Source organism: Pseudomonas sp. Y3 TE3536, from assembly GCF_053629175.1.
The window spans coordinates 3,500,811-3,728,315 of record NZ_JBRJHU010000001.1 but is presented as its reverse complement, the minus strand read 5'-3'; the positions used below and the strand labels follow the sequence as shown (position 1 = coordinate 3,728,315).

Below are 227,505 nucleotides of genomic sequence, written 5' to 3'. Positions count from 1 at the left end.
GGTGCTGGCAGTGCTGCTGCGCAAACCACTGGCCCAGGCCCTGGCCGCCCCCGCCGCGAGCATGCGTCAACGCGTGCTGGGCATTGCCCTGCTGGCCGCGCTGGCTGGCCTGAATGGCGTGGTAATCGATCAGCAGTTTCCGCGCGGCCAAGGCGGCAACGCCTACCAGCGCGAGCTGGCCAGCAACGGCCCGTATCAGTTCTTCGCCGCCTTCCGTAACAATGAACTGGACTACACGCAGTTCTATGCCAGCCTCGACGCAGCTGACGTCGGCGCGCACATGCATCAGGAGCTGGCCGAACCCGACGTCCGCTTCCAGGGCCAGGAGCCACAGGACATTCGCCGCCACATCAGCGCCCATGGCCCACAGCGCACCCCGAACATCATCCTGGTGACCCTCGAAAGCTTCAGCGCCAAATACATGGGCAGCAACGGCGACGCGCGCAACCTCACGCCCAACCTCGACGCCTTGCGCCGCGAGAGCCTGTACTTCAACAATTTCTACGCCACCGGCACCCGCACCGACCGCGGCCTGGAAGCCATCACCCTGTCGATTCCGCCAACCCCGGGGCGCTCGATCGTCAAGCGCATCGGTCGCGAAAGCGGCTATGCCAGCCTCGGCCAGCAGTTGACGGCCAGGGGCTACGATGCCGTGTTCGTCTACGGTGGGCGCGGCTACTTCGACAACATGAACGCGTTCTTCAGTGGCAATGGCTATCGAATCGTCGACCAGAGCAGCATCGATGAAAGCGAAATCAGCTTCAAGAACGCCTGGGGCATGGCTGATGAAGACCTGTATCGGCAAACCCTGAAGCTGGCCGACGCTGACCATGCCAAGCAGCAGCCGTTCTTCCTGCAACTGATGACCACGTCCAACCATCGCCCCTACACCTACCCGGAAGGCCGCATCGACATTCCATCCGGTGATGGCCGTGAAGGTGCGGTGAAGTACACCGACCATGCCATCGCGCAGTTCCTGCAGGCGGCCAAGCACAAGCCGTGGTTCGACAACACGCTGTTCATCTTCGTCGCCGACCACACCGCTGGCAGCGCTGGCGTGGAAGACCTGCCGGTGAGCAATTACCAGATCCCGTTGTGGATCTATGCACCCAAGCTCATCGCGCCCCAAGAGGACGCCAAGCTGGCCAGCCAGATCGACCTGGCGCCGACCGTGCTCGGCCTGCTCAACCTTGACTACACCTCGACCTTTTTCGGCCGCGACCTGCTAAAGGCAGATGCACTGCCACCTCGCGTACTGATCGGCAACTACCAGCACCTGGGCCTGTTCGACGGCAAAAACCTGGCCATCCTCAGCCCACGCGGTGGCATGCGCGTGCATGAAAACGCCTTGGGCAACAGCCATGAAAGCACGGTGGGCAACGACAACCCGCTGGTACGCCGGGCCATTGCCTACTACCAGAGCGCCGCCTACGGCTTCAGCAAGGGCCTGCTGGCCTGGAAGCCGGAGGAAAACGGCGTGGTCGTCAGCCCCTGACGGCGCGCCACACCTTCGTTACGCCGCTGACCACCGCCAGCACCACGGCCCCGGCCACGACACCGGACACGCCGTTGAGCAAGGCCACGGTCAGCCCACCACCGCGCCCCACGCTGAAGGCCTCGATGGCATGATGCAGGGGCGCGATGCCATGCACCAGAATCCCGCCGCCGACCAAAAACATCGCCGCCGTCCCGATCACCGACAGGCTCTTCATCATGTAGGGCGCGGCGCGCAGGATGCCGTTGCCGACCGCCTGGGATAATTTGGATGCTTTCTGGGTCATCCACAGGCCCAGGTCATCGAGCTTGACGATGCCGCCCACCAGCCCGTAAACGCCAACCGTCATGACGACGGCGATGCCCGACAGCACGATGATCTGCTGGGGCAGCGGCGAATCCGCCACGATCCCCAAGGTGATGGCAATGATCTCGGCCGACAGGATGAAGTCGGTGCGCACCGCACCCTTGATCTTGGCCTTCTCGTAGGCGACCAGGTCGACACTGGCGTCGGCCACGGCCTCCTTGCGGGCCTCATGCTGGGCGCTGTCCTCTTCCTTGCTGTGCAAGAACTTGTGCGCCAGCTTCTCGAACCCCTCGTAGCACAGGTACGCGCCACCGACCATCAGCAACGGCGTCACCGCCCACGGGATGAAGGCGCTGATCAGCAACGCCGCCGGCACAAGGATCGCCTTGTTGACGAACGAGCCTTTGGCCACCGCCCAGACCACCGGGATTTCGCGTTCGGCGCGCACGCCGGTTACCTGCTGGGCATTGAGCGCCAAATCGTCCCCCAGCACGCCGGCCGTCTTTTTCGCCGCGACCTTGGTCATCAACGACACGTCGTCGAGTACCGTGGCGATATCGTCGATCAGTACCAGTAGACTGCTTCCTGCCATGTGCCTGTTTCCCGTGAAATGAATGTGCCGGAGTCTAGCCGAAAGTCGCTGCCTTGAGCGCCCTTCAGCCGCGGTGCTAACATGCCCGATCCCTCTTAGAGGTGGCCAGACACGAGGAAGATCCCTGACAATGAGCACCATTCGCGAGCGCAACAAGGAACTGATCCTGCGCGCGGCCAGCGAGGAATTCGCCGACAAGGGCTTCGCCGCCACCAAGACCAGCGATATCGCGGCCAAGGCCGGCCTGCCCAAGCCGAACGTGTATTACTACTTCAAATCCAAGGACAACCTCTACCGCGAGGTCCTGGAGAGCATCATCGCGCCGATCATGCAGGCCTCGACGCCGTTCAATGCTGACGGTGACCCTAAAGAAGTGCTGAGTGCCTACATTCGCTCGAAAATTCGCATTTCCCGCGATTTGCCGCATGCCTCCAAGGTGTTTGCCAGCGAGATCATGCACGGTGCGCCGCATTTGTCGCCCAACCAGGTCGAGCAGCTCAACGAGCAGGCACGGCACAATATCGAGTGCATCCAGGGCTGGATCGAGCGCGGGCAGATCGCCAATGTGGATGCGCATCACCTGATGTTCAGCATCTGGGCGGCGACCCAGACCTATGCCGATTTCGATTGGCAGATTTCGGCGGTGACGGGCAAGGCCAAGCTGGCCGAGAGTGATTATGACGCGGCGGCCGAGACCATCATTCGGCTGGTGCTCAAGGGCTGTGAGCCTGAAGCGGCCTGATAGGGCCAGTGGGGCTGCCTTGCAGCCCATCGCGACACAAGGCCGCTCCTACAGGGGTTACGCGGTCCCTTGTAGGAGCGGCCTTGCGTCGCGATGGGGCCGCAAAGCGGCCCCAGCAATCTAAAGCCTTACGCGGCCACCCCCGCATCCGCCTTCAACCCAACTTCCTCGATCGCACTGATTGCGCATTGCTCGTCGATATCCGACGTATCCCCGCTGATCCCCACCGCACCCAGCACCTTGCCGTCCTGATCACGAATCAGCACACCACCCGGTGCCGGCACCACCGGCCGCTCCCCCAGCCCATTCAATGCGGCAAAAAACGCCGGACGTTGCTGCGCATCCAGCGCCAACAAGCGTGAGCCCTTGCCCAGGGCAATCGCCCCCCAGGCCTTACCGGTGGCCACTTCCGGCCGAATCAGGCTAGCGCCATCCTCGCGCTGCAGCGCCAGCAAGTGCCCGCCCGCATCCAGCACCGCCACAGTCAACGGCGCAGCGTTGATCTGGCGGCCTGCCGCCAGCGCAGCATTGACCAGGCTTACCGCGACTTTCAGGTTCAGAACGTTCATGAAAAGGTCCTCTTCTTGTTGTGAGAAGCCCTAAGGGCAGTTGAAAACCAATAGCGCAAATAGAACACAACAGAAGATATTTTTGTATACAATATTTTAAAACGATCGTACTCGATCCGACAGAACGCCGTTTTCACGGGCGCTCCGACGAAAGCCATTCTCCCCGATGAAAATCCATTGACCTAAGCAGGCAGGCGTGAATACACTCTGCCGCACAGCAAGTTGTATACAATTACAAAATCGATGAGGCACAACCCATGAGCAAAATGAGAGCAATCGATGCAGCCGTTCTGGTCATGCGCCGTGAAGGTGTAGATACCGCGTTCGGCATCCCAGGGGCTGCCATCAACCCGCTGTACTCGGCCCTGAAAAAAGTCGGTGGCATCGATCACGTCCTCGCTCGCCACGTTGAAGGTGCCTCGCACATGGCCGAGGGCTACACCCGTGCCAACCCAGGCAACATCGGCGTGTGCATCGGCACTTCCGGCCCTGCCGGCACCGACATGGTCACCGGCCTGTACAGTGCGTCGGCCGACTCCATCCCAATTCTCTGCATCACTGGCCAGGCCCCGCGTGCACGCCTGCACAAAGAAGACTTCCAGGCCGTCGACATCACCAGCATCGTCAAGCCGGTGACCAAGTGGGCGACCACCGTGCTGGAGCCAGGCCAAGTGCCTTACGCGTTCCAGAAGGCCTTCTATGAAATGCGCACCGGCCGCCCAGGCCCTGTGCTGATCGACCTGCCGTTCGACGTGCAGATGGCTGAAATCGAATTCGACATCGACGCCTACGAGCCGCTGGCCGTCAACAAGCCATCCGCCACCCGTGTCCAGGCCGAAAAAGCCCTGGCAATGCTCAATGACGCCGAGCGCCCACTGCTGGTTGCAGGCGGCGGCATCATCAACGCCGACGCCAGCGACAAGCTGGTCGAGTTCGCTGAATTGACCGGTGTACCGGTCATCCCGACCCTGATGGGCTGGGGCACCATCCCGGACGACCACGCCCTGATGGTCGGCATGGTCGGCCTGCAGACGTCGCACCGCTACGGCAACGCCACCCTGCTCAAATCCGACCTGGTGTTCGGCATCGGTAACCGTTGGGCCAACCGCCACACCGGCTCCGTAGACGTCTACACCGAAGGCCGCAAGTTCGTGCATGTGGACATCGAACCGACCCAGATCGGCCGCGTATTCACCCCAGACCTGGGTATCGTGTCGGACGCTGGCAAGGCGCTGGATGTGTTCCTCGAAGTGGCCCGCGAGTGGAAAGCCGCTGGCAAGCTCAAGTGCCGCAAGGCCTGGCTGGAAGACTGCCAGGAGCGCAAGGCCACCCTGCAGCGCAAGACCCACTTCGACAACGTGCCGGTCAAGCCGCAGCGCGTGTACGAAGAGATGAACCAGGTGTTCGGCAAGGACACCACCTACGTCAGCACCATCGGCCTGTCGCAGATCGCCGGCGCGCAGTTCCTGCACGTGTACAAGCCACGTCACTGGATCAACTGCGGCCAGGCTGGCCCGCTGGGCTGGACCATCCCTGCCGCACTGGGCGTGGTCAAGGCCGACCCATCGCGCAAAGTGGTCGCCCTGTCGGGTGACTATGACTTCCAGTTCATGATCGAAGAGCTGGCAGTCGGCGCGCAGTTCAACCTGCCGTACGTCCACGTGCTGGTGAACAACGCCTACCTCGGCCTGATCCGCCAGGCGCAGCGTGGCTTCGACATGGATTACTGTGTACAACTGGCGTTCGAGAACATCAACTCCAGCGACGCCGCCAGCTACGGTGTCGATCACGTCGCCGTGGTCGAAGGCCTGGGCTGCAAGGCCATCCGCGTATTCGAGCCAGGCGAAATCGCCCCTGCCCTGCTCAAGGCGCAGAAGATGGCCGAAGAGTTCCGCGTGCCGGTGGTGGTTGAAGTGATTCTCGAGCGTGTGACCAACATTTCCATGGGCACCGAGATCAACGCGGTCAACGAGTTCGAAGACCTGGCCCTGGTCGGTAACGACGCGCCAACCGCCATCTCGATGCTGGACTGATCGCCTGACGCCCCCAGGCATGCCCTGGGGGCCTTCATCGCAAGGAGACAACTCATGCCTCGCTTCGCTGCCAACCTGTCCATGCTGTTCACCGAACAGGACTTCCTGGCCCGCTTCAAGGCCGCCGCCGATGCTGGTTTCAGCGGCGTCGAATACCTCTTCCCGTACGATTTCAGCGCCGCCGAAATCAAGCAGCAGCTCGATGCGCACGGCCTGACCCAGGTGCTGTTCAACCTGCCGGCCGGCGACTGGGCCAAAGGCGAGCGTGGCATCACCTGCCACCCCGACCGCGTTGAAGAGTTCCGCGCCGGTGTCGACAAGGCCATCGAATACGCCAAGGTCCTGGGCAATACCCAGGTCAACGCCCTGGCCGGCATCCGCCCGCAAGGCCTGCAATGCGCCGAGGTGCGCAAGACCTTCGTCGACAACCTGAAGTTTGCCGCCGAAAAACTGAAAGCCGCCGGGATCCGCCTGGTCATGGAAATGATCAACACCCGCGACATCCCAGGCTTCTACCTGAATACCACGAAGCAAGCCCTGGAAATCCAGGCCGAAGTCGGCAGCGACAACCTGTTCCTGCAGTACGACATCTACCACATGCAGATCATGGAAGGTGACTTGGCTCGCACCATGGAAGCCAACCTGAAACTGATCAACCACATCCAGCTGGCCGACAACCCAGGCCGCAACGAGCCAGGCACCGGCGAGATCAACTACCGCTTCCTGTTCGAGCACCTGGACCGCATCGGCTACCAGGGTTGGGTGGGCGCAGAGTACAAGCCGCTGACCACCACTGAAGCGGGCCTGGGCTGGCTGAAGACCCACAACGCAATTTAAGGGCGCATACGCACTGTGTAGGAGCAGCCTTGTGCTGCGAAGAGGCCATCGCTGCGCTAGAAGATCTGCCTGTCATACCGGCCTCTTCGCAGCACAAGGCTGCTCCTACAAGGGCCTGCATTGCCTGCTCCATCGAGATTCAACAAATACAACGAGGTAATCTCTCATGGCTAAAATCGGCTTTATCGGCACCGGCATCATGGGCAAGCCCATGGCTCAGAACCTGCAAAAAGCAGGTCACAGCCTGTTCGTTTCCACCCACCACGATGCCGCCCCGGCCGACCTGATCGCCGCTGGCGCGGTGGCCCTGGCCAACCCGAAAGAAGTGGCCCAGGAAGCTGAATTCATCATCGTCATGGTCCCCGACACCCCACAGGTAGAAGCCGTCCTGTTCGGTGAGAACGGCGTGGCCGAAGGTGTCGGCCCGAACAAGGTCGTGATCGACATGAGCTCGATCTCGCCGACCGCTACCAAAGCCTTCGCCGAGAAGATCAAGGCCACCGGCGCCGCCTACCTGGACGCCCCGGTGTCCGGCGGTGAAGTCGGCGCCAAGGCCGCGACCCTGAGCATCATGGTCGGTGGCTGCCCGAAAGCCTTCGAGCGCGCCCTGCCGCTGTTCGAAGCCATGGGCAAGAACATCACCCGCGTGGGTGGCAACGGCGACGGCCAGACCGCCAAGGTGGCCAACCAGATCATCGTTGCGCTGAACATCCAGGCGGTTGCCGAAGCCCTGCTGTTCGCCGCCAAGAACGGCGCCGACCCAGCCAAGGTGCGTGAAGCACTGATGGGCGGCTTCGCTTCGTCGAAAATCCTCGAAGTGCACGCCGAGCGCATGATCAAAGGCACTTTCGACCCAGGCTTCCGCATCAACCTGCACCAGAAGGACCTGAACCTGGCCCTGCAAGGCGCCAAGGAACTGGGCATCAACCTGCCCAACACCTCCAACGCCCAGCAAGTGTTCAACACCTGCCAGGCCCTGGGTGGCGGCAACTGGGACCACTCGGCGCTGATCAAAGGCCTGGAGCACATGGCCAACTTCTCGATCCGCGACGAAGGCAAGTAAGCTGAATTTGGGGGCTGCTTTGCAGCCCTTTCGCGACGCAAGGCCGCTCCTACAGGGATCGCGGTCTCCTGTAGGAGCGGCCTTGTGTCGCGAAAGGGGCGCAAAGCGCCCCCAGGGTCTCTGACCCAACACCGAGCAACACCCGCCCCTGGTTCGGCCTGCACGGAGGCAGTTCCAGGGGCGTTTTCGATTCTGCAGAACAACAATAATTTGGGAGCCTGCCATGTCGGTCGATCCGCAAAAAATTCTTCGCGAGCTGTTCGACACAGCCATCGCCGCCGCCCACCCGCGCCAAGTCCTCGAACCCTACCTGCCCGCCGACCGTAGCGGCCGGGTCATCGTCATCGGCGCCGGCAAGGCCGCAGCCGCCATGGCCGAAGTGGTCGAGAAAAGCTGGCAGGGCGAAGTGTCCGGCCTCGTCGTCACCCGTTACGGCCACGGCGCCAACTGCCAGAAAATCGAGGTGGTCGAGGCCGCTCACCCGGTCCCCGATGCCGCCGGCCTGGCCGTGGCCAAGCGCGTGCTGGAGCTGGTCAGCAACCTGAACGAAGACGACCGTGTCATCTTCCTGCTCTCTGGCGGTGGTTCGGCATTGCTGGCACTGCCCGCCGAGGGCCTGACCCTGGCCGACAAGCAACACATCAACAAGGCGCTGCTCAAGTCCGGCGCCACCATCGGCGAGATGAACTGCGTGCGCAAGCACCTCTCGGCGATCAAGGGTGGCCGCCTGGCCAAGGCCTGCTGGCCGGCCACGGTCTACACCTATGCCATTTCCGATGTACCGGGCGACCTGGCCACGGTCATCGCCTCCGGCCCCACCGTCGCCGACCCAAGCACCAGCGCCGACGCCTTGGCCATCCTCAAGCGGTACAACATCGAAGCGCCCAAGGCCGTCATCGACTGGCTCAACAACCCGGCCTCGGAAACCGTCAAGGCCGATGACCCGGCTCTGGCCCGCAGCCATTTCCAACTGATCGCCAAGCCCCAGCAGTCGCTGGAAGCCGCCGCCGTCAAAGCGCGCCAGGCTGGCTTCAGCCCGCTGATTCTGGGCGACCTGGAGGGCGAGTCGCGTGAAGTGGCGAAGGTGCATGCTGGCATTGCCCGGCAGATCGTTTTGCACGGCCAGCCGCTCAAGGCACCCTGCGTGATCCTGTCGGGTGGCGAAACCACCGTCACCGTACGCGGCAACGGCCGCGGCGGGCGCAACGCCGAGTTCCTGCTCAGCCTCACCGAAAACCTCAAGGGCCTGCCGGGCGTGTACGCGCTGGCCGGTGACACCGACGGCATTGATGGCTCCGAAGAAAACGCCGGCGCCTTCATGACCCCTTGCAGTTATGCCCGCGCCGAAGCCTTGGGCCTGTCGGCCAGTGACGAGCTGGACAACAACAACGGCTACGGCTACTTCGCCGCGCTCGATGCGTTGATCGTCACCGAACCGACACGCACCAACGTCAACGACTTCCGCGCCATTCTGATCCTCGAGACTCCGCAATCATGACGCCTGATAAAAAAGTCAAAATCCTCGCCACCCTTGGCCCTGCGATCAACGGCATCGACGACATCCGTCAACTGGTCGAAGCCGGGGTGAACATCTTCCGCCTCAACTTCAGCCACGGCGAGCACGCCGACCATGCCCTGCGCTATCAGTGGATCCGCGAAGTCGAGCAGCAACTGAACTACCCGCTGGGCATCCTCATGGACTTGCAGGGGCCAAAGCTGCGCGTGGGCCGTTTTGCTGAAGGCAAGGTGCAACTGCAACGTGGCCAGGCACTGCGCCTGGACTTGGACAAGGCACCGGGCGATAGCCGCCGGGTCAACCTGCCGCACCCAGAGATCATCGCTGCGCTGGAACCCGGCATGGACCTGCTGCTCGATGACGGCAAGTTGCGCCTGCGCGTGACCGCCAAGCACAGTGACGCCATCGACACCGAAGTGCTGAACGGTGGCGAACTGTCCGACCGCAAGGGCGTCAACGTGCCGCAAGCGGTGCTCGACCTCTCCCCGCTCACCGAGAAGGACCGGCGCGACCTGGCCTTCGGCCTGGAGCTGGGTGTTGACTGGGTGGCCCTGTCGTTTGTGCAGCGCCCTGAAGACATTGTCGAAGCACGCCAGCTGATCGGTGACCGCGCCTACCTGATGGCCAAGATCGAGAAACCCTCGGCGGTCGACCAGTTGCAAGCGATTGCCGAACTGTCCGACGCGATCATGGTGGCCCGCGGTGACCTGGGCGTGGAAGTACCCGCCGAAAGCGTGCCGCAGATCCAGAAGCGCATCATCGGCACCTGCCGCCAGCTGGGTAAACCGGTGGTGGTGGCCACGCAGATGCTCGAATCCATGCGCTTCTCGCCTGCGCCCACCCGCGCCGAAGTCACCGACGTGGCCAACGCCGTGGCCGAGGGTGCTGATGCGGTGATGCTGTCAGCCGAGACCGCGTCAGGCGACTACCCGTTGGAAGCCGTGCAGATGATGAGCAAGATCATCCGCCAAGTGGAAAACGGCCCCGACTACCAGGCCCAGCTCGACGTTGGCCGGCCGAAAGCCGAAGCCACCGTGTCGGACGCCATCAGCTGCGCGATCCGCCGTATCAGCGGCATTCTGCCGGTGGCGGTGCTGGTCAACTACAGCGAGTCGGGCGCCTCGACGCTACGTGCCGCGCGCGAGCGGCCACGGGCGCCGATCCTCAACCTGACGCCGAACCTGAACACGGCGCGCCGCCTGAGCGTGGCCTGGGGTGTGCATTCGGTGGTCAACGACCGCCTGCGTCAGGTTGACGAAATCTGCTCGACCGCGTTGGAAATTGCCCAGGCGCAAGGCATGGCCAGCCGTGGGGACACGCTGTTGATCACCGCCGGTGTGCCTTTCGGCAAGCCGGGTTCGACTAATACGCTGCGGATCGAGACCTTGGTCTGAAATCCGGGGGGCGCTCTGCGCCCCTTTCGCCGGCAAGCCGGCTCCCACAGGCCGTACGCGGTCCCTGTAGGAGCTGGCTTGCCTGCGATGGAGGGCAAAGCCCTCCCCTTGCTCAGCGTCAAAAACCCTGCGGAAAACCGAGGCCCAAAGAGGCCCACCGCTTTTCAATCAACCTTACCGACTGCCCATGTACACCAAAAATTTCGTCAACCCGTGCCCCGACTGGGCCACGGCGCTGCTCAACGGCTTCAGCCAGGTGCTGCTGCTGCGCAACCCCCTGTGCGGCCTGTGCTGCCTGCTGGCCATCCTGCTGACCGCCCCCAACCTGGTCGGCGGCGCCCTGCTCGGCGCCCTTGCAGGCCTGCTCACCGCCCAGCGCCGCGGCTACGACCGCGCCGACCGCCAGGCCGGGTTGTACTGTTACAACGGCGTGCTGATCGGCATCCTGATCAGTGCGGTACTGCCGTGGTCAGCGATCATGCCGCCGCTGATCCTCGCAGCCGGTGGGCTATCGAGCATCATCACCCACCAATGGCGCAAGCGCGGTGGCAAGTTGCTGATCGCTTATACGGCGCCGTTCGTGCTGTTGGGCTGGGGCGCTTTGCTGATCGCTGAACCCTCGACGGCTGTCTTTGCCGAGCCAGACCCGCTGTACGCCCTGGCGCGCGGTGTCGGCCAGATCTTCCTGCTTGATAACCCATTCGCCGGGCTGCTGATCATCGTCGGCATGTTCATCGCCAGCCCCTACGCGGCTATGTGGGCCGTGATCGGCTCTGCCATCGGGGGCGGCGTCGCGCTGCTCATCGACCAGGCGCAGGTGGCCTGGATGGGACTATACGGCTTCAACGCAGCGCTGGCGGCACTGGCCTTCAGCCGCCAGAGTGAAAAACCCTGGGTGACGTTGTTGGCAATTGCCCTGGCCCTGTTGCTGCAAGCGCTGTTGAACTTGATGCCGATTTCAGGACTGACAGCCCCCTTTGTACTGGCCTGCTGGCTAATGCATTCAGGTAACCAGTTCTGGCAACTTTTACTGCGGCGATACTCCTGGCGTCTACCCAATTGATGACTGAAGCACATCGGACGTGCCGGTCTCTCACAGACAAGCAGTCATATTTAAGAAACGTCGCCGAAAACGAACACCCGATTCACAACTTCCTCCCGCTCCTGCTGCTCCCTGACTAAAACCATCCTACGCTCAATATTGCCAATTTCACTGCTCTGGGCACGCTGGTGATTGGGTACCATCTGGTCCACGCTCATCGGCTCAGTAGCTGGTCTGTGCTCCCAATACCGTACCTCCTTCCAAAAGGATTCACGCTCATAAAAAGAAGGCCCGCCTATGATCAAGTCCGGCACCCCGTACGAGCGTCTCTGCGCGCCCTGCAAGAGCTCACTAGACCCGGAACCGACCACTTCAACAAATTCCATCGAAGTAATTCGCGCTTGCACATACCTTCCCGGACCTGTTTTTAACTCCGGGGGCGCTGGATTGGCTTTAAGTGGCCTTGCTCGCCCCAGGAAGAGACTGAAAAACCCGTATCCCCCAGTGGGGTCTAAGCGATTGACTGGATCGCATTGGCAATAGGCATAAGAGTTGACTCCGCCCTTACCAAACGGGCTCAAAGCATCCGGGCTTAAAAAGCGCATCAACGCGGGGCGATAGAACCGATGTCCATTGCCCAATCCATAGCCATGCAGAACCCCGCTTCTCCGCTCGCCGTTGAAACCCAGCGAAGTACCCGACCCTTCCACCGAATGGCCATAAGCGCTATACGATAGCGTCTGTAATACCAAGCCAGGCTGGTCAGCTGCCCTATTCATGACCGACTCACACGCTCGCCCATACCTGATGCCATTCTGCGGCCAACATTCGCGTCTCACAACTGGCATTATTGCCAGCTCGCCCTGTTGCAGGCCCAAGCGCTGACCTTCTAGGCTTAATGCTTACGCACCCGGAACAAAAACCATGCAAACCCCGCAATCAATACGTGAGCGGCTCTACGTCATCGTCTTCCAGACCGACACCGTCGCCGGGCGCCGCTTCGACAAGACCCTTCTGCTGATCATCCTTGCCAGCCTGGTCACGGTGATCCTCGACAGCATCGACGAAATACACCAAGGCTACGCCGGCCTGCTCGCTGCCATCGAATGGGGCTTCACCGCGATCTTCCTGGCCGAATACCTCACGCGCCTGTACTGCTCGCCCAAGCCCCTGCGGTACGCCTTCAGCTTCTACGGCCTGGTCGACCTGCTGGCGATCGTCCCCGGGGTCATCGCCCTCTATTACAGCGACGCGCAATACCTGCTGATCATCCGGGTCATCCGCATGCTGCGGATCTTCCGCGTGCTCAAGCTTGGCCAGTACCTCAAGCAGGCCAACTACCTGATGGCCGCGCTGCGGGGCAGCAAGCAGAAGATCATCGTGTTCCTGGTCACTGTCTCGACCCTAGTGACGGTGTTCGGCACCTTGATGTACGTGATCGAAGGGCCGGAGCACGGCTTTACCAGCATTCCCAAAGGCATCTATTGGGCCATTGTCACCCTGACCACGGTGGGCTTTGGCGATATCGTGCCGAAGACGCCGCTGGGGCAGGTGCTGTCGTCACTGGTGATGATCACCGGTTATTCGATCATCGCCGTGCCTACCGGCATCTTTACCGCAGAATTGGCCAATGCCATGCGTGGGGAGCAGTTGCAGCATGACTGCCCAACCTGCCGCAAGAGCAGCCACGAACACGATGCGTCATTCTGTTCGCGCTGCGGCAATGGGCTATTTCCCAAGCAGTGATGCTGCCTGTGCCGGCCCTTTCGCGGGTAAACCCGCTGCCACAGGGAACGCGCACTGCTCAGGCCTGTGGTGATCCTGTGGGAGCGGGTTTACCCGCGAAAAGGCCGGCACAGGCAGAAGCATAACCAAAGTCGTTTTTGTTCTTTAACCCGCACAAACCCAGCCGCTATAGTCGCTGGCAATCTGCCCCAATCACCTTCAAGAACAAGGAAGCAACGTGAAAAAACTCTTCACCGCCTCGCTGCTCGCCGCAGGCCTGGCCCTCGGCAACCTCGCCCAGGCCGCCCCGACCCTGCTCAACGTGTCCTACGACGTGATGCGCGACTTCTACAAGGACTACAACCCGGCCTTCCAGAAACACTGGGAAGCCGAGCACAACGAGAAGGTCAATGTGCAGATGTCCTTCGGCGGCTCGAGCAAGCAAGCGCGCGCGGTGATCGACGGCCTGCCGGCCGATGTCATCACCATGAACATGGCCACCGACATCAACGCCCTGGTCGACAACGGCAAGTTGGTGCCAGACAACTGGGTCACCCGCCTGCCGAACAACAGCGCGCCGTTCACCTCGGCCACCGTGTTCATCGTGCGCAAAGGCAACCCCAAGGCACTCAAAGACTGGCCAGACCTGCTCAAGGACGGCGTACAAGTGATCGTGCCCAACCCGAAAACCTCGGGTAACGGCCGTTACACCTACCTCTCGGCGTGGGGCTATGTGCTCAAGCAAGGCGGTGACGAGACCAAGGCCCGCGATTTCGTCGGCAAACTGTTCAAACAGGCGCCAGTGCTGGATACCGGTGGCCGCGCCGCGACCACCACCTTCATGACCAACCAGATCGGCGACGTACTGGTGACCTTCGAAAACGAAGCCGAAATGATCGCCCGCGAGTTCGGCCGCGACCAGTTCGAAGTGGTCTACCCAAGTGTTTCGGCCGAAGCCGAGCCACCGGTGAGCGTGGTCGACAAGGTGGTGGCGAAAAAAGGTACCCAGGCCGTGGCCGAGGAATACCTGAAGTACCTGTGGTCGCCAGCGGCACAAGAAATCGCTGCAAACAACTACCTGCGCCCACGTGATCCGGCGGTGCTGGCCAAGTACACCGACCGCTTCCCGAAAGTGGACTTCCTGTCGGTAGAAAAAACCTTTGGTGACTGGCGTACCGTGCAGAAGACCCACTTCAACGACGGTGGTGTGTTCGACCAGATTTACAGCGGGCAGTAACTTACAAACACAGTCCTCGCCGTACGGCTACTGATAGTTCTAGCAGTAGCCGTACTTCAGAAACTTGGCAGCATGGGCCTCATGACTCAATGAGGCACTAACCATGCGTATATTCCTTTTAATCTCCGCCCTCACCCTTGCAGGCCTCAGTACGGCCATTTCTGCAGACTCCCAAAGCCTTTCGCCGACTGTCGGTCTGCCACTGAACCACCCTGGCATCCTGGTTGACACTGCACTTTTGAATTTCGTCAAAGCCCGATTAGACACGCAGCCTTGGAAGGATGCCTTTGCGCAAGCCAAAGACAGTAAATGGGCCGCTGAGGACTACAAGGCCACCCCCTTCGCCACGGTTGAATGCGGCTCAGGCTCCACTAATCCGCGCGTTGGCTGCTTTGAAGAAATGGATGACGCAGCGACGACGTACACACAGGCGTTGCTGTGGTCGTATACCGGTAATCCTCAATATGCCGCGAATGTTAGAAGCGTTCTGCTGGCGTGGGCAACGACGCTCACGGGCGGACATCAGGCAAGTAATGGTCCATTGCAAGCTGCCTGGACCGCCGCACTCTTTAGCCGGGGCCTTGAAATCGTCGATGAAGGCTACACCGGTTGGTTGTCGGATGAACGGGCGAAGGTTAAGAAAATGCTCACAGAGCAGCACCTCCCTAATATCAAGCAGATGTTCATCTCTGGCTCGCTGTGCCATAACAAGAACTGGCATGCCACCGCGATTGAGGCAATGACCAATATCGGTATCGTCACGGATGACCGCGCATTATTCGACGAAGCCATCGGGCGTTGGCATCAACTCGTACCTGCTTATATATATGACGAGCAAGACGATAACAGGCCGCCCAATGCGCCGTGGTGCAGGCTCGATGACGACCGGATCAAGGCGCACTGGCACTTTCCCACTCACTACGTGAAGGGCCTTAGCCAAGAAACCTGCCGTGACCTCGCCCACACTTCGATGGGCTTGGCAGCCATCATCAACGTCGCAGAAACCGCCAGGCTGCAGGGCGTCGATTTGTATAGCAAAGAGCAGCAACGCATCGTCGCAGCGCTGGAACTGCATAGCGCGCAGATGAATGGCAACAACCCGCAGCCGCTCTGCGAAGGGCCTATCCGCGAGAACATCAGCGGCACCTTCGAAATTGCCTACAACCATTACGCACTGCGCAAAGGGGTGAACCTGCCCGAGACGCAAACATTTCTGGCAAAAAAACGCCCACTAGTGGGCGCGTTCCACCTGCGCTGGGAAACGCTCACCCATGGGCTGACGGGCTCACTGCAAGGCAATCGCTGACCCCAGCACACGCACATCGAACTTTCGCGCCGCTGAACGGCTCAGTTTCTGGAGTAACCCTGCCCCGCTCATCCCGGCCCAAGGAGTACTCCAGTGCTGCGCTACCTCACCACCCTGCTGCTCGGCTGCCTGCTGAGCACCCACCTGCTGGCGGCCGACCCCGCCCCCAACGACGCACAACCTGCCGAACCGAAGCCGGTACTTCAGGGCGGCCTGCTCGGTGCCTTGGCCGACGGCCTGGACAGTGCCGCCCAGGAGCTTGACCTAGATGCCCACTTGGTCGACGCCTGGCGCCTACGCACCGACCGTGCAGCCAAGGAAGTGGAACGCCTGGTCGATCGCCATTCGGCCAGTGACTCGCTCACCTTGGCAGGTAACTTCATCCTGCTGACATTCACTTGGGCTGCGGCCTTCGCAGTGCTCACCACCCTTGGCCGCTGGGGCGCCACGCGCAGCGCCCGCACGACATGGCTGCGCGACCGCCCGCGCGCCAGCAGCCTGCTCGGCTACCTGCTGCCCTATACGCTTCCCGCCCTGGCCAGCTTGCCGCTGACCTTGTATGTCAGCCGCTTCCTTGACCCATCGATCGCCCGCGCCCTGGGCCTGAGCCTGGCGTACGCCACCAGCAGCGGCCTATTCTCTACCTCGATCATCCTGTGCCTGGTCACCTTGTTCGATGCCGGCCACAAACGCTCGGCCGTGGCAGTGATCAAACGCCTGGCACCGCGCCCGCTGTTCCTGATCGGCTTCCTGGCTGCCTGGAGCGATGCGCTGACCAGCCCGCAGATCGCCCGCCAGTTAGGCGGCAACATCACCGCCAGCATCGCGGTATTCACCGGCCTCACCGCCACAGTCATCTTTGCCAGCCTGGTGATTCGCCTGCGCCGCCCGGTTGCCCACCTGATCCGCAATCGCGCCTTCAAGGACCGCCTGCAACACCGGGCGGTGCAGGAAACCCTGCGCATCTTCTCGGTGGTGTGGTATTTGCCGATCCTGCTGATGATCCTGGTCTCGGCCATTCACCTGATCGGCGCTGGCGAAGAAAGCCAGAAGGCGCTGCAAAAAGCCTTGCTGACCACGGTGCTGCTGGTGTCCACGGTGTTTCTCAGTACTTTGCTGCAACACCTGTTGGCGCCCCGCGAAGCCGATGCTGGGCAACGGGTACGGCCTTACAAGGAACTGCTGCGCAGCCTGGCCCACGCGCTGCTGCGCATTGCCATGGCGGTGGCCTTCATCGAACTGCTGGGGCGTATCTGGGGCGTCTCGGTGATCGGCTTCGCCCTGAGCAACCGCCTGGGCCAGGCCATCAGCAATTCGCTGTCGAGCATCGGCCTGATCCTGCTGGTCACCTGGCTGCTCTGGGTGGTGCTCGACACCGCTATCCAGGAAGCGCTCAAACCAGCGCCCGGGCGCCGTACCGCGCGCCAGCCGAGCACGCGGGTGCGGACCATCCTGCCCATGCTGCGCAATGCCATCAAAGTGGTGCTGATCGTCATCTGCACCATCACCACCATGGCCAACCTGGGCATCAACGTCGCGCCGCTGCTGGCCGGTGCCGGGGTGATCGGCCTGGCCATCGGCTTTGGCTCGCAGCAACTGGTGCAGGACGTGATCACCGGGCTGTTCATCTTGATCGAAGACACCATTTCGATCGGCGACTGGGTGGTGCTCGACTCCGGCCACGCCGGCACTGTCGAAAGCCTGACCATCCGTACCCTGCGCCTGCGCGACGGCAAGGGGTTTGTGCACTCGGTGCCGTTTGGCCAGATCAAGGCGGTTACCAACCAGTCGCGGCAGTTCGCCTATGCGTTTTTCTCGGTGCAATTCACCTACGACAGCGATGTGGACCAGTCGCTGGCGCTGATCCATGAGGTGGGGCAGTCGATCAGCGACGATCCACTGCTGCGCATCAACCTGCAGGGGCCATTGCAGGTATTCGGGGTGGACCGCATGGACTTGAACGGGTTTGTGCTGACGGCGCAGTTCCGCACCATTTCCGGTGGGCAGTATGCGGTGAGCCGCGCGTTCAACGAGCGGCTGAAGAAGCGGGTGGACCAGACGGAGCAGGTGAACTTTGCCCAGGTGTATCCGCTGCCTATGCGTGGAGTTTCAGCGTGATGCAGGCTTCACCGGCCCTTTCGCGGGCAAGCCCGCTCCCACAGCGCTCTACTGCGCTCGAATGTTGAGCTGATCCTGTGGGAGCGGGCTTGCCCGCGAAGGGGCCGGCAAAGCAAGCCTCAACCCTGCCGGAATACCAAGGCTTTAAGGCCCCCAGCCGGATCCGCATCAGGAAACTCCGGCGGGTTCTCCAGCCGCTCGACAAAAGCCAACGCCGGCGCCTGCTCGGCCATGCCTTCGATCAAAAACGCTGGCCCGATCGCCGGGTCGTTCACACAGGCCAGCACGGTCCCGCCCTCACTCAGCAGCTCCGGCAACCGCCGCAGAATCTTCGCGTAATCCTGGGTCAGCACAAAGCTGCCCTTCTGGAAGGTGGGCGGGTCGATGATGATCAGGTCATAGGGCCCGTACTTACGCACCTTGCCCCAGGACTTGAACAGCTCATGCCCCAGGTACGCCACCCGTGACGCATCGTGGCCATTGAGCCGGTGGTTGTCTCGCCCGCGGGACAACGCCGACTTGGCCATGTCCAGGTTCACTACCTGCTCCGCCCCACCCGCAATGGCCGCTACCGAGAAACCGCAGGTATAGGCAAACAGGTTGAGCACCCGCTTGCCTGCTGCCTGTTCGCGTACCCAGCGTCGGCCATAGCGCATGTCCAGGAACAGCCCATTGTTCTGACGTACGCCCAGGTCCAGCAGGTAAGTCAGGCCGTCCTCGACGACCTCCCGCTGCTGGCACGGCTCGCCCCACAGCCATTGGCCGGGGCTGTCCGGCAGGTAGCGGTGCTGGATGAGGATGGCCTGGCCATTCCACTGCGGGCGCTGGGCGAGGGTACGCAGCATGGCCTCCAGCTCTTCCAGTTGGCCTTCAGGCGGCTCACGGAACAGCGCCACCGACAGCACACCTTGCAGCCAGTCCACCGTCACCTGCTCAAGGCCCGGCCAGCAGCGGCCACGGCCGTGGAACAGGCGACGGGTTTCCTGTGGGGCGGGGTCGAGGGCGGCGAGCAGGTGTTGCTCAAGGGTCTGGATCGGCGAGGTCATGGCGGGTCGCAAGCTGGAAAAAGCGGCATTCTACCCTTGCGGGCCTCTTCGCGGGTAAACCCGCTCCCACCCGTACTCCACCGCTTCTAAAGACGGCACGATACCTGTGGGAGCGGGTTTACCCGCGAAGAGGCCCGCAAGGTCACCTCAATGTTTGGCTGCAACCCGCGCAGAACTAAACCACCATCCCTGCTGCATCCCCGCCGCTGCCAGCAGAATCAGTGCCACACCCAGCCATTGCAACGGTGCCAGCCGGTGCCCAAAGGCCACCCAGTCGACAAGAATTGCCGCAATCGGGTAAACGAACGACAGCGCGCCAGTCAGTGCGGTAGGCAAGCGCTGGATAGCGCTGTACAGCAACACATACATCACCCCGGTATGAACGATGCCGAGGGTCACCAGGCTGGCCAGCGCCGAAGTCTCACCCGGCAACCCACTCAGCTTGACCCACGGCGCCAGCAGCAGCACGCCGGTGGCAACCTGGATCAATGCAATCAGGTGCGGTGGCGTACCTTTAAGGCGCTTGATGATCAACGCAGCGATTGCATACAAAAACGCCGCGCCCAGCGCCAGGCCAATGCCCAGCAGGTAATCCTCGCCACTGCCCTGCCCCACGCCGTGGGCGCTGACGATAGCCAGCATGCCCAGGAAGGCAACGCTCAACCAGGTGACCTTGGGCAAGGTGATCTTCTCGCCCAGAAACACAGCCGCCAGGCCCACCAGCATGAACGGTTGGACGTTGTAAACGGCGGTGCCGATGGCGATCGAAGCGCGTGAATAAGAGGCGAACAGCAACACCCAATTGCCGACGATGGCCACACCGCTGGCAATCGCCAGCACAAACGCCGTGCGGCCGATCACACCCGGCTTGAGAAAGCCCAAGGCCGCGCAGATCACCAGCAACGTGCCGGTACCGAACACGCACCGCCAGAACACCACGTCGAGTACTGGCTGGCCCGACACCAGCACGAACCAGCCGATGGTCCCGGAAATCAGCATGGCAGCGACCATTTCCAGCGAGCCACGGCGCAATGAACTGTCCATCTCACACCTCCGTTGATAATGGCAACAGTATGCAAAGGGTGACGTGGGACCTTCCAGCGGATATCAAAGGCGCATCCGCCGGCTTGCCTTTACTATCAAGGCAAATCACCCGAATAGCCTGATGAGGTTACGCATGACCGATGCTATCGACCAACTGCTGATCAACGCGTTGATGGAAGACTCGCGGCGCTCACTCAAGGCCCTGGCGCAGATCAGTGGCTTGTCTGCCCCCAGCGTCAGCGAGCGCTTGCGCCGCCTGGAAGAGCGCGGTGTCTTGCGCGGTTACACCGTGGATGTCGACCCACGCAGTTTTGGTTACCAGTTGCAGGCGATCGTGCGTATCCGCCCGCTGCCGGGGCAGTTGCAGGAAGTGGAGCGGCAGATCATCGCGATCCCTGAGTTCACCGAATGCGACAAGGTGACCGGCGAGGACTGCTTCATTGCGCGTTTGCATGTGCGCTCGATGGAACAGCTCGACACCCTGCTCGACCGGATCAATGTGCTGGCCGAAACCAACACCGCGATCATCAAGAAGAGCCCGGTGAAGCGACGCCTGCCGCCGATGGGCTGAACCTGCCTCGAGGTGGTCGGCACAGGCAAAAGCTGACTATTTTTTGTACACACAAATGTCACCATAGGTGCCATTTTTGTGTGCACTTTTCTCAACCGCGCCCCAATACGTTACACCCTTCACGCCACTAATTTTGACCAACTGATCAACTAACAAAACGATAAAAAAATAAAAGCTGTTTAGTTGGTCAATTTTTATTTCCTTAATTTCATTTAGTTAGCGTTAAACAAGACGAAATCAAAACAATGGCAACTTGAACGTCGCTTTTCGGCTGGCATGGAACTCGCTTTTGTGTGTTCGTGTTTTGTATACAAGTTAGGCAAAACATAAATACACAAGAACCCGCGACGCCGCCCTACCCGTCGGCCGCCGCGCCCAGAACCCAGTGATGCCAACGCTGCACCGACGAGATGGCGAGCCCGTGCGCATTGCCCGCTCATCGCAGTCCACGTGCATCAGGAGCCTGCCGGAATGCGTACAAGCCTCGACCTTGCCCCTGAACTTTCCGTCGCCAGCAGCAACCCCATCTCCACACTTGCCGGCCCTGCGCCAGCACTTGAACTGAGCCCACGCCTGCACAACCGCGACCTCGCCCCAACACGCGCCGAAGGTCGGCGCTGGGGCGGTTACAGCATCTTTGCGTTATGGACCAACGATGTGCACAACATCGCCAACTACTCGTTCGCCATGGGGCTGTTCGCCCTCGGGCTGGGCGGCTGGCAGATACTGGTGTCGCTGGCCATTGGTGCGGCGCTGGTGTACTTCTTCATGAACCTGTCGGGTTACATGGGGCAAAAGACCGGTGTACCGTTTCCGGTCATCAGCCGCATTGCCTTCGGTATCCATGGTGCGCAAATACCGGCGTTGATCCGCGCGGTCATTGCCATTGCCTGGTTCGGCATCCAAACCTACCTGGCCTCGGTGGTGCTGCGCGTGCTGCTGACTGCCGTGTGGCCGCAACTGGCCGTCCACGACCAGGACAGCATCCTTGGCCTGTCGAGCCTGGGCTGGGTCTGCTTCGTGGCGATCTGGTTGGTGCAGTTGGTGATCCTCGCCTACGGCATGGAGATGGTGCGCCGCTACGAGGCCTTCGCCGGCCCGGTGATCCTGCTCACCGTCGCCAGCCTGGCGGTGTTCATGTACTTCAAGGCCGACGCGCGTATCGCCTGGTCGGTGGCGGCGCCGCTGACCGGTTACGAGATGTGGCGCAACATCTTCGCGGGCGGTGCCCTGTGGTTGGCGATCTACGGCACCCTGGTGCTCAACTTCTGCGACTTCGCCCGCTCTTCGCCCTGCCGCAAGACCATCCGCGTCGGTAACTTCTGGGGCTTGCCGGTGAATATCCTGGTGTTCGCGATGATCACCGTGGTGCTGTGCGGCGCGCAGTTCCAGATCAACGGCCAGATCATCGACAGCCCGACGCAGATCGTCGCCAGCATCCCCAACACCCTCTTCCTGGTCCTGGGTTGCCTGGCCTTCCTGATCGTCACGGTGGCCGTGAATATCATGGCCAACTTCGTCGCCCCAGCCTTCGTGCTCAGCAACCTGGCGCCACGCCACCTGAACTTCCGTCGCGCGGGGCTGATCAGCGCCACCCTCGCGGTGTTGATCCTGCCCTGGAACCTGTACAACAGCCCGCTGGTGATCGTGTACTTCCTGTCGGGCCTGGGCGCCCTGCTCGGCCCGCTGTACGGGGTGATCATGGCCGACTACTGGTTGCTGCGCAAAGGCTGCATCAACGTGCCGCAGCTGTACAGTGAAGACCCGGCCGGCGCCTATCACTACACCAAGGGCATCAACCTGCGCGCCGTGGCCGCGTTTGTGCCGGCCGCGCTGCTGGCCATCGTGCTCGCCCTGGTACCCAACTTCCATAGCGTGGCGCCGTTCTCCTGGCTGATCGGTGCCGGCATCGCCGCGGCCCTTTACCTGCTGATCGCGCCACGCAACCGCCACTACCTGGATGTCAGCGGTGAGTGCATCGCCGTTGACCACAGCAGCCACTGATCAGGGAGAACTGTCCATGCGTATTCTGATTGCCAACGTCAACACCACCGAAGCCATCACCGAGGCCATCGCCGAGCAGGCGCGCGCCGTTGCCGCACCAGGTACCGAAATCATCGGCCTGACCCCGTGGTTTGGCGCCGAGTCGGTGGAAGGCAACTTTGAAAGCTACCTGGCGGCCATTGCGGTGATGGACCGGGTGCTGGCCTACGATGGGCCCTACGATGCAGTGATTCAGGCCGGCTACGGCGAGCACGGCCGCGAAGGCCTGCAAGAGCTGTTGAACGTCCCCGTGGTGGACATCACTGATGCCGCCGCCAGCACGGCCATGTACCTGGGCCATGCCTACTCGGTGGTGACCACCCTGGACCGCACCGTGCCCTTGATCGAAGACCGCTTGCGGCTTTCCGGCCTGTACGACCGCTGCGCGTCGGTGCGCGCCAGTGGCCTGGCCGTGCTCGAGCTGGAAGCCGACCCGCAGCGTGCCGTGGAAGCTATCGTCGAGCAGGCCGAGCGCGCAGTGCGCGACGACAAGGCCGAGGTGATCTGCCTGGGTTGTGGTGGCATGGCGGGGCTGGATGAGCAGATCCGTCAACGTACCGGCGTGCCGGTGGTGGACGGTGTAAGTGCGGCGGTGACCATTGCCGAGTCGCTGGTGCGGATGGGGTTGAGTACGTCCAAAGTGCGGACCTATGCCACGCCGAGGGTGAAGAAAGTGGTGGGCTGGCCGATGCGCTTCGGGCGTTAACGCTACTTCGTTCTTACCGACCTCTTCGCGGCTAAAGCCGCACAGGCTCAGCGCTGCTTTCGGGCACTGCGCGGTCCCTGTGGGAGCGGGTTCACCCGCGAAGAGGCCGGCACATTCAGCGCAATATCCTGGCCAACCGCTCCCCACTGCCACAAGCCAACGTAAAACCCAGTGCCCCATGCCCCACGTTCAGCCACAGGTTCCGATACGCCGTCGCCCCAATGATCGGCACCCCGGTGGGCGTCGCTGGCCGCATCCCAGCCCATTCCACCGCCTGCCCGTAGTCGGCGGCGTTGGGCAGCGTATCCAGCGCCAGCCAGCGCATGCTGTCGAGTCGGCGCGCATCCACCGATTCATCGTAACCGACGATATCCACCATCGCCGCAACCCGCAGTTGGCGGTCCAGCCGCGCATAGACGATCTTGCGCTCGTAGTCGGTAACACTGACCTCCGGCGCCCGATGCTCAGGGGCAATCGGCGCAGTCAGGCTGTAGCCCTTCAGCGGATAGACCGGCAACTTCAACCCCGGTAGCGCCAACCCCGCACTGCGATGACCCGCACACAACACCAGGCGCTGCACATCGACCCGCTCGCTGCCCAACTGCAACGCAACCACCCGATCGTGATGTGTGACCAGCTGAGTCACAGGCTTACCGAGCAAAAACTGGCACTGCCCGGATGCGCGCAAGCGCTCGGCCAGGCGTACACAGAAGCGGTGACAGTCGGCGACTTCCTCATCAGGTGTGAGCACGCCCCCCACGAACGGCGCCCCGGCCAAGGCCGGCTCCAGGGCCTTGAGCTCGGTGGCATCGAGCACGCGTTGGCTGATTGGATCGAGCAGGCGCCTGCGCCCTTGGGCGAACGGCTGCTCACTGCGAAAGGCGACCAGCTTGCCGTTACGCCGCCAGGCAAAATCCGTCAGCCCATCCTCCTCGCGCCAACGCGCCAGGGCGGCTTGGCTTTCCAGCGCCAACGCCAGCAGTTGTGCGCCATTGCGAGCATTGACACGGCTGCGACAGGCCATCATGAACGCCAGTAACCAACGCCACTGCGCCGGGTCGAATCGCAACCGCAAACGCAGCGGCGAATCCCCCTGCAGCATCCAGCCCAGTGCCTGCCACGGCACACCGGCATCGGCCAATGGCGCCACATAGCGGTACGACAACTGCCCGCCATTGGCGAAACTGGTGGCAGACGCCAGGCTGTCCCGCGCCTCGATCAGTGCTACCGACAACCCTTCGCGCACCAGCGCATAGGCCGTCGCCAGGCCAATGACCCCCCCTCCAATGACCGTCACCTCGTGCTTCATGCATGGCCCCTGTTTCGGCTTCCTTGCCCAAACAGTAGCAGCGCATCAGCTCGGACAGCTATGGGCACCGTCATTGAGGCCCTGCCGAACATTGCGGCTGAGCAGGCTGGCCTTGCCGTCGTGCCAGGTCAGCGTGAGCACATACAGGGTGTCGAAATCGTCACCGCTCCAGTCCTCGGTGATCACCCGCTCTTCACCCAGGGCCTTGCCGGCCACGGTATTGATGAGTTCTGGCAGGTAACCATGGGACCAGGCGGTGTAGACCGTCGCGTTGCGGTATTTGTCGCTCAGCAACTCTTCGGCCAGCGCGTCGGTGTCGTTGGCACCGTAGTCGATGTTCACCGGCAGGCCCAAGCGGATGGCGCTGGGGGTGATGGTCATCAGCGGGCGGATATAGCTGTAGCTCTCGTCCTTGCTGCCTTCCTCGACATGCCGCGACGGGTTGGCAGCAAACACGTAGTCGGCATTGCCAAAACGCTCTGGCAGCAACGTGGCCAGGTCCAATGCCCGGTTGAGGCCTTGGCAGTTCAGTTGCCCGAGCCCCTCGCCCGGTTTCTCGGCGTGGCGCAGGAAGACCAGGGTCTGGGTGCCATCGACCGGCTGCGCACGGCTTTCGACAGCATCCAACGCCAGCGGTATGGCCACGGCCGTGAGCGCGAGGCTCAACAGCAAGTGGCGACGACGGCGGAGAAAGGTTGGCAACTTCATCAAGGCAGGCTCTTGTGGCAGAGAAAATCGGGTTGACCCGCCACGTTGCCCTGCGTCGCAGCCGCAGGGCGTCCTTGTAGTGAGTGCCATCCCTGGCAACGAGTGAGGGTCAGAGTGCCGTCAACCCGTTTGGTTCCTCCCTGAGCGTGATTGCCGTTCCCTAGGCAAGGCCAACGTTAGAGGATGTGTGTTGCTGAATTATGTCCTGATCAGGCCAATACGCGCGCAAGCAGCGGCTAAGGTAGATTGCCTGCGTTGATCGCAGAGGTTGGAACGATAATGGTTACACCAAACACCTGCTCGATTACCTGCCTAGGGCCTTGATTCAGGCTCCAGGTAAAGAAAACAAGAAAACCGAGCAAAAAAACGAAGAGGACCGACCCCACGAGACTCTGCGCCACCCCCAGCCAAAACCCTGGTTTGGTATTTCTGATTTCGCTGCTGGCTTTGTCGGAATAATACTGCTCGAGCTCTACAGCCTGCGCGGCTATCGAAGCATCAAGAAACCCCTGAGCAAGCTGGCTGGCCTGGTTGCGATAGCTTTCAAGCTGGGTGGGGCTATTGCTGACATCGTGGAAAGGCGCCAGGTCTTCGTCTTTTGGTTCCCTGTCATGCTTGACCTTGAAGGCCTGGATGAATTCGATCTTCTGCCTCTTGTACAACGAATAGGCAATGATACCCAGTGTATCTTGCTCATTCTCTACAAGGACCGAGTAGATGTGGTTGTAACAGCCATCGGCCATCTGGCTGTTACTCCTTGCGCAACCGTGAATACGCCGCTTTGAATGCTGCTTTCAATTCCGAGTGTGATTTTTGGGTACAGGTCAGGACGCCTGCCAATTCGCGCGGTAGCGAAATCTCCATTCGGGCGCCGGACGCCACCAACAAGGCATTTGCCTCTCGCACCACTCGCGAGGAAAAATGCGATTTCATAGCCATGCCCTCTTCACTCAAGTCATGTTGAAGAGTAACCATCCTTGAATGACCGCTCAATCAGACGGGGGCCGACAAGGCGTGTAATCCTTTTCCTATCTGGCGTAGGACTGGATTATTCAATCATCCCGCGTCAGCACTTCCAGCAGCTCGATCTCAAACGTCAAATCCGAATTCGGCGGTATCGCCCCCACACTGCGCTCGCCATACCCCAGGTGCGCCGGCACCTGCAGTTTGCGTTTGCCGCCGACGCGCATGCCCATCAAGCCTTGGTCCCACCCTTTAATCACGCGCCCCGTGCCGATCACGCACTGGAAGGGTTTGCCGCGCGACCTGGATGAATCGAACGTGCTGCCGTCGGCCAGCCAGCCGGTGTACTGGGTGGTGATCAGGGCGCCTTTGACGGCGGCTTTACCGTCGCCTTCGACGAGGTCGATGATCTGCAGTTCGCTGCTCATGGGCATGCTCCAACGCTGGAAAAATCAAAGCCGCCCTTTTCTCAGGTATGCACCGGTTTGGCAAGTTCTCGCGGCGTTCCGTGCTGGCGCATGGACCACAGCACGCCGCCAATCACCAGAATGATCGCTGCCGCCTCTAGCACGCTCGGCCCGGTCTGCCGCCAAAGGAAAGCGTAAAGCAGGGCGAACAAGGTTTCGAAGACGATCAGTTGGCCGCTCAGGGTGAGTGGCAGACGCTTGGAGGCAGCGTTCCACAGCGCCATGGCCAACCACGAACCCAGCACCGCGCAGCCCAGGCTGGCCGCCCAGAACAACCACCAGCGCGCCATCGGCGCGTCCACCTGCAACTGTTGCGGCTGCCACAGGGCCAGGGCTGCAACCATCACCAGGCTGGCCAGCCCGGTCATCACCCCGCACAGCACCGACCACTGATGGCTGTCGAAATGCCCGCATTGTTTGAGGTAACGGCTGTTCTGTACCGCGTACCAGGTCCAGCAGGCCAGAGCGGCCAAAGCGTAGAACAGGCCCAGGAGCTTGTCGCCGATGTCGCCGGGGGCGAAGGCGAACGTCTGCAGGTTGATGCACAGCATGCCCCCCCAGAATCAGCGCCAATGGGCCGATCAGCCGCGCCAGCGGTACCGCGCCACTGTCGTTGCGACCGTACAGGGTGATGGTCAGCGGCAGAACGCCGACAATCAGCGAAGCCGGCGCCACGCCCAGACGCTGGATGGCGGCCACCAGGAAAACGAAATAGACCAGGTTGCCGATGACGGCCAGGCGTAACAGCATCCACGCGTCGTGCAGGGTCAGCTGACGCAGCTGACGGGCCATGGGCAGTGCCAGCAGCAGCGAGATGACCCCGACCATGACATAGCGCACGCTGCTCAGCAGCATCGGGTTGAACTCAGGCAGCAGCTCAGGGACCATCAACACCATGCCCCACAACGCACCGGCCATGCCGGCGTACATCACACCGCGTCTCACGTCTGCGATCCTCGTTTGAATTGGGCGCAGGCTACTGGTTGTGCGGGGGGGAGGCAATGATTTGGGGGATGCGGGTGGGGTTGCGGGGGCATGTCTTGGGGTTTGCAGCGCCTGGGAGATCGAGCGCCGCCCGCGCGGCGCTTCGCAGCACAAGGCTGCTCCCACATCTGTTTCGGGCCAATTAGTCCTGGGGCATTGGCGCGCGGCCCCTTGGCGCACACCATGATATCGCGTCGGACCAACAAGGCGGTCGCGCGCCGCCCCCACAGGCGTGACTGGCCCGAAACAGATGTGGGAGCAGCCTTGTGCTGCGAAGCGCCGCGCGGGCGGCGCTCGATCTCCCAGGCGCTGAAAACCCCAAGGCATGCACCTCAGGCACCAAAAACATCCCTCAGATAAACACCTGCCCCCGCAGATACAACGCCGCCCGCCCGCTAATGATCACCCGCCCATTGCCCGGCACCTCGCACAGCAGCTGCCCCTTGCGCACCCCACCCTGCTCGCAACTCAGCACATTCTTGCCCAGCCGCTCGGCCCACAACGGCGCCAGCGAGGTGTGCGCCGAGCCCGTTACCGGGTCCTCGTTCACGCCCACCCGCGGGCCGAACCAGCGGGTGACAACATCAAACCCACGCCCCGCCGCAGTCACGGCGACCCCGCGCACATCAAAGGCCGACAGGGCGACAAAATCGGGTTTCAACGGGTCCAGCAACGACGCGTCATCGATCACCACCACCAAGTCATCGCTGCGGTACACCGCACGCGCACTGCTCAGGCCCAGCGCCTCCAACAGGCCCGCTGGGGCCTGCACCGCTTCCGGCTGCTTGGCCGGGAAATCCATCGCCAACAGCCCGTCGGCGCCACGGCTGACGCGCAACTCGCCGCTGCGGGTATTGAACCGCAACACGGGCGCCTGCACACCCAACTGCTCGAACAACACATAGGCCGAGGCCAAGGTGGCATGGCCGCACAGGTCGACCTCGACCGTCGGGGTGAACCAACGCAGGTCGTATGCCTCACCGTTACGCACGAAATAGGCGGTTTCGGACAGGTTGTTCTCTTCGGCGATGCGTTGCAGCACATCGTCCGGCAGCCAACTGTCCAGCGGGATGACTGCCGCCGGGTTGCCACCGAAAGGCTCAGCGGAAAACGCATCGACCTGGAAGATCTCGAGTTGCATGCACACACTCCTTGTTGGCCGGGACGCTGCCGGGCTCATGGGTGAAAAGAGTCAGTTTCGTACCGGGGTCAGCACCGGCTCACCGGCAAAGAACGCCTGCAGATTGCGCACCACCAACGTCACCGTGTCGAGCGCGGCCTCCGGCGACTGGCCCGCCACATGGGGCGTCAGCACCGTGTTGCCGAGCGCCTTGAGGGCATCGGGCACTGCCGGCTCGTCGTCGAATACGTCCAGGCCGGCACCGGCAAGCTGGCCGCCCGCCAGCGCTGCCACCAGGGCCTGGGTGTCCACCACGCTGGCACGGGCGATGTTGACCAAGTAGCCCTCGGCGCCGAGGGCTTTGAGCACCGGTGCATCGACCAAGTGATGGGTAGCGGCGCCGCCTGGCGTGGCCACGACCAGAATGTCGACGGCATCGGCCAGGTGCAGCGGGCTGTCGTACCAGGTGTACGGCACATCCGGGCGCGGCGTGCGGCTGTGGTAGCTGATGCTCATGTCGAAGCCGAGGTTGGCACGCTTGGCGATCGCCAGCCCCACCGCGCCCAGGCCGAGAATGCCCAGGCGCTTGCCGCTCACCGACGGGCTGATCACACGGTTCCACTCGCCACGGCGGGTACTGGCATCGGCACGGGGAATGTCGCGCAGCAGCGCCAGTACCATTGCCAGGGTATGGTCGGCGACCGCGGCGGCATTGGCCCCGGCACCGTTGGTCACCGTGATACCGCGCGCGGCGGCGGCGGCCAGGTCGACCTGCTCGTAGCCGGCACCGATCACGCAGATGATCTGCAAGTGGGGCAGCGCCTCGATTTCCGCGGCAGTCAGGCCCAATGGGCCCCGGGTGAGCACGGCATCGATTTCGCGGGCGTGGCGCTGGATGGCTTCGGTGCGCAGTTGCGGCGACGGAGCGCGAATCAGCCGATAACCCGCCTGTTCCAGCAGAGGCAGGTAATCGTCGACGGTTTCCACCAACACCAGGACTGTCTTGCTCATGCCACCTCCGCGTCTGATCGAAGGGGCATTATGCGTAATCAGCGGGCGGTACAGTCAATCGATAAATCAGCAGAAAACTGTACTGTACCGGGCAACTTACTGGGCGAACGCCCGCCCAAGGCCACCGGGTACACCGCTGCTGTCGGTGTCCTGCCATGGGCCATCGGGGCTCAGCGACCAGCTCCAGCCCCCGTCGTAGCGGTAGTAGGTGCGCTGGCGGTAGAAGGTGTTGGGTTTTTTCTCCAGCACGTACACGCCCAGCTTAGGGTCCCAATGGCTAGAACCGCCCGGTGGCGGTGCAAAGCTGGCGGACGTGCGGGGCATCGGCTTGGGCGTCGCTGCGGGTTTGCTCGGCTGGGTCGAAGGCTGCCCGCCCGGCAACGGCTTGACCACCGGCCCCTGGTGCGGCGGTAGCCGCTCGATCGGTGGCGCGGGCTGCTCGTAAGGTTCATGCACCGTACACGCGGACAAACCCAGGGCCAGGGTGATCAGGGTCAGGCGGACGGTGCTGTGCATGGCAATGCTCTCTTACGGGTCTGGGCTGTCGATGGTCAGGTGTTGCGTGGCCTGGGTGGCAGTGGCCAGTGGCGAACCCTGGCCGATCCACTCGCCATGAGTGGGCTGGCCGGCACGCGACACACGAGCAACCAGTTGGACTTCAGTAAAGTCCGACAGTTTCATCTGCGGCATCATCGCGTCGGCATCAGACAACTCCACCTCGATCGGCAACTGCGCCACGGTCACCCGCTTCGCGGCCACGGGCATGGGCGGGCCATTACTGGCACGGGCAAAAATGAACACCGTGTCGTCGGGCTTGACCTTGTCTTTGAGCGCTGCGGCCAGCTCCACACGCACCTTCAGCCGGGCAGCCACGGGTGTGACGGTTTGGCCAGGCTCACCGCCCAGGCGCTCGGCAGCCCGGTCGATGCCGCCTTGCAAGGCGGCGCGCGAGGCATCGCCTTCAGGCAGTTGCGCCAGCAGGCGCTTCCAGTAGTCGATGGCTTCCTGGTAACGCTCACCCTCGAACGCAGCAATGCCGCGCAGGCCCAGGCTGGTCACTTCGTTCGGGTCAGCCTTGAGGGCTTCATCGGTCAACGCCTGCAGTTGCGGGTTCCACTGTTTGTCGGCGGCAAAGTACTGCGCTTGGGCCCATTGCCCGAGCAACTCGGGCTGGCGGCCCGCCAGGGCCACGGCACGTTCGAAGGTGCGTGCCGCATCGCCCGGGCGCTGTTCGGCCATGTAGGCACGCCCAAGGAAATACAGGGCTTCGGCGGAATCCGGCTGGGCCTTCACCACACGCTCAAGGCGGGTAGTCATCTCTTCCATGGTCTTGGGCGCTTGGGCAAATTCCTGGGTCAGCTCGACTTTGTCCGCCGCACCAAAGTGCAGGTACAGCCCCAACGCCATCAGCGGCACCAGCACCGCCGCCAACAGCGGCAGCGCTTTGCCCAGATGGCCTTGGCGCGCGGCCTCGCCACCTTCGGTGTCAGCCAGCAGTTCACGGGCCGCTTCGTCACGGCCTTTGGCCAATTGCACGTCATCGAGCACACCGGCGGCTTGCTGCGCAGCCAATTCGGCCACGCGCTCCTGGTACAGGGCGACGTTCAGGGCGGTGCGGTCTTCCTCTTGCTGACGGCGACGGCCACGCAGGATCGGGATCAGCAGAAAGCTGAGGGCAGCGAGCAGCAGCAGGCCCGCGCTAAGCCAGAATTCAATCATGGGTCTGTTCTTTTTCCAGCAGTTTGGCGAGACGCTCGCGTTCGTCGACGGACAACTCATGCGCACCTTGGGCCGCTGCACCGCGGCGGCGGCGAACGATCACCAGCAGCACCACGAAGCCACCGGCCAGCAGGATCCCCGGGCCGAACCACAGCAGCCAGGTGCGCCCGCTGAGCGCGGGCTTGTAACGCACGAAGTCGCCATAGCGGTCGACCATGAAGTCGACGATCTGCTCGTTGTTCTTGCCTTCGCCCAGCATGCGGAAGATTTCGCGGCGCAGGTCGGCGGCAATCGGTGCGTTGGAGTCGGCGATGTCCTGGTTCTGGCACTTCGGGCAGCGCAGCTCTTTCGTCAGTTGCTGATACCGCTCACGCTCGGCGTCATCGCGGAACTGGTAGGTATCGATGGCCGCCCTGGCCACGCCCAGGCCCAGGGCCAACCCCAGTACGGCTGCTGCCAGCCCGCGCTTCATGGCTTGGCCTCATCGACCAGGCCCTGGTACAGCGGCGCCAGCTGTTCACGCCAGACGCTGGCATCGACAATGCCCACGTGCTTGTAGCGGATGATGCCCTTGGCGTCGATCAGGAAGGTTTCCGGTGCACCGTACACGCCCAGGTCCAGGCCCAGCGTGCCCTGCTCGTCGCGGATATCCAGTTGGTAAGGGTTATGGAACTCGGCCAGCCACTTCAGCGCCGCGCCATTGTCGTCCTTGTAGTTGACCCCGTGGATCACCACGCCCTGCTCGGCCAGCTGGTTCAGGTACGGGTGCTCGACCTTGCACGACGGGCACCAGGTCCCCCACACGTTGACCAGCGCCGGGCGGCCCAACAGGTCGGCCTGGGTCAAATTGCGATCACCTTGCACCGAGGCCAGGGAAAACGCCGGGAAGGGCTTGCCGATCATCGCCGAAGGCAGTTCGTCGGGCTTGAGGAACAAGCCTTTGTAGAGGAAAACCGCCACCAGCAGAAACACCGCCAGTGGCACCACCATGATCCAACGCTTCATGCAGCTGCTCCAGACACGCCCAGGACATCACGCACCCGGGTCTTGACCTTGACGCGGTAACGCCGGTCGAGGGCCGCCAGCAACCCGCCCAGGCCGGTCAGCAGACCGCCCAGCCAGATCCAGCGGACATAAGGCTTGATATGCACACGCACCGCCCAGGCGCCGTTTTCCAACGGCTCGCCCAGGGCCACGTACAGGTCGCGGGTGAAGCCGGCGTCGATGCCGGCTTCGGTCATCATCGACTGCTGCACGGTGTACAGCCGCTTCTCGGGGTGCAGCGTGGTCACTTCGCGACCGTCGCGAGACACCACCACGGTGCCCTTGTCGGAAATGAAGTTCGGCCCCTCGAAGTGCTTGGCACCCTGGAACAGGAAGTGATAGCCGCCAAGCTCGACGCTTTCGCCCGGCGCCATGCGCAGGTCGCGCTCGGCACTGTTGTTGCTCGACAACACCACGCCCAGTGCGCACACCGCCAGGCCCAGGTGCGCCAGCTGCATGCCCCAGTAGCTGCGGGTAAGGCCACCCATGCCTTTGGCCAGGCCCTTGTGGCGGGTCTTGTCGAGCACATCACGCAACCCGCTGAGTACGACCCAGGCCGCCAGGGCAAAGGCCGTCAGCGTTGGCCAGTCGAAGTCGTCGACGATGAAGCCCGCGACCGGGGCGAGCACTGCGCTGCCGATCAGCACCGGGGTCATCATGCTTGCCAGCCATTTGCCGGGCGTGTCCTTCCAGCGCACCACCACGCCCACCCCAAGCACCACCATCAGCAGTGCCATCAGCGGCAGGAACAACGCATCGAAGTATGGCGGGCCGACCGACAGCTTGGCCCCGGTCAGGGCATCGAGCACCAAGGGGTACAGGGTGCCCAAAAGGATCATCGAAGCCGCCACCACCAGCACCAGGTTATTGGCCAACAGCAGCGTCTCGCGCGACCACAGGGCAAAGCCGACCTGGCTCTTGACCACCGGCGCACGCAGGGCGAACAGGGTGAGCGAGCCACCCACCACGAACAGCAGGAAGATCAGGATGAACACGCCGCGTGACGGGTCAGCGGCAAAGGCATGCACCGAGGTCAGCACCCCGGAACGGACCAGGAAGGTGCCCAACAGGCTCAACGAGAAGGCTGCGATCGCCAACAGCACGGTCCAGCTCTTGAACACGCCACGCTTCTCGGTCACCGCCAGCGAGTGGATCAAGGCTGTGCCCACCAGCCAAGGCATGAACGAGGCGTTTTCCACCGGGTCCCAGAACCACCAGCCGCCCCAACCCAGCTCGTAGTAAGCCCACCACGAGCCCAGGGTGATGCCCACGCCAAGGAAGGCCCAGGCGACGATGGTCCACGGCCGCGACCAGCGTGCCCAGGCGGCATCAAGCCGCCCGCCAAGCAAGGCGGCGATGGCGAACGCAAAGGCCACCGAGAAGCCCACGTAGCCCATGTACAGCATCGGCGGGTGGACGATCAGGCCGATGTCCTGCAGCAACGGGTTGAGGTCACGGCCATCGGTCGGCACTTGCGGCAGCAGGCGCTGGAACGGGTTGGAGGTGATGATCAAAAAGCTCAGGAAGCCCACGCTGATCATGCCCATTACCGCCAGCACACGGGCCAGCATCACTTGCGGCAGCTGGCGCGAGAACACCGACACGGCGAAGGTCCAGCCGCCCAGGATCAACGCCCACAGCAGCAACGAACCCTCGTGCGCGCCCCACACGGCACTGAACTTGAAGTACCAAGGCAAAGCGCTGTTGGAGTTGCTGGCGACGTAGGCGACCGAGAAGTTGTCGGTCATGAAGGCATGGGTGAGGCAGGCAAAAGCAAAGGTCAGGAAGGCGAATTGCCCCCAGGCCGCCGGGCGTGCCAGGCTCATCCACAGGCTGTCGCCGCGCCAGGCGCCGAGCAGCGGCACACTGGCCTGCACGGCGGCGAAGCAGATGGCCAGGATCATCGCCAACTGGCCGAGTTCGGGTATCACCAGTGCCGCGTTCATGGTTTGGCCTCCGCGCCGGCGGCGGCTTGGCCGCTTTCTTTCAGGGCCTTGGTGACCTCGGGCGGCATGTATTTTTCGTCGTGCTTGGCCAGCACTTCATCGGCCACTACTACACCCTCGGCATTGAGTTTGCCCAGGGCAACGATGCCCTGCCCTTCGCGGAACAGGTCGGGGAGGATGCCGCGGTAGGTGATCGGCACCGACTTGTTGAAGTCCGTGACAACGAAACGCACGTCGAGCGAGTCGGCCGAACGCTGCACCGAGCCTTTTTCGACCATGCCACCGGCACGGATACGGGTATCCTGCGGCGCCTCGCCGTTGGCGATCTGGGTCGGCGTGTAGAACAGGTTGATGTTCTGCTGCAAGGCGCTCAGGGCAAAGCCGACGGCAATCCCGACACCGACCAACAGGCCGACGATGAGCAACAGGCGTTTCTTGCGCTGCGGATTCACTGGTTGTTCTCCCGGCGCAAACGGCGCGCCTCTTCTTGCAGGTAGCGACGGCGGGCCAGCAGCGGCGCGGCGACATTCAGCGCCAGCACCGCCAGGCAGATGCCATAAGCCGTCCACACGTACAGGCCATGGTGGCCCATGGCGAGAAAATCACCGAACGAGGCAAAACTCATCGTGTGGCCCTCCGCCCCAGGCTGTTCAATACTTCCTCCTTGACCCAACTGGCGCGTGCCTCGCGCTTGAGCACTTCAAGGCGCATGCGCATCAACAGCACCACGCCGAAGAAGCAGTAGAAACCCAGCGCCGTGCACAGCAGCGGCAACCACATTTCGGCAGGCATCGCCGGCTTTTCGGTCAGGGTGAACGTGGCGCCCTGGTGCAGGGTGTTCCACCACTCCACTGAGTACTTGATGATCGGGATGTTGATCACACCGACAATCGCCAACACCGCACAGGCCTTGGCCGCGCTGTCACGATTACTGATTGCCTGGCCCAGCGCAATGATGCCGAAGTACAGGAACAGCAGAATCAACATCGACGTAAGGCGGGCATCCCACACCCACCAGCTGCCCCAGGTCGGCTTGCCCCAGATGGCACCGGTGACCAGCGCCACGGCGGTCATCCAGGCGCCGATCGGTGCTGCGCACTGCAGGGCGACGTCGGCCAGTTTCATCTTCCACACCAGCCCCACCACCCCGGCCACCGCCAGCAGCACGTAGCAGGACTGCGCCAGCATCGCCGCCGGCACATGGATGTAGATGATGCGGAAACTGTTGCCCTGCTGGTAGTCCTGGGGCGCGAATGCCAGGCCCCAGGTGATGCCCACCAGCAGCAGCGCAAGGGAGGCAATGGCCAGCCACGGCAACATACGGCCGCTGATGGCATAGAACCATTTGGGGGAACCGAGCTTGTGGAACCACGTCCAACTCATTTTCATCAGGGTACATCCAGGGTATTAGCCAGGCTTGAGAGCCCAGGACTCGTTATTCGCCGACGCTGATCTTCAGGCCAGCCGCTATCGCAAAGGGTGCCAGTGTCACCGCCAGGGCCGTGAGGCTGGCAAGCCAGAGCAGATGGCCGGTGGCTGGCATATTCTGCAACGCCGCCTGCAACGCACCACTGCCCAGGATCAATACAGGGATATACAACGGCAGAATCAGCAATGCCAGCAGCAGACCACCGCGTTTAAGACCGACTGTCAGCGCCGCCCCCACCGCGCCCAACAGGCTCAGCACGGGCGTCCCCAGCAGCAACGAGGCGAGCAGCACCGGCAGGCAATGGCTCGGCAGCCCTAGCATCAGAGCCAGCAGTGGCGCCAACAATACCAGCGCCAGGCCGGAAAAGATCCAGTGCGCCAGCACCTTGGCCAATACCAGGAGCGCCAGCGGATGCGGCGACAGCACCCACTGCTCCAGCGAGCCATCCTCGAAATCGCTGCGGAACAGGCCGTCCAGCGACAGCAGCACGGCCAGCAAGGCCGCCACCCACACCAGGCCCGGCGACAAGGTTTGCAACAATTGGCTCTCAGGGCCGACCGCCAGCGGGAAAAGGGCCACGACGATGGCGAAGAACACCAGCGGGTTGGCCAGCTCGGCCGGGCGGCGGAACAACAGGCGCGCTTCGCGGCGCAACAACAGGATGAATACGCTCATGCCGCCCATTGCCCCAGGTTCAGTTCACGGTAGCCCGACGGTTTGCGTTCGAGGCTGTGGTGGGTGGTCAGCACCACCGTGCCGCCCTGCTCGCAATGCGCCGCCAGGTGCGCTTCGAGCTGCGCCACGCCTTGTTTGTCGAGGGCGGTGAACGGCTCGTCGAGAATCCACAAGGGGGGGCTTTCGAGGTACAAGCGGGCCAGGGCCACACGGCGCTGCTGGCCGGCGGACAAGGTATGGCAAGGCACGTCTTCGAAACCGCGCAGGCCGACCGCCGCCAGCGCCGCCCAGATTGCCTCGGCGCTGGCCGGCTGGTGCAAAGCACAGAGCCAGGTGAGGTTCTCCTCGGCGGTGAGCAGGTCCTTGATCCCCGCAGCATGGCCAATCCACAGCAGGATGCTGGCCAGGGCATGGCGCTGATCGGCCAACGGCTGGCCACCGAGCAGAATCTGCCCGGCAGTCGGCTGCATCAACCCGGCCAGCAGGCGCAACAAGCTAGTCTTGCCGCTGCCGTTGGGGCCACTGATCTGCAGCATGTCGCCGGGCCGCAGCTCGAAATCCAGGTGCTCGAACAGCAGGCGCCAGTCGCGCTCGCAGGCCAGGCCCGCGGCTTGGAGGTGAAGGGTCACGGTTTCGCCTTATCTGTGTAGGGTTCAAGACCAGTCGCCGATCTTGAACCCAGTGTCTCAAGTCGCCCCCCTCCCTGCCGTTACAGTGGCAGTGGCGGACGGGCGGCATTATTACATGCACGGCCTCGCTGCCAAGAGGGCGGGTTCGACAGGTTGTATACAATCATGACTGAAATCAATAGTCTCGGCGCACAAACCGCAATCAGCGCCCAGGCCATCAAGGCGGGCATGACCGGCGAACTGCTGCGCCTCACGCAAGCGCAACCCGGCTTGCTGGCCCCGGGCGAAACGGCGCAGGCCGAGGTGTTGTCGATGCGCCAGCTGGGCCGGGAATTCCAGCTCGTGCTGCGGCTGATGCAGGCCAACGGCGCCCAGACCCAGCTGCAAGCCAGCGCCAGCCAGCCCCTGCCCCCGGGCAGCCAGGTCACGGTCAGTCAAACCGAAGGCAATCGCCTGGCCATCCTGTTGCAACAGGCCAGCACCAGCAACATCGCCACCCTCACCCGCCTGGACACGGCCAAGGTACCGGTCGGCACCCTGCTGCAAGGCAAGGTCCTGACCAACCAGCCCATCCTTCAAGCGCAGGGCCAGGCCGCCGGTTACCGTTCGCTGGTCAGCCTGCTCAACAGTGCCCAGGCCGGCGCCACCCTGACCATCGACAGCCCACGCCCGCTGCCAGTGGGCAGCCTGCTCAGCGCGCGGGTGCAAGGCGACCAGTCGCTGCAATTCGTGCCACTCAGTGGCCGGCAAGACCAGCTGAGCATCGCCCAGCAACTGCTCACCCAGCAAAACCGTCAGGCCTCGTTACCGGGCCTGCTCAGCGCATTGCAACGGCTCGCCCGCGACCCCGGCGCCGACGGCGATTTGCGCGCGACCGCCGACCGCGTGCTCGCCGGCCTGCCGGACGCGCGCCAGCTCGGCGATGCCAAGGCCGTCGCCCAGGCCCTGAACAACAGCGGCGCCTTCCTCGAGGCAAAGCTGCTGGGCGGCCTGCCAGCAAGCGTCGCGACCGACCTCAAGGCGCACCTGCTCAGGTTGGTAACCCAGGCCTCGGTCACCACACCCGGCGCACCAGCCCTAGCCCCCAGCACCTTGGCCCTGACAATGCCGGCCTTGGCGCGCGGGGCGCTGGGCATGCTGGACCGAGTCAGCCCGAAACCCCAGCCTGGGGCGTTTCCGCTGCCCTCACGGCTGCTCAAGGCCATGGAAGACGAAGGTGACCTGCAACAACTGCTGCGCCTGGCCGCGGCGGCTGTCTCGCGCCTGCAAAGCCACGCCATGAGCAGCCTGCAACAAACTGGCACGCTTGAAAACGGCAACCTGCAAACCACCTGGCAGACCGAAGTCCCCATTCGCCATGGCCAGGAGTTCATCCCGCTGCAGGTCAAGCTGCAACGCGAGGAAACGCCGCAGCAGCAAGCCGACCGCCAGCAGGAATCGCAAGACCCGCTGCAGGCCCTGTGGCGCATCGAGCTGGCCTTTGACCTCGCGCCGCTTGGCCCGCTGCAAGTCCAGGCCCAGTTGAGCCAGGGCCGCTTGAATGGCCAGCTGTGGGCAGAACGTGAACCCACCGCACGGCTGATCGACAGCCAGCTCGGCACCCTGCGCGAGCGCCTGCTGGCCCGCGGCCTGGACGTCGGCGACCTGGAATGCCACCCCGGCATCCCCCCTCAAGGCCCCCGCACGCGGGTCGAACAACGCTGGGTGGACGAAAACGCATGAGCCTCAACCCACCCCGCCAGGCCATTGCCTTGAGCTACGACGGCCAACAGGCACCCACCCTCAGCGCCAAGGGCGACGATGCCTTGGCCGAAGCCATCCTCGCCCTGGCCCGCCAACACGAGGTGCCGATCTACGAAAACGCCGAGCTGGTGCGCCTGCTGGCCCGGCTGGAGCTGGGCGATCAGATACCCGAGGCGCTGTACCTGACCATCGCCGAGATCATTGCCTTTGCCTGGCAACTGCGCGGCAAGGTGCCGCCAGGCTTTGACGATTCCGCCAAACCCGAGCGTGACGTCACCGAGCTGTTGCCGCGCCTGCCCGGCAAGTCGGGCTGAACCGCCCGGCAAGCATTATCTACCGTCGCACCCTGGCCCTGTCGGTCGATCCTGTGGTTTTTCCCGAGCCACGGAGACCGACATGCCGACCACCCACATCAACGCGGCTGGCGTGCAGTACGTACGCAACCACCTAGCCACCCTGCCCCGACCCGACCGCGACGCCAAGCAGGCCATCCAGGACTGGCTGGCGACACAAGGCGTGCACCTGGACCCCGACCAGGTCGAGGTGGTGACGCTGCACATACACCCGGCCGGAGCCACCCAGTACCAGGCACAGGTAGTGCAGCGTGTGAGCCTGACGCAAGCCGTGCTGATGAACTGGCAAGGTGAATCCAACAACGACTTTTTCGGCGGCCTGTTCAAAGCCCCCTGGGCCGGCAGGCTGCCCGAAGACGGCCCAATCACCTGTGTCGAGCACCTCCCAGCACAACCGCACGTCGACAACGGGGCCTGGTATGAGGTGTTCAACGGCCTGTTCAAGCGTACCGAACCTGCCCGCTACGACCACTCGACGCTGCTGAACGTGCGCGCCGAAGCCCTGCAGCGTCACATCGAGGCACTGGACTTCCACACCCGCTACAAGGCGTCACTTGACGCCTATTGGCACGACCAACTGCCCAGCTACCGCCTGTGCTGCAAACTCAACTTCCTTGCTGCCTGCAACAAGCAGATCGGCGACGGCAGCCTCAGCGACGCCGCGCGCCAGCTGGCCTGGCGCGCGGCCGATGTCATCCCACGCGGCAAGGGCCTGCGCCTGAGCACCCTGAGCATTTACGGCTACGCATCCACGGACCTGCTGTACATCAACGACAGCCACAGCGACCTGACTTTGCTCTATGTACCCGGCAACAGCTCGCCCCTGCTGGAATTCGCCAGCGAAGCCCTGTTGAAGGATTGGGTCGGCCAACAGTGCAAGGACGCCACCCGGCGCCAGGCGCTCAAGCAACACTTTCGCTTGGCCGATGGCCCCCAAGGTATCGACTTCAGCGGCCTGGACACCGCCCTTGAAGGCTTGGGCGAATATCCACGCAGCCATCGCCTGCCACCGGAACATGGCTTTTTCAACGACGACGGCACCTGGCCCCCGCGCACCTATGTCAACTACCGCCCCGGCAAGTACAACCCGCGGATCACCGGCGATTTGTTCCATGCCATGGCCTTGCGTCAGCGGCAGCGCTGCTACGACGATGCCGATTTCATCATCACCAGCAACAGCGAGATCAGCAAACGCAAATGGCGCAGCTACCTCAACAGCACGCTCAACCTGCTGGCGCCGCTGACCTTCGTGGTGCCTGGCCTGGCGCCCTTGCTGGCGCTGGGCGGTATCGTGCAACTGGGCCTGGGCCTGGACCAAGCCATCAATGGCAAGACCCTGCACGACAAGCTCGACGGCATCGGCAACATCACCTATGGCCTGCTCAATGCAACGCCGCTGGCACTGGAAGCAGTGGCCAAAGGCAAGGGCCTGCTGCGTTTCGAGCAGGACGGCTTCGTCGCCCCGCGCCGGGTGAACGAGCAGTGGGGTTACCCGCTGAGCCCTTCCGACCCACCGCATTTGCCCCCGGTGGATGTCGCGCCCTACTTCCACCGCCCTGCTCCCATCGCGCCACTACCGGACGGCGATGCCGCAGTGGCCAACTCTATACGGCGCTACCCGCGGTACACCGGCGACACCGATCGTATGATCAGCTATTGGGAGGAGACGCCGGATTACCCGCAAGAGCTTGAATTGGTTTATGACATGAAGGCCGACCTGTTCATCACCGAGGAAGGCACCAATGAGGTAGACCCGACCTACTTCGAAGCCGAACCGCTCACCGGCAACATGCGCCCCGCCAACCCCGAAGGCCGGGCCGTCACCGACCCGATGCGCATGGCATCACTGCGTGGCCTGGGTATCGACCTGCAACTGCCCGTGCAGCTTCCCAGCCCGTTCCCAGCGGGGGCCCGCCCCATCCCGCAACGGATTACATCGCTGTGGGTAGGCGACAAGACGCTTGGCCCCAAGTTGCTTGAGACGTTGGCTGGCAATGCTCGGCGCCTGCAAGAAGGCCCGTACCAGTACCGGCTGTACTTGTCCAAGGCAAACCCGCAGGCCTATGCGCACAACGTCGGCAAACTGGCCAGCAAGGTGCCGGGGCTGCAGGTACTGCCATTGGAGGACCAGGCGTTTTTCAAAGCCTTCGAGCGAAGTCAGTATTTCAGCCATTACCAGGCAGCGATCGAGGGCAATAATGGCGTGGCCACCAACTTCTCTTCCGCGTCGGACGTGTTGCGCTACCCGATGCTGCACGCCGAAGGTGGGCTGTACATGGACGTCGATGACGAACTACTGGGTCAAGGCGCACACGCGGTGATCGATGATGTGGTGCTGGCGACCACCGATGACGGGTTGCTCCTGCATCCGCCCATGTCCAATCAGAAACTGGGCATGAACACTCTGTATAACACCAGCATGATTGGCAGCCATGCCGGCAACCCGACCTTGCTGGCGATATCGGAAGAGATGCAGGCGCGTTTTCTCGCCGACCCGGACTTCTACCGGGCGCGGCCGACCTTGGCCAGCGACCCGCGAGGGTTCTATGCGTACGCCAAACGCCTCAGCCACATCACCGGCCCGGCGATGCTCAGCGCCGTGACCGACCGCTTGCTGCCCGACCTGTACCTGATTCGTCAGCTGTACAACCTGTACGCGATGCCACGCATCAACAGTTTTCTGTATGTCGACATGGAGGCCTTGCGCCTGGTCTGGCATGACCGCTTGCCGCTCAATCGCCTGGCCAAGGTGGGTGGCATGCATTCCTGGGCTACCACCTAAGGTGTGAGCCATTGGGGCTGCTGTGCAGCCCTTCGCAGCACAAGGCTGCTCCTACAAAATGGCGCTGTACCTGTAGGAGCAGCCTTGCGCTGCGAAGGGCCGCAAAGCGGCCCCAAGGACCACCGCACATTCTGTAGGAGCAGCCTTGTGCTGCGAAGGGCCGCACAGCGGCCCCAAGGATTCAGCTCACTCGGTACGGTGCAGCTTGCTCATCAACTCCGCCTCGGCCTGGGTCAGGCCGCAGGTCTCGGTCAGCTCGGACACGCTCGCCCCCATGCCGACCAGCTTGGCCGCCTGGCTGAAGGTGACGCTGCTGGGGTCACGCTGCTCCAGCCGCTCCAGCCGATCCGGCAAGGTGGCCAACGTCTCGCGCACGTCTTGGATAGCCTCACCCATGCGCACGGTACCGTTCTGGTAGTCGTCCAGGCGCTTGGCCAGGTCCTTGATACGCTGATCACGCAGCGCATCGCCCGCAGCCTGTTGCGCCGCCAGCTCGCGCTGGCGCTTGGTGTGGTTGAGGAACATCCACACACCCAGCGCCCAAAGCAGCGCCAGGAAGATGACAGCAACCTCAAGGATCAACTCAGATGTTCTCAAGCTCGGACCACTCTTCCTCGGTCATCATCTTGTCCAGTTCCACCAGGATCAGCAGTTCGCCGTTCTTGTTGCACACGCCCTGGATGAACTTGGCCGATTCTTCGTTACCCACATTTGGCGCCGTCTCGATCTCGGACTGACGCAGGTAGACCACCTCGGCAACACTGTCGACCAGGATACCGACCACTTGCTTGTCCGCCTCGATGATGACGATACGGGTGTTGTCGGTCACCTCGGTCGGCATCAGGCCAAAACGCTGGCGCGTGTCGATCACCGTCACCACGTTGCCACGCAGGTTGATGATGCCCAGCACGTAGCTCGGCGCGCCCGGTACCGGGGCGATCTCGGTGTAGCGCAGCACTTCCTGCACCTGCATGACATTGATCCCGTAGGACTCGTTGTCCAGACGGAAGGTTACCCATTGCAGGATCGGATCTTCGGAACCTTGTGCGGACGACTTTTTCATTCCCCTACCCCTCAAAATCCGCGCTAGGCGGTGTGTTCGGTGTCATTTGTGTTTGGCGTGCATCTGCTTGACTGCGCCGCTGGCGATCAGCTCGGCCAGTTCGGCGACGTCAAGCAAGGCACACATGTGTTCGATCACCGTGCCGGCCAACCAGGGGCGCTGGCCACGCTGGCTGCGCCACTTGATCTCGGACGGGTCCAGGCGCAGGGAACGGCTGACCTGGTGCACGGCCAGCCCCCATTCATAGCCCTGGACCGAAATCACATACTGCAGGCCCTGGCGAAAATCGTCGCGGTAGCGGTCGGGCATTACCCAACGCGCGGTGTCGAGGACCTTCAGGTTGCCGGCCTGGCAGGTCAGGATGCCAAGAAACCAGTCCGGTTGGCCGAACAGCGGCGTCAGCTCCTGGCCGGCCAGGTTGTAGATCGAGCCCAGGCACACCAAGGGCACCGCCAGGGTCAGCCCGGCGACGTCGAACAGCAGGCACTCGAACGGCTCCGCTGCCCAGGCCGGGCGGCCATCGATGCTTGCCGGCGGCACCGGCAAGTTCGGCGCAGGCAGGTGCACATCCACCACCGGCACCGCCGGTTCTACCGCGGGCGCTTCGATCAGCACCGGGATGCTGGCCTCGGCCACTACCTGCTGCTCGACCACCGCCACCACCGGTTCTTCCACCGGCAGCACGCTGGGCAGTACTTGTAACCGCGGCTCGGCAAAGGGCCGGGGCGCCGCGAGGGTGGCCTGGGCAGGCTGGCGTGCATCACGCGCCTGCTCCTCGCGCACCGCGTCGGCGAAGTCCTCCGGTGCTGTCGGCAGCTCGATCAGGTCGTCGGCCTCGGTGGCCTCTTGCAACAAGCCATCGAGGTAGGATTGCAGGGCCATCTGCGGCCGCGTGCTGGTTTGCCGTGTCTGCGTCATCAGGCCACCTGCACTGCGGTTTGGTAGGTCAGTAAATGCTTGAGCAGCGCCCGGTAGGCAATCAGCCCACGGCTCTTACCATCGAACTGCGAAGGCGTCACGCCCTTGCGGCTGGCATCGCGCAAGCGCGTGTCGACCGGGATGTAACCCTGCCAGACATGCTGCCCATAGGTGTCGCGCAGCAGTTTGAGCGTGCCCAGGGAGGCCTGGGTACGGCGGTCGAACAGGGTCGGTACGATCTGGTAAGGCAAGGCCTGTTTACGCGAACGGTTGACCATGGCCAGGGTCCCGACCATGCGTTCCAGGCCCTTGACCGCGAGAAACTCGGTCTGCACCGGGATCACCAGTTGCTGGCTCGCGGCCAGGGCGTTGACCATCAGCACGCCGAGCAAGGGCGGGCTGTCGATCAAGGCAAAGTCGAAGTCTTGCCACAGCTGCGCCAGACTCTTGGCGATCACCAGCCCCAGGCCATTCTTGCCCGGCGACTGGCGCTCCAGCACCGCCAGCGCAGTGCTCGATGGCAACAGCGAAATACGCTCGTCGCTCGTCGGCAGCAGCAATTGCCCCGGCAAGCCCTCGGGCACGCTGCCTTGGTGCAGGAACAGGTCATAGCAGCTGTGTTCCAGCGCATCGGGGTTGTGCCCGAAATAACTGGTCATCGACCCGTGCGGGTCGAGGTCGACGACGACCACGCGCTTGCCCGCCTCAGCCAGCAGGCCAGCCAGGGCGATGGTCGTGGTGGTCTTGCCGACGCCACCTTTTTGATTGGCTACTGCCCAGACTCTCATAGGACAACTCTTGACTCATAAATTTAGCGCCCACCCTTGTGGGAGCGGGCTTGTCCCGCGAACACGGGCATAGCCCGTGCCATCCACCACGTCGCCTGCTTCGCGGGGCAAGCCCGCTCCCACAGGTACCGCGCTCAGCAAGCAAGACAACACGCAGTGACGGAGAATTGACGAGTTACTGACTCGCTGTTGGCGGTGCACTTTGTGTGCCAGCACGGCGCAACGCCGCATCCGGCGTGGCATTGGCGCTACCTGTGCCAGTCAGGCTGCGGCGCACTTCGAGGTTGCGCGAAATCACCAGCACCACGCGGCGGTTGCGCGCACGGCCTTCGGCACTGTCGTTGCTGGCGACCGGCTGATACTCGCCATAGCCCACCGAGGCCATGCGCGCCGGGTTGACCCCTTCCATGGCCAGCAGGCGGACGATGCTGGCCGCCCGCGCCGACGACAGTTCCCAGTTGGTCGGGTACTGCGCAGTGCGAATCGGCAGGTTGTCGGTAAAGCCTTCGACATGCACCGGGTTGGCGAACGGCTTGAGGATGTTCGCCACCTTTTCGATGATATCGAAGGCCTTGTCGCTGGGCATGGCATCACCGCTGCCGAACAGCAGCGAGGAACTGAGCTCGATCTCTATCCACAGCTCATTGCCGCGCACGGTCATCTGGTCGGTCTTGATCAGGTCGCCAAAGGCGTCGCGCACGTCGTCGCTGATGGTCTTCAGCGGGTCGACGTTGGTCTGCGCCAGGCCCGCTTCGGTCTGCTCGCTGTCCCTGACCAAAGGCTCAGCCGGGCGCACGCTCAGCGGCTGCTCATCACCGATGGGGATCGGCTTCATGCTCCGCTCGGGGTCGTTGAACACCCCGAGCAAGGCCTGCGAAATGACCTTGTACTTGCCCTCGTTGATCGAGGAAATCGAGTACATGACCACGAAAAACGCGAACAGCAAGGTGATGAAGTCGGCGTACGACACCAGCCAGCGCTCGTGATTCTCGTGTTCCTCGGTATGACGACGGCGGCGCATGGTTACTCCATGAAGCCTTGCAGCTTCAGCTCAATCGAGCGCGGGTTTTCACCCTCGGCAATCGACAGCAGGCCCTCAAGCAGCATCTCGCGGTAGCGCGACTGGCGCATGACGATAGCCTTGAGCTTGTTGGCGATCGGCAACAGGATCAGGTTGGCGCTGGCCACGCCGTAGATGGTGGCGACGAACGCCACGGCGATGCCGTTACCCAGCTGCGACGGGTCGGCCAGGTTGCCCATCACATGGATCAGGCCCATGACCGCGCCGATGATGCCTATGGTCGGGGCGTAGCCACCCATGCTCTCGAACACCTTGGCGGCCTGGATGTCACGGCCCTCCTGGGTCAGGAAGTCGACTTCAAGAATGCTGCGGATGGCTTCAGGCTCGGCACCGTCGACCAGCAACTGCAGGCCCTTGCGCGCATAAGGGTCGGGCTCGGCATCGGCCACCCCTTCCAGGCCCAGCAGGCCCTCTTTGCGCGCCGTCAGGCTCCAGTTCACCACCCGGTCGATACCGCCCGCCAGGTCGACCCGGGGCGGGAACAGGATCCAGCGCAAAATCTGCAAGGCACGCTTGAAGGCCGACAGCGGCGACTGCAACAGCGCCGCCGCCAAGGTGCCGCCTAGCACGATCAAGCCCGCCGGGCCATTGATCAGCGCGCCGACATGCCCGCCTTCGAGGAAGTTGCCGCCGACAATCGCGACAAACGCCAGGATCAGGCCGATCAGGCTTAGCACGTCCATCAGACGCAGGCCTCGACCAGGTGCTTGCCGATCTCGTCCAGGCTGTACACCGCGTCGGCCAGGTTGGCCTTGACGATGGCCATGGGCATGCCATAGATCACGCAGCTGGCCTCATCCTGGGCCCACACGGTACTGCCGCCCTGCTTGAGCAGGCGCGCGCCTTCACGGCCGTCGGCGCCCATGCCGGTGAGCACCACCGACAGCACCTTGTCGCCGTACGACTTGGCCGCCGAGCCGAAGGTGATGTCCACGCATGGCTTGTAGTTCAGGCGCTCGTCACCCGGCAGGATCTTCACCGTGCCACGGCCGTCGATCATCATCTGCTTGCCACCCGGGGCCAGCAGCGCCAAGCCTGGGCGCAACAGGTCACCGTCCTCGGCTTCCTTCACGCTGATCTTGCACAGCTTGTCCAGGCGTTCGGCAAACGCCTTGGTGAAGGCCGCTGGCATGTGCTGGATCAGCACGATCGGCGCCGGGAAGTTGGCGGGCAGTTGCGTCAGCACCCGCTGCAGCGCCACCGGGCCGCCCGTGGACGTACCGATGGCCACCAGCTTGTAAGGTTTGCGCTTGGGTGCCGGGGCATGTGCCGCGGGCGCTGCGGCCGGGGTGCGTACCGGCGGTGCCGTGCGCGCCGGGGCCGAGGCCGGGCTTGCGAAGCTGCTGGTCGGCGCATGGCTGCTGATGGTAGTGACCGGCGCAGCGGCAGGCGCTGGGTTGTAGCTGCCGAAACGACGGTTGCTGCGCGACAGGGTATGCACCTTTTCGCACAGCATCTGCTTGACCTTCTCGGGGTTGCGCGAGATGTCTTCGAAGTTCTTCGGCAGGTAATCCACTGCACCGGCATCCAGCGCGTCGAGGGTCACCCGGGCGCCTTCATGGGTCAGCGAAGAGAACATCAACACCGGCGTCGGGCAGCGCTGCATGATGTGCCGCACTGCGGTGATGCCGTCCATCATGGGCATTTCGTAGTCCATGGTGATGACATCGGGCTTGAGCGCCAGCGCCTGGTCGATTGCTTCCTTGCCATTGGTCGCGGTACCCACTACCTGGATCGTCGGGTCCGCCGAGAGGATTTCCGAGACACGGCGGCGGAAGAAACCGGAATCATCCACCACCAGGACCTTGACTGCCATAAACACTCCATTAGGCGGCGCAACCCGCCAGGGCGCGCCACCGAAATCAAATACGCCGCGCGGCGTAACGCTTGAGCATGCTCGGAACGTCGAGGATCAACGCGATACGACCGTCGCCGGTGATCGTGGCCCCGGACATGCCCGGCGTGCCCTGCAGCATCTTGCCCAGCGGCTTGATTACCACTTCTTCCTGGCCCACCAGTTGATCGACGACAAAGCCGATGCGTTGGGTGCCGACCGACAGGATCACCACATGGCCCTCGTGCTGCTCTTCGTGCACCTGGCCCTGGACCAGCCAGCGCTTGAGGTAGAACAGCGGCAATGCCTTGTCGCGCACGATCACCACTTCCTGGCCATCGACCACGTTGGTACGCGAGAGGTCAAGGTGGAAGATCTCGTTGACGTTGACCAGCGGGAAGGCGAAGGCCTGGTTGCCCAGCATCACCATCAAGGTCGGCATGATCGCCAGGGTCAGCGGCACCTTGATGACGATCTTCGAACCCTGGCCCTTGGCCGAGTAGATGTTGATCGAGCCATTGAGCTGGGAAATCTTGGTCTTCACCACGTCCATGCCGACACCACGGCCAGACACGTCAGAGATCTCGGTCTTGGTCGAGAAGCCCGGGGCGAAGATCAGGTTGTAGCAGTCCGACTCGCTCAGACGCTCGGCGGCGTCCTTGTCCATCAGGCCCTTTTCCACGGCCTTGGCGCGCAGGATGTTGGGGTCCATGCCCTTGCCGTCATCAGAGATCGACAACAGGATATGGTCGCCTTCCTGTTCAGCCGACAGCACCACCCGGCCCGTACGCGCCTTGCCGGTGGCTTCACGCTCGTCGGGCATCTCGACGCCATGGTCGACGGCGTTGCGCACCAAGTGCACCAACGGGTCGGCCAGGGCCTCGACCAGGTTCTTGTCGAGGTCGGTTTCTTCACCGACCAGCTCCAGGTTGATCTCTTTCTTGAGCTGGCGGGCCAGGTCGCGAACCAGGCGCGGGAAGCGGCCGAAGACTTTCTTGATCGGCTGCATGCGGGTCTTCATGACCGCGGTCTGCAGGTCGGCGGTGACCACGTCGAGGTTCGACACGGCCTTGGACATGGCCTCGTCACCGCTGTTCAAGCCCAGGCGCACCAGGCGGTTACGCACCAGCACCAGTTCGCCGACCATGTTCATGATCTCGTCCAGGCGCGCAGTGTCGACGCGCACGGTGGTTTCCGCCTCGCTGACCGCATGTTTTTCTGCCGCTGGGGCCGGCGCGCGAGGCGCAGGTGCGGGCTTGCTGGCAGCTGCTGGGGCGGCGGCTGGAGCAGGTGCCGGTTTGGCCACCGGCTTGCTCTCGACCTTGGCGGCGACAGGCGCTTCGACCGCGACCGCGTCACCCGAGAACTTGCCCTTGCCGTGCAACTCATCAAGCAAGGCTTCGAACTCGTGCTCGCTGATCTCGTCACTCGTTGGGCTGGCCGCTGCAACGCTTTGCGGCGCTGCCGCTGCTGGCGCATTGGCGGCCGGCAAGGCATCGGCCTGGAAGGTGCCCTTGCCGTGCAACTGATCGAGCAGCGACTCGAACTCTTCATCGGTGATTTCATCGCTGACCGGGGCCGCAGCGCTGGCCACAGGCTCAGCGGCGACTTCCGCGCTGAACTGGCCTTTGCCATGCAACTGGTCGAGCAACGATTCGAATTCGGCGTCGGTGATTTCGTCACCGGCGCTGCTGACGGTTTCGCCTTGCATCTGCTCATCGGCAGCGGCCTGGGCCTTGACCGCGTCGAGCGAGTCGAGCAGCTGCTCGAATTCGCTGTCGGTGATGTCTGGCTCTTCGGCAGGCGCCGCGGCGACCGGCTCGGCTGCAGCCGCAGGCGCTGCGACTGCGTCGGCAGCAGCAGGCTCGGCCAGGCGCGACAACGCCGCCAGCAGTTCTGGGGTAGCGGGGATGACCTCGCTGCGCTCGCGGACCTGGCCAAACATGCTGTTGACCGTGTCCAGCGCCTCCAGCACCACGTCCATCAATTCGGCGTCGACCCGGCGCTCACCTTTGCGCAGGATGTCGAACACGTTCTCGGCGATATGGCAGCACTCCACCAGCTCGTTGAGCTGGAGGAAGCCGGCGCCCCCTTTTACAGTGTGGAAACCGCGAAAAATGGCATTGAGCAGGTCGGCATCATCCGGTCGGCTTTCCAGCTCGACCAGTTGCTCGGACAGTTGCTCAAGAATTTCGCCGGCTTCTACCAGGAAATCCTGAAGGATTTCTTCATCGGCGCCGAAGCTCATTAAACGTGCTCCTTAAAAACCCAGACTGGACAGCAGATCATCGACATCGTCCTGACCGGACACGACGTCTTCACGCTTATCGGCATGAATCTGCGGACCTTCACCCCGAGTCGGATGTTTTTCTTGATCTTTTTCAGCACGCAGCTGCTGGTGGTCATGTTCGATACCGGCAAAACGGTCGACTTGACTGGCCATCAGCACGAGCTTGAGCAGGTTGCTTTCCACCTCGGTGACCAGCGCGGTGACCCGCTTGATCACCTGCCCGGTCAGGTCTTGATAGTCCTGAGCCAGCAGAATGTCGTTGAGGTGGCCTGAGACCTTGCGGTTACCTTCAGCGCTGTGCGTCAGGAAACTGTCGACGCGTTTGACCAGGTCACGGAATTCCGGCGCGGCCACTTCGCGGCGCATGAAGCGCTGCCAGTCCACGCTCAGGGCCTTGGCCTCACCCGCCAGGTCGTTGAGCACCGGCGTGCTTTCCTCGACCAGGTCCATGGTGCGGTTAGCGGCACCCTCGGTCAGCTTGACCACATAGGACAGGCGCTCGGTGGCGTCGGTGATCTGCGAGACCTCCTCGGCCTGCGGCATGTGCGGGTCGATCTGGAAACTGACGATCGCACTGTGCAGCTCACGGGTCAGCTTGCCGACTTCCTGATACAGGCCGCGGTCGCGGGTCTGGTTCAGCTGATGAATCAGCTGCACCGCCTCGCCGAAGCGCCCGCGCTCCAGGCTCTCGACCAGCTCCTGGGCATGCTTCTTCAGGGTCGATTCGAACTCCCCCAAAGACGTTTGTGATGAATCCATGGCGCGCCCCCTGACGTGACTCAGCCGTTGACGCGTTCGAAGATCTTCTCGATCTTTTCTTTGAGCACCTGAGCGGTGAACGGCTTGACCACGTAACCATTGACGCCGGCCTGGGCCGCTTCGATGATCTGGTCGCGCTTGGCTTCGGCCGTCACCATCAGTACCGGCATGGTTTTAAGCTTTTCGCTGGCGCGGACTTTGCGCAGCAGGTCGATACCGGACATGCCCGGCATGTTCCAGTCGGTCACCAGGAAGTCGTAGTGGCCGTTTTCCAGCATCGGCAACGCAGTGGTGCCGTCGTCAGCTTCGTCGGTGTTGGTGAAGCCCAGATCACGCAGCAGGTTCTTGATGATCCGCCGCATCGTCGAAAAGTCGTCAACGATGAGGATTTTCATGTTCTTGTCCAATTAGACCTCCAAGCAGTCTCAAACGCGCTCGGCCCCCGAGCACGCATTCATTCAATTCGGCACAACGTGAAACGGCTGCAGCGTCTTCAGTGCAACGGCTGGCGCTCAGCGCGCCCGCCACTCACCCAGACGGCTGCGCAAACGTGCGGCGCACTGGCTGTGCAACTGGCTTACCCGCGACTCGCTGACGCCCAGCACCTCACCGATTTCCTTGAGGTTCAGCTCTTCGTCGTAGTACAGCGCCAGCACCAGCCGCTCGCGCTCTGGCAGGTTGGCGATCGCATCGGTCAGGGCAGCCTGGAAGCGCTCGTCTTCAAGGCCCCGCGCCGGTTCGACCTGGCCACTGGCGCCGTCTTCGTGCAGGCCTTCATGCTCGCCGTCCTGCAACAGGTCGTCGAAGCTGAACAGCCGGCTGCCCAGGGTATCGTTCAAAATCCCGTAGTAATCATCGAGACTCAATTGGAGTTCGGCAGCAACCTCGTGATCTTTAGCGTCGCGACCGGTTCTTGCTTCAACGGCGCGCATTGCATCACTGACCATGCGGGTATTGCGGTGCACCGAACGCGGTGCCCAATCGCCCTTGCGCACCTCGTCGAGCATGGCGCCGCGGATGCGGATGCCAGCGTAGGTCTCGAAGCTGGCGCCCTTGCTGGCGTCATACTTGTTGGCCACTTCCAGCAGGCCGATCATGCCGGCCTGGATCAGGTCTTCGACCTGGACGTTGGCCGGCAGCCGCGCCAACAGGTGATAGGCGATGCGCTTGACCAGCGGGGCGTAGCGTTCGATCAGCTCGTACTGGGCGTCTTTCGACGCCCTGCTGTACATCTTGAAGCCGCTCGCATTCATAGTACCGGTCCTGCGCTGGTGGGCTGCACCAGACGCTCGACGAAGAATTCCAGATGCCCGCGCGGGTTGGCCGGCAACGGCCAGCTGTCGACCTTCTGCGCAATGGCCTTGAAGGCCAACGCACACTTGGAACGCGGGAACGCTTCGTACACGGCGCGCTGCTTCTGCACCGCCTTGCGCACGCACTCGTCGTACGGCACCGCGCCCACATACTGCAGGGCAACGTCTAGGAAGCGATCGGTGACCTTGGTCAACTTGGCGAACAGGTTGCGCCCTTCTTGCGGGCTCTGCGCCATGTTGGCCAGCACCCGGAAGCGGTTCATGCCGTAGTCACGGTTGAGCAGTTTGATCAGTGCGTAGGCGTCGGTGATCGAGGTGGGTTCGTCGCACACCACCAGCAGCACTTCCTGGGCCGCGCGAACGAAGCTGACCACCGAGTCACCGATACCCGCAGCGGTGTCGATCACCAGCACGTCGAGGTTGTCGCCGACGTCGCTGAACGCCTGGATCAGGCCAGCGTGCTGGGCCGGCGCCAGGTGCACCATGCTCTGGGTGCCGGAGGCCGCCGGTACGATGCGCACACCGCCGGGGCCTTGCAGCATCACATCGCGCAGCTCACAGCGCCCTTCAATAACGTCGGCCAGGGTGCGTTTGGGGGTCAGGCCTAGCAATACGTCGACATTGGCCAGGCCCAGGTCGGCGTCCAGCAACATGACCCTGCGGCCAAGCTCGGCCAGCGCCAGAGACAGGTTCACTGAAACGTTAGTCTTGCCGACGCCACCTTTGCCACCGGTCACGGCGATCACCTGTACGGGATGCATGCTACCCATGTCTGTTCTTTACCTTGTCTCGCTGGGACTCAGGCCACACGTGAGGCAATTCTGCGTGCCCCTTGGCATAGCTACGTTGCACACACTTCATCATCAACCCGCTCGCCGTGGGTTGTGATAGAGATCAGCGAACATATCGGCCATGGCCTCTTCGCTGGGCTCGTCCTGCTGCTGCACATTGACCGCACGGGTGACCAGCTGGTGCGCCCGGGGCAAGTGCAAATCATCGGGAATGCGCGGCCCATCGGTCAGGTAGGCCACCGGCAATTCATGACTGATGGCAAGGCTCAGCACGTCGCCGAGGCTTGCCGTTTCGTCGAGTTTGGTCAGGATACAGCCGGCCAGGCCACAGCGCTTGTAGCTGTGGTAGGCGGCGGTCAGCACCTGCTTCTGGCTGGTGGTTGCCAGCACCAGGTAATTCTTCGCGGCGATGCCACGGCTGGCCAGGGTTTCCAGCTGCATGCGCAGGGCCGGGTCGCTGGCCTGCAGGCCAGCGGTATCGATCAGCACCACGCGTTTACGCAGCAGCGGTTCCAGCGCCTGGGCCAGGGACTGGCCCGGGTCGACGTAGGTCACCGGCACATTGAGGATGCGCCCCAGGGTCTTGAGCTGCTCCTGGGCACCGATGCGGAAGCTGTCCATGCTCACCAGCGCCAACTGCGGGGCGCCGTACTTGAGCACGTAGCGCGCAGCCAGCTTGGCCAGGGTGGTGGTCTTGCCCATGCCGGCCGGGCCGACCATGGCGATCACACCGCCCTCTTCAATCGGCTCTACCTCGGGGATTTCGATCATCCGCGCCAGGTGCGCCAGCAGCATGCGCCAGGCCTGGCGTGGCTCTTCGATCTCAGTCGTGAGGTCGAGCAGTTCACGGGCAATCGGGCCGGACAGGCCGATGCGTTGCAGGCGGCGCCAGAGGTTGGCCTGCTGCGGCTTGCTGCCTTGCAGCTGGCTCCAGGCCAGCGAGCCGAGCTGCACTTCCAGCAGCTCGCGCAGCCCCGACAGCTCCGAGCGCATGGCATCGAACAGGCGCGGGTCAACCGGCGCCGGGGTCGGCGCGGCGGCAGGTGCCGGGGCGTCCACGTGGGGCTCGACCAGCGGCTCGGAGGCCGTCAGCGACTGGCCGGCGAACAATTGGCGGTTGTTGTCGCTGGTGTCGCTGCGCTGGTCCAGCTCGGCCTGGGCCGTGGCAATGCGCGTGTGGGTCTTGCGCAGCTCTTCTTCAAGCTCGGCGTTGGGTACGCGCGGGGCCAGGGCGGACAATTTGTAGTCCAGCGCGGCCGTCAATTCGACACCACCGGCGATGCGGCGGTTACCGATGATGGCGGCATCGGAGCCAAGCTCATCCCGGACCAGCTTCATGGCCTGACGCATATCGGCGGCGAAAAATCGCTTAACTTGCATTATCCACTACCTCAGCCGTTAGGGCCCACGGTGGCAACGATGGTGACTTGCTTGTTGTCAGGTATTTCCTGATACGCCAGAACATGCAAATTCGGTACAGCCAGGCGACCGAAGCGCGACAGCATGGCGCGGATCGGGCCGGCGACCAGGAGAATGGCCGGCTGGCCTTGCATCTCTTGGCGCTGGGCCGCGTCAATCAGCGAACGCTGCAGCTTTTCGGCCATGCTCGGTTCCAGAAGAACACCGTCTTCCTGACCCTGCCCGGCCCTTTGCAGACTATTGAGCAAAATCTGTTCCAACCTCGGTTCAAGGGTGATCACCGGCAGCTCAGACTCAACGCCGACAATGCTTTGCACGATGGCGCGACACAATCCGACGCGCACCACGGCCACCAGCGCGGCGGTATCTTGACTCTTGCCCGCGTTGTTGGCGATGGCCTCGGCGATGCTGCGGATATCGCGCACCGGCACTTGCTCGGACAGCAATGCCTGCAGGACCTTCAGCAGCCCCGACAAGGAAATGACACCCGGCACCAATTCTTCTGCCAGTTTAGGCGAAGCCTTGGACAACACTTGCAGCAATTGCTGCACTTCCTCATGGCCGATCAGCTCGTGACAGTGCTTTTGCAGGATCTGGTTGAGGTGCGTGGCCACCACCGTACTGGCATCGACCACGGTATAGCCCAGCGACTGCGCCTGGGAGCGCTGGCCAACGTCAATCCACACCGCCTCCAGGCCAAAGGCCGGGTCGCGTGCGGCAATGCCGTTGAGGGTGCCAAATACCTGGCCTGGGTTGATCGCCAGTTCGCGGTCCGGGTAAATCTCCGCTTCAGCCAGGATCACCCCCATCAACGTGAGGCGGTAGGCGCTGGGCTGCAGGTCGAGGTTGTCGCGAATGTGCACGGTGGGCATAAGGAAACCCAGGTCTTGGGACAGCTTCTTGCGCACGCCCTTGATCCGCGCCAGCAACTGGCCGCCCTGGTTGCGGTCGACCAGCGGGATCAAGCGGTAACCGACCTCAAGGCCGATCATGTCGATCGGGGTGACATCGTCCCAGCCCAGCTCCTTGGTTTCCAGCGCACGCTGTGGCGAGGGCAGCAGGTCCTGCTGGCGCTGCGCCTCTTCCTGGGCCTTGACCTTCACCTGCTGCTGTTTCTTCCACACCAGATAAGCGCCGCCACCGGCCATCAGGCCAAGGCTGAGGAAGGCCACATGCGGCATGCCCGGCACCAGGCCCATGATGATCATCAGCGCACCAGAGACCGCCAAGGCCTTGGGAGAGTCGAACATCTGCCGGTTGATCAACTTGCCCATGTCTTCCGAGCCCGAAGCCCGGGTGACCATGATGGCCGCAGCAGTGGACAGCAGCAGTGATGGCAATTGCGCCACCAAACCGTCACCGATGGTCAACAAGGCGTACACCTTGCCGGCTTCGCTGAACGGCATGCCGTGCTGGAGCATGCCGATGAGCATGCCGCCGATGAGGTTGATGAACAGGATCAGCAGGCCGGCGATGGCGTCGCCGCGCACGAACTTGCTGGCACCGTCCATCGAGCCATAGAACTCGGCCTCCTGCGCGACCTCGGAGCGGCGGGCCTTGGCCTGGGCCTGGTCGATCAGGCCGGCGTTGAGGTCGGCGTCGATGGCCATCTGTTTGCCGGGCATGGCATCGAGGGTGAAGCGCGCGCTTACCTCGGAAATACGCCCGGCACCCTTGGTCACCACGACGAAGTTGATGATCATGAGGATGGCGAACACCACCGCACCGACCACGTAGTTGCCGCCGATGACCACTTCACCGAAGGCCTGGATCACCTTGCCCGCAGCGCCATGGCCCTCCTGGCCGTGGAGCATGACCACGCGGGTGGAGGCGACGTTCAGGGCCAGGCGCAGCAGCGTCGCCACCAGCAGGATGGTGGGGAACGCGGCGAAGTCGAGTGGGCGCAGGGCGTAGACGCAGACCAGCAGCACCACGATCGACAGCGCGATGTTGAAGGTGAAGAACACGTCGAGCAGGAACGGCGGTATCGGCAACATCATCATTGCCAACATCACCAGCAGCAACAGCGGCACACCCAGGTTGCCCCGGCCGAGACCGGCCAGGTTGTGGCGTGCGTTGTTGATTAACTGAGTGCGATCCACCGCGAGTCCTCTTGATGCAAAACTTTGACGCCCAGGGGGCGCCTGGGCGTGGCTCTGCAAGAAGCCTTCCAACTTTGCTATTTGGGTGTTCGCCTTGGGGTTTTTGGTGGGTTTGACATCGAGCGCCGCCCGCGCGGCGCTTCGCAGCACAAGGCTGCTCCTACATTTTTCTCGGGCCAATTATTCCTGAGGCGATCGCGCGCAAATATCACAGGCTTCACTGGCCCGAAACAGATGTAGGAGCAGCCTTGTGCTGCGAAGCGCCGCGCGGGCGGCGCTCGATCTCACAGGCGCTGAACGACCATCGCCAAGCACCTATCAGCCATCACGCCGCAAATCCGGCGGAATCGGCAAATCATCCTTCAACGGCTCCGGCCGCTTGCCCTTGCCCGACCGATACTGACGAATCTGGAACACATACGCCAACACCTGCGCCACCGCCAGGTACAACCCCGCCGGGATCTCGTGCTCAAGCTCAGTGGAGTAATAGATCGCCCGCGCCAGGGCCGGCGATTCAAGGATCTGGATCTTGTGCTCGACACCAATCTCGCGAATCTTCAACGCCATGAAATCAGTACCCTTGGCCAGCAGCAAGGGCGCTGCCCCGCCCTTCTCCGGGTCGTACTGCAGGGCCACGGCATAGTGCGTGGGGTTGGTGATGATCACGTCCGCCTGCGGCACCGCCGCCATCATGCGCCGCTGCGACACCTCGCGCTGCAACTGGCGAATACGCTGCTTGACCTCAGGCTTGCCCTCCGAGTCCTTGTACTCGTCACGCACTTCCTGCTTGGTCATCTTCATTTTCTTGTGCGTCTGCCACAGCTGGAACGGCACGTCCGCCGCCGCGATCAGCAGCAGCCCCGCCGACATCCACAGCGCACTCCACCCCACCACCTGGACACTGTGAATAATCGCCTGTTCCAACGGCTCATTGGCAATCGACAGCAACGCCTGGCGGTCGCTGACCAGCACCACCACCGCCACGATCAGGATCGCGAAAAACTTGGCCAGGGCCTTCAGCAACTCGGTCAGGGCATGCATCGAGAACATGCGCTTGATCCCTGACAGCGGGTTCATGCGGCTGAATTTGGGCTGCAGCAGGCTGCCGGAAAACAGGAAACCGCCCAACGCGATCGGGGCAACGAACGAGATCACGAACAGCAGAATCAGTACGGGCTGCACCGCCCAGATCGCCATCTTGCCCGAGGCCAGCAAAAACGCGCCCATGGCGCGCTCGTCGACGATCATGTCGCGGGTCAGGCTGAAGTTCATGCGCATCACGCTCAGCAGCGTCTCGGCCAAGTGGCCGCCGAACATTAGCAGGCCGCCGGCGCCTGCCAGGGTCACCGCCACCGTGTTCAGCTCCTTGGAGCGGGCAATCTCACCTTTCTCACGCGAATCGCGCTTGCGCTTGTCGGTGGGGTCTTCTGTCTTGTCCTGACCACTCTCGCTTTCAGCCATACTCAGCGCGCCCTTGCCAGATCACGCAGCCATTGCAGCGCGTCGCTGGCCAATGCCTGGTAGTGGGAAAGCATATCGGCCAGGCCGACCCAGAAAATCCCCATGCCCATGACCAGCGTCAGCGGGAAGCCAATGGAGAAGATGTTCAGCTGTGGCGCCGCCCGCGTCATCACGCCAAAGGCGATGTTCACCACCAGCAACGCGGCAATCACCGGCAAGATCAGCAACAGCCCGGCACCGAACACCCAACCCAGGCGTCCGGCCATTTCCCAGAACTGGCTGACCATCAGCGCATTGCCCACCGGCAAGGTGGTGAAGCTTTCGGTCAGCACTTCGAAGACCACCAGGTGCCCGTTCATCAGCAGGAACAGCACACTGACCAGCATGGTCATGAACTGGCTGATCACCGTGACGTTGACGCCGTTAGCCGGGTCGACCATCGAGGCGAAGGCCATGCCCATCTGCACCGCGACAATCTGGCCAGCGATGACGAAAGCCTGGAACAGCAGCTGCAGCGAGAACCCGAACAACGCCCCGACGATGATCTGCTCGCCACACAGCAGCAGGCCCTGCAAGCTCAACGGCTCGAACTCGGGCAACGGCGGCAGCGCCGGGACGATCACCACGGTGATGGCCACCGCCACGTACAGGCGCACCCGCGCCGGCAGCATGCGCGTACCGAAGATCGGCATCGTCATCAGCACTGCCGTCACCCGGAACAACGGCAGGATGAAGGTGGCGACCCAGGTGCCGATCTGTGCGTTGGTCAGCTCCAGCATGGCCGTGTCAACCGATCAGCTGCGGGATGCTGGTGTAGAGCGTGGTGATGTATTCCATGAACTTCTGCACCAGCCAAGGCCCCGCGACGATCAGCGTGACCAGCATTACCAGCAGACGCGGCAGGAAGCTCAGGGTCTGTTCGTTGATCTGCGTGGCGGCCTGGAACATCGCCACCATCAGGCCCACCAGCAGGCTCGGCACCACCAGGATGCCGACCATCAGCGTGGTCAGCCAAAGTGCATCGCGGAACAGGTCGACAGCAACTTCAGGGGTCATGCGTGGCTCTCCTTGACGGCGTCAGACGCCGCCGAAACTACTGGCCAATGTGCCCATGATCAGCGCCCAGCCATCGACCAGGACGAACAGCATGATCTTGAACGGCAGCGAAATGATCAGCGGCGACAGCATCATCATACCCATGGCCATCAGCACGCTGGCGACCACCATGTCGATGATCAGGAACGGGATGAAGATCATGAAGCCGATCTGGAACGCGGTCTTCAACTCGGACGTGACGAAGGCCGGCACCAGGATGGTCAGTGGCACCTGGTCAGGGCCTTCGATGTCGGTGCGCTTGGACAGGCGCATGAACAAGTCCAGGTCGCTCTGCCGGGTCTGCGCCAGCATGAAGTCCTTGAGCGGCCCCTGGGCCTTGTCGATGGCCTGTTGGGCAGTCATCTGCTCTTTCAGGTAGGGCTGCAGCGCATCCTGGTTCACCCGGTCGAACACCGGCGCCATGATGAACATGGTCAAAAACAGCGCCATGCCGGTCAGAATCTGGTTCGAAGGCGTCTGCTGCAGGCCCAGGGCCTGACGCAAAATCGAGAAGACAATGATGATGCGGGTGAAGCTGGTCATCAGGATGACGAACGCCGGGATAAAGCTCAGCGCCGTCATGATCAGCAGGATCTGCAGGCTGACCGAATACTCCTGCTGCCCATCTGCCCCATTGGACAGGGTGATGGCCGGGATCGACAGCGGGTCGGCGGCCAGGGCCAATGGCGCGGCCAGCAGCAGCGCCAGGGTCAACATCATGCGCAGCACGCCGGTCATCACTTCTTGTCCTTCTGGTCCTTGCCCATCAGCTCCATCAGCCGCTGGGCAAACTCCGGCGCTGCCTGACGGGCAGCTGCGGGCACTTCGACGGGTTCGGCCAGCACATGCAGGGCCTCGATACTGCCTGGGGTGTGGCCGATCAGGATCTGCTCCTTGCCGACCTGCACCAGCAACAGGCGGTCACGCGGGCCAATGGCCCGGCTGCCGACGATCTCGATCACCTGGCCACCTTTGACCGCCGCGCCTTGCATGCGGCGCAACATCCAGGCCAGGAAGAAGATCAGGCCCACCACCAACAGCAGGCCAAAGACCATCTGCGCCAGCTGCCCACCCAGGCTGCCAGGCGCGGCAGCGGTGGTTGCCGCAGGGCTGGCCGCCGCGCAGGCCCACTGGCTGGCGAGCAGCCCGGCAAAAGCAGCGCCCGCGCGCATCGTGCCCTTCACTCAGCGCAGCTTCTTGATACGTTCGCTGGGGCTGATCACGTCGGTCAGGCGGATGCCGAACTTCTCGTTGACCACCACCACTTCGCCATGGGCGATCAGCGTGCCATTGACCAGCACGTCGAGCGGCTCGCCGGCCAGGCGGTCGAGTTCGATCACCGACCCCTGGTTGAGCTGCAGCAGGTTGCGGATGTTGATCTCGGTGCTGCCCACTTCCATGGAAATGTTCACCGGAATGTCCAGGATCACGTCCAGGTTAGGGCCTTCGAGGCTGACGTTCTCGTTCGGCCGCGGCGAGCTGGCGAACTCTTCCATCGGCAGGCGGCCCGCGCCGCTGTTGCCGGTGTCGCCGCCCAGCAGCGCGTCGATATCGGCCTGGCCGGCATCACCGGTTTCTTCCAGCGCCGCCGCCCATTCGTCGGCCAGGGCCTGGTCTTCCGGGGACGTGATCTCGTTTTCGTTAGCCATGATTTCCTCGACAGGCATTCAATTCGTAGTGAGCGACCGGCACGCCGTCAGCGGCGTTCGATCGGGTCGATGATCTGCAGGGCCAGGTTGCCCTTGTGCGAACCCAGCCGCGCTTTGAACGACGGCACGCCGTTGGCGCGCAGCACCAGGTGCTCGGGCAGCTCCACCGGAATCACATCGCCAGGCTGCATGTGCAGGATGTCGCGCAGCTTCAGCTGGCGGCGGGCAACCGTGGCGGTCAGTGGCACGGTCACGTCCAGCACGTCTTCGCGCAGGGCCTTGACCCAGCGCTCGTCCTGGTCGTCCAGGTCGGACTGGAAGCCCGCATCGAGCATCTCGCGCACCGGCTCGATCATCGAGTACGGCATGGTCACGTGCAGGTCGCCGCCACCGCCGTCCAGCTCGATGTGGAAGGTCGACACCACCACCGCCTCGCTGGGGCCGACGATGTTGGCCATGGCCGGGTTGACCTCGGAGTTCATGTACTCGAAGTTGACCGGCATGATGGCTTGCCAGGCTTCCTTGAGGTCGACGAAGCACTGGTCGAGGACCATGCGCACCACGCGCAACTCGGTCGGGGTGAACTCGCGGCCTTCGATCTTGGCGTGACGGCCGTCACCGCCAAAGAAGTTGTCCACCAGCTTGAACACCAGCTTGGCGTCGAGGATGAACAGCGAGGTGCCGCGCAGTGGCTTGATCTTGACCAGGTTGAGGCTGGTCGGCACATACAGCGAATGCACGTACTCGCCGAACTTCATCACCTGCACGCCGCCCACCGCCACGTCCGCCGAGCGGCGCAGCAGGTTGAACATGCTGATACGGGTGTAGCGGGCAAAGCGTTCGTTGATCATTTCCAGGGTCGGCATGCGACCGCGGACGATACGATCCTGGCTGGTCAGGTCGTAGCTTTTGATACTGCCTGGCTCGGAAGCGCTCTCGGTCTGCACCAGACCATCGTCGACACCGTGCAACAGCGCATCGATTTCATCCTGGGACAGCAGGTCCTGTACGGCCATTGCGGACTCCTACTGCAATACGAAATTGGTGAACAGCAACTGGTCGATGACCGGCTTGCCGACTTCCTTCTGGGCGACTTCCTGCACCACGGCGGTGGCTTTCTGGCGCAGCATCTCTTGCCCTACCGGGCTGCCGGCCAGGGTGTCGAAGCCCTGCCCAGAGAACATCATCACCAGGTTGTTGCGAATCACCGGCATGTGCACCTTGAGGGCATCCAGGTCAGCCTGGTTACGCGCTTGCAGGGTGATGCTCAGTTGCATGTAGCGCTGGCGGCCGTTCTGGTTGAAGTTGACCACGAAGGCCGGGGTGAGGGCTTCGTAGATGGCCACAGGCTTGACGTTGGCGGCGGCCGGGTCGGTGGCCGGCGCGGACTCGCTCTTGTGCATGATGAACCAGGTAGCGCCCACCGAAAGGCCGATCGCCAGCACCAGGCCCAGCACCAACAGCAGGATCAGCTTGAGTTTGCCTTTTGTGGCGGGGTCTTTTACTGCTTCGGTTTTCGCCATGCCAATAATCCGTCGTCCATCGGGGGTTCAAAGGAGGATGACGTGGCTTGAGCAAGTGTTATGCCAGGTTTTGGGTGGGGGATGGAATGAGGTTTGGGTGGGTTTGGCGTTAGGGGGCAGCGCCTGGGAGATCGAGCGCCGCCCGCGCGGCGCTTCGCAGCACAAGGCTGCTCCTACATTTATTTCGGGCCAGTAAAGCCTGTGATAGAGGTGCGCGCCCCCACCACAGGAATAATTGGCCCGAAACAGATGTAGGAGCAGCCTTGTGCTGCGAAGCGCCGCGCGGGCGGCGCTCGATCTCAAAAGCGCCAACAACCTAAAGACAGGCACCCCGCCCTCACGCGTAATAATCAACCGCACTGTCGCCAATCACCACCTGCTGCTCAACCGGCCTGCTGCTATCGACCTGTTCGGAGCCGCCCTGCCCAGCCTGTTGCCGCGCCGCGACGCCCGACAGATTGCTGCCCTGTTCCTGCGCCTGCTGATGCTGTTGACCGCGTGACTGGTCAGCAACGTTGACGTCTGGCTGCGCCAGGCCCTGCTGGGTAAACAGCTCGCGCAAGCGGTGCACCTGGCTGTCGAGGGCATCACGCACACCGGCGTGGCCGCTGATGAAGGTCACCTGGGTCGACTGATCCGCCGCTACATTGACGCGAATGTCCAGCCGCCCCAACTCGGCGGGCTCCAGCTGGATGTCTGCCGACTTGAGGTTCTGACTGGACAGGTACATGACCCGATTCACCAGGCCTTCGGTCCAGGCGTTCTGGTTCATCGGCAAGGGTTGGTGCAAAGGGCTGGCGTTCGCCGGCACGGCATTGGCGGTTTTCGCTGTGGCCGCCTGGGTCAGGCTGGCCAAGCGATCGGCGAAATCGTCGACGCGCGTGTCGCTGCTGGCGCTCTTGGTGTCCTTCAGGCCCTCTTCAAGCAGTGCACCGAAGGCCTTGTCGCCTGGCTCGCCCGCCTCACCCTCAGCGGTATCGACCAGATTCGCCAAGGTATTGACGGCTCCTCGGCCTTCATCACCCTGAGCCTGCGAGGGGTCCACGGCGTGTGCCGAGGTGGTGCCTTTGGCCTGGGCGCTCTGTTCCAGCGCCAGGCGCAAGGTTGGCAGGTTGGCCAAGGGGTCGGCGTCGGGGTCGAACGCCTCTTCGGCGGCAGGCTCCTCCGTCAGCGCTGCGCTGGCCTGCGACTGTGCAGTGGCAGCCTGAAGCACGGGCGCCACGGCCTCAGCCTGGGCTTGAATCAGTTGCGCGCCGGGCTGCGCATCGGTGACCTGGCCGGCCACCAGGCTGGCGTCGCGCAACCCTGTGTCAGCGGGGTCTGAGGCCTGATCGTCGGCTGGCAATTTGTTGCCGTCATCGGCAACCGATGGCTTGTCGGCAGCCTCTTTCTTGCCGCCGTGTGCCACTTCTGGCTTGTCCTTGGGTTTCGCTTGGGCGACCTTGTCGTCCTGCCCAAACGCTTTCTGCTTGGCCATGACCTGGTCGAAGCCACCGCCCGCGTCACCCAGCGCCTGCGAGGGCTTGTCCACCATCGAGCTGGTCGCTCGCGACGACTTGCCAACAGCGTTTGCTTGCAACAAAGGATTGGGTGCGACAGGCATTGAGCGGTCTCCGCGCCAGAAACTGAAAAGTCATCCGGGCAAAGAAAAGCAAGACTCGCGCCAAGTCGCGCATCAGCCCGCCGAGATACGGTGCTCCTCACCGCGGTAGAAGCGCCGAACCTCTACATATTCCAGGTCGATACGGTTGATCAGGTCCTCGATGCCATACAGCGGTGGCTGGCGCACGCGGTCTTCCAGTTGCTGGCACAGGCCAGCCAGCGCGACAGCCCCCATGTTGCTGCTGCTGCCCTTGAAGCTATGGGCCGCCGAGCCCAGCTCATCGGCGTTCTTGGCAGCGTGCAACTCGCTCAAGCGCCGCTCGGAGTCATCCAGGAATGTCTGCACCAGATGCAGGTAGCCATCCTCCATGACCTCACGCAGGTCGTTGAGCACCTTGTGGTCGATATGAATCTCAGTCACTTGTTCACTCCTTGATCAAGCCAGATTATGCCCGAGCCAGCCCCAGGGTCACAGGCGGGCTCACCATACAAACTCTACCCGGGCGCAGCGGCCGCCTTCGCACCATTGCGCGTTACTGCCCAGCCGCGTTACCAGCTGCAGGCCACGGCCACTCAACCCCTGCTCCGAGGGCGGCTGCGACAGCACCCGCTGCACATCAAACCCTGCGCCGCTGTCACGCACCTCGATCATCAGACGCCCGCCATCGGCGAGGGGTTCAACCTTCAAGTCGATGCGCACAAAACCGTCAGCCAATGCCGCCAAGCGCCGGGCACGCTCCCGGTAGTAATCGGCAAAGCCCTGCACATCGCGCTTGAGCCGCGAATCCAGGCCCAACACCCCATGCTCCAAGGCATTGGAGAACAGCTCGCTGAGCACACTGTGCAGGTTGCCGGTGCGCGCGCGCAGCGGGTGAATTTCCTGCAACAGCTGCACCAGGTACGGCACCGGGTTGGACTGCTTCAGGCTTTCGCCGCGCAGTTCGAACCCAAGCGACCAATCCAGCGGGCTGGGGCGACCGCGTTCAGCGTAGATCATCGGCGCCGGCACCCGCTCATCGGCCGCGAACATGCGGATATCGCACAGGCTGATGTCGTCCCGAGGCTGCCCGCCGAAATGTTCCAAGGCCTGCATCACCTCATCAAACAAGTGGGCCGGGTCTCGGTTGCCAGCCAGCACCCCTTGCAGGCGCTCGACGCCAAACAAGCGTTCCTGGTCATCGGCCGTGTCCAGCACGCCGTCTGACAACAGCAGCAAGCGCTCCCCCGCCGCCAGCGGCAGCACTTGCGTGCTGTCGTCGAAGCGCTCAGGGGCAAGAATACCCAGCGGCAAATGGCGCGAAGCCAGCGTCGACAGCACCTCGCCGCCTGCAGACAAGCGATAGCCGTCCGGCATGCCGCCGTTCCACACCTCCACCGAGCCACGCTGCACGCTCAGGTTGAGCATCACAGCACAGCAAAACATGTCCACCGGCAGGATGCGTTTGAGCTTGGCGTTCATTTCGCGCAGGGTTTGCGCCAGACCATACCCCTTGGCTGTCATGCCGTAGAACACTTCTGCCAGGGGCATGGCGCCGACCGCGGCGGGCAGGCCGTGGCCGGTGAAATCCCCCAGCAGCACCTGCATGTCCCCCGAGGGCGTGAACGCGGCCAGCAGCAGGTCACCGTTGAACAGCGCATAGGGCGATTGCAGGTAGCGAATGTTGGGGGCAGCCAGGCAGCCCGCATGGGCCACCTTGTCGAATACCGCCTTGGCCACCCGCTGCTCGTTGAGCAGGTGGTGATGGTGGCGGGTGATCTCGTCGCGCTGGGCCAGCACGGTGGCCTGCAGCCTGCGCAGGCGGCCCATGGCGCGTATCTTGGCGGCAAGGATCACCGCGCTGTAGGGCTTGGCCATGAAGTCGTCGCCGCCGGCCTCCAGGCAGCGCACCAGGGCATCCTCCTCATTCAGCGAGGTGAGGAAGATGATCGGCACCAGCGTTTCGCCGGCCAGGGCCTTGATCTGCCGGGCCGCTTCGAAACCGTCCATCACCGGCATCAGCGCATCGAGCAGCACCAGGTGCGGGCGCTGCTCGACGAACAGCGCCACCGCCTGCTCGCCGTTTTCTGCCGTGAACACCTGATGGCCCTGGCGCCGGACGATCTGCGCCAGCAACAAGCGGTCGGCGGCCCCGTCTTCGGCCACCAGCACGGTCAACGCCTGTTCGGCAGCCATCACGCGGTTCAACTGATGTCGAACAGTTTTTCGAAATTGGAAATGGCGAGGATCTTGCGCACATCGGAGCTGGCATGCACCACGCGCACGTCCGAATCGTCGCCGCCCGCGTGATCGCGCAGCAGCAACAACATGCCGAGCGCAGAGCTATCGAGGTAGGTGGTGTCTTTCAGGTCCACGACCACCGAGTCCGGCCGATCAGGCTGGCGCTCGTAGGCTTCGCGAAACTCCTGATGCTTGCCGAAATCGAAACGACCCTTGACCGTGATCGTCAGCTTTTTCCCGTCCTGCGAAAAATCAGTCTCGACTGCCATGCTAGCGATTCCTTCGATGATGGCGGATGCAACCCTTTAAGGTTTAGCAGCCTGGGGTGGGAGTGCAAGCGAGACGGCCAACAGATCCCCCTCAGCGACGCCCCCCCTGTAGGAGCAGCCTTGTGCTGCGAAGAGGCCGTGAGGGCAAGCTGGGGCTACTGGCCTCTTCGCAGCGCAAGGCTGCTCCTACAAGGAATTGCGGGCCGCTGCTCAGAAGCAAGCGAGACGGCCTGGGAGATCGCTCTGCCTGTAGGAGCAGCCTTGTGCTGCGAAGGGGCCGTGAGGGCAAGCTGGGGCTACTGGCCTCTTCGCAGCGCAAGGCTGCTCCTACAAGGAATTGTGCGCCGACGATTAGAAACAAGGAATTGTGCGCCGGCGATAAGAAATCAGGGGTGATTCTGCCTGGGCAAGCGCTGCGACAGCTCATCCAACAGGCGCTGCTCGCGCTTGTCTTCGGCGCGCCGCGCTTCATCCAGGTAACGCTGTACCAACTTGCGCAACCCCTCGACCCGGGCATAGGCCTGCTGCCAGGTGCCGCGGGCGTTGTTCAGGTTGTTCTGGTGCCAGGTCAGGCTCTGGCGCTGCTGGGTCATGGCTGTTTCCAGCTGCCCGAGAAAGCGCTGGTAATTGACCAGCCAGCTGCCATTGACGCCCTGCCCGCCGCGGTTGATCCACTGCAGCTGGTAGTCCTCGCGAAAACGCTCCAGCTCAGCCAACTTGACCTGCGCCTGGGTCACCAGTTGCTGAAAATGCCCAAGGCGCTGGGCGGCCTTGCGCTCGGCCTCTTCGGCCATGTCCACCACCGGCGCCAGGCGCGCGGCTCGTCCGGGCAGTGCCATGGCCTATCAACCGCCCGCCGGAGGCGTGAAAATCGCCCCCAACTGATCGCGGCTCTGCGCCATGCCGACGTTCTCGTCCAGGCCTTGACGCAGAAAGTCCACCAAACGGGACTGCAAGGCGATCGCCAGGTCGGTCTCCGGGTCACCACCGGCCACATAGGCACCGACGCTGATCAGGTCGCGGCTCTGCGACAGGCGCGACCACAACTGCTTGAATTTTTGCGCCTGGCGCAGATGATCAGCATCGACCACTTGGGGCATTACCCGGCTGATCGACGCTTCGATGTCGATCGCGGGGTAGTGGCCTTCTTCGGCCAAGCGCCGGGACAACACGAAGTGGCCGTCGAGCACCCCCCGCGCCGAGTCGGCGATCGGGTCCTGCTGGTCGTCGCCCTCCGACAATACCGTGTAGAACGCAGTGATCGAGCCGCCACCAGGCTCGCCATTGCCCGCCCGCTCCACCAGCTTCGGCAGCTTGGCGAACACCGACGGCGGGTAACCCCGGGTGGCCGGCGGCTCGCCGATCGCCAACGCGATCTCACGCTGGGCCTGGGCAAAACGGGTCAGCGAATCCATCAGCAACAGGACATTCTTGCCCTTGTCGCGGAAGTATTCGGCAATGCGCGTGCAATACATGGCCGCGCGCAGGCGCATCAACGGCGCGTCATCGGCGGGCGAGGCGACCACCACCGAGCGCTTGAGGCCTTCTTCACCAAGGATGTGCTCGATGAATTCCTTCACCTCGCGGCCCCGCTCGCCGATCAGCCCAACGACGATGATCTCGGCTTCGGTGAAGCGCGTCATCATGCCCAGCAACACCGACTTACCCACACCGGTACCGGCGAACAGGCCCAGGCGCTGGCCACGGCCGACGGTGAGCAGGCCATTGATGCTGCGGATGCCCACGTCCAGCGGCACGCTGATGGGGTCGCGGTTGAGCGGGTTGATCACCGGCCCATCCATCGGCACCCAGTCTTCAGCCTTCATGCCGCCTTTGCCATCGAGGGCGCGCCCGGCGCCATCCAGCACTCGCCCGAGCATGCTCATGCCCATGGGCAGGCGGCCGCCGTCGTCCAGCGGTACCACCCGCGCACCGGGGGCGATGCCGACGATGCTGCCAACCGGCATGAGAAACACCTTGGACCCGGCAAAGCCCATGACTTCGGCCTCGACCTGCACCGGGTGGTAGCTGTCGTCATTGATCACCAGGCAGCGGCTACCCACTGCCGCGCGCAGGCCTTCGGCTTCGAGGGTGAGGCCAACCATGCGCAGCAGGCGGCCTTCGACGATTGGCTGCACCGGCAGCTCGATCGCCTCGGCGTAACTGCCCAGGCGCTTGCCGAAACTGGTGCGGTCAAGGCGCATCGGGGCGGTCCAGGTCGATCGACACATCGGCCGGTGCGGGGTGCAGGGAATGGTCGTGAAGCTGGTCGAACAGCTGCGCCACGGCCTTCTCGATGCGTGTTTCCATGCTGGCGTCGATACGGCTGTGGGCGGTCTCGATGCGGCAGCCACCCGGCAGCAAAGCTTCGTCTTCGAGCAGCCGCCAGTTTTCTTCGTGGCGATCGCGCAAGGCCTTGGCCAGTTCGAAGTCCTGGGGGTTGAGGTGAATGCGGATGTTGTCGGCGCCCATTGGCAGCAGCTTGAGAGCTTCGCGCAGCACGTGGGTAATCTGGCTGGAATCGCTGCGCAGCTCGCGGCCGATCACCTGGCGGGTCATGTGCGCGACCAGGTGCACCAGGGTTTTCTCGATCTGCGTGTCTTGCTCGGCGATGGGCGCCATCAGGTTGACCATCAGCCGCTCGAGGCTGCCGACCTTGGCCGCCAGGGCCTGCTCAGCCTCTTGGCGCACCTTCAGCTGGGTGCTGTGAAAGCCCTCGCGCTCGCCGGTGGCAAAGCCTTCGTTGTAGGCGTCCTGGCGAATGGCTTCGAGTTCTTCGAGGGTCAGCGGCTGGACTTCTTCCAGCGGCACTTCCTCGACTTCTTCCTCGATGACTTCGGGTTCCGGCTCGGGCTCGGGTTGCGGCTCGGGTTCCGGGTCGAAGCTAGGCAGCGCCCAAACATCGACGCCCTCAAGGTCGCGGGCGCGGATCAGGTCGCTGGGGTGATGTTCTTTGCTGGACATGCTGTGATGTTCTCAAACCACGTTCAGCCAACGCGATCCCTGTGGGAGCGGGCTTGCCCGCGAATGCGTCGGCAGGGACAACCTCATCACCCGATCTGGCGCCTTCGCGGGCAAGCCCGCTCCCACAGTGGGCTGCGCCAGTCGGCAGAATCCGGCAACGTTAGATCATTTCCTCGGCACCCTTGCCGCCGAGCACGATCTCGCCGGCCTCGGCCATGCGTCGGGCGATGGTGAGGATTTCTTTCTGCGCCGTTTCCACGTCGCTGACCCGTACCGGCCCTTTGGCCTCCAGGTCGTCGCGCAGCAGTTCCGACGCACGTTTGGACATGTTCTTGAAGATCTTGTCCTTGACCCGCTCGTCGGCGCCTTTGAGCGACACCACCAGCACGTCCGAAGACACCTCGCGCAGCAGCGCCTGGATGCCACGGTCGTCGACATCGGCCAGGTTGTTGAAGACGAACATGAGGTCTTCGATCTGCTCCGAGAGGTCGTTGTCGACTTCGCGGATCGAGTCCATCAGCGCACCTTCCACCGAACTGTCGAGGAAGTTCATGATGTCGGCAGCCCGCTTGATACCGCCCAAGGTGGTCCGCGCAGCATTGGAGTTGCCCGAGAACTGCTTCTCGAGGATCTGGTTCAGCTCTTTCAGCGCCGCCGGTTGCACAGTGTTCAGCGACGACACGCGCAGGATGATGTCCAGGCGCACCTTGTGGTCGAAGTTGCTCAGCACTTCACCGGCCTGGTCAGGGTCCAGGTAGGCGACCACAATGGCTTGGATCTGCGGGTGCTCGTAGCGGATCACATCGGCCACGGCACGCGGCTCCATCCACTTGAGGCTGTCCAGGCCGCTGGTGTTGCCCCCCAGCAGGATGCGGTCGATCAGGCCGTTGGCCTTGTCCTCGCCCAGGGCCTGGTTGAGCATCTTGCGGATGTAACCGTCAGAGCCCACGCCCAGGCTGGTCTGGTCGCCGACGATGTCGACGAACTCACTCATCACCTGCTCGACCTGGTCGCGGTGCACGTTGCCCATCTGCGCCATGGCCACGCCCACACGTTGCACTTCCTTGGGGCCCATGTGCCGCAGTACCTGGGCAGCATCGGTTTCACCCAGCGAGAGCAAGAGGATCGCCGCTTTGTCGACGCGGCTCAGCTTGGCGGTAACGGCTCGGTTATCACTCATCGGCGTTGATCCAGTCTTTCACGACCTGGGCCACGCGGCCCGGGTCTTCGGCCACCAGGCCTTTGATTGCGTTGAGCTGTGCCTCGTAGCCCTCGCTCGGGCTTGGCAACAGAATGCTTGTCGGGCCACCCAGACTGACGCGGTCGTTGGCCAGTTCGCCATCCAGACCGATCATGCCGCCCAGCTCCATGTCGCTGTCCGAGGCAGCCTGCTTGCCGCCCCCTGTGATGTTGTTGAGCACCGGGCGCAGCACGCCGAACACCAGCACCAGGATGAACACCACGCCCAGCACTTGCTTGACGATGTCCCAGAACCACGGCTGCTGATAGAAGGCGATGTCGGCGATTTCTTCGCCGCGGTCGGCGGCAAACGGCACGTTGATCACCGTCACGCTGTCGCCACGGCTGGCATCGAAGCCGACCGCGTCCTGCACCAGGCGGGTAAAGCGCGCCAGGTCCTCGGTACCCCAAGGGGCACGCGTGGTCTCACCACTGGTGGGGTCGATCTTGAGCTGGTCGTCGACCACCACCGCCACCGACAGGCGGGTCATGCGGCCCTGCTGCTGACGGGTGTGGCTGATGGAGCGGTCCAGCTCGAAGTTCTTGGTGCTTTGCTGGCGTTTGTCTGCCGGGTACGGCGCAAGCATCGGCTGGCCGGTGGCCGGGTCCATGATCTGCTGGCCGTTGGCATCCACCAGCGGCTGGCCGGGCTGGATCGCGGCGGCCGGGGTGGCGGCTGCACCCGTGGTTTGCGGCGCAGACGCCGCACCCGGTGGCTGGTTGCTCAGCGCGCCGGGCACGCCTTGCGGGCCCTGGCTGCTGGCGCGCTGTTCGTCCACCGACTGTTCGCTGCGCAGCGCCGGCTGGTCGGGGTTGAACTGCTCGGAGGTCGACTCGACCGCACTGAAATCCAGGTCGGCGGAGACTTCGGCCTTGTAGCGATCGTTACCCAACACCGGCTGCAAGATATTGTGCACGCGCTGGGTGAGCATGCTTTCCATGCGGCGGCTGTAGTCGAACTGCTTGCCCGCCATGGTCAGGGCGGTGTCCTGCAGCTGTTCGGAGAGCAAGTTGCCCTTCTGGTCGACGACAGTGACTTGCGACTTGTCCAGCTCTGGCACGCTGGTGGCGACCAGGTTGACGATCGCCATCACCTGCCCGGCTTCCAGGCCACGGCCTGGGTACAGTTCGACCAGTACCGAGGCGCTGGGCTTGCGTTCGTCACGCACGAACACCGAACTTTTCGGGATGGCCAGGTGCACGCGTGCAGCCTTGACGTTGTTCAGGCTGGAAACGGTACGGGCCAGTTCGCCTTCCAGGCTGCGGCGATAACGGGTGGCCTCCATGAACTGGCTGGTGCCCAGGCCCTGCTCCTTGTCGAGCAGCTCGAAACCGACGTTGCCATCGCTCGGCGCCACGCCTGCGGCCGCCAGCTTCAGGCGCGCACGGGAGAGGTCGTCGGCCTTGACCAGCAGGGCGCCGGAATTGGGCTCGACGTTGTAGGGAATGTCTGCGGCGGCCAGGGTTTCCATGACCTGCTTGGTGTCCATGCCCGACAGGCTGCCATACAGCGGCCGATAGTCAGGCTGTTGCGACCACAGCACCACGGCGAAGCCGATCGCCACGCTCGCCGCCAACCCGACCATGAGGCCGACCTGACGCAGCATGGGCATCTGCGAAATGTTTTCCAGAAACGCCATGCCGAACAGCGGCGGCTTGGCCGCTGGCTGGCCGCTCTTGGCGGGGGCGTTATCGATGACTGCTTCAGCCATGGGTTACGTCCGTCCTCAAACCGGCATCTGCATGATGTCTTGATACGCCTGGACCAGCTTGTTGCGTACCTGGGTGAGTGCCTGCATGGAGACGCTGGCTTTTTGCGAGGCGACCATGACATCGGTCAGGTCGACGCCGGTCTTGCCAATTTCGAAGGCGTTGGCCAGCTGGGTGGAAGCCTGCTGCGTCTCATGCACCTTGCCGATGGCCTGGCCGAGCATGTCGGCAAAGCTGCTCTGGCCCGGGGCCAGTTCGGGGGCAGCGGACACCTTGGGCAGCGACATGGCATCAGCCTGCATCGCGCGCATGTCCAGCATCAGACGATTGAATTCAACACCTTGGCTCATGACCTTCTCTCTCCGGCGGCCGCATTTTTTTGACACTCATGCGGCGGATAGCTCGTGTAAAGCAACAAAGGTGCCAGCCTTGCTACCCCTTCTGATTTGACGCGCCGTTGTAGGAGCGGCCTTGTGTCGCGAAAGGGCCGCAGCGCGGCCCCCGCGATCTTTGATGCGAAGCTGAAAACCTGGGGCCGCGCTGCGGCCCTTTCGCGACACAAGGCCGCTCCTACAAGGGCCGCAGCCGACATAACCCGCACCAGCGGCTTATCAGCCGAAGAGGCTGGCCTCGACGTCGAACCCGGCATCGCGCATCTGCGCCAGCTTGTAACGCAGGGTGCGTGGGCTGATGCCCAGGCGCTCGGCGGCTTCCTTGCGGCGGCCGCGCTCGGCGCGCAAGGTGTCGATGATGGTCTGGTACTCATGGCGGCGCAGGTCATCGCCCAGGCCACTGGCTTCGGCAACCACGGCTGCCACTGACGGCGCCGCGCCGGCCGACAATGGAATGGCGCCCGCCAGACAGAAATCCGCCGCTTCGATCACCCCACCCTGCTGCAGGATCAAGGCGCGCTGCAAGGCGTTGTCCAGTTCGCGCACGTTGCCGGGCCAGGCATGCGCCTGCAGGCAGGCCCGCGCATCGGCAGACAGGCGCACGGGTGCGTGCTTCATCTTGCTGACATGGCGTGCCAGCAAACGCTCGGCCAGCGGCAGGATATCGCCCTTGCGCTCGCGCAGCGCACACCAGGCCAGGGGGAACACCGACAGCCGGTAATACAGGTCTTCACGGAAGCGGCCAGCCGCCACTTCGCCTGCCAGGTCGCGGTTGGTGGTGGCCAGCACGCGGATGTCCAGGCTGATCGGCTTACGCCCACCTACCCGCTCCACCTCGCGCTCCTGCAGCACCCGCAACAGCTTGGCCTGCAAGGCCAGCGGCATCTCGGAAATCTCGTCGAGCAGCAAGCTGCCGCCCTCCGCCTGCTCGAACTTGCCGGCCTGGGCCGCGATGGCGCCGGTGAAGGCGCCTTTCTCGTGGCCGAACAGCGTGGCCTCGAGCATGTTGTCAGGGATGGCCGCGCAGTTGATCGCCACAAAGGGCTCGGCCGCCCGCGGGGACTGCTGGTGAATGTAGCGCGCCAGCACTTCCTTGCCGGTACCCGACTCGCCAGAGATCAACACGGTCGAGTCACTGCGCGCTACCCGCGCAGCCAGTTCGAGCAACTGCCGGCTGGCAGGCTCGCAGGCCACTGGCCCTTCTTCTTCCGCTGCACTGACACGGCCTGCGGCGTGGCGCTCCACCAGGCTCAACAGCGCCTTGGGTTCGAAGGGCTTGACCAGGTAATCGGCAGCGCCTTGGCGCATCGCCTCCACGGCACGCTCGACTGCGGCATGCGCCGTCATCAGCAGCACCGGCAGTTGTGGCTGCTGGCGACGCAATTGCGCCAGCAGCTGATGCCCATCCATGCCGGGCATGTTCACGTCGCTGACCACCAGGCTGAACGCCTCGGCCAGCACCGCCTCCAGCGCCTCTTCGGCACTGCCCACGGCCCGGTAATCGAAGCCGCCGATTTCCAGGGTATCGCCAAGCGCCTGGCGCAATACGCGGTCATCCTCGACCAGCAGCACCTTGATCGCCATCAGCCCGCCTCCGCCAGTTGCCCATCGATCAGCGGCAGCTCGACCCGCACGCAGGTGCCGCGCCCAACCTTCGAACGCAGGCTAAGGGTGCCCTGATGCGCCCGCACCACGGCCTTGACCACGGCCAGGCCCAGCCCGGTGCCGGTGGCCTTGGTGGTCAAGAACGGCTCGCCCAGGCGGCCCAGCAAATCGGCGTCGATACCGCTGCCGGCATCACTCACGCACAGGCACAACACCTGCTCACGACGGAACACGTGCACCTTGAGCCGGGCCGGTTCTTCGCTGGCTTGCAGGGCGTTCTCGATCAGGTTGAGCAAGGCGCCAACCAGGGTATCGCGGTTGCACAGCAGCTCGCCCAGGTGGCTGTCGCACTGCCAACGCACGGCATGCCCTTGCACGTGCGACTGCGCCGCCTGCTGCAGGGCCTGGAACAGTGCTTTCGGGGTCACACGATCACCCAGCGGCAGCTCGCCGCGGGCGAACACCAGCATGTCGCGCACCTGGTGCTCCAGCTCGTGCAGGCGTTCCTTCAAGGTACCGGCGAAGCGCTGGCGGGTTTCGGCGCTCAGGTCTTGCTCGCTGTCGGCCAGGTGGCTGGCGTAGAGCATGGCCGCCGACAGTGGCGTGCGAATCTGATGGGCCAACGAGGCGACCATGCGCCCCAGCGACGACAAGCGCTCATGGCGCGCCAGCTGGTCTTGCAGGCGACGGGTTTCAGTCAGGTCGTTGAGCAGCACCAGTTGGCCGGGTTCGGCATCCAGCGAGCGGGTGGCGATGGACAGGCGGCGGCCGTCGCGCAGCGACACTTCATGGCCGTCATCCTTGCGCGGGGCAAAGCTGCGGGCAATGACCTGGCGCCACAGCTCACCGATCAGCGGCTCGCCGAGCAGTTCGCAGGCGGCGGGGTTGGCTTCACGCACCCTGCCCTGGCCGTCGATCACGATCACCCCACCCGGCAACAAGTCCAGTAGGTTCTGCAGGCGGTTGGCCAGGCGTTCCTTTTCATTCAGTTCGTCCATGCGCTGGGCGCTGACCACGGCCAGTTCGCCCTTGAGCTCACTGACGCGGGCTTCGAGCAGGCTGTAGGATTGGCTTAGCTGGCTGGAGACCTGATTGAACAAGGCGAAAGCCTGCTCGACACCCTGTCGGCTTTCCTGCTCGACCGGGGTATGCCCCTGCAGATCGGGGGCTCGGGAAACGTGGGCTGCCTGGGGCATCGTGCTCTCTCGCGTGGCTGACCGTCATAAAAACGGTGTGGTGCCAGCGGTGTAGCAATAGCCGTGCCGAAGATGGGGTTTTACCAAACTGCGATGCGTATTGTGCAACCTGTGTAGGAGCAGCCTTGTGCTGCGAAGAGGCCGGCGCATGCACAGAGCCTTTCTGTGCTGCCACCGGCCTCTTCGCAGCACAAGGCTGCTCCTACACGGGTTTACCGACTGCCTGAAACAGGCGCAACGGGGGTCAATCCTCCGCCTGCTCCTCGCCACCCTGACGGCTCATACCGTACTTGCGCATCTTCTCGACCAGCGTGGTACGGCGGATACGCAAACGTTCAGCCGCGCGCGCAACGATACCGTTGGCATCGTCCAGCGCCTGCTGGATCAGGCCCTGCTCCAGGCTGCCCAGGTAGTCCTTGAGGTCAAGGCCTTCGGGCGGCAGCATCGCGGGGTTGGCGAAGTTCGGTGCATGGCCGTTGATGGCCACGCGCTCTTCGAGATCACTGCGCAGGTGGTCGACCATCTGCTCGTCTTCATCATCGACGTAGCGGAATTTTTTCGGCAGTTCGGACACGCCGATCACCCCGTACGGGTGCATGATCGCCATGCGCTCGACCAGGTTGGCCAGCTCGCGCACGTTGCCCGGCCAGCCATGCCGGCACAGCGACATGATCGAGGCAGAGTTGAACCGAATCGAGCCGCGCTTCTCGTGCTCCATGCGCGAGATCAGCTCGTTCATCAGCAACGGGATGTCTTCCACCCGCTCACGCAGGGGTGCCATCTCGATGGGGAAGACGTTCAGGCGGTAGTACAGGTCTTCGCGGAACGTCCCATCCTCGATCATGCTTTCGAGGTTTTTGTGGGTCGCGGCGATGATGCGCACGTCGATGCTCTGGGTCTTGTTGCTGCCCACGCGCTCGAAGGTGCGCTCCTGCAACACGCGCAGCAGCTTGACCTGCATCGGCAGCGGCATGTCGCCGATCTCGTCGAGGAACAGGGTGCCGCCATTGGCCAGCTCGAAACGCCCGGCACGGCTGGTGATGGCACCGGTAAAGGCGCCCTTCTCGTGGCCGAACAGTTCGCTTTCCAGCAGCTCGGCCGGGATCGCGCCGCAGTTGACCGGCACGAACGGCGCATCGCGGCGCTTGGAGTGGTAGTGCAGGTTGCGCGCCACCACCTCTTTGCCGGTGCCCGACTCGCCGAGGATCAACACGCTGGCATCGGTGTCCGCCACTTGCTGCATCATCTGCCGCACATGCTGGATGGCGCGGCTGGTGCCGACCAGGCTGCGGAACAGGTTCGGCTCGCGCTGGCGCCCGCGCTCGCGTGCCTGGTCGTACATCTCGCGATAGACCTGGGCACGGTGCAGCGAATCGAGCAACTGGCTGTAGCTCGGCGGCATTTCGAGGTTGGAGAGGACCCGACGGCGAAGCTCTTCCGGCAACTCTGCAGAAGAAATTTCACCTAAAAGCAGCACCGGAAGGAACTCATCCCACCCGGCCACTGTCTTAACGAGCCCAAGGAGATTGCCCGGAGCATTCACGGCACCGACAAGCACGCACAGCACTTCCCGACTCGAAGACAACGATTCCACCGCCTGCTGCCAGTCCTGGCTCGAGCATGCGAGGTTTTCTTCGCCTAGAAAATTCAGGACCACCGCCAGATCGCGGCGGCGGGCGCTGTCGTCATCGATCAGAAGAATCTTGGTTTCACGCCACATGCAATAGCAACTTCCCTAGTCATATCGGCGCCCTGTGGGGCGTGCTCGACATCATTCCGACTGAATGGTCAGTGTTCGGACGTCTGAAATTCGAAAACAGCCACTAGTAAAGTCAAAAACTTAGAAGCAGTCAAATTTATGGCGCCGAGCTTTGCGTTCTGCTCAGCGTCAGCTGAACAGATGGTATACCTTTGTGGCCTGTTTCGCTTGATTGATATTGGTCATTTGCTGGACTAAAGATTGACGTTCGTCACTTGCAACGTCGATTAGTTGGCGATAAACGTCCATCAGCGCTTCGAGGTTCACCCGAACCGCCGCCTCATCCTCCACCGCCCCTTGCAGCAATTCGTCCATCTGCGCCCTGCAGGCCAGGTCTAGCTCGCCGATGGCGGCCCAGTCGCGCGCTTGCAGTGCCTCGTTCAGGGCCTGACGGGTGTCTTCGATTCGCTGCAACGCGTTCATGTGGCCTCCTGGCGTGTCACTGCTCGGCTGTGGCGATGGCATCCCAACCGCTTTTGACGGTGATCATCAGCTGGGCGACTTCGTCGATGATGGCGGGGTCGCTGTCCAGGTTGGCCTGGATCAGACGGGTGGCCATGTAGGCATACAGGCTGTCGAGACGGTCCAGCTCATCTGGGTTGTCGGTCTTGTCCTTGTCCAGCCCTTCACGCAGGCCACCGATGATGTCGATCGCCTTGCCCAGCATCACACCCTTCTGCGCCACGTCGCCGCGGCTGATCGCGCCCTTGGCCTGGGCCATACGGTCGAGCGAACCTTCCATCAGCATCTGCACCAGGCGGTGCGGGGTTGCTTCGGAGATCTGGGCGTGGGAATTGACCTTCTGGTACTGGCGAAGGGCTCTCATCGGGTGCATGGGGGATCCTCAGTGAACGGGGCAGAACAGTGGCCGTATACCTAGGTAATCGGCCCTGAGCTGGATTTCTTTAGGCGATCAATCGTCGCTGTTGGACTTGTTCAGCGCGTTTAGCGTGGTCATTACGCTGTCGCTGGTCGCCTTGAGCTTGGCCACCAGGGTGTCCATGGCGTTGTACTTCTTGGTCAGGGTGTCGGTCAGCGACTCGATACGGCGATCAAGCGCGGTCTGCGACTCTTCCAACTGCTTGAGCTGGGTGGTCAGGCTCGCCTGGCGCGACGCGAGGATACCCCCTGTCTTGGCGTATTCTTCAGTGGCCGCGGTCATGCGACTGAGCAGGCCTTCCTTACCGATGAACAGGCCACTGATGTCTGCGCCCATCGTTTTGACTGCGGCATCCCACTTGTCGTTGTTGAGCTCAAGCAACCCCGTCTTCTGTACGGTATTGATGCCTAGCTGCGACAGCGTACGCAGACCACCGGTACCCACACTGCGGGTGAGCTCGCTACGGATCGAGCTGACCAGCGAACGCATGGTCGCATCGCCTGTCAGCGATGCACCCGAGGCGCTGCTGTCGTCGGCGCCCGTGGTGACCTTGGTCTGCGCATTGATGGTCGTCATCAAGGCGTTATAAGCGGTCACGAAGGACTGCACCGAGGTTTTCAGGGTGTCGTTGTTGCTCGCCACCACAAGGCTCGACTTGCCTTCCTTGACCAGGGTGATGTCCACACCACTGACCGCACCGGTCACGGTGTTGGAAGCCGATTCCAGCTCGAGGCCGTCGAGCTTGTACTTGGCATTCTGCGGCTCTGCAATGGTCGTCACACCGGTGGCCATGTCGGCGGTGCCACCCAAGGTCAGCTCGGTGCCATCACCCATTTTGGTCGACGAGAAGATCAGCCGCGAACCACTGGCGTCAGTGACGATGTTGGCTGTGATGCCCTTGGATTGCAGTTGATCGTTGATCGAGTCGCGCGCCTGCTGCAGCGTTGCACCCGAGGCGATGGACACGTTGTGCGTGGCATTGCCCTGGCTAATGGTCAGGGTTTGCGACTCGCCCGAATCGTTGATGATGGTCGAGGTGTTCTTGTAAACCTGAGTCGAAATCTTGGATGCCGTTGCCAGCTGGGTCACTTCAAGCGAGTACGTGCCCGACGACGCGCCATCACCCAACTTGATCTTGGCGATAGCTTCGTCAGACGACGACCCAGACAAACCATTGAAGCTCGCTGCGGTATTAAGCTTGACCAGCGCCGCGCGGTACGTTTCCAGCGCACTTTTGATCGTACCGATGGCCGACAAGGTAGTGGTGGCGGTGGCGGTCTGATTATTGATCTGGGTTTGCTTGGGTGCTTTCTCTGCACCCGCCAACGCCGCAACAAGCTCGTCGATCTTTAGACCTGAACCCAGTCCGGTAATAGTAGAACTCGCCATCTTCACACTCCTTATCGGTGACCGTCGGAAATCCGACGAAAACGCGTCCGTGCGGCTTTACAACAAAAGCCGTGCCAACTCAGGCCTGGGTATCGAACAACAGGCTGTTGGCATCCTTCAGGTTTTCCGCCAGTTTCAGTGCCACTTCGGAGGGCAACTGACGGATGACTTCGCCGCTCTGGCGGGCGATGACCTTGACGACCACCTGGCCGGTGGAGTCATCGATCGAAAAATCGAGTTGTCGCTCTGAAGCCTTGACGAAGTCCTGGATGGCATTGACTGCGGTCTCCAGGGTTTCTCGGGCTACAGGCTGGGATTCTTGCTTGGCAGGCTCGTTAGCCGCCAGCTCGTTCTCTTGCCGCTTGCTCGCTGTTGCTTCGGGAGCAGCGGAGGCGGGATAGGACAGGCCCAGTTTCACGCTCATATCCATTTCTGGCACCTCTTGTTCTCGGAAAGACGAAAGGGTACGTCACCGTACCCTTCGTCAAACTACTTAGCGATCAGGATCAGCCCAGCAGTTTCAGTACCGACGACGGCAGCTGGTTAGCCTGGGACAGGATCGCGGTGGAAGCCTGTTGCAGGGTTTGCTGCTTGGTCAGCTCGGCGGTTTCCGAAGCGAAGTCGGCGTCCTGCACACGGCTGCGGGCAGCGGTGGAGTTTTCCGAGATGCTGTTCAGGTTGGCAACGGTGCTGTCGAAGCGGTTTTGCACAGCACCCAGCTGAGCGCGCTGGCTGTCGATCTGGGCGATAGCGGCATCCAGAGCCTGGATGGCTTTCTGCGAATCGGCAGCAGTGGTGATGCTCAGGTTGGAAACGGTGGTTTCCTGGGTGATGGCTTTGGTGCTGTTGGTGGTAGCCAGGCCCAGAGCGGCCAGACCGGTACCTTGGCTGCCGTCGGCAACGGTGATGTTTTCTTTCGAGAACAGCTTCAGGGTGTTGTCGGCGTTCTTGCTGGCGGTGACGCCGGTGCTCGCGGTGTTGATCGCCGAGATGATGCCGTCCAGGGTATCGCCCTTGGTGAACTTGACTTCAGTGCCGTTCAGGGAGATCGAGGTATCAGCGGTCAGCTTGGCCTCGGTGGTGCCAGCAGCCAGGCCGATTTTAGCCAGGGCGCCTTGGCCAGCGGCACCAGTGCCGTTGGTCAGGTTGATGGCTTTGCCATCAATGGAGCTAAGCTGCAGACGGCCTTCGGAGCTCAGGGTTGCGCTGACGCCGGTAGTAGCGGTTTCGTCATTGATGGCCTGGAGCACATCGCTCATAGCGTCACCAGCGGCGGCGCCAATGGCAGTGCCGTTGATGTTGAAGGAAATCGCTGCTGGGAAGCCAGTGGATGGAGTAACTGTCGCTGCCGCCGCAAAGCCACCAGTATCAGCCGGATCACTACCTACCGCAGTGGCGGTGAAGGTAGAGGCAGAGCTCATTACGATCTTGCCGGTACCATCATCAGCAGCGCTTACGCCAGTGGTCGCAGTTTGACCATTGATTTTGCTGATTACACTTGCAGTGTCATCGTTCTCGTCCAGGGTGATCGGGGTAGCAGCGCCGTTAAGGGTCAGGGCTACAGTTTCACCAGCTGCTGGCGCGGTGAAGGTTACAGCTGCTGCAGAGTACGTGGTAGCACCAGCTGGCGCTACAGCGCCAGTAACGACTGCAGACAAGTCAGTAGCCTGGCCATCAGTCTTAGCTTCGCTGAACGAACCTTTCAGGCCAGTCGAGCTGATGTCGGTCATGCCGAACGAGATGGTTTCGTTAGCGCTGGAACCGATCTGGAAGCTGACGTTCTGGAAGGAACCGTCGAGGATTTTACGACCACCGAAGGTGGTGGTGTTGGCGATACGGGTCAGTTCGCCCGACAGCGCGGTGAATTCTTGTTGCAGGGAAGTACGGTCGTCATCGCTGTTCGAGCCGTTCGCCGACTGCAGGGACAGTTCGCGCATACGCTGCAGGATGCTGGTCGATTCTTGCATCGCGCCTTCAGCGGTCTGGGCGATGGAGATGCCGTCGTTGGCGTTTTTCACGGCAACGCTCAGGCCTTTGATTTGGCTGGTCAGACGGTTGCCGATCTGCAGGCCGGCGGCGTCGTCTTTGGCGCTGTTGATTTTCAGGCCGGAAGACAGGCGGGACATCGAAGTACCCAGCGCGTCGGAAGCACGGTTCAGGTTCTTCTGAACGCCCAAGGAGGTGATGTTAGTGTTAACGGTCAAAGCCATGACGAATTCCTCGTTGAATGGATACAGCGGCTTCCGGCCCTGGCAACCGCCGGGTGTGGCCTAGAGAACCTTCGTAATGGTTATCGTCGGGTGCGCGGGTTGCTTGAGGGGTTTTTCAAAAAAAAAATGGTGGCACGCTGCCAGCCCAGTGAAATCAGGGGGTTAAGGGCGAATTTTTGACGTCAAAATCTGTGCAGAAAAACCTAATGGCACTGCCAACCTGTGGGAGCGGGCTTGCCCCGCGAAACAGGCAACGCGGTGGATGGCACCGGCTTTGCCGGTGTTCGCGGGGCAAGCCCGCTCCCACAAAGATGGCACAGGCTTCAAAAATTGGTTCCTACAGCTGGATCTACAAGGATCTTGAATCATCCATGGACCCACACCCGGCAGGCACAAAAAAAGCGCCGGGCGGTGGCCGCCGGGCGCTTTTTTTAGGCTGCTGAAGGTCAGTCGCGATAGAGAATCGCCGAGCCCCACGACAGGCCCACACCGAACCCGCTGATCGCCACACGCTTCCAGTTACCGTCGAGCATGTGCTTCTGCAGCAGCAGCGGCACGCTGGACGACACGGTATTGCCGGTCTCCAGCATGTCCTTGACGAACTTCTCCGGGTTTTCTTCCTCGAAGCGGCGCGCCACAGCATCGACAATCGCCGCACTGCCCTGGTGGATGCAGAAGGCGTCGATATCCTTCGAGGTCAGCCCGCTGGCGTCGAGCAGCTCATGCAGGTGCGCCGGCACTTTGATCAGGGCAAAGTTGAACACCTGGCGGCCGTTCATGAAGAACTTGCCGTCGTTGACCTTCAGGTGCTCCGCGCCGGAACCGTCGGTGCCAAAACGCGCCTGGCCCAGGTTCCACACCGCATTTTCGCCCATCCAGGTGGCCGTGGCGGCATCACCGAACAGCATGGTGGTGTTGCGGTCTTCCGGGTCGACGATTTTCGAATACGGGTCGGCAGTGATCAGCAGGCCATTCTTCAGCCCTGCCGCTTCCATGAAGCCCTTGATCGCATACAGGCCATACACATAACCCGAGCAGCCCAACGACACGTCGAACGCCGCCACGCGGGTCGACAGGCCGAGCTTGCTCTGGACGATGGCGGCCGTGTGCGGCAGGCCTTCTTCGTCACCGTTCTGGGTGACCACGATCAACGCATCGATCGATTGCGGATCAAGGTCAGGGTTGGCGGCGAACAGGGCCTTGGCCGCTTCGACGCACAGGTCCGAGGTTTCTTGGTCTTCGGCCTTGCGCGGCAGGAAGGACGCGCCGATCTTGCCGAACATGAACTCTTCGTCCTTGCCGAACTTCGCACCCTGGACGTAGTTGTCCAGGCCAGCGGTGGGCACGTAACTCGCGATGCTTTTGATGCCAATCATTCTGGCTTCCCAATGAAAACAGCCAAAGACCACCACTCGATGAATTGAGGGCGCCAAATACCGGAGCGTCACCCCACAGGGGGCAAGCAAGGCCTGGCAGCCTCGCTCGAATGCAAACCGGTAACAAAATGCTGCAACAGCTGCTGCATAGAATACAGGGAAGATGACCGTTTTGACTCATTGGTCACATTGAAATGCTACGAAAGCCTGGCGGGGGGTGTGGAGACTGGAGGGTTTTGCGGGGGGATTGAGGGATTTGGGGGCGCTTTGCGCCCCCAAAATCTCACAGCAAGATCAAAGCTTGTTGAACAGGCTCAACTGCGAAATCCGCGCAAACGCCAGCTGCGAGGCCTCGAGCATCGCCTGTTGCAGGGTCAGCTGGATGGTCGCCGACGCCATGTCGGTGTCGCCAATGGCGCTCTGGGTGGTCTTGTTGGCCAGGCCCAGGCTGATGTTCTCCTGCTCCTGGATCTCCAGCGAGTTACCGCGCGCACCAATCGAACCGCGGGTAATGTCGATACGCTCGCGGGCACTGGCCAGGTTGGAGATCGCCGAGTCGGTCGCCGTCTTGAGCGCTGCCTGCGCCTCTGGGCTGTCGACTGGCTTGCCCAGCGCCGTGCGCAATTGGCCGAGGCTGTCGAGCACGTTCTGCGTGCGGTGCGTGTTGGCCGTCACCGCGAACTGGTCACCTTCGCCAGGCGCACTGTCGAGCTGGAAGGTCACGCCCGCCACCGTAACCGCATTACCCGCCCCGACCGTGCCCGAGGCCACCGGCTTGCTGTCGGCACTGTACGGCTGCGCATACAGCGAATACTCGGTCGCACTGGTGAACTTGATCACCGCGCCATTGCTGGGGAACGTGCTGCGATAAGCATCGGCATCGGTGATGCTGCTGCCGGTAACCTGCGCGGTCGATGGGTTACCCGCACTGCGCGTGGCATTCAGGGTGTCGGGCTTGGCTTCGAGGGTGAACACATGGCCCGCCACCGCCGCGTCGGCATCGTCACCTTCCTGCAGGTTCAGGTTGATCTCGAAGTCGACACCGCGCAGCGAAATCATCTTGCCGCCTTCGGTGTTGACGTCGAACTTGCCGTTGCTCGCGGTTTCGCTGGTGATGTCCTTGCCGGTGGCATCCTTGACGCTGTACTCGGTGGCACTGGTGAAGGTGATAGTGTACGGCTGGCCGCCGGCGAACTGGTTGTTGTAGGTGTTCGCCGAGGTCATCAGACCACCGGACAACAGCACCTTGCCATCATCCGGGGTCGGCGCCTGCAGGCTCGACTGCGTACGGCTGTTGTTGGTCGCCTGGTCGAAGATGCTAAAACCGCTGTCATTGGTCGCCAGGCTCAAGGTATCGGAGACCTGCAGGCTAAGCTGGGTCTGGTCACCCTGGTAGCTGTAGGTACCGTCGCTATTGCGCACGTAGGGCGGCGTTGACGACTTGGAGCCACCGAACATGTAGTCGCCATTGGCGTCGCGGGAATTGAGCAGGCCGAAGACGTTCGCCTCGATCTCTTTGATCTCGCTGGCGATCGATGCGCGGTCGGCATCGCTCTTGCCACCGTTACCCGCCTCCAGCGCCAGCTCGCTGGCACGCTGCAGAGCATCGTTGATGGTCGAGAGCACGCTCTCTTCCTGCAGCAGGGCATTCTTGACCGTGGTCATGTTGCCGTTGTACTGGTCCAGCAGCGCGCTCTGCTGCTGCAGCAACAGCAGGCGTGCGGCACCGACCGGGTCATCGCCCGCCGTCTGGATACGCGACTTGGAAGTGATCTGCTCGGTGGTCTTGGCCGTGTCCGAGAAGTTCTTCGAGTAGGTGTTGGCGCTGGTCTCATAAAACTGAGCAGTAGAAATACGCACGGCCAGCACTCCTTAAAGGGCGTTGATCAAGGTCGAAAAGGTTTCTTGCGCCGCCTTGATGATCTGCGACGACGCGGTGTAGTAATGCTGGAACTTCACCAGGCTGGCCGCCTCGTCATCGAGGTTGACCCCCGACACCGCACTGCGGCTTTCGGCGGCGGACTTGAACACGGCCTGGGTCGCGGTGGTGTCGATGGCGGCCTGGCTGGCCTTGGCCCCCACGCGCTCGACCAGCGAGGCATAGGCCGAAGTGAAACTGGTGCCACCGCCAGAGCCGGTGGCCACGGTCGATTTGGTCTGCAGCTCCAGCAGCGAGGTAGCGTTGCGGTTATCGGCCTTGCCGTCGGCATTGAACGACAGGGTAAAGCTGTCGTTGGCAGACGGGCTGCCGCCGATGGTGGTCTCGACATTGAAACTGCGCGGCTTGCCGTCGCCATCAAGGATCGGCTGGCCAGCGGCATCGAGCATTGGCACGGCGACGGACAATTTGTTGTCCTGCCCAGGCACCACGCTGCCGGTGCCGATCTGCGTGCCCTTGGCATCGAACAGCTTGTAGCCCTGGGAACCGCCGTTGGCGGCGTCGAACACCACGCGCACCGGCATCGAGTCGCGAATCGCCTGCTGCACCAGCGCTGTATCGGCACCGCCGTAGATGTCCAACGAGTCGCCCAGCACCGGCTGGCTGATGGTGCCGGTGCCCCCGTTGCCGCTGCCCGCCGTGGCGCTGATCGGCCCGGCAAAGGCCAGTTTGTTGGCATCGGTCATGATGGTCGAGATGTTGCCCGCCGCGGAACGGGTCGGGATCACCTTGAAGCTGTCCCCCGCGGCCAGGCCACCGCCCTTGAGCGCCAGGCTGAAGCCGTCGATCACCGGGGCCGGGTCGGCGTTCAGGTCGAAGCTGCCCATGTCGGTGCCATCGGAGCGGCGCACGCTGTACTGGTTGGCGCTGGTGAACTTCACTTCGTAGTCGTACGTGGTCAGCGCGCCGCTGTCGGCAATGGTCACATCGAGGTTGCCGGACCCGGCACTGTTGCTCGACGAAGCCAGGCTGCGCTGGGCCAATGCACTGGCGCTGTTGATGCTGGAGAACAGCGCGCTGCCGAATTGGGCGTTAGCATCCAGGCCTTGGCCCAGCTGGCTGTTGATGCTGTCAGCAACCACCAGGGCCACGCGGCCGAGCTCGTTCATCGACGGCATCAGCACGTCCTGGCGGTAGCGCAGCAGGCCGCCGATCGTGCCACCGGTCACCACCGAGGTCACGTCAGAGCTGAACGACTCGTAGTTGATGCGCAGGCTGGCTTGGCTTTTGTCAGCCACGCCCGGCTGCACCGACAAGGTGTTGGCCTTGACCCCGGTGACCAATGACTGGCCACTGCCCAGGTAGACGTCATAGTTGCCGTCGCGCTCCTGCACCGTGACCCCGACCAGCTCGTTGAGCTGGCGCACGGCTTCGCTGCGCGCATCCAGCAGGCTGTTAGGGGTATTGCCGGTGGCGGTGGCCGCGACGATCTGCTTGTTGTACTCGGCGATGTTGCTGGTGAGCTTGTTCACCTGGCCTGCAAGCGTGCCGAGCTGAGAGTTGATCGTTTCGTTCTGCTGGGTCAGCTGAGTGCCCACCGCATTGAAGCGGTTGCTCAGGGTTTGCGCCTGGGTCAGCAGCAACTGCCGCGAAGCGACATCACCCGGCGTGGCCGAAGCGGTCTGCAACGCCGAGAAGAACGCGGTCAGCACCGAGCTGATGCCGGTATCACGGTCGGCCAGCAATTTGTCGACGCTGGTGATCTGGTCCTGGAACGCCAGCGAGTCAGCCTGCAGCGAGGTCGCGGTCTGCAACTGATTGTCCAGGTAGGCGCTGTAGATCCGGCGCACATCCGAAAGCGTGGTGCCCGTACCCAAAAAGCCCGCGCCCATATTGTGCGAAGGGCCCGCAACCTGAACCGCTTGCTGGCGCGAATAGCCACTGGTGGCGGCGTTGGCAATGTTGTTACTGGTAACCGACAGTGCCGCCTGGCTGGCACCAAGGCCACTCAGACCGATCGAAATCAGACTCGACATGTTTTAGTCCTTATAGATTCGTAGTTCTGCCAGCCATGGCGTATTGCGGGGTTGCTTGCATTTGCTGGGCGATGCTGATGATCTTCTTCGCATAGCCCGGGTCGGTCGCATAACCTGCTTTTTGCAGCTCTCTTGCAAACTGCTCAGGGTTATCGGCCGCGTCCAGCGCACCTTGATAGCGGGAATTGCCCTGTAACAGGTTCACCAGGTCATGGAAGCTGTCCTGGTAGGAATCGTACGAACGGAACGCTGCGGTTTCCTTGACGAACTGGCCATCGCGGAACTCGCTGGTGATCGCCCTCGCCTGCTCGCCCTGCCAGTTGCCACTGGCCTTGATGCCGAACAAGTTGTGGCTGCTGCTGCCGTCGGTGTTGCGCATGACCGACTTGCCCCAGCCCGTTTCCAGGGCCGCCTGGGCGACCAGGTAACGCGGGTCGATACCGATGCGCTTGGCGGCCTGCTCAGCCATCGGCAGCATGGTGGCGACAAAGGCGTCGCTGTCGGCGAAGGCCTTGTTCGGCGCCAGCGGCGGCTGGGCGACGGCACGCCCGACAATGCGCAGGCCGTTTTCTGGCACGGCGAAGGCCTTGGCCACTTGCTGGCCGTCACGGGCCGGCACGCTGGCGGTGTTGGTGGTCGCAGCCGACGGCACGATGCCTGCCAGCAGGCGGTCGGTGAGCTTGCTCGGCAAGGCCAGGCGCCGCGCATTGAGCGCCGCGACGTCATTGCGCGCTGCGCCGGTCTCTGCGGCATGCGCAGGCTCAGCCACCTTGTTGCCCCACAGCGCCGGGCCACTGCCCTCGCTGCGCGGAAACGGGCTGGTGGCGCCAGCCGTGCTCTTGCTCTTGGTCAACTGGCGCACCAGTACGTCCTGCAGGCCGATACCACCCCCCTCGCGGGACATGCTCACGGCCAACTGCTGGTCATACATGTCGCGGTATTGCTTGACCGTCTCGGTGTTCATCGGGTTGTCGTCGGCCAGCACATCGCTGGCCTTGCGCGAGGCCTTGAGCATTTCGCTGATGAACAGCGACTCGAATTCCTGGGCCACCTTGCGCACGTTGGCTTCGCTGTCGCGGTCGCCGTGCTTGAGCGAACTCAGGCGGTTGAGGTCGGTGTAGGCGCCGCTGTCGGCACTGCCAGACACCAAGCTTTTGCTGTTCATGCGCGGCGTCCTCAGATCACGATCAGGTCGGCCTGCAAGGCGCCGGCCTGTTTCAGGGCTTCAAGGATCGCCATCAGGTCGCCGGGTGCCGCGCCGACCTGGTTCACCGCGCGGACGATTTCATCCAGCGTGGTGCCCGGGCCGAACTTGAACATCGGCTTGGCTTCCTGCTCGGCGTTGACTCGCGAACGCGGCACCACGGCGGTCTGGCCGTTGGAGAACGCGCCCGGCTGGCTGACGATCGGGTCTTCGGTAATGGTCACGGTCAGGCTGCCGTGGGTGACCGCCGCCGGCGACACCTTGACGTTCTGGCCGATGACGATGGTGCCGGTACGCGAGTTGATGATGACTTTCGCCACGGCCTGGCCTGGGTCGATATCGAGGTTTTCCAGAATCGACAGGTAGTCCACGCGCTGGCTCGGGTCCATCGGCGCACTGACGCGCACCGACCCGCCATCCACAGCCTGGGCAACGCCGGGGCCGAGCAGTTCGTTGACCTTGTCGACGATACGCTTGGCCGTGGTGAAGTCCGGGCGGTTAAGGTTCAGGGTCAGGCTGTTGCCCTGGTTGAACCCGCTCGGTACCGACCGCTCGACGCTGGCGCCGCCAGGAATTCGCCCGGCCGACGGAACGTTGACGGTGATCTTCGAGCCGTCACGGCCTTCGGCATCGAAGCCGCCCACCACCAGGTTGCCCTGGGCGATGGCGTAGACGTTGCCATCGATACCTTTGAGCGGGGTCATCAGCAAGCTACCGCCGCGCAGGCTCTTGGAATTACCGATCGAGGAGACGGTGATGTCCACCACCTGGCCCGGCTTGGCGAACGCCGGCAGGTCGGCATGCACCGACACCGCCGCGACGTTCTTCAGCTGCACGTTGCCGGAACCGGCCGGCACCTTGATGCCGAACTGCGACAGCATGTTGTTGAAGGTCTGCAGGGTGAACGGCGTCTGGGTGGTCTGGTCACCCGTGCCGTTGAGCCCCACCACCAGGCCATAGCCGATCAGCTGGTTGGAACGCACGCCAGAGATGCTGGCGATGTCCTTCAAGCGCTCGGCCTGGGCCGCGAAGGCGCAGGACATTAGCAGGGTTGCGGCAATCAGCTGCCTCACGTTGAACATGGTCATCTGTACTCAGAAAGGCCAAAGCGGGCTGATGAAGAAGCGGTCCAGCCACCCGGGCTGGCTGGCATCGGCAAACGAGCCGGTGCCCGAATAGGTGATGCGCGCATCGGCCACGCGGGTGGACGGCACGGTGTTGTCGGTGGCGATGTCATCGGCGCGGATCATGCCGGCAATGCGCACCAGCTCTTCGCCAGTGTTCAGGGTCAGCCACTTCTCGCCGCGCACGGCGATGATGCCGTTGGGCAGCACTTCGGCCACGGTCACGGTGATCGAGCCGGTCAGGGTGTTGCCCTGGGTGGCCTTGCTGTCGCCCTTGGTGGCGCGCTCGCCGTTGTAACCGGCCTCCAGCGACAGGTCACCGCCGCCGAACGGGTTGTTGGTGTTGGGCGTGCTGCCGAACAGCGAGGTCAGGCCGATGTCGGCCTTGCTGTTCTTCTGGATCTGCGAACCTGCGTTCTTGCTGGCCGAGGTCTTCTCGTTAAGGGTGATGGTGATGATGTCACCGACCCGGAAGGCCTTGCGGTCGCTGTACAGGTTCTGTTCGAAACCGGCCTGGTAGATCGAACCGTTGTTGGCCGCCGCCGGCAACGGGGTGCGCGGCAACACCGGCGCATAGTACGGGTCGTTGGGCTTGGGCGTCGGCCCGACGCAACCTGCCAACAACACCGCTCCCCCCAGGGCGAAGACGGACAACAGACGATTCATGACGCTTACCTCACGGTGTATCTGGGTTACGGGGCCGGGATCAGGGGCTTACAGCTGCTGGGTGACGAACGACAGCATCTGGTCGGCGGTGGAGATGACTTTCGAGTTCATCTCGTAGGCACGCTGGGTGGTGATCATGTTCACCAGCTCTTCCACGGTGCTGACGTTGGAGTTTTCCAAGGTCTGCTGCAGGGTGGTGCCAAAGCCGTTCAGGCCTGGGGTGCCGACTTGCGGCGCGCCGCTGGCGGCGGTTTCCAGGAACAGGTTGTTGCCGATTGCCTGAAGGCCGGCAGGGTTGATGAAGTCGGCAGTCTGGAGATTGCCAATGACCTGAGCAGCCGGGTTACCGGCAGTGGTGATCGACACGGTACCGTCCTGGCCAACGGTGAACGTCTGTGCGTCATTCGGCACGACGATCGCAGGCTCCAACGCCAACCCATCGGCATTGACGATCTGGCCATCGGAATTCAGGTGGAAGGTGCCGTCACGGGTGTAGGAAACGGTGCCATCCGGCTGCAGAATCTGGAAGAAGCCACGCCCATTGACCGCCATGTCCAGCGGGTTTTCGGTGGTCTGCAGGCTGCCGGCGGTGAAGTTTTTCTGGGTGCCGACAATGCGCACACCGGTACCCACCTGCAGGCCCGAAGGCAGCTCGCTGTCTTGGGTCGACTGGGCGCCGGGTTGACGCTTGATCTGGTAGAGCAGGTCCTGGAATTCGGCGCGATCACGTTTGAAGCCGGTGGTCGAGACGTTGGCCAGGTTGTTGGAAATGACCGTCAGGTTGGTATCCTGGGCGGACAGGCCGGTTTTAGCGACCCAAAGAGCCGGAAGCATGCTGTTCTCCTCGTGCGCCTGTTTTACGGCACCCGTTCAAATGTGATTAGCCGATTTGCAAAACCCGAGCCATGGCTTCGTCGCCTTCCTTGGCCGTGTTCATCATCTTGACGTGCAGTTCGAACTGACGGGACAACGCCAGCACCGAGGTCATTTCCTCGACGGCGTTGACGTTGCTGCCTTCCAGGAAGCCCGATACCACGCGCACGTTGACGTCGGCATCCGCCGGTTGGCCATTGGTGGTGTGGATCATGCCGTCCAGGCCCTTGGTCAGGCTTTTGATGTCGGGATTGACCAGCTTGATGCGGTCGACCTCGGCCATCATGCGCGGGTCTTCGCCCATGGCGCGGATGCTGATGGTGCCGTCTTCACCCACTTCCACTTTTTGCTCGGGTGGAATGGCAATCGGGCCGCCGTTGCCGATCACCGGCATGCCGTTGCCAGCACGCAGCACGCCCAGGGCGTCGATGTTCAGGCTGCCGGTGCGCACGTAGGCTTCGCTGCCATCCGGTGCCTGTACAGCGATGAAACCTTTGCCGGTCACAGTCACGTCCAGCTCGCGGCCGGTCTCGACCATCGGGCCTTCGCTGAAGTCGGTGGCCGGGCGCTCGGTCATGGCAAAGGCGCGCGCCGGAAAGCTGTCGCCAAACACCGGCATCGAGCGCGCCTGCTCCAGGTCGCGCTGGAAGCCGTTGGTGGAAATGTTCGCCAGGTTGTTGGCATGGGCCTTCTGCGCCAGCGCGTTCTGGCTAGCGCCGGTCATGGCCACGTAAAGCATCTTGTCCACAGCATCTCCTATGCGCGTACCTGCCGCGCTGTCACTGAGCAGGGATAAGCAATAATCGAACCAGGTCCGCAAACCAATGAATTCAGGGGTTGCAGCGCGCCGAGAGGCAAAAACCGTCAGTTTGTCGGCGGATGTTTGCCGCGAGCGGCAAGGCAGTGCTCAGTACACCCGGCAACCGGCGTTGTTGTAGGGGCCGGAAAAGCGCATCCAGCCTTCGCCTGGGTTGGTGGCCGAGCACATGAAACGGCCGGTGGCCAGGCTTTGCCATTGGTAGAAGGGGGCGGGGGCGGCGGCGAGCAAGGGGGCCATGGCGAGGATGGGGAGAATCGCTAGTAGCAGCAGCCTTTTCATCGGGTAAACCTTTGGGATTTTGGGCCGCTTTGCGGCCCTTTCGCGACGCAAGGCCGCTCCCACAAGGATCGCGTCGACCTGTAGGAGCGGCCTTGCGTCGCGAAAGGGGCGCGAAGCGCCCCCTATTGCAGACAACACTCCACCAAACCAACCACCATCAGCTCATCTGGATGATGGTCTGCATGATGGTGCTTTCAGTGGAAATGGTCTTGGCGTTTGCCTGGTAGTTGCTCTGCGCCTTGATCAGGTTGACCAGCTCGCCGGTCAGGTCGACGTTCGAGTCTTCCAGCGCGCCGCCGGTGATCTGCCCCAGCGTCCCGGTATCCGGTTGGCCGACAACAGGCACGCCCGATGTGTAGGACTCTTTCCAGGCAGTGCCGCCCACCGGCGTCAGGCCTTGGAGGTTGGCGAAGTTGACCAGTGCGACCTGGCCGATGACCTTGTTCTCACCGTTGGTGAAGTTGGCGAACATGTTGCCGCTGGCATCGATGCTCAGGCCAGACAACTCACCCGTCGCAAAGCCATCACCGCTCTTGGCGGTCGTGGCGGACGCGGCGTTGTATTGCGTGGTGGCGATCATGTCCAGCTTGACCCCAGAGGCATGCGCGTTGGCGCCGTTGGCGGCCCACACACCTGCAACCGTCTTCTGCGCCGGCACCCAGCCGTCCAGGTTGAAGGTCTTGTCGGCGTTGATGGTGAGCCCACCTGCCACTGCACCCTCGTTCATGAGCGCCGTGTCCAAGGTGCCGTCACTCTTGAATGGCAGTGTGTTTGCCAGCGGGGTAGTCGACGTCGGGTCGGCTGGGTTGCGGCCGTCGATGGTGGTGTACATGGTCCAGGAGTTAGTACCCGCATCCTTCATGAAGTACTGGTTCATCTGGTGCAGGTTGCCCTGGCTGTCATACACATCGGTGTTGAAGGTGTAGTTGTAGGTCTTGACGTTACCCGGGTCGAACGGCGACTCGGCCGGGGCGGTATCGCTGGACTTGAGGTTGAGCGTCTCAGTGATGCGCCCGGTAGGGTTGGGCGTCAGGTTGGACGTGTCGATCTTCAAGTCGGTCAGCGCGCCCGGGACGACATTGCCATTGCCATCAACCCCATAACCTTGCAGCTTGGCGCCCGACGAGTTGATGACATTGCCTTCCTTGTCGCTGTAGAACATGCCGGCACGGGTGTAGATCTTCGAGCCATTGTCATTCAAGGCGAAGAAGCCGTTGCCGTCGATCGCCATGTCCAGGGCTTGGCCGGTACCGTTGATGTTACCCGGCGTGAACATCTGCGACACCGAAGCGGTTCTCACGCCAGTGCCGACGACCGTCTTGCCGCCGCTGGTGCCGCGAATGGAGTTGGAGTACTGATCCGCGAACTCGGCGCGCGAGGCTTTGAAGCCGGTAGTGGCGACGTTGGCAATGTTGTTGCCAGTGACGTTCAGGGCCTTGTTTGCTGCATTGAGGCCGCTAAGGCCGGTATTGAAAGACATGTGCTACTCCTGTCGTTAACTTAGGCCCTAGATGCCAATGGTTTGAACTTTGGACAGCGCGACGCTGCCCAGCCCGGCGAGGTTGAGCGTCATTTCAGCGCCGTTGGTACCCATGGTCACGCTGGTGACCGTGGCCGGCAGGTTGGTGGTCATGGCCGTAGAAGTGCCATCGATGCTGGCGGTGGCCTTGAAGGTGTAGGTACCCGCCTCCAACGCCTCGCCGTCGTCGTCCAGGCCATCCCAGGTGAAGTCGGCCTTGCCGGCGGCCTTGGAGCCCAGGTCCAGGGTGCGCACCAGCTTGTCGTCTTTGTCATAAATGCCGACAGACGTGGCGGTACTCGACGAGGTCAGGTTGACCGACCCTTTCATCTCTTTGCTGGTGTCGACCAAGGCCTTGTCGGTCTGGACGATCACATTGCGCCCAACCAGCGACGAGGCCTGCAACGCCTGCGAAGACTGGAACGAACCGGCGATGTAGTTCACCGTGTCGTTCAGCGTCTGCATGCTTTCAAGGCTGCTGAACTGCGCCAGCTGCGCAACGAACTCGCCGTTTTCCTGCGGGTCGAGCGGGTTCTGGTTTTTCATCTGCGTTACCAGCAACTGCAGGAACGCATCCTTGCCCAGCGCACTGCCGGCAGCGCCGGTGCTGCTGTCGGTCTTGCTGGTCTGCTTTTGCAGCGAGGTCAGGTACGCGCTGCCGACGTCACTGGTGGAATTGGTCGTGGTCATGTCGGCTTCCTATCACTGACCCAAGGTCAAGACTTTCTGCATCATGCTTTTGGCGGTGTTCATCAGTTCGGCGTTGGTCTGGAACGCACGGCTGGCAGAGATCATGTCAGCCATCTCTTCAACCACGTTGACGTTCGGGTAGTAGACGTAGCCGTCCTTGTTCGCCGCTGGGTGGTTAGGCTCGTAGCGCGCCTCCAGATTGCTCTGGTCTTCGACGATGCCTTTGACCTGCACGCCCTGCCCCGCTTCGCCTTGGTCCTCGAACAGCGACTGGCTGGCGCCGCCCTGTGCGTTCTGGAAGGTGGTGGCGAACACCGGGTGGCGGGCACGGTAGGTCTGGTCGATGCTCGACGACACGGTCTCGGCGTTGGCGATGTTCGAGGCCACGGTGTTGAGGCGGGTGTTCTGCGCGCTCATGCCGCTGCCGGCAATGTTGAAAACACTGGAAAGGGACATGGTTACTCTCCGCGCAGGGCCGAAACCAGCCCTTTGAATTTACTGTTGAGCAAGGTGAAGCTGGCCTGGAAACCGATGGCGTTTTCCGCGTAGTTCGATTGCTCGATCTGGGCATCCACGGTGTTCTGGTCGATCGACGGCTGCAACGGCGTGCGGTACTTGAGCGCCTCGTCGCTGAGGGCCAGGCCGTCGGCCTCGATGTGCCGGCTGTTGGTCCGGTCCAGGGCGAAGCGGCCGCTTTGCTGTTTTTCACTCTCGGCGGCGAGCACCGAAGAGAAGTCCATGTCACGCGCCTTGTAGTTGGGCGTGTCGGCGTTGGCGATGTTGTTGGCCAGCACTTCAGCGCGCTGGGCGCGGAAGCCCAGGGCCTTTTCGTGAATGCCAAGCGCCTTGTCGAAACTGATGCTCATGTCGGGGAAACCTTCGGAGGTTGACCGGAGTGTCGTTGGTCAAGGTATAGCAAGGGCTGTGCCAACCGGCTTAAAGGCCGGAAACACGGGGTTGCAAGGGGGATGCTGGCAGGCGGAATGCCAGAAAAGCGGCAAAGTGCTTCCGCTTGGGGAGGGAAAAGCGGCAATCGCCGGGCGGCAAAAGCGGCAAAACAAAATATTGACGTCAGACCATCACGGCCGAATCCAGGCCCGTGTAGGAGCAGCCTTGTGCTGCGAAGAGGCCGGTGAAGCCACAGTAGATTTACTGCACTTGCACCGGCCTCTTCGCAGCACAAGGCTGCTCCTACACCGACCTCTTCGCAGCACAAGGCTGCTCCTACACCGGCCTCTTCGCAGCACAAGGCTGCTCCTACACCGGCCTCTTCGCAGCGCAAGGCTGCTCCTACAGGAATCGCGTCTGGCTTTACTTGGCCTGGTAGATGATCCCGGGGCTGCACTGCACCATCTGGTAATGGTCCGGCAACCCGTTCAGCGCCTCCGAGGCGCCCAGGAACAGGTACCCGCCAGGCTTGAGCGTGCTGTGGATGCGCAGCAAGATGTCCTTCTTCACCTGGGCCGAAAAGTAGATCAGCACGTTGCGGCAGAACACGATGTCGAACTTGCCCAGGCTCGCGTAGCTGTCGAGCAGGTTGAACGAGCGGAACTCGACGCGGCTGCGAATGGCCGGCTTGACCGCCCAGCGCCCCGGCCCTTTGGGGTCGAAGTAGCGCTGCAGGCGCTCTTGCGACAGGCCGCGGGCGATGGCCAGGCTGTCGTATTCACCGGTCTTGCAGTTGTTCAGCATGGTCCCGGACAGGTCGGTGGCGACAATCTGCGCGCCCATCTTCAATTGGCCCAGGTTGCTGCGCTCGAACTCGTCGATGGCCATCGAGATCGAGTAAGGCTCCTGCCCCGACGAGCACGCCGCCGACCACATGCGCAGGCGCTGGCCTGGGTTGTTCTTGATGAACTCGGGGATAACCTTGTTCTTCAACACCTCGAAGGGATAGCTATCGCGGAACCACAGGGTTTCGTTGGTCGTCATCGCGTCGACCACCTGTTCGCGCAAACCGCTGCGCGGTTGGGCCTGGATGCGCTGCACCAGCTCGCCCAGGCTCTTGATGCCCTGTTGCTCCATCAGCTTGTTGAGACGGCTGGAGACCAGGTACTGCTTATTCTCGCCCAGCAGGATGCCACAGGCTTTCTCCAGGAAGACCCGGAACTGTTCGAAATCCAAATTACCCGTAGACACTCTTGCCGCCTCTTTTCAATCGCTGGTGCCGGGAGCGGGCTCCCGGCTGCTTCAATGCGTTGCCTTGATCCGGTCGACCACGCGCTGGGCCAGGTCGTCCGGCTTGAACTTGGCCAGGAAATCATCGGCGCCGACTTTTTTGACCATCGCCTGGTTGAATACCCCGGAGAGCGAAGTATGCAGGACGATGTGCAATTTTTGCATGCGCGGATCGCTGCGGATCTCTGCGGTGAGCGTATAGCCGTCCATTTCTGGCATTTCAATGTCCGAGATCATCATCAGGAACTCTTCTTCCGGCCGCTTGCCCTCCTCCACCAGCTGGCGCAGGTAATTGAGCGCCTGGCGGCCGTCGTTGAGCGCCACCACCTCGACACCGACGGTTTGCAGGCAGCGGCTGACCTGCTTGCGCGCCACCGACGAATCGTCGACGGTCAGCACCCGCAGCAGTACGGCCTTGTCCTGCACCTCGGCATCGACCACCCCCGCAGACACCTGTTCGGACGACGGCGCCACTTCGGCCAACACCTTCTCCACGTCGATGATCTCGACCATGCGGTTGTCCACACGGGTGACAGCTGTCAGGTAATGGTCGCGGCCGGTGCCCTTGGGTGGCGGGTGGATTTCTTCCCAGTTCATGTTGACGATGCGCTCGACCGAGTGCACCAGGAAGCCCTGGGTCTTGGTGTTGTATTCGGTGATGATCACAAAACTGTTGCGCGTGTCTTCCTGCAGCGGCGCCAACCCGGTGGCCATCGACAGGTCGAGGATCGGGATGGTCGCCCCACGAATGTTGGCCACGCCGCGCACCACCGGGTGTGACTTGGGCAGCAAGGTCAGCGCCGGGCACTGCAGCACCTCTCTGACCTTGAACACGTTGATGCCATAGAGCTGACCGCCATTGAGGCGGAACAGCAACAATTCCAGGCGATTCTGCCCCACCAGCTGAGTGCGCTGGTTGACCGAATCCATAACACCCGCCATGCCAGACTCCTTAACGTTTCAGCCTTTCGTTGCAATTCAGGTACCGAGTCGGCACGGGCTTTGCTTTTTTGAGCGCCATGTACACGAAAACGACATTTTTCCGACGATTGACGCACCTGCTGACTGGCTCGCTGGCCACGCTGTGCCTGCTGGCGCCCGGCGTTCGCACGCTGGCGGACGCTTTTACCTTGCCTGAACAGCTTATCGGTGTCACCCAAGGGTTTCTTGAATTCACCGTAGAAGATTATCTGGCCAGCACCCAGACCGCCGGCCGTTACGAGATCCAGGTCAGCACCCTTGACCCGCGCTTGCGCATGCCGTTGTGCAGCCAGCCGCTGGACGCGTCGCTGGAAAGCCCCGCGCAGCCACTGGGCCGGGTCACGGTGCGGGTCCGCTGCGACAGCGCCGCACCGTGGACCGTGTTCGTGCCGGCAACGGTGCGGCTGTTCCGCGACGTGGTGGTGGTCACCCGCCCGCTCAAGCGGGACAACGTGGTAGGCGAAGGCGACGTGGCGCTGCGCGAGCGCGATGTCGGCACCCTCGGCCAAGGTTTTCTCAGCGAGCTGGACCAGGCGGTGGGCATGAAGATGCTACGCCCCACGGTCATCGACCAGGTCCTTACCCCACAGCACCTTGAGCAAGCGGAGGTGGTGCGCAAGGGCGACCAGGTGGTGATCATTGCCCGCAGCGGCAGCCTGAGCGTGCGCATGCCCGGCGAAGCGTTGAGCAAGGGCGGCCTGAGCGAACAGATCCGGGTGCGCAACCTGAATTCCAAACGGGTGATCAAGGCCAGGGTGACCGGCCCCGGCCAGGTCGAGGTGACAATGTAGCGGCATTGTACTGGCGGTGTGGAACCGCTTTTCCTAAACTGTGTCAGAAAACGGGTTCGCGGGCTTGCTGACAGGCGGCTACGCAATTGGGCCTAAAGTTTCTTTCGGGTTGGCCGAAAACAAGGCAAGCGTCCAAATACCCAGGGGTTTCTGATCATGGTCATCGACTTCAGTCGTTTGAATAACTCTCCGTCCGTCACGGGCGGCGTTCGCGGCAATGCTGCGGCTGGCAGCGCCGAAAAGGCCGCTGCCAGCCCGGAAGCGCCAAAAGGCACCAGCGCCAGCGGAGAGGCAGTACACCTCAGCCAAGAGGCACAGCAGTTGCAGAAGGTCAGCGATACGCTGCGCGACCAGCCCGTCGTCAACAGCGCCCGCGTGGCCCAGTTGAAACAGGCCATCGCCGATGGCAGCTACCAGGTCGATGCCGGCCGGGTTGCCAGCAAACTGCTCGATTTCGAAGCCCAGCGCTGACCGTTCGGCGCGCTGACTTCACGGACGCTTACTAAAGCCAAGAGTTAGCCATGCACGACACCACCTTGCTGCAACTGATCGAAGATGACATCGCCCCGATGCAGGAACTGCTCGACCTTCTTCAAAAAGAAGCGATTGCCCTGCATGGCCGCGACATGGCGCTGCTGGAACAGATCCTGGCCCGCAAGCAGTCATTGATCATCTTGCTCGAGCAGCATGGGCAGCGGCGCAGCCACTTGCTCACCAGCCTCGGCCTCAGCGCCGACCGCGCCGGTGTGCAGGCAGTGGCCGCGCAGTCACAGCATGGCGACGCGATGCTGCAACGGCTGGACATGCTCTCGCAACTGATGGACACCTGCCAGCAGGTCAACGAGACCAACGGCCGGATCATCCAGGTGCAGCAACACATCACCAACAATCAGGTCAGAATCCTCATGGGTGGCGATTCTCCGTCGCTCTACGACAGCCGCGGCAGCACCTCGCTGCTGGCCAAGCCGCGCGCCCTCAGCCAAGTGTGATACTTCTATCAAGCCACGTCACATACTGGCAAAATGCCGTTACTTGCGTGTGTCGTTTTTGCCTGGAGAGTGATTAGCCGTGTTCAATGAAGCCGATGCCCCGCAGCCGCCAAAGGTGCTCAGTACGCCTTTGGAGATCGCGGCCAACCTGCGACAGCTGCAGGAAAGCCATGACCCCCTGATCATCACCTTCCCTGATCGCAGCCAGCGCTTCCAGAGCTACGTGGTGCATGTCGATCGCGACAGCAATACCCTGGCACTGGACGAGATGATCCCCCGCGACGGGGAAAAATTCATCGAGAACGGCGAACCGTTCCGCGTCGAGGGCTTCCACGATGGCGTGCGCATCGCCTGGGAATGCAATGCCCCGCTCACCATCAGTGAAGTCGATGGCCACCGCTGCTACCGCGGCGCGATGCCTGAAGAAATGACCTACCACCAGCGCCGCAGTGCATTCCGGGCTGCGCTGAAGCTGTCGCAACTGGTCGACATCATCCTCGACGGCACCCACCTCAAAGGCAACGGCGCCCTGCGCGGCAAGCTGCTGGACATCTCCGCCACCGGCTGCAAATTGCGTTTCGACGGCAACGTCGAGGATCGCCTGCAACTGGGTCAGGTGTACGAGCGCTTCAAGGCTGGCAACCCGCTGGGCCTGGTCGACACCATGGTCGAACTGCGCCACCTGCACTTCGAGGAACGTATCAACACCACCTTCGCGGGCGTGCGCTTCCATAACCTCAACGGCCAGGCGCAGCGCAAGATCGAGAGTTTCGTCTACCAGCTACAGCGCGAAGCGCGACGGTTCGATAAAGACGATTACTGATCCGCCTGCCTGGCTTTCAGCGAAAGCCGAAGGGGCTGCTGCGCGGCCCCATCGCTGTAGCCAGAAGGGATTCCCTGTTACCGTTATTTGACCGACTGCATAGTGTGGCTTGCGCCGCGCCGACTTCAGGCGCCTCCAGGAGCCGGACACTATGATTCGTTCAACATTCACAGCCGCGTTGCATTGCCAATACGGCCAGGTCGGGGTGGTCGATACGCCTTTATGGGCCCATCCGTTTTTTTCCGCCGACCAGGACGGCTGGCTGTGCACCGATGACAAGCGAGGCGACTCCGTCAGCTTCAAGCCGATCGAATTCACCTTCACGTTCATCGAGGCAACGAAGGACCGTCTCTATTACAGGATCAACTGCGCGACTGGCCCGAAGTTTCTCAGCGGCCGGCTTGAGCAGAACTCAAACGGCTGGCTGGGCTTGTATGGGTATGCGTGGGGGGATGATCTTTCCAACTGCATCTTCCCACCCAGCCTACTGGCCCGGCTGCCGGCCCTGCAGGACATGTGGAAAATGGAGCTGCTCGGCGCATGGGATGGCGACCTGGAGAGCGCCGAGAACGTCGAGTTCTACCTGCGCAACAACGATGGCTACAGAGTCGCGCAAATTGAATCCAGGTATTCGAGAAATAGGCCACCCCTACGCCACTGGTTCCTGCACGCTGGCAACAAAGCGGGCGACATACTGAGATTCCACCTGCACGACATCAAAGTTGAATAACCACCGCGTGGCCCACCGATGAAGCGAGCAGCGCCCCTTCATCGGTGCCCACACCGCATCACACCGACCTGTCGACCTCGACCTCAGGCTTGACCCCTCGCTCACTCGCCGCCTGCTCTTCTTCGGTATCCTCGGCCGCCACCGGCGTCTGCATCACATCCTGCACAGTCTGCTCATCGACCCGCGGGTCGAGCGCCGCCGACAACGGCGAACCAGCCGCCGGCATCGCCACGTGGCCCAAGGGAGCGTCCTGCACCTGGTGCAGCCCGGTGACCGCTTTCGGCCGAATGCGCCACACCAGCACCAGCGCGAAGAACACGAAGAAGGCATAGAGCATCTGCGCGCCCAATACCTTCATCAGTACCCCAGCAGCCAGCGGCCCAATACAGGCGCCGACACCATAGGTGACCAATAGCATGGCCGTCAGCGAGACGCGGCGCTCGCTCTCCACATGGTCATTGGAAAACGCCACCGCCAACGGATACAGGCAAAACTGCAGCAACGAGATGACAAAGCCGATGCCGAACAGCAGCTCCAACGGCACGCTGGGCAAGATCGCCAAGGGCGCAGAGGCCAGCGCCAGCCCCACCGCGGCACTGCGGATCAGCACCGCGCGGTCGTAGCGGTCAGACAGCCAGCCCAATGGCCACTGCACTACCAGCCCGGCAAAGATGCAGCTACCCATGAACAGACCGATCTGCTCCGTGCTCAACCCCTGGCTGGAGGCGTACAGCGGCGCCAGGCCGTAGAACGAGCCGACGATCAAGCCCGAGCCCAGCACCGTACTGAGTGACTGCGGCACGCGCTTGATGAAAAATTTCGGCTCCATCGGCGCCGGCCGCAAAGGCGCCGGGTGGATGCGCCGGGTCATTGCCACCGGCACCAGGCACAGGGCAAAGCACATGGCAACCAGCATCAGCAGCTCAGGGCCGAGTTCAGGGTGCACCACCAGGATCAGTTGGCCGAGTACCAACCCGAGGTACGAGGCGATCATGTAGCCACTGAACACTGCACCCCGGTGCTTGGCGTCGGCTTGTTCGTTGAGCCAGCTCTCGATGACCATGTACTGGCACATCATCCCCAAGCCGACCACCATCCGCAGCCCGACCCAGGCCGGTAGCCAGTTGGTCATGCCATGGCCCAGCACCGCCGCACAGACGATGCCGGCGCAGGTCGCATACGCGCGGATGTGCCCTACCCGGCCGATCAGCCGGTGGCCGACCTTGCCGCCCACGGCCAGGCCAAAGTAGTTGGCGGCCATCAACGCACCGACCCATAAGCTGTCGACATGATCGGCTGCCAGGCGCAGTGCCAGGTAGGTACTGAGCAAGCCCGAGCCGATAAGCATCATCAAGGCAGCGAAATACAGCGACTGAAACGGCTTCCAGATGTTTCGCATACGTCCCGTCGGGCTCCCTGGTCAGGTGGCGTTGGCTTGCTGGCTAGCATAAAAGCAATTTTGCCGCGGCGCAGTCCCCTGCCGGCGAAATAGCCAACGGGGGACGCGTCCAGTAGTGGTTGTGTCGCGATCAGGCCTGTGCTGCCAGCACACGCCGCTCCCAGGGTGTGATCTCGTCGAAGAAATCGCTCAGCTCCAGGGTCTTGGTGGCGACGTAGCCTTCGATGAACTCAGCCCCGAACAGTTCCCGCGCCAGTGCACTGCGCTTGAGCCGTTCGAGTGCCGCGTGCAGCGTGCATGGCAGGCTCAGGTGCTCTGGCACAGCGAACTCACCCTGAATCGCCGGGGTCGGCTGCAGGCGTTGCTCGATGCCATGCAGCCCGGCCGCCAGGCTGGCGGCGATGGCCAGGTAGGGGTTGGCGTCGGCGCCCGGTAGGCGGTTCTCGACACGCCGGGCCACCGGCGCACTGGCCGGGATGCGCAGCCCTGCGGCACGGTTGTCCTCGGACCAACAGGCATTGTTGGGCGAGGCGTAGGGGTGACAAAGCCGCTGATACGAATTGACGTTGGGCGCGAACAGCGCGGTGAAGTCGGCCATGCACGCCTGCTGGCCGCCGATGAAGTGGTAGAAGGTCTCGGTCGGCTGCCCCTGGTCATCGCTGAACACATTTCGGCCGCTGTCGATGTCCACCAGGCTCTGGTGGATGTGCATGGAACTGCCCGGCGTATGCGCCAATGGCTTGGCCATGCACACCACAGTCAGCCCATGCTTGAGCGCCACTTCCTTGAGCAGGTGTTTGAACAGGAACGTCTGGTCGGCCAGCAGCAGCGGGTCACCGTGCAAGAGGTTGATCTCGAACTGGCTGATGCCCATCTCGTGCATGAAGGTGTCACGCGGCAGGCCAAGCGCCGCCATGCAGCGGTAGACCTCATTGAAGAACGGCCGCAGGCCGTTGTTGGAGCTGACACTGAACGCCGAATGGCCCAGCTCACGGCGGCCATCCTTGCCCAGTGGCGGCAAGAACGGCTGCAGGGGGTCGGTGTTAGGGGCGAAAACAAAAAACTCGAGCTCTGTCGCCACCACCGGCGCCAGGCCCAACGCCGCATAGCGGGCGATGACCGCCTTGAGCTGACCGCGGGTGGACAATGCCGAAGACCTGCCATCCAGTTCGTTGGCATCGCAGATCGCCAACGCCCGGCCGTCTTCGCTCCAGGGCAGGCGGTGAATGTGAGCAGGCTCGGCCACCAGCGCCAGGTCGCCATCATCACTGCCATAGAACCGTGCCGGCGGGTACCCCCCCATGATGCATTGCAACAGTACACCGCGGGCCATCTGCAGGCGCCGGCCTTCGAGGAAGCCCTCGGCGGTCATCACCTTGCCGCGCGGCACTCCGTTGAGGTCGGGGGTGACGCATTCGATTTCATCGATGCCCTGGAGGTGCTCGGCGAGGGTGCTCGGGCCTGGGGTGGTCATGACGCTTGTCCTTGTTGTTATAGGCTGGCAACAACATAGGCTGGGGGTGTTTAAAATATCAAGCACCTGATTCTGGATGGCCCCCATTCTGTAGGAGCAGCCTTGTGCTGCGAAGAGGCCGGTGATCGCGCTGCACATCTTTGCAGCCATTACCGGCCTCTTCGCAGCACAAGGCTGCTCCTACAGGTGTGTGTAATTCCGCTTCCCTTATTCGCGCAGGGTCATCCCATTCGCGGGCAATGGCAGCGCCGTTTTATAGCGCACCTGCTTCAAGGCAAAACTCGACCGGATATTCGCCACGCCCGGCAACCGCGTCAGGTAATCGAGAAACCGCTCCAGCGCTTGAATACTGGGCAGCAATACCCGCAGCAGGTAATCCGGGTCGCCCGTCATCAGGTAGCACTCCATCACCTCGGGGCGCTCGGCGATCTCTTCCTCAAAGCGGTGCAGCGACTGCTCGACCTGTTTTTCCAGGCTCACATGGATGAACACATTCACGTCCAGCCCCAACGCCTCCGGCGACAACAAGGTCACCTGCTGGCGGATCACCCCCAGCTCTTCCATCGCCTTGACCCGATTAAAACAGGGGGTGGGCGACAGGTTCACCGAGCGCGCCAGCTCCGCGTTGGTGATGCGGGCGTTTTCCTGAAGGCTGTTGAGAATACCGATATCGGTACGATCGAGTTTGCGCATGAGACAAATTCACCGGTTTTTTGTGTTTATGCGGAATGTTTATCTGCGCCCGTCAGCAAAGGCAACCAACTTGAGAGAAAAATTCTCCCGCCGTGCCACTAAGATGTAGGTGACGCTGACTTACCAGTCACAAGCCGGTACTCAGCGGCGGCCGCTTCAGAGCTCACAAAAACAACATTCGAGCGAGCGTAAAAAGCATGAACGAGTACGCCCCCCTGCGTTTGCATGTGCCCGAGCCCACCGGCCGGCCAGGCTGCCAGACCGATTTTTCCTACCTGCGTCTGAACGATGCAGGTGTTGTCCGCAAACCGTCCATCGACGTCGACGCTGCCGACACCGCAGAGCTGTCCAACAGCCTGATCCGCGTGTTGGACGCGCACGGTGACGCCCTCGGCCCATGGGCCGAAGACATCGACCCGCAGGTGCTGCGCCAAGGCATGCGCGCCATGCTCAAGACGCGCATCTTCGACAGCCGCATGGTGGTTGCCCAGCGCCAGAAAAAGATGTCCTTCTACATGCAGAGCCTGGGCGAGGAAGCCATCGGCAGCGCCCAGGCCCTGGCCCTGAACCGCACCGACATGTGCTTCCCCACCTACCGCCAGCAGAGCATCCTGATGGCCCGCGACGTGTCGCTGGTGGAGATGATCTGCCAGTTGCTGTCCAACGAGCGCGACCCGCTCAAAGGGCGCCAGCTGCCGATCATGTATTCGGTACGCGAGGCCGGCTTCTTCACCATCAGCGGCAACCTGGCGACCCAATTCGTGCAGGCGGTCGGCTGGGCCATGGCCTCGGCGATCAAGGGCGATACCAAGATCGCCTCGGCCTGGATCGGCGACGGCGCTACCGCCGAGTCGGACTTCCACACCGCCCTGACCTTTGCCCACGTGTACCGCGCGCCGGTGATCCTCAACGTGGTCAACAACCAGTGGGCGATCTCCACCTTCCAAGCCATTGCTGGCGGTGAATCGACCACCTTCGCCGGCCGTGGCGTGGGCTGCGGTATCGCCTCCCTGCGCGTCGACGGCAACGACTTCGTCGCTGTGTACGCCGCCTCGCGCTGGGCCGCCGAACGCGCCCGCCGTGGCCTGGGCCCGTGCCTGATCGAATGGGTCACCTACCGTGCCGGCCCGCACTCCACCTCCGACGACCCGTCCAAGTACCGCCCTGCCGATGACTGGAGCCACTTCCCGCTGGGCGACCCGATCGCCCGCCTGAAGCAGCACCTGATCAAGATCGGTCATTGGTCCGAAGAAGAACACCAGGCGGTCACCGCCGAGTTCGAGGCTGCGGTCATCGCCGCGCAGAAGGAAGCTGAACAGTACGGCACCCTGGCCAACGGCCATATCCCGAGCGCGGCCTCGATGTTCGAGGACGTGTACAAGGAAATGCCCGAACACCTGCGCCGTCAACGCCAGGAACTGGGGGTTTGAGATGAACGACCATAACAACAGCATCAACCCGGAAACCGCCATGGCCACCACTACCATGACCATGATCCAGGCCCTGCGCTCGGCCATGGATATCATGCTCGAGCGTGACGACAATGTCGTGATCTACGGCCAGGACGTCGGCTACTTCGGTGGCGTGTTCCGCTGCACCGAAGGCTTGCAGACCAAGTACGGCAAGTCGCGCGTGTTCGACGCCCCGATCTCGGAAAGCGGCATCGTCGGCACTGCCGTGGGCATGGGCGCCTACGGCCTGCGCCCGGTGGTGGAAATCCAGTTTGCCGACTACTTCTACCCGGCCTCCGACCAGATCGTGTCGGAAATGGCCCGCCTGCGCTATCGCTCGGCCGGCGAGTTCATCTCCCCGCTGACCCTGCGCATGCCCTGCGGTGGCGGCATCTATGGCGGCCAAACGCACAGCCAGAGCCCCGAAGCGATGTTCACCCAGGTGTGCGGGCTACGTACCGTCATGCCGTCCAACCCCTATGACGCCAAGGGCCTGCTGATCGCCTCGATCGAATGCGACGACCCGGTCATCTTCCTTGAGCCAAAACGCCTCTACAACGGCCCGTTCGACGGCCACCACGACCGCCCTGTGACGCCGTGGTCCAAGCACCCGCACAGCGCCGTACCGGATGGCTATTACACCGTGCCGTTGGACAAGGCGGCAATCACCCGCCCCGGCAGCGACGTTACCGTGCTGACGTATGGCACCACGGTCTACGTGGCCCAAGTGGCTGCCGAAGAAACCGGCGTCGATGCCGAAGTCATCGACCTGCGCAGCCTGTGGCCGCTAGACCTGGAGACCATCGTCGAGTCGGTGAAAAAGACCGGCCGTTGCGTGGTGGTGCACGAGGCTACCCGTACCTGCGGTTTCGGTGCCGAGCTGGTGGCGCTGGTTCAGGAGCACTGCTTCCATCACCTCGAAGCGCCGATCGAGCGCGTCACCGGTTGGGACACCCCCTACCCTCATGCACAGGAATGGGCTTACTTCCCAGGGCCTTCGCGGGTAGGTGCGGCATTGAAACGGGTCATGGAGGTCTGAATGGGCACGCACGTCATCAAGATGCCGGACATTGGCGAAGGCATCGCGCAAGTCGAGTTGGTCGAGTGGTTCGTCAAGGTCGGTGATGTGATCGCCGAAGACCAGGTGGTGGCCGATGTCATGACCGACAAGGCGACCGTGGAAATCCCTTCGCCGGTCAGCGGCAAGGTATTGGCCCTGGGAGGCCAGCCGGGTGAAGTGATGGCGGTCGGCAGCGAGCTGATCCGCATCGAAGTGGAAGGTAGCGGCAACCATGTCGACGCGCCGCAGGGCAAGCCCGCTGAAGCCAAGCCCGTCGAGCCAGTGGCCGCACCAGTAGCCAACACACCGCCAGCGCGTGCCGCAGTCGCAGCGCCGGCCTGCCAGGCTGCAGCCACCGCCACAGCCGCGCCCATCGTGCCGCGCCAGGCGGGCGACAAGCCGCTGGCCTCCCCGGCTGTGCGTAAGCGTGCACTGGATACCGGCATCGAGCTGCGCTACGTGCATGGCAGCGGCCCAGCCGGGCGCATCCTGCACGAAGACCTCGATGCGTTCATGAGCAAGCCACAGACCGCCGCCGGGCAAGCGCCCAGTGGCTACGCCAAGCGTACCGACAGCGAGCAGGTGCAAGTCATCGGCCTGCGCCGCAAAATCGCCCAGCGCATGCAGGACGCCAAGCGCCGGGTCGCGCATTTCAGCTACGTCGAAGAGATCGACGTCACGGCCCTGGAAGCCCTGCGCCAGCAGCTCAACCAGAAGCACGGCGACAGCCGCGGCAAGCTGACCCTGCTGCCGTTTTTGGTCCGCGCGTTGGTCGTGGCCCTGCGCGACTTCCCGCAGATCAACGCCACCTATGACGACGAAGCGCAAGTTATCACCCGCCATGGCGCGGTGCATGTGGGCATCGCCACCCAAGGCGACAATGGCCTGATGGTACCGGTACTGCGCCATGCCGAAGCCGGCAGCCTGTGGGGCAATGCCAGCGAGATCGGCCGTTTGGCGACCGCTGCGCGCAACAACAAGGCCAGCCGCGAGGAACTGTCCGGCTCGACCATCACCCTGACCAGCCTCGGCGCGTTGGGCGGCATCGTCAGTACCCCGGTGGTCAACACCCCGGAAGTGGCGATCGTCGGCGTCAACCGCATGGTCGAGCGGCCGATGGTGATCGACGGCCAGATCGTCATACGCAAGATGATGAACCTGTCCAGCTCGTTCGACCACCGGGTGGTCGACGGCATGGATGCTGCGCTGTTCATCCAGGCCGTGCGTGGCCTGCTTGAGCAACCCGCCTGCCTGTTCGTGGAGTGAGCATGCAACAGACTATCGAAACCACCCTGCTGATCATCGGCGGCGGCCCTGGCGGCTATGTAGCCGCCATCCGCGCCGGGCAACTGGGTATTCCCACCGTGCTGGTGGAAGGCCAGGCGTTGGGCGGCACTTGCCTCAACGTTGGCTGTATTCCGTCCAAGGCGCTGATTCATGTCGCCGAGCAGTTCCACCAGACCTCGCGCTACACCGAGCCATCGGCACTGGGCATCAGTGTCAGCTCACCGCGCCTGGACATCACCCGCAGCGTGGCCTGGAAAGACGGCATCGTCGACCGCCTGACCACCGGGGTGGCTGCCTTGCTGAAGAAGCACGGGGTCAAGGTGATCCATGGCTGGGCGAAGGTCCTCGACGGCAAGCATGTCGACGTCGACGGCCAACGCATCCAGTGCGAGCACCTGTTGCTGGCCACAGGTTCCAACAGCGTCGAACTGCCGATGCTGCCGCTGGGCGGGCCGATCATTTCTTCGACCGAAGCGCTGGCACCCGAGGCCTTGCCGCAGCATCTGGTTGTGGTGGGCGGTGGTTATATCGGCCTGGAGCTGGGTATCGCCTACCGTAAGCTGGGCGCGCAGGTGAGCGTGGTGGAAGCGCGCGAGCGCATCCTGCCGACCTACGACAGCGAACTAACCGCCCCAGTGGCCGAGGCGCTGAAGAAGCTGGGTATCGCCGTGCACCTGGGCCATAGCGTCGAGGGTTACGAAAACGGTTGCCTGCTGGCCCGTGACGGCCAGGGCCAGCCACTGCGCCTGGAGGCCGACCGGGTGCTGGTGGCTGTGGGCCGGCGACCGCGTACTCAAGGCTTCAACCTTGAATCACTGGAACTGAAGATGAACGGCGCCGCCATCGCCATCGACGAACGCTGCCAGACCAGCATGCGCAATGTCTGGGCCATCGGCGACGTGGCGGGTGAACCGATGCTCGCACACCGGGCCATGGCCCAGGGCGAGATGGTCGCCGAGATCATTGCCGGCAAGGCACGGCGCTTCGAGCCGAATGCGATCGCCGCGGTGTGCTTCACCGACCCGGAAATCGTGGTGGTCGGCAAGACGCCGGAGCAAGCCAGCCAACAAGGCCTGGACTGCATCGTTGCGCAGTTCCCGTTCGCGGCCAATGGGCGGGCCATGAGCCTTGAGTCGAAAGCCGGCTTCGTTCGCGTGGTGGCGCGGCGCGACAATCACCTGATCTTGGGTTGGCAGGCGGTTGGCGTGGCGGTCTCGGAACTGTCCACGGCGTTTGCCCAATCGCTGGAAATGGGCGCTTGCCTTGAGGACATCGCCGGTACCATCCACGCCCACCCGACGCTGGGTGAAGCGGTACAGGAAGCTGCGTTGCGAGCACTGGGCCACGCCTTGCATATCTGACACTGAAGCGGCTGAGGCCGATTTGGCCCGCTGCGCCGCAAGGCGCTGCGGGTCTTTTTTCTTTCGCTCAGCGGGGACCTGTGGCGGCCAAAGGGGCCGCTGTGCGACCCATTCACCCATCGTTAGCTCATTCAGCTATCGCGTTCTTACCCACGCCTTTGGCGCGATACAGGGCCTTGTCAGCGCGGGCCAACAAATCATCCGGGTCTTCACCCTCCTGCCACTGCACCACCCCATAGCTCATGGTCAGGCGACACTCGCCAACCGGCTCCACCTGCTCCATTACCTGACGCAACCGTGCGGCCACTTCAAGCGCATCGTCCAGCGCCGTCTGCGGCAGCACGATCACGAACTCGTCACCGCCCCAGCGCGCCAGCAGGTCATGCTCGCGCAGGCAGGTGCGCAGGTTTTCGGCCACCTGCACCAACGCCGCATCGCCACGGGCATGGCCGTAGTGGTCGTTGATCGGCTTGAAGTCATCCACGTCCATGGCAATCAGCGACAAGGGGTGGCGGAAGCGCTGGGCGCGCTCGCACTCTTGCTGCAACACCTTTTCCAGCCGGTACCGATTGGCGATGCGGGTCAGCGCATCGCGCTCGGCCAGCTCGCGGTTTTCATCCAGCTGACGCTGCAATTGCTGGTTGACCCAGGACAGCTCGCGGGTGCGCTCGGCCACCAAGGTTTCCAGCGACAGGTTCTGCTGCTCAAGCTGGGCCACCCGCCGCTTGCCGGCATCGATATTGCGGTGGGCGCCAAGCATGCGGGCCACCGAGCCGTCGTCGTTGCGGGCGATGATGTAGCCGCTGTCTTCGATCCACAGGTAGCTGCCATCCTGGCAGCGGCAGCGGTACTCGATCAGGTAGCGCTCGTTGCGGTAATTGATGTAGGCCTCGAAATGCGCCATGACCCGCGGGTAGTCCTCCGGGTGAATCACGCTTTCCCAGGTGAGCACCGAGTTGGCCATGGAATGGCTGGCATAACCGAGCATGGCGTACCAGCCTGGGTTGCGGTAGACGTAGCCGGTGTTGGCATTCCAGTCCCAGATGCCGTCACTGACCAACGCGAACAAGGTCTGCAGCTGCTGCTCACTGAAGCCGGCGGGTGCCGGCATGGTTTCCTGACTCATGGACGCTCTCCCTGATGCCCAGCAACTGCGCTCCGTTCAAGGGGCTGCCGACAGTATTGATGGTTGCCGCATGCGGCAAGGCAATGCCTCTGACGGGCAAGCATATGCCCAGCGGGAAGTAACCGGAATAGGCCCAAAGCCCTATTTTGCGCCTGTTCAGTGCTGGCATGGCTTTTGCGCGTAATGCCTGCCAATGAGATTTCCAAGGAGGAAACATGATAATCGCCCACAACGGCGTCAGCTGGCAGCCCACCGCTCACCAACCCCAGCGCGTCCCTGATGAACAGGCCGTTGCCCAGGCCGCGCAACTGCGCGCGCCAGTGGCTACCGGCAACGCCGCAGCGCAACAGCACAATCAAAGCAATACCTCACAGCAAAACGCCGAGGATGCACGCGAAGAAGCCTTTGCCAAACTCAAGGTAGCGCTGCAAAACCCTGAGGTCCCTGCGCGCCAGCAAGCCAGCGCTGAAATAGAGGCGACCAGCAGCGCCTTGCAGGACTTTCGCGATTTCATGGCCAAGTCGCCTGGCGAGTTGATCAAGGAAAAGCTGCTGCTCGAAATGGGCCTGACCGAGGAGGAGTACAACGCCTTGCCGCCTGAGGCGAGGGCGAAGGTCGACGAACTGATCGCCCAGCGTATGAAGGAAGACATCGAGCGCAAGCTCCATGCGAAGGTCGAGGAGCAACTCACCCAGCAGCAAGCCACTGCGAGTGACGAGGAACAGGCAGCCAGCTAAGCGTGAAACAACGCAGGCGGTTGGTTTGGATAACCCTGCATTTCGTATAACATATCCGCCAAGCCCGCCTGCTGGAAAATCCTGTGCCGCTGCCGTCGTTCAAAGCCACCAACCTGGGGGCAACCCCTTCAATGTCCGAAATCATCGCCAAGCACCTGCGTGAGGCGATCATTTCAGGCCAGCTCGCCGAAGGCGAACCCGTGCGCCAGGACGAGGTGGCGCAAGCCTTCAATGTCAGCAAGATTCCCGTGCGTGAAGCCTTGAAACGCCTTGAAGCGGAAGGCCTGGTGGACTTTCATCGTAACCGCGGCGCACTGGTCACGCGCATCTCGGAGCCCGAACTGGCGCAGATGTTCGAGGTAAGGGTGCTGCTGGAAGTGAAGGCGATCCGCCTGGCGATCCCCAACATGACCGAAGAACACTTTACCCGTGCCGAAGCCATCTGCGCAGAGTTTATCGGCGAGGATGACATCGGCCGTTGGGCCGACCTCAACTGGGCGTTGCACGCTTGTTTATACGAGCCGGCGAAACGCCCCTATTTGATCGGCCTGATTCGCTCCATCCATGACAAGGTCGAACGGTATTTGCGTATGCAGATGAGTTTGTCGGCGGGCAAGGACCGGGCCGATCACGAGCATCGCGATATCGTCGCCGCATGCCGTGCGCGGGATGTGGAGCTGGCCGCTCGGCTGATCGAAGCGCACATCAATGGTGTGTGCCAAAGCCTTTACGATCACCTGCCCCATAACTAACTCACTCACCCACCGCGCGCCCTTTGTAGGAGCAGCCTTGTGCTGCGAAGAGGCCCGTAATAGCCCCGTAAATCTCCGCCGACAGCACCGGCCTCTTCGCAGCACAAAGCTGCTCCTACACGCCATACCGAGACCGGCCTGTTTGGCTTCGTTTTTGCTTATCTAGATATCGTATACGAAATACCATATAAGGAATGCACGGCACCCAATCGATGCCGAACTGCCTACTCCTTCTTCCAATAATACGTATCGGAGTGCAAAACGATGGCCACACCCTCAACGGCGGCATCAGTGAATGCCGTGAACACAGCAGACAAGGCGCCTGCGGGCATCAAACGTGTGGTGGCAGCCGCGATGGCGGGCGCTGTTGCCGAGTGGTACGAGTTCTTTCTCTATGGCACAGCATCGGCCTTGGTGTTCGGCCAGCTGTTCTTCCGCCAGACCGGCAGTGCGATGGACGGCATCATCGCGGCTTTCGCCCTTTACGCCGTGGGCTTTCTCGCACGCCCCATCGGCGGCTTGGTGTTTGGCCACTACGGCGACAAGGTCGGCCGCAAGCACTTGCTACAGATCAGCCTGATCGTCGTCGGGGTGACCACCTTCCTGATGGGCTGCTTGCCCACCTTCGAACGCATCGGTTACGCCGCCCCCATCTTGCTGGTGGTACTGAGGTTGATCCAGGGCTTTGCCTTTGGCGGTGAATGGGGAGGCGCGGTATTGCTGGTGTCCGAACACAGCCCGGATAACCGCCGCGGCTTCTGGGCCAGCTGGCCGCAAGCCGGCGTGCCAGCAGGCAACCTGATTGCCACGGTCATCCTCCTGCTGCTCTCCACCAACCTGACCGAAGCGCAGTTCCTGGACTGGGGTTGGCGCGTTGCGTTCTGGTTCTCGGCGGTGGTCGTGCTGATTGGCTACTGGATCCGTACCCGGGTCGACGATGCGCCCATCTTCAAAGAAGCCCAGGCCCGCCAGCAGTTGATGGAAAGCCAGCAGCTGGGCGTGGTCGAGGTGGTCACCAAATACTGGCGCGAGGTGCTGATCGGCATTGGTGCGCGGTTTGCCGAAAACATTCTGTACTACATCGTCGTCACCTTCTCCATCACCTACCTCAAACTGGTGGTGCACAAGGACACGTCACAGATCCTGCTGCTGATGTTTGGCGCTCACCTGCTGCACTTCTTCATGATCCCGTTCATGGGCTACCTCTCGGACATCATCGGGCGCAAGCCTGTGTACTTGATCGGCGCCGTGCTCACCGCGTTCTGGGGGTTCATCGGCTTCCCGATGATGGACACCGGCAACAACTGGCTGATCATGGCCGCCATCACCCTGGGGCTGGCCATCGAGTCGATGACCTACGCGCCCTACTCCGCCCTGATGGCCGAGCTGTTCCCCACCCATGTGCGCTACACCGCCCTGTCGCTGTGCTACCAGGTCGCGCCAATCCTCGCCGGTTCGCTGGCCCCGCTGATCGCGGTGACCCTGCTCAAGGAATACAACAGTTCCACACCGATCGCCTGGTACCTGGTGGCCTCCGCCGTGATCTCGATCATTGCCGTGGCCGGTGCCAGGGAGACGCGCGGCAAATCGCTGCGGGCGGTGGACGAAGAATCCGTGGCGCGCACTGCCAAGCGCTGACAGACCAACAAGAACGACAACTCTCGAGGTAATGACCATGAGCAACATCTTCACCGGCACCATCCCCGCACTGATGACCCCTTGCACCCCGGACCGCAAACCGGACTTCGACGCGCTGGTACGCAAAGGCCGCGAGCTGATAGACGCCGGCATGAGCGCCGTGGTGTATTGCGGCTCCATGGGCGACTGGCCGCTGCTGACCGAGGCCGAGCGCCAGGAAGGCGTGGCCCGCCTGGTCGCCGCCGGCATCCCGACCATCGTTGGCACCGGCGCGGTCAATTCCCGCGAAGCCGTGGCCCATGCCGCCCATGCGGCCAAAGTCGGCGCCCAAGGCTTGATGGTGATCCCTCGCGTGCTGTCCCGCGGCGCCTCGGCAGTAGCCCAAAAGGCCCACTTCAAGGCTATTCTCGACGCTGCCCCTCAGCTGCCGGCGGTGATCTACAACAGCCCATACTATGGTTTCGCGACCCGCGCCGACCTGTTTTTCGAACTGCGCCGCGAGCACCCGAACCTGATCGGCTTCAAGGAATTCGGCGGCGGTGCCGACCTGCGCTATGCCGCAGAATTCATCACCTCCAAAGATGACGACGTGACCTTGATGGTGGGCGTCGATACCCAGGTGGTGCACGGTTTCGTCAACTGCAATGCCACCGGCGCCATCACCGGCATCGGCAATGCCCTGCCGCGCGAAGTGCTGCACCTGGTCGCGCTGGCCAAACGCGCAGCCAAAGGCGATGCAAAAGCGCGCCGGCTGGCCGGCGAGCTGGAAGCGGCCCTGGCCGTGCTGTCGTCGTTCGATGAAGGCTGCGACCTGGTCCTGTACTACAAGCACCTGATGGTGCTCAATGGTGACCAGGAATACACCCTGCACTTCAACGAAAGCGATGCATTGAGCGACGCCCAACGCCGCTATGCCGAACAGCAGTACGCGTTGTTCCGCACCTGGTACGCCGATTGGTCCGCGGCCAACAACATAGATTGACCGCGCTGATCCATCGTTGAGCAATGCCCCCTTCCTCTGGCAGGGGGCGACACCTTGAACACGCAGCCATTGCGGGCAACTTTCACGCGCATTACCTTGGGAGCGAGCATCCCCCTCCCGTACACCGTCAAGGAATTCAAATGCCGTACCCCAGCGCGACCCAAGCGTTCAGACAGGGCGCCCACAGCGTCCTGCCATTGACCTCCGGGGTCGTACCCTTTGGTTTGATCACGGGGGTCACGGCCATCGGCATGGGCCTGTCGCCCGCCGATGCCATCGGCATGACGCTGCTGTTCTATTCCGGCTCCGCGCAGATGGTGGTGATGCAATTGATGCAAAGCGGCGCCCTGCCGGTGACGATGGTGGTCACGGCGCTGGTGATCAACCTTCGCTTCCTGATGTACAGCGCCAGCCTCGCCCCGCACCTGAGCCACCTGCCACGGCGCCATAAATGGCCGATGGCCTACCTGCTTTCCGACCAATCCTTTGCCTTGTGCTCATTGAAGATGTCTTCAGGCGAGCTCGGGCGCTTCGCCTTTCACTACTACGCTGGCACGGCAATTACCATGTGGTTTGGCTGGAACCTTTCGGTGCTGGCCGGCATGTACCTGGGCGCGGGCATCCCCGAAGACTGGTCGCTGGGCTTTGCCATCCCTTTGTCGTTCCTGGCGCTGCTGATCCCCAGCATCCGCAACCGGGCGACGCTCGGCGCCGCGCTGACCGGTGGCGTGCTCGCGGTGCTGGCGGTCGACCTGCCTTATAACCTGGGCCTGTTGGCGGGTGCATTGGGTGGGATCATCGCCGGCCTGACCCTCGAGAACCTGCAGAAAACAAAACCCGTACAGCCCGTAGCGGATGAACACATCGAGCAGGACGCATGATGAGCGAAATGAGCCAATGGATTACCTTCCTGCTGATCGGCCTGGGCACCTTCGCGGTCCGCTTGTCGTTCATCGAGTTCTACACCGTGCTGCGCATCCCGCCGCTGTTTCGCCGCGCGTTGGCCTACGTGCCAGCCAGCGTGCTGGCCGCACTGGTGCTGCCGGCCGTGGTGTTCCCTGACCGGCACGCCGACTTCGATTGGATGAACCCGCAAATTCCCGCCGCGATACTGGCGGGCCTGGTGGCCTGGCGTACGCGCAGCACGCTGTTGACGCTGGGCGTGGGCATGGGCGCGCTGTGGGCATTGAAGCACTGGGGGCTGTAGGCAAAGCGCGCGCACGTCTGCCGACAAAAGCGTCGGAGGGCGATGAAGGTGTGGGATCGTTTTGAAGAATGGCGTCCCAGGCAGGAATTGAACCTGCAACCTTCCCCTTAGGAGGGGGATGCTCTATCCAATTGAGCTACTGAGACGCTAGAACCGGGCAGTGAACACTGCACGGTTGGACGGCCAGCATGTTAACCAGCATGCTGCCGTTTGTCATGCTGCAACAGGCCTTTTTCACGTAATCCTTTTCTGCGGTTCCGTGGCTGGTTGGGCCAGGTACGGGATCACGCCTTCATCATGAAGCAGTTTGAACAACCCGGTCACCGCTGCCTCGAGCGTAGTGGAATTGTCCAGCACATGCACAGCAGGGTCGTCGAAGGCTTGCAGCCCCGCATTACGCGCCAGCCGCTGTTCGATCTCGTCCGGGGTTTCCCTGCCTCTGGCCAGCAAGCGCTGGCGCAATACCTGGGGCTTCACATCAATGAGCACTGCCAGAAGATCTGGGTAGCGCCGCCGCGCTTCAGCCAGATAGGCACGAGAGCCGTTCACCAGCACCGCGCTGCCCGCTTCCAGCCATTGATCAACGTGCTGCGCGATCCCGTAGCTCAGCCCATTGGCTTGCCAATGCATGGCAAAGGCACCCTGCGCACGCATCGCTTCGAACTGTTGGGCAGTGACGCCTTGGGCTGCTTCGCCCTTGGCTTCGGCCGAGCGCGTGATGATGCGGCGAGCAATTTTTACCCCGGCAGCAGTGAGTTGCTCGCGCGCGGCATCGATCAGGGAATCTTTCCCTGAACCCGACGGTCCTATCAGAAATATCAGGCGGCCTGTCGCTGATCGCCGTGCGCTTGCGTCATGTTGCATAGCCACTATGCTCTATGGAAGGAAACCCGCGCATTCTAGGAGTTTTCTTGGCCTTTTGCTGCGTTTTACCCGTTTTTGACGGCAGAAGACTGACGGCGGGACAAGTCGGAGCATGTAAAACTTTTCAAACCAGTGCTCATTTCTGATAATTGGTACTGGCAGAAAGCCTTTACCGGGCTCACTATTTGTCACAGAATTGACGCCAAGGAAACGGCGACCATGAGGCAAGATGAGCATCCAATTTTCCACGAGGGTTGAACATTTTGTTGTCGCCACGGTCGTATTTCCACCCCGTGCGGCCAATTTGAGAACCGCGTCCCCTGAACCAGTAAATCCGGTCAATTTATATGCGCCCAATGAAACAGGCTATTTACTCCAGCCGCACCGCTGACAAGTTTGTCGTCCGCCTGCCAGATGGGATGCGTGAGCGCATTGCCGAGGTAGCGCGCAACCATCACCGCAGCATGAACTCCGAGATCATCGCGCGCCTGGAACAGAGCCTTATCCAGGAAGGCGCGTTGGGTGAGGAGCTGAGCATGCGCCTGGACAGCCCTGAACTGTCCCTGCATGAGCGCGAGTTGCTGCAACGCTTCCGCCAACTGTCCCACCGCCAGCAGAACGCTCTGGTCGCCCTCATCGCTCACGATGTAGAAATGGCCGCCGACGCTTCCTGAAGGTTGCCAGCGAACACAAAAAAGCCAGCGTAAGCTGGCTTTTTTATTGTTCGTCACATCATCAGCAATCGCCTGTAGGAGCAGCCTTGCGCTGCGAAGAGGCCAGTGACAACACTATGAATGTTGGCTGCTATCAGGGCCTCTTCGCAGCACAAGGCTGCTCCTACAGGCCATGGGCTGGCCCCTCCACGAATTAGAGCAGGAACAGCGTCGCCAAGCCCAGGAAGATGAAGAACCCGCCGCTGTCGGTCACCGCCGTGATCATCACGCTGGAGCCCATCGCCGGATCGCGCCCCAGGCGTGTCAGGGTCATCGGGATCAACACCCCCATCAACGCTGCCAACAGCAGGTTCAAGGTCATAGCCGCGGTCATCACCAGGCCCAACGACCAACTGCCATACAGCCAGAACGCCACCGCACCGATCACGCCACCCCAGATCAAGCCGTTGAGCAACGATACGGCCAGCTCCTTGCGCATCAGGCGGCTGGTATTGCCCGGCGACACCTGGTCCAGCGCCATCGCGCGCACGATCATGGTGATGGTCTGGTTGCCGGAGTTACCACCGATACCCGCCACGATCGGCATCAAGGCGGCCAGTGCTACCAGCTTCTCGATCGACCCCTCGAACAGGCCGATCACCCGCGAAGCCAGGAATGCAGTAATCAGGTTGATGGCCAGCCACGCCCAACGGTTGCGCAGCGAACGCCAGACCGAGGCGAAGATGTCTTCTTCTTCGCGCAGGCCGGCCATGTTCAGCACTTCGCTCTCGCTCTCTTCACGGATCAGGTCGACCATTTCGTCAATGGTCAGACGGCCGATCAGGCGATCGCTCTTGTCCACCACCGGGGCGGATACCAGGTCGTAACGTTCAAAGGCTTGAGCCGCGTCGTAGGCATCTTCCTCGGGGTGGAAGGACACAGGGTCGGTCGCCATGACCTCTGCCACCTTCTTGTCCGGGTCGTTGACCAGCAAGCGCTTGATGGGCAGCACGCCCTTGAGAATGCCGTCATAGTCGACCACGAACAGTTTGTCGGTGTGGTTCGGCAGCTCTTTCAGGCGGCGCAGGTAACGCAATACAACTTCGAGGCTGACGTCTTCGCGGATGGTGACCATCTCGAAGTCCATCAACGCACCGACCTGCTCCTCGTCGTAGCTCAGCGCCGAACGCACACGCTCGCGTTGCTGGGCATCGAGGGTTTCCATCAACTCGTGAACGACGTCGCGCGGCAGCTCGGGTGCCAGGTCGGCCAGCTCGTCGGCGTCCATTTCCTTGGCAGCGGCGAGCAGCTCGTGATCGTCCATGTCGGCGATCAGCGATTGGCGAACCGAATCGGATACTTCAAGCAGGATGTCGCCGTCGCGGTCCGAGCGCACCAGCTGCCAGACCGTCAGGCGGTCTTCCAGGGGCAATGCTTCGAGGATGTAGGCGACGTCGGCGGGGTGCAGGTCATCGAGCTTGCGCTGCAGCTCAACGAGGTTCTGGCGGTGGACGAGGTTTTCGACCAGGTCGTGATGAGCACCCTCCTGGCGGTGGGTGAGGTCTTCGACGACGCGCTGGCGCTGCAGCAGTTCAACCACCTGAGCCAGGCGATCCTGCAGGCTCTCTTGCGCTTTCTTTACTTCTACTTCAGTCATAGGCGAACTCCACTCCCAGCAGCGGAGCACGCCGGGGGAATCAATCGGTCAGATCTTTCTGTATGAATCTTGTTAAGGAGTAACTACTGGGTAAGTCCATGGTGGTATTCCACAAGCCCCGGCGGGGCTGACGGGCGCAATCATACACTGCCTAAGCTGTCAGATCGCTTAAATTTTTGGCCAGAACAATCGTTTGCGAGATAAAGCTAGGACAACGCTCGAAGCTATGTGTGCGACGGCGCAAGCAAAAGAAAAAACACAGATGCCGCGCAAAAGATTATCGGGCCGGTTTATGTGCAGTCTAGCGGGCATCACTGAGAAACAGTGAACGGGAGAAAACAAAAAGCCCGCTCATTTGAGCGGGCTTCTTGATTGTATGGCGGACTCAGCAGGATTCGAACCTGCGACCGCTCGGTTCGTAGCCGAGTACTCTATCCAGCTGAGCTATGAGTCCGTGGTCGGTATTTTTAGGCCAGATTACCACTGGCTTGTTGAAGCGTCTTTGCAAGCAGAGCCACTTCAAAAGTGGCGGACTCAGCAGGATTCGAACCTGCGACCGCTCGGTTCGTAGCCGAGTACTCTATCCAGCTGAGCTATGAGTCCGTGGTTGGTAGTTTTAGACCAGATTACCACTGGTTGTTTGAAGTAGCCTTGTAAGCAAAGCCACTTCAAAAGTGGCGGACTCAGCAGGATTCGAACCTGCGACCGCTCGGTTCGTAGCCGAGTACTCTATCCAGCTGAGCTATGAGTCCGTGTCTTGCCGCGCATTATAGGTCGCTGAAACATTTTTGCAAGAACTTTTTTCGTTTAATTTCAACTACTTAGCGTTCTTACTGTTTACAGCGGCCTAAGCGAATAATGGCGGTGAAGGGGGGATTCGAACCCCCGATACCCTTATGAGGTATACTCCCTTAGCAGGGGAGCGCCTTCGGCCACTCGGCCACCTCACCGCAACACGAGGCGAATATTAAAGAACCTCTTTCACCTTTGCAACCCTTTTTTTGAAAAAAACTTCAAAAGAATTAAAGGCTTGGCTCCTCGTCCTTCTCTTTCTTGATCCGCAGGTAGATTTCCTCGCGGTGAACAGCCACTTCTTTCGGGGCGCTGACGCCAATACGCACCTGGTTGCCTTTGACGCCAAGCACCGTCACGGTGATCTCGCCGTCTCCAATGATCAGGCTCTCGGCGCACCGGCGAGTCAGAATCAACATAGCTTTCTCCTTACGCAAAACATTCAGGGATAACAGTCTTTGGTATCGGGGCCTGGTCGCGGACGACGACCCAGCCCTGGTTGCCCACCCCGCAGCAGCGCGTGCGTGGCGAGCAGAAACGCGAAGGGCGCGGCAAGCCGCGCCCTTCCAGGCAGCGCCTTACTCGCCCTGTCGGGCAGGAGCGTCCAGTTCGAACGCGGTGTGCAGCGCGCGTACGGCCAGCTCCAGGTACTTCTCTTCGATCACGACCGACACCTTGATCTCGGAGGTGGAGATCATCTGGATGTTGATGCTCTCCTTGGCCAGGGCTTCGAACATGCGGCTGGCAACACCTGCGTGGGAGCGCATGCCAACGCCAACGATCGAGACCTTGGCGATCTTGGTGTCGCCGATCACTTCACGGGCACCGATTTCGCGGGCGGTGTTTTCCAGCACGTTCTGCGCCTTCTCGTACTCGTTGCGGTGTACGGTGAAGGTGAAGTCGGTGGTGTTATCGTGCGCCACGTTCTGCACGATCATGTCGACCTCGATGTTCGAGGCGCTGATCGGGCCGAGGATCTTGAAGGCCACGCCCGGGGTGTCCGGCACGCCGCGAATGGTCAGCTTGGCTTCATCACGGTTGAAGGCGATACCGGAAATGATCGGCTGTTCCATGGATTCCTCTTCATCAATGGTAATGAGGGTACCCGGACCCTCCTTGAAGCTGTGCAGCACGCGCAGCGGGACGTTGTACTTGCCGGCGAACTCCACCGAACGGATCTGCAGCACCTTGGAACCGAGGCTGGCCATTTCCAGCATCTCTTCGAAGGTGATCTTCTCCAGGCGCTGTGCCTGCGGCACCACGCGCGGGTCAGTGGTGTAGACACCATCGACGTCGGTGTAGATCTGGCACTCGTCAGCCTTGAGCGCCGCCGCCAGGGCTACGCCGGTGGTGTCGGAGCCGCCACGGCCGAGGGTGGTGATGCTGCCGTGCTCGTCGACCCCCTGGAAACCTGCAACCACGACCACACGCCCTTCCTTGAGGTCGGCGCGAATCTTCTGGTCGTCGATCTGCAGGATGCGGGCTTTGTTGTGCGAGCTGTCGGTCAGAATGCGCACCTGGTTACCGGTGTAGGACACCGCTGGCACACCACGCTTGATCAAGGCCATGGTCAGCAGGGCAATAGTGACCTGCTCACCGGTCGACACGATCACATCCAGTTCACGCGGAACCGGCTGATCGGTGATCTGCTTGGCCAGATCGATCAGGCGATTGGTTTCACCGCTCATGGCCGACAGCACGACCACCAGGTCGTCGCCCGCCTCACGGTGTTTCTTGACCTTTTCGGCTACCTGCTCGATCCGCTCGATGGAACCGACAGAGGTGCCGCCAAATTTCTGTACGATCAACGCCATTTCAATGGTGCCTCAGCCCATACAGGGCCCCAAAAAACAATCCAACATGAAGGAGCCGGCGACTAGACCGCCGGCCCCCTCATCTCAAAGTCCCTGCTCTGCGAACGGCACGGCCAGCGCCAGGGCCTGGTCCAGCGCAGCGACGTCGACGCCGCCACCCTGGGCCATGTCCGGACGGCCACCGCCCTTGCCACCCACTGCCGCAGCGGCTTGTTTCATCAGATCGCCAGCCTTGAGTTGGCTGGAGAGGTCCTTGGTCACGCCGGCCACCAGCACGACCTTGCCCTCATGCTCACTGCCCAGCAGGATCACTGCGTGGCCAAGCTTGTTCTTCAGCTGATCGACCAGGGCCAGCAAGGCCTTGCCATCTTGCCCATCCAGGCGAGCGGCAAGCACCTTGGCACCCTTGACCTCAACGGCCGCGTTGGAGAGATCATCCCCGGCGGCGCTGGCGGCCTTGGCCTGCAGCTGTTCCAGCTGCTTCTCCAACTGACGGTTGCGCTCGAGCACCGCCGACAGCTTGTCGATCAGGTTGTCACGGTTACCCTTGACCAGTTGCGCGGCTTCCTTCACCTGCTCTTCAGCAGCGTTCAGGTAGGCCAGCGCAGCCGCGCCGGTAACCGCTTCGATACGACGTACCCCAGAGGCCACGCCGCCTTCGCTGATGATCTTGAACAGGCTGATATCGCCAGTGCGCTTGGCATGGATACCCCCGCACAGCTCCACCGAGAAGTCGCCACCCATGCTCAGCACGCGCACGGTATCGCCGTACTTCTCGCCGAACAAGGCCATGGCGCCTTTGCGCTTGGCGGTCTCGATGTCGGTCACCTCGGTCAGCACTTCGGTGTTGCGGCGCACTTCACGGTTGACGATGTCTTCCAGGGCCTTGATCTGCTCTGGCTTGACCGCCTCGAAGTGGCTGAAGTCGAAACGCAGGCGCTGGCTGTCGACCAGCGAGCCCTTCTGCTGTACGTGATCGCCCAGCACCTGGCGCAGCGCTTCGTGCAGCAGGTGAGTGGCCGAGTGGTTCAGCGAGGTGGCGTGCTGCACGTCGGCGTCGACCTTGGCCTCGACCTCGGCACCCACGCTCAATGCACCGCTGGCAACCACACCGTGGTGCAGGAAGGCACCGCCGGTCTTGGTGGTGTCGCGCACGTCAAAGCGCACGGCGCCAGCCTGCAGGAAGCCGCTGTCACCCACCTGGCCGCCGGACTCGGCGTAGAACGGCGTGCGGTCGAGGATCACCACGCCCTGCTCGCCTTCGCCCAACTGCTCGACGGCCTGGCCGTCCTTGTACAGAGCAATGACCTTGGCCTGGCCTTCGGTGGTGGTGTAGCCCAGGAAGTCTGTGGCGGTGTCGACCTTGACCAGGCTGTTGTAGTCCATGCCGAAGGCGCTGGCAGAGCGCGCACGCTCACGCTGAGCGTCCATTTCACGCTCAAAACCGGCTTCGTCGATGGTCAGCTCGCGCTCGCGGGCGATGTCGGCGGTCAGGTCCATGGGGAAGCCGTAGGTGTCGTACAGCTTGAACACCACGTCACCCGGCACCACGTCACCCTGCAGTTGCGCCAGGTCCTGCTCGAGGATGCGCAGGCCTTGCTCCAGGGTCTTGGCGAATTGCTCTTCTTCAGCCTTGAGCACGCGCTCGATATGCGCCTGCTGGCTCTTCAGCTCTGGGAAGGCTTCGCCCATCTCGGCCACCAGTGCGGCAACGATCTGGTAGAAGAAGCTGCCCTTGGCGCCCAGCTTGTTGCCGTGGCGGCAAGCGCGGCGAATGATGCGGCGCAGCACGTAGCCACGGCCTTCGTTGGACGGCAGCACGCCGTCTGCGATCAGGAAGCCGCACGAACGGATATGGTCGGCGACCACTTTCAGCGACGCCTGGCTGTCATTGCTGCAACCGATGGCCTTGGCCGCGGCGCTGAGCAGGTTCTGGAACAGGTCGATCTCGTAGTTCGAGTGAACATGCTGCAGTACCGCACTGACACGCTCCAGCCCCATGCCGGTGTCTACCGAGGGGGCTGGCAGCGGGTGCAGGACGCCATCGGCGGTGCGGTTGAACTGCATGAAGACGTTGTTCCAGATCTCGATGTAGCGGTCGCCGTCTTCTTCCGGCGAGCCGGGTGGGCCGCCCCAGATGTCGGCGCCGTGGTCGTAGAAGATCTCGGTGCAAGGGCCGCACGGACCGGTATCGCCCATGGTCCAGAAGTTGTCGGACGCGTACGGGGCGCCTTTGTTGTCACCGATGCGCACCATGCGCTCGGCCGGCACGCCGATTTCCTTGGTCCAGATGTCGTACGCTTCGTCATCGGTGGCGTAGACGGTGACCCAGAGCTTTTCCTTCGGCAGGTTCAGCCACTTGTCCGAGGTCAGGAAGGTCCAGGCGTAGGTGATCGCGTCGCGCTTGAAATAGTCGCCGAAGCTGAAGTTGCCCAGCATCTCGAAGAACGTATGGTGACGCGCGGTGTAGCCGACGTTTTCCAGGTCGTTGTGCTTGCCACCGGCGCGTACGCATTTCTGGCTGCTGACGGCGCGGGTGTAGGCGCGCTTTTCCTGGCCGAGGAAGCAGTCCTTGAACTGGTTCATACCGGCGTTGGTAAACAGCAGGGTCGGGTCATTGCCCGGGATCAGGGAGCTGGAGGCAACTCGGGTGTGTCCCTGCTCTTCGAAGAAGCGAAGGAAGGCTTCACGGATTTCTGCGCTTTTCATAGGTTCTTCCACGGAAACGGCGGCCCTGGTGGGCAAACGCGTCGACGAAACGACGGCAAAGGGCCGCATTATATCGGTCCTGCAAACTCGGTGCAGTGTGTTTATGCGATGGAAAACGTCGAATAGACGGTTTTCAGGCGGTTGCAAACGAAAATGACATGATCGGATGCTAATTGCAGCCTTTCGCCACTGGCAAGCCCATTACGGCCGAAGGGAAGGGAAAATGGAATAGACGGTGAATTAAAAGGTTTTCATGGTGAAACAGGATCCAATAATCCTGCATTTCCGGTAGGCGCAGCCTTGTGCTGCGAAGCGGCCAGTGCAAGCAGCGAGCATTCATTGTGCTTGCACTGGCCGCTTCGCAGCACAAGGCTGCTCCTACAAGGGCGGTATTCAGCCAAGGCGCTGGCCCGAATCCGGTACCACCAGAATTCCCGCGCGCAGCCCGTTTTTTACCTTGGGGTTGGGGAAGATGATCCGCGCGCCCTCCTCCTCGACCACCCAGCGCATTTCGGCCAGGTCTTCGGCCAGCAGGTAACCCTTGCTCAGCTCGGAGAAGTTTTCGATATCCGCCGGCAAGTGCAGGCGGAAGCCCTCGCTGTGCTTGATGATCTCGCGGGCGACGCTGAACAGTTTCAAGCCCTCGAGCGAGTCTTCAGTCTCAGGCTCGGTGCCTTCGATGATCTGGATCAGGCGCTCTTCCAGCTTGTCGAGGTTGACCTGCTCGTTCTGCCCGAACGGCCGCGCCTTGCCAAGCTCCAGGGTGAACGCCTCGGCGTCGAGCTGCTCGTAGGTGAAGGCGCTGAAGGTAATGGACGACTTGCTCTGCAACAGCACGGCCTCCATACCCGCTGCGGCCAGGCGCGCCAGCTCCCGGCGGGAATGCTTGCGCCCTTCCTTGTAGGGGTACAGGGCAAACTGCTCGATCTTCGAGCCACGGATGGCGGTATGCAGGTCGTAATGCAGGCGGGGGCGGCCCGGCTTGCTGAAGAACACCCGGGCAAACTGTTCAAGCTCGGCGGCGCGCAGCGCCTCGAAACCACTGGACAGCTCGTGGCGACCATTGAACAGGCGGTTGATGTCCTGCTCGACGAAGCGCTCGCCCTTGCGGATGGCCGCCGGGTTGCCGAACAGGAACAACACCCGCGAACGCGGCTTGATCTTGCCATTGGCCACGCCATGCAACAGGCGCTCGAGCAACTCGATCGGCGCCGTTTCGTTACCATGGATACCGGCCGACAGCAGCAGGTCGAGCCCACTGTCCTCATGCTCGGGCGGGCGCACCTCAAGGGCGCCCTCCCCCAGCCAGCGCAAACGCACGCCCTTGGGTGTAACTTGGGTCTTCTCGGCCGGTTCGTGATCGGTCAAGGTCAGCTCAAGCAATTTGCCGAGGGCGAGCATAGGCACTTCCTTAGTGGTGGTGGCCGCAATCAGGGCCATGGACGTGATCGTCGCCATCAGCGGCTTCAGCCAGCTCCATTTCCAGCTGCAGGCTGACCAGGTTGGTGGCCATCGGGCGCAGCAGCAGGTTGGCATACTCGGTGTCGTTTTCATCGACATCCACGCCAATCAGCAACTGGCCGCGGCCGTCCTGCTGAATCCACACTTCCTTGCCTTGCCAGACCACAGCAAAACGGGTGCAGGAGGTTTCCAGCTGGGTGCCGTCTTCGTCTTCGAGGATCAGGCGCAGGGCATCGGTCATTACTTAGTCTCTCTTCAAGGTTGGCGTTGGAACGGATAGACCGAACCCAATTTCAGAATCTGGGTCAACTCATCCAGTGCCGTACGGCATTCGACCAGCAGTTGCGGATCGGCCAGCTCCGCTTCGCCAAGGCGATCGCGGTAATGCTTGTCGACCCATTGCAGCAGGGTGTCGTACAGCGGCGCGGTCATGATAACGCCTGGATTCACCGCCGCCAGTTCCGATTCCTTCAATGCCACGCGCAGACGCAGGCAAGCAGGGCCTCCGCCGTTCTGCATGCTCTGCTTGAGGTCGAACACTTTGACCTCTTTGACCGGGCCGCCCTGCTGGGTCAGTTGTTCCAGGTAGGCCCAGACGCGCTCGTTACTGCGGCACTCTTCCGGCACTACCAGCAGCATGGAGCCGTCGTCACGGCTGAGCAGCTGGCTGTTGAACAGGTACGAACGCACGGCGTCGTCTACTGCCACCGCCGCACGCGGCACACGGATGGCCTGGAAGTTGCCGCCCTTGTTGGCCAGTTTAGCTTGCAGTTGGCCAAGCACCGCATCGGTCTCGAGGAAGGCGTCCTCGTGGTAGAACAGCACCTCGCCGTTGCCCACCGAAATCACGTCGTTGTGGAACACGCCCTGGTCGATCACTGCCGGGTTCTGTTGAGCGTAGACCACGCCGTCGTCGCGCAGGCCGTGCAGCCGCACCACGGCCTGGGACGCCTCCAGGGTTTGCCGCGCCGGGTACTTCTGCGGCGCAGGGTAGCGGCTGTCGAAGGCGCTGCGGCCGTAGACGAAGAATTCGACGCCCGCCTCGCCATAGCTGCGGCAGAAGCGGGTGTGGTTGGCCGCGCCCTCGTCACCGAACTGCGCCACCGCCGGCAATGCCTCGTGGTGGGCGAAGTGCTTGGCATCGGCGAACATCGCCCCCAGCACACGGCTGGTGGTCGGGTGCTCGATGCTGCGGTGGTATTTGCAGTTGAGGTTCGCAGCAGTGAAGTGCACGCGGCCATCGGCGGTGTCGGCACTGGGGCTGACCGTGGCAGCGTTGGCCACCCACATGCTTGAGGCCGAGCAACTGGCCACCAGCAACGGCATGGCCTGCTTGGCGGCGCGCTGGATCACTTCGGCATCGCTGCCAGAGAAGCCCAGGCGGCGCAGCGCAGCCACGTCCGGGCGCTCCTGCGGGGCCAGCACGCCCTGCTTGAAGCCCATGTCGGCCAAGGCCTTCATTTTTGCCAGGCCCTGGCGCGCCGCTTCACGCGGGTTGGACGCCTGCTGGCTGTTGCTTTGCGAAGCCACATTGCCGTAAGACAAGCCGCCATAGTTGTGGGTAGGCCCCACCAGGCCATCAAAATTCACTTCATAGGATTTCATCGGCTAGGCTCCGAGACCGTTTGTTATAGGGTGACGCCCGGCGTCAAGGTTGCCGGCAAGGCAAGGCTGGCGGTCTCCAGCGAAGCCACGGGGTAAGCGCAGTAGTCGGCCGCGTAATAGGCGCTGGCGCGGTGGTTGCCGCTGTTGCCGACACCCCCGAACGGCGCGCTGCTGGCGGCGCCGGTCAACTGTTTGTTCCAGTTGACGATGCCCGCCCGGCTGCGCAGCCAGAAGTACTGGTAACGGGCGCGGGAGTCGGACAGCAGCCCGGCGGCCAGGCCGTACTGGGTGTTGTTGGCCTCATCGATGGCGGCCTCGAAATCGGCGTAGCGAATCACCTGCAGCAACGGGCCGAAGAACTCTTCGTCCGGGCGGTCGGCAACGGCGCTGACATCGAGAATGCCCGGTGTCAGCAACGCGGCATCAGCCTCGGGCTGGGTCATTTCCAGCAACTTCACAGCGCCCTTGCCCACCAGCTCTGCCTGGGCTGCGATCAGCGCCTGCGCTGCCTGCAGCGAAATCACCGAACCCATGAACGGCGCTGGCTGCTGGTCGAAAGCGCCAACGGTGATGCTTTTACACACCTCGACCAGCCGCGTGATCAACGAATCGCCCCACGCCCCTTGCGGCACCAGCAGGCGTCGTGCACAGGTGCAGCGCTGGCCAGCAGAAATGAAGGCCGACTGGATGATGGTGTACACCGCAGCGTCCAGGTCCTTGACCTCGTCCACCAGCAACGGGTTGTTGCCGCCCATCTCCAGCGCGAGGATCTTGTCCGGGCGCCCGGCGAACTGCTGGTGCAACAGGTTGCCAGTGCGGCTGGAGCCGGTGAAGAACAACCCGTCGATTCCCGGGCTGGCCGCCAGCGCCACGCCCGTTTCACGCGCGCCCTGGACCAGGTTGAGCACTCCAGCAGGCAAGCCGGCGGCGATCCAGCAGTTGACCGTCAGTTCGGCCACCTTGGGCGTCAGCTCGCTGGGCTTGAAGACCACGCAGTTGCCCGCCAGCAGTGCCGGCACAATGTGCCCATTGGGCAAGTGGCCGGGGAAGTTGTAGGGCCCGAACACCGCCACCACACCGTGGGGCTTGTGCCGCAGCACGGCCGTGGCATCGGCCAGTGGGCCGCTTTTTTCACCGGTGCGCTCACGGTAGCTCTGTACCGAAATCGCCACCTTGTTGATCATGCTGGTGACTTCGGTCGCCGATTCCCACAGCGGCTTGCCGGTTTCTTCGCCGATGCAATGCGCCAGCGCTTCAGCATGCTGCTTCAGCTGTTCGGCAAACTTTTCCAGCACATCGATACGTGCCTCCAGGCTCAACTGCGCCCAGGCCGGAAAGGTCTGGCGCGCAGCCTTCACGGCAGCGTCAACCTGGCTGGCGTCGGCGCCCTGCCCGTCCCAGACAACGGCCTGGGTCACGGGATTGAGCGATTGCAGGGGTGCTCCCTGGCCGGCCTGCCAGTGGCCGGCGATGTAATGCGTAGTCATTTACTGGGCCTCCCGGCTTGCCGACAGCGGCACGGCACGCACGTTGTCGCCAGCCCCCATGCGCAGGCGCTTGGCGGTCAGCGGGTCGACCACCAGGGTGCCAGCCGCCAGGCGTGCAGGCGCGGCCGTGATGCGGCAGTCGTCGCGTTTGCGGTTGTGGATGATGTAAGGGGTGGCGTCATCGCCCGGGGTACCGACCGCCAGCACCAGGGTCTGGCTTTCGCGCACGGCGCGAATCTTGGCGGTCTCGCACTCGATGGCGGGGCCTGCGTCGAAGATGTCGACATAGCCCTGGTAGTTGAAACCTTCCTGCTTGAGCATGGCCAGCGCAGGCTCGGTGTCGGTGTGGACACGCCCGATCACGTTGCGCGCGGCTTCGGAGAGGAAGCAGGTGTACAGCGGGAACTTGGGCATCAGCTCGGCGATGAACGACTTGTTGCCCACCCCGGTCAGGTAGTCGGCCTGGCTGAACTCCATCTTGAAGAAGTGCCGGCCCAGGCTTTCCCAGAACGGCGAGCGGCCCTGCTCGTCGGACATGCCGCGCATCTCGGCAATGATCTTCTTGCCGAACAGCTCCGGGAACTCGGCGATGAACAACATCCGCGCCCGCGACAGCAAGCGGCCATTGAGGCCGGAACGGTAGTCACTGCGCAAAAACAACGAGCACAGCTCGGAGTTGCCGGTCAGGTCGTTGGCCAGGAACAGGGTGGGGATCTCGCGGTAGATGTTCAGCTCCTGCGAGGCGCTGACGGTGAGCCCGACCCGGTAGTTGTACCAAGGCTCACGCAGGCCGACGGCCCCGGCGATGGCGCTGATGCCCACCACCAGGCCCTCGTCGTTTTCCAGCACGAACAGGTAGTCGGTATCGCCCCGCTCGGCTTCGCCACGGAAGCTCTTCTCGGCCCAGCCCACGCGATGCCCAAGGCGCTCTTCGTTGGCTGGCAGCGTGGTCAGCCCGGTGGTACCGGTGCTGCGAGCCAATTCGATCAGCGCGGGTAAATCGCTGCTGCGTACGGGACGAACGATCATGCTATCTCCTTGAGCGGCGACCTCTGCCACCGCGAAACGCTTCGTTTCGAGCTTGCTGTTTCGAGCTGCCTGCGCAGGCTCACGCCTTAGACGGCAACCAGCCGCACGCTTGCACCCTCACCGACACCCAGGGCCTCGGCTGCGTCGCGCCCCAGGCTGACCGGCTTGCCGGGCACCCAGTCGAGTTCCAGCAACACCGCGCGGTAGTCCTGCAACTGGCCGTTGCACACCAGGTACGGGCGCCCCCCCTTGGCCGGGGCCTCCTCCAGCTTGACCGGTACTACACGGCTCTGGGCAATCGAGCGGATGCCCGAAGCCCGTGCGTGCAAGGTCGGCCCGCCGTCGAAGATGTCGATGTAGTGCTCGGTCTCAAAGCCTTCACGCATCAGGATGTCGAAGGTGATCTGCGCCCGCGGATGCACTTGGCCCATGGCCTCCTGGGCTTCGTCGGGCAGCAGCGGCACGTAGATCGGGTAGTGGGGCATCAGTTCGGCCAGGAAGGTACGGCTCTTCAGCCCGCACAGGCGCTCGGCATGGGCGTAGTTGAGGTCGAAGAAATTGCGGCCTATGGCATCCCAGAAAGGCGACTCGCCCTGATCGTCGCTGTAGCCCACGATCTCGGTCACCACCGAATCGGCAAAACGCTCCGGGTGCGAGGCCATGAACAGCAGGCGGCCACGCGAGTTGAGCTCGGCCCAGCCGCTGCCGACCAATTCGGGCAGCACGTAGAAGCTGGTCAGCAAGCTGTTGCCAGTCAGGTCGTGGCACAGCGAGAGGACGTGGATCTTGTTGTGGATCTTCAGCTCGCGCGAGGCGTGCACGAAGGTCTCGTTACGGAAACTGTAGAACGGCTCGGAGTAACCGGCCGAGGCGACGATGGCCGAGCAGCCGGCAAGCTTGCCGGTGTCGCTGTCTTCGAGCACGAAGAAGTAGCTTTCTTCGCCATTGAAGCTGACCTCGGCGGCGAAGGAGGTTTCCGACGCGGCGATCTTGTCGCCCAGACGGGCAGTATCGTCCGGCAGCGAGGTGACACCAATGGGGCTGTCGGCAGCCATGCGCTGCACTTCGTTCAGGTCAGCCATTTGCGCGGGGCGCATCACCAGCATGGTGTCACTCCTTTGGTAAAGCGGGCCGTTCGTGACGGCACGAAAAAACGGCGGGCGCGTGATTGAAACGGCAAGCACGCGCCCGCACTGGAATTCAGCTATCGCCGGCCCGCTAAGGGCCGGCGAAGGGACCGCAGGCGAATCAGCCTTGGGTCAGTTTGGCCACGGCGCGCTCGAAGCGGTCCAGGCCTTCTTCGATGTCGGCGTCTTCAACCACCAGGCTAGGCGCGAAACGCACCACGTCCGGGCCGGCCTGCAGCACCATCACACCTTCTTTCTCGGCGGCGTTGAGCACGTCCTTGGCCTTGCCTTGCCAGGCGTCGGTCAGCACGCAACCGATCAGCAGGCCGACGCCACGCACCTGGGAGAACAGGCCGTACTGCTGGCCGATCTGCTCCAGGCGGGTTTTGAAACGCGTGTGCTTGGCCTTGATGCCGGCCAGGGTTTCAGGAGTGTTGATCACGTCCAGCACGGCGCAGGCAACGGCGCAGCCCAGCGGGTTACCGCCATAGGTGGTGCCGTGGGTGCCGACGGCCAGGTGTTTTGCCAGCTCGGTGGTGGTCAGCATGGCGCCAATCGGGAAGCCGCCGCCCAGGCTCTTGGCGCTGGTCAGGATGTCCGGGGTTACACCGTAGTGCTGGTAGGCGTACAGCGAACCGGTACGGCCAACGCCGGTCTGCACTTCGTCGAAGATCAGCAGGGCATTGTGCTCATCGCACAGCTTGCGTGCGCCTTCCAGGTACGCCTTGTCGGCAGGCACCACACCACTTTCGCCCTGGATCGGTTCGATTACCACCGCGCAGGTCTTGTCGGAAATCTGTGCTTTCAGTGCTTCCAGGTCGTTGTACGGCACATGGCTGATGCCGGTGATCTTCGGCCCGAAGCCATCGGAGTACTTCGGCTGGCCACCGACGCTGACGGTGAACAGGGTACGCCCGTGGAAGCTGTTCACGGTGGCGATGATTTCGTGCTTTTCAGGGCCGAAGCGGTCATGGGCCACGCGACGGGCCAGCTTGAAGGCGGCCTCGTTGGCCTCGGCACCGGAGTTACAGAAGAAGGCACGGTCGGCAAACGTCGCGTCTACCAGCTTGTGCGCCAGGCGCAGGGCCGGCTCGTTGGTGAAGACGTTGGACACGTGCCAGAGGGTGTTGGCCTGCTCGGTCAGCGCCTTGACCAGTGCCGGATGGCAGTGACCCAGGGCATTGACGGCGATACCGCCAGCAAAGTCGATCAGCTCGCGACCCGACTGGTCCCAAACCCGGGAACCCTCGCCTCGGACAGGAATGAAGGCCGCCGGCGAATAGTTGGGAACCATGACCTGGTCGAAATCGGCACGTTGCACCGGGGCTTGCTCAACGGACATCTGAGTCTCCTGAAGAGGAACGCTGGCCTGGAAGTGGCGAGCGATGGGGGGATTGTAAGGACTGATCAGCGCCTGTCCTTGCGGCCAAGCGACAACTTGTTACAGCGCAAAACCCTGTTTAACCCAGGCTTTCGGCAATGCGACAAACACTGTCGCAATCGCGCAGTGTAACGGGAGTGGGTGGCTGGGTGAACGGGTGTTCACACGGAATTGGGCGGGGGGGGGCGCGGGTGTAGGGCGATGATGTGGCGGTGGCGCGGAAATCGAGCGCCGCCCGCGCGGCGCTTCGCAGCACAAGGCTGCTCCCACATCTGTTTCGGGCCAGTTACGCCTGTACCTACGCGCGCGACCGCCTTGTTTGTTCCACACGATATCGAGGTGGACGCCAAAGGGCCGCGCGCCTCTGCCTCAGGACTCATTGGCCCGAAACAGATGTGGGAGCAGCCTTGTGCTGCGAAGCGCCGCGCGGGCGGCGCTCGATTTCGGCGCCACCCTCACCCCCAAGGCATTCGCCCGAACCCAACCAGAATCTCAGCCCTTTTCCGCCGGCGCCGAGCTCAACTCGAACGGGCTGCTGTTACGCCGCTGGTTGCGATCTTCCCGCGGCGTCGCGCCAAAGAAATTGCGGTAGGCACTGGAAAAATGCGGCCCCGAAGAAAACCCGCACGACAAGCCGATCTGGATGATCGACTTGCTGGTCTGCATCAGCATCTGCCGCGCCTTGTTCAGTCGCAGCTCGAGGTAATACTGGCTGGGCACGCGGTTCAGGTACTGCTTGAAGATCCGCTCCAGCTGCCGACGCGACACGCACACATGCTGGGCGATCTCGTCGGTGGTCAGCGGCTCTTCGATGTTGGCTTCCATCAGCAGCACAGCCTGGGTCAGTTTGGGGTGGCTGGAGCCCAAGCGGTTTTGCAACGGAATGCGCTGACGCTCGCCGCCCTCGCGAATGCGCTCGACCACCAGCTCCTCGGACACCGCCCCCGCCAGCTCCGCGCCATGATCACGCGCCAGCACGGCCAGCAACAGGTCGGTCACCGCCATACCACCACAGGCAGTCAGGCGGTCGCGGTCCCAGTCGAACAGGTGGCTGGTGGCGATGACCTTGGGGAAGCGCTCGGCAAAATCATCCTGCCAGCGCCAGTGCACCGCCGCGCGGTAACCGTCGAGCAGGCCAAGCTGCGCCAGCGGATACACACCGGCAGACAAGCCACCGATCATGCAACCACTGCGCGCCAGTTGCTTGAGTGCGGTCGACAGCACCGAACCCACGGCCTGCGGCGGCTCGTCGGCCAGTAACAAGAGCTTCTGGCACCCTTCGAGGCGGCCATTCCACGGCTCGCCCGGCAGGCGCCAAGCGCCCTCCACCGCCGGCTCGGCCTGCAGAAACGCCAAGTCGTAGACCACATCCGGATGCACCCGCTGGGCCACCTGCAACACTTCCTCGGCCAGCGCCAGGGTCAAGGGCTTGGTGCTGGGCCAGATGAGAAAACCGATTCGCTGGGTGGTCATAGGGTGCGGTCCGAAACCTTGGGGGGCGTTCACGTCAGTGGCACAGGGTCAGGCTGCGCTCGCTGCGCAGCATGCCCTATTCTGGTGCAAAGATGCAGCCTACTTTTACTTGAGGCTGCCGGAGAGGAATTGCTTGAGCCGCTCCGATTGCGGGTTGGCCAGCACCTCGCGCGGGCAGCCGGTCTCTTCGACCAGGCCCTTGTGCAGGAACACCAACTGGTTCGACACCTCGCGGGCAAAGCCCATCTCGTGGGTCACCACCACCATGGTCCGGCCTTCCTGGGCCAGCGCCTGCATGACCTTGAGCACATCGCCCACCAGCTCGGGGTCGAGGGCCGAGGTCGGTTCGTCGAACAGCATCACCTCAGGCTCGACGGCCAGGGCACGGGCAATCGCCACGCGCTGCTGCTCACCACCGGACATGTGCCCCGGGAAGGCATCCTTGCGGTGGGCCACACCCACCTTGGCCAGGTAGTACTCGGCCTTTTCCAGGGCCTCTTTCTTGCTCACCCCGAGCACGTGCACGGGGGCTTCGATGACGTTCTCCAACGCGGTCATGTGCGACCACAGGTTGAAATGCTGGAACACCATCGACAGGCGCGAGCGCATGCGCTGCAACTGACGAGCGTCGGCCGCCTTGAGCGCGCCATCCTTGCCGGCGACCAGTTTCAGCTCTTCGTTATTGAGCAGAATCTTGCCGGCGTGGGGCTGTTCCAGCAGGTTGATGCAGCGCAGGAAGGTCGACTTGCCCGAACCGCTGGAGCCGATGATGCTGATCACATCGCCTGCCTTGGCCGCCAGGGACACGCCCTTGAGCACTTCATGGCTGCCATAGCGCTTGTGCAGGTCTTGGACTTCGAGTTTGTACATGCTGTCGATTCTCACAAAGCGGTCAGTGCTTGCGCGGCGCCAGGTAGCCGAGCCAGCGGCGTTCGGCCATCTTGAACAGGCGCACCAGGATGAAGGTCAGGCACAGGTAGAACACGCCCGCCGTGATGTAGGCCTCGAAAGGCAGGTAGTACTGGGCATTGACCGTGCGCGCCGCACCCGTGATGTCGATCAGGGTGACGATCGACGCCAGGCTGGTGGTCTGCAGCATCATGATCACTTCGTTGCTGTACTGCGGCAATGCCCGGCGCAAGGCCGAGGGCAGCAGGATGCGGCGGTACATCTTGAAGCGCGACATGCCCATGGCCTTGGCCGCTTCGATCTCGCCATGGGGCGTGGCCTTGAGGCTGCCGGCGATGATTTCTGCGGTGTAGGCGCTGGTGTTGACGGCAAAGGCCAGGCAAGCGCAGAAGGTCGCACTGGACAGCAGCGGCCAGAAGATGCTCTCGCGCACCGCTTCGAACTGGGCCAGGCCGTAGTAGATCAGGAACAACTGCACCAGCATCGGCGTACCGCGGATCACATAGGTGTACAGCCAAGCGGTGAGGTTCACCAGCGGCTGCTTGGACACCCGCATCAGCCCCAGCGGAATCGCCGCGAGCAAACCGAACAACAGCGACAGCGCCAGCAGCTTCAGGGTGGTCAGCAACCCGCCCAAGTACAGCGGCATGGCCTCCCACACCACGTTGTAGTCGAAGATCATAGTTCAACCACCTTGACGCCTACCGAGTAGCGTTTTTCAAGATACTTCAGCGCCAGCAGCGAGACACTGGTCAGCACCAGGTACAGGGCCGCCACCGCCAGGAAGAAGGTGAAGGGTTCACGGGTAGCGTCCGCCGCCTGCTTGGCCTTGAACATCATGTCCTGCAGGCCGACCACCGAAATCAGCGCCGTGGCCTTGGTCAGCACCAGCCAGTTGTTGGTGAAGCCCGGGATGGCCAGGCGGATCATCTGCGGCACCTGGATGCGGAAGAACACCTGACGGTTGCTCATACCATAGGCCACGCCGGCTTCGGCCTGGCCCTTGGGGATGCCGAGGAAGGCGCCGCGGAAGGTTTCCGACAGGTAGGCGCCAAAAATGAAGCCCAAGGTCCCGATACCCGCCGCCAGCGGATTCAGGTCGATGTAGTCTTCGTAGCCGAGCAGCGGCGCTACCCGGTTGATGATGTCTTGCCCGCCGTAGAAGATCAGCAGGATCAGTACCAAGTCCGGAATACCACGGATGACCGTGGCATACATATCGCCCAGCCAAGCCAGCCAGCGCACCGGCGACAAGCGCAGCGCCACACCGATCAGGCCGAGCACGATGGCCAGGGCCATCGACGACAGGGCGAGCTGCAGCGTCAGCCACGCCCCGTCGAGGATGACTGCCCCGTAGCCTTTCAACATGATGAGGTCCTCGACCTAGAGAATGAAAAATGGTGCAAACCTCAGAGCCTCTGCTGTTTGCACCATTGCACAGGTTTAACCCGACGTCTTACTTCGAGTCTGGACCGTAGATATCGAAATTGAAGTACTTGGCTTCGATTTGTTTGTACTTGCCGTTGGCACGGATGGCGTCGATGGCCGCGTTGATGCGGTCGACGTTGGCCTTGTCGCCCTTGCGCACGGCAATGCCGATGCCGTCACCGAAGTACTTGGCGTCGGTGAATGCGGGGCCTACGAACGCGAAGCCTTTGCCAGCATCGGTCTTCAGGAAGCCATCTTCCAGCAGGGTGGCGTCAGCCACGGTGCCATCGAGGCGACCGGCCGCGACATCCAGGTAGATTTCGTTCTGGGTGCCGTAAGGGACCACGGTGGCACCTTTGGCGCCCAGTACTTCCTTGGCGAAGCGGTCATGGATCGAGCCACGCTGCACGCCGATCTTCTTGCCCTGCAGTTCGTTGAGGCTGTCGCTGACGGTGGTGCCTTCCTTCATGACCAGGCGCGCTGGGGTCAGGTAGTAGCGCTTGGTGAAGTCGACCGATTTCTTGCGGTCTTCGGTGATCGACATCGACGACAGGATAGCGTCGATCTTGCGCACCTTCAGTGCCGGGATCAGGCCGTCGAACTCTTGCTCGACCCAGGTGCACTTGGCTTTCATCTCTTCACACAGGGCATTGCCGATGTCGTAGTCGAAACCGGCGATGCTGCCGTCGGGCTGCTTGAAGGCGAAGGGTGGGTAAGCGGCTTCGATGCCGATTTTCAACGGTTTTTCATCGGCCTGCGACACCAGGGAAAACACGGACAGCGCCAGGGCGCCAAGCAGTGCGAGCTTCTTCATCAGGTAACTCCATCGGTACGGGGCAATACAAGGCAGGGTAACAACTGCCCGATATGCGAATGGGTACAACGCGAGCCGCGCAGGGTTCGACCAAGGCCGCAGACCACGAGCGAGTGAGTGGCATTTTAACGACAGCCCGGTAGTCGATATTTCTTCAAAGCGACAACTACTTACAGAAGCGCTTGAAACCACTGCGGGCGATGTTGACAGCCATTGCAAAACATGCAAAGGCGCAAGGAAAATAACCTATAGACCTAGCAATTACTGGGCCTATTATTCGCAAAGCCTTGTACGACGGCAAGTGTAGCGTGCTGTGTTGCAGAAAATGGCTCGGCGAACGCACCGAAACAGGTCATGACTGTTTCCGCTCGCCCCGCGCCTGTGCGTAATCGGTGACAGAAGAGTTACCGATGAATGTCGGGTAACAGTAAAGCAAAAAACCCCGCCGGTTGCCCGTGCGGGGTTTTCTGACACAGACACACCCCTGTAGGAGCGGCCTTGTGTCGCGATGGGGCGCGAAGCGGCCCCACCATTTCAGCTTCGCCACTGGCAATGCCGGGGCCGCTTTGCGGCCCTTTCGCGACACAAGGCCGCTCCTACAAGGGCTCGCGCTCTGCCCCAATATCAGGCCGTAGCCAGGTTCATGGCCTTGTGCGTGTCGATCAGATGCTGCACCACACCCGGGTCGGCCAGGGTCGAGATATCACCCAGCGAGCCGTATTCTGCCGTGGCGATCTTGCGCAGGATACGCCGCATGATCTTGCCCGAGCGTGTCTTCGGCAACCCTGGCGCCCACTGGATCACATCCGGCGAGGCAATCGGGCCGATCTCCTTGCGCACCCAGTTCTTCAGCTCCAGGCGCAATTGCTCGCTAGGCTCCACGCCGGCATTGAGGGTGACATAGACATAGATGCCCTGGCCCTTGATGTCGTGCGGCACGCCCACCACTGCCGCTTCGGCAACCTTGGAATGGGCAACCATGGCGCTTTCGATCTCGGCAGTCCCCATGCGGTGGCCAGACACGTTGAGCACGTCGTCCACGCGCCCGGTGATCCAGTAGTAGCCATCCTCGTCGCGGCGCGCGCCGTCGCCGGTGAAGTACATGCCCCGGAAGGTTTTGAAGTAGGTGTCGACGAAGCGGTCGTGGTCGCCATACAGCGAGCGCGACTGGCCCGGCCAGGAATCGAGAATCACCAGGTTGCCTTCGGCAGCGCCGTCGATCAGGTTGCCCAGGTTATCCACCAGCGCCGGCACCACGCCGAAGAACGGACGGGTCGCCGAACCCGGCTTGAGGCCAGTGGCGCCCGGCAGCGGGCTGATCAGGATGCCGCCGGTCTCGGTCTGCCACCAGGTGTCGACGATCGGGCAACGCTCCTTGCCGACGGTCTTGTAGTACCAGTTCCACGCTTCGGGGTTGATCGGCTCGCCGACCGAACCCAACAGGCGCAGGCTGGAACCATCAGCACCCTCTACCGCAGCCTGCCCTTCGGCCATCATGGCGCGGATTGCGGTCGGTGCGGTGTAAAGGATATTGACCTTGTGCTTGTCGACGATCTTCGACACACGGGTGATGTCCGGGTAGTTCGGCACGCCTTCGAACAGCAAGGTGGTGGCGCCGTTGGCCAGCGGGCCGTAGACGATGTAGCTGTGGCCGGTGACCCAGCCAACGTCGGCGGTGCACCAGTAGACTTCACCTGGGCGGTAGTCGAACACGCGCTCGTGGGTCAGCGCGGCGTAAACCAGGTAACCCCCGGTGGTGTGCAGCACGCCCTTGGGCTTGCCGGTGGAGCCGGAGGTGTAAAGGATGAACAGCGCTTCTTCAGCGCCCATCTCTTTCGGCGCGCAGTGGCTGGAGGCCACTTTCATCAGGTCTTCGTACCAGATGTCGCGGTGTTGGTGCCAGGCGATATCGCCACCGGTGCGCTTGCACACGATGATCTTCTGCACGCTGCTGGTCTCAGGGTTGGTCAGCGCCAGGTCGACGTTGCCTTTGAGCGGCGTACGGCGCCCGCCACGCACACCTTCGTCGGCGGTGATCACCACCTTGGACTTGCAGTCGATGATTCGGCCAGCCAACGCCTCAGGGGAGAAGCCGCCGAATACCACCGAGTGGATTGCACCGATGCGGGCACAGGCCAGCATGGCGACCACGGCCTCGGGGATCATCGGCATATAGATAGTCACCACATCGCCACGGTGCACGTCTTGGCCGCGCAGGGCGTTGGCGAACTTGCAGACCTGCTCGTGGAGCTCGCGGTAGGTGATGTTGCGGTGCTCGGAAGGGTCGTCGCCCTCCCAGATAATCGCCAGTTGGTCGCCACGCTCTTCGAGGTGACGGTCCAGGCAGTTGGAGGAAACGTTCAGAGTGCCGTCGGCAAACCACTTGATATCGACATGGTGGTCATCGAACGAGGTCTGCTTGACCTTGGTGAACGGCTTGATCCAGTCGAGACGCTGGGCCTGCTCGCGCCAGAAGCCGTCCGGGTTGATCACCGATTGCTGGTACATGGCCTTGTAGGTGGCCTCGTCGGTCAGGGTAGTGGCCGCAACCTCGGGACGAACGGGATACAGTGGAGCCGCACTCATCTGTGTTACCTCGGTGTAATAGTTGTTTTTGTATGGAACCGTTTGTAACTGTACCAGAGCGGCAAAAGCCATTCGACGTTGGTAGTAAAGCAGCGGATTTTGGTACTGACGTACGAGCAAAGCGCTCTAGCACGAGGCTCGCAGCCCTTGGCAGAAAGAATCGCGGTTTTTTTCGCGCGATTGTTACAGATTCTGTCAAAACACTTTATCAAAAGTCCCACTGTTTCAGCGGTTGCCACCTGCCTAGAATTCATCTCGCCAACAACGGCAAGGCGATTAACTTCTGGCAACAGCCCCCACGAAGGCAAGCGTTAATCACCCGCTAAATCCCGATCGTTAAAACTAGCAGTACTCGCGGCGCCACAAGCGCCGCGCACCCCCTCACGACCTTAGACAGGTAAATAGAAAATGAAAGCGTTACTGGTATTGGTACTTGGCAGTCTTTGCGGCGCGGCAATGGCCGGCGAAGCAAACGATGCCGAGCAGATTCCGGTTGAACAGTACAGTTACTCGCAGCACTTGGACATTGCCCGCGTCATCTCCATGAGCGAAGTGCCCAACGTCTGTGAAGTCGTGCCCGCCCGCATGACCTACGAGGACTCCCAGGGCCAGAAGCACATTCTTGAATACCGCGTGATGGGGAACGGTTGCTCTAACGGCTAACCCTTGAGATCGGGGCCCCGCTGGGGCCCTTCGCGGGTTTCCCCGCGAACAAATAAACCCAGTCGGCTGGCATTATTCAGTTGACTTGCCCAATGCATAATCCCGCAACTTATTGGCAATCGTGGTGTGCGAAACACCCAGTCTTTTGCCCAGTGCGCGACTACTTGTAAATTCCCCCATCAAACTTTCCAGCACGGCTTTTTCAAAACGGCCGACAATCTGTGAAAGGTCCCCTTCCAATGAAAACTCCCCCAACGGCTGCCGCACACCGTAGTCCGGCAACCGTATATGTTCGCTTTTAACTACACCGCCTTCACATAACGAAACCGCCTGGAACAATACGTTTTCCAGTTGCCGTACGTTGCCTGGCCAGTGGTACTGGCTTAGTTTATCCATCGCGGCCGGTAATAACCGTGGCAAGGCGCAGCCGATCTGCCGGCTGGCCTGGTCGAGAAAGTGCTGCACCAAGCCTTCCAGCCCGTCCATGCACTCACGCAATGGCGGAATGTGCAGCGACAGCACGTTGAGGCGGTGGTACAGGTCCTGGCGGAACTCACCGCGCGCGCACAGTTCGGACAAATCCACCTGGGTGGCGCAGATCACTCGCACATCCAGGTACACCTCTTCATCACTGCCTACGCGGCGAAAGCAACCGTCCTGCAGAAAGCGCAGCAGTTTCACCTGCAAACGCGGGCTCATCTCCCCTACCCCGTCAAGGAACAGCGTACCGCCGGCCGTCAGCTCCAGCAGGCCCAGCTTGCCCTCGGCCCGCGCACCCTCGAAAGCACCCGGCCCGTAGCCGAACAGCTCGGTCTCGGCCATGGATTCTGGCAACCCCGCACAATTGAGCGCCATGAGCGGCGACTGCCCGCGCGGGCTGGCCAGGTGGCAGGCACGTGCCAGCAACTCCTTGCCGGTGCCGGTCTCCCCTTCGATCAGCAACGGGGCATCCAAGGGCGCCATGCGCCGTGCCTCGCGCACCACCGCCGCCATCACCCGCGAGCTTTGGAAGATACTGTCAAAACCGCGCAGCTCCTGCTTGCGCACGTTGTAGATGCGCTCACCGATACGATCCGCGCGGTGCAGGGTCAGCACCGCGCCGGCCAGCGCCTCGCTGTCGTCATGCTCGGATTGCAAGGGGGCGATGTCGGCGAGAAACACATCCCCTTTCACCTTGACCCGCAGGCCATTGATGCGCGACTTGTTGGCACGCACCAACTCGGGCAGGTCGAAGTCTTCCACATAACGCGCCAGCGGCATGCCCGGCACCTCGTCGACGCGCACCCCGAGCAACTGCGCCGCAGTGCGGTTGGCGGCGACGATGCTGCCGCCCATGTCGATCGACAGCACCGGAAAGTCCAACGCACCCAGTAACGCGTTCAGCTCCATGTGCCGGCGCTCGCTGGGCATCAAGCCGACGCGTTTGACGCCGAACACCCCGGCAATGGCTTCGAACTTGGGCCGCAGTGCCTGAAACTGCAAGTTGATCAGGTTCGGGCAGTGCAGGTAGATGGCGTTGCCATGGTCGCCGCCCACCTCACCACGCAGCACGTTGATGCCGTACTCCACCAACAGGTTGAGGATGTCGCGAAGGATGCCGATGCGGTTCTGGCAATGCACTTTGATACGCATGAACGCTCTCGAAGCGCCGAAGTTTTTCAACCCGACGCAGAAAATTCGTAAAGATAAGCTGACAAAAACCCGTAAACCATCAGCCCTTTGCCCCGGATTTTCCGACACCTACGCCTTTTTGTAAAATTATCGTTACGAACCAGGGCCGATCCTGGACTGGGGTGGCCACCCTACCCCCGTGCAAATCGGGCAATGAGGGGATATTCCTTAGGTATGTCGTGGACATAACAAGAAAAGCCCTCACCAGGAGAGCCACATGAAACAGACGCAATACGTGGCACGCGAGCCCGATGCGCATGGTTTTATCGACTACCCGCAGCAAGAGCATGCGGTGTGGAACACGCTGATCACGCGTCAGCTGAAAGTCATCGAAGGCCGTGCCTGCCAGGAATACCTGGACGGCATCGATCAGTTGAAGCTGCCCCACGACCGTATCCCGCAATTGGGCGAGGTCAACAAGGTCTTGGGCGCCACCACCGGCTGGCAGGTTGCCAGGGTGCCAGCGCTGATCCCCTTCCAGACGTTCTTCGAACTGCTGGCCAGCAAGCGCTTCCCGGTCGCGACGTTCATCCGCACGCCGGAAGAACTGGACTACCTGCAGGAGCCCGACATCTTCCACGAGATCTTCGGCCACTGCCCGCTGCTGACCAACCCGTATTTCGCCGAATTCACCCACACCTACGGCAAGCTCGGCTTGGCTGCGACCAAGGAACAGCGCGTTTACCTGGCGCGCCTGTACTGGATGACCATCGAGTTCGGCCTGATGGAGACCCCGCAAGGTCGCAAGATCTATGGCGGCGGCATCCTCTCTTCGCCGAAAGAAACGGTCTACAGTCTGTCGAACGAACCGGAACATCAGGCGTTCGACCCGATCGAAGCGATGCGCACGCCGTACCGTATCGACATTCTGCAGCCGCTGTACTTCGTGCTGCCGAACCTCAAGCGCCTATTCGACCTGGCCCATGAAGACATCATGGGCATGGTGCAGCAGGCCATGCAGTTGGGCCTGCACACCCCCAAGTTTCCACCCAAGGTTGCTGCCTGAAGCCACCCTGATAACAACTCGAACTGGAAAAAGACACCATGAATGCCTTGAACCAAGCCCACTGCGAAGCCTGCCGCGCCGACGCCCCGAAAGTCAGTGACGAAGAGTTGGCCGAGCTGATTCGCGAAATCCCGGATTGGAACATCGAAGTGCGTGACGGCCACATGGAGCTGGAGCGCGTGTTCAAGTTCAAGAACTTCAAGCACGCCCTGGACTTCACCAACGCCGTAGGTGAAATCGCTGAAGCCGAAGGCCACCACCCCGGCCTGCTGACCGAGTGGGGCAAGGTCACCGTGACCTGGTGGAGCCACTCGATCAAAGGCCTGCACCGCAACGACTTCATCATGTGCGCGCGCACCGACAAGGTCGCCGAGACGGCCGAAGGCCGTAAGTAACAAGCGAAAACGGGGCCGCAATGGCCCCGTTTTTTGTAAGGCAAATGTCCGCTATTCGCCCGTAAAACCGACAAACGAACGGGAAAAATTTCAAACTGTCATCCAGACTGCTGTATCCTGCCCCAGCTTTTTAAAGCCCCACACGCGCCTGGCGCAGCCTTTTCACTCACACTTGCGAGGAACGACGAGATGCATGAAATCCCGAATCTTCCCTTCCCAAGCCTGAACCCAGAAGAGCAAACCGTTACCGTCCATGCCGAGCCGACGCCTGCCGTCGATCAGGATGGTGACGATCAATCCAGCGCTGACCAGGAATAACTGCGCATCCCCCGACTGTGTGAAAACGGCTGACCTGCGGGCCACCCCCGTCATCACGTTTTCACACCGTCCAGAACTCTGCCACGAAGGCCCCCATGCCCCACTCACCGCGCCCTCTTGCGGTCACCCTGCAAGTCGTCTCCATCGTCCTCTTCACCTTTATTGGCTACCTGAACATCGGCATCCCCCTGGCCGTATTGCCCAGCTATGTGCACAACGACCTGGGCTTCAGTGCCGTGGTCGCTGGCCTGGTGATCAGTGTGCAATACCTCGCCACGTTGCTTAGCCGCCCGACGGCCAGCCGCATCATCGACAACCTCGGCAGCAAGAAGGCGGTGATGTATGGCCTGGCCGGTTGTGGGCTCAGCGGCGTATTCATGTTGGCTTGCGCCTTTCTCACCCACCTGCCCTGGCTGAGCCTGACCTGCTTGCTGATCGGCCGCCTGGTGCTGGGCAGCGCCGAAAGCCTGGTGGGCTCTGGTGCGATCGGCTGGGGCATCGGCCGGGTAGGCGCTGAGAATACCGCCAAGGTCATCTCCTGGAACGGCATTGCCAGCTATGGCGCTCTGGCCATTGGCGCGCCGCTGGGAGTGCTGATGGTCAAGACACTGGGGCTATGGAGCATGGGCGTGAGCATCATGCTGCTGTGCGCGGCCGGCCTTCTGCTGGCCTGGCCCAAGCGCGCGGCGCCCATCGTCAGCGGCGTGCGCCTGCCATTCCTGAGCGTATTGGGCAAGGTGTTCCCGCATGGCTCAGGCCTGGCCTTGGGCTCGATCGGCTTTGGCACCATCGCCACGTTCATCACCTTGTACTACGCCAACCGCGACTGGCCGAATGCCGCACTGACCTTGAGCCTGTTCGGCGCCAGCTTCATCAGTGCCCGCTTGTTGTTCGGCAACCTGATCAACCGCATCGGTGGTTTTCGCGTGGCGATCGCCTGCCTTTCGGTGGAGACCGTGGGGTTGTTGATGCTGTGGCTGGCCCCCAGTGCCGAGCTGGCATTGGCAGGTGCGGCACTGAGTGGCTTTGGTTTTTCGCTGGTGTTCCCGGCGTTGGGCGTAGAAGCGGTGAACCAGGTGTCGGCGGCCAACCGCGGCGCTGCGGTTGGGGCGTATTCGCTGTTCATCGATTTGTCGCTGGGGATTACCGGCCCACTGGTGGGCGCAGTGGCAGCGGGGTTCGGGTTTGCTTCGATGTTCTTATTTGCGGCGGGGGCTGCGGCGTGCGGGCTGGTGTTGAGCCTTTACCTGTACAGGCAGGCGCGCCGGGCTCGGGATACCCTGCAGCAGTCCTGATGATGCAGTGGCTGTACCGGCCTCTTCGCGGGCAAGCCCGCACACAGGAATCACCACAACCGTCAAGTCAACGGTCTCCCTGTGGGAGCGGGCTTGCCCGCGAAGAGGCCGGTGCAGGTTTAACGCTGCGCGTACTGCAACACCACTTCCAGCGGATGGCGCATCTGCCGTTCGGTCATGCGCTTGACCTGGCTACGGCACGAATACCCCGTCGCCAGCGGCTCGTCTTGCTTGTCCAGCTTGGTCGCCCAGGACTGCTCGAAGATGGTCCGCGAGGTCTCCTGGTTTCGCGCTTCATGCCCATAAGTACCGGACATGCCACAGCAACCCGTAGCCTCCGTCACCAGCTTCAAGCCCAGGCGGGCAAACACTTGCTCCCATTGCCGGGTGCTGGCCGGTACGTTGGTCTTCTCGGTGCAGTGCGCCATCAGGCGGAAGCTGCCAACATTGGCAGCCGCTTGCTCGGGCAATGCATCCATCAACCATTCCTGCGGCAACAGCACCTTCGGGCAGTCTTCCAGGCCTGGCACCTTCTGGTACTCCTGGCGATAGACCAAGGTCATCGCCGGGTCCAACCCCACCAGCGGTACACCACAATCGGCCAGGGCCTTGAGCTGGGTGCCATTACGGATCGCCGCCTTGGCGAACGCGCCAAGGAAGCCCTGAACATGCAGCGGTTTGCCGTTGGCACTGTACGGCGCCAGGAACACCCGGTGGCCAAGGCGGTGCGCCAGGTCGATGAACGCGGCCAGCAGCGGCGTCTCGAAGTAACGGGTGAAGGCATCCTGCACCAGCACGATGCTGCGCTCACGCTGGGCCGGGGTCAGCTCGCGCAGCGCTGGCACGCTGGCCACGCCAACGCGGCAGCGGGTCAGGGTCGCCTGGAAGTTGAAACGGCTGATCAGCGGGCTGTCGACCATGCCGACCTTGTCGGCCAGCAGCTTGCTCACCCACTTCGAGCCCATCACCGCGTTATAAAGCCCCGGCGCATGCGCCAGGTACGGGATGGTGAACTCCAGCGAACCGATCAGGTAATCCCGCAATGGGCGCTGGTAGCGGCCGTGGTACAGCTCGAGGAAACGCGAGCGGAAGTCCGGCACGTTGACCTTGATCGGGCACTGCCCCGCGCAGGACTTGCACGCCAGGCAACCGGCCATGGCGTCGTAGACCTCGTGAGAGAAGTCCCCCTGCCCCTGGTCACGCCCGCGGTTGTTGCGCAGCCGTGCCGGCAGGCCCTTGAGCCAGGACACCTTGTTACGCGCCGCCGCCAGCACGTCGATATCCGCCGCGCCTTGCAAACGCAGCCACTCACGCATCAACGAGGCACGGCCCTTGGGCGAATGCTGACGCTCTCGGGTGGCTTTCCACGACGGGCACATGGCGTCGTTGGGGTCGTAGTTGTAGCAGGCGCCATTGCCGTTACAGTGCACAGCGCTGCTGAAGTCCTGCCAGACACGCTCGTCGATGGTGCGGTCGAGGTCGCCGCGCAAGGTCACGCCATCGACCCGGGTCAGGCCTTCGGCGCTGTCGGGTGGGGTGCAGATCTTGCCTGGGTTGAGCTGGTTGCGCGGGTCGAAAGCGCCTTTCAGGCGCTGCAGCGCCGGGTACAGCTCGCCAAAATATTCGGGCACGTATTCTGAACGCAGGCCCTTGCCGTGCTCACCCCACAGCAGGCCGCCGTAGCTTTTGGTCAGCGCCGCCACGGCATCGGAGATCGGCTTGACCAGCGCGGCCTGGGCCGGGTCTTTCATGTCCAGCGCCGGGCGCACGTGCAGTACACCGGCATCGACGTGGCCAAACATGCCATAGGCCAGGCCGTAGCCATCCAGCAGTGCGCGGAAGTCGGCGATGTAGTCAGCCAACTGCTCCGGCGGTACTGCGGTGTCTTCCACGAACGGCTGCGGGCGCACCTCGCCCTCGACGTTGCCCAGCAGGCCCACCGAGCGTTTGCGCATGGTGTAAACGCGGGTGACCGCCTCGGCGCCCTCGGCCAGGGTGTGCCCCAGGCGCTCGACGCTGGTGTCGTTTTGCAGGTGCTGGATGAACGCCTGCACCCGTGCATTGACCTCGTCCGGCTGATCGCCGCAGAACTCCACCAGGTTGATGCCCAGGGTCGGGCGCTCGGGGTCAGCCGGGAAATACTCGGCCACGCTGTGCCAGACGATGTCCTTCATGGCCAGCATCAGCACCTTGGAGTCGACCGTTTCGATCGACAGCGGCTTGTGCGCCATCAGCGCATTGGCGTCACGCAGCGCGTCCATGAAGCTGGTGTAGCGGACGTTGACCAGTACCGCGTATTTCGGGATCGGCAGCACATTGAGCTTGGCTTCGACCACGTAGCCCAGCGAGCCTTCCGCGCCGCACAGCACGCTGTTGAGGTTGAAGCGCCCCTGTTCATCGCGCAGGTGTGCCAGGTCGTAGCCCGTCAGGCAGCGGTTGAGCTTGGGGAAGGTGCTTTCGATCAGCTCGGCCTGGGTTTCCTGGATCTCGCGGGCCACACGGTAGACCTCGCCAACCCGGCCAGGCGCGGCGCAGGCCTGCGCCAGCGCAGCGTCATCGATGGGCAGGCTGTGCAGGCGCTCACCACCGAGCAGCAGGCTGTGCAGTTCGAGCACGTGATCGCGGGTCTTGCCGTAGGTGCAACTGCCCTGGCCGCTGGCATCGGTGTTGATCATGCCGCCAACAGTGGCGCGGTTGGAGGTGGACAGCTCAGGGGCAAAGAACAACCCATGAGGCTTGAGCGCAGCGTTGAGCTGATCTTTGACCACACCGGCCTGGACCCGCACCCAACGCTCCTCGACGTTGATTTCGAGGATGGTGTTCATGTGCCGCGACAAGTCGACGACGATGCCATCGGTCAGCGACTGGCCGTTGGTGCCGGTGCCGCCGCCACGCGGGGTCAGTTTGACCTGGGCAAAGCGCGCCTCGGCCATCAGCGTGGCGACCCGCGCCACGTCATCGGCGTCACGCGGGAACACCGCTGCCTGGGGCAGGCGCTGGTAAATCGAGTTGTCGGTGGCCAGCACGGTACGGGTGGCGTAATCGGCACTGATCTGGCCACGGAAGCCGCTGTTACGCAGGGCCTCGAGGAATTCGGGGTAGTTGGCGGTCGGTGCACTGGTCGGCAGCTGGGCGATCATCGACGGATGGCCTCTTGATATGGGCTAATTCACGGAAAACCTGTCATGCCGGCATGGGTTGTTTCACACCAGATGACGAATAGGCCAATGTTCCTGTAGTTTCGCGCCAAGGGCAAACGGATAATCCTGCCGCTATCGATGACTTTTATGAATGAATTACCGCCACCTGACACCGTCCATGTCGCTGCTGCTGGCGTTCGAGGCTGCCGCCCGGCATGAAAGCTATACCCGCGCCGCCGCCGAACTGTCGTTGACCCAAAGCGCTGTCAGCCGCCAGGTGCAGGCATTGGAGCAGCAATTGGGGTTAACGCTGTTCCGCCGCGAGGGGCGCCAGGTGCAGCTGACCGACGTCGGCCGGCTGTACCAGCGCGAGCTGAGCGAAGCCTTGGGGCGCATCCGCAGCGCCACCTTGCAGGCGCTGGCCTACCAGTCGGGTGTCGGCACGTTGCGCCTGGCCACCCTGCCCACCTTCGGCTCGAAATGGCTGCTGCCGCGGCTGCATGCGTTCTACAGCGCCCACCCGGGCATGCTGGTGCATATCCATTCACGGATCGAAGCGATCAACTTCGACACCAGCGAGATCGATGCGGCAATCGGTGTGGCGAGCCACGACCTGCCGGGGCTGATCTGCCACCGCCTGCACGCCGAAGAGCTGTTGGTGATTCTGCCGCCAGAGGCCGGCGCCGACGCGCATGGCTGGAGCCCTGCCCGGGTCAGCGAAGAAGTGCTGCTGAACGTCGCCAACAACCCGCATGCCTGGGGCGAGTGGTTCTCGCACCACAGCCTGCCGCACCGGGCGATGCGCCTGGGGCCGAGCTTCGAGCTGACGTCGCATTTGATCCAAGCGGTACGGGCCGGCATCGGCATCGGCTTGGTGCCGCGGATACTGGTGGAAGAGGAACTGGCCAAGGGCGAGCTGTTCAGCCCCGGCGAGGCGTTTGCCAGCCAACGCAGCTATTACCTGATCTATCCGCCACGCAACGAAGCGCTGCCGTCGTTGCGGGCGTTTCGCAGTTGGTTGCTGGAGCAGATCTGAGTTTTGTGCTGGTTGCACTGGCCTCTTCGCAGCACAAGGCTGCTCCTACAAGGGGCGCGTAACAAAAAAAACCCGATGCCAGTCACCTGGCATCGGGTTTTTCGTGCCGCCTATGGCGATTACTTGGCCACAGTACCGGCAGCCCCGTTAGCCTGTGCGTCACGCTTAGGCTTGATGAGGTAGAAGAGGAACATCACCACCACCCACACCGGGATCGCATACACCGAGATCTGGATACCCGGGATCTGCAGCATGATGCCCAGGATCAGCACCACGAAAGCCAGGCAGATGTAGTTGCCGTAGGGGTACCACAGCGCCTTGAACAGCGGCTTCTGGCCGGTGCGGTTCAGGTGCTGGCGGAACTTCAGGTGCGAGTAGCTGATCATCGCCCAGTTGATCACCAGGGTCGCCACGACCAGCGACATCAGCAACTCCAGCGCGTTCTGCGGGATGAAGTAGTTGAGCAGCACGGCAATCAGGGTCACCGCCGCCGAGACCAGGATCGAACGCACCGGCACACCGCGTTTGTCGACCTTGGCCAGGGCCGCCGGGGCATCACCCTGCTCGGCCATGCCCAGCAGCATGCGGGCGTTGCAGTAGGTGCCGCTGTTGTACACCGACAATGCTGCGGTCAGGACCACGAAGTTCAGCAGGTGGGCGGCCACATCGCTGCCCAGCAGGGAGAACACCTGCACGAACGGGCTGCTGCCGTAGCTGCCGCCGGACGCGTCGATGCTGGCGACCAGGTTGTCCCATGGGGTCAGCGACAACAGCACGACCAACGCGCCGATGTAGAAGATCAGGATGCGGTAGATGACCTGGTTGATAGCCTTGGGGATCACGGTTTTCGGTTTGTCGGCCTCGGCTGCGGTAAAACCGAGCATCTCCAGGCCACCGAAGGAGAACATGATGAACGCCAGGGCCATGACCAGGCCGCTGACACCATGCGGGAAGAACCCACCGTGTGCCCACAGGTTGGTCACCGACGCGTCCGGGCCACCGCTGCCGCTGGTCAGCAGGTAGGCACCCAGGCCGATCATGCCGACGATGGCCACGACCTTGATGATCGCGAACCAAAACTCGGCCTCACCGAATACTTTCACGTTCATCAGGTTGATGAAGTTGATCAGCAGGAAGAAGCCCGCCGCCGTGACCCAGGTCGGGATCTCTGGCCACCAGTAGTGGATGTACTTGCCGACCGCCGTCAGTTCCGACATGCCCACCAGGATGTACAGCACCCAGCAGTTCCAGCCCGACATGAAGCCTGCGAAACCGCCCCAGTATTTGTGGGCAAAGTGGCTGAACGAACCGGCCACCGGCTCTTCGACGATCATCTCGCCCAACTGGCGCATGATCATGAAGGCGATGAAGCCGCAGATGGCGTAGCCAAGGATCATCGACGGGCCGGCGGATTTCATCACGCCTGCCGAGCCGAGGAACAGACCCGTACCAATCGCACCACCGAGAGCGATCAACTGGATGTGGCGGTTCTTCAGGCCCCGCTTTAGCTCGCCTGAATGCATGTTTTGTCCACTCATGAACGAAGTCACCTGCATTGTTTTTATCTGTGACGAAATCGGACCCACCGCGCTCGTGGCGCAGCGGAATGGGCAAGGTGGTTACCTTGGGTTTCTTGAACGCGGGCGCCGCCGAGGCGGTTCAGCCGGGTGTGATCAAGAGTGCGCGGTACGCAAGAGGGTCACAGGTAAAACGCGGCGCACTGTATACCCCTGCAAGCGCGCAGGCGTCAACGCGTTGCGTCATTTCCTTGGGAAAAAACGCAGCGATCCTGTGGTGTGAGCCTTGAAAGGCGGAGTGATCGGCGTACATGGCGCCTCCATTTGTTGTTTTGTCAGCACGCCTCTGTGGGCGAGCTCTTGCACACGGCAATGCCTGCTATATCAGCGTGCGGCGGGGGTTTGGGCAATAGGTAGGCAGGGTAGACGGGGTGTGCTGGCGACGTGGGCGCGGCAAGTTCTGTTTACAGGTCTAGGAAAATACGCATTCGACGGCCAGAAAGGGATGATTTTGTATAAAAAACGTTACACGGTGGTTTGCCAGCTTTCCACTCGTCAGAAAAAGGGTGATTGATCAATGAGTTGGGGCCGCTTCACGCCCCAGGTCCGCGCTTCATTCGGGTTGGGGGGAGGCGAAAAAAAACCAGCCCGAAGGCTGGTTTTTTATCTCACGCTGCGGATCAACCGCGCGGCTTGCCGCGGCCACGGCCTGCCGGCTTGTCGCCCTCTGGCTTGCCGGTACGCTTGCGCATCTCGCTCGGGCGCTCGGCCACCGTGCTGCCACGGTTGCCTTTGCGTGGCGCTTCATCACGCGACGGGCGCGCTGGGCGCTCGGCGGCGGTGTCACGCGGCTGACGCGCTGGGCGCTCGCCAGCCGTCGCATCGCTGGCCGGGCGCAGGTTACGCACGCGCTCGCCACGCCCCATCGGACGGCTCGACTTGCGCTGCATGCGCTCCATCTTGTCCTTGGCCTTGAGGTTCAAGGTCGGCAGCGCCACCGGCTGCAGGCCCACTTCGGCGGCCAGGATGTCGATTTCGCCCTGGGTCATTTCGCGCCAGCGGCCCATCGGCAGGTCGGAGTTGAGGAACACCGGGCCGAAACGCACGCGCTTCAGGCGGCTGACCACCATGCCCTGGGACTCCCACAGGCGACGCACTTCGCGGTTACGGCCTTCCATCACCACGCAGTGGTACCAATGGTTGAAGCCTTCGCCGCCCGGGGCCTTCTGGATGTCGGTGAACTTGGCCGGGCCGTCTTCGAGCATCACGCCCGCCTTCAGGCGCTCGATCATCTCGTCGTCGACCTCACCCCGTACACGCACCGCGTATTCACGGTCCATCTCGTAGGACGGGTGCATCAGGCGGTTGGCCAATTCACCGTCGGTGGTGAACAGCAACAGGCCGGTGGTGTTGATGTCCAGGCGGCCGATGTTGATCCAGCGCCCTTCTTTCGGGCGTGGCAGGCGGTCGAACACCGTCGGGCGGCCTTCCGGGTCGTCACGGGTGCAGATCTCGCCGTCGGGCTTGTTGTACATGATCACGCGGCGGGTGGCCTCGGCGGCTTCCTCGCGCTTGATCAGCTTGCCGTCGACAGCGATGGCATCGTGCAGGTCGACGCGCTGGCCGAGGGTGGCGGCAACGCCATTGACCTTGATCCGACCCTGGCTGATCCAGGCCTCGACGTCACGGCGCGAACCGACGCCGATGCGCGCCAATACTTTCTGCAGCTTTTCGCCGGATGGAGGGGTAATTTCGGTATTTTGCAGGTCTTGCTCACTCATCTGGGCACCTCCCGGTGTAGGAATGAAAAAGGGGTCTTGGCGACGAACGCGCCAAAGGGCCGCGCATCATACGCGGTTCGTGTCGGGAACGCACTGGAGCGTAGTGGGTTTTGTGGGGGCTGGATGGGTTTTCTGCCCAATGGTTTGGCGTTGGCAGTGCCGGCCTCTTCGCGGGGCAAGCCCGCTCCCACAGGTAAGTAGCAAGCTTCAGGCATTCTGTGTGGGAGCGGGCTTGCCCCGCGAAGAGGCCGGCACTGGTTGTAGAGGGCTCAGGGCTGTACCGGGTCTTCACCCTCAACCGAAGGCTCTGGCTCAACCACGTCCTGCTCACGCAAATCATCGAAGTCGGTCTTCAACCCTTCTTCCATCGCATCCAGCTCCACCAGCAAGCTGCGGAAGCTGGTCTCATCCTTCGGCGCCTCGGCTTCAGCCTCATCCCCCAGGCTTGCATCGGCCAACGCCTGAAGGTGCGCAGGCACCGGCGCGTCGTCGGGGTCGAGCAAGGGTTCGGGCTCCATCTCGCGCAACTCGGCCAACGCCGGCAGTTCCTCGAGGCTCTTGAGGTTGAAGTGGTCGAGAAAGGCCTTGGTGGTGGCGAACATCGCCGGCCGGCCCGGCACTTCGCGGTAGCCGACGATGCGGATCCACTCGCGCTCCATCAGGGTCTTGATGATGTTGCTGTTCACCGCCACACCGCGCACGTCTTCGATTTCGCCACGGGTGATGGGCTGGCGGTAGGCAATCAGCGCCATGGTCTCGAGCAGCGCACGGGAATAGCGCTGCGGCCGCTCCTCCCACAGGCGCCCGACCCAAGGGGCAAAGTCTTCGCGGATCTGCAGGCGATAACCGGTGGCCACTTCCTTGAGTTCGAAAGCGCGGCCGTTGCATGACTTGCCAAGTACTTCCAGGGCCTTCTTGAACACCTTGGGCTCAGGGCGCTCCGCCTCTTCGAACAACTCGTACAGGCGCTCAAGGGACTGCGGTTTGCCCGAGGCAAGCAGAAAGGCTTCGATCAGCGACGCCAGGTCGCGGGGTTCATTCAGGTTCATCAGGTTCTTCAACAAACTCGGCGCGAAGCCGCACGTGGATCGCGGCGAAAGCCTCATTCTGCACCAGTTCGATCAGCGATTCCTTCACCAGCTCAAGAATCGCCATGAACGTCACCACCACCCCCAGCTTGCCCTCTTCTGCCGTAAACAGTTCGACAAAGGGCACGAAAGCGCCGCCCTTGAGGCGGTCGAGCACCTGGCTCATGCGCTCGCGGGTCGACAGCGTCTCGCGGGTGATCTGGTGGCTTTCGAACAGGTCATTGCGGCGCATGACGTCGGCCATCGAGACCAGCAGCTCCTCCAGGCTGACCTGTGGCAGCAGCTTGCGCACCTTGGCCTGGGGGGCCTCCAGGCGTGGCACGACAATGTCGCGGCCCACCCGTGGCAACGCGTCGATACCTTCAGCCGCCGCCTTGAAGCGCTCGTATTCCTGCAAGCGGCGGATCAGCTCGGCGCGCGGGTCGCCCTCTTCTTCCTCGACCTCGATGGAACGCGGCAACAGCATGCGCGATTTGATCTCGGCCAGCATGGCAGCCATGACCAGGTATTCGGCAGCCAGCTCCAGGCGCACGCTTTTCATCAGCTCGACATACCCCATGTACTGGCGGGTGATCTCTGCCACGGGGATGTCGAGGATGTCGATGTTCTGTTTGCGGATCAGGTACAGCAGCAGGTCCAACGGGCCTTCGAACGCTTCAAGAATGACTTCCAGTGCGTCCGGTGGGATGTACAAGTCCACCGGCATCTCGGTCAGGGCTTCGCCGTAGACCAGGGCCAGTTGCAACTGTTGAGGCGACTCGACCTCCTCGGCCGGCGCCTCGGGCGCTTCCACCTGGCTCACGCGTTGACCAGGAACGGGGTCGGGTCGCCGCAGCCTTCGCGGATCAATGCAGGCTCATCGCCCGTCAGGTCGATCACCGTGGACGCCTTGAGGTCGCCGAAGCCGCCATCGATGATCAGGTCGACATGGTGCTCCAGGCGTTGGCGGATCTCGTAGGGGTCCGTCATGGGTTCTTCATCGCCCGGCAAGATCAGGCTCACACTCATCAACGGCTCGCCCAGCTCCTCCAGCAGCGCCAGGACGATGGGGTTGGAGGGCACGCGCAGGCCGATGGTGCGGCGCTTCTCGTGCATCAAGAGCCGCGGCACTTCCCGGGTGGCATTGAGGATAAAGGTATAGGGCCCCGGAATGTGCGCTTTGAGCAGACGGAACGTGGAGGTATCGATCTTGGCAAACAGGCCCATTTGCGACAGGTCGCAGCACAACAGGGTGAAATTGTGTTGCTTGTCCAACTGGCGCAGGCGGCGGACCCGTTCGATGGCGTTCTTGTCACCGATCTGGCAGCCCAGCGCATAGGCCGAGTCGGTGGGATAGACCACCACACCGCCCTTGCGAATGATTTCGACGGCCTGTTTGATCAGGCGCGCTTGCGGGTTCTCCGCATGTATCTGGAAAAATTGGCTCACATAGTCGTCCTGTTCATACCGCCATAGGCTGTTCATGGCTGAATCGGCGCCACAGAGGTGGCAGGTCCTCGGGCAAAGGCCGGTAGGCACCGATCTCTCCCCAGGTGCCGGGGCCGTGGAAGTCACTGCCAGCGCTTGCCAGCAGGCCGAACTCACGGGTGAGGATGGACATCGTGCCCACCTGCTCGGCGGGCATCATCCCGTTGACCACCTCAAGCGCTTGCCCGCCTGCCTGAATATAGTCGGCAATCAGCCGTCTGCGCTTGCTGCGGGTCAGATCGTAATGCATCGGATGGGCCAGGCTCACCCAAGCGTTGGACTGGCGAAGGGTCGCAACGGTTTCGTCCAGGGTCGGCCAATGCTGCTTGACGTCGCCGAGCTTGCCGGCGCCCAGCCACTTGCGGAAGGCCTCGCCGCGGTCCTTGACGTGCCCTGCGCGGACCAGAAACTCGGCAAAGTGCGGGCGCGCTGGGGCGTTGCCGCTGTCGCCGAGTTCTTGTTGCACAGCCCTGGCACCGTCGAGCGCACCCGGCATGCCCTTGGCCGCCAGCCGTTTGTCGATTTCCTCGGCGCGCAGCCAGCGGCCACGGTGCAACGCCTCGATGGCGTCGAGCAAGGGCGGTGCGTCGAGCGGGAAGTCATAGCCCAGCACATGGATGGTTGCCCCGCCCCAGGTGCACGACAGCTCTACCCCGCTGACCCAGTGCATGCCGTGCGCGTGGCAGGCCTGGCGTGCTTCGACGAGCCCTTCGAGGGTGTCATGGTCGGTCAGTGCCAGCGTTTGCACCCCGTGCTCATGGGCCCGGGCGACCAGGACCGTGGGCGACAGGGCGCCGTCGGAGGCCGTGCTGTGACAGTGCAGATCAACATTCATGGAGGAGCGCTACCGCTGGAATCGATGTTTGTTATTATGCCGTCACATCCCGATTCTGGCTGCCATTGTGAAACAATTCATCGATTTCATCCCGTTGCTGCTGTTCTTCATCGTCTACAAGCTCGACCCGCGGCCCATGGAGGTCGCCGGCCACAGCTTCGAATTCGGCGGTATCTACAGTGCCACGGCCATGCTCATCGCCAGTTCCCTGGTGGTGTACGGTGCCCTGTTCCTGCGCCAGCGCAAGCTGGAAAAAGGCCAATGGCTGACCCTGGTCGCCTGCCTGGTGTTCGGCGGCCTGACCCTGACCTTCCACAGCGAAACCTTCCTCAAATGGAAAGCGCCAGTGGTCAACTGGTTGTTCGCCCTGGCGTTCGCCGGCAGCCACTTCATCGGTGACCGGGTGCTGATCAAGCGCATCATGGGCCACGCCCTGACCCTGCCCGATGCCATCTGGACCCGCCTGAACCTGGCCTGGATCTGCTTCTTCCTGGTCTGCGGCGCGGCCAACCTGTTCGTCGCCTTCACCTTCCAGGCCTTCTGGGTCGATTTCAAGGTGTTCGGCAGCCTGGGCATGACTGTGATCTTCCTGGTTGCCCAAGGTGTCTACCTGTCGCGTCACCTGCACGACGACCCTTCTACCTCCAAACCCAAGGATTGACATGCTCTACGCCATCATCGCCAGCGACGTCGCGAACTCCCTGGAAAAGCGCCTGGCTGCCCGCCCTGCGCACATCGAGCGCCTGCAGCAACTCAAGGCCGAAGGCCGCGTGGTGCTGGCCGGCCCACACCCTGCCATCGACAGCAACGACCCAGGTGAAGCCGGTTTCAGCGGTAGCCTGATCGTGGCTGAGTTTGATTCCCTGGCCGCTGCACAGGCCTGGGCCGATGCCGATCCGTACATTGCCGCGGGCGTGTACGACAGCGTCATCGTCAAGCCATTCAAGCAAGTTCTGCCTTGATTCAAGGCCGTGTCGCCTGCTTTCGCGGGCAAGCCCGCTCCCACAGGGACAGCGCAAGCTTCGCGCTTTGCGCAAACCTGCAGGTGCGAGCTTGGCCGCGAAAGCAGGCGACGCGGTGCTGCTGGTTACACACTTGCCATCAGTCTGCGGTATCTTTGCCACTGGCGGACCAATATGACGCCGTCGATGGTTGAGTTGAGTGAGTCATGAGTGAGCTGTTACTGATTGATGATGACCAGGAGCTGTGCGAGCTGCTCGGCAGCTGGCTGACCCAGGAAGGTTTTTCTGTACGTGCCTGCCACGATGGCCTGAGCGCACGTCAGGCCCTGGCCGCGCATGCGCCAGCGGCGGTGGTGCTGGATGTGATGCTGCCTGACGGCAGCGGCCTGGAGCTGCTCAAACAACTGCGCAATGACCATGCCGAGCTGCCGGTGCTGATGCTGTCGGCGCGCGGCGAGCCGCTGGACCGCATCCTTGGCCTCGAACTGGGCGCCGACGATTACCTGGCCAAACCCTGCGACCCCCGCGAGCTCACTGCCCGCCTGCGCGCCGTGTTGCGCCGCAGCCACCCGGCAGCCACCACCACCCAGGTAGAGATCGGCGACCTGATCTACAGCCCGGCACGTGGGGTGGCCAGCATCGATGGCCGCGAGATGACCCTGACCCTGTCCGAAAGCCGCATCCTCGAAGCCCTGCTGCGCCAGCCCGGTGAACCGCTGGACAAGCAGGAACTGGCGCAGATTGGTCTTGGCCGCAAGCTGACCCTGTATGACCGCAGCCTGGACATGCACGTCAGCAACCTGCGCAAGAAAATCGGGCCCCATGCCGATGGCCGCCCGCGCATCGTTGCGTTGCGTAGCCGGGGCTATTACTACAGCTTGTGAGATCGCTGGGGCTGCGCAGCGGCCCCAAAATCTCAGCCACCATCTTTACCCAGCCTTTACCCTCCCCTGACCGCCCTTGACGGTGAGCTGCGTAGACTGTGCTCATCCGGTAACCACCGGCCTTTGAAAGGAGAGACACCATGCGCAAGACCCTTATCGCCCTGATGTTCGCCGCCGCCCTGCCGACCGTGGCCATGGCCATGCCTGAAGGCGGCCCGCGTCACGACGGCCCGCATCATCGCGGTGATGCGCCTTTCGCCCAACTGGACCTGAGCCGCGACCAGCGTCAGCAGATCGGCAAGCTGATGGGCGAGCAGATGAAGCAACGCCGCGACATCACCGAGCGCTACCTGTCCAAGCTGCCAGCCGCCGACCAGAAGGCCATGCAGGATGAACTCAAGGCCAGCCACGACAAGACCGACAGCCAGGTCCGCGCCCTGCTCAAGCCTGAGCAACAAAAGCAGTTCGACGAACTGCAGAAAGAGCGGGCTGCGAAGAAAGCCGAATGGCAAGCGTTCCAGGCCTGGAAAGCTGAAAAAGCCGCCAAGGCCCAGTAAGCTAACCGCCCGACGCCCGGCCCGCACCCCTGCGGGCCGGGCTTTTCCCGTTTGCAGGAGGTGCACTTGCGTTCACTGTTCTGGCGCATCCTGGCCAGTTTCTGGCTGGCCATTACCCTGGTTGCCGGGCTGTCGATCCTGTTGGGCCACATGCTCAACCAGGACGCCTGGATCCTCAGCCGCCACCCGGGCCTCAACACCCTCGCCAGCCACTGGGCCAAGCACTACGAACAGGAAGGCACGGCCTCGGCGCAGCAGTTCCTCGAACGCCGCAAGCAGCGCTTCAAGATCGATGTACAAGTGCTCGACGACAGCGGCGAGGCGGTGGTGCCCGGCACCTTCCCGCGCCGCGCGGCGGCCTTCGAGGCGCGCCAGCACAATGACGAGCGGCGCTTACCATGGCGGCGCCTGACCGAGGAATACACCAGCCCCTACAGCGGTGAGACGTACCTGCTGATTTACCGGATCCCGCACCCCGAGTTGGACGCGTGGCACCGCGAGAACCTGCTCTGGCCACTCAGTGCATTGGGCATCGCCCTGGTGGTCCTGACCTTGTTCAGCCTGTTGGTGACCCTGTCCATCACCCGCCCCTTGAGCCGCCTGCGCAGCGCAGTGCACGACCTCGGCCAGACCAGCTACCAACAGAACAGCCTGGCGCGCCTGGCCGCCCGGCGCGACGAGTTCGGGGTCTTGGCCAACGACTTCAACAAGATGGGTGCCCGCCTGCAGAGCACCATCGGCAGCCAGCGCCAGTTGCTGCGCGACGTCTCCCATGAACTGCGCTCACCGCTGGCGAGGCTGCGTATCGCCCTGGCCTTGGCCGAACGCGCCGAGCCCGAGCAGCGCCAGGCGCTGTGGCCGCGCCTGACCCGCGAATGCGACCGGCTGGAAGACCTGATCAGCGAAATCCTTGCCCTGGCCCGTGTCGATGCCGAGCAGGCGCATGCCGAGCCGGTCGACCTCAACGCCTTGCTGGGCGGTGTGCGCAAGGATGCGTTGCTCAGCGCGCCGGAGCAGGAGGTCCGCCTGCAGGCGCAACCTGGGCTGACCTTGCAGGGTTGGCCAACCTTGATCGAGCGCGCCGTCGACAACCTGCTGCGCAATGCCTTGCGCTTCAACCCGGGCGGGCAGCCGATCGAAGTCAGCGCCGAGCGTGAGCAGGGCCGCATTGTGTTGAGCGTGCGTGACCATGGGCCAGGGGTGGCGCCAGAGCACCTGGCGCAGCTGGGTGAGCCGTTCTTCCGAGCCCCGGGGCAGCAAGCCGCTGGGCATGGATTGGGGCTGGCGATTGCGCGCAAGGCGGCCGAGCGCCATGGCGGTAGCCTGGTGCTGGCGAACCATCCGCAAGGGGGATTTGTGGCACGGCTGGAGTTGCCTGTGGCACAGGTTGTGGGTTGAGCCTGGGGCGGGGCCGCTTTGCGCCCCATTCGCAGCACAAGGCTGCTCCTACACGGGTTACGCGATAGCGGCCCCAACAATCTCAGCGTTTACTCGCCCCAGGCACTGACAAAATCAGCAGTGTCCAGCACCGGCGCGGTACGCGGCTCGTTCACCGGCGTGCCGACATACAGGTAACCGATCAACTCCTCATGCTCGGCCAACCCCAGCCCTTTGTGCACATGCGCATCGAACGCCATGTCACCGGTACGCCACACCGCACCGACACCTTGGGCATGCGCCGCGATCAGAATACCGTGGGCCGCACACCCGGCCGCCAGGCGCTGCTCGGACTTGGGCACCTTGAAATGATCCTGCAGCTTGGCGATCACCACAATCAGCAACGGCGCACGCAGCGGCATGGCACGTGCCTTGTCCAGCGCTGCCTGGCTGGCATCGCCCTTGTGCTGCACCGCTTCGGCGAACAGCTCGCCCAGCTTCTCACGGCCCTGGCCTTCGATGGTCAGGAACCGCCACGGGCGCAGCTGGCCGTGGTCCGGTGCACGCAATGCAGCCTGGAACAACGCCTCACGCTGGGCATCATTTGGCGCGGGGTCGGTCAGACGTGGCACGGAAACACGGTTGAGCAATGCGTCGAGAGCCTCCATCGGCTACCCTCCTGGCAGGTGAATGTGCGGCCATTCTAGCGTTTACATCACCAGACCCATAGGTAGAATGGCGCCCTTCCGTTCAGAGTCAGAGCAGATCACATGGCGTTGCCGACCTTAAGGATCATTGGTTTCATCATCGGCATCTTCCTGATCACCCTGGCCGTCAGCATGGTCGTGCCCATGGCGACCCTGGTGATCTTCGAGCGCACTGGCGACATGCCGTCGTTCCTCTGGTCCAGCCTGATCACCTTCATCGCCGGCCTGCTCATGGTCGTGCAGGGCCGGCCCGAGCACGTGCACCTGCGCCCGCGCGACATGTACCTGTTGACCGTCAGCAGCTGGCTGGTGGTGTGCGTGTTCGCGGCCTTGCCGTTCCTGTTGACGCAACACATCAGTTACACCGACGCCTTCTTCGAGAGCATGTCCGGCATCACCGCGACCGGCGCCACGGTGCTCAGCGGCCTGGACAGCATGTCGCCGGGGATCTTGATGTGGCGCTCGATGCTGCACTGGCTCGGCGGCATCGGCTTTATCGCCATGGCCGTGGCGATCCTGCCGCTGCTGCGCATTGGTGGCATGCGCCTGTTCCAGACCGAGTCTTCAGACCGCTCGGAAAAGGTCATGCCGCGTTCACACATGGTCGCCAAGTCGATCGTCGGCGTGTACGTCGGTTTCTCCGTGCTCGGCGCGCTGGCCTTCTGGTGGGCCGGCATGCGGCCGTTCGATGCCATCAACCACGCCATGTCGGCGATTTCCACCGGGGGCTTCTCGACCTCCGACCAGTCGTTGGCGAAATGGGATATCCCTGCTGTGCATTGGGTCGCGGTAGTGGTGATGATCCTCGGCAGCCTGCCCTTCACCTTGTATGTGGCCACCCTGCGCGGCAACCGCCGGGCGTTGATCCGTGACCAGCAGGTTCAGGGGTTGCTCGGCATGCTGGTGGTCACCTGGCTCGTGCTGGGCACCTGGTATTGGGCCACCACCAACCTGCACTGGCTGGATGCCTTGCGCCACGTGGCGCTGAACGTGACCTCGGTGGTCACCACAACCGGCTTCGCCCTGGGCGACTACAGCCTGTGGGGCAATTTCTCGCTGATGCTGTTCTTCTACCTGGGCTTCGTCGGCGGCTGCTCCGGCTCGACCGCAGGCGGTATCAAGATCTTCCGCTTCCAGGTCGCCTACATCCTGCTCAAGGCCAGCCTTAACCAGTTGATCCACCCGCGCGCGGTGATCAAGCAGAAGTACAACGGGCACCGCCTCGACGAAGAAATCGTGCGCTCGATCCTGACGTTCTCGTTCTTTTTCGCGATCACCATCTGCGTGATGGCGTTGCTGCTGTCGCTGCTGGGCGTGGACTGGATGACCGCGCTGACCGGTGCGGCCGGCACCGTGTCGGGCGTAGGCCCAGGGCTGGGCGAAGTGATCGGCCCAGCCGGCAACTATGCGACGCTGCCGGACGCCGCCAAGTGGATCCTCGCCGGCGGCATGCTGCTCGGCCGGCTGGAGATCATCACGGTGCTAGTGTTGTGCATGCCGGCGTTCTGGCGTCACTGACCCCTTCAGGCTCCGCGCCCAGGCGGGCGCGGTATTCGCTGGGCGTGGCATCGAACCAGCGGCGGAACGCCCGGTAGAAATTGCTCGGGTCGGCGAAACCCAGCAGGTAGGCGGTTTCCAGCAGGGTCATGCCGGGCTGGGCCAGGTACTGCTCGGCCAGCTCACGGCGGGTATCGTCGAGCAAGGTCTGGAAGCTGGTGCCCTCCTCTTGCAGGCGCCGCTGCAAGGTCCGCTGAGACAGGTGCAGGGCCTGGGCCAGGGTTTCACGCTTGGGCTCGCCCTGGGGCAGGATGCGGCACAGCACCTGGCGCACCCGGTGGGTGACCCGGCTTTCCGAAAAGCGCGCCAGGTACTCACCGGCAAAACGGTCGTGCAATATGGCCATGGCCTCGTTGGCCGTCGGCAGTGGCGCTTCCATGTCGGCACGCTCGAACACCAGCGCATCGTGCGGTGCATCGAACACCAACGGTGAATGGAAGGCGACCTTGTAGGGTTCGATATTCTTCGGCTGCGGCCCCTGCACCAGTACCCGGCGCGGCTGGATGACGCGCCCGCTGAGCCAGGTGCACAACGACAGCGCGCACGCCAACGACGCTTCGGCGCTGTGCCGGGTCGGCGGCAGGTGGTCGCCATGCACGGTCAGAATCAGCGAATAGCCCTCAGGGCCGAGGCGGAAGCTCAAGTCGGAGCTTTCGGCAATGATGCGCTGGTAACGCACCAGCCGCTCGAAGCCTTCGGCCAAAGTGCGGCTGGACATCAACGCATAGCCCACCACATGGAACGAAGCCGGGCGCACTACCCGCGCCATGTTCAGGCCGATGGCTTCGTTGCCCGACAGTTCCACCGCCAGCTGCCAGAGCCGGGTCATGGAATCCTGAGGGAAACGCGCGTCGGGGTCGTCGAGGGCGGCGAAGTCGAGCCCGAGTTGCTTGAACATGGCTGGGCAATCGAGCCCTTCCAGCTCGAGTGCCTTGACGATCCCTGATGCCCAGCTGGCTGACGTGGTTCTTTCACTCATGACAGGCTTCTTATGCTGACCGCTCCTGCGGTGAACCCCAAGGATACTCAATTGGCGCCTATTGTCACTGGTAGGCCCCGCCAATGACTCTAGACTCGATTCAGGCTCCACGCCGTGCATCTTATCCAGAAGTATTAATCCCGGAGCAGTGCCATGAACAGCACAGCGCAGTTTCGCAGTTTTGCCGAGTTCTACCCCTACTACCTGGGCGAGCACAGCAACCCCACCTGCCGCCGCCTGCATTTTGTCGGGACAAGCCTGGTGATTGCCTTGTTGGCGTACACCATCGGCAGCGGTAAATGGTTGCTGCTGCTGGCCGTGCCGCTGTTTGGCTATGGCTTTGCGTGGGTCGGGCATTTCTTCTTCGAGAAGAACCGGCCGGCGACGTTTACCTATCCGCTTTACAGCCTGATCGGTGATTTCGCCATGTTCCGTGACATCTTGCTGGGCAAGATCAGCCTTTAACTGGCCTGGGCCGCCTTGCGGCCTTCCGCGTGTCGCGCCTGCGCATCCGCCAGGCGATACAGCTCGATGCTGCCATCCCAGTGCTCGATCAAGGCCGTGCACGACTCCACCCAATCCCCGCAATTGAGGTACTCCACCTCCCCCACCTTGCGGATCTCGGCATGATGGATGTGCCCGCACACCACCCCCTGAAACCCGCGGCGGGTGCACTCGTGGGCAATGGCATCCTCGAAGTCGCTGATGAAGCTCACAGCGCCCTTCACCTTGTGCTTGAGGTAAGCCGACAGCGACCAGTAGCCATAGCCGTAACGGGCACGCCAGTGGTTGAGCCAACGGTTGAGCACCAGGGTGAACTCATACGCGCGGTCACCTAGAAACGCCAGCCAGCGGTGGTAGCGGGTAATTACATCGAACTGGTCGCCATGGATCACCAGCAGGCGGCGGCCATCGGCCGTCAGGTGCTCGGCCTCATCCACCAACTGGATGTTGCCCAGCATCAGCTTCGAATAACGGCGCAGGAATTCGTCATGGTTGCCGGTGACATAAATGACCTCGGTGCCTCGCTTGCTCATGGTCAACAGGCGCCGGATGACGTTGGTGTGCGCTTGCGGCCAATAGATGCCGCCACGCAGCTTCCAGCCATCGATGATATCGCCGACCAGGTAGATGCGGTCGGCCTGGTAGCCCTTGAGAAACCGCGACAGGTGCTCGGCCTGGCAGTCACGGGTGCCCAGGTGCACATCGGAAATCCACACGGTGCGCACACGTTGCTTGCGCGAGGGACGGGAGAGTTCGGCGTGGGTCATGGGCGGGCTCCGGCGCAGTTTGCTGGAGACTGGCAGGCGCGGATGACAGCGCTGTGGCAAAACCATGACGGGTGATGGCCTGCAGTGAATGAGGCACAATACGCGTCTGCCCTGCGAGGACGCCCCCATGACCACAGGCCCGATCCTCTCGCTGCGCCACTACCGTGACAGCCTGATCGCCCACAGCCACGAACACCCGCAACTGGTGTTCGGCCTCAGCGGCCGCCTGGAATTCGAGGTCCAGGGCCACGGTGCACGGGTAGATCGTCAGGCACTGATGGTGGTGCCGGCGGGTGCGCACCACACCTGCTCCAGCGGTGCTGGCAGCGACTGCCTGGTGCTGGATGTGCCTGGGGAGCACTGGTTGCGCGAGCAACTGGGCGAGCATGCCGATGCCAGCCGCCGGCTGCTCGATCGCCCCGCGGCCTTGGGCCTGGACGCTCGCCAGCAGCAGTTGGTGGACTGGCTGGCGGCCAGCCCCATGGGCGACCCGCTGATCGCCCGCCAAGGCGCGGCACTGCTGTTGGCCAGCCTTACCCCGCCGGCAGCCGCCAGCATCAGGGCCAGCCAGCGCCTGCCTTATGCAGCGTTCGATGCGCATATCGAGCAACATGCTGCCTACCCGTTGCAGGTCGCCGACCTGGCGCGCCTGGCCGGGCTGTCCACTGCTCGCCTGCATGCACGCTTTATTGCTGAATGCGCGATGACGCCGATGGACTACATGCGCCAGCGGCGCTTGCTAAAGGCACGGCTGTTGGTGGAGCAGACGGTGCTGCCAATGGGGGAGATTGCGGCGCGGGTGGGGTACAGCTCGCAAAGTGCGTTTTCGGCGGCGATGTTGCGGGCCTTTGGCTGTACGCCTTTGGCGTTGCGGCGAGAGTCTGGCGATAACGGACGCTAGTTGGGCGACAGAACGGGTTTGCCTGAAGACCTACACTGTGCCTGCACTGGCCCTTTCGCGGGGCAAGCCCGCTCCCACATGCTTCGGGGGTTGTGCCGTACCTGTGGGAGCGGGCTTGCCCCGCGAAAGGGCCAGTACTGACATACTCTTGCTCAAGGACCACCATGAACCACCGCACAGCCCTAGGCGCCCTGCACATTGGCGCGCTGTTCTTCGGCCTTACCGGCGTCTTCGGCAAGCTGGCCGCCAGCGCCAGCCCGGCCATCATCGTTTTCGGCCGCGCCGTTTTTGCAGTCCTGGCCCTGGCCCTGTTCGCCAGTTTTGCCCGCCAAGGCTGGCACCGGCTCAGTGGCCAGGATGTGCGCCGCCTGCTGCTCGGCGGCGTGCTGCTGGCGGGGCACTGGGTCAGCTTCTTCATCGCCGTCAAGGTGGGCGGCGTGGCCATCGCCACCCTGGGCTTCGCCAGCTTCCCAGCCTTTACCGTGATCCTCGAAGGCCTGCTGTTCCGCGAACGCATCCGCCGCAACGAAGCCGTGCTGGTGCTGCTGGTGAGCATCGGCCTGGTGCTGGTCACACCGGCCTTCGACCTGGCCAGCGAGGCCACTGGCGGCCTGCTCTGGGCGCTGCTGTCGGGGCTGTTGTTCTCGTTGCTGTCGCTGACCAACCGCGCCGGCTCCGGCCGCTTGCCCGCCGTGCAGGCAGCACTGTGGCAAAACCTGGTGGTCAGCCTGTGCCTGTTGCCGTTCGCAGCACCCGGGCTGGGCGCGGTGACGCCGATGGACTGGTTGTGGATCGCCCTGCTCGGCGTCTTCTGCACGGGCGTGGCCCACAGCCTGTTTGTCGCCAGCCTGGCTGTGATCAAGGCGCGCACGGCTGCCGTGGTGTTCGGCATGGAGCCGGTCTACGGCATCGCGGTGGCCTGGGCCGTGTTCGCCGAAACGCCCACCGTGCGCATGCTGCTGGGTGGCGCGCTGATCATTTTCGCCATCGTGCTGTCCAGCCGCCTGGCCGCCGAACAACCCGTAAAGCCACGGCCGCTGGCCGAAGGGGCCTGATCAGCGATCGTTGTGGCCCAGGTCGCGCTGCGGGTCGATCTGGTCACGCACCCGCTGCTTGAGCACCTTGGCCTCCGGGAACCCACCGTCGGCCTTGCGCTCCCAAATCTGCACGCCATCACAGGTGATGCGGAAGATGCCACCGGTACCCGGCTCCAGCGCCACCCGGCCAAGGTCGTCAGCAAAGGTGCTGAGCAGTTCCTGGGCCAGCCAGGCGGCGCGCAGCAGCCATTGGCACTGCGTGCAATACGTGATGACGATTTCAGGCTTGCTGATGGCCATTGCGAAGCATCTCCAGGTAAGGGGCCGCTTATACTAGCGGTCTTTTGCCCACGGTTTGAGACTCACGATGCGCCGTTTGCTGTTCTGTTTTTTGCTGATGCTGGTTGCTGCCACGGTCAATGCCGCCGAGCAGGTACGGCCCAAGGTTGGCCTGGTGCTCTCTGGCGGCGCTGCCCGGGGCCTTGCCCATATCGGCGTGCTCAAGGCCCTGGAGGAACAAGGCGTGCACATCGACGCCATCGCGGGCACCAGCATGGGGGCGGTGATCGGCGGGCTGTACGCCTCGGGTTACAGCGTCGAAGAACTGGAGAAGCTGGCCACTACCCTGGACTGGCAACAGGCCTTGTCGGATGCGCCACCGCGCAAGGACGTGCCGTTCCGGCGCAAGCAGGACGACCGTGATTTTCTGGTCAAGCAGAAGCTAAGCTTTCGCGACGACGGCAGCCTGGGCCTGCCGCTGGGCGTGATCCAGGGCCAAAACCTGGCGCTGCTGCTGGAAAGCAAGCTGGCCCATACCGCCGACACCCGCGATTTCGACAAACTGCCCATCCCCTTCCGGGCGGTGGCCACCGATATCGCCAGCGGCGAAAAGGTGGTATTCCGCCGCGGCCACCTGCCCCAGGTGATCCGCGCCAGCATGTCGATCCCCGCAGTGTTCGCCCCGGTCGAGCTGGATGGCCGCTTGCTGGTAGATGGCGGCATGGTCGACAACATCCCGCTGGATGTGGCCCGAGACATGGGTGTGGACCTGGCCATCGTGGTCGACATCGGTACGCCGCTGCGTGACCGCAAGCAACTGGCCACGGTGGTCGATGTGCTGAACCAGTCGATCACTCTGATGACCCGGCGCAACTCTGAAGAACAATTGGCCAGCCTGCACCGCGACGACATCCTGATCCAGCCGACGCTGGCCGCGTTTGGCGTGACCGACTTCGGCCGCGCCCGCGAGATGATCGAAGCCGGCTACCGCGCCACCCGCCTGCTCGACCCGCGCCTGGCCGCGTTGCGCCAGCCCGAGGGCGACAGCAGCCTGGCCGTTGCCCGCTCGCCGCGTCAACGCACGCCGGTGATCACTGCGATCCGGGTGGAAAACGACTCCAAGGTCAGCGATGACGTGATCCGCTCCTATATCCGCCAGCCGATCGATGCGCCGCTGGAGCTCGACCGCCTGCAGACCGACATGGGCACGCTGTATGGCCTGGACTACTTCGACCGGGTGCAGTACCGCGTGGTGCACAAAGGCGCTGACAACACCTTGGTGATCAATGCCCGCGGCAGGCGCGGTGGCACCGACTACCTGCGCCTCGGCCTGAACCTGTCGGATGACCTGCGCGGCGACAGCGCCTTCAACCTCGGCGCCAGCTACCGGGTCAACGGCATCAACAGCCTGGGCGCCGAATGGCTGACCCGCGCCCAGATCGGCGACCAGCAAGAGCTTTACAGCGAGTTCTATCAGCCGCTGGATGTGGGCTCGCGCTACTTCGTCGCGCCCTACCTGGACATAGGCTCGCGCAACATCGAGGCGACCCTGGACAATGATCCGATCGCCGAGTACCGCCTGGAACGCTATGGTTTTGGCCTCAACCTCGGCCGGCAGATCGGCACCTATGGCGAAGTGCGCCTTGGCGCGGGCAAGGCCTGGGGGGAAGCCGAAGTGCGTATCGGTGACCAGGACCTGCCCAAGGTCAGCTTCAATGAAGGGTTCTACGAGCTCAAGTACTCGTTCGATACCCTCGACAACGTGTACTTCCCGCACAGCGGCGAAGACATCGGCCTGACCTTGCGCAAGTATGACAAATCGCTCGACTCCGACCAGGACTACCGCCAGTGGCTGTTCAACCTGGACAAGGCCATCAGCAGTGGCCCGAATACCTGGGTGCTGGGCGGGCGCTACGGGCGCACGCTGGATGATGCCGAGGTGGTGACCTCAAGCTTCGTGATGGGCGGCGCGCGGGAGCTGTCAGGGTTCCGCCAGGACTCGGTGTCGGGGCAGAACATCAGCTTGCTGCGCATGGTCTATTACCGCCGCCTGACGCCACGGGCCTACGTGCCGCTGGACTTCCCGTTGTACATCGGCGGCTCACTGGAGCGTGGGCGGGCGTGGAACAACGACAATGAATTCGACAGTGGCTACATCAATGCGGCGAGTATCTTCCTGGGGCTGGAGACACCGTTGGGGCCGTTGAACCTGAGCTATGGGGCCAACAGTGCGCATGAGCAGGCGGTGTACCTGAACTTGGGGCATACCTTCTGAATCAATGGGGCCGTATCCGGCCCCCGAAATCAGGATTTTTCGAGGTTACCCAGAATCTTCGCATGCACCCGCATGCACACTTCCAGGTCCGCCTCATCCACCCCGGTGAACAGCTCTACCCGCAGCGCGTTGGCAATGGTCTCGATCTGTTCGATCAGCGGCTTGGCCGGTGGGCACAGCAAAATCTTCTTCGCCCGCCGGTCTTCAAGCACTGCCTGCCTGCGCACCAAGCCCTGCGCCTCCAGGCTGTCGAGCAAGCGCGCCAGGGTCGGGCCTTCGACACCCACACTCTGGGCCAGCTCACGCTGGGTCGGTGCTTCTTCGAAACGGGCCAGGTGCAGCAACACCAGCCAGCGCGCCTGGGACAGGTTTAACCCGGCCAGGCGGCGGTCCAACTCGGCACGCCAGCCCCGGGACATCTGGGCCAGCTGCATGCCGAAGCGGTGTTGGTTGTCGGTCAGGGGCATAAGCAACTCATTGAATAGATCTAATTATTAGGCAGCTAACCATGCCCCGGACCACGTGGCAAGGCTCGGGCGCTTGCCAGTGTTCGATAATCGTCAAAAAGCATGACAAAGGTCAGCAGTTGGCGGTTCTGGCCTCGAACCTGCTGGCTGTTAAACGTCGAACTCCGCGGCCAATGCTGCGCGTATGCAATACAGCACCCCCTCCGGTACCCGTGGCCCGAACAAGGGCGCGATAGTCGACACCGGCGGCAGCTCGCCTTCGCCGTCGAGGAAGGCGTCCTGCACCTCCATCATCAGGTCTTCCGGCAGGTCGAGGGCCTGATCGAGGCTCAGTTCCTGGCGGCCGATGGCCTCGGCCAGCAGGCTGTACACGTTCTTTTCGCTGCAATTGAGCTGGCCGGCGATCTGCGCGGGGGTCATGCCCGCGCGCGCCAGGCTGACCAGCTCGTGGCGCAGGTCGAGCACCACCTTGGGCGCCTCATCGGTGCCACCGCTGTTGTTGAGCACCTCCAGGAAGGCCTGACCGTAGCGCTCCAGCTTGCGCGCACCCACGCCGCTGACCTGGGCCATGTCGCTGAGGCTGGCGGGCTGGCTGCGCAGCATTTCGAGCAGCGTCGAATCGGGGAAGATGACGTAAGGCGGCACGCTGTGCTCCTCGGCCAGCTTGCGCCGCAGGGTACGCAGCGCCTCCCACAGCTCGCGTTCTTCGGCACGCACCAACTGGCTGGCCGGGCTGCCGCCGCTGCCAGCGCTTTTTGCCACCGTCTGCGGCTTGAGGTCGCGGCGCAGTTGCAAGGTCACCTCGCCGCGCAACAGCGGCCGGCAGCTGTCGGAAAGGCGCAGCCCCCCGTAGCCTTCAAGGTCGATATCTACCAGGCCGCGCGCGACCAGCTGGCGGAACAACGAACGCCACTCGACCTCGGCCAGCGACTTGCCGACACCGAACACCGAAAGCTTTTCGTGGCCGAAATTGCGCACTTTCTCGGTGTCCTTGCCCAGCAGCACGTCCACCAGGTGCCCGACACCATAGCGCTGGCCGGTACGGAATACGGCCGACAGCGCCTGGCGGGCAGGTTCGGTGGCGTCCCAGGTCTGCACTTGGTCGATGCAGTTGTCGCAATGCCCGCAGGGCTGCTCCAAGGTTTCGTCGAAGTAGGCCAGCAACGACTGGCGGCGGCAGCGGGTTTCTTCACACAGGGCCAGCATGGCATCGAGCTTGTGCTGCTCGACGCGCTTGTGGCGCTCGTCGCCCTCGGAGTTTTGCAGCATCTGCTTGAGCATCACCATGTCCTGCAGGCCGTAGGCCATCCAGGCATCGGACGGCAAGCCATCACGGCCGGCACGGCCGGTCTCCTGGTAATAGGCCTCAAGCGACTTGGGCAGGTCGAGGTGGGCGACAAAGCGCACGTTGGGCTTGTCGATGCCCATGCCGAAGGCAATGGTGGCGACCATGATCAAGCCTTCCTCGTTTAGGAAGCGGTGCTGGTTGGCGGATCGCGTTTCGGCAGCCAGGCCGGCGTGATACGGCAGCGCCGGGAAGCCCTGGTCGCAGAGGAAGGCAGCGGTCTCGTCGACCTTCTTGCGCGATAGGCAGTAGACGATGCCTGCGTTGCCGCGACGCTCGCCGAGGAAGGCCATCAGCTGCTTGCGCGGCGCCTCCTTGGGCACGATGCGGTAGAAGATGTTGGGCCGGTCGAAACTGGAAAGAAAACGCTCGGCGCCCTGCAGGTGCAGGCGCTGGACGATCTCTTCGCGGGTGCGCATGTCGGCGGTGGCGGTCAGGGCGATGCGCGGCACATGCGGGAACAGCTCGGCCAGTTGGCCCAACTGCAGGTATTCCGGACGGAAGTCGTGGCCCCATTGCGACACGCAGTGGGCCTCGTCGATGGCGAACAACGAGATGTCCAGGTCGCGCAGGAAGTCGAGCATGCGCGGCTGAACCAGACGTTCAGGCGCCAGGTACAGCATCTTCAGCTCACCGCGGCGCATGCGCCCGGCCAGCTCACGTTGCTGCTCGGCGCTCAGCGTCGAGTTGAGTGCGGCCGCGGCCACGCCAAGCTCGTCGAGCGTGGCGACCTGGTCGTCCATCAACGCAATCAGCGGCGAAACCACCACGGTCAGGCCTGGGCGCAGCAGCCCCGGCACCTGGAAGCACAGCGACTTGCCGCCGCCGGTGGGCATCAGTACCAGCGCATCGCCGCCGTTGGCCACGCATTCGATGATTGCTGCCTGGCGCCCACGGAAACTGTCGTAGCCGAAGATATCCTTGAGAACGCGCTGAGCCTGTTCGAGCATGTGCAACTCCACAAATCGCCGTACCATCCTGGAGACAGGCTGGACGAAAAACCCGCCCCGCACACGCCGAATGCGTAAGCGGTTTTTACCAGACGGCCGACAAAGACCGCCCCTGGATGAAAAATCGCGGATTATACCCCAGTGCTAACCCACGCAGGGTGCCGCTGTGACAGACGTTCCCTTTGCCCCGCCAACGCTGCAAGGTGCTAGAATTCGGTATCGTTTATTCCCCAAGGTAGCCCTGTAATGTCCTTCGCCGAGCAACTCACCCGCCTGCAAGCCTTCCTCGACGCCGACGAGCTGCACGAAGAAGCGCTGGACTACGTCGCCGCTCACGGCTACCTCACGGCCCTGTCGATCAATGCCGAGGACGTACCTGAGCGCGAGTGGATCGACGCCCTGTTCGCCGAAGAACCCCACTACGCCAGCGATGCCCAGCGCACCGAGATCGAAGCGACCCTGGTGGCACTGAAGGCGCACATCGCGCGTCAACTGGCCAGCGACGAAGAATTCGACCTGCCATGCGACCTGGACCTGACCGACGAGCCGGACGATTCCGACCTGCGCGGCTGGTGCATCGGCTTCATGGAGGGCGTGTTCCTGCGTGAAGAGGCCTGGTTCGAGAACGCTGAAGAAGAAGTCAGCGAGATGCTGCTGCCGATCATGGTCGGTTCGGGCCTGTTCGACGAGCAACCAGAGTTCGCCGACATCGCCAGCAATGCCAACCTGCAGGACGACATGATCGTGCAGATCCCGGAAGCACTCAGCGCGCTGTTCCTGCTGCTGCACGCTCCTGATGAGAAGCCGGCGCTGCTCAAGCCACGCCATCACTGAGTCGGCTGTGCGCTACCTGCTGCTGGCCGTTGGCTGGCTCAGCGTTGCGCTGGGGGTGCTGGGGATATTCCTGCCGGTGTTGCCCACCACCCCTTTTCTGCTACTGGCGGCGGCGTGTTTCGCGCGCAGCTCGCCCCGCTTTCACTACTGGCTGGTCCATCACCCGAAGCTCGGGCCGTGGATCCGTGATTACCTCAGTGGCGAAGGCATACCGCTAAAAGGCAAGGTCTACGCCATCAGCCTGATGTGGGCCAGCATTGGCCTGTCGTGCTACTTGGTACCGCTGTTCTGGGCTAGAGCGTTCATGCTCACCAGCGCGGTGCTGGTCAGTCTATATATCCTCAAGCAAAAGACGCTGCGCAAGCAGTGATCAATGCTGCGTGCGCCAGTAATAGCACCCTCTTGGTGACCACATAGCGGGCCTAAATCCTTACGCGTCATTTTTTTGTCGCCAAATATCTATTTCGCCTATCCAGCCTTTTTTTTAGCTGCAAAAGTTCTGGAACTCGCTGTAAACCTTGAAAAACGAGACTTTCGGCCGCTTTGATTTCGGTGGTCCTTAAGCGTCGCCCGCGCCCTCTTAGACCGGATAAGTCAATTATCAATATCTGTTATGAGAAAATCTTCTTATCACTTTGATTGAATGTTCTTAGCTCTGTTGTTAAAAACCTGAAACGATTTGCATGATAACTATATCGTCATTTTTTTGGCGACCAGCAGGACTTATTTTAGGATCAGGGAGAGGTACCCATGCGCGTTTTGACCCCCATCACCAGTGCATTACTGTTGGCAATGGCGTGTGCCAACGTACAGGCGATGTCGATTACCGAGGCTGTTCAGAGCGCCGTGGACTACCATCCGCAGATCAGCTCCAACCGCAACAGCAAGCTGTCTGCCGATGAAGACGTGAAATTCGCGCGTGGCGGCTACTACCCTTCCGTTGACCTGGTCGCAGGCTATGGCCGCCAGCGTTCGGACAACCTCAATACCCGCGGCACCAACCCCGACGGTACGCGCAACCATGACAAGGCCACCCTCAGCTACACCCAGTCTGAGCTGCGCCTGCGGCAGATGCTGTTCGATGGCTTCAACACCTCGAACGAAGTAGGCCGCACCGAAGCGGTCGCCACCTCCCGCGCCTACTACACCCAGGCGGTCGCCCAGGATGTTGCCCTGCGCGCAGTGGAGGTTTACCTCGAAGTGCTCAAGCGCCGTGAGCTGGTGACGCTGGCCAAGAACAACCTGCAAGCCCACCTGCGGGTAAACGACCAGATCGGCCTGCGCACTGAGCGCGGTGTCGGCAGCACCGCCGACCTCGATCAGTCCCGCGCCCGCCGTGCCTTGGCGGAAAACAACCTGGACACCGCCGAAGTCGACCTGGCCGATGCCGAGGCCAACTTCTTCAGCGTCATCGGCAAACACCCCGATGAACTGGAAGGGCCGCAATCGATCAAGGTTGAAATTCCTGGCACCCTCGACGATGCCCGGGAAGGCATGCGCCAGAACAACCCTTACATCAAGTCCGCCCAGGCCGACGTCAATGCGGCCGAGCGGCAGTACGAAGTGGCCAAGTCGACCTTCTACCCACGCCTGGACGCTGTGCTGGCCACGGGTGCCAACAACAACCTTGGCGGTGAGAAGGGCCACAGCAACAACGATTGGCAGGCTGGTGTCGAGCTGAACTACAACGTGTTCCGCGGCGGCAGCGACAAGGCCCGCCTGCAGTCCGATGCCCACAAGATCAACCAGGCCCTGGACATCCGCAACAACGCGCTGCGCGAGCTGACCGAGAACCTGAGCCTGGCCTGGAACGCCATGAACAACGCGCGCAAGCAGACCCCGACTGCGCGTGAATACGCCGAAACCACCAAGCGCGTGCGCGCGGCTTACCAGGATCAGTTCGGCCTTGGCCAACGTACCCTGCTCGACGTGCTCGACAGTGAGAACGAGCTCTACAACGCCGACCGTCGTTACACCGAAGTGCGTTACACCGAGGAGTTCTCGATGTACCGCGTGTTGGCAACCATGGGTGAGCTGTTGAGCAAGCAGCGTATTTCGCTGCCGCCAGAAGCCATCGCCAGCAATGAGGTGAAGACCGACGCACAGCTGCCTGAGATGCGTTGATCAACAGTCGGGGCAACCTGACTGTTGGCTGATACGCGTGTAGGAGCAGCCTTGCGCTGCGAAGAGGCCGGTGAAAACAACCAGGATTAACTGCGTTTTCACCGGCCTCTTCGCAGCGCAAGGCTGCTCCTACACGTTTATGGGGTGCCGTGATTGCGCTGGAACGTCTCGGCCCCCATGGCCTTGATCTGCCCCTCGATCAGCGCCTCGAACGGTTTGAGCAGTGCATCGAACCGGGCTGGCTGCTCCAGCACGTTCAGCGCCTCGACCACCGCCTCGAGGGTCGACAATGCCCCCGGCTCCGGCGCCTTGCGCAACCGATAGCGCGAAGGCGCGACCGCCCCCAGCGTCACACGCGGCAAGGCCTCCAGCAACGGATTCAGGTACAGCAGCTTGCGTGCCTTGCGCCAGGTACCGTCGGGCACGATCAACAGCAAGGGCCTGTCATCCCCCTCACCATAAGCCGTCAGCACCTGGGCATGCTCACCCGGGAACAGCAGCGCCGGCCGGTAGCCTGGTGTCTGCAGCAATTCAACGAGGTCTTCGAACACCTCGCCAACGCGCAATTCGGCATTGACCAGGCCAAGGGCGGCCAGGCGGGCGGTATTCAGGGCGTGCGCGCTTTCACTGGGGTGCTGCAGCAGAACCACGCGGGTGCGGCTGTCGAGCGAGGGTATCAGTGGGCAAAGGCAGTGGTCGAGCGGGCGCTGGCAGCGCTCGCAGCGGGGTCTGGGCATCGGCTTCTCCTTACCGGGCGCAGTGTGCCATAGCCCTGCAGAAAAGCCCCACTTCCTTGTGGGATACGCTGAACGTCAGCGGTTGAAACGCTCCGCCAAGCTATGCAGATACTCCGCCATACGCTCCAGGTCCTGGCTGATTTCCGCCCCTTGCCTGGCCTGCCCGGCGCTCTGATCACACAGCTGTGCAATCCTCACGATCTGCTGGTTGATATCCTCGGCAACATGGCTTTGCTGCTCAGAAGCCGTCGCCATCTGCTGGCTCATGCCGGTAATCCGGCTGACCGCCTGGGCGATACCGGTCAACGCCGCTTGCACCGCTTCGACACTGTGTACGCTGTCGCGCGAAATCTGCTCGCCGCGGCTGGCCGTGCTCACTGCCCGCTCTGCCCCTGCCCGCAACGAGGCGATGATCTGATGGATCTCCTCGGTCGAGGCACGGGTGCGCTGGGCCAAAGAGCGGACCTCATCGGCCACCACGGCAAAGCCGCGCCCCTGCTCCCCGGCGCGCGCTGCTTCGATGGCGGCATTGAGCGCCAGCAGGTTGGTTTGCTCGGCAATCGAGGTGATCGTATCGACTACGCTACCGATCGACTGGGTTTGCTCGGCCAACGCGTTGACCGCCTGGCCGATGTCGTTGACCGCATCGCTCATGCTGCCCATGGCCTTGAGACTCTGCTGGGCCAACTCACTGCCTTGCTGCGCCAGCTGGTCGGCATCGCCTGCTGCATGGGCGGTGCTTTGCACGTTGTGAGTAACCTCTTGGATAGTCGCCGCCATCTGCGCGATGGCCGTGGCGGACTGGTCGGTTTCGTTGCGCTGGCGGTCAAGCATCTGCGCCTGGGCGTCGGACAGGTCAGCCGACTGCGCCGCCCGCGACTTCACCCCAACGCCGGCGTCCACCAGGCGGGTCAAGGCGGTTTGCAAGCGGGCCTCTTCGCTGATGATGGCCATGTCCAATTGGCCCTGCAGGCCCAGGTTGTCGCTGTAGGTCAACGCCACCAACGGGCTGGTGAAGGCTTTCGGGTGCTCGCCAAGTGTGCGCCGAATGGCCTGGCTGTGGTGATGCTCGACCAGGTACCAGGCCAGCAACAGGCTGCTCATCAGCACCCCCAGGGCAGCGTAGGGCGGCAGCCACAGGTAGCTTGCCGCCGACAGCAGGCCCGCGCCGATCAGTGGCCAGCCGTGCCCCAATTCATGCCCTAGCCGCGCCGCCCACGACACCGGCGAACGGCCGGCACGCAAGCGCGCGTAAAGCGCTTCGGCACGGCGAATCTGCTCACGTGTCGGCACTGAACGCACCGACTCATAGCCACTGACCCTGCCCTGCTCATACACCGGGGTGACGTAAGCGCTGACCCAATAGTAATCGCCGTTTTTGGCGCGGTTCTTGACCACGCCCATCCAGGGTTTGCCTTGCTTGATGGTGTCCCACATGTGCCCGAACACCGCTGGGGGCATGTCGGGGTGACGCACCAGGTTGTGGGTCTGGCCGACCAGTTCGTCGTAGGTAAAACCGCTGATCGCCACGAAGGCGTCATTGCAGTAGGTGATGCGGCTGTTGAGGTCCGTCGTGGAGATCAGGCGTTGATCGCTGGAGAAGGTTCTTTCGTGCTCAGTGACGGGCAAATTCATGCGCATCTTGGGCGATCCTTGCAGGATGAAATAGGGAGGAATCATCAGCGCAAGTTGATGTTTAGCAGAGCGCTATCAGGTTAGCGGTCATGTTCTGTAGGAATTGAGCCCGTCCCGACGGAATGCATGGACAGGCTGTGTATCAGCCCACGTTGAGCTGGCTTTTAAGCAGGTCGCGGAACGTCTGAATCAACGGCTCGCGGCTGCGGCCACGACGAATGATCAACGAAAAGGGCGCCTGATAGCCGAAGGTAGAGGGCGACAACACCCGTAGATCGCCCTTCTCCACCCAAGCCTGGGCGTAATGCTCTGGCAGGTAGCCAATGTAGGCACCGGAGAGAATCAGGATCAGCTGCGCCTCCATGCTTTCCACCGTCGCCGCACTGTGCTTGAAGCCATGCCGGGCCAGCTCTGCCTGGCTCCAGTAGCCGCGCCCGACCATACGCTGCTGGGTCACCACCTGCTCAGGGATGCGCCGCTCGTTGAACAACGGATGGCGGCTGCTGCAGTACAGCCAGTGCTGCTCACGGTACAGCGGCTGGTAAACCAGGCCGCTCATGCGCGAAGAAAACGCCCCGATGGCCAGGTCGAGGCGGTTGTCCTGTACACCCAATTGCAGTTCGTACGGGCTGGACACCGACAGGTGCAAGTGCACCGCCGGGTGCTCCTGGCTGTAGGCGCCGATGGCTTCGGCCAGGGGCAGCGCACGGTCACCCACGGTGGAGTCGATCACGCCCAGGTTGAGCGTGCCGCGCAGTTCACCCTTGAGGGCTGCGGCATATTGCTCAAAGCCATCCAGCTCGGCCAGCAGGCGCAGGCTCTCCTGATGAAACAGCTCGCCCTTGCTGGTGAGGCTGAAACCGCCGCGACCACGGTGACACAGCACAATCCCCAACCCGCCCTCCAGCTGGCTCATGTAGGTGCTGATGGCTGACGTCGACAGGTTCAAATCACGCTGGGCGTTGGCGAAGCCCTGGTGACGCACCACGCTGACGAAGATGCGTAGCAGTTTCAGATCGGGCAGGGTCGAGGTCATGGTGCAACGGTTCCGCAACAGTAAATGCGTGAAGTCTAACCGGTTGCGCGGGCATTAGTTCAGAAATTCCTGAAGTAAGTATTTGCCGGTAGCGATTCTTCCTACGCACTACCTTGCGCAAACTCGGCCGAAATGTCCTGCCCGCCGGCACAACCAGACTACACAGGCGCGCCGCGGCACAGGTTCGAACAAACACAACAATCGACCGACTGATGAGGCCCACCGTGGACAAGACTCTCCACCAACCACTGGGCGGCAACGAAATGCCGCGTTTCGGCGGCATCGCCACCATGCTCCGCCTCCCCCACCTGCAAAGCGCCGCCGGCCTGGATGCCGCATTCATCGGCGTGCCCCTGGACATCGGCACTTCGCTGCGCTCCGGCACCCGCTTCGGCCCGCGTCAGATCCGCGCCGAGTCGGTGATGATCCGCCCGTACAACATGGCTACCGGGGCTGCGCCATTCGACTCGCTGTCGGTCGCCGACATCGGTGACGTGGCCATCAACACCTTCAACCTGCTCGATGCCGTGCGCATCATCGAAGAAGCCTACGACGAAATCGTCGAGCACAACGTTATCCCGATGACCCTGGGCGGCGACCACACCATCACCCTGCCGATCCTGCGCGCCCTGCATAAAAAGCACGGCAAGATCGGCCTGGTGCACATCGATGCCCACGCTGACGTCAACGACCACATGTTCGGCGAGAAGATCGCCCACGGCACCACCTTCCGCCGCGCCGTGGAAGAAGGCCTTCTCGACTGTGACCGCGTGGTGCAGATTGGCCTGCGCGCCCAGGGCTACACCGCCGACGACTTCAACTGGAGCCGTCGCCAGGGCTTCCGCGTGGTGCAGGCCGAGGAATGCTGGCACAAATCGCTGGAACCGCTGATGGCCGAAGTCCGTGAAAAAGTCGGCGGCGGCCCGGTTTACCTGTCGTTCGACATCGACGGTATCGACCCCGCTTGGGCCCCTGGCACCGGCACGCCTGAAATTGGAGGCTTGACCACGATCCAAGCGATGGAGATCATTCGCGGCTGCCACGGCCTGGACCTGATCGGCTGTGACCTCGTCGAAGTCTCCCCGCCTTACGACACCACCGGCAACACCTCGCTGCTCGGCGCCAACCTGCTGTTCGAGATGCTCTGCGTGCTGCCGGGCGTCGTGCGTCGCTGATCCTGGCGATAGCACGGCACCGCTTGACTGCAATACCCCGGCAGGAGCCATGAGGGAGGGCCACTGAGGCCCGCCAACACAAGACTAGACCGCCGGGTGGCGCTAAGCCCGTGCGGTCGATCTCGCCATAATAAAGATAATCGGGAGACCCCCAATGGCCTTGGACATCATCGTTGTAATGATCTATACCGCCGGCATGCTCGGGCTTGGCTGGTATGGCATGCGTCGGGCAAAAACCCAGGAAGACTACCTGGTGGCCGGACGCAACCTCGGCCCGACCCTGTACATGGGCACCATGGCCACTACCGTACTCGGCGGCGCCTCCACCGTCGGCACTGTGCGCCTGGGCTATGTCCACGGCATTTCTGGCTTCTGGCTGTGCGCAGCCCTGGGCCTGGGCATCATCGCCCTCAACCTGTTCCTCGCCAAACCGCTGCTGCGCCTGCGCATCTATACCGTGACCCAGGTTCTGGAGCGGCGCTACAACCCGATGGCACGCCAGGCCAGTGCGGCGATCATGCTGGCATACGCGCTGATGATCGGCGTGACCTCGACTCTGGCCATGGCGACCGTGCTGCAAGTGCTGCTCGAGTTGCCGTTCTGGATGTCGCTGATGCTCGGCGGCGGCGTGGTGGTGCTGTACTCGACCATCGGTGGCATGTGGTCGCTGACCCTGACCGACATCGTCCAGTTCGTCATCAAGACCGTCGGCCTGATGTTCATCCTGTTGCCGGTGTGCCTGTACAAGGCCGGCGGCTGGGACACACTGGTGGCCAAACTGCCTGCGGCCAGCTTCCAGCTGACCACTATCGGTTGGGACACCATCATCACCTACTTCCTGATCTACTTCTTCGGCATCCTCATCGGCCAAGACATCTGGCAGCGCGTATTCACTGCCCGTGACGAGAAGGTCTGCCAACGTGCCGGTACCACCGCAGGCGTTTACTGCGTGGTGTACGGCCTGGCCTGCGCCCTGATCGGCATGGCCGCGCACGTACTGATGCCCGACCTGGCCAACCCAAACAATGCCTTTGCGGAGATGATCAAGAGCACCCTGCCCGATGGCATTCGTGGCCTGCTGATGGCGGCGGCCCTGGCGGCCATGATGTCGACTGCCAGCGCCGGCCTGCTGGCCGCGTCCACCACCCTGACTGAAGACCTGCTGCCCAAGCTGCGTGGCGGCAAGCAGTCGAGCCTGGCCATCAGCCGTCTGTTCACCCTGCTGACCGGCCTGGTGGTACTGGGTATCGCCTTGGTGGTGAACGATGTGATCAACGCCCTGACCCTGGCCTACAACCTGCTGGTCGGCGGCATGCTGATCCCGCTGATCGGTGCGATCTTCTGGAAACGCGCAACCACCGCAGGCGCCATCGCCAGCATGTCGCTGGGCTTCGCTACTGCGCTGCTGTTCATGTTCAAGGACGGGCTGGAAGCCAACACGCCGATCTACTACAGCCTGACAGTTGGCCTGGTGAGCTTTGTCGCCGTCAGCCTGATGTCGCGTAAATCGATGGCAGCAGTCAAGCTGGCCTGATACGCGCTAGGCCATACAGACGATTCACCGCAACAAAAAGGCCGCCGCATCAGCAATGATGCGGCGGCCTTTGTCATTTCAGCGACGACGCGGTTGGCGCTTGCGCTGCTCTTCATCAGTCGGGATCGGCACCGGCTGCAGGGGGGGTGGAATCAACCCCAGTGCGACAGCCAAGTCGTGGAGCCAGTTGAACAGTGGTTTCTTCATAGTGCCCCCTTGACGGGTCAGCCTCACGGTCAATCAATCCAGTGATGTTTCATACAGATCATAGCCCGATGTCCTGTATTGCGCATGCATCTGGTCCTAGAGATAAGGGCCATTTTGACGCGGATCAAGCCTGAACGGCGCATTCCGACGATTGGTTAATCGTTTCGCTTTGTTGCAGATCGATCCAGGCCTGCAAATTTGCCCCGCGCATGCCCTGGCGCCACATCAACCAGGTCACCGCCTGATCGAAGGGTGCCTGCAGCCGGTGGACCCGCACCCGGTCGCGCCCAGGCAGGCTGTCGAGCATGGACTGCGCCATCATGGCCACACCTGCGCCGGCAATCACACAGGCCAGCATGCTCTGGTACGACTCGATCTCCATCACCCGCCCCATCGGCGTATGAGCGTGGGCGTACCAGGCCTCCAGGCGCATTCGGTACGAGCAGCCTTGGCGGAAAGTGAACACCGCCTTGCCTGCCACGTCTTTTGCCGTGTGCACGGGCGGGTGTTCGGGGCTGGTGATCAACACCAGCTGTTCGTCGCACAGCGGCACACCGTCCAGCCCTGCCAGGCTCGGCGGGCCATCCACCAAGGCCGCGTCCAGGCCATGGCTGAGCAAGCCCTCGAACAGCTCACCGCTGGGCGCTGCACGCACCTGCAGGTTCACCGCCGGGTACGCCTGGTGATAACGCGCCAACAACGCCGGCAGGTGGGTGGCTGCGGTGCTGTACATGGTGCCCAGCACAAACTCCCCCGCCGGCTGGCCACCTTGCACGGCCGCCATCGCCTCGTCACGTAGCGCCGACAAGCGATTGGCGTAGTCCAGCAGCACCTTGCCCGCGGGCGACAATTGCAGGCGCTGGCGCTCGCGCAGAAACAGCTCCACGCCCAATTGCTCTTCGAGCTGGCGCAGGCGCGTCGACAGGTTCGACGGCACCCGATGCAGGCGCTCGGCGGCGCGTGTGACTGAACCTTCCTCGGCCACCGCCTGGAAGATGCGCAGTTGGCTGAACTCCATACCTTTCTCCAAAACAGAACAACTTCATCATCATTATTCAATTTTAATGAAAATGAAACCGGCCTAACCTGCCATACATCGCTTACCAACGTGCAGGAGCCCTTCCATGTCGCCCCGTATACAACTGCTGGCCAGCGCCGTGGCGCTGATGATGGCCATGGGCATCGGCCGCTTCGCCCTGACCCCACAACTGCCGCAACTGATCGCCGAAGGCCAGTTCGACCTCACGGCCGCCGGGCTGGTCGCGGCGGCCAATTACCTGGGTTACTTCATCGGTGCGGTGGATGGCATGTTCGCCCGCAAGCCTGACCAGGTACGCCTGCGCCTGCAGGGTGGCCTGTGGCTGTGCGTGCTGTTGACCTTGGCCTCGTGGGCCGCCGATGGCTTCTGGAGCCACCTGCTGTTGCGCTTCGGCACCGGCGTGGCCAGCGCCTGGGTATTGGTGATGATCACCAGCCTCAGCCAGCAGGTTGCCAACGCACACCATCAACCCCGCTTGGGCGCTTTGGTGTTTGCCGGGCCGGGCCTGGGGATCGCCGTTACCGGGCTGCTGGCACTGGTTGCGCATGGGCTGGGGCTGGGTTCGGCAGCGCTGTGGCTGATCTACGCGGTGGCGGCGCTGATGATGCTATTGGCCGTACGGCCCTGGTTGCCCCAGGCGCAAGCGCAAACGGTGCACCCGGCCACTGCGCAGCCCCGCAAGGCAGGTAATGCCGGGATTGCGCGCCTTGGGCTGGTCTATGCCTTGTACGGCGTGGGTTACATCCTGCCGGCCACCTTCTTGTCACAGATGGCCAACCAGCAGTTTCGCGGCCAGTGGATGGCCGACCTGTTCTGGCCGGCCTTTGGCCTGGCAGCCGCGCTGGGCGTGCTGCTGGTGAGCGTGCGCCGGGCCGGCCGGACCTCTGCCTGGCTGACCGCCACCCTGTGGTTGCAAGGGCTCGGTGTGCTGGCATGCCTGATGGGCGGTGGCCTTGGCCTGGGGTTGGGTGTGGTGCTGTGCGGCGCGCCGTTCCTGGCCTGCATGCAGCTGGTGATGCAGCGTTCGCGGGAGCTGGCGCCACACGCGACGCAGCGTAATGCCGGGCTGCTCACTGCGTGCTTTGCGCTCGGGCAACTCAGCGGGCCGTTGTTGGCGGCAGTCAGCAACCACTACTCGGGGAGCCTGGAGTTGGCATTGCTGCTGGCTGCGAGCGGGTTGGCAGTGGCCGGGGTGTTGGTGCTGACTGCAGCCCATGCCAACCCCAGCTGCCTGGCGGCCCCTTCAACCACCGCGCAATCCGTGTAGGAGCAGCCTTGCGCTGCGAAGAGGCCAGTCGCAACAACGTAGATGCTCGCTGCTGCCACTGGCCTCTTCGCAGCGCAAGGCTGCTCCTACAGGGGCTTCGGTTGACGGTCAGTGAAGCCTAGGGCAGTGGCTATCACCCCACCCATTTGCGCAATTGCTGCTTCACCCAAGGCTCAGCGCTCACCAGCACTACGCCAAGCAACACCATCACCGCGCCAAGTACGAAGTTCACACTCAGCGGCTCATCCAGCAGCAGCACGCCGAACGTGACGCCGAACAGCGGCGTGATGAACGAAAACACCGCGAGGTTCGACGCCAGGTACTTGCGCAATAACCAGAACCAGGTCAGGTAACTGACAAACGACACCACGATCCCTTGGAACAGCACACTGCCCACCGCCAAAGGCGTCAGCGACACCGCGCCGATCTGGCCGCTGAGCAAGGCAATCAGCAGCAGCCCGGCAAAGCCCACTGCCAACTGATAGAACAGGGTCAAGGTCGCCGGTGCTTCCGAAAGCCGGGAACAGCGCACCACCACCGTCGTCGCACCCCAGGCCAGGCCCGCCACAACGCCAAAGGCATCGCCCAGCAACGTGCGGCTGTCCATTTGTTCAAACGACATGCCACCGGCAAACGCGGTGGCGATCCCACCGAAGGCCAGCAAGATCCCCAACCACTGCAGCAGCCGCAGCCGCTCACTGGGCAGCATGAAGTGCAGGCCCAACGCCGTGAAAACGGGTGCCGTGTAGAGGAAGACCGACATGTGCGCTGCCGACGTCAGCTTCAACCCTTCAGCGATGAACAGGAATTCGACACCAAACAACCCGCCCGCCAACAACCCGGCGCGCCAAGTGCTGCCCACCTGCTCCCAACCACCGCGCCAGCAGATCATCAGGCCCACCAGCACGGCGGCGATGCAGTTGCGCAAGGCGGCCTGCATGACCGGAGCGATGTCGACGGCAGCCGTCTTGATCAGCACTTGCTGGCAGCCCCAGATCAGGCATAACCCAAGCATGACCTGGAAAGCGAAGGCGTCGGGGTTCTTCCGGGCCGCGCTCATCGGCGGGCCTTTGGGGTAATCATTGGCATGGGATCAGCTCGGCAGTCTTCAAAGACTGCCGATTATCGGGTTTACAGGCCCACCCGTGCCACCCTCAAAACGACCTCAAGCAATCTGTGCCTTCGATGACACCTGCTCAAAGGTCGCTTCATCCAGCGCATCGGCTTGTTCATCCAAGACCTGACGCGGGTGCTCGAAGCCCGGGATGCTGCTGTCGATCAGGCTCAACAGGCGCGAACCGCGTTCGCTGAGGACAAAGTTTTCGCCGTTGCCCCCCTCTTCATCAGGCCGACTTTCGATGAAGCCACGCTCGAACAGCAGTTTTTCGTATTCGCAGGCCCGGGTCTTCAAGTGGTCCAGATCGCCTATCGGCTGGCCTTTGGCGGCCAGCGCCGCGGCGTGCTGCTCGGCGTAGGGGCGTGGCGTAAAGCTGTGACCGGCGCTGTTCTGCACTTCATGCAGCAAGCGTTCGATCAAGTCCCAGTCGTAGGTGGTGCTCATGGCGGCAGGCTCCTGCTGTGGACGGAAGGGGTACACAGGTTGGGACCTGCCTGCGGCGGGTCGTGTTCAGAAAAAAACAGAAACCATTTGATGCGCTAGCCCAGTGTGATTTATAAACTACATTCACCCAATGAAGAAGATCGAATCCAGCAGTTTCAGAGGGATGCACAATGACTGAAACATTTTTTGAGTTCGATGCGGCCGATTACCTGACCACTCCGCAAGCCATTGCTCAATTCATGTCCGATGCGCTGGAGACGGGTGATGCCAGCTACGTGGCCAAAGCCGTTGGCGTAGTGGCTCGTGCAAAAGGGATGAGCGATCTGGCGAAAGAAACCGGCTTGTCTCGTGAGCAACTTTACCGGTCGTTCAGCGAACACGGCAATCCGACCCTTAAATCGTTCCTCGCAGTCATGAAGGCGTTGGGTATAGACATGACGGCAAAACCTCACCTTGCACACTAACTGTTGGTTATCTTGCACCTGCGGGTTATCGAGCCCGCCGGTCGTCCAGGCTGAACTTCAAGGCATGTACCGCCCTCCACCGCGCATAGCCAACGCAAGAGGTAGAAAGGATGAAATCGCTGCTGCGCATCACCTGTGCAACCGCCTTGCTCTGCGCCCTGCCCGCTTGGGCCTGCACGCCGGAGGAGGCCACCCAGAAGCGCGAAGAACTGGCCGGGCTGGTCAGCCAGCTGACCGAACAGAACCCGCAGAAAGCCAAGGAGATCAACGATGAGCTCCAGGGTATGGAGCTGGGGACGGCGAGCAAGGACCTGCCGGACAAGTGCCAGCTGATCGATACGCGAATCAAGGAATTGAAGACAGCGGAGAAAAAAGCGGAGTGACGCAGAGGCGGTAAAGGCCCTATCGCCGGCAAGGCGGCGATAGGGCTGCAGACGGCTTACTCAGCCGCTGGCGTGCGCTTTTTCAGCGGCGCCATGCCGTCGGAGCTGGCCAGTGGCGCGTTGGCCTTTGGCTTGGCGGTCGGCTTGCGCTTAGCGCCAGCCTTCTTGTCACCCGACTTCTTCTCGACCTTTTTCTTCTTGGTACCGGCAGCCTTGCCCGAAGCCTTGACCTTTTTAGGCCCGTTGTAGGTGCCTTTGACTTCCTTGATCACCCGGCGCTCGAACTGCTGCTTGAGGTAGCGTTCGACGCTCGACATCAAGTTCCAGTCGTTGTGGGTGATCAACGAGATCGCCAGGCCTTCGCCCCCCGCTCGGCCGGTACGGCCAATACGGTGCACGTACTCGTCACCGCTGCGTGGCATGTCGAAGTTGATCACCAGGTCCAGGCCGTCGATGTCCAGGCCACGGGCGGCAACGTCGGTTGCCACCAGCACGTTGGAGCTGCCCTGCTTGAAGCGTTCAATGGCCAGCTTGCGGTCTTTCTGGTCCTTCTCACCGTGCAGGACGAAGGCCTTCACGTCCTTGGCCACCAGGTGGCCGTAGATACGGTCGGCCAGGGCACGGGTGTTGGTGAAGATGATCGCCTTCTGGTAGGTCTCGTTTTCCAGCAACCACTGGACGATCTTCTCTTTGTGCTGGTCGTGGTCAGCCATGATGATCTGCTGACGGGTGCCTTCGGCCAGCTGCGAGACGCTGTTGAGCATCAGGTGCTCAGGGTCTTTCAACACCTTGCCGATGATGTCGCGCAGGGCCGCGCCGCCTGTGGTGGCGGAGAACAGCAGGGTCTGCTCACGGTTCTCACACTCCTTGCACAGGCGCTCCATGTCTTCGGCAAAGCCCATGTCGAGCATGCGGTCGGCTTCATCGAGGATCATGACCTTGACGTGGGACAGGTCCAGGTTGCCGGCGTTGAGTTGCTCGAGCAGGCGGCCCGGGGTGCCGATCAGCACGTCCGGCACCTTGCGCAGCATGGCGGCCTGTTCCTTGAAGTCCTCACCGCCGGTAACCAGGCCAGCCTTGATGTAGGTGAACTGGGAGAACAGTTGCACCTGCTTGAGGGTCTGTTGTGCCAGCTCACGGGTGGGCAGCAGGATCAGCGCACGGATTTCCACGCGCGGGCCGCTCAGGTCAACCAGGCGATTGAGCATTGGCAGGACGAATGCCGCGGTCTTGCCGCTGCCGGTCTGCGCGGTCACACGCAGGTCACGCCCTTGCAGGGCCAGGGGGATGGCCGCTGCCTGCACCGGGGTCGGCTCGACAAATTTAAGCTCGGCCACGGCTTTAAGCAGGCGTTCGTGCAGGGCGAATTGGGAAAACACGGAGGTAACCTCAGGCAAGTGCGGGAAATTCAGTTGCATAGGGTAACGTTTTCTGCCGCCATAGCCGAATTTCTTTTGGCAACTTTATCGGCATCCGCGCTCTAATGGCGCTTCGTTTGGCAATACAGACTGTTCAAAACCCCATGGATATCCAACGAATCTGGCGTGACTCCCTCGACCTCTGGGGCACCCTCGATCAACACCCCATGCTCCACGCCGCCATCGGCCTGGCCGTCCTGCTGCTGATTTCTCTGGTCGTCGGCCGCCTTTCGCGCTTCCTGATGCTGCACGGCACCCGCCTGCTGGCGCGCCAACAGGCGCTGAAATGGCTGGATGACCTGCGCCACAACAAAGTGTTGCACCGGCTGGCCCAGACCACACCGTCGCTGGTGCTGCAGTTTGGCCTGAAGTTGGTGCCGGAGCTGTCCGACACGGCGCAGCACTTCCTCGGCAACGTTGCCCTGGCCTTTACCCTGCTGTTCATGACCATGGCCCTGTCGTGCCTGCTGGATGCCTTGCTCGACATCTACGCGCGCACCGAGCATGCCCGCACCCGCTCGATCAAGGGCTATGTGCAACTGGCCAAGATGATGCTGTGGATCTTCGCCTCCATCGTCATCGTCGCCACGCTTATCGACCGCTCGCCGTTGCTGCTGCTGTCGGGCCTGGGTGCCATGTCGGCGGTGCTGCTGTTGGTCTACAAGGACACCCTGCTGTCGTTCGTGGCCAGCGTGCAATTGACCAGTAACGACATGCTGCATGTGGGTGACTGGATCGAAATGCCCCAGGTCGGTGCCGATGGCGATGTGGTGGACATCACCTTGCACACGGTGAAGGTGCAGAACTTCGACAAGACCATCGTCTCGATCCCGACCTGGCGCTTGATGAGCGAATCGTTCCGCAACTACCGCGGCATGCAGCAGTCAGGCGGCCGGCGCATCAAGCGCAGCCTGTTCATCGACGCGGCAGGTGTGCGTTTTCTGACCCGCGAAGAGGAACAGCGCCTGACCCAGGTGCGCCTGCTGGGCGACTACCTGGCAGGCAAGCGCCAGGAGCTGCAAACCTGGAACGAAGCGCTGGGGCCGGTGGCCGAGCTGTCCGCCAACCGCCGCAAGCTGACCAATATCGGCACCTTCCGCGCGTTTGCGCTGGCTTACCTGAAGAACCACCCCAATGTGCATCAGGGCATGACCTGCATGGTCCGGCAGATGCAGACCACTGCCGAAGGGGTACCGTTGGAGATCTACTGCTTCACCACCACCACGGTGTGGGCGGAGTACGAGCGGATTCAGGGGGATATCTTCGATTACCTGCTGGCGGTGTTGCCGGAGTTTGGCTTGAGTTTGTATCAGCAGCCGAGTGGCAATGACATGCGGGTGGGGTTGAGCGGGCGAGTGCCGCACCGGTTGGAAGAGATGAGCGAGGCTTGAGATCGCCGGGGCTGCTTTGCAGCCCATTCGCAGCACAAGGCTGCTCCTACAGGAGGTACGCGCTCACTGTAGGAGCAGCCTTGTGCTGCGAATGGGGCGCAAAGCGCCCCCGAATCACCCCGCATACCCCAGCAGATACAACAATCCGGTCAGGGTCACCAACGAAGCCACGGTCGACAACAGGATCGTCCGCGAAATCAACCCCGCCTCGCGGTTGTAGTACTCCGCCAGCATGTACGGCCCGGTCCCGGTCGGCAGCGCCGCCAGCAGCACCGCCGAAGCCGCCCACATGCTCGGCAGGCTGAACACCTTGTACGCCAGCACCCAGGTCAGGGCCGGCTGCCCAATCAGTTTCAATCCCACCAACGGCCACGGGCTGGCTTGCGCACCCGCGCGCTTTTCTGCCAGGAATGCGCCCAGCGATATCAAGGCGCACGGCGTGGTGGCCAACGCCAACATGTCGAGAAAATGCATCACCGGCTCGGCCAGCCCCAACCCGCTCATGGCCCACCCCGCCCCCACCACCGGCGAAATCACCAGCGGGTTCTTCGCCAGCGCCTTGCTCACCACCAGCACCGCCCGGCCGACCTGCCGCTCTTCCTGCAGCCCGACCTCAATAAAGGTCAGCGAAATGGCGAACACCAGGCACACCACGATCAACGACGAGATCAGCGCCGGCTGCAAGCCCGCCTGGCCGAACAGCAACAGGCACAGGGGGATGCCGATGTAGCCGGTGTTGGCATACCCCGCACTGAGCCCGTCGATGCTCGCCGCGACCAGGCTATGGCCGCTGTACAGCCGCCACGCCAGCGTGATCACGAACATGGCCAGGGCGCCCGTGCCAAACGCCACGATGAAGCCTGGGTGCCAGATCTCGCTCCAGGTCGCAGTGGCGGTCACCTTGAACAGCAAGGCCGGCAAGCAGAGCCAGACCACCATCTTGTTGATTTCGGCTGCGGCCTTGTCGCCGAGCTTGTTGGCGCGACGACACAGGTAGCCGACCAGGATGAGGGCAAAGATCGGCGCGACGATGACAAAGAGGGTATGCATATCAGGCCTTGCGGGTCAGCGCGGCGTCAGTGCGGCTACCCAACCGGCTCATCCACACCGACGCCAGAATCACCGCGCCGCCAATAAGCAACCGCCCCAGTGGCTCGTGCTGGTTCCAGATCAACAGGTTGAGCAACAGCCCCACCGGCACATGCAGGTTGTTCATCACGGCCAGCGTCGCCCCGGAAACCAGGCACGCGCCCTTGTTCCACCAGTACAGGCCCAACGCGGTCGGGCACAACCCGAGGAACAACAGCACCAGCCATTGCACATCGGTGCTTGGCAGGTGCTGGGCATTGCCGAACAGCAAAAACGCCGGCAGCACGACGATCAAGGCCCCGAGGTAGAAGTAGCCGAAGCGCTTGTAGTGCGGCAGGTCGCTGGGGTTTCGGGCGATCAGGTGACGGTACAGCACCTGGCCGGCGGCATAGGTGAAGTTGGCCAGTTGCAGCAGCAGGAAGCCGATGAAGAACTCACCACTGATGCTGTCGAAACGAATCACTGCAGCCCCCGCCACGGCCACCAGCGCGGCCAGCAACGCCCATGGGTTGAAACGCCGGTTCAAGGCATCTTCGATCAGGGTCACGTGCAACGGCGTGAGGATGGTGAACAGCAGCACTTCCGGCACGGTGAGCACGCGAAAGCTCAGGTACAGGCAGACATAGGTAATGCCATATTGCAGCGCACCGATCAGCAGCATCGAACGCATGAAGCGCGGCTCGACCTGGCGCCAGCGGGTCAGCGGCAAGAACACCAGGCCCGCCAGCAGCACCCGCGCGAGCACGGCAAAGTAGCTGTCGACGTGCCCGGCCAGGTACTCGCCGATCAGGCTGAAGGAAAACGCCTGAATCAGCGCGACGATAATCAGGTAGCCCATGGTTGCCTCTCGTGGATCAAGGCGGCGACCTTAGCGGGTTGCGCCGCGTGAGTTCAACCATGAGAAGTGTGGGGGCTGTGCCGGCCCTTTCGCGTTCAAGCCCGCTCCCACAGGTACACCACGGGCCTTGAGAACAGTGAATTCCCTGTAGGAGCGGGCTTGCCCGCGAAAGGGCCGGCACAAGCAACCGAGAAATCCCAGGCAAAAAAAACCCGGCCATTAGGCCGGGCAGGTACACCCAAAGGAGCAAAAACAGGTGTCAGGGTTGGGAATTCGTTGACGCTCAGGCCACCGCAGCCAGCTTGGCCTTGGCCTGGTTGATGCCCTTCTCGTGGAAGTCGCCGCTCATGTTCAGGCCTTCGGCATGGATGAAATTCACATCGTGAATGCCGATGAACGCCATCACCTGGCGCAGGTAGGGTTCCTGGTGGTCGCTGGTGGCGCCGGCATGAATGCCACCGCGGGCGGTCAGGACGATGGCGCGCTTGCCAGTCAGCAGGCCCTGCGGGCCGGTCGGGGTGTACTTGAAGGTGATGCCGGCGCGCAGCACGTGGTCCAGCCAGGCCTTGAGGGTGCTGGGGATGGTGAAGTTGTACATCGGCGCAGCCATCACCAGCACGTCGGCCGCCAGCAGTTCATCCGTCAGCTCATTGGAGCGGGCCAGCGCTTCGAGCTCGGCGGCATTGCGCTGCTCTTCGGGCTTCATCCAGCCACCGAGCAGGTTGGCATCCAGGTGCGGCACCGAGGTCACAGCCAGGTCACGTACGGTGATCTCATCGCTCGGGTGGGCGGCCTGCCATTGCTGGATGAAGTCGCGGGTCAGTTGACGGGAAACGGAATCCTGCTGGCGGGCGCTGCTTTCGATGATCAGTACGCGGGACATGGGGTGCCTCCATCGGCAAAAAGGGTGCGATTCGATGGAGGTGAGATTAAGGCTTGACCTATCGATAAAAAAGCGTAAAAAGTGGGTTCAATCAATCGATTAATCCGTTTATTCCGCTGTACAGTTCACGCTGATCCGCAATTTGATGATCTGGCGATTGAACTTGGCGGTGACGTCGACGCTTTTACCTGCCGGCACGTTCACCCGACGCACCCGCGGCGCTTCCGGGCCGTTGCGGAACATCACCTTGCAGGCTGCAGGCACCTGCCCATAGTTGTTGAGGGTGATGGCGCCAATGTCGTAGGCGGTATCGTAGGCCGTGTAGTCGAGCTTGACCCCGTCCTCCAATTGCTTCTCCACATCGATGGGGTAAGCCATGGCACCGAGGGGCAGGCACATCAGTATTGCCGCACAACATTTCTTCATGGGGCGCTCTCCTTGGAAGAGCGCAGCTTAGGACAACAGGAGCGAAACATGAAAGCGCCGCGCGTAACCCTTGATCAGTGGCGAACACTGCAAGCAGTGGTCGATCACGGCGGGTTTGCCCAGGCCGCCGAGGCGCTGCACCGTTCGCAGTCGTCGGTCAGCTACACCGTGGCCCGCATGCAAGAGCAGCTCGGTGTTCCGCTGCTGCGCATCGATGGGCGCAAGGCGGTGCTCACCGAAGCTGGCAACGTGCTGCTGCGCCGTTCACGCCACTTGGTCAAACAGGCCAGCCAGCTCGAAGACCTTGCCCATCACATGGAGCAAGGCTGGGAAGCCGAGGTGCGCGTGGTGGTCGACGCCGCCTACCCCAGCGCCCGGCTGGTCCGTGCGCTGAGTGCGTTCATGCCGCAAAGCCGCGGTTGCCGGGTACGCCTGCGTGAAGAAGTGTTGTCGGGCGTCGAGGAAGTGCTACGCGAAGGCATCGCCGACCTGGCCATCAGCAGCTACAGCATCGGCGGCTACCTGGGCGCCGAACTGAGCGCGGTAGAGTTCATCGCCGTTGCCCACCCCGAACACAGCCTGCACCGCCTGGGCCGTGAAATTACCTTCCAGGACCTGGAAAGCCAGCTGCAGGTGGTGATCCGCGACTCTGGCCGCGCTCAACCGCTGGATGTCGGCTGGCTGGGCGCAGAACAGCGCTGGACCGTCGGCAGCTTGGGCACCGCCACCACCTTCGTCAGCAGCGGCCTGGGCTTTGCCTGGCTGCCGCGGCACATGATCGAGCGCGAACTGCGTGAAGGTGTGCTCAAGCCGTTGCCGCTGGATCAGGGTGGCAGCCGTCACCCACTGTTCTACCTTTATTCGAGCAAAGAGAAGACCCTGGGCCCGGCTACGCAGATTCTCATCGACCTGCTGCGCAACTTCGACACCGCGCCTCTGGACGTGCCCTTCGCAGCCCCCCCACAAGCCTGAGAGGACCGCGCCCTTGGCCTATTTCGAACACGAAGGATGCTTACTGCATTACGAGGAATACGGCCAGGGCGAACCCTTGGTGCTGCTGCATGGCCTGGGCTCCAGCTGCCAGGACTGGGAGCTGCAGATACCGCTGTTGAGCCTCCACTACCGGGTCATCGTCATGGACATCCGCGGCCACGGCCGCTCCGACAAGCCCCGTGACGGCTACCAGATCGCCACCTTCAGCGAAGACCTGCTGGCCCTGCTCGAACACCTGCAGACCGGCCCGGTACACTTCGTGGGCCTGTCGATGGGTGGGATGGTCGGCTTCCAGTTTGCCGTCGATCACCCGCGCTGGCTGCGCAGCCTGTGCATTGTCAACAGCGCCCCAGAGGTGAAGCGCCGCACCCGCAGCGACTGGGCCTGGTGGGCCAAGCGTTGGGGCCTGGCACGCCTGCTCAGCGTCGAGACAGTGGGCAAAGGCCTGGCCCAGCGCCTGTTCCCCAAGCCCGGCCAAGCTGACCTGCGCCAGAAGATGGCGCAGCGCTGGGCACGCAACGACAAACGTGCCTACCTCAAGAGCTTCGACGCCATCGTTGACTGGGGCGTGCAGGAACGCATTGGGCAAATTCGCTGTCCCACGCTGGTGATTGCCGCCGACCACGATTACACGCCGATACATCTCAAAGAGCGCTACGTAGCCCTGATGCCGCAGGCCAGGCTGGTAGTCATCGACGATTCCCGGCACGCTACGCCCCTCGATCAACCCGAGGTCTTCAACCAGACCCTGCTGCAGTTTCTTGCAGCTGCTTCCACCTCTCAAGGATCTTTGAGCCCATGCTGAAAAAACTCCTGCTCACCGCCTGCTCGGTCGCCTTCGCCACCAGCGTCATGGCGTCCGACAAGACCCCTCACGTGTTGCTGGACACCAGCTTCGGTCAGGTCGAAATCGAGTTGAATGCCGAGAAGGCGCCGATCAGTACCAAGAACTTCCTCCAGTACGTCGAGAGCGGCTTTTACAACAACACCATCTTCCACCGCGTGATCCCGGGCTTCATGGTCCAGGGCGGCGGCTTCACCGACCAGATGGTGCAGAAGAACACCCAGGACCCGATCCGCAACGAAGCCAGCAATGGCTTGCTGAACACCCGTGGCACACTGTCCATGGCCCGCACCTCGGACCCGAATTCGGCCACCAGCCAGTTCTTCATCAACGTGGCTGACAACGACTTCCTCAACCCAGGCCGTGACCGTGGTTATGCCGTGTTCGGCAAGGTGACCAAAGGCATGGAAGTGGTCGACCAGATCGTCAACTCACCGACCACTGTGAAAAAGGGCATGCGCGACGTGCCGGCCGATCCGGTCTATATCAAGTCCGCCAAACGTATCGACTGAATGCAGGTTTCACAGGGACGTGAACCCGCCTGAAGGCCGGACCAACAGGAGTGTTGTCACCCATGCTGTACCGCCGTTTCGAACGACTCATCGACATTTTTCGCGAGGCACCGAGCGAAGCACCGCCGAGCACGGTGTGGCCGTTCTACCTGTATTACCTGCGCCAGGTCTGGCCAAGCTTCGCCGCCCTGCTGGTGGTCGGCCTGGTCGCTTCGTTGATCGAAGTGGCGATGTTCAGCTACCTGAGTCGTATCATCGACCTGGCCCAAGGCACGCCCAATGCCAACTTCTTCAGCGAACACAGCGGTGAGCTGATCTGGATGCTGGTGGTGATCCTGCTGCTGCGCCCGCTGTTCTTCGGCCTGCACGACCTGCTGGTGCACCAGACCATCAACCCGGGCATGACCAGCCTGATTCGCTGGCAAAACCACTCCTATGTGCTCAAACAGAGCCTGAACTTCTTCCAAAGCGACTTCGCCGGGCGTATTGCCCAGCGCATCATGCAAACCGGCAACTCGCTGCGCGATTCGGCGGTACAGGCAGTGGATGCCCTGTGGCACGTGCTGATCTATGCCGTCAGCTCGCTGGTCCTGTTCGCCGAGGCCGACTGGCGCCTGATGCTGCCACTGTTGGCGTGGATCGCCTGTTACATCGCCGCGCTGTTCTACTTCGTGCCGCGGGTTAAGGCGCGTTCGGTGATTTCGTCAGACGCACGCTCCAAACTGATGGGGCGCATCGTCGACGGCTACACCAACATCGCCACCCTCAAGCTGTTTGCCCATACCGACTACGAACAGCAGTACGCCCGTGAGGCGATCCGCGAGCAGACCGAAAAGACCCAACTGGCCTCGCGGGTGATCACCAGCATGGACGTGGTCATCACCACCCTCAACGGCTTGCTGGTGGTCGGCACCACCGGCCTGGCACTGTGGCTGTGGAGCCAGTCGCTGATCACCGTGGGGGCAATTGCCCTGACCACCGGGTTGGTGATCCGCATCGTCAACATGTCGGGCTGGATCATGTGGGTGGTCAACGGCATCTTCGAGAACATCGGCATGGTCCAGGACGGCCTGCAGACCATCGCCCAGCCGGTCACCGTCACCGACAAGCCCAATGCGCCGGCATTGAAGGTGAGCCGTGGCGCGGTGCATTTCGACGATGTGGACTTCCACTACGGCAAAGCCAGCAACGTGATCGAAGGGCTCAATCTGAACATCCGCCCGGGCGAGAAGATTGGCCTGATCGGCCCTTCTGGCGCGGGCAAATCGACCCTGGTGAACCTGCTGCTGCGGCTGTATGACGTGCAGGGTGGGCGCATCCTCATCGATGGCCAGGACATTGCCGAAGTGAGCCAGGCCAGCCTGCGTGCGCAGATTGGCATGATCACCCAGGACACCTCGCTGTTGCACCGCTCGATCCGTGACAACCTGCTGTACGGCCGCCCAGAGGCCAGCGAAGCGGCACTGCTTGAAGCCGTACGCCGCGCCCGCGCCGACGAGTTCATTCCGCAGTTGACCGACGCACAGGGGCGTACCGGCTTCGATGCGCATGTGGGTGAGCGTGGGGTCAAGTTGTCTGGCGGCCAGCGTCAACGTATCGCGATTGCCAGGGTGTTGTTGAAGAACGCACCGATCCTGATCATGGACGAGGCCACTTCAGCGCTGGACTCTGAGGTTGAAGCCGCGATCCAGGAGAGCCTTGAGACGCTGATGCAGGGCAAGACCGTGATCGCCATCGCCCACCGGCTTTCGACCATTGCCCGGATGGACCGGCTGGTGGTGCTGGACAAAGGGCATATCGTCGAGAGTGGCAGCCACAGTGAGTTGCTGGCGCAGCAAGGGTTGTATGCGCGGTTGTGGCATCACCAGACCGGCGGGTTTGTTGGGGTGGATTGAGATGAGCGGTTGCCTGCGCCGGCCTCTTCGCGGGCAAGCCCGCTCCCACAGGTTCATCACTGGTTTTGAGTGCAGTGATCTACCAGTGCAGCCCACAGATCCATCACTGGTTTTGAGGGCAGTGATATACCTGTGGGAGCGGGCTTGCCCGCGAAGAGGCCGGCGCAGGCGACGCATTATTCAATCCCTGCGGTAAGGCAACATCCCCCGCGCCTCTTCGGCATACCCCTGCACCCCTTCCCGCTCCTGCAACAAAAACCCTTCCACCGCCCGCCGCAACCCGGGATGCAGCAGGTAATGCCACGACCGCGTCAGCACCGGCTCGAACCCACGGATCAACTTGTGCTCACCCTGGGCCCCCGCATCGAACCGCTGCAGGCCTTCAGCAATGGCAAAGTCCATGCCCTGGTAGAAGCACGTTTCAAAGTGCAGCCGGTCGAACTCATCCAGGCATCCCCAGTAACGGCCATACAGGCTGTCACCGCCCACCAGGCTCAGGGCCATGGCCACGTCACGCCCGCCTTGCCTGGCCATCACCACCCGCAGCGCCTCGGGCATGCGCTCGGCCAGCAGGCTGAAGAACTCACGGGTCAGGTACGGCGCGCGTCGGCGCACTGCATACGTGTTGGCGTAGCACAGGTAGACGAAGTCCCACTGCGCCTCATCCAGTTCATCACCCCGGTACCACTGAAAGTCGATGCCCTGCCCGGCCACTTGCTCGCGCTCTTTGCGCATCTGTTTGCGCTTGCGCGAGCTGAGCGTGTCGAGAAAGTCCTGGAAGTCCCGATAACCTCGGTTGCGCCAGTGGAACTGGCAACCCAGCCGCTCCATCCAGCCTGGCAAGCCGGCCATCTGCTGGTCCAATGCCGGGTCGGTGAAGTTGATGTGCGCCCCAGAGAGCCCGCCCTTGCCCAGGTACTCGGGCAATGCTTGCAACACCAGCAGGCCATCGGCGGGGTCGGCGGCCAGCAGGCGCGGGCCGCTGACCGGGCTGAACGGCACGGCGCCCAGTAGCTTGGGGTAATAGGCAATGCCTGCCCGCTCACAGGCATCGGCCCAGCCGTGGTCGAACACGTATTCGCCAAACGAATGCCACTTGCGGTAGGCCGGCAGCACGGCGCGTACCTGCCCTTCACGCTCCAGCACCAGGTGCTCGGCAGCCCAGCCGGTGGAGCGTGCAACGCTGCCACTGTCCTCCAGGGCGCTGAGAAAGGCGTGGCGCAGAAACGGTTGGCCCGCAGGCACCAGGGCATCCCAGGTGGCCGCCGGAAGATCACGCAGATGAGCAAGGCTGTACAAGCTGGTCACGGTTTCGACTCGCTGTCTTGAGGCCCTCAGTATCCCGGAAGAATGGCCCATCACTCAAATGACGATCACCTGGCCAATCCGTTCATTGTCGATTACTTAACAACAGTGCCACTAATTAGACATTAATCTGTCATTCCCCCCCGCAATACTTGCGCCTGTTTTCCGGAACCCCAGAACCTGTCTATTCAGGCCCTTTCCGAAGACATGCCAACACAGGGGCGGGCGCTGAGCCTCCCCCATTTTTTTCTAGTAGGGAGAACCTTATGCGTCTTGTTTCCACACTTACCGGAGTGAGCCTCACCGGCATGATGCTGGCTCTGAGTACTCCGGCCAGTGCTGCTGTCGACGCCAAGCTGCTCGAAATGCTCCGCGCCAATGGCTCGATCAACCAGGCGCAGTACAACGAACTGCAAGGCGATCTGGCAAAAGAGACCAAGGAAAAGGCCGACCAGAAAGCGCAGTCCGAGCGTATGAGTTCCTTTGAACAAAAAGTGGCATGGGCCGCCAAGACCCAGATCAAGGGTGATGTGCGCCTGCGTTACGAAGACGTCAACGTTGACGACCCGAACAGCAGCAGCGGCAACCAGGACCGCCAGCGCGTCCGTGCCCGTGTCGGCTTCTACAGCGAAATCAACCCGCAAGTCGATGCTGGCGTGCGTATCGCCACCGGTAGCAGCGCCGACCGCCGCTCGACCAACCAGAGCTTCGACAACTATTTCGACAAGAAATCGCTGTGGGTCGACCTGGCCTACCTCGACTGGCACCCGACCGCAGTGCCAAACCTGCACCTGATCGGCGGCAAGATGCCACAGCCGTGGGTGAGCATGGGCGATATCATCTGGGACAGCGACATCAACCCGGAAGGCGTGGCCGCGACCTACAAGGCTGACCTGGGCGGCGCCGAAGTGTTCGCCAGTGCCGGTCAGTACACCCTCAAGGACAACGTCGATGGCGACGGCGTGCAGTACAAGCACGATGCGCAGGTCTACCACGGCCAGCTGGGCGCCAAGTTCGCCCCTGCCGACGTGCTGAAAGTCACTGTGGGTGCGAGCATCTATGGCTATGACAACGACAAGGAAGCGGCCATTCTGCAGTCGTTCGGCAACACCACCAATGAGTTCAACCTGGTGGAAGGCTTCGGTCAGCTCGACTTCACTGGCTTCGCCATCCCGCTGTCGGCCTACGGCCAATACGTGAAAAACACCGAGAGCACCGACGGTGAAGACCAGGCCTGGCTGGCCGGTCTGAAAACCAAGGTCGGCGCTTGGAGCCTGGACTACAACTACCGCGATGTTCAACGTAACGCCGTGGTCAGCCTGTTCACCGACTCCGACTTCGGCAACGGCTTCACCGGCTCTCGCGGCCACAAGTTCAAAGTCGGTTACGAGATCGACAAGAACTTCTCGCTGGGCGCGGCGTACCTGATGGCCAAGACCGACCTGTCGCAGCTGCCGAACAGCAATGCTGACGTAGACACGCTGCAGGTAGACCTGGAAGCCAAGTTCTAAGCAACCGCTTCACTGCTTCACTCAAGGCGGGAAATGCCGACCCCATCCGGTATTTCCTGCCTTTTTTGTGTGTGACATTGTAGGGGCTGCTTTGCAGCCCATTCGCAGCGCAAGGCTGCTCCGGTGCGGTTCGCGTTCCCCTGTAGGAGCAGCCTTGTGCTGCGAAAGGGCCGCAAAGCGGCCCCGGCAATCAGCGTTTGCGCAAAATCACGCTACCCACCGAATACCCCGCACCAAACGAACTCAGCACGCCCACCGCACCCGCGGCCAGGTCATCCTGGTACAGGTGGAATGCAATCACCGACCCCGCCGAACTGGTGTTGGCATAACGGTCCAGAATCACCGGTGCCTCTTCCTCGGTGGCTTCACGCCCCAGCAGCTTCTTGACGATCAAGTGGTTCATGCTCAGGTTGGCCTGGTGCAACCAGAAGCGCTTGACGTCGCTCGGCTGCAGGTCATTCGCTTCAAGGTGCTCACCAATCAGCTCAGCCACCTTCGGGCACACTTCACGGAACACCTTGCGGCCTTCCTGGATGAACAACTTGTCCGCAGCACCTTCCCCCTCCTCCGCCGCGCGGTTGAGGAAGCCGAAGTTGTTACGGATGTTGTTGGAAAACCCGGTCCACAACTTGCTGCTGACAATCTCGAACTGGTGCTTCGAGGTGGCCTGGTCGGCACGCTCGATCAGCACGGCGGTGGCGGCATCACCGAAGATGAAGTGGCTGTCGCGGTCGCGGAAGTTCAGGTGGCCGGTGCAGACCTCGGGGTTGACCATCAGTACCGAACGCGCCTGGCCCAGCTGCACGCTGTTGGCGGCGGTCTGGATGCCGAAGGTGGCTGACGAGCAGGCCACGTTCATGTCGAAGGCAAAGCCCTCGATGCCCAATGCATTTTGCACTTCGATGGCAATGGCCGGGTATGGGCGCTGCAGGTTGGAGCACGCGACGATCACCCCATCGACGTCGGCGGCGGTACGGCCCGCGCGTTCAAGTGCTTGGCGAGCAGCGGCCACCGCCATTTCACACAGAATCGACGGCTCGTCATTGGAGCGCTCTGGCAGGCGTGGCTTCATGCGTTGCGGGTCGAGGATGCCGGCCTTGTCCAGCACGAAGCGGCTCTTGATGCCCGAGGCCTTCTCGATGAAAGCGGCGTCGGACAGCGGCGCTGCCTCGACCTCGCCGCGCTCGATGGCGGCGGCGTTGTCGTGGTTGAACTGCTGCGCCCACGTGTTGAAGGACTCCACCAGTTCTTCGTTGGAAATGCTCTGGGCCGGGGTATACAGGCCGGTGCCGCTGATCACGACGTTATGCACGGTCGTTCCTCTGGTCAAAGGCCATCGCCACGGGGCGCTGGCTGGAAAATGCGTAATAGCACTTTAGTGCCAACTCGAAGGCGAGGGCGTTGCCCTCGTTCGCGGGTAAACCCGCTCCCACAGAGGCCGCTAGGCGGCCCCAAATTGCATCAATATTGCCACATCTTCTGCGGTTTAGGCTTCCACCTGAGCCCACTGTTTGCTGAGACGCTTGTCAGAAATCGGCACTTTGGTACCCAGCTGCTGAGCGAACAACGACACCCGGTATTCCTCCAGCAACCAACGGTACAGCGTCAGTTGCTCATCACGCTTGCCCTCCTGGGCGTGCTTGTCGGCACGTGTCTTGTACTGGGCCCAGAGGTTTGCCAGCTCGCCACTCCAGACGCGGTCCTTCTGCACCTGCGAGCCGAGCTTCTCCAAGCGTAACTCCACGGCCTTGAGGTAACGCGGCAACTCCTTGAACCAGGCGCCCGGGGTTTCGCGAACAAAGCCCGGGTACACCAGGTTGGCCAGCTGTTGCTTGATGTCGTTCAGCGCCACCGCCTGGCTCAGGTCGATCTTGCCTTTGAAGCGCTTCTGCAGCCCGTGCCACAACTTGAGCACTTCCAAGGTCTGGCGCGCCAGGCGTTCAGCGTGCTCGGCCCAACTGCCACGTTTGCGCTCGGCCAAGCCGGCCAAGGCGGCACCGTCGCGCGGCAGCGGGTGTTCACCCTCGAGGATGCAGCTGTCCAGGCTGGCCAGCAGAATGTCTTCGACCAGTGCCTCGACACGGCCCAGCTCGCGGTACAGCAAGCCCAGTTCGGTCAGCCCGGGCAGCTTGCCACGCAAAAACTTGGCAGGCTCCGCCAACTGCTGCAGCAACAGGCGCTGCAAGGCGCGACGGTGCTGAAACTCGGCTTCGGCCTGGGTCGAAAAACGCCCTTCGCGCACGGTGCCGTTTTCGTCCACCAGCGCCGGGTAGACGGTCATCGACAGGCCGGCGATCTTCTGCTGGGTGCTCTGCGCCACTTCACTGAAGGCCTTGGCCTGCACCGGGCGTTCGGCGTTTTCGCTGCGTGGCACGGCCAATGCGGCCTGGCTGGCGGCGACAAAGCGTGCGGTCAGCTCGGCCAGGTCGCGGCCTTCGCCGAGGAACTTGCCCTGGCCATCGACCACTTCGATGTTCATCCGCAGGTGGCCTTCGACCAAGTTGACCGATTCTGCCCAGGCCTCGTCGGACACACGCGCACCGGTCATGCGCAGCAGCTCCTGGCCCAAGGCCTGGGGCAACGCGCCCTGGCCGAAGGTCATGCGCGCCAGCGCGGCCTTGACGAAGTCCGGTACCGGCACGAAATTCTTGCGCAGGGCCTTGGGCAGGTTGCGCACCAGCGCCACGCACTTGGCTTCGATCAGGCCCGGCACCAGCCATTCCAGGCGCTCGCCCGGCAAGCTTGGCAACAGCGGCGCCGGTACGCGCACGGTCACACCGTCGCGGGGGTGGCCCGGTTCGAAGTGGTAGGTCAACGACAGGCGCAAGTCCCCTACCTGCAGGCTGTCCGGGTACTGCGCCGCGGTGACCTCACTGGCTTCACGCGCCAGCACGTCTTCTTCGCGCATGATCAGCAGGTTGGCGTCCTTCTGGCTGGTCATGCGGTACCAGGCATCGAAGGTCGCGGTCTGGTGGATTTCCTCGGGCAGGCGCGCTTCGTAGAACGCGTAGAGGGTCTCTTCATCGGCGAGAATATCGCGCCGACGGGCCTTGGCCTCCAGTTCGTCGAGCTGTTCAAGCAAGCGTTTGTTGGCCGCCAGGCACTTGGCCCGCGACTGGATCTCGCCGCCCACCAGCCCCTCGCGGATGAACAGCTCGCGGGAGGTCACCGGGTCGATCGGGCCAAAGTGCACCGGCCGGCGCCCCACTAGAATCAGCCCATACAAGGTGATCTGTTCAAAGGCCACCACTTGCCCGCGCTTTTTCTCCCAGTGCGGTTCGAAGTGGTTCTTCTTGACCAGGTGGGTGGCCAGCGGCTCGATCCAGTCGGGCTCGATCTTGGCGACCACCCGCGCATACAGTTTGGTGGTCTCTACCAGTTCGGCAGCCATGACCCACTGCGGGCGCTTGCGGCCCAAGCCCGAGGACGGGTGGACCCAGAAGCGCCGCTGACGGGCACCTTGGTAATCGCCCTCTTCCGTCTTCTGGCCGATCTGGCTGAGCAGGCCGCTGAGGATGGCCTTGTGCATGCGCTGGTAATCGGACGGTTCCTTGTTGACCGTCAATTGCAGGTCACGGCAAATCAGCGCCAGTTGGCGGTGGGCATCGCGCCATTCGCGCAGGCGCAGGTAATTGAGGAAATTCTTCCGGCACCAGTTACGCAACGGGTTGGCCGTCAACGCCTGGCGCTGTTCTTCGAAGCCACGCCACAGGTTGACCAGTGCGGCGAAGTCGGAATCGACGTCCTTCCACTGAGCATGCGCCTGGTCGGCCGCCTGCTGGCGCTCCGGCGGCCGCTCGCGCGGGTCTTGCACCGACAGGGCGCTGGTGACGATCAACACTTCCTGCAGGCTGCCCTGGCGGGCGCCTTCAAGCAGCATGCGGCCCAGCCGTGGGTCGATCGGCAAGCGCGCCAGCTGTCGCCCAAGCGGGGTCAACTGGTTCTCGCGGTTGACCGCCGAAAGCTCCTGCAACAGGTTGAAACCGTCGCTGATGGCCTTGCCATCCGGCGGCTCGATGAACGGGAACGCGTCGATCGCACCCAGGCGCAGGTGCAGCATCTGCAGGATCACCGCCGCGAGGTTGGTGCGCAGGATCTCTGGGTCGGTGAACGCCGGCCGGCCGTTGAAATCCTCTTCGCTGTACAAGCGTACGCAGATCCCCGGTTCCACCCGGCCGCAGCGGCCCTTACGCTGGTTGGCGCTGGCCTGCGACACCGCCTCGATCGGCAGGCGCTGAACCTTGGCGCGGTAACTGTAGCGGCTGATGCGGGCGGTGCCGGTGTCGATCACATAACGAATGCCCGGCACGGTCAGCGAAGTCTCGGCGACGTTGGTGGCCAGGATCACGCGGCGCCCGGTGTGCGACTGGAAAATGCGCTGCTGCTCGGCGGGCGACAGGCGCGCATACAGCGGCAGAATCTCGGTATGGCGCAGTTGCGCCTTGCGCAAGATCTCGGCGGCGTCGCGGATTTCCCGCTCGCCCGGCAAGAAAATCAGCACATCCCCAGGGCCCTTGCCCTCGCTGCGCTCATGCTGCGCCAGTTCGTCCAGGGTGGCGAGGATCGCCTGGTCGACGGTGAGGTCTTCCTCGATCTGGTTGCCTTCCTCGTCCTGCTCGCTGGTCAGCGGGCGGTACCAGGTTTCGACCGGGAAGGTGCGCCCCGACACCTCGATGATCGGCGCGCCATCGAAGTGCTGGGAGAAGCGCTCAAGGTCGATGGTCGCCGAGGTGATGATCAGCTTCAGTTCCGGGCGGCGGTGCAGCAGGGTCTTGAGGTAGCCGAGCAGGAAGTCGATGTTGAGGCTGCGTTCGTGAGCTTCGTCGACGATGATCGTGTCGTAGCGTTCGAGGAAGCGGTCGTGCTGGGTTTCGGCCAGCAGGATGCCGTCGGTCATCAGTTTGACCAGGGTATTGGCATCACTCTGGTCTTCGAAACGCACTTGGTAGCCGACCAGCCCGCCCAGCGGCGTGCCGAGTTCTTCGGCGACACGGGTAGCGACGCTGCGCGCGGCGATACGGCGTGGCTGGGTGTGGGCGATCAGGCCATGGCTACCGCGCCCCAACTCGAGGCAGATTTTCGGCAACTGAGTGGTCTTGCCCGAGCCGGTCTCACCGGCAATCACCAGCACCTGATGCTCGGCCAGCGCCTTTTTGATCTCGTCACGCTTGGCAGCAATCGGCAGGCTGTCGTCGTAGCGCACAGTTGGCACGCTTTGCTGGCGTGCGGTGACCTGCGCGCAGGAGGCCTGGACCTTTTCCACCCACTGGGCGAGCTTCGCTTCGTCCGGGCGTTTGCGCAGCTCGTGCAGTTGCCGACGCAGACGGTGGCGGTCGGCGATCATGGCGTGGTCGAGGTTTTTCAGGAGCTGGTCGATGGCTTGGTCTGTCATGGGGCTTTTTAGTGATGCAGGTGAGCCTGCTTTTTCATGATCGGCATTTGAAGAGGCGCAATTGTCGCAGATTTGAGGGTTCTTTGCTGTCCGCGCTGGCCGCACCTTTGTGTGTAGGAGCAGCCTTGTGCTGCGAAGAGGCCGGTGACAACAAAGGTGATGTCGGTTGCTATCACCGGCCTCTTCGCAGCACAAGGCTGCTCCTACAACGATCAGGCAGGCGCGCTATGTTTAGTGAAGGCTGATGTAAAGGTTGCCATTCACTGCTTTAATCAACCTTACGCCGCATGTGAGTATCAAAGGCATGACTCCCGCCCAGCCTATCGCCCCACCGTCGTCCCGCCCTTCGCTGCCGAAGGCCAGGAGCCGTGCTGGGGAAAATCCGCTGGTCCACATCATCCTCGCCTTCTGGGCTTTGTGGCACTGCCGTCACGCGCGCCCACCGGACACTTCGCTCACGCCATTGTGACCCCACCCGGCCACCGTCTGGCCGTTTGAATCAACTGGGCCGCCAGCATGCGCGGTGGCCCTGTGCGCCCGTGAGCGAATTCATCATGCACTTTGCACCCGTAGAGCACGCCAGCCAATTCCTGGCCGACAACCCCGATATCGAGCTGTTCGAGCTGTTCATCCTCGACGCCAATGGCGTCCCCCGCGGCAAGCTGCTGCACCGCGAGGAACTGCTGGCGGTCTACCAGACCGGCCGCCCGCTGCCCAGCACCATCCTGGGCCTGACCCTCAATGGCGATGACGTCGAAAACTCTGGCCTGGTCTGGGACGTTGGCGACATCGACTGCCGCGCCTACCCGCTGGAAGGCAGCTTGGTGCGCCTGCCCTGGCGGCGCGTACCCACCGCCGCAGTGCAGGTCAGCATGCACCCCAGCGAAGGCCTGCCGGCGAGCATTGCCGACCCACGCCATGTGCTGTTGCGCACGATCGAAGCGCTCAAGGCCGATGGCTACCACCCGGTGATGGCGTGTGAGCTGGAGTTCTACCTGCTCGACCAAAAACGCGATGCCCAGGGCCGCCCGCAGCCGGCCCTGGACAACGACGGTGGGCGCCCGCGCAGTACGCAGGTGTATGGCCTGCGTGAACTGGAACAGATCGAGCCCTTCCTCGCCGACCTTTACGCCGCGTGCAAAGCCCAGGGTATCCCCGCCCGCACGGCGATCTCCGAGTACGCACCTGGCCAGGTGGAAATCACCCTTGAGCACGGCGATGCGCTGCTGGCCATGGACCAGGCCGTGCGCTACAAGCGCCTGGTCAAAGGCGTGGCCCATGCGCATGGCATGCAGGCTTGTTTCATGGCCAAACCCTTTGCACAACTGGCCGGCACCGGCATGCACATGCACCTGAGCCTGGCCGACAGCGCCGGCAACAACCTGTTCGCCAGCGAGGACAAGGCCGGTACGCCGTTGCTGCGCCAAGCGGTGGCCGGCATGCTGCGCCACCTGCGCGATTCGCTGCTGCTGTTTTGCCCCAATGCCAACTCGTTCCGCCGCTTCCAGGCCAACAGCTACGCGCCACTGGCGCCCACCTGGGGCGTCGACAACCGCACGGTCAGCCTGCGCGTACCGGGCGGACCGGCCAACAGCCGACACGTGGAGCACCGCATCTGCGGTGCCGATGCCAACCCGTACCTGGCCGCAGCGGCCATCCTCGCCGCCAGCCACCGCGGCATCCGTGAACAGCTGGACCCCGGCGCCCCCGTTGAAGGCAACGGCTATGCCCAGGCCACCGAGCACTTGCCCACCGACTGGCTGACCGCCCTGGATGCCCTGCAGCATTCGGACTGGGCCCGGGAGGCACTGGGCGATGAATTTCTTGGGGTGTACCTGAAGGTCAAGCGCGCTGAGTACCGCCAGTTCATGGCCGAAGTCAGCGAACAGGACTGGCGTTGGTACCTGCACCAGGCCTGAGCCCCATTCATAACAAGGAACACCCATGAACGCAGCATTGAACAAGGGACCGGCCCAACGCGCGCCGTCCTATTACAGCGCCACCCTCAATGACCACACGCAGTACCCGACCCTCAAGGGCACCGTGCACGTCGACGTGGCCATCATCGGCGGTGGGTTCACCGGCGTGGCCACCGCCGTGGAATTGGCCGAGCGCGGCCTGAAGGTGGCCATTGTCGAAACCAACCGCATCGGCTGGGGCGCCAGTGGGCGCAATGGCGGCCAGGTGACCGGCAGCTTGTCGGGCGACGAAGCCATGCGCACGCAAATGCGCGATCGCCTGGGCAGCGAGGTGGATGATTTCATCTGGCACCTGCGCTGGCGCGGGCACCAGGTCATCGAGCAACGGGTGGCACGCTACGGCATCGACTGCGACCTCAAGCGCGGCCACCTGCATGCCGCGATGAAGCCGTCGCACTTGAACGAACTGCGCGGTTTCGCGGCCGAGGCAGAGCGTCGCGGCATGGGCGATCAGGTCGAGATGCTCGACCGCAGCGCCATGGCCCAGCACCTGCAGAGCCCGCTGTACCTGGGCGCCTTGAAAAACCGCCGCAACCTGCACCTGCACCCGCTCAACCTGTGCCTGGGCGAGGCCCGCGCCGCCCACAGCCTGGGCGCGTTGATCTTCGAGCATTCAGAGGTGCTGGACATCGTCCACGGCCCGCGCCCGGCAGTGGTGACCGCCGAGGGGCGCATCGAAGCCCGCCAGGTGATGCTGGCCGGCGATGTCTACCACAAGCTGGAGCAACGCAAGCTCAAGGGCAAGATTTTCCCGGCCATGGGCGGCATCGTTACCACTGCGCCGCTGGGTGAACTGGCCGAGCAGATCAACCCGCAGGACCTGGCGGTGTATGACTGCCGCTTTGTCCTCGACTATTACCGCCTGACCGCCGACAAGCGCTTGCTGTTTGGCGGCGGCGCCAACTACTCCGGGCGTGATTCACGCGACATCGAAGGTGAACTGCGGCCCTGCATCGAACGCACCTTCCCGGCGCTCAAAGGGGTGCCGATCGAGTTCCAGTGGAGTTGCGCCATGGGCATCGTGGTCAACCGCATCCCGCAACTGGGCAAGCTCTCGGACAATGTCTGGTACTGCCAGGGTTACTCCGGGCATGGCATTGCCACCAGCCACATCATGGGCGAGATCATGGCCGAAGCGCTGACCGGGACACTGGAGAAGTTCGACACTTTCGCGCAGTGCAAGCACGTGCGGGTGCCGATGGGGGACTTGCTGGGGAATCCGCTATTGGCGGCAGGGATGTGGTACTACCAGATGCTCGAGAAATTGCGCTGATTTCACCGGCCCTTTCGCGGGCAAGCCCGCTCCTACAGTGAGATACCTGTAGGAGCGGGCTTGCCCGCGAAAGGGCCAGCAAAGCCAGCCCAGAATACAGGCTCAAGCGATCTTCTTGAGCCCTTGCTTCTTCAGCTCTTCATCGCGCAACTCACGGCGCAGGATCTTGCCCACGTTGGTGGTCGGCAACGTATCGCGGAACTCGATGTAGCGCGGCACCTTGTAGCCGGTGACATTGGCGCGCATATGCTCCATCACCTGCTCCTTGGTCACGGTCATGCCCGGCTTGACCACGATGAACATCTTGATCACTTCGCCCGACTTTTCGTCCGGCACGCCGATGGCCGCACACTGCAGCACACCTGGCAAGCCGGCCAGCACGTCTTCCAGCTCGTTGGGGTACACGTTGAAACCGGAGACCAGGATCATGTCCTTCTTGCGGTCGACGATACGCATGTAGCCGTCCGGCTGGATCAACGCGATGTCGCCGGTCTTGAGCCAACCCGCGCTGTCGAGGATCTCGGCAGTGGCGTCCTCGCGCTGCCAGTAGCCCTTCATCACTTGCGGGCCCTTGATGCACAGCTCACCCACCTCGCCCAGCGGCAGTTCATTGCCACTGTCGTCGATGATCTTGCACAGCGTCGAAGGTACCGGAATACCGATGGTGCCAACCTGGTTGGCCTCGGACGGGTTGACGGCGGCCACCGGGCTGGTTTCGGTCATGCCGTAACCTTCGCAGATGGCGCAACCGGTAACGGCCTTCCAGCGCTCGGCCACGCTCAATTGCAGGGCCATGCCGCCAGACAAGGTGATTTTCAGCGCAGAGAAGTCCAGCGCGCGGAACCCCTCGTTGTTGCACAGGGCGACGAACAAGGTGTTGAGGCCAACGAAGCCGCTGAATTTCCACTTGCTCAGCTCTTTGACCATCGCCGGCAAATCACGCGGGTTGCTGATCAGCACGTTGTGGTTGCCGATCAGCATCATCGCCATGCAATGGAAGGTAAAGGCATAGATATGGTAAAGCGGCAGCGGTGTGATCAGGATTTCGCAGCCTTCATGCAGGTTCGAGCCCATCAGCGCCCGGCATTGCAGCATGTTGGCCACCAGGTTGCGGTGGGTCAGCATCGCGCCCTTGGCCACGCCCGTGGTACCGCCGGTGTATTGCAGCACGGCGACATCATTGGGTTGCGGGTTGGCCTCGGTGACCGGCTGGCCCTTGCCCAGCGCCAGGGTGTCGTTGAAGCGCACAGCACGCGGCAGGTCATAGGCCGGCACCATCTTCTTCACGTACTTGATCACACTGTTGATCAGCAGGCGCTTGAGCGGCGGCAGCAGGTCGGCCACTTCGGTGACGATGACATGCTTGACCTGGGTCTTGGGCACTACTTTTTCGGCCAGGTGGGCCATGTTGGCCAGGCACACCAGCGCCTTGGCACCGGAATCGTTGAACTGGTGCTCCATCTCCCGCGTGGTATACAGCGGGTTGGTATTGACCACGATCAGCCCTGCACGCATGGCGCCGAATACCGCTACCGGGTATTGCAGGACGTTTGGCAGTTGCACGGCAATGCGATCACCCGGTTTCAGGTCGGTGTGTTGCTGCAGCCAGGCGGCAAACGCCCCCGACAGCGCATACAGCTCGCCATAGGTGATAGTCTTGCCCAGGTTGCTAAAGGCCGGTTTGTCGGCAAAGCGTTGGCAGGATTGCTTGAGTACCGCCTGGATATTGGGGAATTCGTCAGGATTGATTTCCGCCGTAATCCCGGCTGGGTATTTATCCTTCCAAAAATGTTCGATCATGGAAGCCCACTCCTTCAGCAACAGCGAAGTTCGATTCACGCGTCGATGCGCTTATTATTGATATGTGATGGCGGCTCATTGCAAACCGGATCATCTGAAAGCGGCCCGAGAGTAACAGCTTTGCCAGGGGTCGCCTAGAGGCCAAAACAGGCCTCACGGTCACAAAAATGACTCAATGAACGATACAAGTCATTTTTAGAGTATTTATCCAAAATGTCGCAAAACGGGCCAAAAGGCCCGTTCCAGAGGTATCCTGCACCGCTATCAAGCGATGTCACGTAACTCGCGCCGCAAGATCTTGCCCACTGGTGTCATCGGCAACGACTCGCGCAGCACGATGTGCTTGGGCACTTTGTAGCCGGTGAAATTGGCTTTGCAGTACGCCTTCAGTTCATCGATGCTCAAGCCGCCCTCGCGCGGCACCACGAACAGTTTCACCGCCTCGCCAGAACGCTCGTCCGGCACGCCGATGGCCGCGCAGTTGGCTACCTGCGGATGGCCCATGATCACATCCTCGATTTCGTTGGGGTACACGTTGAAACCCGAGACGATGATCATGTCCTTCTTGCGGTCGACGATGCGGGTAAAGCCATCCGGGTCGATCACCGCGATATCACCCGTCTTCAGCCAGCCTTGTGCGTCCAGGGTCTGCGCGGTGGCCTCGGGTTGCTGCCAATAGCCCTTCATCACCTGCGGGCCCTTGATGCACAGTTCACCCCGCTCGCCTAGCGGCAGCTCGTTGCCGTCGTCGTCGATTACCTTGAACGCCGTGCCTGCCACCGGGATACCCACCGTGCCCAGCCGCGCCAACTGGCCATAAGGGTTGGTACTGGCGACCGGCGAGGTTTCGGTTAGGCCATAACCTTCGACGATGCGGCAGCCCGTGAGGCTCTCCCAGCGCTCGGCGGTGGCCTTGACCAGCGCGGTGCCACCGGAGTTGGTGACCTTCAGCGCAGAAAAATCCAGTTGCCGGAAGCCGGGGTGGTCCATCAGCGCGACGAACAGCGTGTTGAGCCCCAGCAGGCCGGAAAAACGCCACTTGCCCAACTCCTTGATGAAGCCGGCAATGTCCCGCGGGTTGGTGATCAACACATTGTGGTTGCCGGTGACCATCATGCACATGCAGTTCGCGGTAAAGGCATAGATGTGATAAAGCGGCAGGGGCGCGATCATTACCTCCTGGCCTTCTTTGATCATCTTCTGCCCGTCTGGCCCATGCTGCGAGAAACACGCCAGCACTTGGAGCATGTTGGCCACCAGGTTGGCATGGGTGAGCATCGCGCCCTTGGCCAGGCCGGTGGTGCCGCCGGTGTATTGCAGCACGGCGATATCGTCCAGGCTAAGCGGCACCGGGTTGTGGCTGAGCGAGCGGCCCTCGCGCAGCACCTGCTTGAATGACACCGCCTGGGGCAATTGATAGGCCGGCACCATCTTCTTCAGTTTGTCGACCACGGTGTTGATCAGCCAGCCCTTGGCGGCGGGCAGCAGGTCGCCCATCTTCGCCTCGATCAAATACTCGATACCGGTATCGGGCAGCACCTCCTGCACGCGCTTGCCGAACATGTTCAGGTAGACCAGCGCGCGGGCGCCGGAGTCCTTGAACTGGTGGCGCATTTCACGCTCGGTGTAGAGCGGGTTGGTGTTGACCACGATCAGCCCCGCACGCAACGCGCCGAAGACCGCGATCGGGTACTGCAGGACGTTGGGCATCTGCACGGCGATGCGGTCGCCCGGTACCAGGTCCGTGTGTTGCTGCAGCCAGGCGGCGAAGGCTGCCGAATGGCGCTCCAGCTCGGCGTAGGTCAGGGTCACGCCCAGGTTGCTGAACGCCGGGCGGTCGGCGAAGCGCTTGCAAGAGCGCTCGAACACCTCGACGACGGAGGTGTAGGCATGGATGTCGATGGTGGAAGGCACGCCCGCCGGGCGCTTGTCATTCCAGAAGTCGGCTTGCATTTATTATTGTTCCTCTGCCTGGACCTGCTGCGGGGGGTGTAGCGGGTCGTTTAGTCCTTTGACCTGATCGCCAATGGCAAACAGGCGTTTAACCGACGTTAGCAGGTAAGCCCAAGGCGGCATATACGCCAAGCTCCGCCATTAACATTGTGAATCTTATTTGTGCCCTTCCTGCAATCCAGCCGGTTGCGCATACACTGTGCTCGTACCCCCCGCGCAAAGGACCGGCCATGCCCCACGACGCCTTCTGGCTGCCCGCCAGCGAGCATTGCAGCCTGTACGTACACCAATGGCTGCCGGCCACGCCGGTCAAGGCCGTGGTGCTGCTGGCCCATGGCATGGCCGAGCACGCCGGGCGCTACCAGCGCCTGGGCCATGCGCTGAGCGAGGCCGGCTTCGCCCTGTTCGCCCCCGACCTGCGCGGCCACGGTCGCACCGCCGAACTGGGCAGCCTCGGCCTGTTCGCCCGCCATCATGGCTGGAATGCCGTGGTCAATGACCTCGGCTTGCTCGCCCAGCACATCGGCCAGCAATACCCCTGCACGCCGCTGTTCCTGTTCGGCCACAGCATGGGCAGCTACATTGCCCAGGCGTACCTGCTGCACCACAGCGCCAGCCTGCACGGGGCGATCCTCAGCGGCTCGAACTTCCAGCCCGCGGCGCTGTACCGCGTGGCGCGGCTGATTGCCCGGGTCGAGGCCTGGCGCCAAGGGCCGCTGGGCAAGAGCGCGCTGATCGAGTGGCTGTCGTTCGGCTCGTTCAACAAAGCCTTCAAGCCCAACCGCACCGCCTTCGACTGGCTAAGTCGCGACCCTGGCGAGGTGGACCTGTACGTGAATGACCCCCTGTGTGGCTTTCGCTGCAGCAACCAGTTGTGGCTCGACCTGCTGCAAGGCTTGGCGCAGATCAGCCAGGCAAGTAACCTCGCGCAGATCGATCCGAACCTGCCCCTGCTGGTGATTGGCGGTGAATGTGATCCGGTCAGTACCGGCAAGCGTCTCACCCATCTGGCCGACGCGTTACGCGCGACCGGCAACCAGCATGTACAGCTGCGCATCTACCCAGAGGCACGGCACGAAGTGCTCAACGAAACCAACCGTGACGAGGTCACCGCCGATATTCTCGGCTGGCTCGAACAGGCGCTGGCCCTTGGCCGCCCTGCGCGCAGTGAATGATAGCCGCCCTCGCCCACCGCTTAAGGAAGCCCCGATGTCCCAGGTCACCAACACGCCTTACGAAGCCCTTGAAGTCGGCCAGACAGCCACCTATGAAAAGTCTGTGGAAGAACGTGACATCCAGCTGTTCGCCGCGATGTCCGGTGACCACAACCCGGTGCACCTGGATGCCGAGTTCGCGGCCAAGAGCATGTTCCGTGAGCGCATTGCCCATGGCATGTTCAGCGGCGCGCTGATCAGTGCGGCGGTGGCGTGCACGCTGCCTGGCCCTGGCACCATCTACCTGGGCCAGAAGATGAGCTTCCAGAAGCCGGTGAAGATTGGCGACACCCTGACCGTGCGCCTGGAAATCCTCGAGAAGCTGCCCAAGTTCAAGGTGCGGATCGCCACCAATGTGTACAACCAGAACGATGAGCTGGTGGTCGAGGGCGAGGCCGAGATCCTGGCGCCGCGCAAGCAGCAGACGGTCGAGCTGGTATCGCCACCGAATTTCGTGGCCAGCTGATTTCAACGTGGGTTTCTTCGCAAGGACAGCCCCTTGATTGAGTGGGAGCGGGCTTGCCCCGCGAACACCGGCGAAGCCGGTGCCCTGCACCGCGTGAACCCTTCGCGGGGCAAGCCCGCTCCCACAGGGGCAGTACTGCCCGCTCATTTCAGTGCCTGGAGCCGCCGCTCGATATGCCGCCGCTCCGGCGCCTGCCGGGTCAATGCCAACGCCTGCTGCCATGCCGCACGGGCCTCTTCGACATGGCCCAGTTGAGCATGCAGCTCCGCCCTTGCCGCATGCGCCAGGTGATAGTCGTGCAGCTCACCCGCCGCCAGGATCGCCTCAAACTCCGCTAGCCCCACCTGCGGCCCATCCCGTTTCGCCAGCGCCACTGCCCGGTTGAGCGCCACCACCGCCGACGGCCAATGCCGTTGCAACACGTCATACAGCCCGACGATCTCGTCCCAGTCCGTGTCATCCGCCGTGGCCGCCTCGGCATGCACCGCGGCTATCGCCGCCTGCACGGTATAGGCGCCATAGCTGCGGCTTCGCAGGGCATGGCGCACCAGCTCACAGCCTTCTTCGATGCGCTCACGGTCCCACACGCTGCGGTCCTGCTGTTCAAGCACCACCAGGTTGCCCTGCGCGTCGATGCGCGCACGCTGCCGCGATGCCTGCAACAGCATCAGCGCCAGCAAGCCGATCACCTCCGGGTCTGGCAGCAATTGCCCCAGCAGGCGGCCGAGCCGGATCGCTTCGTCTGTCAGGTCCTGCTGCAGCAAGGCGTCGCCGGACGAGGCCGAATAGCCTTCGTTGAACACCAGGTAAATCACCCGCAACACGCTCTCGAGGCGCTCGGGCAACTCATCGAGCGCCGGCACCTGGTAGGGGATGCCCGCGTCGCGGATCTTGGCCTTGGCGCGCACGATGCGTTGGGCGATGGTTGCCGGGCTTTGCAAAAACGCCCGGGCAATCTGCTCGGTGGTCAGGTCGCAGACCTCGCGCAGGGTCAGCGGCACCTGCGCGTCGGCGGCCAAGGCCGGGTGGCAGCAGGTAAAAATCAGCCGCAGGCGATCATCGCTGAGCAACGCTTCTTCGCTGGGGTCTTGCACCTGGCCTTCCAGCAGCATGATCAGGTCCGCCTGAGAGCGGTCGAAGCGGGCACGTCGGCGCAACGCATCAATGGCCTTGAAGCGGCCGGTCGACACCAGCCATGCCCGAGGGTTAGCGGGGATACCATCGCGCTGCCAGCGCTCAACAGCGATGAAGAACGCATCGTGCATGGCCTCCTCGGCCAGGTCGAAGTCGCCCAACAAGCGGATCAAGGTCGCCAGGATGCGCCGCGAATCGCGACGGTACACCGCCTCGACTTCGGCGCGCACCTGCGCCAGCCCTGCCATCAGTCCGGCATCCGCTGGGTCACCACCTCCACCAGGCGGTCCAGGCTTTCTCCCCAGCCTTGGTGGAAGCCCATTTCTTCATGGGCACGGCTGTCGGCGGCGCTCCAATGCCAGGCGCGGGCGGTGTAACGGGTCTTGCCGTGCTCCTCGTCGAAGGTCACCACAGCGGTCATGAACGCTTTGTCAGAAGGTACCCAGCCCGGCCCGAAGGCGTCGGTAAACACCAGGCGCCTCGGCGCGGCAATCTCCAGGAACACGCCCTGGGTCGGGTACTCGGTGCCATCCGCGGCCCGCATCAGGGTGCGGAACAGGCCACCGACCCACAGTTGCATTTCGCATTCCGGGGTGGTCATGCCGTGCGGCCCCCACCATTGCATCAGCCACTGGGGCTCGGTCCAGGCGCGGAACACCTTGGCCGGGGGCGCGTCGATCAATCGGCTGATGGACAACTCGTGCTGCGCTTGCGCAGGGTGTGCAAGGCTCATGCTGGTGGTTCTCCGTGAGTGTCAGGGTTGCAGTTCGCGCACAGGTCGCACTTCAACGCTGCCGACCCTTGCGGCGGGGATGCCTTTGGCGATGTTCAGCGCCTCGTTCAGGTCTCGGGCATCTACCAGATAAAAGCCGGCCAGTTGTTCCTTGGTTTCGGCGAACGGGCCATCGGTGAGGCTCATGTGCCCACTGCGCACACGCACCGTGGTGGCGGTTTGCACCGGCTTGAGCGCCTCGGCCGCGAGCATGCGCCCAGCGCCCTGCAACGCCTCGGCATAGGCCATGCATTCGGCGTCTTCCGGGCTGTCGGGCAGGCTGTGCAGCAGCCCTTCGTCACAATAGACCAGGCACAGGTATTTCATGGTCGCCTCCAGGGCATTGGCAAAGTGCGTTTGGCGATATCAGATCAGGGCTTCAGATCGAACAGGGCTTTTTGCGTTTCCATGTCGAACGGTGCCGACCAGTGTTCATGGATGACTTGCCATTGCCCGCCCTGGCGACGATAGCCGACTGTGGCGCGCATGAAGCCGCATTGGCTCTCGTCGTCCGACGGGCCGCAGCGGTTCAACCAGTGCGCCAGGCCCAGGTCGCCGTCGGCGTATACGGTGAGCTCGGCCAGCTCGAAGATCATCGGGCCGGTGCACAGGCCCATGCACATTTCCCAGTGGGCCTGGTAAACAGCCTTGCCTTTGAATTGCAGGGTTTTGATGGCATCGAAGGCGACGATGTCGTCGGCATAGGGCGCAGTGATGCCGGGGATGTCACGGTCGCGCACGGCCTGCATCCAGCGGTCGATCAATTGGCGGAGTTCGTTTTCGGATGCGGTGCTCATGGGGGGCCTCCGATCGTTCGTCAGGTTTGGGCACAGGTGGGGCCTGTGCTTTCAACTGTTAGTCGAACGGTAGCGGGGGAAATCGACAGGTCGGTGAAAATAAATGGGCTTGAGATTAGGTGAGGGCTACAAGGTGCTTGCCTCGGGTTATTTAGCGCCTGGGAGATCGAGCGCCGCCCGCGCGGCGCTTCGCAGCACAAGGCTGCTCCTACATCTGTTTCCGGCCAGTAAAGCCTGTGAGAGAGGCGCGCGACCGCCTTGTTTGTCCGTCTCGATATCGTGTCAGGCGCCTAGGGACCGCGCGCTAATGCCTCAGGAATAATTGGCCCGAAACAGATGTGGGAGCAGCCTTGTGCTGCGAAGCGCCGCGCGGGCGGCGCTCGATCTCCCAGGCGCTGAAAGACCCAAGGCAAGCACCCTGCCTTACACCCCAGGGCTGGCGAGAATGAACTCGCGATACCCCGAAACAATCACGTAAACCGCGAAATAGCAGAAAATCGCCGCCGACAGCAGGTACGACCAGGTCAGCAATCGATCCCCCAGCAATCGCCCTCCGTGGCTGGCAATGCCGCACAGGCTCAGGCACCAGACCAACCCCGCCGCAAAAAAGCCGCTGAGGAACAACCCAGCCTCCAGCAAGCTGCCACCACCGGAACGGGAAATCAGCACCCCACCCACCGCCGCGAACCACAAAATCGCGGTGGGTGAGGACATGGCCAAAAAGATCCCACGCAAGAACTCGCGCCAGCCCGACTCCACCACCACGTCTGCCCGCGTGTCCATGTGCCCGCCGCGCCACGCCGCCAGCAGCATCTTCACTGCGAACCACACCAGCAGCGCAGAACCGCCCAGCCACAAGGTCCAGCGCACGCTTTCAAACTGCAGCAGCACGGTCATCCCGGCCAGTGCGGCAACGGCATAGATCAAATCCCCCACACAGGTCCCCAGCCCCAGCCAGAAACCCTTGAGAAAACCACGCTGCATGGCCAAGGTGATCATGGCGATGTTGGCGATGCCGATGTCCAGACACAGGGACAGGCTGAGGAGAAAACCATTGGAGAAAGGCATTGAGCACTCGATGACCGGCCAATTAAGCGCCGTAGAGCCTGCCACGAGTGATCAGGGGATGGGAAGAAGAAGTGTTCGATCAGGCAAAGGCCGCCTGCTCGAATACTCAGGATTTTTCATCACCCGCCAGCACCCGCGCATAACGCGCGCGATCCACGTTCGCCCCGCTCAGCACCACGGCCACCCGCCGGCCCACTTGCCGCTCGCGCTCCTGCATCAACGCCGCCAGCGCCGCAGCGCCCGCACCTTCGGCGGTGTTATGCGTGGCCTCGTGGTACACGCGCATGGCTTCGGCGACTTCACTGTCACTCACCCGCACGATGCGCGCGGCATGCTCGCACACCAAGGCGAACGCCTCCGGGTGCGGTACCCGGCAGGCCATGCCATCGGCGAAGGTGTCGGCAGTGGCAGTGGTGACGATGCGCCCGCGCTCGAAGCTTTGCGCATAGGCATCGGCCGCGCTAGACACCACCCCCACGATCTCGGTCTTCAACCCCAGCAGGTTGCGTGCCTGGATCAGCCCGCAGATGCCCGACCCCATGCCGATAGGCACGTATACACAGTCCAGCTCAGACACGGCCTCGAACAGTTCCAAGGCATAGGTGGCTACCCCGCGCACCAGCTCCGGGTGAAACGATGGCACCATCATGTAGCCCAATTCGTCAGCCAGCCGGGCCGCCTCTTCACGGGCCACATCAAAATCGACACCGTGCTCTACCAGCTCGGCACCCAGGGCGCGCATGGCGGCGTTCTTCTCGGTGGAGTTGCCTTCGGGCACCACGATCACCAAGGGTATGCCCGCCTGGCGTGCGGCCAGTGCCATGCTCTGGCCATGGTTGCCGCGCGTGGCGGTGACCAGGCCACGGGGCGGCGCGCCATCCGCCAGCAGCGAACGCACGTAGACCAACCCGCCCCGCACTTTGAACGCCCCGGTGGGCGCGTGGTTTTCATGTTTCACCCACACTTGGCAACCCAGTCGCTCGGCCAGCAAAGGCCAGGCGTGCTGGGGCGTTGCGGGCACATGCTGGTGAACGAAGTCGGCGGCTTCGCGCAGGGCTTTCAAGTCGAACATGGCGATCATCCCTCATCGGTAGGTGGTTGATCCGATCCTAAGCGCCGGGCATTGTATGGGTACAACCTTATATTGCATGGGTAGCAATTTCGTGTGGATCCCAACGCTTGTGGATGATGACCAACCCCGCTACCTGGCCTTGGTCGATGCGATTGCCGACGCCATTGAGCGCGGCGAGCTCAAGGTCGGCGACCGCCTGCCACCCCAGCGGCGCCTGGCCTGGAAGCTCGACCTCAACCCCAGCACCACCCAGCAGGCCTACCGTGAAGCTGCCGCGCGCCACCTGGTGGCAGGTGAAGTCGGCCGCGGCACCTACGTGCTGGCGGGCAGCAAGGAAGCGACGCTGTTTCGGCTCAAGCACCACGATGGGCAACAGCCGTTGATCGACCTGTCGACCAACGTCCCGGTGGCCGATCCGCACAATCAGGACCTGCAAAGCAGCCTGCGTAACCTGCTGGAACGGCACGAGAGTGGCCTGCTGGATCATTACCTGGGGCCCGAGCAGTTACTGCTGGGCCGCATTCATGGCGCGCAATGGCTGGCCAATCGCGGCTTGGCCCTGCCCCCGGACGCACTGCTGCTCAGTAGCGGTGCGCAACAGGCACTGACCCTGGTACTGCAGTCGTTCTGCCAGGCCGGTGAGCCGGTCATGCTCGAAGCCTTGACCGCACCCGGTATCAAGGCGGCCTGCCGGCAGTTGCGCATGCCCGTGCATGGTGTGGCGTTGGACAGCCAAGGCCTGCGCCCCGACGACCTTGACCGCGTCGCCCGCGCCAGCGGTGCCCGTGTGCTGGTGACCACACCCACCCTGCACAACCCTACCGGCGCCTGCATGGATGACGCTCGCCGCGAAGCGCTCGCTGCGGTCGTCAAACGCCTGGGGCTGCTGGTGATCGAGGACGATGTCTATGGCGCACTCAGCGACAGGCCGCCGCTCTATCCCCTGTTGGGCGAGCAAGGGATTTTCATCAGTAGCTTGTCCAAGACCGTGGCTGCCGGGTTGCGCCTGGGGTGGATCGTGGCCAGCCCACAGTTGCTGGCACAGGTCGACCCGCATGCCCAAGCCAGCCACTGGCCTGTATCGCCGTTGAACCTGCACATCGCCTGCCAGTGGATCGAAGACGGTACGGCTGCGCGGCGGCTGGCCTGGCAGCGGGCGGAAATTACCGAGCGTTGGCGCCTTGCGCGAAGGCTGCTGGGCGATGGCCTGCACAACACAGCGCAGCCTTCACCCCACGCATGGTTGGCCACACCGCAGGGTGCGGAGGGGGTGGTAAGACGGTGTCGCGAGCAGGGTGTGGAAATCGTCCCGGCCAGTGTCTTCGCCATTGGTGCGACCGAGGTGCAGGCGGTGCGTATCAGCCTGTCGGCGGCGGCTAGCCGGGCCGAGCTGAAACGCGGGCTGGAGGTGGTGCGCCAGGTACTGTCCAGCCCATGACACCGAGGCCGGCCTGGCCACCTCTTCGCGACGGCTCGGCGCGAAGAGGCGGTTGGCGTTGCAGTATCAACCCTGCTGGCAACCCTCGCCCATGGCGCGGTACTGAATAGTGTGCACCTGGCCTTGGTGGTCTTCGTAGGTCATGGTCGCAGGCACTACTTCGCAGACATTGGGGATGGTCGACAGGTTGATGACCCGCTTGATATCCAGGTTCATGGAGTAGTCGTATTGCTGGGCCACGGGCTCGTTGGAGACAGGTTTGACCTCATCGGCGAGGGCGAACGAGGACATACCGACCAATGCAAGAATCAGTAATGGTTTCATGTGGGTTTGCCTATAACGCAATCAAGCTGATCGATTGACTTCTAATGCCGTCACTGGCGCGGAGAAGTTGTCATCGACTGCAAAGATGACACGAAGTACCGATCCCGCTTCGTCGTACTGCTGGTGGGATGAGTAAAAGTCTACTCCCGGTTTGCAATAGTTGAACCCCGAAGTCGGATATTCACCCTTGCCGGTTTTGCAACAATCTGCGACATAATGGGTTAGGAATAGTGGGCTAGAGCCTCTGGCACGTACCTGCCCAACTTGGCTGTTTAAACACGGGATACACGCCATTTCTGATTATCTGCATTGCTCCGAGTTGTCGGACACGGAGCGTCGCCTGCTCGATCACTTCTACCGCCAGCACGGCTCCCCCATGCGCGCAGCACGTGATGCTGCACTGTGGGTGGCGCGGGCCAGCGGCATCATTGCAGGCATGAGCCTGACCGCTGTCGGCGATGGCTTCTGGCTGACCGGGCTGTTCGTCGCCCCGCCACAGCGTGGCCAGGGTGTCGCCGGGCGGCTGATCGACAGTGCGTTGGTGCAAGCGGCTGGGCCGACCTGGCTGTTTTGCCACCCCGACCTTGTGCCCTTTTACCAGCGCCTGGGCTTCGACGAGGCGCAAACGCTACCCGAGCCCCTGGCCGCGCGCCTGCAGCGCTACCAACGCAGCAAGCGCCTGGTGGCCTTGGTGCGCGGTCAGTCGTCGCTGGCGTCCAGCCCGGGGAACAGCACCTCGGTGTAACCGAATTTGGCGAAATCCTGGATGCGCGAGGGGTACAGCCGGCCGATCAGGTGGTCGCACTCGTGCTGCACCACACGTGCATGGAAGCCATCGGCAAAGCGGTTGATCGGGTTGCCCTGAGGGTCGAGGCCTTCGTAGCGAATGTGCTGGTAACGCGGTACTACACCGCGCAGGCCGGGCACCGACAGGCAGCCCTCCCAACCGTCCTCGACCTCGCTCGACATCGGCGTGATCAGCGGGTTGAGCAGGATGGTCTGCGGCACTGGTTCGGCATCCGGGTAACGCTCGCTGCGTTCGAAGCCGAAGATGACCAGTTGCAGGTCGATGCCGATCTGCGGCGCAGCCAAACCCACTCCCCCGACATGGCGCATGGTCTCGAACATGTCATCGATCAGTTGCTGCAGTTCAGCGCTGCCGATCATCTGCGGGGGCACGGGCGGGGCGATGCGCAGCAAGCGTTCGTCGCCCATCTTGAGAATGTCACGGATCATCGGGGATTCGGCTCGGTGGTTTGCGGCTCGACGGGGTGTTCATGGCCGAGCACAGTGATGGTTTCCTTGGGCTTATCGCCGTCGAAATCCTTTTCGCCAGGGTTCTTGCCCTCGGCCGACATGTGTTCGATCACGGCGTTCATTTCCGCGCCAAGCAACAGCACGGCGGCAGAAATGTAGAAATACAGCAACAGCACGATGATTGCACCGATGCTGCCATACATGGCGTTGTAATCGGCAAAGGTTTTCACGTAGTAGGCAAAGCCCAGGGAGGCGACGATCCACACCACCACGGCCAGCACCGAGCCTGGGGTGATGAAGCGAAACTTCTGCTTAACATCGGGCATCACGTAATAGATCAACGCCACCGCCACCATCATCAGGATGATGATCGCCGGCCAGCGCAGGATGGTCCACACCGTGACGATGACTTCCTGCATGCCGACCTGGGCGGCAATCCACTCCATCACCTGCGGCCCCAGCACCATCAGCGCGGCGGCGGCCAGCAGCATGACGGCGATGCCCACGGTGTAGAAGATGGACAGCGGTATGCGCTTCCATACCGGGCGGCCTTCGGGTACGTCATAGGCGGCGTTCATGGCGCTCATCATCAGCCGCACACCTGCCGAGGCAGTCCACAGGGCAATCACGATACCCACCGACAACAGCCCACCCTTGGACTGTTGCAACTGGTCGATCACCGGGTTCACCTGTTCAAGGGCCTGCGGCGGCAGCACCAATTCTGATTGCAGGCGTAGCCAGGAAAAGAAATCTGGCAAATGCAGGAAGCCGATCAGGGCAATCAGAAACAACAGGAAGGGGAACAGCGAAAACAGCATCTGGTAGGCCAGCGCGGACGCATAGGTGGACATCTCGTCGTCAAGAAACTCTTTGACGGTGCGCACCAGCACGCGGTGCAAGGGCAAACCTTGCAGGGCGGAAAAAATCATAGCGTCTCCTTTCGCCGCTCGATCGATACAACAGACAAGTCTAATAGACCACGCCGTTGCTGTGCTGCTCCCGAGGGTTTAAAAGAAAATGCCTACGTTAAACACAATCCTTGTAGGAGCAGCCTTGCGCTGCGAAGAGGCCCGTAGCAACTTACATAATAGTCATTGCTATCACTGGCCTCTTCGCAGCACAAGGCTGCTCCTACAGGGCGACGCCTACACCCTGGTGAACAGGGCAGGATGCATCAAGGCTTTTTCACAGCGTCCTTCACATCGCCTTTGATCTGCTGGGCTTCACCCTTCAGTTCCTGCGCCTTGCCTTCGGCCTTGAGCTTTTCATTGTCGGTCACTTTGCCGATGCCTTGTTTCACGTTACCGATTGCTTCGTTGGCCAAGCCTTTCGCTTTGTCTTTAGTACCGCTCATGGCAAAACTCCTGCAAATGGAGACACGTGAACCGTGTCGACAGTCTGTGGACCTGAGGCCCTTCGCAAGAGTTTCAACCAATTTGCCACGATCAAGCCGAGCGGCAAATCTGCGGGCGAATACCGCACCAATTCCCGCCAACCACCTGCGCAGGGTCGGCTGCCTGCCCTAGAATCCCCGCATACGACCGCCTGCAATAAAAACAACGACTTATCGGAAAACCCGCCCCATGCGTTTGATGCCTGTGCTCGTGGCCATGCTGCCACTGCTCCCCCTGCCTGCCCTCGCCGCCTCGCCGGCCGTCACCGAAGCCCTGCGCGTCGAGCGCTATGCCGATGACGGCAAACCCGGCAGCCTGCGCTGGGCGATCGAGACCAGCAACCAGAACCCCGGCCACTACCGCATCGAGATTGCCGCAGTGGGCCAGGCGCCCTATGTGATTAAACCCACGCGCGCGCTGCCTGAAATCAAAGGTCCGGTGAGCATTACCGGCCTGGCTTGGGCCCGCGACGGCCAGTACATCGCCATCGACGGCTCGGGCTATATCAAAGACCAGGGCGTGCACACCTGCCCCGGCGCCCTGCCCGGCCAGTTCGGCACCAACGTACGCACCACAACCCACCCGGGCCTGGTGCTGCGCGACACCCAGGGCGTGCACCTGAGCGGCCTGGAAGTGCGCAACTTCTGCATCGGCATCCTGGTCAACCGCGCCAGCGGCAACGTCATCGAAGACAACCGCGTCATCGCCAACAAAGGCGGCGCCGGCATCATGCTCACCGGTGACGACGGCGCCGGTAACCCCACCGCCACCAGCACGGTCAACAACAAGGTGCTGCGCAACCAGTTGATCGACAACGGCGACGGCCTGGAGCTGACGCGTGGTGCGGCCTTCAACCTGGTGGCGGACAACCTGTTCCGCTCCACACCGGCCAACCCCGAGCCGTCCCAGGGCATCGAGATTCTGCTGGGCAATGACAACACGGTGGTGCGCAACCGTTTCGAGCACTACTCGGACGGCCTGCAGATCAACTGGGGCAACCGCAACTACCTGGGCGCCAACACCTTCACCGGTAACTCGATCGGCGTCAGCGTCACCGGCGAGGGCAACATCCTCGATGGCAACCTGATCCACGGCAACCGCATCGGCGTGGCCTTGCGCCCAGAGCCGAGCGTCACCGCCACACGCCTGAGCGCCAACCGCATTTGGAATAACAGCCAGGACATCCGCCGCTGCGAGGCCGGTGGCTCCTGTGTGCCGAACCAGCGCACCGGCGCCATCGTCTTCGGCGTGCCGGCGCAGGCGCATGCGTTGTATGAAGGGTCGCGCGGGGTGGGTGCGGAGCTGGCGAAGAAGGACCAAGCGATCATCTGCGATGCCAAGGGCGAACCCAAGCCTTGCCAACCGTTGCCTAACCACAACCAGCAGCCACCTCGGCTGATTGCGCTTGAGGGAAATGTGATTCGCGGCGAAGTGCAGGGGCCGGCGTCGAGCCTGTTGCGCGTCGAGTTGTTCGGCAATGCGCAGGCTGCGGGCAGCGAAGCGGAGCAGTATCTTGGGGAAGTGATGGTGAACAGCGATGCCCAGGGGCAGGCGCGGTTTGCACATCCGCTGGAGAATATCGGCGGGTTGCGCAGCTTTACCGCGACGGTGACCACTGCCGATGGGGCCACTTCCGAGTTGAGCCGGCCGGTGAGTCGCTGAAGCAAATGGCCTCTTCGCGGGGCAAGCCCGCTCCCACAGGTATACGATCACCACTGAGAACAGTGGTGTAACCTGTGGGAGCGGGCTTGCCCCGCGAAGAGGCCGGCCCAGGCAAAGCAACTGGCAAACCTTGCTCAGCTAACCGCCACCCCTCACAATGCAGGCCTTATCACGCGTCAACCCGCAGGAACCTGCATGAAACTCGACAAACCCGCCGCCATCGCCCGGCGCAACGAAGCACTGGCCCGGCCCGTGCTGACCAGCAGCAACACCCTGTTCGCCATCCTCGACCCCAAACGCAACCTGTGGTGGTTCGAAGTGCCGGTAGCGCTGTTGGGCAAAGGCCAACCCGATTGGGTCAACCTGCTGCTGCACACCCCGGACAGCGATGAGCTGCAGCACCTGAAAGTACCGACCAACTTCCTCAAGGCTCACCTGGAGCAGATGGAAGTGCGCAAGCCGGGCAAACGCCGTTCGACCATCAGCCTGGCCCTGAGCGCCGACCGCGACTCGCTGCTGCGCGACACCCGCCCGGGTGGCGAGCAGCTGGACTTCCGTACGTTCGTGCAGGCCTGATCAGACCCGCTCGATGCGATCGTCATGGATGACGATGCGGCCTTGCTTGAACAATGCACCAATGGCCTTCTTGAAGTTGCCCTTGCTGACGTTGAACAACTTGGTGATCACTGCCGGGTCGCTCTTGTCGCACACCGGCAGCACACCGCCTTCGGCGTCCAGCCGCGCCATGATCTGCTCCTGCAGGCTGTCAGCCAGGGCCGCGCCCACCGGTTGCAGGCTGAGGGCGATTTTGCCGTCGTGGCGGATTTCCTTGATGAAGCCCTTCTCGTGCATCCCCGAACGCAGGAACTTGAACACCTCGTTCTTGTGGATCAGGCCCCAGTGGCGGTTGTTGATGATCGCCTTGAAGCCCATCGGCGTCTCGCCGGCCACCAGTAGCTCGACCGGCTGGCCGACCTGGTAATCGGCCGGGGTACGGTCCAGGTAGCGGTCCAGGCGCGCGGTCGCGGTGATGCGGCGGGTACGCTTGTCGAGGTACGCGTGCACCACGCAGTAGTCGCCGATCTTCAGTGGCCGCAACTCTTCCGAGTAAGGCATCAGCAGGTCCTTGGACAGGCCCCAATCCAGGAAGATACCGGCACCATTGATGTCCTTGACCTTGAGGCTGGCGAACTCACCGACCTGCACCTTCGGCTTCTCGGTGGTAGCAATCAGCTGGTCTTCGCTGTCCAGGTAGATGAACACGTTCAACCAATCGTCTACCTCGGTCTCGGCGTTCTTCGGGATGTAACGCCCCGGCAGCAGGATCTCGCCATCGGCGCCGCCGTCCAGGTAGAGGCCGAATTCCACGTGTTTAACGATTTGCAAACTGTTGTAACGCCCAAGCAGAGCCATTTCCGATGTTCCTCAAGACAAGACGGCTATTCTACACCTGAAGCCACCGTACTGCCCGACCGCTGATTCGGTGGAACCGTCATCTTCCCCCTTGCGTCTACCGACTGGCCAGCCACTGCAAGGATCAGCACATGCCTCGACGCCTGCTCAAGCCCCTGCTCATCACCGTCGCGCTCGCCCTGGCCCTGGTCGCGTGCAGCCGCATCGACCTGGCCTACCGCAACCTGGACCGCCTGGTGCCGTGGTCGCTCGGTGACTACCTGGACATGAACCGCGACCAGAAGGTGCTGCTCGACGAGCGGCTCAGGCAGCACCTGGCCTGGCATTGCAAAACCCAACTGCCCAGTTACCTCGACTGGCTGGACCGGGTGCGGGCCATGGTCGCCGAAGACCAGGTGACCGACCAGGCGTTGCAGCAGCGCACCCGCGAAGCGCGCGAGGCGATTGGCCGGGTTGCCGAAGAAATCACCCCCTCCGCCACCGAACTGCTGCGTGGCATGAGCGACGCGCAGGTGGCGGAAATGCGCGAGGCGTTCCGCGACGACATCAGCGAACGGCAAAAGCAGTATGTCGATACGCCTTTGCCCAAGCAGATTGCCCGCCGTGCCGAGCGCATGGAAAAACGCCTGACGCCGTGGCTGGGTGAACTCAACGCAGCGCAACGGCTACGCGTGCTGACCTGGTCACAGGCGCTGGGCGATCAGAACCGCCAGTGGATCGCCAACCGTGCCCACTGGCAGCAACAGCTGGTGCTGGCGATGGACAAACGCAGCGATGCCAGCTTCGAACCGCGCCTGGCGCAGTTGCTGCAGCGTAAAGAGAGCCTGTGGACCCCGGAATACCGCATCGCCTACCAGAACACCGAGCTGCAAGCACGCAGGTTGCTGGTCGACCTGATGCAATTGAGTACGCCGGAGCAGCGGCAGCTGCTGCAGGCGCGATTGAGCAAGGTGCGCACCGATTTCAGCGAGTTGAAGTGCCTGAAGGGCTGAAACCCCAGACGTGCGTGGCGCTGATACTTTGCGGCCGCAGCGCAGCCCCAGGGGTTACCGCACCTTACGCCGATACGGGAATACATCGATCACCTTCCCGTCGCGAATCGTTGCCTGCAAACCCTTCCAGTAATCCGCGTCATACAACTCACCATGCAAGCGGCTGAACAAACGCCGCTGGCCCATATCGGCAAACAGAAACGGCGGGAACTCTTCGGGGAACACGTCATGCGGCCCGATCGAGTACCACGGCTCGCCTGACATTTCGTCTTCCGGGTAGCGCGGTGGCGGTATATGACGGAAGTTCACCTCGGTCAGAAAACAGATTTCGTCATAGTCGTAAAACACCACCCGGCCATGGCGGGTGACGCCAAAGTTTTTCAGCAACATGTCACCGGGAAAGATGTTCGCCGCCGCCAGTTGCTTGATGGCCAAGCCGTAATCCTCCAGCGCTTCGAGCACTTGGCCTTCGCTGGCGTGCTCCAGGTAAAGGTTGAGGGGCGTCATGCGCCGCTCGGTCCAGCAGTGGCGGATCAGCACCGAGTCGCCTTCCAGGGCGACCGTGGACGGCGCCACTTCCAGCAGCTCGGCCAGGCATTCTGGTTCGAACTTGCTACGCGGAAAGCGAAAATCGGCGAACTCCTGGGTATCGGCCATGCGCCCTACCCGATCGACGCTTTTCACCAGGCGGTATTTGTCGATCACGGTGGCACGGTCAACGGTTTTCGACGGTGAAAAGCGGTCCTTGATGATCTTGAACACGGTATTGAAGCCCGGCAGCGTGAACACGCTCATGACCATCCCCCGCACCCCAGGCGCCATGATGAAGCGGTCGTCACTGTTGGCCAGGTGGTTGATCAGTGCCCGGTAGAACTCCGACTTGCCATGCTTGTAGAAACCGATCGAGGTGTACAACTCGGCAATGTGCTTGCCGGGCAAGATGCGCTTGAGGAAGTTGACGAACTCCGCCGGCACCGGCACATCGACCATGAAGTAAGAGCGGGTGAAGGAGAAGATGATCGACACCTCCGCCTCGTCGGTGATCAGCGCATCGGCCTCGATGCCATGGCCTTCGCGGTGCAACAAAGGGATCACCAGCGGCCACTGCTCGTCGCGGGTGTACAGGCGGCCGACCAGGTAGGCGCCCTTGTTGCGGTACAACACCGGCGAAAACAGCTCGACCGCCAGGGCCGGGTCCTTGCACACCCAGTCCGGCAGGCATTCGCGCAGTTGTTCTTCCAGCCGTGTCAGGTCGCCCTCAAGGTCACCATAGGGCACATCGAACGGGTAATCGGCGAAGATCGCCCGCAGCAGGCCCTTGAGCCCGTCCTCAAGCTGATAGGTGCGGGTTTGCGCCGCGCGCTCGTGGCTGCGCAGGGAAGGCCGGGTGGTGTGGATGAACATGCAGCCGTCGCTGATCTGGTCATGGCTGAACAGACTGCAGAACAGCGAGTTGTACCAGGTCTCGGACAACTCGTCGTCGAGCCGTGGGTCGATCAGGTGGATGTAGGCGCTCTTGACCAGCGGCCACTGCTCCACATCCA

Annotated in this window: 215 protein-coding genes, 5 tRNA genes and 2 pseudogenes (2 of these 222 running past the window's edge); 74 read left to right on the top strand and 148 right to left on the bottom strand. The window is 62.6% G+C overall.

The window, feature by feature from the left end:
- Positions 1–1,495: the 3' portion of an LTA synthase family protein gene (locus AB7M33_RS16870; RefSeq protein WP_454243151.1), read on the top strand. It extends 449 nt beyond the left edge of the window; only the last 1,495 of its 1,944 coding nucleotides appear in the window; its start codon lies beyond the left edge, outside the window; the stop codon is at positions 1,493–1,495.
- Here the strand turns inward: AB7M33_RS16870 and AB7M33_RS16865 are convergent.
- Positions 1,485–2,393 (bottom strand): DUF808 domain-containing protein, encoded by a 909-nt coding sequence (locus AB7M33_RS16865; protein WP_454243150.1) that lies wholly within the window; start codon positions 2,391–2,393, stop codon positions 1,485–1,487. The two genes, AB7M33_RS16870 and AB7M33_RS16865, sit on opposite strands and share 11 nt — an antisense overlap.
- Positions 2,394–2,523: 130 nt before the next feature.
- Here AB7M33_RS16865 and AB7M33_RS16860 point away from each other — a divergent pair, with 130 nt between their 5' ends.
- Positions 2,524–3,135 (top strand): TetR/AcrR family transcriptional regulator, encoded by a 612-nt coding sequence (locus AB7M33_RS16860; RefSeq protein WP_099428678.1) that lies wholly within the window; start codon positions 2,524–2,526, stop codon positions 3,133–3,135.
- A gap of 128 nt (positions 3,136–3,263) precedes the next feature.
- Here AB7M33_RS16860 and AB7M33_RS16855 read toward each other — a convergent pair whose 3' ends face one another.
- A complete protein-coding gene (locus AB7M33_RS16855; RefSeq protein ID WP_099428677.1) occupies positions 3,264–3,704 on the bottom strand; it encodes a GlcG/HbpS family heme-binding protein in 441 nt (146 codons plus the stop codon).
- Positions 3,705–3,961: 257 nt separating this feature from the next.
- Here AB7M33_RS16855 and gcl point away from each other — a divergent pair, with 257 nt between their 5' ends.
- The 6 genes from gcl to AB7M33_RS16825 all read left to right on the top strand — a co-directional run bounded on the left by gcl (position 3,962) and on the right by AB7M33_RS16825 (position 11,610).
- Positions 3,962–5,737 (top strand): glyoxylate carboligase, encoded by a 1,776-nt coding sequence (gene gcl, locus AB7M33_RS16850; RefSeq protein ID WP_027592968.1) that lies wholly within the window; start codon positions 3,962–3,964, stop codon positions 5,735–5,737.
- A 54-nt stretch (positions 5,738–5,791) separates the two neighbouring features.
- A complete protein-coding gene (gene hyi, locus AB7M33_RS16845; RefSeq protein WP_099428675.1) occupies positions 5,792–6,574 on the top strand; it encodes a hydroxypyruvate isomerase in 783 nt (260 codons plus the stop codon).
- Between the two features lie 166 nt (positions 6,575–6,740).
- Complete coding sequence (locus AB7M33_RS16840; RefSeq protein ID WP_027592970.1) at positions 6,741–7,637, top strand: 2-hydroxy-3-oxopropionate reductase; 897 nt, start codon at positions 6,741–6,743, stop codon at positions 7,635–7,637.
- Positions 7,638–7,860: 223 nt separating this feature from the next.
- Entirely contained in the window at positions 7,861–9,135 is a 1,275-nt protein-coding gene (locus AB7M33_RS16835) for a glycerate kinase type-2 family protein (RefSeq protein WP_099428673.1), read from the top strand.
- Entirely contained in the window at positions 9,132–10,547 is a 1,416-nt protein-coding gene (pyk, locus tag AB7M33_RS16830) for a pyruvate kinase (protein WP_454243149.1), read from the top strand. The genes AB7M33_RS16835 and pyk overlap by 4 nt, the downstream gene beginning before the upstream one ends.
- Positions 10,548–10,734: 187 nt before the next feature.
- Positions 10,735–11,610: an urea transporter gene (locus AB7M33_RS16825; protein ID WP_027592973.1), complete on the top strand. Its 876-nt coding sequence runs from the start codon at positions 10,735–10,737 to the stop codon at positions 11,608–11,610.
- Between the two features lie 458 nt (positions 11,611–12,068).
- Here the strand turns inward: AB7M33_RS16825 and AB7M33_RS16820 are convergent.
- Positions 12,069–12,332, bottom strand: a pseudogene (locus AB7M33_RS16820) (RHS repeat-associated core domain-containing protein); the annotation flags it as partial.
- Between the two features lie 181 nt (positions 12,333–12,513).
- Between AB7M33_RS16820 and AB7M33_RS16815 the strand changes: the two are divergent.
- The 4 genes from AB7M33_RS16815 to AB7M33_RS16800 all read left to right on the top strand — a co-directional run bounded on the left by AB7M33_RS16815 (position 12,514) and on the right by AB7M33_RS16800 (position 17,975).
- The gene (locus tag AB7M33_RS16815) at positions 12,514–13,335 is read left to right on the top strand and encodes an ion transporter (protein WP_265969739.1); all 822 of its coding nucleotides are present in this window, start codon (positions 12,514–12,516) and stop codon (positions 13,333–13,335) included.
- A gap of 217 nt (positions 13,336–13,552) precedes the next feature.
- Positions 13,553–14,551 carry a sulfate ABC transporter substrate-binding protein gene (locus AB7M33_RS16810; protein ID WP_085272522.1) on the top strand — a complete coding sequence of 333 codons (999 nt, stop codon included), beginning with the start codon at positions 13,553–13,555 and terminating at the stop codon, positions 14,549–14,551.
- Between the two features lie 103 nt (positions 14,552–14,654).
- The gene (locus AB7M33_RS16805; protein ID WP_454243148.1) at positions 14,655–15,857 is read left to right on the top strand and encodes an alginate lyase family protein; all 1,203 of its coding nucleotides are present in this window, start codon (positions 14,655–14,657) and stop codon (positions 15,855–15,857) included.
- Positions 15,858–15,950: 93 nt separating this feature from the next.
- Positions 15,951–17,975 (top strand): mechanosensitive ion channel family protein, encoded by a 2,025-nt coding sequence (locus AB7M33_RS16800; protein WP_454243147.1) that lies wholly within the window; start codon positions 15,951–15,953, stop codon positions 17,973–17,975.
- Positions 17,976–18,094: 119 nt separating this feature from the next.
- On the opposite strand, the gene AB7M33_RS16795 is transcribed toward AB7M33_RS16800, so the two are convergent.
- Positions 18,095–19,021 carry a class I SAM-dependent methyltransferase gene (locus tag AB7M33_RS16795; protein ID WP_454243146.1) on the bottom strand — a complete coding sequence of 309 codons (927 nt, stop codon included), beginning with the start codon at positions 19,019–19,021 and terminating at the stop codon, positions 18,095–18,097.
- 147 nt (positions 19,022–19,168) lie between these two features.
- Entirely contained in the window at positions 19,169–20,065 is an 897-nt protein-coding gene (locus AB7M33_RS16790; protein ID WP_265969479.1) for a DMT family transporter, read from the bottom strand.
- 133 nt (positions 20,066–20,198) lie between these two features.
- On the opposite strand from AB7M33_RS16790, the gene AB7M33_RS16785 reads away from it, so the two are divergent.
- The 3 genes from AB7M33_RS16785 (at position 20,199) to AB7M33_RS16775 (ending at position 23,385) form a co-directional block, all read left to right on the top strand.
- The gene (locus tag AB7M33_RS16785; protein WP_027592981.1) at positions 20,199–20,636 is read left to right on the top strand and encodes an Lrp/AsnC family transcriptional regulator; all 438 of its coding nucleotides are present in this window, start codon (positions 20,199–20,201) and stop codon (positions 20,634–20,636) included.
- 471 nt (positions 20,637–21,107) lie between these two features.
- A complete protein-coding gene (locus AB7M33_RS16780; RefSeq protein WP_265969480.1) occupies positions 21,108–22,640 on the top strand; it encodes an NCS1 family nucleobase:cation symporter-1 in 1,533 nt (510 codons plus the stop codon).
- Between the two features lie 16 nt (positions 22,641–22,656).
- A complete protein-coding gene (locus AB7M33_RS16775; protein ID WP_027592983.1) occupies positions 22,657–23,385 on the top strand; it encodes an aspartate/glutamate racemase family protein in 729 nt (242 codons plus the stop codon).
- 115 nt (positions 23,386–23,500) lie between these two features.
- Here the strand turns inward: AB7M33_RS16775 and AB7M33_RS16770 are convergent, their stop codons facing one another.
- The 5 genes from AB7M33_RS16770 to AB7M33_RS16750 all read right to left on the bottom strand — a co-directional run bounded on the left by AB7M33_RS16770 (position 23,501) and on the right by AB7M33_RS16750 (position 27,383).
- Positions 23,501–24,694 carry a D-amino acid dehydrogenase gene (locus AB7M33_RS16770; RefSeq protein WP_454243145.1) on the bottom strand — a complete coding sequence of 398 codons (1,194 nt, stop codon included), beginning with the start codon at positions 24,692–24,694 and terminating at the stop codon, positions 23,501–23,503.
- 45 nt (positions 24,695–24,739) lie between these two features.
- A complete protein-coding gene (locus tag AB7M33_RS16765) occupies positions 24,740–25,402 on the bottom strand; it encodes a histidine phosphatase family protein (protein WP_454243144.1) in 663 nt (220 codons plus the stop codon).
- 236 nt (positions 25,403–25,638) lie between these two features.
- A complete protein-coding gene (locus tag AB7M33_RS16760) occupies positions 25,639–26,145 on the bottom strand; it encodes a hypothetical protein (protein WP_099428663.1) in 507 nt (168 codons plus the stop codon).
- Between the two features lie 309 nt (positions 26,146–26,454).
- Entirely contained in the window at positions 26,455–26,793 is a 339-nt protein-coding gene (locus AB7M33_RS16755) for an FKBP-type peptidyl-prolyl cis-trans isomerase (protein ID WP_454243143.1), read from the bottom strand.
- Positions 26,794–26,834: 41 nt separating this feature from the next.
- Positions 26,835–27,383, bottom strand: a complete 549-nt coding sequence (locus tag AB7M33_RS16750) for an EamA family transporter (RefSeq protein ID WP_454243142.1) — start codon at positions 27,381–27,383, stop codon at positions 26,835–26,837.
- Between AB7M33_RS16750 and AB7M33_RS16745 the strand changes: the two genes are divergently transcribed.
- Positions 27,382–27,576: a hypothetical protein gene (locus AB7M33_RS16745; protein ID WP_454243141.1), complete on the top strand. Its 195-nt coding sequence runs from the start codon at positions 27,382–27,384 to the stop codon at positions 27,574–27,576. The two genes, AB7M33_RS16750 and AB7M33_RS16745, sit on opposite strands and share 2 nt — an antisense overlap.
- Here AB7M33_RS16745 and AB7M33_RS16740 read toward each other — a convergent pair.
- The 13 genes and pseudogenes from AB7M33_RS16740 to ccmA all read right to left on the bottom strand — a co-directional run.
- Positions 27,514–27,720 (bottom strand): annotated as a pseudogene (locus tag AB7M33_RS16740) (EamA/RhaT family transporter); the annotation flags it as partial. The gene AB7M33_RS16745 and the pseudogene AB7M33_RS16740 overlap by 63 nt on opposite strands.
- A gap of 448 nt (positions 27,721–28,168) precedes the next feature.
- Entirely contained in the window at positions 28,169–28,957 is a 789-nt protein-coding gene (locus AB7M33_RS16735) for a PhzF family phenazine biosynthesis protein (RefSeq protein ID WP_265969484.1), read from the bottom strand.
- Positions 28,958–29,008: 51 nt separating this feature from the next.
- Positions 29,009–29,947, bottom strand: a complete 939-nt coding sequence (locus tag AB7M33_RS16730) for a 2-hydroxyacid dehydrogenase (RefSeq protein ID WP_454243140.1) — start codon at positions 29,945–29,947, stop codon at positions 29,009–29,011.
- A gap of 96 nt (positions 29,948–30,043) precedes the next feature.
- Positions 30,044–30,463, bottom strand: a complete 420-nt coding sequence (locus tag AB7M33_RS16725; protein ID WP_027592990.1) for a hypothetical protein — start codon at positions 30,461–30,463, stop codon at positions 30,044–30,046.
- Between the two features lie 12 nt (positions 30,464–30,475).
- A complete protein-coding gene (ccmI, locus tag AB7M33_RS16720; protein ID WP_085272511.1) occupies positions 30,476–31,666 on the bottom strand; it encodes a c-type cytochrome biogenesis protein CcmI in 1,191 nt (396 codons plus the stop codon).
- Positions 31,659–32,138: a cytochrome c-type biogenesis protein gene (locus tag AB7M33_RS16715; protein ID WP_454243139.1), complete on the bottom strand. Its 480-nt coding sequence runs from the start codon at positions 32,136–32,138 to the stop codon at positions 31,659–31,661. The genes ccmI and AB7M33_RS16715 overlap by 8 nt, the downstream gene beginning before the upstream one ends.
- Positions 32,135–32,671: a DsbE family thiol:disulfide interchange protein gene (locus tag AB7M33_RS16710; RefSeq protein WP_027592993.1), complete on the bottom strand. Its 537-nt coding sequence runs from the start codon at positions 32,669–32,671 to the stop codon at positions 32,135–32,137. Before AB7M33_RS16710 ends, AB7M33_RS16715 begins: the two co-directional genes overlap by 4 nt.
- Positions 32,668–34,641 (bottom strand): heme lyase CcmF/NrfE family subunit, encoded by a 1,974-nt coding sequence (locus tag AB7M33_RS16705; protein ID WP_177323878.1) that lies wholly within the window; start codon positions 34,639–34,641, stop codon positions 32,668–32,670. The genes AB7M33_RS16710 and AB7M33_RS16705 overlap by 4 nt, the downstream gene beginning before the upstream one ends.
- A gap of 11 nt (positions 34,642–34,652) precedes the next feature.
- Positions 34,653–35,108, bottom strand: coding sequence for a cytochrome c maturation protein CcmE (gene ccmE, locus AB7M33_RS16700; RefSeq protein ID WP_099428657.1), 456 nt, complete (start codon positions 35,106–35,108; stop codon positions 34,653–34,655).
- Positions 35,105–35,281: a heme exporter protein CcmD gene (ccmD, locus tag AB7M33_RS16695; protein WP_099428656.1), complete on the bottom strand. Its 177-nt coding sequence runs from the start codon at positions 35,279–35,281 to the stop codon at positions 35,105–35,107. The genes ccmE and ccmD overlap by 4 nt, the downstream gene beginning before the upstream one ends.
- A complete protein-coding gene (locus AB7M33_RS16690) occupies positions 35,278–36,045 on the bottom strand; it encodes a heme ABC transporter permease (protein ID WP_454243138.1) in 768 nt (255 codons plus the stop codon). The genes ccmD and AB7M33_RS16690 overlap by 4 nt, the downstream gene beginning before the upstream one ends.
- A gap of 46 nt (positions 36,046–36,091) precedes the next feature.
- Positions 36,092–36,769 carry a heme exporter protein CcmB gene (ccmB, locus tag AB7M33_RS16685; protein ID WP_371097214.1) on the bottom strand — a complete coding sequence of 226 codons (678 nt, stop codon included), beginning with the start codon at positions 36,767–36,769 and terminating at the stop codon, positions 36,092–36,094.
- On the bottom strand, positions 36,757–37,389 hold the full coding sequence (ccmA, locus tag AB7M33_RS16680; protein ID WP_454243137.1) for a cytochrome c biogenesis heme-transporting ATPase CcmA: 633 nt from the start codon (positions 37,387–37,389) through the stop codon (positions 36,757–36,759). Before ccmA ends, ccmB begins: the two co-directional genes overlap by 13 nt.
- A 165-nt stretch (positions 37,390–37,554) precedes the next feature.
- Here ccmA and fliK point away from each other — a divergent pair, with 165 nt between their 5' ends.
- From fliK to AB7M33_RS16665, 3 genes are all read left to right on the top strand, one after another.
- Entirely contained in the window at positions 37,555–39,111 is a 1,557-nt protein-coding gene (fliK, locus tag AB7M33_RS16675) for a flagellar hook-length control protein FliK (protein WP_454243136.1), read from the top strand.
- Positions 39,108–39,446: an EscU/YscU/HrcU family type III secretion system export apparatus switch protein gene (locus AB7M33_RS16670; RefSeq protein ID WP_027593001.1), complete on the top strand. Its 339-nt coding sequence runs from the start codon at positions 39,108–39,110 to the stop codon at positions 39,444–39,446. Before fliK ends, AB7M33_RS16670 begins: the two co-directional genes overlap by 4 nt.
- 82 nt (positions 39,447–39,528) lie before the next feature.
- Positions 39,529–42,267: a dermonecrotic toxin domain-containing protein gene (locus tag AB7M33_RS16665; protein ID WP_454243135.1), complete on the top strand. Its 2,739-nt coding sequence runs from the start codon at positions 39,529–39,531 to the stop codon at positions 42,265–42,267.
- 186 nt (positions 42,268–42,453) lie between these two features.
- On the opposite strand, the gene AB7M33_RS16660 is transcribed toward AB7M33_RS16665, so the two are convergent.
- The 55 genes from AB7M33_RS16660 to AB7M33_RS16390 all read right to left on the bottom strand — a co-directional run bounded on the left by AB7M33_RS16660 (position 42,454) and on the right by AB7M33_RS16390 (position 97,372).
- Positions 42,454–42,849 (bottom strand): DUF2802 domain-containing protein, encoded by a 396-nt coding sequence (locus tag AB7M33_RS16660; protein WP_027593003.1) that lies wholly within the window; start codon positions 42,847–42,849, stop codon positions 42,454–42,456.
- A 1-nt stretch (position 42,850) separates the two neighbouring features.
- Positions 42,851–43,330 carry a chemotaxis protein CheW gene (locus tag AB7M33_RS16655; protein WP_003254393.1) on the bottom strand — a complete coding sequence of 160 codons (480 nt, stop codon included), beginning with the start codon at positions 43,328–43,330 and terminating at the stop codon, positions 42,851–42,853.
- A 42-nt stretch (positions 43,331–43,372) separates the two neighbouring features.
- A complete protein-coding gene (locus tag AB7M33_RS16650) occupies positions 43,373–44,248 on the bottom strand; it encodes a CheW domain-containing protein (protein WP_099428650.1) in 876 nt (291 codons plus the stop codon).
- On the bottom strand, positions 44,248–45,036 hold the full coding sequence (locus AB7M33_RS16645) for a ParA family protein (RefSeq protein ID WP_265969491.1): 789 nt from the start codon (positions 45,034–45,036) through the stop codon (positions 44,248–44,250). The genes AB7M33_RS16650 and AB7M33_RS16645 overlap by 1 nt, the downstream gene beginning before the upstream one ends.
- A gap of 175 nt (positions 45,037–45,211) precedes the next feature.
- On the bottom strand, positions 45,212–46,057 hold the full coding sequence (motD, locus tag AB7M33_RS16640; RefSeq protein WP_454243134.1) for a flagellar motor protein MotD: 846 nt from the start codon (positions 46,055–46,057) through the stop codon (positions 45,212–45,214).
- Positions 46,058–46,059: 2 nt separating this feature from the next.
- Positions 46,060–46,800, bottom strand: a complete 741-nt coding sequence (locus AB7M33_RS16635) for a flagellar motor protein (protein ID WP_027593007.1) — start codon at positions 46,798–46,800, stop codon at positions 46,060–46,062.
- The gene (locus AB7M33_RS16630) at positions 46,800–47,933 is read right to left on the bottom strand and encodes a protein-glutamate methylesterase/protein-glutamine glutaminase (RefSeq protein ID WP_454243133.1); all 1,134 of its coding nucleotides are present in this window, start codon (positions 47,931–47,933) and stop codon (positions 46,800–46,802) included. Before AB7M33_RS16630 ends, AB7M33_RS16635 begins: the two co-directional genes overlap by 1 nt.
- A 46-nt stretch (positions 47,934–47,979) precedes the next feature.
- Positions 47,980–50,199 carry a chemotaxis protein CheA gene (locus AB7M33_RS16625; protein ID WP_099428647.1) on the bottom strand — a complete coding sequence of 740 codons (2,220 nt, stop codon included), beginning with the start codon at positions 50,197–50,199 and terminating at the stop codon, positions 47,980–47,982.
- A gap of 12 nt (positions 50,200–50,211) precedes the next feature.
- On the bottom strand, positions 50,212–51,000 hold the full coding sequence (locus AB7M33_RS16620) for a protein phosphatase CheZ (protein ID WP_027593010.1): 789 nt from the start codon (positions 50,998–51,000) through the stop codon (positions 50,212–50,214).
- 20 nt (positions 51,001–51,020) lie between these two features.
- On the bottom strand, positions 51,021–51,395 hold the full coding sequence (locus AB7M33_RS16615) for a chemotaxis response regulator CheY (RefSeq protein WP_077068541.1): 375 nt from the start codon (positions 51,393–51,395) through the stop codon (positions 51,021–51,023).
- A 117-nt stretch (positions 51,396–51,512) separates the two neighbouring features.
- Positions 51,513–52,253, bottom strand: a complete 741-nt coding sequence (gene fliA, locus AB7M33_RS16610) for an RNA polymerase sigma factor FliA (RefSeq protein WP_027593012.1) — start codon at positions 52,251–52,253, stop codon at positions 51,513–51,515.
- Complete coding sequence (gene fleN / locus AB7M33_RS16605; protein WP_027593013.1) at positions 52,250–53,083, bottom strand: flagellar synthesis regulator FleN; 834 nt, start codon at positions 53,081–53,083, stop codon at positions 52,250–52,252. The genes fliA and fleN overlap by 4 nt, the downstream gene beginning before the upstream one ends.
- A gap of 93 nt (positions 53,084–53,176) precedes the next feature.
- The gene (flhF, locus tag AB7M33_RS16600) at positions 53,177–54,484 is read right to left on the bottom strand and encodes a flagellar biosynthesis protein FlhF (RefSeq protein WP_454243132.1); all 1,308 of its coding nucleotides are present in this window, start codon (positions 54,482–54,484) and stop codon (positions 53,177–53,179) included.
- A gap of 11 nt (positions 54,485–54,495) precedes the next feature.
- Positions 54,496–56,625: a flagellar biosynthesis protein FlhA gene (gene flhA, locus AB7M33_RS16595; RefSeq protein ID WP_027593015.1), complete on the bottom strand. Its 2,130-nt coding sequence runs from the start codon at positions 56,623–56,625 to the stop codon at positions 54,496–54,498.
- Positions 56,626–56,943: 318 nt separating this feature from the next.
- A complete protein-coding gene (flhB, locus tag AB7M33_RS16590) occupies positions 56,944–58,086 on the bottom strand; it encodes a flagellar biosynthesis protein FlhB (RefSeq protein ID WP_099428646.1) in 1,143 nt (380 codons plus the stop codon).
- 2 nt (positions 58,087–58,088) lie between these two features.
- Positions 58,089–58,865 (bottom strand): flagellar biosynthetic protein FliR, encoded by a 777-nt coding sequence (gene fliR, locus AB7M33_RS16585; RefSeq protein ID WP_027593017.1) that lies wholly within the window; start codon positions 58,863–58,865, stop codon positions 58,089–58,091.
- Positions 58,866–58,872: 7 nt separating this feature from the next.
- Positions 58,873–59,142 (bottom strand): flagellar biosynthesis protein FliQ, encoded by a 270-nt coding sequence (gene fliQ, locus AB7M33_RS16580; RefSeq protein ID WP_027593018.1) that lies wholly within the window; start codon positions 59,140–59,142, stop codon positions 58,873–58,875.
- A 21-nt stretch (positions 59,143–59,163) separates the two neighbouring features.
- A complete protein-coding gene (fliP, locus tag AB7M33_RS16575) occupies positions 59,164–59,919 on the bottom strand; it encodes a flagellar type III secretion system pore protein FliP (protein WP_027593019.1) in 756 nt (251 codons plus the stop codon).
- The gene (gene fliO, locus AB7M33_RS16570; protein WP_099430875.1) at positions 59,919–60,353 is read right to left on the bottom strand and encodes a flagellar biosynthetic protein FliO; all 435 of its coding nucleotides are present in this window, start codon (positions 60,351–60,353) and stop codon (positions 59,919–59,921) included. The genes fliP and fliO overlap by 1 nt, the downstream gene beginning before the upstream one ends.
- Before the next feature lie 12 nt (positions 60,354–60,365).
- A complete protein-coding gene (gene fliN / locus AB7M33_RS16565; protein ID WP_027593021.1) occupies positions 60,366–60,830 on the bottom strand; it encodes a flagellar motor switch protein FliN in 465 nt (154 codons plus the stop codon).
- Positions 60,831–60,877: 47 nt separating this feature from the next.
- Positions 60,878–61,846 (bottom strand): flagellar motor switch protein FliM, encoded by a 969-nt coding sequence (gene fliM / locus AB7M33_RS16560; protein WP_454243131.1) that lies wholly within the window; start codon positions 61,844–61,846, stop codon positions 60,878–60,880.
- A gap of 9 nt (positions 61,847–61,855) precedes the next feature.
- Complete coding sequence (gene fliL, locus AB7M33_RS16555; protein ID WP_085272506.1) at positions 61,856–62,353, bottom strand: flagellar basal body-associated protein FliL; 498 nt, start codon at positions 62,351–62,353, stop codon at positions 61,856–61,858.
- 337 nt (positions 62,354–62,690) lie between these two features.
- On the bottom strand, positions 62,691–63,956 hold the full coding sequence (locus tag AB7M33_RS16550; protein ID WP_412765465.1) for a flagellar hook-length control protein FliK: 1,266 nt from the start codon (positions 63,954–63,956) through the stop codon (positions 62,691–62,693).
- Positions 63,957–64,028: 72 nt separating this feature from the next.
- Positions 64,029–64,376: an Hpt domain-containing protein gene (locus tag AB7M33_RS16545; protein ID WP_027593025.1), complete on the bottom strand. Its 348-nt coding sequence runs from the start codon at positions 64,374–64,376 to the stop codon at positions 64,029–64,031.
- Positions 64,377–64,436: 60 nt separating this feature from the next.
- The gene (locus AB7M33_RS16540) at positions 64,437–66,128 is read right to left on the bottom strand and encodes a SpoIIE family protein phosphatase (protein WP_454243130.1); all 1,692 of its coding nucleotides are present in this window, start codon (positions 66,126–66,128) and stop codon (positions 64,437–64,439) included.
- Positions 66,129–66,136: 8 nt separating this feature from the next.
- Positions 66,137–66,442, bottom strand: coding sequence for an STAS domain-containing protein (locus tag AB7M33_RS16535; RefSeq protein WP_265969495.1), 306 nt, complete (start codon positions 66,440–66,442; stop codon positions 66,137–66,139).
- A 386-nt stretch (positions 66,443–66,828) separates the two neighbouring features.
- Positions 66,829–67,281, bottom strand: coding sequence for a flagellar export protein FliJ (fliJ, locus tag AB7M33_RS16530; RefSeq protein WP_027593028.1), 453 nt, complete (start codon positions 67,279–67,281; stop codon positions 66,829–66,831).
- Positions 67,282–67,287: 6 nt separating this feature from the next.
- Positions 67,288–68,646 carry a flagellar protein export ATPase FliI gene (fliI, locus tag AB7M33_RS16525; protein ID WP_085272503.1) on the bottom strand — a complete coding sequence of 453 codons (1,359 nt, stop codon included), beginning with the start codon at positions 68,644–68,646 and terminating at the stop codon, positions 67,288–67,290.
- Entirely contained in the window at positions 68,636–69,406 is a 771-nt protein-coding gene (gene fliH, locus AB7M33_RS16520; RefSeq protein WP_454243129.1) for a flagellar assembly protein FliH, read from the bottom strand. Before fliH ends, fliI begins: the two co-directional genes overlap by 11 nt.
- A gap of 160 nt (positions 69,407–69,566) precedes the next feature.
- Positions 69,567–70,586, bottom strand: coding sequence for a flagellar motor switch protein FliG (gene fliG, locus AB7M33_RS16515; protein ID WP_027593031.1), 1,020 nt, complete (start codon positions 70,584–70,586; stop codon positions 69,567–69,569).
- Positions 70,579–72,357, bottom strand: coding sequence for a flagellar basal-body MS-ring/collar protein FliF (fliF, locus tag AB7M33_RS16510; protein ID WP_454243128.1), 1,779 nt, complete (start codon positions 72,355–72,357; stop codon positions 70,579–70,581). The genes fliG and fliF overlap by 8 nt, the downstream gene beginning before the upstream one ends.
- Before the next feature lie 15 nt (positions 72,358–72,372).
- Entirely contained in the window at positions 72,373–72,705 is a 333-nt protein-coding gene (fliE, locus tag AB7M33_RS16505; RefSeq protein ID WP_027593033.1) for a flagellar hook-basal body complex protein FliE, read from the bottom strand.
- Between the two features lie 261 nt (positions 72,706–72,966).
- Positions 72,967–74,331, bottom strand: a complete 1,365-nt coding sequence (locus tag AB7M33_RS16500; protein ID WP_265970333.1) for a sigma-54-dependent transcriptional regulator — start codon at positions 74,329–74,331, stop codon at positions 72,967–72,969.
- Entirely contained in the window at positions 74,331–75,548 is a 1,218-nt protein-coding gene (locus tag AB7M33_RS16495) for a sensor histidine kinase (RefSeq protein ID WP_274888752.1), read from the bottom strand. The genes AB7M33_RS16500 and AB7M33_RS16495 overlap by 1 nt, the downstream gene beginning before the upstream one ends.
- A 244-nt stretch (positions 75,549–75,792) precedes the next feature.
- Positions 75,793–77,268, bottom strand: a complete 1,476-nt coding sequence (gene fleQ / locus AB7M33_RS16490) for a transcriptional regulator FleQ (protein WP_099428640.1) — start codon at positions 77,266–77,268, stop codon at positions 75,793–75,795.
- A 168-nt stretch (positions 77,269–77,436) separates the two neighbouring features.
- A complete protein-coding gene (locus tag AB7M33_RS16485) occupies positions 77,437–77,730 on the bottom strand; it encodes a flagellar protein FliT (RefSeq protein WP_099428639.1) in 294 nt (97 codons plus the stop codon).
- Positions 77,731–77,746: 16 nt separating this feature from the next.
- Complete coding sequence (gene fliS / locus AB7M33_RS16480; protein WP_186703692.1) at positions 77,747–78,142, bottom strand: flagellar export chaperone FliS; 396 nt, start codon at positions 78,140–78,142, stop codon at positions 77,747–77,749.
- 78 nt (positions 78,143–78,220) lie between these two features.
- The gene (gene fliD / locus AB7M33_RS16475; RefSeq protein ID WP_454243127.1) at positions 78,221–79,576 is read right to left on the bottom strand and encodes a flagellar filament capping protein FliD; all 1,356 of its coding nucleotides are present in this window, start codon (positions 79,574–79,576) and stop codon (positions 78,221–78,223) included.
- A 79-nt stretch (positions 79,577–79,655) separates the two neighbouring features.
- The gene (locus AB7M33_RS16470) at positions 79,656–80,006 is read right to left on the bottom strand and encodes a flagellar protein FlaG (RefSeq protein ID WP_238215392.1); all 351 of its coding nucleotides are present in this window, start codon (positions 80,004–80,006) and stop codon (positions 79,656–79,658) included.
- Positions 80,007–80,082: 76 nt separating this feature from the next.
- Positions 80,083–81,786, bottom strand: a complete 1,704-nt coding sequence (locus AB7M33_RS16465; protein WP_454243126.1) for a flagellin N-terminal helical domain-containing protein — start codon at positions 81,784–81,786, stop codon at positions 80,083–80,085.
- A gap of 446 nt (positions 81,787–82,232) precedes the next feature.
- Entirely contained in the window at positions 82,233–83,162 is a 930-nt protein-coding gene (locus tag AB7M33_RS16460) for a ketoacyl-ACP synthase III (RefSeq protein ID WP_265970322.1), read from the bottom strand.
- A gap of 294 nt (positions 83,163–83,456) precedes the next feature.
- Entirely contained in the window at positions 83,457–85,022 is a 1,566-nt protein-coding gene (locus tag AB7M33_RS16455; protein WP_099428636.1) for a flagellar hook-associated protein 3, read from the bottom strand.
- Between the two features lie 12 nt (positions 85,023–85,034).
- Positions 85,035–87,077 carry a flagellar hook-associated protein FlgK gene (gene flgK, locus AB7M33_RS16450; protein ID WP_454243125.1) on the bottom strand — a complete coding sequence of 681 codons (2,043 nt, stop codon included), beginning with the start codon at positions 87,075–87,077 and terminating at the stop codon, positions 85,035–85,037.
- Positions 87,078–87,087: 10 nt separating this feature from the next.
- The gene (flgJ, locus tag AB7M33_RS16445) at positions 87,088–88,242 is read right to left on the bottom strand and encodes a flagellar assembly peptidoglycan hydrolase FlgJ (protein WP_238215401.1); all 1,155 of its coding nucleotides are present in this window, start codon (positions 88,240–88,242) and stop codon (positions 87,088–87,090) included.
- An 11-nt stretch (positions 88,243–88,253) separates the two neighbouring features.
- Positions 88,254–89,363: a flagellar basal body P-ring protein FlgI gene (locus tag AB7M33_RS16440; protein ID WP_454244228.1), complete on the bottom strand. Its 1,110-nt coding sequence runs from the start codon at positions 89,361–89,363 to the stop codon at positions 88,254–88,256.
- Between the two features lie 12 nt (positions 89,364–89,375).
- A complete protein-coding gene (gene flgH / locus AB7M33_RS16435) occupies positions 89,376–90,071 on the bottom strand; it encodes a flagellar basal body L-ring protein FlgH (RefSeq protein WP_016488460.1) in 696 nt (231 codons plus the stop codon).
- Positions 90,072–90,119: 48 nt separating this feature from the next.
- Complete coding sequence (gene flgG / locus AB7M33_RS16430) at positions 90,120–90,905, bottom strand: flagellar basal-body rod protein FlgG (RefSeq protein ID WP_027593047.1); 786 nt, start codon at positions 90,903–90,905, stop codon at positions 90,120–90,122.
- A 46-nt stretch (positions 90,906–90,951) separates the two neighbouring features.
- Positions 90,952–91,692 (bottom strand): flagellar basal body rod protein FlgF, encoded by a 741-nt coding sequence (locus AB7M33_RS16425; protein WP_186679627.1) that lies wholly within the window; start codon positions 91,690–91,692, stop codon positions 90,952–90,954.
- Positions 91,693–91,851: 159 nt separating this feature from the next.
- Positions 91,852–92,043, bottom strand: coding sequence for a hypothetical protein (locus AB7M33_RS16420; protein ID WP_258703145.1), 192 nt, complete (start codon positions 92,041–92,043; stop codon positions 91,852–91,854).
- A 157-nt stretch (positions 92,044–92,200) separates the two neighbouring features.
- Entirely contained in the window at positions 92,201–93,523 is a 1,323-nt protein-coding gene (gene flgE / locus AB7M33_RS16415; RefSeq protein ID WP_400613982.1) for a flagellar hook protein FlgE, read from the bottom strand.
- 27 nt (positions 93,524–93,550) lie between these two features.
- Entirely contained in the window at positions 93,551–94,252 is a 702-nt protein-coding gene (gene flgD, locus AB7M33_RS16410) for a flagellar hook assembly protein FlgD (protein ID WP_085272497.1), read from the bottom strand.
- A gap of 12 nt (positions 94,253–94,264) precedes the next feature.
- The gene (gene flgC, locus AB7M33_RS16405; RefSeq protein WP_027593052.1) at positions 94,265–94,708 is read right to left on the bottom strand and encodes a flagellar basal body rod protein FlgC; all 444 of its coding nucleotides are present in this window, start codon (positions 94,706–94,708) and stop codon (positions 94,265–94,267) included.
- Between the two features lie 2 nt (positions 94,709–94,710).
- A complete protein-coding gene (gene flgB, locus AB7M33_RS16400; RefSeq protein ID WP_027593053.1) occupies positions 94,711–95,118 on the bottom strand; it encodes a flagellar basal body rod protein FlgB in 408 nt (135 codons plus the stop codon).
- Positions 95,119–95,563: 445 nt separating this feature from the next.
- Positions 95,564–96,391 carry a protein-glutamate O-methyltransferase CheR gene (gene cheR / locus AB7M33_RS16395; protein WP_027593054.1) on the bottom strand — a complete coding sequence of 276 codons (828 nt, stop codon included), beginning with the start codon at positions 96,389–96,391 and terminating at the stop codon, positions 95,564–95,566.
- A 51-nt stretch (positions 96,392–96,442) separates the two neighbouring features.
- Positions 96,443–97,372: a chemotaxis protein CheV gene (locus tag AB7M33_RS16390; protein ID WP_099428629.1), complete on the bottom strand. Its 930-nt coding sequence runs from the start codon at positions 97,370–97,372 to the stop codon at positions 96,443–96,445.
- 77 nt (positions 97,373–97,449) lie between these two features.
- Between AB7M33_RS16390 and flgA the strand changes: the two genes are divergently transcribed.
- The 5 genes from flgA (at position 97,450) to AB7M33_RS16365 (ending at position 100,744) form a co-directional block, all read left to right on the top strand.
- Complete coding sequence (gene flgA, locus AB7M33_RS16385; RefSeq protein ID WP_099428628.1) at positions 97,450–98,202, top strand: flagellar basal body P-ring formation chaperone FlgA; 753 nt, start codon at positions 97,450–97,452, stop codon at positions 98,200–98,202.
- 156 nt (positions 98,203–98,358) lie between these two features.
- Positions 98,359–98,673 (top strand): flagellar biosynthesis anti-sigma factor FlgM, encoded by a 315-nt coding sequence (gene flgM, locus AB7M33_RS16380; protein WP_265969590.1) that lies wholly within the window; start codon positions 98,359–98,361, stop codon positions 98,671–98,673.
- Between the two features lie 50 nt (positions 98,674–98,723).
- Entirely contained in the window at positions 98,724–99,191 is a 468-nt protein-coding gene (locus AB7M33_RS16375) for a flagella synthesis protein FlgN (RefSeq protein WP_099428626.1), read from the top strand.
- Between the two features lie 79 nt (positions 99,192–99,270).
- Positions 99,271–100,014: a flagellar brake protein gene (locus tag AB7M33_RS16370; protein ID WP_454243124.1), complete on the top strand. Its 744-nt coding sequence runs from the start codon at positions 99,271–99,273 to the stop codon at positions 100,012–100,014.
- 151 nt (positions 100,015–100,165) lie between these two features.
- Complete coding sequence (locus AB7M33_RS16365) at positions 100,166–100,744, top strand: hypothetical protein (protein WP_454243123.1); 579 nt, start codon at positions 100,166–100,168, stop codon at positions 100,742–100,744.
- A gap of 58 nt (positions 100,745–100,802) precedes the next feature.
- Here AB7M33_RS16365 and AB7M33_RS16360 read toward each other — a convergent pair whose 3' ends face one another.
- The 3 genes from AB7M33_RS16360 to bkdR form a co-directional block, all read right to left on the bottom strand.
- On the bottom strand, positions 100,803–102,143 hold the full coding sequence (locus AB7M33_RS16360; protein ID WP_027593061.1) for an MFS transporter: 1,341 nt from the start codon (positions 102,141–102,143) through the stop codon (positions 100,803–100,805).
- Between the two features lie 130 nt (positions 102,144–102,273).
- Entirely contained in the window at positions 102,274–103,515 is a 1,242-nt protein-coding gene (locus tag AB7M33_RS16355; protein ID WP_265969592.1) for a glutamine synthetase family protein, read from the bottom strand.
- Between the two features lie 309 nt (positions 103,516–103,824).
- Positions 103,825–104,310 (bottom strand): Bkd operon transcriptional regulator BkdR, encoded by a 486-nt coding sequence (gene bkdR, locus AB7M33_RS16350; RefSeq protein WP_027593063.1) that lies wholly within the window; start codon positions 104,308–104,310, stop codon positions 103,825–103,827.
- Positions 104,311–104,507: 197 nt separating this feature from the next.
- On the opposite strand from bkdR, the gene AB7M33_RS16345 reads away from it, so the two are divergent.
- Genes AB7M33_RS16345 through lpdA form a run of 4 tightly spaced genes read left to right on the top strand, consistent with a single transcriptional unit; the run spans position 104,508 to position 109,469 of the window.
- Positions 104,508–105,740, top strand: coding sequence for a 3-methyl-2-oxobutanoate dehydrogenase (2-methylpropanoyl-transferring) subunit alpha (locus AB7M33_RS16345; RefSeq protein ID WP_027593064.1), 1,233 nt, complete (start codon positions 104,508–104,510; stop codon positions 105,738–105,740).
- Position 105,741: 1 nt separating this feature from the next.
- Positions 105,742–106,800, top strand: a complete 1,059-nt coding sequence (locus AB7M33_RS16340) for an alpha-ketoacid dehydrogenase subunit beta (RefSeq protein WP_027593065.1) — start codon at positions 105,742–105,744, stop codon at positions 106,798–106,800.
- Complete coding sequence (locus AB7M33_RS16335; RefSeq protein WP_454243122.1) at positions 106,801–108,087, top strand: dihydrolipoamide acetyltransferase family protein; 1,287 nt, start codon at positions 106,801–106,803, stop codon at positions 108,085–108,087.
- Positions 108,088–108,089: 2 nt separating this feature from the next.
- A complete protein-coding gene (lpdA, locus tag AB7M33_RS16330; protein WP_252825307.1) occupies positions 108,090–109,469 on the top strand; it encodes a dihydrolipoyl dehydrogenase in 1,380 nt (459 codons plus the stop codon).
- 127 nt (positions 109,470–109,596) lie between these two features.
- Here lpdA and AB7M33_RS16325 read toward each other — a convergent pair whose 3' ends face one another.
- Entirely contained in the window at positions 109,597–110,595 is a 999-nt protein-coding gene (locus AB7M33_RS16325) for a sensor domain-containing diguanylate cyclase (protein ID WP_454243121.1), read from the bottom strand.
- 215 nt (positions 110,596–110,810) lie between these two features.
- On the opposite strand from AB7M33_RS16325, the gene AB7M33_RS16320 reads away from it, so the two are divergent.
- The 6 genes from AB7M33_RS16320 (at position 110,811) to AB7M33_RS16295 (ending at position 115,911) form a co-directional block, all read left to right on the top strand.
- Positions 110,811–111,332 (top strand): hypothetical protein, encoded by a 522-nt coding sequence (locus AB7M33_RS16320; RefSeq protein WP_454243120.1) that lies wholly within the window; start codon positions 110,811–110,813, stop codon positions 111,330–111,332.
- A 131-nt stretch (positions 111,333–111,463) separates the two neighbouring features.
- The gene (locus AB7M33_RS16315) at positions 111,464–112,084 is read left to right on the top strand and encodes a GntR family transcriptional regulator (protein WP_454243119.1); all 621 of its coding nucleotides are present in this window, start codon (positions 111,464–111,466) and stop codon (positions 112,082–112,084) included.
- A gap of 264 nt (positions 112,085–112,348) precedes the next feature.
- A complete protein-coding gene (gene abaF / locus AB7M33_RS16310; RefSeq protein ID WP_099430119.1) occupies positions 112,349–113,722 on the top strand; it encodes a fosfomycin efflux MFS transporter AbaF in 1,374 nt (457 codons plus the stop codon).
- A 37-nt stretch (positions 113,723–113,759) separates the two neighbouring features.
- Positions 113,760–114,704, top strand: coding sequence for a dihydrodipicolinate synthase family protein (locus AB7M33_RS16305; protein WP_454243118.1), 945 nt, complete (start codon positions 113,760–113,762; stop codon positions 114,702–114,704).
- Positions 114,705–114,844: 140 nt separating this feature from the next.
- Positions 114,845–115,585, top strand: a complete 741-nt coding sequence (locus AB7M33_RS16300; protein WP_265969583.1) for an AzlC family ABC transporter permease — start codon at positions 114,845–114,847, stop codon at positions 115,583–115,585.
- A complete protein-coding gene (locus AB7M33_RS16295; RefSeq protein ID WP_099430121.1) occupies positions 115,585–115,911 on the top strand; it encodes an AzlD domain-containing protein in 327 nt (108 codons plus the stop codon). Before AB7M33_RS16300 ends, AB7M33_RS16295 begins: the two co-directional genes overlap by 1 nt.
- Positions 115,912–115,980: 69 nt before the next feature.
- Here AB7M33_RS16295 and AB7M33_RS16290 read toward each other — a convergent pair.
- Positions 115,981–116,057, bottom strand: a tRNA-Arg gene (locus tag AB7M33_RS16290).
- Between the two features lie 88 nt (positions 116,058–116,145).
- Complete coding sequence (phnN, locus tag AB7M33_RS16285; RefSeq protein WP_454243117.1) at positions 116,146–116,775, bottom strand: phosphonate metabolism protein/1,5-bisphosphokinase (PRPP-forming) PhnN; 630 nt, start codon at positions 116,773–116,775, stop codon at positions 116,146–116,148.
- Positions 116,776–117,122: 347 nt separating this feature from the next.
- Between phnN and AB7M33_RS16280 the strand changes: the two genes are divergently transcribed.
- Positions 117,123–117,449 carry an Arc family DNA-binding protein gene (locus AB7M33_RS16280; RefSeq protein ID WP_027915923.1) on the top strand — a complete coding sequence of 109 codons (327 nt, stop codon included), beginning with the start codon at positions 117,123–117,125 and terminating at the stop codon, positions 117,447–117,449.
- Between the two features lie 193 nt (positions 117,450–117,642).
- Here the strand turns inward: AB7M33_RS16280 and mgtE are convergent, their stop codons facing one another.
- The 21 genes from mgtE to acs all read right to left on the bottom strand — a co-directional run bounded on the left by mgtE (position 117,643) and on the right by acs (position 139,700).
- Entirely contained in the window at positions 117,643–119,085 is a 1,443-nt protein-coding gene (gene mgtE / locus AB7M33_RS16275) for a magnesium transporter (RefSeq protein WP_027593075.1), read from the bottom strand.
- Between the two features lie 377 nt (positions 119,086–119,462).
- A tRNA-Arg gene (locus AB7M33_RS16270) sits at positions 119,463–119,539 on the bottom strand.
- 72 nt (positions 119,540–119,611) lie between these two features.
- A tRNA-Arg gene (locus tag AB7M33_RS16265) sits at positions 119,612–119,688 on the bottom strand.
- Positions 119,689–119,760: 72 nt separating this feature from the next.
- Positions 119,761–119,837: transfer RNA gene (locus tag AB7M33_RS16260), tRNA-Arg, on the bottom strand.
- Positions 119,838–119,944: 107 nt separating this feature from the next.
- Positions 119,945–120,035, bottom strand: a tRNA-Ser gene (locus tag AB7M33_RS16255).
- A gap of 72 nt (positions 120,036–120,107) precedes the next feature.
- On the bottom strand, positions 120,108–120,296 hold the full coding sequence (gene csrA, locus AB7M33_RS16250) for a carbon storage regulator CsrA (RefSeq protein WP_003254503.1): 189 nt from the start codon (positions 120,294–120,296) through the stop codon (positions 120,108–120,110).
- Between the two features lie 159 nt (positions 120,297–120,455).
- Positions 120,456–121,691 carry an aspartate kinase gene (locus AB7M33_RS16245; RefSeq protein WP_027593076.1) on the bottom strand — a complete coding sequence of 412 codons (1,236 nt, stop codon included), beginning with the start codon at positions 121,689–121,691 and terminating at the stop codon, positions 120,456–120,458.
- Between the two features lie 84 nt (positions 121,692–121,775).
- On the bottom strand, positions 121,776–124,400 hold the full coding sequence (gene alaS / locus AB7M33_RS16240) for an alanine--tRNA ligase (RefSeq protein ID WP_085272489.1): 2,625 nt from the start codon (positions 124,398–124,400) through the stop codon (positions 121,776–121,778).
- A gap of 393 nt (positions 124,401–124,793) precedes the next feature.
- On the bottom strand, positions 124,794–125,801 hold the full coding sequence (astE, locus tag AB7M33_RS16235) for a succinylglutamate desuccinylase (RefSeq protein WP_027593078.1): 1,008 nt from the start codon (positions 125,799–125,801) through the stop codon (positions 124,794–124,796).
- 10 nt (positions 125,802–125,811) lie between these two features.
- Positions 125,812–126,102 carry a hypothetical protein gene (locus tag AB7M33_RS16230; RefSeq protein WP_027593079.1) on the bottom strand — a complete coding sequence of 97 codons (291 nt, stop codon included), beginning with the start codon at positions 126,100–126,102 and terminating at the stop codon, positions 125,812–125,814.
- A gap of 14 nt (positions 126,103–126,116) precedes the next feature.
- A complete protein-coding gene (gene astB / locus AB7M33_RS16225; RefSeq protein ID WP_252825320.1) occupies positions 126,117–127,466 on the bottom strand; it encodes an N-succinylarginine dihydrolase in 1,350 nt (449 codons plus the stop codon).
- 23 nt (positions 127,467–127,489) lie between these two features.
- Positions 127,490–128,953 carry a succinylglutamate-semialdehyde dehydrogenase gene (astD, locus tag AB7M33_RS16220; RefSeq protein ID WP_454243116.1) on the bottom strand — a complete coding sequence of 488 codons (1,464 nt, stop codon included), beginning with the start codon at positions 128,951–128,953 and terminating at the stop codon, positions 127,490–127,492.
- On the bottom strand, positions 128,954–129,982 hold the full coding sequence (gene astA / locus AB7M33_RS16215) for an arginine N-succinyltransferase (RefSeq protein WP_027593082.1): 1,029 nt from the start codon (positions 129,980–129,982) through the stop codon (positions 128,954–128,956). It abuts the gene before it with no gap.
- Between the two features lie 86 nt (positions 129,983–130,068).
- The gene (aruF, locus tag AB7M33_RS16210) at positions 130,069–131,088 is read right to left on the bottom strand and encodes an arginine/ornithine succinyltransferase subunit alpha (RefSeq protein ID WP_027593083.1); all 1,020 of its coding nucleotides are present in this window, start codon (positions 131,086–131,088) and stop codon (positions 130,069–130,071) included.
- Positions 131,089–131,230: 142 nt separating this feature from the next.
- Positions 131,231–132,451, bottom strand: a complete 1,221-nt coding sequence (locus tag AB7M33_RS16205; RefSeq protein WP_454243115.1) for an aspartate aminotransferase family protein — start codon at positions 132,449–132,451, stop codon at positions 131,231–131,233.
- A 531-nt stretch (positions 132,452–132,982) separates the two neighbouring features.
- Positions 132,983–133,963: a transcriptional regulator ArgR gene (gene argR / locus AB7M33_RS16200; RefSeq protein ID WP_027593085.1), complete on the bottom strand. Its 981-nt coding sequence runs from the start codon at positions 133,961–133,963 to the stop codon at positions 132,983–132,985.
- Positions 133,964–134,068: 105 nt separating this feature from the next.
- Entirely contained in the window at positions 134,069–134,833 is a 765-nt protein-coding gene (gene aotP / locus AB7M33_RS16195) for an arginine/ornithine transport ATP-binding protein AotP (RefSeq protein WP_027593086.1), read from the bottom strand.
- A 22-nt stretch (positions 134,834–134,855) separates the two neighbouring features.
- Positions 134,856–135,554 carry an ABC transporter permease gene (locus tag AB7M33_RS16190; protein WP_027593087.1) on the bottom strand — a complete coding sequence of 233 codons (699 nt, stop codon included), beginning with the start codon at positions 135,552–135,554 and terminating at the stop codon, positions 134,856–134,858.
- The gene (locus AB7M33_RS16185) at positions 135,551–136,240 is read right to left on the bottom strand and encodes an ABC transporter permease (protein WP_027593088.1); all 690 of its coding nucleotides are present in this window, start codon (positions 136,238–136,240) and stop codon (positions 135,551–135,553) included. Before AB7M33_RS16185 ends, AB7M33_RS16190 begins: the two co-directional genes overlap by 4 nt.
- Positions 136,241–136,328: 88 nt before the next feature.
- Positions 136,329–137,114 (bottom strand): ABC transporter substrate-binding protein, encoded by a 786-nt coding sequence (locus AB7M33_RS16180; protein WP_027593089.1) that lies wholly within the window; start codon positions 137,112–137,114, stop codon positions 136,329–136,331.
- 624 nt (positions 137,115–137,738) lie between these two features.
- Positions 137,739–139,700, bottom strand: a complete 1,962-nt coding sequence (gene acs / locus AB7M33_RS16175) for an acetate--CoA ligase (protein WP_027593090.1) — start codon at positions 139,698–139,700, stop codon at positions 137,739–137,741.
- Positions 139,701–140,108: 408 nt separating this feature from the next.
- Here acs and AB7M33_RS16170 point away from each other — a divergent pair, with 408 nt between their 5' ends.
- On the top strand, positions 140,109–140,363 hold the full coding sequence (locus tag AB7M33_RS16170) for a DUF2790 domain-containing protein (RefSeq protein WP_027593091.1): 255 nt from the start codon (positions 140,109–140,111) through the stop codon (positions 140,361–140,363).
- A 72-nt stretch (positions 140,364–140,435) separates the two neighbouring features.
- Here the strand turns inward: AB7M33_RS16170 and AB7M33_RS16165 are convergent, their stop codons facing one another.
- Positions 140,436–141,995: a sigma-54-dependent phenylalanine hydroxylase transcriptional regulator PhhR gene (locus tag AB7M33_RS16165; protein ID WP_027593092.1), complete on the bottom strand. Its 1,560-nt coding sequence runs from the start codon at positions 141,993–141,995 to the stop codon at positions 140,436–140,438.
- Positions 141,996–142,251: 256 nt separating this feature from the next.
- Between AB7M33_RS16165 and phhA the strand changes: the two genes are divergently transcribed.
- From phhA to AB7M33_RS16145, 4 genes are all read left to right on the top strand, one after another.
- Positions 142,252–143,040 carry a phenylalanine 4-monooxygenase gene (gene phhA / locus AB7M33_RS16160; RefSeq protein WP_027593093.1) on the top strand — a complete coding sequence of 263 codons (789 nt, stop codon included), beginning with the start codon at positions 142,252–142,254 and terminating at the stop codon, positions 143,038–143,040.
- 38 nt (positions 143,041–143,078) lie between these two features.
- A complete protein-coding gene (locus tag AB7M33_RS16155; RefSeq protein WP_027593094.1) occupies positions 143,079–143,435 on the top strand; it encodes a 4a-hydroxytetrahydrobiopterin dehydratase in 357 nt (118 codons plus the stop codon).
- A 189-nt stretch (positions 143,436–143,624) separates the two neighbouring features.
- The gene (locus AB7M33_RS16150) at positions 143,625–143,753 is read left to right on the top strand and encodes a hypothetical protein (RefSeq protein ID WP_256214942.1); all 129 of its coding nucleotides are present in this window, start codon (positions 143,625–143,627) and stop codon (positions 143,751–143,753) included.
- Positions 143,754–143,848: 95 nt separating this feature from the next.
- The gene (locus AB7M33_RS16145; RefSeq protein ID WP_454243114.1) at positions 143,849–145,048 is read left to right on the top strand and encodes an MFS transporter; all 1,200 of its coding nucleotides are present in this window, start codon (positions 143,849–143,851) and stop codon (positions 145,046–145,048) included.
- Between the two features lie 119 nt (positions 145,049–145,167).
- On the opposite strand, the gene ydiJ is transcribed toward AB7M33_RS16145, so the two are convergent.
- The gene (gene ydiJ / locus AB7M33_RS16140) at positions 145,168–148,188 is read right to left on the bottom strand and encodes a D-2-hydroxyglutarate dehydrogenase YdiJ (RefSeq protein WP_454243113.1); all 3,021 of its coding nucleotides are present in this window, start codon (positions 148,186–148,188) and stop codon (positions 145,168–145,170) included.
- A gap of 151 nt (positions 148,189–148,339) precedes the next feature.
- Between ydiJ and AB7M33_RS16135 the strand changes: the two genes are divergently transcribed.
- Entirely contained in the window at positions 148,340–149,224 is an 885-nt protein-coding gene (locus AB7M33_RS16135; RefSeq protein ID WP_027593098.1) for a LysR substrate-binding domain-containing protein, read from the top strand.
- 119 nt (positions 149,225–149,343) lie between these two features.
- On the opposite strand, the gene AB7M33_RS16130 is transcribed toward AB7M33_RS16135, so the two are convergent.
- From AB7M33_RS16130 to AB7M33_RS16105, 6 genes are all read right to left on the bottom strand, one after another.
- A complete protein-coding gene (locus tag AB7M33_RS16130; RefSeq protein ID WP_172960378.1) occupies positions 149,344–150,762 on the bottom strand; it encodes an amino acid permease in 1,419 nt (472 codons plus the stop codon).
- Positions 150,763–151,421: 659 nt separating this feature from the next.
- Positions 151,422–152,522 (bottom strand): 23S rRNA pseudouridine(2605) synthase RluB, encoded by a 1,101-nt coding sequence (gene rluB, locus AB7M33_RS16125; protein ID WP_027593100.1) that lies wholly within the window; start codon positions 152,520–152,522, stop codon positions 151,422–151,424.
- A gap of 269 nt (positions 152,523–152,791) precedes the next feature.
- Positions 152,792–153,571 (bottom strand): SMC-Scp complex subunit ScpB, encoded by a 780-nt coding sequence (gene scpB, locus AB7M33_RS16120; RefSeq protein ID WP_186681903.1) that lies wholly within the window; start codon positions 153,569–153,571, stop codon positions 152,792–152,794.
- Complete coding sequence (locus tag AB7M33_RS16115; protein ID WP_177323882.1) at positions 153,558–154,283, bottom strand: segregation and condensation protein A; 726 nt, start codon at positions 154,281–154,283, stop codon at positions 153,558–153,560. Before AB7M33_RS16115 ends, scpB begins: the two co-directional genes overlap by 14 nt.
- Positions 154,284–154,408: 125 nt before the next feature.
- Complete coding sequence (locus AB7M33_RS16110) at positions 154,409–155,038, bottom strand: L-threonylcarbamoyladenylate synthase (RefSeq protein ID WP_033694002.1); 630 nt, start codon at positions 155,036–155,038, stop codon at positions 154,409–154,411.
- A gap of 13 nt (positions 155,039–155,051) precedes the next feature.
- Complete coding sequence (locus tag AB7M33_RS16105; protein ID WP_099430134.1) at positions 155,052–155,912, bottom strand: PHP domain-containing protein; 861 nt, start codon at positions 155,910–155,912, stop codon at positions 155,052–155,054.
- A 67-nt stretch (positions 155,913–155,979) separates the two neighbouring features.
- Between AB7M33_RS16105 and AB7M33_RS16100 the strand changes: the two genes are divergently transcribed.
- The 5 genes from AB7M33_RS16100 to AB7M33_RS16080 all read left to right on the top strand — a co-directional run bounded on the left by AB7M33_RS16100 (position 155,980) and on the right by AB7M33_RS16080 (position 159,713).
- Positions 155,980–156,573 (top strand): septation protein A, encoded by a 594-nt coding sequence (locus AB7M33_RS16100; protein WP_027593105.1) that lies wholly within the window; start codon positions 155,980–155,982, stop codon positions 156,571–156,573.
- Between the two features lies 1 nt (position 156,574).
- On the top strand, positions 156,575–156,874 hold the full coding sequence (locus AB7M33_RS16095; RefSeq protein WP_027593106.1) for a YciI family protein: 300 nt from the start codon (positions 156,575–156,577) through the stop codon (positions 156,872–156,874).
- Positions 156,875–157,080: 206 nt separating this feature from the next.
- Positions 157,081–157,758 carry a response regulator transcription factor gene (locus AB7M33_RS16090; RefSeq protein ID WP_027593107.1) on the top strand — a complete coding sequence of 226 codons (678 nt, stop codon included), beginning with the start codon at positions 157,081–157,083 and terminating at the stop codon, positions 157,756–157,758.
- A gap of 140 nt (positions 157,759–157,898) precedes the next feature.
- Positions 157,899–158,315 (top strand): Spy/CpxP family protein refolding chaperone, encoded by a 417-nt coding sequence (locus AB7M33_RS16085; protein ID WP_027593108.1) that lies wholly within the window; start codon positions 157,899–157,901, stop codon positions 158,313–158,315.
- A gap of 60 nt (positions 158,316–158,375) precedes the next feature.
- Positions 158,376–159,713 (top strand): ATP-binding protein, encoded by a 1,338-nt coding sequence (locus AB7M33_RS16080; RefSeq protein WP_454243112.1) that lies wholly within the window; start codon positions 158,376–158,378, stop codon positions 159,711–159,713.
- Between the two features lie 89 nt (positions 159,714–159,802).
- Here AB7M33_RS16080 and AB7M33_RS16075 read toward each other — a convergent pair whose 3' ends face one another.
- On the bottom strand, positions 159,803–160,360 hold the full coding sequence (locus tag AB7M33_RS16075; protein WP_027593110.1) for an NAD(P)H nitroreductase: 558 nt from the start codon (positions 160,358–160,360) through the stop codon (positions 159,803–159,805).
- A 102-nt stretch (positions 160,361–160,462) separates the two neighbouring features.
- On the opposite strand from AB7M33_RS16075, the gene AB7M33_RS16070 reads away from it, so the two are divergent.
- Positions 160,463–161,917, top strand: a complete 1,455-nt coding sequence (locus tag AB7M33_RS16070) for a TrkH family potassium uptake protein (RefSeq protein ID WP_238215485.1) — start codon at positions 160,463–160,465, stop codon at positions 161,915–161,917.
- Here AB7M33_RS16070 and AB7M33_RS16065 read toward each other — a convergent pair.
- On the bottom strand, positions 161,874–162,935 hold the full coding sequence (locus tag AB7M33_RS16065; RefSeq protein WP_027593112.1) for an AraC family transcriptional regulator: 1,062 nt from the start codon (positions 162,933–162,935) through the stop codon (positions 161,874–161,876). The two genes, AB7M33_RS16070 and AB7M33_RS16065, sit on opposite strands and share 44 nt — an antisense overlap.
- 153 nt (positions 162,936–163,088) lie before the next feature.
- Between AB7M33_RS16065 and AB7M33_RS16060 the strand changes: the two genes are divergently transcribed.
- A complete protein-coding gene (locus AB7M33_RS16060) occupies positions 163,089–163,400 on the top strand; it encodes a DUF962 domain-containing protein (protein ID WP_027593113.1) in 312 nt (103 codons plus the stop codon).
- On the opposite strand, the gene AB7M33_RS16055 is transcribed toward AB7M33_RS16060, so the two are convergent.
- Entirely contained in the window at positions 163,397–164,206 is an 810-nt protein-coding gene (locus AB7M33_RS16055) for a UDP-2,3-diacylglucosamine diphosphatase (RefSeq protein WP_085272477.1), read from the bottom strand. The two genes, AB7M33_RS16060 and AB7M33_RS16055, sit on opposite strands and share 4 nt — an antisense overlap.
- 127 nt (positions 164,207–164,333) lie before the next feature.
- Here AB7M33_RS16055 and AB7M33_RS16050 point away from each other — a divergent pair, with 127 nt between their 5' ends.
- The gene (locus AB7M33_RS16050) at positions 164,334–165,107 is read left to right on the top strand and encodes an AraC family transcriptional regulator (protein WP_454243111.1); all 774 of its coding nucleotides are present in this window, start codon (positions 164,334–164,336) and stop codon (positions 165,105–165,107) included.
- Positions 165,108–165,271: 164 nt separating this feature from the next.
- The gene (locus AB7M33_RS16045; RefSeq protein WP_027593116.1) at positions 165,272–166,162 is read left to right on the top strand and encodes a DMT family transporter; all 891 of its coding nucleotides are present in this window, start codon (positions 165,272–165,274) and stop codon (positions 166,160–166,162) included.
- On the opposite strand, the gene AB7M33_RS16040 is transcribed toward AB7M33_RS16045, so the two are convergent.
- The gene (locus tag AB7M33_RS16040) at positions 166,163–166,444 is read right to left on the bottom strand and encodes a SelT/SelW/SelH family protein (protein ID WP_027593117.1); all 282 of its coding nucleotides are present in this window, start codon (positions 166,442–166,444) and stop codon (positions 166,163–166,165) included.
- 67 nt (positions 166,445–166,511) lie between these two features.
- Here AB7M33_RS16040 and AB7M33_RS16035 point away from each other — a divergent pair, with 67 nt between their 5' ends.
- Positions 166,512–168,698 (top strand): patatin-like phospholipase family protein, encoded by a 2,187-nt coding sequence (locus tag AB7M33_RS16035; RefSeq protein WP_027593118.1) that lies wholly within the window; start codon positions 166,512–166,514, stop codon positions 168,696–168,698.
- Positions 168,699–168,727: 29 nt separating this feature from the next.
- Here AB7M33_RS16035 and AB7M33_RS16030 read toward each other — a convergent pair whose 3' ends face one another.
- Both AB7M33_RS16030 and recQ read right to left on the bottom strand, forming a co-directional pair.
- Complete coding sequence (locus tag AB7M33_RS16030) at positions 168,728–169,165, bottom strand: MarR family transcriptional regulator (protein WP_027593119.1); 438 nt, start codon at positions 169,163–169,165, stop codon at positions 168,728–168,730.
- A gap of 150 nt (positions 169,166–169,315) precedes the next feature.
- Positions 169,316–171,460 carry a DNA helicase RecQ gene (gene recQ / locus AB7M33_RS16025; protein ID WP_085272475.1) on the bottom strand — a complete coding sequence of 715 codons (2,145 nt, stop codon included), beginning with the start codon at positions 171,458–171,460 and terminating at the stop codon, positions 169,316–169,318.
- A 246-nt stretch (positions 171,461–171,706) separates the two neighbouring features.
- On the opposite strand from recQ, the gene AB7M33_RS16020 reads away from it, so the two are divergent.
- The 3 genes from AB7M33_RS16020 (at position 171,707) to AB7M33_RS16010 (ending at position 174,418) form a co-directional block, all read left to right on the top strand.
- Entirely contained in the window at positions 171,707–172,294 is a 588-nt protein-coding gene (locus AB7M33_RS16020; protein WP_027593121.1) for a YecA/YgfB family protein, read from the top strand.
- A gap of 7 nt (positions 172,295–172,301) precedes the next feature.
- The gene (locus tag AB7M33_RS16015) at positions 172,302–172,664 is read left to right on the top strand and encodes a YbaN family protein (protein ID WP_085272474.1); all 363 of its coding nucleotides are present in this window, start codon (positions 172,302–172,304) and stop codon (positions 172,662–172,664) included.
- Between the two features lie 380 nt (positions 172,665–173,044).
- The gene (locus tag AB7M33_RS16010) at positions 173,045–174,418 is read left to right on the top strand and encodes a TolC family outer membrane protein (RefSeq protein ID WP_027593123.1); all 1,374 of its coding nucleotides are present in this window, start codon (positions 173,045–173,047) and stop codon (positions 174,416–174,418) included.
- Between the two features lie 137 nt (positions 174,419–174,555).
- On the opposite strand, the gene AB7M33_RS16005 is transcribed toward AB7M33_RS16010, so the two are convergent.
- From AB7M33_RS16005 to AB7M33_RS15995, 3 genes are all read right to left on the bottom strand, one after another.
- Positions 174,556–175,155 carry a tRNA-uridine aminocarboxypropyltransferase gene (locus AB7M33_RS16005; RefSeq protein ID WP_274885195.1) on the bottom strand — a complete coding sequence of 200 codons (600 nt, stop codon included), beginning with the start codon at positions 175,153–175,155 and terminating at the stop codon, positions 174,556–174,558.
- A 75-nt stretch (positions 175,156–175,230) separates the two neighbouring features.
- Positions 175,231–176,796, bottom strand: a complete 1,566-nt coding sequence (locus tag AB7M33_RS16000) for a methyl-accepting chemotaxis protein (protein WP_085272472.1) — start codon at positions 176,794–176,796, stop codon at positions 175,231–175,233.
- Between the two features lie 136 nt (positions 176,797–176,932).
- Positions 176,933–177,826, bottom strand: a complete 894-nt coding sequence (locus AB7M33_RS15995; protein WP_027593126.1) for a LysR family transcriptional regulator — start codon at positions 177,824–177,826, stop codon at positions 176,933–176,935.
- 224 nt (positions 177,827–178,050) lie between these two features.
- Between AB7M33_RS15995 and speB the strand changes: the two genes are divergently transcribed.
- Both speB and AB7M33_RS15985 read left to right on the top strand, forming a co-directional pair.
- Positions 178,051–179,001, top strand: a complete 951-nt coding sequence (gene speB / locus AB7M33_RS15990; protein ID WP_027593127.1) for an agmatinase — start codon at positions 178,051–178,053, stop codon at positions 178,999–179,001.
- A gap of 154 nt (positions 179,002–179,155) precedes the next feature.
- On the top strand, positions 179,156–180,535 hold the full coding sequence (locus tag AB7M33_RS15985; RefSeq protein WP_454243110.1) for a sodium:solute symporter: 1,380 nt from the start codon (positions 179,156–179,158) through the stop codon (positions 180,533–180,535).
- Positions 180,536–180,613: 78 nt separating this feature from the next.
- On the opposite strand, the gene AB7M33_RS15980 is transcribed toward AB7M33_RS15985, so the two are convergent.
- Both AB7M33_RS15980 and ptrR read right to left on the bottom strand, forming a co-directional pair.
- The gene (locus AB7M33_RS15980; protein WP_256214945.1) at positions 180,614–180,742 is read right to left on the bottom strand and encodes a PA1414 family protein; all 129 of its coding nucleotides are present in this window, start codon (positions 180,740–180,742) and stop codon (positions 180,614–180,616) included.
- A gap of 124 nt (positions 180,743–180,866) precedes the next feature.
- Complete coding sequence (gene ptrR, locus AB7M33_RS15975; RefSeq protein WP_265968464.1) at positions 180,867–181,760, bottom strand: putrescine utilization regulator PtrR; 894 nt, start codon at positions 181,758–181,760, stop codon at positions 180,867–180,869.
- Positions 181,761–181,866: 106 nt separating this feature from the next.
- On the opposite strand from ptrR, the gene AB7M33_RS15970 reads away from it, so the two are divergent.
- Positions 181,867–183,048 (top strand): YbfB/YjiJ family MFS transporter, encoded by a 1,182-nt coding sequence (locus tag AB7M33_RS15970; RefSeq protein ID WP_454243109.1) that lies wholly within the window; start codon positions 181,867–181,869, stop codon positions 183,046–183,048.
- Positions 183,049–183,181: 133 nt separating this feature from the next.
- Here the strand turns inward: AB7M33_RS15970 and AB7M33_RS15965 are convergent, their stop codons facing one another.
- Together AB7M33_RS15965 and AB7M33_RS15960 are read right to left on the bottom strand one after the other, a co-directional pair.
- Positions 183,182–184,108, bottom strand: a complete 927-nt coding sequence (locus tag AB7M33_RS15965) for a DMT family transporter (protein ID WP_265968468.1) — start codon at positions 184,106–184,108, stop codon at positions 183,182–183,184.
- Between the two features lie 105 nt (positions 184,109–184,213).
- Entirely contained in the window at positions 184,214–184,609 is a 396-nt protein-coding gene (locus tag AB7M33_RS15960; protein WP_027593132.1) for a hypothetical protein, read from the bottom strand.
- A 170-nt stretch (positions 184,610–184,779) separates the two neighbouring features.
- Between AB7M33_RS15960 and AB7M33_RS15955 the strand changes: the two genes are divergently transcribed.
- A complete protein-coding gene (locus AB7M33_RS15955; RefSeq protein ID WP_027593133.1) occupies positions 184,780–185,073 on the top strand; it encodes an addiction module antidote protein in 294 nt (97 codons plus the stop codon).
- A gap of 110 nt (positions 185,074–185,183) precedes the next feature.
- Positions 185,184–185,456 (top strand): hypothetical protein, encoded by a 273-nt coding sequence (locus tag AB7M33_RS15950; RefSeq protein WP_099455003.1) that lies wholly within the window; start codon positions 185,184–185,186, stop codon positions 185,454–185,456.
- A gap of 56 nt (positions 185,457–185,512) precedes the next feature.
- Here the strand turns inward: AB7M33_RS15950 and AB7M33_RS15945 are convergent, their stop codons facing one another.
- Positions 185,513–186,874 (bottom strand): DEAD/DEAH box helicase, encoded by a 1,362-nt coding sequence (locus tag AB7M33_RS15945; RefSeq protein ID WP_027593135.1) that lies wholly within the window; start codon positions 186,872–186,874, stop codon positions 185,513–185,515.
- 104 nt (positions 186,875–186,978) lie between these two features.
- Here AB7M33_RS15945 and AB7M33_RS15940 point away from each other — a divergent pair, with 104 nt between their 5' ends.
- Positions 186,979–188,265: a mechanosensitive ion channel family protein gene (locus tag AB7M33_RS15940; RefSeq protein ID WP_099455004.1), complete on the top strand. Its 1,287-nt coding sequence runs from the start codon at positions 186,979–186,981 to the stop codon at positions 188,263–188,265.
- Positions 188,266–188,379: 114 nt separating this feature from the next.
- Here AB7M33_RS15940 and AB7M33_RS15935 read toward each other — a convergent pair whose 3' ends face one another.
- The 4 genes from AB7M33_RS15935 to AB7M33_RS15920 all read right to left on the bottom strand — a co-directional run bounded on the left by AB7M33_RS15935 (position 188,380) and on the right by AB7M33_RS15920 (position 191,501).
- Complete coding sequence (locus AB7M33_RS15935) at positions 188,380–189,315, bottom strand: AEC family transporter (RefSeq protein WP_265968476.1); 936 nt, start codon at positions 189,313–189,315, stop codon at positions 188,380–188,382.
- A 1-nt stretch (position 189,316) separates the two neighbouring features.
- Positions 189,317–190,192: a carboxylate/amino acid/amine transporter gene (locus AB7M33_RS15930; protein WP_099430147.1), complete on the bottom strand. Its 876-nt coding sequence runs from the start codon at positions 190,190–190,192 to the stop codon at positions 189,317–189,319.
- 283 nt (positions 190,193–190,475) lie between these two features.
- The gene (locus tag AB7M33_RS15925; RefSeq protein WP_454243108.1) at positions 190,476–191,075 is read right to left on the bottom strand and encodes an FMN-dependent NADH-azoreductase; all 600 of its coding nucleotides are present in this window, start codon (positions 191,073–191,075) and stop codon (positions 190,476–190,478) included.
- Positions 191,076–191,183: 108 nt separating this feature from the next.
- Positions 191,184–191,501 (bottom strand): 3-phosphoglycerate kinase, encoded by a 318-nt coding sequence (locus tag AB7M33_RS15920; protein WP_099430150.1) that lies wholly within the window; start codon positions 191,499–191,501, stop codon positions 191,184–191,186.
- 48 nt (positions 191,502–191,549) lie between these two features.
- Here AB7M33_RS15920 and AB7M33_RS15915 point away from each other — a divergent pair, with 48 nt between their 5' ends.
- The 4 genes from AB7M33_RS15915 (at position 191,550) to AB7M33_RS15900 (ending at position 195,745) form a co-directional block, all read left to right on the top strand.
- Positions 191,550–192,473: a LysR family transcriptional regulator gene (locus AB7M33_RS15915; RefSeq protein ID WP_027593141.1), complete on the top strand. Its 924-nt coding sequence runs from the start codon at positions 191,550–191,552 to the stop codon at positions 192,471–192,473.
- 13 nt (positions 192,474–192,486) lie between these two features.
- On the top strand, positions 192,487–193,299 hold the full coding sequence (locus tag AB7M33_RS15910) for an alpha/beta fold hydrolase (RefSeq protein ID WP_454243107.1): 813 nt from the start codon (positions 192,487–192,489) through the stop codon (positions 193,297–193,299).
- Positions 193,293–193,850, top strand: a complete 558-nt coding sequence (locus AB7M33_RS15905) for a peptidylprolyl isomerase (RefSeq protein WP_454243106.1) — start codon at positions 193,293–193,295, stop codon at positions 193,848–193,850. The genes AB7M33_RS15910 and AB7M33_RS15905 overlap by 7 nt, the downstream gene beginning before the upstream one ends.
- Before the next feature lie 62 nt (positions 193,851–193,912).
- Complete coding sequence (locus AB7M33_RS15900; protein WP_027593144.1) at positions 193,913–195,745, top strand: ABC transporter ATP-binding protein; 1,833 nt, start codon at positions 193,913–193,915, stop codon at positions 195,743–195,745.
- 180 nt (positions 195,746–195,925) lie between these two features.
- Here the strand turns inward: AB7M33_RS15900 and AB7M33_RS15895 are convergent, their stop codons facing one another.
- Positions 195,926–197,053 (bottom strand): GNAT family N-acetyltransferase, encoded by a 1,128-nt coding sequence (locus tag AB7M33_RS15895; RefSeq protein WP_454243105.1) that lies wholly within the window; start codon positions 197,051–197,053, stop codon positions 195,926–195,928.
- Between the two features lie 263 nt (positions 197,054–197,316).
- Here AB7M33_RS15895 and AB7M33_RS15890 point away from each other — a divergent pair, with 263 nt between their 5' ends.
- Positions 197,317–198,561: a putative porin gene (locus AB7M33_RS15890; RefSeq protein ID WP_027593146.1), complete on the top strand. Its 1,245-nt coding sequence runs from the start codon at positions 197,317–197,319 to the stop codon at positions 198,559–198,561.
- 190 nt (positions 198,562–198,751) lie between these two features.
- On the opposite strand, the gene AB7M33_RS15885 is transcribed toward AB7M33_RS15890, so the two are convergent.
- Positions 198,752–199,873, bottom strand: coding sequence for a beta-ketoacyl-ACP synthase III (locus AB7M33_RS15885; protein ID WP_027593147.1), 1,122 nt, complete (start codon positions 199,871–199,873; stop codon positions 198,752–198,754).
- A gap of 174 nt (positions 199,874–200,047) precedes the next feature.
- Complete coding sequence (gene hrpA / locus AB7M33_RS15880; protein ID WP_265968484.1) at positions 200,048–203,953, bottom strand: ATP-dependent RNA helicase HrpA; 3,906 nt, start codon at positions 203,951–203,953, stop codon at positions 200,048–200,050.
- A 554-nt stretch (positions 203,954–204,507) separates the two neighbouring features.
- Here hrpA and AB7M33_RS15875 point away from each other — a divergent pair.
- Entirely contained in the window at positions 204,508–205,872 is a 1,365-nt protein-coding gene (locus AB7M33_RS15875) for a glutamine synthetase family protein (protein ID WP_454243104.1), read from the top strand.
- Positions 205,873–205,897: 25 nt separating this feature from the next.
- Positions 205,898–207,205 (top strand): NAD(P)/FAD-dependent oxidoreductase, encoded by a 1,308-nt coding sequence (locus AB7M33_RS15870; protein WP_099430156.1) that lies wholly within the window; start codon positions 205,898–205,900, stop codon positions 207,203–207,205.
- Positions 207,206–207,307: 102 nt separating this feature from the next.
- Here the strand turns inward: AB7M33_RS15870 and fadD1 are convergent, their stop codons facing one another.
- Together fadD1 and fadD2 are read right to left on the bottom strand one after the other, a co-directional pair.
- Positions 207,308–209,005, bottom strand: a complete 1,698-nt coding sequence (gene fadD1, locus AB7M33_RS15865) for a long-chain-fatty-acid--CoA ligase FadD1 (RefSeq protein ID WP_027593151.1) — start codon at positions 209,003–209,005, stop codon at positions 207,308–207,310.
- Between the two features lie 264 nt (positions 209,006–209,269).
- A complete protein-coding gene (fadD2, locus tag AB7M33_RS15860) occupies positions 209,270–210,958 on the bottom strand; it encodes a long-chain-fatty-acid--CoA ligase FadD2 (RefSeq protein ID WP_454243103.1) in 1,689 nt (562 codons plus the stop codon).
- A 230-nt stretch (positions 210,959–211,188) separates the two neighbouring features.
- Between fadD2 and AB7M33_RS15855 the strand changes: the two genes are divergently transcribed.
- Both AB7M33_RS15855 and AB7M33_RS15850 read left to right on the top strand, forming a co-directional pair.
- Complete coding sequence (locus tag AB7M33_RS15855; protein WP_252825373.1) at positions 211,189–212,133, top strand: alpha/beta hydrolase; 945 nt, start codon at positions 211,189–211,191, stop codon at positions 212,131–212,133.
- A 34-nt stretch (positions 212,134–212,167) separates the two neighbouring features.
- Positions 212,168–212,638, top strand: coding sequence for a MaoC family dehydratase (locus tag AB7M33_RS15850; RefSeq protein WP_099430159.1), 471 nt, complete (start codon positions 212,168–212,170; stop codon positions 212,636–212,638).
- A 143-nt stretch (positions 212,639–212,781) separates the two neighbouring features.
- On the opposite strand, the gene AB7M33_RS15845 is transcribed toward AB7M33_RS15850, so the two are convergent.
- The 6 genes from AB7M33_RS15845 to AB7M33_RS15820 all read right to left on the bottom strand — a co-directional run bounded on the left by AB7M33_RS15845 (position 212,782) and on the right by AB7M33_RS15820 (position 217,481).
- Positions 212,782–214,020 (bottom strand): RNA polymerase sigma factor, encoded by a 1,239-nt coding sequence (locus AB7M33_RS15845; protein WP_454243102.1) that lies wholly within the window; start codon positions 214,018–214,020, stop codon positions 212,782–212,784.
- Positions 214,020–214,505, bottom strand: a complete 486-nt coding sequence (locus AB7M33_RS15840) for an SRPBCC family protein (RefSeq protein ID WP_454243101.1) — start codon at positions 214,503–214,505, stop codon at positions 214,020–214,022. Before AB7M33_RS15840 ends, AB7M33_RS15845 begins: the two co-directional genes overlap by 1 nt.
- Before the next feature lie 21 nt (positions 214,506–214,526).
- The gene (locus AB7M33_RS15835; protein WP_027593157.1) at positions 214,527–214,871 is read right to left on the bottom strand and encodes a YciI family protein; all 345 of its coding nucleotides are present in this window, start codon (positions 214,869–214,871) and stop codon (positions 214,527–214,529) included.
- A gap of 44 nt (positions 214,872–214,915) precedes the next feature.
- Entirely contained in the window at positions 214,916–215,341 is a 426-nt protein-coding gene (locus tag AB7M33_RS15830; RefSeq protein WP_454243100.1) for a YybH family protein, read from the bottom strand.
- 423 nt (positions 215,342–215,764) lie between these two features.
- Entirely contained in the window at positions 215,765–216,409 is a 645-nt protein-coding gene (locus AB7M33_RS15825; protein ID WP_027593159.1) for a LysE family translocator, read from the bottom strand.
- Positions 216,410–216,515: 106 nt separating this feature from the next.
- Complete coding sequence (locus tag AB7M33_RS15820) at positions 216,516–217,481, bottom strand: threonine dehydratase (RefSeq protein WP_027593160.1); 966 nt, start codon at positions 217,479–217,481, stop codon at positions 216,516–216,518.
- Positions 217,482–217,557: 76 nt separating this feature from the next.
- Between AB7M33_RS15820 and AB7M33_RS15815 the strand changes: the two genes are divergently transcribed.
- On the top strand, positions 217,558–218,919 hold the full coding sequence (locus AB7M33_RS15815; protein WP_454243099.1) for an aminotransferase-like domain-containing protein: 1,362 nt from the start codon (positions 217,558–217,560) through the stop codon (positions 218,917–218,919).
- A 66-nt stretch (positions 218,920–218,985) separates the two neighbouring features.
- Here AB7M33_RS15815 and AB7M33_RS15810 read toward each other — a convergent pair whose 3' ends face one another.
- Complete coding sequence (locus AB7M33_RS15810) at positions 218,986–219,243, bottom strand: DUF2790 domain-containing protein (RefSeq protein ID WP_027593162.1); 258 nt, start codon at positions 219,241–219,243, stop codon at positions 218,986–218,988.
- Positions 219,244–219,583: 340 nt separating this feature from the next.
- On the opposite strand from AB7M33_RS15810, the gene AB7M33_RS15805 reads away from it, so the two are divergent.
- Complete coding sequence (locus tag AB7M33_RS15805; RefSeq protein ID WP_454244227.1) at positions 219,584–219,988, top strand: GNAT family N-acetyltransferase; 405 nt, start codon at positions 219,584–219,586, stop codon at positions 219,986–219,988.
- Here the strand turns inward: AB7M33_RS15805 and def are convergent.
- From def to AB7M33_RS15790, 3 genes are all read right to left on the bottom strand, one after another.
- Complete coding sequence (gene def, locus AB7M33_RS15800; protein WP_027593164.1) at positions 219,943–220,479, bottom strand: peptide deformylase; 537 nt, start codon at positions 220,477–220,479, stop codon at positions 219,943–219,945. The genes AB7M33_RS15805 and def overlap by 46 nt on opposite strands.
- Entirely contained in the window at positions 220,476–221,429 is a 954-nt protein-coding gene (locus AB7M33_RS15795) for a YihY/virulence factor BrkB family protein (RefSeq protein WP_027593165.1), read from the bottom strand. The genes def and AB7M33_RS15795 overlap by 4 nt, the downstream gene beginning before the upstream one ends.
- Before the next feature lie 245 nt (positions 221,430–221,674).
- Entirely contained in the window at positions 221,675–221,854 is a 180-nt protein-coding gene (locus AB7M33_RS15790; protein WP_099430165.1) for a CsbD family protein, read from the bottom strand.
- Positions 221,855–222,083: 229 nt separating this feature from the next.
- On the opposite strand from AB7M33_RS15790, the gene AB7M33_RS15785 reads away from it, so the two are divergent.
- Both AB7M33_RS15785 and AB7M33_RS15780 read left to right on the top strand, forming a co-directional pair.
- The gene (locus AB7M33_RS15785; protein ID WP_454243098.1) at positions 222,084–223,556 is read left to right on the top strand and encodes a right-handed parallel beta-helix repeat-containing protein; all 1,473 of its coding nucleotides are present in this window, start codon (positions 222,084–222,086) and stop codon (positions 223,554–223,556) included.
- Positions 223,557–223,751: 195 nt separating this feature from the next.
- Entirely contained in the window at positions 223,752–224,132 is a 381-nt protein-coding gene (locus AB7M33_RS15780; RefSeq protein ID WP_027593168.1) for a hypothetical protein, read from the top strand.
- Here the strand turns inward: AB7M33_RS15780 and AB7M33_RS15775 are convergent, their stop codons facing one another.
- Positions 224,133–224,969, bottom strand: coding sequence for a CvfB family protein (locus AB7M33_RS15775; RefSeq protein ID WP_027593169.1), 837 nt, complete (start codon positions 224,967–224,969; stop codon positions 224,133–224,135).
- A 131-nt stretch (positions 224,970–225,100) separates the two neighbouring features.
- Between AB7M33_RS15775 and AB7M33_RS15770 the strand changes: the two genes are divergently transcribed.
- A complete protein-coding gene (locus tag AB7M33_RS15770; protein WP_099430167.1) occupies positions 225,101–225,961 on the top strand; it encodes a DUF6279 family lipoprotein in 861 nt (286 codons plus the stop codon).
- A 54-nt stretch (positions 225,962–226,015) separates the two neighbouring features.
- On the opposite strand, the gene aceK is transcribed toward AB7M33_RS15770, so the two are convergent.
- On the bottom strand, positions 226,016–227,505 hold the 3' portion of the coding sequence (gene aceK / locus AB7M33_RS15765; protein WP_265968496.1) for a bifunctional isocitrate dehydrogenase kinase/phosphatase. The gene runs 226 nt beyond the window's last position; the window shows 1,490 of its 1,716 coding nt (coding positions 227–1,716); its start codon lies beyond the right edge, outside the window; the stop codon is at positions 226,016–226,018.

Bases quoted from the DNA above. Each gene is read 5' to 3' on its own strand.
- AB7M33_RS16865 (WP_454243150.1), bottom strand. From the start codon at position 2,393: ATGGCAGGAAGCAGTCTACTGGTACTGATCGACGATATCGCCACGGTA.
- AB7M33_RS16860 (WP_099428678.1), top strand. From the start codon at position 2,524: ATGAGCACCATTCGCGAGCGCAACAAGGAACTGATCCTGCGCGCGGCC.
- AB7M33_RS16855 (WP_099428677.1), bottom strand. From the start codon at position 3,704: ATGAACGTTCTGAACCTGAAAGTCGCGGTAAGCCTGGTCAATGCTGCG.
- gcl (WP_027592968.1), top strand. From the start codon at position 3,962: ATGAGCAAAATGAGAGCAATCGATGCAGCCGTTCTGGTCATGCGCCGT.
- hyi (WP_099428675.1), top strand. From the start codon at position 5,792: ATGCCTCGCTTCGCTGCCAACCTGTCCATGCTGTTCACCGAACAGGAC.
- AB7M33_RS16840 (WP_027592970.1), top strand. From the start codon at position 6,741: ATGGCTAAAATCGGCTTTATCGGCACCGGCATCATGGGCAAGCCCATG.
- AB7M33_RS16835 (WP_099428673.1), top strand. From the start codon at position 7,861: ATGTCGGTCGATCCGCAAAAAATTCTTCGCGAGCTGTTCGACACAGCC.
- pyk (WP_454243149.1), top strand. From the start codon at position 9,132: ATGACGCCTGATAAAAAAGTCAAAATCCTCGCCACCCTTGGCCCTGCG.
- AB7M33_RS16825 (WP_027592973.1), top strand. From the start codon at position 10,735: ATGTACACCAAAAATTTCGTCAACCCGTGCCCCGACTGGGCCACGGCG.
- AB7M33_RS16815 (WP_265969739.1), top strand. From the start codon at position 12,514: ATGCAAACCCCGCAATCAATACGTGAGCGGCTCTACGTCATCGTCTTC.
- AB7M33_RS16805 (WP_454243148.1), top strand. From the start codon at position 14,655: ATGCGTATATTCCTTTTAATCTCCGCCCTCACCCTTGCAGGCCTCAGT.
- AB7M33_RS16795 (WP_454243146.1), bottom strand. From the start codon at position 19,021: ATGACCTCGCCGATCCAGACCCTTGAGCAACACCTGCTCGCCGCCCTC.
- AB7M33_RS16790 (WP_265969479.1), bottom strand. From the start codon at position 20,065: ATGGACAGTTCATTGCGCCGTGGCTCGCTGGAAATGGTCGCTGCCATG.
- AB7M33_RS16785 (WP_027592981.1), top strand. From the start codon at position 20,199: ATGACCGATGCTATCGACCAACTGCTGATCAACGCGTTGATGGAAGAC.
- AB7M33_RS16780 (WP_265969480.1), top strand. From the start codon at position 21,108: ATGCGTACAAGCCTCGACCTTGCCCCTGAACTTTCCGTCGCCAGCAGC.
- AB7M33_RS16775 (WP_027592983.1), top strand. From the start codon at position 22,657: ATGCGTATTCTGATTGCCAACGTCAACACCACCGAAGCCATCACCGAG.
- AB7M33_RS16770 (WP_454243145.1), bottom strand. From the start codon at position 24,694: ATGAAGCACGAGGTGACGGTCATTGGAGGGGGGGTCATTGGCCTGGCG.
- AB7M33_RS16765 (WP_454243144.1), bottom strand. From the start codon at position 25,402: ATGAAGTTGCCAACCTTTCTCCGCCGTCGTCGCCACTTGCTGTTGAGC.
- AB7M33_RS16760 (WP_099428663.1), bottom strand. From the start codon at position 26,145: ATGGCCGATGGCTGTTACAACCACATCTACTCGGTCCTTGTAGAGAAT.
- AB7M33_RS16755 (WP_454243143.1), bottom strand. From the start codon at position 26,793: ATGAGCAGCGAACTGCAGATCATCGACCTCGTCGAAGGCGACGGTAAA.
- AB7M33_RS16745 (WP_454243141.1), top strand. From the start codon at position 27,382: ATGCCCCCCCAGAATCAGCGCCAATGGGCCGATCAGCCGCGCCAGCGG.
- AB7M33_RS16750 (WP_454243142.1), bottom strand. From the start codon at position 27,383: ATGCTGTGCATCAACCTGCAGACGTTCGCCTTCGCCCCCGGCGACATC.
- AB7M33_RS16735 (WP_265969484.1), bottom strand. From the start codon at position 28,957: ATGCAACTCGAGATCTTCCAGGTCGATGCGTTTTCCGCTGAGCCTTTC.
- AB7M33_RS16730 (WP_454243140.1), bottom strand. From the start codon at position 29,947: ATGAGCAAGACAGTCCTGGTGTTGGTGGAAACCGTCGACGATTACCTG.
- AB7M33_RS16725 (WP_027592990.1), bottom strand. From the start codon at position 30,463: ATGCACAGCACCGTCCGCCTGACCCTGATCACCCTGGCCCTGGGTTTG.
- ccmI (WP_085272511.1), bottom strand. From the start codon at position 31,666: ATGATTGAATTCTGGCTTAGCGCGGGCCTGCTGCTGCTCGCTGCCCTC.
- AB7M33_RS16715 (WP_454243139.1), bottom strand. From the start codon at position 32,138: ATGAAGCGCGGGCTGGCAGCAGCCGTACTGGGGTTGGCCCTGGGCCTG.
- AB7M33_RS16710 (WP_027592993.1), bottom strand. From the start codon at position 32,671: ATGAAGCGTTGGATCATGGTGGTGCCACTGGCGGTGTTTCTGCTGGTG.
- ccmD (WP_099428656.1), bottom strand. From the start codon at position 35,281: ATGAGTTTTGCCTCGTTCGGTGATTTTCTCGCCATGGGCCACCATGGC.
- AB7M33_RS16690 (WP_454243138.1), bottom strand. From the start codon at position 36,045: ATGAAAATGAGTTGGACGTGGTTCCACAAGCTCGGTTCCCCCAAATGG.
- ccmB (WP_371097214.1), bottom strand. From the start codon at position 36,769: ATGGGCGGCATGAGCGTATTCATCCTGTTGTTGCGCCGCGAAGCGCGC.
- fliK (WP_454243136.1), top strand. From the start codon at position 37,555: ATGACTGAAATCAATAGTCTCGGCGCACAAACCGCAATCAGCGCCCAG.
- AB7M33_RS16670 (WP_027593001.1), top strand. From the start codon at position 39,108: ATGAGCCTCAACCCACCCCGCCAGGCCATTGCCTTGAGCTACGACGGC.
- AB7M33_RS16665 (WP_454243135.1), top strand. From the start codon at position 39,529: ATGCCGACCACCCACATCAACGCGGCTGGCGTGCAGTACGTACGCAAC.
- AB7M33_RS16655 (WP_003254393.1), bottom strand. From the start codon at position 43,330: ATGAAAAAGTCGTCCGCACAAGGTTCCGAAGATCCGATCCTGCAATGG.
- AB7M33_RS16650 (WP_099428650.1), bottom strand. From the start codon at position 44,248: ATGACGCAGACACGGCAAACCAGCACGCGGCCGCAGATGGCCCTGCAA.
- AB7M33_RS16645 (WP_265969491.1), bottom strand. From the start codon at position 45,036: ATGAGAGTCTGGGCAGTAGCCAATCAAAAAGGTGGCGTCGGCAAGACC.
- motD (WP_454243134.1), bottom strand. From the start codon at position 46,057: ATGCGCCGCCGTCGTCATACCGAGGAACACGAGAATCACGAGCGCTGG.
- AB7M33_RS16635 (WP_027593007.1), bottom strand. From the start codon at position 46,800: ATGGACGTGCTAAGCCTGATCGGCCTGATCCTGGCGTTTGTCGCGATT.
- AB7M33_RS16630 (WP_454243133.1), bottom strand. From the start codon at position 47,933: ATGGCAGTCAAGGTCCTGGTGGTGGATGATTCCGGTTTCTTCCGCCGC.
- AB7M33_RS16625 (WP_099428647.1), bottom strand. From the start codon at position 50,199: ATGAGCTTCGGCGCCGATGAAGAAATCCTTCAGGATTTCCTGGTAGAA.
- AB7M33_RS16620 (WP_027593010.1), bottom strand. From the start codon at position 51,000: ATGGATTCATCACAAACGTCTTTGGGGGAGTTCGAATCGACCCTGAAG.
- AB7M33_RS16615 (WP_077068541.1), bottom strand. From the start codon at position 51,395: ATGAAAATCCTCATCGTTGACGACTTTTCGACGATGCGGCGGATCATC.
- fliA (WP_027593012.1), bottom strand. From the start codon at position 52,253: ATGAATGCGAGCGGCTTCAAGATGTACAGCAGGGCGTCGAAAGACGCC.
- fleN (WP_027593013.1), bottom strand. From the start codon at position 53,083: ATGGGTAGCATGCATCCCGTACAGGTGATCGCCGTGACCGGTGGCAAA.
- flhF (WP_454243132.1), bottom strand. From the start codon at position 54,484: ATGCAAGTTAAGCGATTTTTCGCCGCCGATATGCGTCAGGCCATGAAG.
- flhB (WP_099428646.1), bottom strand. From the start codon at position 58,086: ATGGCTGAAAGCGAGAGTGGTCAGGACAAGACAGAAGACCCCACCGAC.
- fliR (WP_027593017.1), bottom strand. From the start codon at position 58,865: ATGCTGGAGCTGACCAACGCACAGATCGGCACCTGGGTCGCCACCTTC.
- fliQ (WP_027593018.1), bottom strand. From the start codon at position 59,142: ATGACCCCTGAAGTTGCTGTCGACCTGTTCCGCGATGCACTTTGGCTG.
- fliP (WP_027593019.1), bottom strand. From the start codon at position 59,919: ATGACCGGCGTGCTGCGCATGATGTTGACCCTGGCGCTGCTGCTGGCC.
- fliO (WP_099430875.1), bottom strand. From the start codon at position 60,353: ATGCGCGCGGGCGCTGCTTTTGCCGGGCTGCTCGCCAGCCAGTGGGCC.
- fliN (WP_027593021.1), bottom strand. From the start codon at position 60,830: ATGGCTAACGAAAACGAGATCACGTCCCCGGAAGACCAGGCCCTGGCC.
- fliM (WP_454243131.1), bottom strand. From the start codon at position 61,846: ATGGCCGTACAGGACCTGCTGTCCCAGGATGAAATCGATGCGCTGTTG.
- fliL (WP_085272506.1), bottom strand. From the start codon at position 62,353: ATGGCGAAAACCGAAGCAGTAAAAGACCCCGCCACAAAAGGCAAACTC.
- AB7M33_RS16550 (WP_412765465.1), bottom strand. From the start codon at position 63,956: ATGCCTGTCGCACCCAATCCTTTGTTGCAAGCAAACGCTGTTGGCAAG.
- AB7M33_RS16540 (WP_454243130.1), bottom strand. From the start codon at position 66,128: ATGGCTGCCGAACAGGCGTTGACCGTGCTGGTGGCCGAAGACGGGGCC.
- AB7M33_RS16535 (WP_265969495.1), bottom strand. From the start codon at position 66,442: ATGGCAGTCGAGACTGATTTTTCGCAGGACGGGAAAAAGCTGACGATC.
- fliJ (WP_027593028.1), bottom strand. From the start codon at position 67,281: ATGGCACTGCCCGGACGAGCCGCGCGCCTGGCGCCGGTGGTGGACATG.
- fliI (WP_085272503.1), bottom strand. From the start codon at position 68,646: ATGCGCCTTGACCGCACCAGTTTCGGCAAGCGCCTGGGCAGTTACGCC.
- fliH (WP_454243129.1), bottom strand. From the start codon at position 69,406: ATGTCCAGCAAAGAACATCACCCCAGCGACCTGATCCGCGCCCGCGAC.
- fliG (WP_027593031.1), bottom strand. From the start codon at position 70,586: ATGAGTGATAACCGAGCCGTTACCGCCAAGCTGAGCCGCGTCGACAAA.
- fliF (WP_454243128.1), bottom strand. From the start codon at position 72,357: ATGGCTGAAGCAGTCATCGATAACGCCCCCGCCAAGAGCGGCCAGCCA.
- fliE (WP_027593033.1), bottom strand. From the start codon at position 72,705: ATGAGCCAAGGTGTTGAATTCAATCGTCTGATGCTGGACATGCGCGCG.
- AB7M33_RS16500 (WP_265970333.1), bottom strand. From the start codon at position 74,331: ATGGCGATCAAGGTGCTGCTGGTCGAGGATGACCGCGTATTGCGCCAG.
- AB7M33_RS16495 (WP_274888752.1), bottom strand. From the start codon at position 75,548: ATGCCCCAGGCAGCCCACGTTTCCCGAGCCCCCGATCTGCAGGGGCAT.
- fleQ (WP_099428640.1), bottom strand. From the start codon at position 77,268: ATGTGGCGTGAAACCAAGATTCTTCTGATCGATGACGACAGCGCCCGC.
- AB7M33_RS16485 (WP_099428639.1), bottom strand. From the start codon at position 77,730: ATGAACGCGTTGCAGCGAATCGAAGACACCCGTCAGGCCCTGAACGAG.
- fliS (WP_186703692.1), bottom strand. From the start codon at position 78,142: ATGCACCCGATGAGAGCCCTTCGCCAGTACCAGAAGGTCAATTCCCAC.
- fliD (WP_454243127.1), bottom strand. From the start codon at position 79,576: ATGGCGAGTTCTACTATTACCGGACTGGGTTCAGGTCTAAAGATCGAC.
- AB7M33_RS16470 (WP_238215392.1), bottom strand. From the start codon at position 80,006: ATGGATATGAGCGTGAAACTGGGCCTGTCCTATCCCGCCTCCGCTGCT.
- AB7M33_RS16465 (WP_454243126.1), bottom strand. From the start codon at position 81,786: ATGGCTTTGACCGTTAACACTAACATCACCTCCTTGGGCGTTCAGAAG.
- AB7M33_RS16460 (WP_265970322.1), bottom strand. From the start codon at position 83,162: ATGATTGGCATCAAAAGCATCGCGAGTTACGTGCCCACCGCTGGCCTG.
- flgK (WP_454243125.1), bottom strand. From the start codon at position 87,077: ATGTCGAGTCTGATTTCGATCGGTCTGAGTGGCCTTGGTGCCAGCCAG.
- flgJ (WP_238215401.1), bottom strand. From the start codon at position 88,242: ATGAACAGCAAAAGCTTGGTGTCTGGCAGTGCCGACAGCGGCGCCTAC.
- AB7M33_RS16440 (WP_454244228.1), bottom strand. From the start codon at position 89,363: ATGTTCAACGTGAGGCAGCTGATTGCCGCAACCCTGCTAATGTCCTGC.
- flgH (WP_016488460.1), bottom strand. From the start codon at position 90,071: ATGAATCGTCTGTTGTCCGTCTTCGCCCTGGGGGGAGCGGTGTTGTTG.
- flgG (WP_027593047.1), bottom strand. From the start codon at position 90,905: ATGCTTCCGGCTCTTTGGGTCGCTAAAACCGGCCTGTCCGCCCAGGAT.
- AB7M33_RS16420 (WP_258703145.1), bottom strand. From the start codon at position 92,043: ATGAAAAGGCTGCTGCTACTAGCGATTCTCCCCATCCTCGCCATGGCC.
- flgE (WP_400613982.1), bottom strand. From the start codon at position 93,523: ATGTCTTTCAATACCGGCCTTAGCGGCCTCAATGCAGCAAACAAGGCC.
- flgD (WP_085272497.1), bottom strand. From the start codon at position 94,252: ATGACCACGACCAATTCCACCAGTGACGTCGGCAGCGCGTACCTGACC.
- flgC (WP_027593052.1), bottom strand. From the start codon at position 94,708: ATGTCCCTTTCCAGTGTTTTCAACATTGCCGGCAGCGGCATGAGCGCG.
- flgB (WP_027593053.1), bottom strand. From the start codon at position 95,118: ATGAGCATCAGTTTCGACAAGGCGCTTGGCATTCACGAAAAGGCCCTG.
- AB7M33_RS16390 (WP_099428629.1), bottom strand. From the start codon at position 97,372: ATGGCGGGTGTTATGGATTCGGTCAACCAGCGCACTCAGCTGGTGGGG.
- flgA (WP_099428628.1), top strand. From the start codon at position 97,450: ATGTACACGAAAACGACATTTTTCCGACGATTGACGCACCTGCTGACT.
- flgM (WP_265969590.1), top strand. From the start codon at position 98,359: ATGGTCATCGACTTCAGTCGTTTGAATAACTCTCCGTCCGTCACGGGC.
- AB7M33_RS16375 (WP_099428626.1), top strand. From the start codon at position 98,724: ATGCACGACACCACCTTGCTGCAACTGATCGAAGATGACATCGCCCCG.
- AB7M33_RS16365 (WP_454243123.1), top strand. From the start codon at position 100,166: ATGATTCGTTCAACATTCACAGCCGCGTTGCATTGCCAATACGGCCAG.
- AB7M33_RS16360 (WP_027593061.1), bottom strand. From the start codon at position 102,143: ATGCGAAACATCTGGAAGCCGTTTCAGTCGCTGTATTTCGCTGCCTTG.
- AB7M33_RS16355 (WP_265969592.1), bottom strand. From the start codon at position 103,515: ATGACCGCCGAGGGCTTCCTCGAAGGCCGGCGCCTGCAGATGGCCCGC.
- bkdR (WP_027593063.1), bottom strand. From the start codon at position 104,310: ATGCGCAAACTCGATCGTACCGATATCGGTATTCTCAACAGCCTTCAG.
- AB7M33_RS16345 (WP_027593064.1), top strand. From the start codon at position 104,508: ATGAACGAGTACGCCCCCCTGCGTTTGCATGTGCCCGAGCCCACCGGC.
- AB7M33_RS16340 (WP_027593065.1), top strand. From the start codon at position 105,742: ATGAACGACCATAACAACAGCATCAACCCGGAAACCGCCATGGCCACC.
- AB7M33_RS16335 (WP_454243122.1), top strand. From the start codon at position 106,801: ATGGGCACGCACGTCATCAAGATGCCGGACATTGGCGAAGGCATCGCG.
- lpdA (WP_252825307.1), top strand. From the start codon at position 108,090: ATGCAACAGACTATCGAAACCACCCTGCTGATCATCGGCGGCGGCCCT.
- AB7M33_RS16325 (WP_454243121.1), bottom strand. From the start codon at position 110,595: ATGAGTCAGGAAACCATGCCGGCACCCGCCGGCTTCAGTGAGCAGCAG.
- AB7M33_RS16320 (WP_454243120.1), top strand. From the start codon at position 110,811: ATGATAATCGCCCACAACGGCGTCAGCTGGCAGCCCACCGCTCACCAA.
- AB7M33_RS16315 (WP_454243119.1), top strand. From the start codon at position 111,464: ATGTCCGAAATCATCGCCAAGCACCTGCGTGAGGCGATCATTTCAGGC.
- abaF (WP_099430119.1), top strand. From the start codon at position 112,349: ATGGCCACACCCTCAACGGCGGCATCAGTGAATGCCGTGAACACAGCA.
- AB7M33_RS16305 (WP_454243118.1), top strand. From the start codon at position 113,760: ATGAGCAACATCTTCACCGGCACCATCCCCGCACTGATGACCCCTTGC.
- AB7M33_RS16300 (WP_265969583.1), top strand. From the start codon at position 114,845: ATGCCGTACCCCAGCGCGACCCAAGCGTTCAGACAGGGCGCCCACAGC.
- AB7M33_RS16295 (WP_099430121.1), top strand. From the start codon at position 115,585: ATGAGCGAAATGAGCCAATGGATTACCTTCCTGCTGATCGGCCTGGGC.
- phnN (WP_454243117.1), bottom strand. From the start codon at position 116,775: ATGCAACATGACGCAAGCGCACGGCGATCAGCGACAGGCCGCCTGATA.
- AB7M33_RS16280 (WP_027915923.1), top strand. From the start codon at position 117,123: ATGCGCCCAATGAAACAGGCTATTTACTCCAGCCGCACCGCTGACAAG.
- mgtE (WP_027593075.1), bottom strand. From the start codon at position 119,085: ATGACTGAAGTAGAAGTAAAGAAAGCGCAAGAGAGCCTGCAGGATCGC.
- csrA (WP_003254503.1), bottom strand. From the start codon at position 120,296: ATGTTGATTCTGACTCGCCGGTGCGCCGAGAGCCTGATCATTGGAGAC.
- AB7M33_RS16245 (WP_027593076.1), bottom strand. From the start codon at position 121,691: ATGGCGTTGATCGTACAGAAATTTGGCGGCACCTCTGTCGGTTCCATC.
- alaS (WP_085272489.1), bottom strand. From the start codon at position 124,400: ATGAAAAGCGCAGAAATCCGTGAAGCCTTCCTTCGCTTCTTCGAAGAG.
- astE (WP_027593078.1), bottom strand. From the start codon at position 125,801: ATGCTCGCCCTCGGCAAATTGCTTGAGCTGACCTTGACCGATCACGAA.
- AB7M33_RS16230 (WP_027593079.1), bottom strand. From the start codon at position 126,102: ATGACCGATGCCCTGCGCCTGATCCTCGAAGACGAAGACGGCACCCAG.
- astB (WP_252825320.1), bottom strand. From the start codon at position 127,466: ATGAAATCCTATGAAGTGAATTTTGATGGCCTGGTGGGGCCTACCCAC.
- astD (WP_454243116.1), bottom strand. From the start codon at position 128,953: ATGACTACGCATTACATCGCCGGCCACTGGCAGGCCGGCCAGGGAGCA.
- astA (WP_027593082.1), bottom strand. From the start codon at position 129,982: ATGATCGTTCGTCCCGTACGCAGCAGCGATTTACCCGCGCTGATCGAA.
- aruF (WP_027593083.1), bottom strand. From the start codon at position 131,088: ATGCTGGTGATGCGCCCCGCGCAAATGGCTGACCTGAACGAAGTGCAG.
- AB7M33_RS16205 (WP_454243115.1), bottom strand. From the start codon at position 132,451: ATGTCCGTTGAGCAAGCCCCGGTGCAACGTGCCGATTTCGACCAGGTC.
- argR (WP_027593085.1), bottom strand. From the start codon at position 133,963: ATGACCACCCAGCGAATCGGTTTTCTCATCTGGCCCAGCACCAAGCCC.
- aotP (WP_027593086.1), bottom strand. From the start codon at position 134,833: ATGTACAAACTCGAAGTCCAAGACCTGCACAAGCGCTATGGCAGCCAT.
- AB7M33_RS16190 (WP_027593087.1), bottom strand. From the start codon at position 135,554: ATGATCTTCGACTACAACGTGGTGTGGGAGGCCATGCCGCTGTACTTG.
- AB7M33_RS16185 (WP_027593088.1), bottom strand. From the start codon at position 136,240: ATGTTGAAAGGCTACGGGGCAGTCATCCTCGACGGGGCGTGGCTGACG.
- AB7M33_RS16180 (WP_027593089.1), bottom strand. From the start codon at position 137,114: ATGAAGAAGCTCGCACTGCTTGGCGCCCTGGCGCTGTCCGTGTTTTCC.
- acs (WP_027593090.1), bottom strand. From the start codon at position 139,700: ATGAGTGCGGCTCCACTGTATCCCGTTCGTCCCGAGGTTGCGGCCACT.
- AB7M33_RS16170 (WP_027593091.1), top strand. From the start codon at position 140,109: ATGAAAGCGTTACTGGTATTGGTACTTGGCAGTCTTTGCGGCGCGGCA.
- AB7M33_RS16165 (WP_027593092.1), bottom strand. From the start codon at position 141,995: ATGCGTATCAAAGTGCATTGCCAGAACCGCATCGGCATCCTTCGCGAC.
- phhA (WP_027593093.1), top strand. From the start codon at position 142,252: ATGAAACAGACGCAATACGTGGCACGCGAGCCCGATGCGCATGGTTTT.
- AB7M33_RS16155 (WP_027593094.1), top strand. From the start codon at position 143,079: ATGAATGCCTTGAACCAAGCCCACTGCGAAGCCTGCCGCGCCGACGCC.
- AB7M33_RS16150 (WP_256214942.1), top strand. From the start codon at position 143,625: ATGCATGAAATCCCGAATCTTCCCTTCCCAAGCCTGAACCCAGAAGAG.
- AB7M33_RS16145 (WP_454243114.1), top strand. From the start codon at position 143,849: ATGCCCCACTCACCGCGCCCTCTTGCGGTCACCCTGCAAGTCGTCTCC.
- ydiJ (WP_454243113.1), bottom strand. From the start codon at position 148,188: ATGATCGCCCAGCTGCCGACCAGTGCACCGACCGCCAACTACCCCGAA.
- AB7M33_RS16135 (WP_027593098.1), top strand. From the start codon at position 148,340: ATGAATTACCGCCACCTGACACCGTCCATGTCGCTGCTGCTGGCGTTC.
- AB7M33_RS16130 (WP_172960378.1), bottom strand. From the start codon at position 150,762: ATGAGTGGACAAAACATGCATTCAGGCGAGCTAAAGCGGGGCCTGAAG.
- rluB (WP_027593100.1), bottom strand. From the start codon at position 152,522: ATGAGTGAGCAAGACCTGCAAAATACCGAAATTACCCCTCCATCCGGC.
- scpB (WP_186681903.1), bottom strand. From the start codon at position 153,571: ATGAACCTGAATGAACCCCGCGACCTGGCGTCGCTGATCGAAGCCTTT.
- AB7M33_RS16105 (WP_099430134.1), bottom strand. From the start codon at position 155,912: ATGAATGTTGATCTGCACTGTCACAGCACGGCCTCCGACGGCGCCCTG.
- AB7M33_RS16095 (WP_027593106.1), top strand. From the start codon at position 156,575: ATGCTCTACGCCATCATCGCCAGCGACGTCGCGAACTCCCTGGAAAAG.
- AB7M33_RS16090 (WP_027593107.1), top strand. From the start codon at position 157,081: ATGAGTGAGCTGTTACTGATTGATGATGACCAGGAGCTGTGCGAGCTG.
- AB7M33_RS16085 (WP_027593108.1), top strand. From the start codon at position 157,899: ATGCGCAAGACCCTTATCGCCCTGATGTTCGCCGCCGCCCTGCCGACC.
- AB7M33_RS16075 (WP_027593110.1), bottom strand. From the start codon at position 160,360: ATGGAGGCTCTCGACGCATTGCTCAACCGTGTTTCCGTGCCACGTCTG.
- AB7M33_RS16070 (WP_238215485.1), top strand. From the start codon at position 160,463: ATGGCGTTGCCGACCTTAAGGATCATTGGTTTCATCATCGGCATCTTC.
- AB7M33_RS16065 (WP_027593112.1), bottom strand. From the start codon at position 162,935: ATGAGTGAAAGAACCACGTCAGCCAGCTGGGCATCAGGGATCGTCAAG.
- AB7M33_RS16060 (WP_027593113.1), top strand. From the start codon at position 163,089: ATGAACAGCACAGCGCAGTTTCGCAGTTTTGCCGAGTTCTACCCCTAC.
- AB7M33_RS16055 (WP_085272477.1), bottom strand. From the start codon at position 164,206: ATGACCCACGCCGAACTCTCCCGTCCCTCGCGCAAGCAACGTGTGCGC.
- AB7M33_RS16050 (WP_454243111.1), top strand. From the start codon at position 164,334: ATGACCACAGGCCCGATCCTCTCGCTGCGCCACTACCGTGACAGCCTG.
- AB7M33_RS16045 (WP_027593116.1), top strand. From the start codon at position 165,272: ATGAACCACCGCACAGCCCTAGGCGCCCTGCACATTGGCGCGCTGTTC.
- AB7M33_RS16040 (WP_027593117.1), bottom strand. From the start codon at position 166,444: ATGGCCATCAGCAAGCCTGAAATCGTCATCACGTATTGCACGCAGTGC.
- AB7M33_RS16035 (WP_027593118.1), top strand. From the start codon at position 166,512: ATGCGCCGTTTGCTGTTCTGTTTTTTGCTGATGCTGGTTGCTGCCACG.
- AB7M33_RS16030 (WP_027593119.1), bottom strand. From the start codon at position 169,165: ATGCCCCTGACCGACAACCAACACCGCTTCGGCATGCAGCTGGCCCAG.
- recQ (WP_085272475.1), bottom strand. From the start codon at position 171,460: ATGCTCGAACAGGCTCAGCGCGTTCTCAAGGATATCTTCGGCTACGAC.
- AB7M33_RS16020 (WP_027593121.1), top strand. From the start codon at position 171,707: ATGTCCTTCGCCGAGCAACTCACCCGCCTGCAAGCCTTCCTCGACGCC.
- AB7M33_RS16010 (WP_027593123.1), top strand. From the start codon at position 173,045: ATGCGCGTTTTGACCCCCATCACCAGTGCATTACTGTTGGCAATGGCG.
- AB7M33_RS16005 (WP_274885195.1), bottom strand. From the start codon at position 175,155: ATGCCCAGACCCCGCTGCGAGCGCTGCCAGCGCCCGCTCGACCACTGC.
- AB7M33_RS16000 (WP_085272472.1), bottom strand. From the start codon at position 176,796: ATGCGCATGAATTTGCCCGTCACTGAGCACGAAAGAACCTTCTCCAGC.
- AB7M33_RS15995 (WP_027593126.1), bottom strand. From the start codon at position 177,826: ATGACCTCGACCCTGCCCGATCTGAAACTGCTACGCATCTTCGTCAGC.
- AB7M33_RS15985 (WP_454243110.1), top strand. From the start codon at position 179,156: ATGGCCTTGGACATCATCGTTGTAATGATCTATACCGCCGGCATGCTC.
- AB7M33_RS15980 (WP_256214945.1), bottom strand. From the start codon at position 180,742: ATGAAGAAACCACTGTTCAACTGGCTCCACGACTTGGCTGTCGCACTG.
- ptrR (WP_265968464.1), bottom strand. From the start codon at position 181,760: ATGGAGTTCAGCCAACTGCGCATCTTCCAGGCGGTGGCCGAGGAAGGT.
- AB7M33_RS15970 (WP_454243109.1), top strand. From the start codon at position 181,867: ATGTCGCCCCGTATACAACTGCTGGCCAGCGCCGTGGCGCTGATGATG.
- AB7M33_RS15965 (WP_265968468.1), bottom strand. From the start codon at position 184,108: ATGAGCGCGGCCCGGAAGAACCCCGACGCCTTCGCTTTCCAGGTCATG.
- AB7M33_RS15960 (WP_027593132.1), bottom strand. From the start codon at position 184,609: ATGAGCACCACCTACGACTGGGACTTGATCGAACGCTTGCTGCATGAA.
- AB7M33_RS15955 (WP_027593133.1), top strand. From the start codon at position 184,780: ATGACTGAAACATTTTTTGAGTTCGATGCGGCCGATTACCTGACCACT.
- AB7M33_RS15950 (WP_099455003.1), top strand. From the start codon at position 185,184: ATGAAATCGCTGCTGCGCATCACCTGTGCAACCGCCTTGCTCTGCGCC.
- AB7M33_RS15945 (WP_027593135.1), bottom strand. From the start codon at position 186,874: ATGCAACTGAATTTCCCGCACTTGCCTGAGGTTACCTCCGTGTTTTCC.
- AB7M33_RS15940 (WP_099455004.1), top strand. From the start codon at position 186,979: ATGGATATCCAACGAATCTGGCGTGACTCCCTCGACCTCTGGGGCACC.
- AB7M33_RS15935 (WP_265968476.1), bottom strand. From the start codon at position 189,315: ATGCATACCCTCTTTGTCATCGTCGCGCCGATCTTTGCCCTCATCCTG.
- AB7M33_RS15930 (WP_099430147.1), bottom strand. From the start codon at position 190,192: ATGGGCTACCTGATTATCGTCGCGCTGATTCAGGCGTTTTCCTTCAGC.
- AB7M33_RS15925 (WP_454243108.1), bottom strand. From the start codon at position 191,075: ATGTCCCGCGTACTGATCATCGAAAGCAGCGCCCGCCAGCAGGATTCC.
- AB7M33_RS15920 (WP_099430150.1), bottom strand. From the start codon at position 191,501: ATGAAGAAATGTTGTGCGGCAATACTGATGTGCCTGCCCCTCGGTGCC.
- AB7M33_RS15915 (WP_027593141.1), top strand. From the start codon at position 191,550: ATGAAAGCGCCGCGCGTAACCCTTGATCAGTGGCGAACACTGCAAGCA.
- AB7M33_RS15905 (WP_454243106.1), top strand. From the start codon at position 193,293: ATGCTGAAAAAACTCCTGCTCACCGCCTGCTCGGTCGCCTTCGCCACC.
- AB7M33_RS15900 (WP_027593144.1), top strand. From the start codon at position 193,913: ATGCTGTACCGCCGTTTCGAACGACTCATCGACATTTTTCGCGAGGCA.
- AB7M33_RS15890 (WP_027593146.1), top strand. From the start codon at position 197,317: ATGCGTCTTGTTTCCACACTTACCGGAGTGAGCCTCACCGGCATGATG.
- hrpA (WP_265968484.1), bottom strand. From the start codon at position 203,953: ATGACAGACCAAGCCATCGACCAGCTCCTGAAAAACCTCGACCACGCC.
- AB7M33_RS15875 (WP_454243104.1), top strand. From the start codon at position 204,508: ATGCACTTTGCACCCGTAGAGCACGCCAGCCAATTCCTGGCCGACAAC.
- AB7M33_RS15870 (WP_099430156.1), top strand. From the start codon at position 205,898: ATGAACGCAGCATTGAACAAGGGACCGGCCCAACGCGCGCCGTCCTAT.
- fadD1 (WP_027593151.1), bottom strand. From the start codon at position 209,005: ATGATCGAACATTTTTGGAAGGATAAATACCCAGCCGGGATTACGGCG.
- fadD2 (WP_454243103.1), bottom strand. From the start codon at position 210,958: ATGCAAGCCGACTTCTGGAATGACAAGCGCCCGGCGGGCGTGCCTTCC.
- AB7M33_RS15855 (WP_252825373.1), top strand. From the start codon at position 211,189: ATGCCCCACGACGCCTTCTGGCTGCCCGCCAGCGAGCATTGCAGCCTG.
- AB7M33_RS15850 (WP_099430159.1), top strand. From the start codon at position 212,168: ATGTCCCAGGTCACCAACACGCCTTACGAAGCCCTTGAAGTCGGCCAG.
- AB7M33_RS15845 (WP_454243102.1), bottom strand. From the start codon at position 214,020: ATGGCAGGGCTGGCGCAGGTGCGCGCCGAAGTCGAGGCGGTGTACCGT.
- AB7M33_RS15840 (WP_454243101.1), bottom strand. From the start codon at position 214,505: ATGAGCCTTGCACACCCTGCGCAAGCGCAGCACGAGTTGTCCATCAGC.
- AB7M33_RS15835 (WP_027593157.1), bottom strand. From the start codon at position 214,871: ATGAAATACCTGTGCCTGGTCTATTGTGACGAAGGGCTGCTGCACAGC.
- AB7M33_RS15830 (WP_454243100.1), bottom strand. From the start codon at position 215,341: ATGAGCACCGCATCCGAAAACGAACTCCGCCAATTGATCGACCGCTGG.
- AB7M33_RS15825 (WP_027593159.1), bottom strand. From the start codon at position 216,409: ATGCCTTTCTCCAATGGTTTTCTCCTCAGCCTGTCCCTGTGTCTGGAC.
- AB7M33_RS15820 (WP_027593160.1), bottom strand. From the start codon at position 217,481: ATGTTCGACTTGAAAGCCCTGCGCGAAGCCGCCGACTTCGTTCACCAG.
- AB7M33_RS15815 (WP_454243099.1), top strand. From the start codon at position 217,558: ATGGGTAGCAATTTCGTGTGGATCCCAACGCTTGTGGATGATGACCAA.
- AB7M33_RS15810 (WP_027593162.1), bottom strand. From the start codon at position 219,243: ATGAAACCATTACTGATTCTTGCATTGGTCGGTATGTCCTCGTTCGCC.
- def (WP_027593164.1), bottom strand. From the start codon at position 220,479: ATGATCCGTGACATTCTCAAGATGGGCGACGAACGCTTGCTGCGCATC.
- AB7M33_RS15795 (WP_027593165.1), bottom strand. From the start codon at position 221,429: ATGATTTTTTCCGCCCTGCAAGGTTTGCCCTTGCACCGCGTGCTGGTG.
- AB7M33_RS15790 (WP_099430165.1), bottom strand. From the start codon at position 221,854: ATGAGCGGTACTAAAGACAAAGCGAAAGGCTTGGCCAACGAAGCAATC.
- AB7M33_RS15785 (WP_454243098.1), top strand. From the start codon at position 222,084: ATGCGTTTGATGCCTGTGCTCGTGGCCATGCTGCCACTGCTCCCCCTG.
- AB7M33_RS15780 (WP_027593168.1), top strand. From the start codon at position 223,752: ATGAAACTCGACAAACCCGCCGCCATCGCCCGGCGCAACGAAGCACTG.
- AB7M33_RS15775 (WP_027593169.1), bottom strand. From the start codon at position 224,969: ATGGCTCTGCTTGGGCGTTACAACAGTTTGCAAATCGTTAAACACGTG.
- AB7M33_RS15770 (WP_099430167.1), top strand. From the start codon at position 225,101: ATGCCTCGACGCCTGCTCAAGCCCCTGCTCATCACCGTCGCGCTCGCC.